The sequence below is a fragment of the Roseovarius faecimaris genome (assembly GCF_009762325.1).
GTDB classification, from domain to species: domain Bacteria; phylum Pseudomonadota; class Alphaproteobacteria; order Rhodobacterales; family Rhodobacteraceae; genus Roseovarius; species Roseovarius faecimaris.
Window position 1 is genome coordinate 2,325,733 of sequence record NZ_CP034348.1, and the last position, 227,149, is coordinate 2,552,881.

214 protein-coding genes, 6 tRNA genes and 1 riboswitch (2 of these 221 running past the window's edge) are annotated in these 227,149 nt (G+C 62.3%); of the genes, 102 read left to right on the top strand and 118 right to left on the bottom strand.

Features of this window, described 5'->3' with window-relative positions; translation table 11 throughout:
* A protein-coding gene (locus tag EI983_RS11890; protein WP_157707603.1) for a DUF3572 domain-containing protein crosses the window boundary here: on the bottom strand, positions 1–171 show its 5' portion. Its footprint begins 114 nt before the window's first position; the window shows 171 of its 285 coding nt (coding positions 1–171); it begins with the start codon at positions 169–171; the stop codon falls past the left edge of the window.
* Positions 172–258: 87 nt separating this feature from the next.
* Here EI983_RS11890 and EI983_RS11895 point away from each other — a divergent pair, with 87 nt between their 5' ends.
* Complete coding sequence (locus tag EI983_RS11895) at positions 259–1,671, top strand: diguanylate cyclase (RefSeq protein ID WP_157707604.1); 1,413 nt, start codon at positions 259–261, stop codon at positions 1,669–1,671.
* Positions 1,672–1,746: 75 nt separating this feature from the next.
* Here EI983_RS11895 and EI983_RS11900 read toward each other — a convergent pair whose 3' ends face one another.
* The 4 genes from EI983_RS11900 to EI983_RS11915 form a co-directional block, all read right to left on the bottom strand.
* Entirely contained in the window at positions 1,747–2,226 is a 480-nt protein-coding gene (locus EI983_RS11900; protein WP_198389286.1) for a periplasmic heavy metal sensor, read from the bottom strand.
* On the bottom strand, positions 2,226–2,591 hold the full coding sequence (locus EI983_RS11905) for a hypothetical protein (RefSeq protein WP_157707606.1): 366 nt from the start codon (positions 2,589–2,591) through the stop codon (positions 2,226–2,228). The genes EI983_RS11900 and EI983_RS11905 overlap by 1 nt, the downstream gene beginning before the upstream one ends.
* Before the next feature lies 1 nt (position 2,592).
* Entirely contained in the window at positions 2,593–3,180 is a 588-nt protein-coding gene (locus EI983_RS11910) for an RNA polymerase sigma factor (RefSeq protein WP_157707607.1), read from the bottom strand.
* A gap of 61 nt (positions 3,181–3,241) precedes the next feature.
* A complete protein-coding gene (locus EI983_RS11915) occupies positions 3,242–3,709 on the bottom strand; it encodes an EF-hand domain-containing protein (RefSeq protein ID WP_157707608.1) in 468 nt (155 codons plus the stop codon).
* 238 nt (positions 3,710–3,947) lie between these two features.
* Here EI983_RS11915 and EI983_RS11920 point away from each other — a divergent pair, with 238 nt between their 5' ends.
* Both EI983_RS11920 and EI983_RS11925 read left to right on the top strand, forming a co-directional pair.
* Positions 3,948–4,337, top strand: a complete 390-nt coding sequence (locus EI983_RS11920; protein ID WP_157707609.1) for a DUF983 domain-containing protein — start codon at positions 3,948–3,950, stop codon at positions 4,335–4,337.
* Positions 4,338–4,362: 25 nt separating this feature from the next.
* Positions 4,363–5,064 (top strand): NUDIX hydrolase, encoded by a 702-nt coding sequence (locus tag EI983_RS11925; RefSeq protein ID WP_157707610.1) that lies wholly within the window; start codon positions 4,363–4,365, stop codon positions 5,062–5,064.
* 30 nt (positions 5,065–5,094) lie between these two features.
* Here the strand turns inward: EI983_RS11925 and EI983_RS11930 are convergent, their stop codons facing one another.
* The gene (locus tag EI983_RS11930) at positions 5,095–5,997 is read right to left on the bottom strand and encodes a DMT family transporter (protein WP_157707611.1); all 903 of its coding nucleotides are present in this window, start codon (positions 5,995–5,997) and stop codon (positions 5,095–5,097) included.
* 4 nt (positions 5,998–6,001) lie between these two features.
* Positions 6,002–7,045 carry an aldo/keto reductase gene (locus tag EI983_RS11935; protein ID WP_157707612.1) on the bottom strand — a complete coding sequence of 348 codons (1,044 nt, stop codon included), beginning with the start codon at positions 7,043–7,045 and terminating at the stop codon, positions 6,002–6,004.
* 144 nt (positions 7,046–7,189) lie between these two features.
* On the opposite strand from EI983_RS11935, the gene EI983_RS11940 reads away from it, so the two are divergent.
* The 4 genes from EI983_RS11940 to EI983_RS11955 all read left to right on the top strand — a co-directional run bounded on the left by EI983_RS11940 (position 7,190) and on the right by EI983_RS11955 (position 12,811).
* Positions 7,190–7,744: a YceI family protein gene (locus EI983_RS11940; protein ID WP_157707613.1), complete on the top strand. Its 555-nt coding sequence runs from the start codon at positions 7,190–7,192 to the stop codon at positions 7,742–7,744.
* Positions 7,745–7,817: 73 nt separating this feature from the next.
* Positions 7,818–9,041, top strand: coding sequence for an MFS transporter (locus EI983_RS11945; RefSeq protein ID WP_157707614.1), 1,224 nt, complete (start codon positions 7,818–7,820; stop codon positions 9,039–9,041).
* An 87-nt stretch (positions 9,042–9,128) separates the two neighbouring features.
* Positions 9,129–10,847: a methionine--tRNA ligase gene (gene metG, locus EI983_RS11950; protein WP_157707615.1), complete on the top strand. Its 1,719-nt coding sequence runs from the start codon at positions 9,129–9,131 to the stop codon at positions 10,845–10,847.
* A gap of 122 nt (positions 10,848–10,969) precedes the next feature.
* Positions 10,970–12,811, top strand: a complete 1,842-nt coding sequence (locus tag EI983_RS11955; RefSeq protein ID WP_157707616.1) for a methyl-accepting chemotaxis protein — start codon at positions 10,970–10,972, stop codon at positions 12,809–12,811.
* 282 nt (positions 12,812–13,093) lie between these two features.
* Here EI983_RS11955 and EI983_RS11960 read toward each other — a convergent pair.
* From EI983_RS11960 to EI983_RS11970, 3 genes are all read right to left on the bottom strand, one after another.
* Positions 13,094–13,179, bottom strand: a tRNA-Leu gene (locus EI983_RS11960).
* Between the two features lie 63 nt (positions 13,180–13,242).
* Entirely contained in the window at positions 13,243–13,794 is a 552-nt protein-coding gene (locus EI983_RS11965) for a tetratricopeptide repeat protein (protein ID WP_157707617.1), read from the bottom strand.
* Positions 13,795–13,824: 30 nt separating this feature from the next.
* On the bottom strand, positions 13,825–14,301 hold the full coding sequence (locus tag EI983_RS11970) for an Lrp/AsnC family transcriptional regulator (RefSeq protein ID WP_157707618.1): 477 nt from the start codon (positions 14,299–14,301) through the stop codon (positions 13,825–13,827).
* A 111-nt stretch (positions 14,302–14,412) separates the two neighbouring features.
* Here EI983_RS11970 and putA point away from each other — a divergent pair, with 111 nt between their 5' ends.
* Genes putA through EI983_RS11985 form a run of 3 tightly spaced genes read left to right on the top strand, consistent with a single transcriptional unit; the run spans position 14,413 to position 18,984 of the window.
* Entirely contained in the window at positions 14,413–17,844 is a 3,432-nt protein-coding gene (putA, locus tag EI983_RS11975) for a bifunctional proline dehydrogenase/L-glutamate gamma-semialdehyde dehydrogenase PutA (RefSeq protein WP_157707619.1), read from the top strand.
* Positions 17,845–17,876: 32 nt separating this feature from the next.
* Positions 17,877–18,620, top strand: coding sequence for a rhomboid family intramembrane serine protease (locus EI983_RS11980; RefSeq protein WP_157707620.1), 744 nt, complete (start codon positions 17,877–17,879; stop codon positions 18,618–18,620).
* Positions 18,621–18,627: 7 nt separating this feature from the next.
* The gene (locus EI983_RS11985) at positions 18,628–18,984 is read left to right on the top strand and encodes a GFA family protein (protein WP_157707621.1); all 357 of its coding nucleotides are present in this window, start codon (positions 18,628–18,630) and stop codon (positions 18,982–18,984) included.
* Positions 18,985–19,013: 29 nt separating this feature from the next.
* Here EI983_RS11985 and EI983_RS11990 read toward each other — a convergent pair whose 3' ends face one another.
* Together EI983_RS11990 and EI983_RS11995 are read right to left on the bottom strand one after the other, a co-directional pair.
* A complete protein-coding gene (locus tag EI983_RS11990) occupies positions 19,014–19,802 on the bottom strand; it encodes an inositol monophosphatase family protein (protein WP_157707622.1) in 789 nt (262 codons plus the stop codon).
* Positions 19,803–19,874: 72 nt separating this feature from the next.
* Complete coding sequence (locus tag EI983_RS11995; RefSeq protein ID WP_157707623.1) at positions 19,875–20,783, bottom strand: LysR family transcriptional regulator; 909 nt, start codon at positions 20,781–20,783, stop codon at positions 19,875–19,877.
* A 99-nt stretch (positions 20,784–20,882) separates the two neighbouring features.
* On the opposite strand from EI983_RS11995, the gene metF reads away from it, so the two are divergent.
* Entirely contained in the window at positions 20,883–21,749 is an 867-nt protein-coding gene (gene metF, locus EI983_RS12000) for a methylenetetrahydrofolate reductase [NAD(P)H] (protein WP_246162148.1), read from the top strand.
* Positions 21,750–21,785: 36 nt separating this feature from the next.
* Here the strand turns inward: metF and EI983_RS12005 are convergent, their stop codons facing one another.
* Positions 21,786–22,859, bottom strand: a complete 1,074-nt coding sequence (locus tag EI983_RS12005; protein ID WP_157707625.1) for an Mrp/NBP35 family ATP-binding protein — start codon at positions 22,857–22,859, stop codon at positions 21,786–21,788.
* Positions 22,860–23,185: 326 nt separating this feature from the next.
* On the opposite strand from EI983_RS12005, the gene EI983_RS12010 reads away from it, so the two are divergent.
* Positions 23,186–23,401: a DUF1127 domain-containing protein gene (locus tag EI983_RS12010; protein ID WP_157707626.1), complete on the top strand. Its 216-nt coding sequence runs from the start codon at positions 23,186–23,188 to the stop codon at positions 23,399–23,401.
* A 200-nt stretch (positions 23,402–23,601) separates the two neighbouring features.
* Here EI983_RS12010 and EI983_RS12015 read toward each other — a convergent pair whose 3' ends face one another.
* The 5 genes from EI983_RS12015 to EI983_RS12035 form a co-directional block, all read right to left on the bottom strand.
* Positions 23,602–24,150, bottom strand: coding sequence for a sugar O-acetyltransferase (locus tag EI983_RS12015; protein ID WP_198389287.1), 549 nt, complete (start codon positions 24,148–24,150; stop codon positions 23,602–23,604).
* Between the two features lie 27 nt (positions 24,151–24,177).
* On the bottom strand, positions 24,178–24,438 hold the full coding sequence (locus EI983_RS12020) for a hypothetical protein (protein ID WP_246162150.1): 261 nt from the start codon (positions 24,436–24,438) through the stop codon (positions 24,178–24,180).
* A 104-nt stretch (positions 24,439–24,542) separates the two neighbouring features.
* Positions 24,543–24,743: riboswitch (cobalamin riboswitch) on the bottom strand.
* A 39-nt stretch (positions 24,744–24,782) separates the two neighbouring features.
* Positions 24,783–25,136: a hypothetical protein gene (locus tag EI983_RS12025; RefSeq protein WP_157707629.1), complete on the bottom strand. Its 354-nt coding sequence runs from the start codon at positions 25,134–25,136 to the stop codon at positions 24,783–24,785.
* A gap of 91 nt (positions 25,137–25,227) precedes the next feature.
* Entirely contained in the window at positions 25,228–27,570 is a 2,343-nt protein-coding gene (locus EI983_RS12030) for an ATP-dependent helicase (RefSeq protein ID WP_157707630.1), read from the bottom strand.
* A gap of 64 nt (positions 27,571–27,634) precedes the next feature.
* The gene (locus tag EI983_RS12035; RefSeq protein WP_198389288.1) at positions 27,635–28,090 is read right to left on the bottom strand and encodes a hypothetical protein; all 456 of its coding nucleotides are present in this window, start codon (positions 28,088–28,090) and stop codon (positions 27,635–27,637) included.
* Between the two features lie 154 nt (positions 28,091–28,244).
* Between EI983_RS12035 and EI983_RS12040 the strand changes: the two genes are divergently transcribed.
* From EI983_RS12040 to hisH, 11 genes are all read left to right on the top strand, one after another.
* Positions 28,245–29,390 (top strand): alpha-hydroxy acid oxidase, encoded by a 1,146-nt coding sequence (locus tag EI983_RS12040; RefSeq protein WP_157707631.1) that lies wholly within the window; start codon positions 28,245–28,247, stop codon positions 29,388–29,390.
* Between the two features lie 135 nt (positions 29,391–29,525).
* On the top strand, positions 29,526–32,969 hold the full coding sequence (locus EI983_RS12045; RefSeq protein ID WP_157707632.1) for a pyruvate carboxylase: 3,444 nt from the start codon (positions 29,526–29,528) through the stop codon (positions 32,967–32,969).
* Between the two features lie 4 nt (positions 32,970–32,973).
* On the top strand, positions 32,974–33,471 hold the full coding sequence (locus tag EI983_RS12050; protein ID WP_157707633.1) for a YegJ family protein: 498 nt from the start codon (positions 32,974–32,976) through the stop codon (positions 33,469–33,471).
* 94 nt (positions 33,472–33,565) lie between these two features.
* On the top strand, positions 33,566–33,859 hold the full coding sequence (locus EI983_RS12055) for a ribbon-helix-helix domain-containing protein (RefSeq protein WP_157707634.1): 294 nt from the start codon (positions 33,566–33,568) through the stop codon (positions 33,857–33,859).
* A gap of 89 nt (positions 33,860–33,948) precedes the next feature.
* On the top strand, positions 33,949–34,344 hold the full coding sequence (locus EI983_RS12060) for a VOC family protein (protein ID WP_157707635.1): 396 nt from the start codon (positions 33,949–33,951) through the stop codon (positions 34,342–34,344).
* A 25-nt stretch (positions 34,345–34,369) separates the two neighbouring features.
* A complete protein-coding gene (locus tag EI983_RS12065; RefSeq protein WP_157707636.1) occupies positions 34,370–34,894 on the top strand; it encodes a Twin-arginine translocation pathway signal in 525 nt (174 codons plus the stop codon).
* Between the two features lie 27 nt (positions 34,895–34,921).
* Positions 34,922–36,493: a GMC family oxidoreductase gene (locus EI983_RS12070; RefSeq protein ID WP_157707637.1), complete on the top strand. Its 1,572-nt coding sequence runs from the start codon at positions 34,922–34,924 to the stop codon at positions 36,491–36,493.
* Between the two features lie 228 nt (positions 36,494–36,721).
* Positions 36,722–36,856, top strand: coding sequence for a hypothetical protein (locus EI983_RS19455; protein WP_281356432.1), 135 nt, complete (start codon positions 36,722–36,724; stop codon positions 36,854–36,856).
* Between the two features lie 79 nt (positions 36,857–36,935).
* Positions 36,936–37,010: transfer RNA gene (locus tag EI983_RS12075), tRNA-Gly, on the top strand.
* Positions 37,011–37,145: 135 nt separating this feature from the next.
* Positions 37,146–37,733 carry an imidazoleglycerol-phosphate dehydratase HisB gene (gene hisB, locus EI983_RS12080; protein ID WP_157707638.1) on the top strand — a complete coding sequence of 196 codons (588 nt, stop codon included), beginning with the start codon at positions 37,146–37,148 and terminating at the stop codon, positions 37,731–37,733.
* 5 nt (positions 37,734–37,738) lie between these two features.
* Complete coding sequence (gene hisH, locus EI983_RS12085) at positions 37,739–38,377, top strand: imidazole glycerol phosphate synthase subunit HisH (protein WP_157707639.1); 639 nt, start codon at positions 37,739–37,741, stop codon at positions 38,375–38,377.
* A gap of 6 nt (positions 38,378–38,383) precedes the next feature.
* On the opposite strand, the gene EI983_RS12090 is transcribed toward hisH, so the two are convergent.
* Positions 38,384–38,770 carry a DUF2147 domain-containing protein gene (locus EI983_RS12090; protein ID WP_157707640.1) on the bottom strand — a complete coding sequence of 129 codons (387 nt, stop codon included), beginning with the start codon at positions 38,768–38,770 and terminating at the stop codon, positions 38,384–38,386.
* A 147-nt stretch (positions 38,771–38,917) separates the two neighbouring features.
* Positions 38,918–39,307: a DUF2147 domain-containing protein gene (locus EI983_RS12095; RefSeq protein WP_157707641.1), complete on the bottom strand. Its 390-nt coding sequence runs from the start codon at positions 39,305–39,307 to the stop codon at positions 38,918–38,920.
* Between the two features lie 137 nt (positions 39,308–39,444).
* Between EI983_RS12095 and hisA the strand changes: the two genes are divergently transcribed.
* Both hisA and EI983_RS12105 read left to right on the top strand, forming a co-directional pair.
* Positions 39,445–40,167 carry a 1-(5-phosphoribosyl)-5-[(5-phosphoribosylamino)methylideneamino]imidazole-4-carboxamide isomerase gene (gene hisA, locus EI983_RS12100; protein WP_157707642.1) on the top strand — a complete coding sequence of 241 codons (723 nt, stop codon included), beginning with the start codon at positions 39,445–39,447 and terminating at the stop codon, positions 40,165–40,167.
* 19 nt (positions 40,168–40,186) lie between these two features.
* Positions 40,187–40,513 (top strand): hypothetical protein, encoded by a 327-nt coding sequence (locus EI983_RS12105; RefSeq protein WP_157707643.1) that lies wholly within the window; start codon positions 40,187–40,189, stop codon positions 40,511–40,513.
* Here the strand turns inward: EI983_RS12105 and EI983_RS12110 are convergent.
* Complete coding sequence (locus tag EI983_RS12110; protein ID WP_157707644.1) at positions 40,510–40,965, bottom strand: DUF302 domain-containing protein; 456 nt, start codon at positions 40,963–40,965, stop codon at positions 40,510–40,512. The genes EI983_RS12105 and EI983_RS12110 overlap by 4 nt on opposite strands.
* A 103-nt stretch (positions 40,966–41,068) precedes the next feature.
* Here EI983_RS12110 and hisF point away from each other — a divergent pair, with 103 nt between their 5' ends.
* Genes hisF through EI983_RS12125 form a run of 3 tightly spaced genes read left to right on the top strand, consistent with a single transcriptional unit; the run spans position 41,069 to position 42,431 of the window.
* Complete coding sequence (gene hisF, locus EI983_RS12115) at positions 41,069–41,833, top strand: imidazole glycerol phosphate synthase subunit HisF (RefSeq protein WP_157707645.1); 765 nt, start codon at positions 41,069–41,071, stop codon at positions 41,831–41,833.
* Entirely contained in the window at positions 41,830–42,141 is a 312-nt protein-coding gene (locus EI983_RS12120; protein ID WP_157707646.1) for a phosphoribosyl-ATP diphosphatase, read from the top strand. Before hisF ends, EI983_RS12120 begins: the two co-directional genes overlap by 4 nt.
* Positions 42,138–42,431, top strand: a complete 294-nt coding sequence (locus tag EI983_RS12125; protein WP_157707647.1) for a Dabb family protein — start codon at positions 42,138–42,140, stop codon at positions 42,429–42,431. Before EI983_RS12120 ends, EI983_RS12125 begins: the two co-directional genes overlap by 4 nt.
* A 71-nt stretch (positions 42,432–42,502) precedes the next feature.
* On the opposite strand, the gene EI983_RS12130 is transcribed toward EI983_RS12125, so the two are convergent.
* The 3 genes from EI983_RS12130 to rlmB all read right to left on the bottom strand — a co-directional run bounded on the left by EI983_RS12130 (position 42,503) and on the right by rlmB (position 44,400).
* Positions 42,503–42,976 (bottom strand): CoA-binding protein, encoded by a 474-nt coding sequence (locus EI983_RS12130; RefSeq protein WP_157707648.1) that lies wholly within the window; start codon positions 42,974–42,976, stop codon positions 42,503–42,505.
* Positions 42,977–43,208: 232 nt separating this feature from the next.
* Complete coding sequence (locus tag EI983_RS12135; RefSeq protein ID WP_157707649.1) at positions 43,209–43,562, bottom strand: hypothetical protein; 354 nt, start codon at positions 43,560–43,562, stop codon at positions 43,209–43,211.
* Positions 43,563–43,623: 61 nt separating this feature from the next.
* A complete protein-coding gene (gene rlmB / locus EI983_RS12140) occupies positions 43,624–44,400 on the bottom strand; it encodes a 23S rRNA (guanosine(2251)-2'-O)-methyltransferase RlmB (protein ID WP_157707650.1) in 777 nt (258 codons plus the stop codon).
* Between the two features lie 135 nt (positions 44,401–44,535).
* Here rlmB and EI983_RS12145 point away from each other — a divergent pair.
* Positions 44,536–44,619: transfer RNA gene (locus EI983_RS12145), tRNA-Tyr, on the top strand.
* Between the two features lie 10 nt (positions 44,620–44,629).
* Here the strand turns inward: EI983_RS12145 and EI983_RS19340 are convergent.
* Positions 44,630–45,394 (bottom strand): hypothetical protein, encoded by a 765-nt coding sequence (locus EI983_RS19340; RefSeq protein WP_246162153.1) that lies wholly within the window; start codon positions 45,392–45,394, stop codon positions 44,630–44,632.
* Between the two features lie 100 nt (positions 45,395–45,494).
* Between EI983_RS19340 and EI983_RS12155 the strand changes: the two genes are divergently transcribed.
* The 5 genes from EI983_RS12155 to EI983_RS12175 all read left to right on the top strand — a co-directional run bounded on the left by EI983_RS12155 (position 45,495) and on the right by EI983_RS12175 (position 53,232).
* Positions 45,495–46,499 (top strand): hypothetical protein, encoded by a 1,005-nt coding sequence (locus EI983_RS12155; RefSeq protein WP_157709080.1) that lies wholly within the window; start codon positions 45,495–45,497, stop codon positions 46,497–46,499.
* 73 nt (positions 46,500–46,572) lie between these two features.
* The gene (locus tag EI983_RS12160) at positions 46,573–46,923 is read left to right on the top strand and encodes a hypothetical protein (protein ID WP_157707651.1); all 351 of its coding nucleotides are present in this window, start codon (positions 46,573–46,575) and stop codon (positions 46,921–46,923) included.
* A gap of 124 nt (positions 46,924–47,047) precedes the next feature.
* Positions 47,048–48,343, top strand: a complete 1,296-nt coding sequence (locus EI983_RS12165; protein WP_157707652.1) for an O-acetylhomoserine aminocarboxypropyltransferase/cysteine synthase family protein — start codon at positions 47,048–47,050, stop codon at positions 48,341–48,343.
* Between the two features lie 142 nt (positions 48,344–48,485).
* On the top strand, positions 48,486–51,152 hold the full coding sequence (locus EI983_RS12170) for a hypothetical protein (protein ID WP_157707653.1): 2,667 nt from the start codon (positions 48,486–48,488) through the stop codon (positions 51,150–51,152).
* A gap of 163 nt (positions 51,153–51,315) precedes the next feature.
* On the top strand, positions 51,316–53,232 hold the full coding sequence (locus tag EI983_RS12175) for a cation:proton antiporter domain-containing protein (RefSeq protein ID WP_157707654.1): 1,917 nt from the start codon (positions 51,316–51,318) through the stop codon (positions 53,230–53,232).
* On the opposite strand, the gene cobT is transcribed toward EI983_RS12175, so the two are convergent.
* On the bottom strand, positions 53,229–54,239 hold the full coding sequence (gene cobT / locus EI983_RS12180) for a nicotinate-nucleotide--dimethylbenzimidazole phosphoribosyltransferase (RefSeq protein ID WP_157707655.1): 1,011 nt from the start codon (positions 54,237–54,239) through the stop codon (positions 53,229–53,231). The two genes, EI983_RS12175 and cobT, sit on opposite strands and share 4 nt — an antisense overlap.
* An 80-nt stretch (positions 54,240–54,319) precedes the next feature.
* On the opposite strand from cobT, the gene cobS reads away from it, so the two are divergent.
* Positions 54,320–55,093: an adenosylcobinamide-GDP ribazoletransferase gene (gene cobS / locus EI983_RS12185; protein WP_157707656.1), complete on the top strand. Its 774-nt coding sequence runs from the start codon at positions 54,320–54,322 to the stop codon at positions 55,091–55,093.
* A gap of 60 nt (positions 55,094–55,153) precedes the next feature.
* On the opposite strand, the gene EI983_RS12190 is transcribed toward cobS, so the two are convergent.
* The 5 genes from EI983_RS12190 to EI983_RS12210 all read right to left on the bottom strand — a co-directional run bounded on the left by EI983_RS12190 (position 55,154) and on the right by EI983_RS12210 (position 60,084).
* Complete coding sequence (locus EI983_RS12190) at positions 55,154–55,660, bottom strand: CarD family transcriptional regulator (protein WP_157707657.1); 507 nt, start codon at positions 55,658–55,660, stop codon at positions 55,154–55,156.
* 257 nt (positions 55,661–55,917) lie between these two features.
* Positions 55,918–56,253, bottom strand: coding sequence for a ferredoxin FdxA (gene fdxA, locus EI983_RS12195; protein WP_157707658.1), 336 nt, complete (start codon positions 56,251–56,253; stop codon positions 55,918–55,920).
* Between the two features lie 51 nt (positions 56,254–56,304).
* Entirely contained in the window at positions 56,305–56,691 is a 387-nt protein-coding gene (locus EI983_RS12200; RefSeq protein ID WP_157707659.1) for an RNA-binding S4 domain-containing protein, read from the bottom strand.
* Positions 56,692–56,697: 6 nt separating this feature from the next.
* Entirely contained in the window at positions 56,698–59,490 is a 2,793-nt protein-coding gene (locus tag EI983_RS12205) for a helicase-related protein (protein ID WP_157707660.1), read from the bottom strand.
* Positions 59,491–59,511: 21 nt separating this feature from the next.
* The gene (locus EI983_RS12210; protein ID WP_157707661.1) at positions 59,512–60,084 is read right to left on the bottom strand and encodes a tetratricopeptide repeat protein; all 573 of its coding nucleotides are present in this window, start codon (positions 60,082–60,084) and stop codon (positions 59,512–59,514) included.
* A gap of 68 nt (positions 60,085–60,152) precedes the next feature.
* Between EI983_RS12210 and EI983_RS12215 the strand changes: the two genes are divergently transcribed.
* Both EI983_RS12215 and EI983_RS12220 read left to right on the top strand, forming a co-directional pair.
* Entirely contained in the window at positions 60,153–60,440 is a 288-nt protein-coding gene (locus EI983_RS12215; protein ID WP_157707662.1) for an SCP2 sterol-binding domain-containing protein, read from the top strand.
* Complete coding sequence (locus EI983_RS12220) at positions 60,440–61,432, top strand: alpha/beta fold hydrolase (RefSeq protein WP_157707663.1); 993 nt, start codon at positions 60,440–60,442, stop codon at positions 61,430–61,432. The genes EI983_RS12215 and EI983_RS12220 overlap by 1 nt, the downstream gene beginning before the upstream one ends.
* On the opposite strand, the gene EI983_RS12225 is transcribed toward EI983_RS12220, so the two are convergent.
* The gene (locus tag EI983_RS12225; RefSeq protein ID WP_157707664.1) at positions 61,389–62,216 is read right to left on the bottom strand and encodes a fumarylacetoacetate hydrolase family protein; all 828 of its coding nucleotides are present in this window, start codon (positions 62,214–62,216) and stop codon (positions 61,389–61,391) included. The genes EI983_RS12220 and EI983_RS12225 overlap by 44 nt on opposite strands.
* A gap of 92 nt (positions 62,217–62,308) precedes the next feature.
* On the opposite strand from EI983_RS12225, the gene EI983_RS12230 reads away from it, so the two are divergent.
* From EI983_RS12230 to EI983_RS12250, 5 genes are all read left to right on the top strand, one after another.
* Positions 62,309–63,310 carry a ligase-associated DNA damage response exonuclease gene (locus EI983_RS12230; protein WP_157707665.1) on the top strand — a complete coding sequence of 334 codons (1,002 nt, stop codon included), beginning with the start codon at positions 62,309–62,311 and terminating at the stop codon, positions 63,308–63,310.
* Complete coding sequence (locus EI983_RS12235; protein WP_157707666.1) at positions 63,307–64,902, top strand: ATP-dependent DNA ligase; 1,596 nt, start codon at positions 63,307–63,309, stop codon at positions 64,900–64,902. Before EI983_RS12230 ends, EI983_RS12235 begins: the two co-directional genes overlap by 4 nt.
* 122 nt (positions 64,903–65,024) lie before the next feature.
* On the top strand, positions 65,025–66,845 hold the full coding sequence (locus EI983_RS12240; protein ID WP_157707667.1) for a M3 family oligoendopeptidase: 1,821 nt from the start codon (positions 65,025–65,027) through the stop codon (positions 66,843–66,845).
* Positions 66,842–67,315, top strand: a complete 474-nt coding sequence (locus EI983_RS12245) for a GNAT family N-acetyltransferase (protein WP_157707668.1) — start codon at positions 66,842–66,844, stop codon at positions 67,313–67,315. The genes EI983_RS12240 and EI983_RS12245 overlap by 4 nt, the downstream gene beginning before the upstream one ends.
* Positions 67,316–67,318: 3 nt before the next feature.
* Complete coding sequence (locus tag EI983_RS12250) at positions 67,319–67,570, top strand: hypothetical protein (RefSeq protein ID WP_157707669.1); 252 nt, start codon at positions 67,319–67,321, stop codon at positions 67,568–67,570.
* On the opposite strand, the gene EI983_RS12255 is transcribed toward EI983_RS12250, so the two are convergent.
* From EI983_RS12255 to rpoH, 3 genes are all read right to left on the bottom strand, one after another.
* A complete protein-coding gene (locus EI983_RS12255; protein ID WP_157707670.1) occupies positions 67,558–67,827 on the bottom strand; it encodes a DksA/TraR family C4-type zinc finger protein in 270 nt (89 codons plus the stop codon). The two genes, EI983_RS12250 and EI983_RS12255, sit on opposite strands and share 13 nt — an antisense overlap.
* Positions 67,828–67,925: 98 nt before the next feature.
* Complete coding sequence (locus tag EI983_RS12260) at positions 67,926–68,987, bottom strand: alpha/beta hydrolase (protein ID WP_246162155.1); 1,062 nt, start codon at positions 68,985–68,987, stop codon at positions 67,926–67,928.
* A 93-nt stretch (positions 68,988–69,080) separates the two neighbouring features.
* A complete protein-coding gene (gene rpoH / locus EI983_RS12265; protein WP_157707671.1) occupies positions 69,081–69,977 on the bottom strand; it encodes an RNA polymerase sigma factor RpoH in 897 nt (298 codons plus the stop codon).
* 216 nt (positions 69,978–70,193) lie between these two features.
* On the opposite strand from rpoH, the gene EI983_RS12270 reads away from it, so the two are divergent.
* Positions 70,194–70,883: a DUF4386 domain-containing protein gene (locus EI983_RS12270; RefSeq protein ID WP_157707672.1), complete on the top strand. Its 690-nt coding sequence runs from the start codon at positions 70,194–70,196 to the stop codon at positions 70,881–70,883.
* Here EI983_RS12270 and EI983_RS12275 read toward each other — a convergent pair.
* Positions 70,862–71,902: an RluA family pseudouridine synthase gene (locus tag EI983_RS12275; RefSeq protein WP_157707673.1), complete on the bottom strand. Its 1,041-nt coding sequence runs from the start codon at positions 71,900–71,902 to the stop codon at positions 70,862–70,864. The two genes, EI983_RS12270 and EI983_RS12275, sit on opposite strands and share 22 nt — an antisense overlap.
* Between EI983_RS12275 and EI983_RS12280 the strand changes: the two genes are divergently transcribed.
* Entirely contained in the window at positions 71,901–72,215 is a 315-nt protein-coding gene (locus EI983_RS12280) for a DUF6476 family protein (RefSeq protein WP_343038603.1), read from the top strand. The genes EI983_RS12275 and EI983_RS12280 overlap by 2 nt on opposite strands.
* A gap of 22 nt (positions 72,216–72,237) precedes the next feature.
* Here EI983_RS12280 and EI983_RS12285 read toward each other — a convergent pair.
* The 3 genes from EI983_RS12285 to EI983_RS12295 form a co-directional block, all read right to left on the bottom strand.
* Positions 72,238–72,314 (bottom strand) — tRNA-His (locus EI983_RS12285).
* A gap of 79 nt (positions 72,315–72,393) precedes the next feature.
* Positions 72,394–73,593, bottom strand: coding sequence for a porin (locus EI983_RS12290; protein WP_157707675.1), 1,200 nt, complete (start codon positions 73,591–73,593; stop codon positions 72,394–72,396).
* A 109-nt stretch (positions 73,594–73,702) separates the two neighbouring features.
* Positions 73,703–74,230 carry a GNAT family N-acetyltransferase gene (locus tag EI983_RS12295; RefSeq protein ID WP_343038604.1) on the bottom strand — a complete coding sequence of 176 codons (528 nt, stop codon included), beginning with the start codon at positions 74,228–74,230 and terminating at the stop codon, positions 73,703–73,705.
* 41 nt (positions 74,231–74,271) lie between these two features.
* On the opposite strand from EI983_RS12295, the gene EI983_RS12300 reads away from it, so the two are divergent.
* Complete coding sequence (locus tag EI983_RS12300) at positions 74,272–74,460, top strand: DUF6324 family protein (protein WP_157707677.1); 189 nt, start codon at positions 74,272–74,274, stop codon at positions 74,458–74,460.
* Here the strand turns inward: EI983_RS12300 and EI983_RS12305 are convergent.
* The 3 genes from EI983_RS12305 to ppk2 all read right to left on the bottom strand — a co-directional run bounded on the left by EI983_RS12305 (position 74,455) and on the right by ppk2 (position 76,485).
* Complete coding sequence (locus tag EI983_RS12305) at positions 74,455–74,898, bottom strand: MmcB family DNA repair protein (protein ID WP_157707678.1); 444 nt, start codon at positions 74,896–74,898, stop codon at positions 74,455–74,457. The two genes, EI983_RS12300 and EI983_RS12305, sit on opposite strands and share 6 nt — an antisense overlap.
* Before the next feature lie 322 nt (positions 74,899–75,220).
* Positions 75,221–75,559: a hypothetical protein gene (locus tag EI983_RS12310; protein WP_157707679.1), complete on the bottom strand. Its 339-nt coding sequence runs from the start codon at positions 75,557–75,559 to the stop codon at positions 75,221–75,223.
* 113 nt (positions 75,560–75,672) lie between these two features.
* On the bottom strand, positions 75,673–76,485 hold the full coding sequence (ppk2, locus tag EI983_RS12315; RefSeq protein ID WP_157707680.1) for a polyphosphate kinase 2: 813 nt from the start codon (positions 76,483–76,485) through the stop codon (positions 75,673–75,675).
* A 227-nt stretch (positions 76,486–76,712) separates the two neighbouring features.
* Between ppk2 and EI983_RS12320 the strand changes: the two genes are divergently transcribed.
* Positions 76,713–77,681, top strand: coding sequence for a hypothetical protein (locus EI983_RS12320; RefSeq protein ID WP_157707681.1), 969 nt, complete (start codon positions 76,713–76,715; stop codon positions 77,679–77,681).
* 6 nt (positions 77,682–77,687) lie between these two features.
* On the opposite strand, the gene nusB is transcribed toward EI983_RS12320, so the two are convergent.
* The 4 genes from nusB to EI983_RS12340 all read right to left on the bottom strand — a co-directional run bounded on the left by nusB (position 77,688) and on the right by EI983_RS12340 (position 80,800).
* Positions 77,688–78,158 (bottom strand): transcription antitermination factor NusB, encoded by a 471-nt coding sequence (nusB, locus tag EI983_RS12325; RefSeq protein WP_157707682.1) that lies wholly within the window; start codon positions 78,156–78,158, stop codon positions 77,688–77,690.
* Positions 78,155–78,700: a 6,7-dimethyl-8-ribityllumazine synthase gene (locus tag EI983_RS12330; RefSeq protein ID WP_157707683.1), complete on the bottom strand. Its 546-nt coding sequence runs from the start codon at positions 78,698–78,700 to the stop codon at positions 78,155–78,157. Before EI983_RS12330 ends, nusB begins: the two co-directional genes overlap by 4 nt.
* 4 nt (positions 78,701–78,704) lie before the next feature.
* Positions 78,705–79,856, bottom strand: coding sequence for a 3,4-dihydroxy-2-butanone-4-phosphate synthase (ribB, locus tag EI983_RS12335; protein WP_157707684.1), 1,152 nt, complete (start codon positions 79,854–79,856; stop codon positions 78,705–78,707).
* A 62-nt stretch (positions 79,857–79,918) separates the two neighbouring features.
* Positions 79,919–80,800 (bottom strand): LysR family transcriptional regulator, encoded by an 882-nt coding sequence (locus EI983_RS12340; RefSeq protein ID WP_157707685.1) that lies wholly within the window; start codon positions 80,798–80,800, stop codon positions 79,919–79,921.
* Positions 80,801–80,908: 108 nt separating this feature from the next.
* Between EI983_RS12340 and EI983_RS12345 the strand changes: the two genes are divergently transcribed.
* Positions 80,909–82,225 (top strand): serine hydroxymethyltransferase, encoded by a 1,317-nt coding sequence (locus tag EI983_RS12345; RefSeq protein ID WP_157707686.1) that lies wholly within the window; start codon positions 80,909–80,911, stop codon positions 82,223–82,225.
* Positions 82,226–82,294: 69 nt separating this feature from the next.
* Here the strand turns inward: EI983_RS12345 and EI983_RS12350 are convergent, their stop codons facing one another.
* On the bottom strand, positions 82,295–83,578 hold the full coding sequence (locus EI983_RS12350) for a DUF3422 family protein (protein WP_157707687.1): 1,284 nt from the start codon (positions 83,576–83,578) through the stop codon (positions 82,295–82,297).
* A gap of 111 nt (positions 83,579–83,689) precedes the next feature.
* A complete protein-coding gene (locus EI983_RS12355) occupies positions 83,690–84,178 on the bottom strand; it encodes a flavodoxin family protein (protein ID WP_157707688.1) in 489 nt (162 codons plus the stop codon).
* A gap of 86 nt (positions 84,179–84,264) precedes the next feature.
* On the opposite strand from EI983_RS12355, the gene EI983_RS12360 reads away from it, so the two are divergent.
* Positions 84,265–85,191, top strand: a complete 927-nt coding sequence (locus tag EI983_RS12360) for an arginase family protein (RefSeq protein ID WP_198389289.1) — start codon at positions 84,265–84,267, stop codon at positions 85,189–85,191.
* Positions 85,188–85,571, top strand: coding sequence for a GFA family protein (locus EI983_RS12365; protein ID WP_157707689.1), 384 nt, complete (start codon positions 85,188–85,190; stop codon positions 85,569–85,571). Before EI983_RS12360 ends, EI983_RS12365 begins: the two co-directional genes overlap by 4 nt.
* Before the next feature lie 63 nt (positions 85,572–85,634).
* Here the strand turns inward: EI983_RS12365 and EI983_RS12370 are convergent, their stop codons facing one another.
* The 3 genes from EI983_RS12370 to EI983_RS12380 all read right to left on the bottom strand — a co-directional run bounded on the left by EI983_RS12370 (position 85,635) and on the right by EI983_RS12380 (position 89,325).
* Positions 85,635–87,128: an NAD(P)(+) transhydrogenase (Re/Si-specific) subunit beta gene (locus tag EI983_RS12370; RefSeq protein ID WP_157707690.1), complete on the bottom strand. Its 1,494-nt coding sequence runs from the start codon at positions 87,126–87,128 to the stop codon at positions 85,635–85,637.
* A gap of 12 nt (positions 87,129–87,140) precedes the next feature.
* Positions 87,141–88,715 carry a Re/Si-specific NAD(P)(+) transhydrogenase subunit alpha gene (locus EI983_RS12375; protein WP_157707691.1) on the bottom strand — a complete coding sequence of 525 codons (1,575 nt, stop codon included), beginning with the start codon at positions 88,713–88,715 and terminating at the stop codon, positions 87,141–87,143.
* A gap of 157 nt (positions 88,716–88,872) precedes the next feature.
* Positions 88,873–89,325, bottom strand: coding sequence for a methyltransferase family protein (locus tag EI983_RS12380; RefSeq protein WP_246162157.1), 453 nt, complete (start codon positions 89,323–89,325; stop codon positions 88,873–88,875).
* Positions 89,326–89,392: 67 nt separating this feature from the next.
* Here EI983_RS12380 and EI983_RS12385 point away from each other — a divergent pair, with 67 nt between their 5' ends.
* Entirely contained in the window at positions 89,393–90,145 is a 753-nt protein-coding gene (locus EI983_RS12385) for an SDR family NAD(P)-dependent oxidoreductase (RefSeq protein WP_157707692.1), read from the top strand.
* A 75-nt stretch (positions 90,146–90,220) separates the two neighbouring features.
* Here the strand turns inward: EI983_RS12385 and EI983_RS12390 are convergent, their stop codons facing one another.
* Positions 90,221–90,865, bottom strand: coding sequence for a DUF4259 domain-containing protein (locus tag EI983_RS12390; protein ID WP_157707693.1), 645 nt, complete (start codon positions 90,863–90,865; stop codon positions 90,221–90,223).
* Between the two features lie 155 nt (positions 90,866–91,020).
* Here EI983_RS12390 and EI983_RS12395 point away from each other — a divergent pair, with 155 nt between their 5' ends.
* The 4 genes from EI983_RS12395 (at position 91,021) to EI983_RS12410 (ending at position 104,525) form a co-directional block, all read left to right on the top strand.
* Positions 91,021–91,374: an MmcQ/YjbR family DNA-binding protein gene (locus tag EI983_RS12395; protein WP_157709084.1), complete on the top strand. Its 354-nt coding sequence runs from the start codon at positions 91,021–91,023 to the stop codon at positions 91,372–91,374.
* A complete protein-coding gene (gene kynU / locus EI983_RS12400) occupies positions 91,371–92,564 on the top strand; it encodes a kynureninase (protein WP_157707694.1) in 1,194 nt (397 codons plus the stop codon). Before EI983_RS12395 ends, kynU begins: the two co-directional genes overlap by 4 nt.
* A gap of 197 nt (positions 92,565–92,761) precedes the next feature.
* Entirely contained in the window at positions 92,762–94,930 is a 2,169-nt protein-coding gene (locus EI983_RS12405) for a Hint domain-containing protein (protein WP_157707695.1), read from the top strand.
* 211 nt (positions 94,931–95,141) lie between these two features.
* Positions 95,142–104,525 (top strand): Hint domain-containing protein, encoded by a 9,384-nt coding sequence (locus EI983_RS12410; RefSeq protein ID WP_157707696.1) that lies wholly within the window; start codon positions 95,142–95,144, stop codon positions 104,523–104,525.
* A gap of 40 nt (positions 104,526–104,565) precedes the next feature.
* On the opposite strand, the gene EI983_RS12415 is transcribed toward EI983_RS12410, so the two are convergent.
* The 4 genes from EI983_RS12415 to EI983_RS12430 all read right to left on the bottom strand — a co-directional run bounded on the left by EI983_RS12415 (position 104,566) and on the right by EI983_RS12430 (position 106,868).
* Entirely contained in the window at positions 104,566–105,249 is a 684-nt protein-coding gene (locus EI983_RS12415) for a M50 family metallopeptidase (RefSeq protein WP_246162159.1), read from the bottom strand.
* Positions 105,250–105,253: 4 nt separating this feature from the next.
* Positions 105,254–106,030 (bottom strand): gamma-glutamyl-gamma-aminobutyrate hydrolase family protein, encoded by a 777-nt coding sequence (locus tag EI983_RS12420; protein WP_157707698.1) that lies wholly within the window; start codon positions 106,028–106,030, stop codon positions 105,254–105,256.
* A gap of 86 nt (positions 106,031–106,116) precedes the next feature.
* Positions 106,117–106,278, bottom strand: coding sequence for a DUF2256 domain-containing protein (locus EI983_RS12425; protein ID WP_157707699.1), 162 nt, complete (start codon positions 106,276–106,278; stop codon positions 106,117–106,119).
* Positions 106,279–106,655: 377 nt separating this feature from the next.
* The gene (locus EI983_RS12430; RefSeq protein ID WP_157707700.1) at positions 106,656–106,868 is read right to left on the bottom strand and encodes a hypothetical protein; all 213 of its coding nucleotides are present in this window, start codon (positions 106,866–106,868) and stop codon (positions 106,656–106,658) included.
* Between the two features lie 111 nt (positions 106,869–106,979).
* Here EI983_RS12430 and pepN point away from each other — a divergent pair, with 111 nt between their 5' ends.
* Positions 106,980–109,532, top strand: a complete 2,553-nt coding sequence (gene pepN / locus EI983_RS12435) for an aminopeptidase N (protein ID WP_157707701.1) — start codon at positions 106,980–106,982, stop codon at positions 109,530–109,532.
* Between the two features lie 42 nt (positions 109,533–109,574).
* Here the strand turns inward: pepN and EI983_RS12440 are convergent, their stop codons facing one another.
* Positions 109,575–110,219 carry a transglycosylase SLT domain-containing protein gene (locus EI983_RS12440; RefSeq protein ID WP_246162161.1) on the bottom strand — a complete coding sequence of 215 codons (645 nt, stop codon included), beginning with the start codon at positions 110,217–110,219 and terminating at the stop codon, positions 109,575–109,577.
* A 320-nt stretch (positions 110,220–110,539) separates the two neighbouring features.
* On the opposite strand from EI983_RS12440, the gene EI983_RS12445 reads away from it, so the two are divergent.
* The 5 genes from EI983_RS12445 (at position 110,540) to EI983_RS12465 (ending at position 115,742) form a co-directional block, all read left to right on the top strand.
* Positions 110,540–111,670, top strand: a complete 1,131-nt coding sequence (locus EI983_RS12445) for a hypothetical protein (RefSeq protein WP_198389290.1) — start codon at positions 110,540–110,542, stop codon at positions 111,668–111,670.
* Positions 111,671–111,744: 74 nt separating this feature from the next.
* A complete protein-coding gene (gatB, locus tag EI983_RS12450; RefSeq protein WP_157707704.1) occupies positions 111,745–113,256 on the top strand; it encodes an Asp-tRNA(Asn)/Glu-tRNA(Gln) amidotransferase subunit GatB in 1,512 nt (503 codons plus the stop codon).
* Positions 113,253–113,852 carry a hypothetical protein gene (locus tag EI983_RS12455; protein ID WP_198389291.1) on the top strand — a complete coding sequence of 200 codons (600 nt, stop codon included), beginning with the start codon at positions 113,253–113,255 and terminating at the stop codon, positions 113,850–113,852. The genes gatB and EI983_RS12455 overlap by 4 nt, the downstream gene beginning before the upstream one ends.
* Before the next feature lie 241 nt (positions 113,853–114,093).
* Positions 114,094–114,576, top strand: coding sequence for a thioesterase family protein (locus EI983_RS12460; RefSeq protein WP_157707706.1), 483 nt, complete (start codon positions 114,094–114,096; stop codon positions 114,574–114,576).
* 119 nt (positions 114,577–114,695) lie between these two features.
* Positions 114,696–115,742, top strand: coding sequence for a proline racemase family protein (locus EI983_RS12465; RefSeq protein ID WP_157707707.1), 1,047 nt, complete (start codon positions 114,696–114,698; stop codon positions 115,740–115,742).
* Positions 115,743–115,781: 39 nt separating this feature from the next.
* Here EI983_RS12465 and EI983_RS12470 read toward each other — a convergent pair whose 3' ends face one another.
* Entirely contained in the window at positions 115,782–116,369 is a 588-nt protein-coding gene (locus tag EI983_RS12470; RefSeq protein ID WP_157707708.1) for a riboflavin synthase, read from the bottom strand.
* Positions 116,370–116,520: 151 nt separating this feature from the next.
* On the opposite strand from EI983_RS12470, the gene EI983_RS12475 reads away from it, so the two are divergent.
* From EI983_RS12475 to EI983_RS12485, 3 genes are all read left to right on the top strand, one after another.
* A complete protein-coding gene (locus EI983_RS12475) occupies positions 116,521–117,813 on the top strand; it encodes a capsule biosynthesis protein (RefSeq protein WP_157707709.1) in 1,293 nt (430 codons plus the stop codon).
* 169 nt (positions 117,814–117,982) lie between these two features.
* Complete coding sequence (locus EI983_RS12480) at positions 117,983–119,095, top strand: polysaccharide biosynthesis/export family protein (protein ID WP_157709085.1); 1,113 nt, start codon at positions 117,983–117,985, stop codon at positions 119,093–119,095.
* On the top strand, positions 119,095–121,122 hold the full coding sequence (locus EI983_RS12485; RefSeq protein WP_157707710.1) for a capsular polysaccharide biosynthesis protein: 2,028 nt from the start codon (positions 119,095–119,097) through the stop codon (positions 121,120–121,122). Before EI983_RS12480 ends, EI983_RS12485 begins: the two co-directional genes overlap by 1 nt.
* Before the next feature lie 59 nt (positions 121,123–121,181).
* Here the strand turns inward: EI983_RS12485 and ribD are convergent, their stop codons facing one another.
* The 5 genes from ribD to EI983_RS12510 all read right to left on the bottom strand — a co-directional run bounded on the left by ribD (position 121,182) and on the right by EI983_RS12510 (position 125,670).
* Positions 121,182–122,270 carry a bifunctional diaminohydroxyphosphoribosylaminopyrimidine deaminase/5-amino-6-(5-phosphoribosylamino)uracil reductase RibD gene (ribD, locus tag EI983_RS12490; RefSeq protein WP_157707711.1) on the bottom strand — a complete coding sequence of 363 codons (1,089 nt, stop codon included), beginning with the start codon at positions 122,268–122,270 and terminating at the stop codon, positions 121,182–121,184.
* Complete coding sequence (gene nrdR, locus EI983_RS12495; protein WP_157707712.1) at positions 122,267–122,746, bottom strand: transcriptional regulator NrdR; 480 nt, start codon at positions 122,744–122,746, stop codon at positions 122,267–122,269. Before nrdR ends, ribD begins: the two co-directional genes overlap by 4 nt.
* A 294-nt stretch (positions 122,747–123,040) precedes the next feature.
* Positions 123,041–124,573, bottom strand: a complete 1,533-nt coding sequence (locus EI983_RS12500; RefSeq protein ID WP_157707713.1) for a zinc-binding metallopeptidase family protein — start codon at positions 124,571–124,573, stop codon at positions 123,041–123,043.
* Positions 124,570–124,998: a secondary thiamine-phosphate synthase enzyme YjbQ gene (locus EI983_RS12505; RefSeq protein ID WP_157707714.1), complete on the bottom strand. Its 429-nt coding sequence runs from the start codon at positions 124,996–124,998 to the stop codon at positions 124,570–124,572. The genes EI983_RS12500 and EI983_RS12505 overlap by 4 nt, the downstream gene beginning before the upstream one ends.
* A 171-nt stretch (positions 124,999–125,169) precedes the next feature.
* Positions 125,170–125,670, bottom strand: a complete 501-nt coding sequence (locus EI983_RS12510; RefSeq protein WP_157707715.1) for a hypothetical protein — start codon at positions 125,668–125,670, stop codon at positions 125,170–125,172.
* Positions 125,671–125,796: 126 nt separating this feature from the next.
* Between EI983_RS12510 and EI983_RS12515 the strand changes: the two genes are divergently transcribed.
* Positions 125,797–126,714, top strand: coding sequence for an AEC family transporter (locus EI983_RS12515; protein WP_157707716.1), 918 nt, complete (start codon positions 125,797–125,799; stop codon positions 126,712–126,714).
* Positions 126,715–126,777: 63 nt separating this feature from the next.
* On the opposite strand, the gene EI983_RS12520 is transcribed toward EI983_RS12515, so the two are convergent.
* From EI983_RS12520 to EI983_RS12565, 10 genes are all read right to left on the bottom strand, one after another.
* On the bottom strand, positions 126,778–127,467 hold the full coding sequence (locus EI983_RS12520) for a sulfotransferase family 2 domain-containing protein (protein ID WP_157707717.1): 690 nt from the start codon (positions 127,465–127,467) through the stop codon (positions 126,778–126,780).
* A 36-nt stretch (positions 127,468–127,503) separates the two neighbouring features.
* Positions 127,504–129,486 (bottom strand): RNA polymerase sigma factor RpoD, encoded by a 1,983-nt coding sequence (gene rpoD, locus EI983_RS12525; protein WP_425500858.1) that lies wholly within the window; start codon positions 129,484–129,486, stop codon positions 127,504–127,506.
* 122 nt (positions 129,487–129,608) lie between these two features.
* Positions 129,609–131,555: a DNA primase gene (gene dnaG, locus EI983_RS12530; RefSeq protein ID WP_157707719.1), complete on the bottom strand. Its 1,947-nt coding sequence runs from the start codon at positions 131,553–131,555 to the stop codon at positions 129,609–129,611.
* Positions 131,556–131,605: 50 nt separating this feature from the next.
* Positions 131,606–131,896 carry a DNA primase gene (locus EI983_RS12535; RefSeq protein WP_157707720.1) on the bottom strand — a complete coding sequence of 97 codons (291 nt, stop codon included), beginning with the start codon at positions 131,894–131,896 and terminating at the stop codon, positions 131,606–131,608.
* Positions 131,897–132,001: 105 nt separating this feature from the next.
* The gene (locus EI983_RS12540; RefSeq protein WP_157707721.1) at positions 132,002–132,556 is read right to left on the bottom strand and encodes a sarcosine oxidase subunit gamma; all 555 of its coding nucleotides are present in this window, start codon (positions 132,554–132,556) and stop codon (positions 132,002–132,004) included.
* Positions 132,549–135,479, bottom strand: a complete 2,931-nt coding sequence (locus tag EI983_RS12545) for a sarcosine oxidase subunit alpha family protein (protein ID WP_157707722.1) — start codon at positions 135,477–135,479, stop codon at positions 132,549–132,551. Before EI983_RS12545 ends, EI983_RS12540 begins: the two co-directional genes overlap by 8 nt.
* Entirely contained in the window at positions 135,476–135,748 is a 273-nt protein-coding gene (locus EI983_RS12550) for a sarcosine oxidase subunit delta (protein WP_157707723.1), read from the bottom strand. The genes EI983_RS12545 and EI983_RS12550 overlap by 4 nt, the downstream gene beginning before the upstream one ends.
* Before the next feature lies 1 nt (position 135,749).
* Positions 135,750–136,262: a hypothetical protein gene (locus EI983_RS12555; protein ID WP_157707724.1), complete on the bottom strand. Its 513-nt coding sequence runs from the start codon at positions 136,260–136,262 to the stop codon at positions 135,750–135,752.
* Positions 136,240–137,493, bottom strand: coding sequence for a sarcosine oxidase subunit beta family protein (locus tag EI983_RS12560; RefSeq protein WP_157707725.1), 1,254 nt, complete (start codon positions 137,491–137,493; stop codon positions 136,240–136,242). The genes EI983_RS12555 and EI983_RS12560 overlap by 23 nt, the downstream gene beginning before the upstream one ends.
* A gap of 109 nt (positions 137,494–137,602) precedes the next feature.
* A complete protein-coding gene (locus EI983_RS12565; protein WP_157707726.1) occupies positions 137,603–139,033 on the bottom strand; it encodes a Glu/Leu/Phe/Val family dehydrogenase in 1,431 nt (476 codons plus the stop codon).
* Between the two features lie 325 nt (positions 139,034–139,358).
* Between EI983_RS12565 and EI983_RS12570 the strand changes: the two genes are divergently transcribed.
* From EI983_RS12570 to EI983_RS12580, 3 genes are read left to right on the top strand one after another with little or no spacing between them, the layout of a single operon-like run.
* A complete protein-coding gene (locus EI983_RS12570; protein WP_157707727.1) occupies positions 139,359–141,155 on the top strand; it encodes a VWA domain-containing protein in 1,797 nt (598 codons plus the stop codon).
* Positions 141,152–141,688, top strand: a complete 537-nt coding sequence (locus EI983_RS12575; RefSeq protein ID WP_157707728.1) for a TadE/TadG family type IV pilus assembly protein — start codon at positions 141,152–141,154, stop codon at positions 141,686–141,688. Before EI983_RS12570 ends, EI983_RS12575 begins: the two co-directional genes overlap by 4 nt.
* Positions 141,688–142,272, top strand: coding sequence for a TadE/TadG family type IV pilus assembly protein (locus EI983_RS12580; RefSeq protein WP_157707729.1), 585 nt, complete (start codon positions 141,688–141,690; stop codon positions 142,270–142,272). The genes EI983_RS12575 and EI983_RS12580 overlap by 1 nt, the downstream gene beginning before the upstream one ends.
* A gap of 71 nt (positions 142,273–142,343) precedes the next feature.
* On the opposite strand, the gene EI983_RS12585 is transcribed toward EI983_RS12580, so the two are convergent.
* On the bottom strand, positions 142,344–142,844 hold the full coding sequence (locus EI983_RS12585) for a hypothetical protein (RefSeq protein WP_157707730.1): 501 nt from the start codon (positions 142,842–142,844) through the stop codon (positions 142,344–142,346).
* Positions 142,845–142,924: 80 nt separating this feature from the next.
* A complete protein-coding gene (locus EI983_RS12590) occupies positions 142,925–143,869 on the bottom strand; it encodes an NAD(P)-dependent oxidoreductase (RefSeq protein WP_157707731.1) in 945 nt (314 codons plus the stop codon).
* 184 nt (positions 143,870–144,053) lie between these two features.
* Between EI983_RS12590 and EI983_RS12595 the strand changes: the two genes are divergently transcribed.
* Positions 144,054–144,965 carry a pirin family protein gene (locus EI983_RS12595; RefSeq protein WP_157707732.1) on the top strand — a complete coding sequence of 304 codons (912 nt, stop codon included), beginning with the start codon at positions 144,054–144,056 and terminating at the stop codon, positions 144,963–144,965.
* Positions 144,966–145,139: 174 nt separating this feature from the next.
* Here the strand turns inward: EI983_RS12595 and EI983_RS12600 are convergent, their stop codons facing one another.
* Positions 145,140–145,727 carry a TetR/AcrR family transcriptional regulator gene (locus EI983_RS12600; RefSeq protein WP_157707733.1) on the bottom strand — a complete coding sequence of 196 codons (588 nt, stop codon included), beginning with the start codon at positions 145,725–145,727 and terminating at the stop codon, positions 145,140–145,142.
* Between the two features lie 104 nt (positions 145,728–145,831).
* Between EI983_RS12600 and EI983_RS12605 the strand changes: the two genes are divergently transcribed.
* The 8 genes from EI983_RS12605 to EI983_RS12640 all read left to right on the top strand — a co-directional run bounded on the left by EI983_RS12605 (position 145,832) and on the right by EI983_RS12640 (position 153,660).
* Positions 145,832–146,125, top strand: a complete 294-nt coding sequence (locus EI983_RS12605) for a hypothetical protein (RefSeq protein ID WP_198389292.1) — start codon at positions 145,832–145,834, stop codon at positions 146,123–146,125.
* A 96-nt stretch (positions 146,126–146,221) separates the two neighbouring features.
* On the top strand, positions 146,222–147,508 hold the full coding sequence (locus tag EI983_RS12610) for a homoserine dehydrogenase (RefSeq protein WP_157707734.1): 1,287 nt from the start codon (positions 146,222–146,224) through the stop codon (positions 147,506–147,508).
* Positions 147,509–147,519: 11 nt separating this feature from the next.
* Positions 147,520–148,191, top strand: a complete 672-nt coding sequence (locus EI983_RS12615; protein WP_157707735.1) for a ceramidase domain-containing protein — start codon at positions 147,520–147,522, stop codon at positions 148,189–148,191.
* Positions 148,192–148,257: 66 nt separating this feature from the next.
* Positions 148,258–149,223, top strand: a complete 966-nt coding sequence (gene glpX, locus EI983_RS12620) for a class II fructose-bisphosphatase (protein ID WP_157707736.1) — start codon at positions 148,258–148,260, stop codon at positions 149,221–149,223.
* Positions 149,220–150,971: a single-stranded-DNA-specific exonuclease RecJ gene (gene recJ / locus EI983_RS12625; RefSeq protein ID WP_157707737.1), complete on the top strand. Its 1,752-nt coding sequence runs from the start codon at positions 149,220–149,222 to the stop codon at positions 150,969–150,971. Before glpX ends, recJ begins: the two co-directional genes overlap by 4 nt.
* Before the next feature lie 89 nt (positions 150,972–151,060).
* Positions 151,061–151,135: transfer RNA gene (locus EI983_RS12630), tRNA-Glu, on the top strand.
* A 374-nt stretch (positions 151,136–151,509) separates the two neighbouring features.
* Positions 151,510–153,315, top strand: coding sequence for a Na/Pi cotransporter family protein (locus EI983_RS12635; RefSeq protein ID WP_246162163.1), 1,806 nt, complete (start codon positions 151,510–151,512; stop codon positions 153,313–153,315).
* Between the two features lie 69 nt (positions 153,316–153,384).
* Complete coding sequence (locus EI983_RS12640) at positions 153,385–153,660, top strand: glutathione S-transferase family protein (RefSeq protein WP_157707738.1); 276 nt, start codon at positions 153,385–153,387, stop codon at positions 153,658–153,660.
* A gap of 9 nt (positions 153,661–153,669) precedes the next feature.
* Here the strand turns inward: EI983_RS12640 and EI983_RS12645 are convergent, their stop codons facing one another.
* On the bottom strand, positions 153,670–154,878 hold the full coding sequence (locus tag EI983_RS12645; protein WP_157707739.1) for an aromatic ring-hydroxylating oxygenase subunit alpha: 1,209 nt from the start codon (positions 154,876–154,878) through the stop codon (positions 153,670–153,672).
* The gene (locus tag EI983_RS12650; protein WP_157707740.1) at positions 154,875–156,947 is read right to left on the bottom strand and encodes an FAD-dependent oxidoreductase; all 2,073 of its coding nucleotides are present in this window, start codon (positions 156,945–156,947) and stop codon (positions 154,875–154,877) included. The genes EI983_RS12645 and EI983_RS12650 overlap by 4 nt, the downstream gene beginning before the upstream one ends.
* A gap of 124 nt (positions 156,948–157,071) precedes the next feature.
* Here EI983_RS12650 and EI983_RS12655 point away from each other — a divergent pair, with 124 nt between their 5' ends.
* The gene (locus EI983_RS12655) at positions 157,072–157,704 is read left to right on the top strand and encodes a TetR/AcrR family transcriptional regulator (protein ID WP_198389293.1); all 633 of its coding nucleotides are present in this window, start codon (positions 157,072–157,074) and stop codon (positions 157,702–157,704) included.
* A 54-nt stretch (positions 157,705–157,758) separates the two neighbouring features.
* Here EI983_RS12655 and EI983_RS12660 read toward each other — a convergent pair whose 3' ends face one another.
* The 6 genes from EI983_RS12660 to EI983_RS12680 form a co-directional block, all read right to left on the bottom strand.
* Positions 157,759–159,555, bottom strand: a complete 1,797-nt coding sequence (locus tag EI983_RS12660; protein WP_157707742.1) for an ABC transporter transmembrane domain-containing protein — start codon at positions 159,553–159,555, stop codon at positions 157,759–157,761.
* A gap of 227 nt (positions 159,556–159,782) precedes the next feature.
* Positions 159,783–159,856: transfer RNA gene (locus tag EI983_RS12665), tRNA-Gly, on the bottom strand.
* Positions 159,857–160,561: 705 nt separating this feature from the next.
* Positions 160,562–160,675 (bottom strand): amino acid synthesis family protein, encoded by a 114-nt coding sequence (locus EI983_RS19355; RefSeq protein WP_246162409.1) that lies wholly within the window; start codon positions 160,673–160,675, stop codon positions 160,562–160,564.
* Between the two features lie 28 nt (positions 160,676–160,703).
* Entirely contained in the window at positions 160,704–161,108 is a 405-nt protein-coding gene (locus EI983_RS12670) for an amino acid synthesis family protein (protein WP_246162165.1), read from the bottom strand.
* Positions 161,105–162,283 carry an MFS transporter gene (locus tag EI983_RS12675; protein WP_157707743.1) on the bottom strand — a complete coding sequence of 393 codons (1,179 nt, stop codon included), beginning with the start codon at positions 162,281–162,283 and terminating at the stop codon, positions 161,105–161,107. Before EI983_RS12675 ends, EI983_RS12670 begins: the two co-directional genes overlap by 4 nt.
* The gene (locus tag EI983_RS12680; RefSeq protein WP_157707744.1) at positions 162,283–162,696 is read right to left on the bottom strand and encodes a nuclear transport factor 2 family protein; all 414 of its coding nucleotides are present in this window, start codon (positions 162,694–162,696) and stop codon (positions 162,283–162,285) included. The genes EI983_RS12675 and EI983_RS12680 overlap by 1 nt, the downstream gene beginning before the upstream one ends.
* Between EI983_RS12680 and EI983_RS12685 the strand changes: the two genes are divergently transcribed.
* Positions 162,657–164,840 carry a LuxR C-terminal-related transcriptional regulator gene (locus tag EI983_RS12685; RefSeq protein ID WP_157707745.1) on the top strand — a complete coding sequence of 728 codons (2,184 nt, stop codon included), beginning with the start codon at positions 162,657–162,659 and terminating at the stop codon, positions 164,838–164,840. The genes EI983_RS12680 and EI983_RS12685 overlap by 40 nt on opposite strands.
* A gap of 215 nt (positions 164,841–165,055) precedes the next feature.
* Here the strand turns inward: EI983_RS12685 and EI983_RS12690 are convergent, their stop codons facing one another.
* A complete protein-coding gene (locus EI983_RS12690; RefSeq protein ID WP_157707746.1) occupies positions 165,056–165,976 on the bottom strand; it encodes a LysR substrate-binding domain-containing protein in 921 nt (306 codons plus the stop codon).
* A gap of 141 nt (positions 165,977–166,117) precedes the next feature.
* Between EI983_RS12690 and EI983_RS12695 the strand changes: the two genes are divergently transcribed.
* The 8 genes from EI983_RS12695 (at position 166,118) to EI983_RS12730 (ending at position 174,375) form a co-directional block, all read left to right on the top strand.
* The gene (locus EI983_RS12695; RefSeq protein ID WP_157707747.1) at positions 166,118–166,885 is read left to right on the top strand and encodes an ABC transporter ATP-binding protein; all 768 of its coding nucleotides are present in this window, start codon (positions 166,118–166,120) and stop codon (positions 166,883–166,885) included.
* A complete protein-coding gene (locus EI983_RS12700; protein ID WP_157707748.1) occupies positions 166,885–167,586 on the top strand; it encodes an ABC transporter ATP-binding protein in 702 nt (233 codons plus the stop codon). The genes EI983_RS12695 and EI983_RS12700 overlap by 1 nt, the downstream gene beginning before the upstream one ends.
* Before the next feature lie 32 nt (positions 167,587–167,618).
* Positions 167,619–168,818, top strand: a complete 1,200-nt coding sequence (locus EI983_RS12705; RefSeq protein WP_157707749.1) for an ABC transporter substrate-binding protein — start codon at positions 167,619–167,621, stop codon at positions 168,816–168,818.
* Between the two features lie 55 nt (positions 168,819–168,873).
* Positions 168,874–169,731 carry a branched-chain amino acid ABC transporter permease gene (locus EI983_RS12710; RefSeq protein WP_157707750.1) on the top strand — a complete coding sequence of 286 codons (858 nt, stop codon included), beginning with the start codon at positions 168,874–168,876 and terminating at the stop codon, positions 169,729–169,731.
* Complete coding sequence (locus EI983_RS12715) at positions 169,731–170,687, top strand: branched-chain amino acid ABC transporter permease (protein WP_157707751.1); 957 nt, start codon at positions 169,731–169,733, stop codon at positions 170,685–170,687. The genes EI983_RS12710 and EI983_RS12715 overlap by 1 nt, the downstream gene beginning before the upstream one ends.
* Entirely contained in the window at positions 170,684–171,820 is a 1,137-nt protein-coding gene (locus EI983_RS12720; RefSeq protein ID WP_157707752.1) for an acyl-CoA dehydrogenase family protein, read from the top strand. The genes EI983_RS12715 and EI983_RS12720 overlap by 4 nt, the downstream gene beginning before the upstream one ends.
* Before the next feature lie 3 nt (positions 171,821–171,823).
* Positions 171,824–172,840, top strand: coding sequence for a zinc-dependent alcohol dehydrogenase family protein (locus EI983_RS12725; protein WP_157707753.1), 1,017 nt, complete (start codon positions 171,824–171,826; stop codon positions 172,838–172,840).
* 68 nt (positions 172,841–172,908) lie between these two features.
* Positions 172,909–174,375: an acyl-CoA synthetase gene (locus tag EI983_RS12730; protein ID WP_246162167.1), complete on the top strand. Its 1,467-nt coding sequence runs from the start codon at positions 172,909–172,911 to the stop codon at positions 174,373–174,375.
* Between the two features lie 91 nt (positions 174,376–174,466).
* Here EI983_RS12730 and EI983_RS12735 read toward each other — a convergent pair whose 3' ends face one another.
* The 12 genes from EI983_RS12735 to EI983_RS12795 all read right to left on the bottom strand — a co-directional run bounded on the left by EI983_RS12735 (position 174,467) and on the right by EI983_RS12795 (position 186,592).
* A complete protein-coding gene (locus EI983_RS12735; protein ID WP_157707755.1) occupies positions 174,467–175,192 on the bottom strand; it encodes a proteasome-type protease in 726 nt (241 codons plus the stop codon).
* A 28-nt stretch (positions 175,193–175,220) separates the two neighbouring features.
* Complete coding sequence (locus tag EI983_RS12740; protein ID WP_157707756.1) at positions 175,221–176,018, bottom strand: transglutaminase family protein; 798 nt, start codon at positions 176,016–176,018, stop codon at positions 175,221–175,223.
* 3 nt (positions 176,019–176,021) lie between these two features.
* Positions 176,022–176,963 (bottom strand): alpha-E domain-containing protein, encoded by a 942-nt coding sequence (locus EI983_RS12745; protein ID WP_157707757.1) that lies wholly within the window; start codon positions 176,961–176,963, stop codon positions 176,022–176,024.
* 4 nt (positions 176,964–176,967) lie between these two features.
* Positions 176,968–178,392: a circularly permuted type 2 ATP-grasp protein gene (locus tag EI983_RS12750; protein ID WP_157707758.1), complete on the bottom strand. Its 1,425-nt coding sequence runs from the start codon at positions 178,390–178,392 to the stop codon at positions 176,968–176,970.
* 400 nt (positions 178,393–178,792) lie between these two features.
* On the bottom strand, positions 178,793–179,818 hold the full coding sequence (locus EI983_RS12760; protein ID WP_157707760.1) for a histone deacetylase family protein: 1,026 nt from the start codon (positions 179,816–179,818) through the stop codon (positions 178,793–178,795).
* Positions 179,819–180,301, bottom strand: a complete 483-nt coding sequence (locus EI983_RS12765) for a GNAT family N-acetyltransferase (protein ID WP_157707761.1) — start codon at positions 180,299–180,301, stop codon at positions 179,819–179,821.
* Positions 180,302–180,305: 4 nt separating this feature from the next.
* Positions 180,306–181,235: a 3,5-dioxohexanoate:acetyl-CoA acetone transferase gene (gene kce, locus EI983_RS12770; protein ID WP_157707762.1), complete on the bottom strand. Its 930-nt coding sequence runs from the start codon at positions 181,233–181,235 to the stop codon at positions 180,306–180,308.
* Between the two features lie 7 nt (positions 181,236–181,242).
* Entirely contained in the window at positions 181,243–182,583 is a 1,341-nt protein-coding gene (locus tag EI983_RS12775) for an aminotransferase family protein (protein ID WP_157707763.1), read from the bottom strand.
* On the bottom strand, positions 182,580–183,653 hold the full coding sequence (locus tag EI983_RS12780; protein WP_157707764.1) for an ABC transporter ATP-binding protein: 1,074 nt from the start codon (positions 183,651–183,653) through the stop codon (positions 182,580–182,582). Before EI983_RS12780 ends, EI983_RS12775 begins: the two co-directional genes overlap by 4 nt.
* Before the next feature lie 69 nt (positions 183,654–183,722).
* Positions 183,723–184,892 carry an ABC transporter substrate-binding protein gene (locus tag EI983_RS12785; protein WP_157707765.1) on the bottom strand — a complete coding sequence of 390 codons (1,170 nt, stop codon included), beginning with the start codon at positions 184,890–184,892 and terminating at the stop codon, positions 183,723–183,725.
* A 26-nt stretch (positions 184,893–184,918) separates the two neighbouring features.
* Positions 184,919–185,713, bottom strand: coding sequence for an ABC transporter permease (locus tag EI983_RS12790; RefSeq protein ID WP_246162169.1), 795 nt, complete (start codon positions 185,711–185,713; stop codon positions 184,919–184,921).
* Between the two features lie 6 nt (positions 185,714–185,719).
* Entirely contained in the window at positions 185,720–186,592 is an 873-nt protein-coding gene (locus tag EI983_RS12795; protein WP_246162171.1) for an ABC transporter permease, read from the bottom strand.
* Positions 186,593–186,680: 88 nt separating this feature from the next.
* Between EI983_RS12795 and EI983_RS12800 the strand changes: the two genes are divergently transcribed.
* Positions 186,681–187,646 carry a LysR family transcriptional regulator gene (locus tag EI983_RS12800; RefSeq protein WP_157707766.1) on the top strand — a complete coding sequence of 322 codons (966 nt, stop codon included), beginning with the start codon at positions 186,681–186,683 and terminating at the stop codon, positions 187,644–187,646.
* Positions 187,647–187,793: 147 nt separating this feature from the next.
* Here the strand turns inward: EI983_RS12800 and EI983_RS12805 are convergent, their stop codons facing one another.
* The 9 genes from EI983_RS12805 to EI983_RS12845 all read right to left on the bottom strand — a co-directional run bounded on the left by EI983_RS12805 (position 187,794) and on the right by EI983_RS12845 (position 197,578).
* Entirely contained in the window at positions 187,794–189,494 is a 1,701-nt protein-coding gene (locus tag EI983_RS12805; RefSeq protein WP_157707767.1) for a hypothetical protein, read from the bottom strand.
* A gap of 426 nt (positions 189,495–189,920) precedes the next feature.
* Entirely contained in the window at positions 189,921–190,781 is an 861-nt protein-coding gene (locus EI983_RS12810) for a TauD/TfdA family dioxygenase (RefSeq protein WP_157707768.1), read from the bottom strand.
* Positions 190,782–190,806: 25 nt separating this feature from the next.
* Positions 190,807–191,598 (bottom strand): SDR family NAD(P)-dependent oxidoreductase, encoded by a 792-nt coding sequence (locus EI983_RS12815; RefSeq protein ID WP_157707769.1) that lies wholly within the window; start codon positions 191,596–191,598, stop codon positions 190,807–190,809.
* Positions 191,595–193,031 carry an AMP-binding protein gene (locus EI983_RS12820; RefSeq protein ID WP_157707770.1) on the bottom strand — a complete coding sequence of 479 codons (1,437 nt, stop codon included), beginning with the start codon at positions 193,029–193,031 and terminating at the stop codon, positions 191,595–191,597. Before EI983_RS12820 ends, EI983_RS12815 begins: the two co-directional genes overlap by 4 nt.
* Positions 193,031–193,618, bottom strand: a complete 588-nt coding sequence (locus EI983_RS12825) for a thermostable hemolysin (RefSeq protein ID WP_157707771.1) — start codon at positions 193,616–193,618, stop codon at positions 193,031–193,033. The genes EI983_RS12820 and EI983_RS12825 overlap by 1 nt, the downstream gene beginning before the upstream one ends.
* 94 nt (positions 193,619–193,712) lie before the next feature.
* Positions 193,713–195,077: a sensor histidine kinase gene (locus tag EI983_RS12830; protein ID WP_157707772.1), complete on the bottom strand. Its 1,365-nt coding sequence runs from the start codon at positions 195,075–195,077 to the stop codon at positions 193,713–193,715.
* Complete coding sequence (locus EI983_RS12835; protein WP_157707773.1) at positions 195,074–195,751, bottom strand: response regulator transcription factor; 678 nt, start codon at positions 195,749–195,751, stop codon at positions 195,074–195,076. Before EI983_RS12835 ends, EI983_RS12830 begins: the two co-directional genes overlap by 4 nt.
* 13 nt (positions 195,752–195,764) lie before the next feature.
* Positions 195,765–196,358, bottom strand: coding sequence for a DUF6134 family protein (locus tag EI983_RS12840; protein ID WP_157707774.1), 594 nt, complete (start codon positions 196,356–196,358; stop codon positions 195,765–195,767).
* 221 nt (positions 196,359–196,579) lie between these two features.
* Positions 196,580–197,578, bottom strand: a complete 999-nt coding sequence (locus EI983_RS12845; protein WP_157707775.1) for an AraC family transcriptional regulator — start codon at positions 197,576–197,578, stop codon at positions 196,580–196,582.
* Positions 197,579–197,755: 177 nt separating this feature from the next.
* On the opposite strand from EI983_RS12845, the gene EI983_RS12850 reads away from it, so the two are divergent.
* The 3 genes from EI983_RS12850 to EI983_RS12860 all read left to right on the top strand — a co-directional run bounded on the left by EI983_RS12850 (position 197,756) and on the right by EI983_RS12860 (position 199,606).
* Entirely contained in the window at positions 197,756–198,583 is an 828-nt protein-coding gene (locus tag EI983_RS12850) for a Rossmann-fold NAD(P)-binding domain-containing protein (protein WP_157707776.1), read from the top strand.
* 30 nt (positions 198,584–198,613) lie between these two features.
* On the top strand, positions 198,614–199,042 hold the full coding sequence (locus EI983_RS12855) for a DUF4345 domain-containing protein (protein ID WP_157707777.1): 429 nt from the start codon (positions 198,614–198,616) through the stop codon (positions 199,040–199,042).
* 63 nt (positions 199,043–199,105) lie between these two features.
* Positions 199,106–199,606, top strand: coding sequence for an anthrone oxygenase family protein (locus tag EI983_RS12860; RefSeq protein ID WP_157707778.1), 501 nt, complete (start codon positions 199,106–199,108; stop codon positions 199,604–199,606).
* Between the two features lie 90 nt (positions 199,607–199,696).
* Here the strand turns inward: EI983_RS12860 and EI983_RS12865 are convergent, their stop codons facing one another.
* Positions 199,697–200,329 (bottom strand): TetR/AcrR family transcriptional regulator, encoded by a 633-nt coding sequence (locus EI983_RS12865; RefSeq protein ID WP_198389294.1) that lies wholly within the window; start codon positions 200,327–200,329, stop codon positions 199,697–199,699.
* A 129-nt stretch (positions 200,330–200,458) separates the two neighbouring features.
* On the opposite strand from EI983_RS12865, the gene EI983_RS12870 reads away from it, so the two are divergent.
* On the top strand, positions 200,459–201,271 hold the full coding sequence (locus EI983_RS12870) for a HalD/BesD family halogenase (RefSeq protein WP_157707780.1): 813 nt from the start codon (positions 200,459–200,461) through the stop codon (positions 201,269–201,271).
* A 68-nt stretch (positions 201,272–201,339) separates the two neighbouring features.
* Positions 201,340–202,941: an ABC transporter substrate-binding protein gene (locus EI983_RS12875; RefSeq protein WP_157707781.1), complete on the top strand. Its 1,602-nt coding sequence runs from the start codon at positions 201,340–201,342 to the stop codon at positions 202,939–202,941.
* Positions 202,942–203,070: 129 nt separating this feature from the next.
* On the opposite strand, the gene EI983_RS12880 is transcribed toward EI983_RS12875, so the two are convergent.
* A complete protein-coding gene (locus tag EI983_RS12880) occupies positions 203,071–203,850 on the bottom strand; it encodes a helix-turn-helix transcriptional regulator (RefSeq protein ID WP_157709090.1) in 780 nt (259 codons plus the stop codon).
* Positions 203,851–204,014: 164 nt separating this feature from the next.
* On the opposite strand from EI983_RS12880, the gene EI983_RS12885 reads away from it, so the two are divergent.
* From EI983_RS12885 to EI983_RS12905, 5 genes are read left to right on the top strand one after another with little or no spacing between them, the layout of a single operon-like run.
* Positions 204,015–205,115, top strand: coding sequence for an ABC transporter ATP-binding protein (locus tag EI983_RS12885; protein WP_157707782.1), 1,101 nt, complete (start codon positions 204,015–204,017; stop codon positions 205,113–205,115).
* Between the two features lie 31 nt (positions 205,116–205,146).
* Complete coding sequence (locus EI983_RS12890; RefSeq protein ID WP_157707783.1) at positions 205,147–206,295, top strand: ABC transporter substrate-binding protein; 1,149 nt, start codon at positions 205,147–205,149, stop codon at positions 206,293–206,295.
* A gap of 23 nt (positions 206,296–206,318) precedes the next feature.
* Entirely contained in the window at positions 206,319–207,170 is an 852-nt protein-coding gene (locus tag EI983_RS12895; protein ID WP_157707784.1) for an ABC transporter permease, read from the top strand.
* 7 nt (positions 207,171–207,177) lie between these two features.
* The gene (locus tag EI983_RS12900) at positions 207,178–207,996 is read left to right on the top strand and encodes an ABC transporter permease (RefSeq protein ID WP_157707785.1); all 819 of its coding nucleotides are present in this window, start codon (positions 207,178–207,180) and stop codon (positions 207,994–207,996) included.
* A gap of 20 nt (positions 207,997–208,016) precedes the next feature.
* Positions 208,017–208,775, top strand: coding sequence for an SDR family NAD(P)-dependent oxidoreductase (locus EI983_RS12905; RefSeq protein WP_157707786.1), 759 nt, complete (start codon positions 208,017–208,019; stop codon positions 208,773–208,775).
* Positions 208,776–208,995: 220 nt separating this feature from the next.
* On the opposite strand, the gene EI983_RS12910 is transcribed toward EI983_RS12905, so the two are convergent.
* The gene (locus tag EI983_RS12910; RefSeq protein ID WP_157707787.1) at positions 208,996–209,937 is read right to left on the bottom strand and encodes an ornithine cyclodeaminase family protein; all 942 of its coding nucleotides are present in this window, start codon (positions 209,935–209,937) and stop codon (positions 208,996–208,998) included.
* 133 nt (positions 209,938–210,070) lie between these two features.
* Between EI983_RS12910 and EI983_RS12915 the strand changes: the two genes are divergently transcribed.
* Positions 210,071–212,104, top strand: a complete 2,034-nt coding sequence (locus EI983_RS12915) for an oxidoreductase (protein ID WP_157707788.1) — start codon at positions 210,071–210,073, stop codon at positions 212,102–212,104.
* 162 nt (positions 212,105–212,266) lie between these two features.
* Here EI983_RS12915 and EI983_RS12920 read toward each other — a convergent pair whose 3' ends face one another.
* On the bottom strand, positions 212,267–213,097 hold the full coding sequence (locus EI983_RS12920; protein ID WP_157707789.1) for a class I SAM-dependent methyltransferase: 831 nt from the start codon (positions 213,095–213,097) through the stop codon (positions 212,267–212,269).
* Positions 213,094–213,612 (bottom strand): OsmC family protein, encoded by a 519-nt coding sequence (locus EI983_RS12925; RefSeq protein ID WP_157707790.1) that lies wholly within the window; start codon positions 213,610–213,612, stop codon positions 213,094–213,096. Before EI983_RS12925 ends, EI983_RS12920 begins: the two co-directional genes overlap by 4 nt.
* A 139-nt stretch (positions 213,613–213,751) precedes the next feature.
* Here EI983_RS12925 and EI983_RS12930 point away from each other — a divergent pair, with 139 nt between their 5' ends.
* Entirely contained in the window at positions 213,752–214,447 is a 696-nt protein-coding gene (locus tag EI983_RS12930; protein ID WP_157707791.1) for a winged helix-turn-helix transcriptional regulator, read from the top strand.
* Between the two features lie 135 nt (positions 214,448–214,582).
* On the opposite strand, the gene EI983_RS12935 is transcribed toward EI983_RS12930, so the two are convergent.
* Together EI983_RS12935 and EI983_RS12940 are read right to left on the bottom strand one after the other, a co-directional pair.
* Entirely contained in the window at positions 214,583–216,589 is a 2,007-nt protein-coding gene (locus EI983_RS12935) for a CocE/NonD family hydrolase (RefSeq protein ID WP_157707792.1), read from the bottom strand.
* A gap of 74 nt (positions 216,590–216,663) precedes the next feature.
* A complete protein-coding gene (locus tag EI983_RS12940; RefSeq protein WP_157707793.1) occupies positions 216,664–218,247 on the bottom strand; it encodes an ABC transporter substrate-binding protein in 1,584 nt (527 codons plus the stop codon).
* Positions 218,248–218,449: 202 nt separating this feature from the next.
* Here EI983_RS12940 and EI983_RS12945 point away from each other — a divergent pair, with 202 nt between their 5' ends.
* Positions 218,450–219,124 (top strand): helix-turn-helix domain-containing protein, encoded by a 675-nt coding sequence (locus tag EI983_RS12945; protein WP_157707794.1) that lies wholly within the window; start codon positions 218,450–218,452, stop codon positions 219,122–219,124.
* Entirely contained in the window at positions 219,121–221,166 is a 2,046-nt protein-coding gene (locus EI983_RS12950) for an oxidoreductase (protein ID WP_157707795.1), read from the top strand. The genes EI983_RS12945 and EI983_RS12950 overlap by 4 nt, the downstream gene beginning before the upstream one ends.
* Before the next feature lie 40 nt (positions 221,167–221,206).
* On the opposite strand, the gene EI983_RS12955 is transcribed toward EI983_RS12950, so the two are convergent.
* From EI983_RS12955 to EI983_RS12975, 5 genes are all read right to left on the bottom strand, one after another.
* Positions 221,207–221,989 (bottom strand): DUF2182 domain-containing protein, encoded by a 783-nt coding sequence (locus EI983_RS12955; protein WP_157707796.1) that lies wholly within the window; start codon positions 221,987–221,989, stop codon positions 221,207–221,209.
* Between the two features lie 31 nt (positions 221,990–222,020).
* The gene (locus EI983_RS12960; RefSeq protein ID WP_157707797.1) at positions 222,021–222,656 is read right to left on the bottom strand and encodes a DUF1326 domain-containing protein; all 636 of its coding nucleotides are present in this window, start codon (positions 222,654–222,656) and stop codon (positions 222,021–222,023) included.
* A gap of 131 nt (positions 222,657–222,787) precedes the next feature.
* On the bottom strand, positions 222,788–224,887 hold the full coding sequence (locus EI983_RS12965; RefSeq protein ID WP_157707798.1) for an alpha/beta hydrolase: 2,100 nt from the start codon (positions 224,885–224,887) through the stop codon (positions 222,788–222,790).
* 4 nt (positions 224,888–224,891) lie between these two features.
* Positions 224,892–225,509 carry a TetR/AcrR family transcriptional regulator gene (locus EI983_RS12970; RefSeq protein WP_157707799.1) on the bottom strand — a complete coding sequence of 206 codons (618 nt, stop codon included), beginning with the start codon at positions 225,507–225,509 and terminating at the stop codon, positions 224,892–224,894.
* Positions 225,510–225,748: 239 nt separating this feature from the next.
* A complete protein-coding gene (locus EI983_RS12975; RefSeq protein ID WP_343038605.1) occupies positions 225,749–226,639 on the bottom strand; it encodes a LysR family transcriptional regulator in 891 nt (296 codons plus the stop codon).
* Positions 226,640–226,881: 242 nt separating this feature from the next.
* Here EI983_RS12975 and dctP point away from each other — a divergent pair, with 242 nt between their 5' ends.
* Positions 226,882–227,149: the 5' end (the start) of a TRAP transporter substrate-binding protein DctP gene (dctP, locus tag EI983_RS12980; protein WP_246162173.1), read on the top strand. 704 nt of this gene lie beyond the right edge of the window; only the first 268 of its 972 coding nucleotides appear in the window; its start codon is at positions 226,882–226,884; its stop codon lies beyond the right edge, outside the window.

A 227,149-nucleotide genomic window follows, 5' to 3' on the forward strand; every position in this document is an offset into this window, starting at 1 on the left:
AAGAAATTCCAGCACAGAGCCCAGAAATTCGGGCTCGTTCAGGCGGGTGCGGAAATCCTGCTCCGCCGCACCCGTGGCCCCGCAGAAAACCGGAAGAAGCTCATCATTGCCCGCCAGCCATGTCAGGGCACGTAGCCCCGTGACCTCGGCAAAGTTTCGCGCATCGTTCATGGGATTCATATCCTGGAAAGGATTTCTTAACTTCTGACATGGATAGTCGAGCCATCCAAAAGGGCAAGTCAGAAAGGCAGGCTCCAAATGGCCGGCAAAGTGCTTTTGGTCGATGATGTGTCAACCAACAGGATCATCCTGAAGGTCAAACTCTCAGCGGCTTATTGCAATGTGATCCAGGCCGCCAGCGTGGCGGAAGCGCAGGCGGTGATCGCCATCAACCGGCCTGACCTGATCCTGCTCAGCGGACGGCTGGCAACGGGGTCTGCCGCGCGAGAGCTGATGCGGGCGGCGACGGAGGGGACCGCGCTGAGTATCCCGGTGGTCATTCTGACCGAGAATCAGGACAAAACCTTTCGCATCCAGGCATTGACGGACGGGGTCGCGGAAGTGATCACCTCTCCCTCGCAGGAAAATTTCCTGCTGGCCCGGCTGCGCAGCCTGCTGCGCGCCCAGCAGGAGGCCGACGCCCTGCCGCAGCACAAGATCGCCGTGCAGGCCCTGGGCTTTGCCGATCCGCAGAGCGCGTTCAGCCCGCCGGCCGCGATCACCCTGATCACGGATGACCCCGGTGCGGGGCGGCGCCTGACCACGGCACTGAGCCCGTTGCTTGCTCATCCGCTTCAGGTGACCGATGCCGATCAGCTTCGTGCCTCCCGCCCCGCGCAACGCAAAGACCGGCCGGTTTCGGACCTCATGATCGCAGATCTGCGCGGACAAACGCGCGAAGACGCCGTGCGTCGCATGACCGATTTCAACGCGATGGTCGGCGGACGCAACTGTCCGGTGCTGCCACTGGTTGCACATACGGCGCAGGATGTGGCGGCAACGCTTCTCGATATCGGCGCGCGCGATGTGTTCTTTGACGACATGCGACCCGAAGAACTGGCGCTGCGGATCGGGGTTCAACTGAAGCAGAAACACGCGCATGAGCAGATGCGCCACCAGATCAAGGACAGCCTGCAAGCGGCGGTGACAGATCCGCTGACCGGTCTCTATAACCGGCGTTACGCCCTGTCGTTCCTGAAATGCCTGCTGTCGGAGAAAGAGCATGCCGAGCGCAGCTTTGCCGTCATGGTGGCCGATCTGGATCATTTCAAGCAGATCAACGACACCTATGGGCACGGGGCTGGCGATCAGGTGCTCGCCCATGTGGCCAAGACGCTGACCGCCAATCTGAGGGCGCAGGACCTTGTGGCGCGGATCGGCGGGGAGGAGTTTCTGATCATTACGCCGGATGTCACCCGCCGCGACGCCCATCGCATCGCGCAGGAGCTGTGCGGCGCGATCTCGTCAATGGCGCCTATCCTGCCCGGGCAGCGCCGCCCGATCAAGGTCACGACCAGCATCGGCGTGACCATTGCAAGCCCGGGGCACAAGACCGGCATGACCAGTGACATACAGACACGTAGCCTTCTGGAACTGGCAGACCGCGCACTTTACACCTCCAAGGCGGAAGGGCGAAACACCGTCACGTTCAGCGAAAAAAGCGCCGCGTAAACCAACCGGCCCCTGACCTGAGAGATCGGAAACAGCCCGGGCGGGCGCAACCGCAAAAGGCTGCTGCGCGCGGCTTCAGCGGGATTTGCGGCGGTCGAGCCCGTCCTGCAGACGGTCGGCATAGGCGGCGCGGGCCGCAGGGGCCATGCTGGCCAGCCGGTCGAGAAGCAAGCTCTGCCCCAGAGCAAGCCGGTCCGTCAGGTGGCCGCGCTGCGCGGCCATCAGCGCTTCGGCGGCGTCCCGGTCGAACTCTTCCTTGCGCAGCTCGGTGATCAGTGCGGCGATCGTGGCATGACGCTCGGCGCGGTTTCCGCCCTCGCCTCGGGAGGCCGCGCGCATCTGGCGGCCGATCGCATGGCGGTCGGCATCGTCGAGCGCGCGCGTCATCGGGCCGCCAAGCTGCTCGATCCGGCTCATGTGATGCGGCCCATGCTTGCCCCATTTCATCGCCCAGCCGCCGATCAGACCAAGGATCAGCAGGTTGAACGCCAGGGACACCACCAGAAGCACCCGCAGCCAGCGGGACATGGGGCGGGATGCGGCCGTTTCCGTCATCAGAGCGCCTCCTCGGCAAGGTCAAACGCGCCGTCAGGGCTGAGATCGATAATGTAGGCGTCACTTTCGCTGCCGAAATAGCTCTCGGCGGCGAAGGCCACCGTGCTGGGCGGATAGACCCCGATCCAGACCCCCGCCATCGTCGCCGTGGCCAGCCCGCCAAAGGCGGGCCATCCGCCCAGGCCCTGCCAGAGCTGAGAGAGCCAGCCGGGTTGCGGCGCATCCGGCGGCGGGGCCAAAGCGGGGGCCGGGGCCTGAGCGGCAATCGCATCCTGCGCGATCCGCTCCAGCAGCGCCGCAGAGGGTGCGGGCGCCGTGGTCCGGGCGGCGTTGAAATAGGCTTCAAGCCCGTCGTCTTGCGTCATGTCATCCGTCATCTTCAAACCCCAATGCGTCCTTTTGCCCTTTGAGGGCCGCCGTCAGCGCCCGCTTGCCGCGGGCGTTCAGGCTTTCCACGGCGTCCACGCTGATATGCATGATCTCCGCGATCTCCGGGTTGGCCAGACCCTCTATGTGGCGCAGCACCACAGCCTGCCTTTGCCGCTCGGGCAAACCGTCCAGCGCCTTTTGCAGCGCCGCTGCCCGCGCCGCGTCCTGAAGCCGATCCGCGGCCGAGGCGGCCTCGTCCACAGGCTCGGGCGCAGCCTCCAGCGGGGCCGAGCGGGCGCGGCGCAGCCGGTCGGTGCACAGGTTGGCGACCACGCGATAGAGCCAGGTCGTCACCCGCGCCTCGCCCTGCCGCCACTCCGGCGCGATCTTCCATAGCCGCAGCATGGCTTCCTGTGCCACATCTTCCGCCTCCGCCGCGTTGCCCAGAAGCCGGTAGGCATGGGCATGCACCCTTGGGGTGAGCCTCAGCGTCAGAGCCCGCGCCGCCGCCTCATCGCCATTGGCGTAGAGCACCAGCAAGGCGTCATCCGCCATCTCGCTCATCGTGTCAAAGGGCATGTCCATCCTTCGGGCCTAGCGCTGATGGTGCGGCGTGGCAATGCGCAGCACCGCACCGGCGCGGTGATCAGCCGTCGTTGTTCATGCCGCGATGCTTGCCGCGCATCATCTGCATCGACTCGAATTCCTCCTTCGAGATCGCTCCGTCCCCGTCGGTATCCACCCGGGACATCATCATGCCCATGCGGCCATCTTTCATCTCGTCCATGGCAAGCTGGCCGTCGCCGTTGGCATCATGGCGCTTCATCATGTGCGAGATCCGCTTCTCGATCCGCTTGTTGGCCTTCTCCTGCATGAAGCTGCGCATCTCGTCCTCGCTCAGAAGCCCGTCGCCATTGGCATCCTGACGGGAAAAGCGGGCCTGCATATGCGCCTCCATCTCCGCCTGGGTGATCATGCCGTCGCTGTTCGCGTCGAGCTCTTCAAAGCTATGTTGGGGGCGATGCTTGCCAGGGCCGGTGCCATCGCCCGCGGACAGGGCGCCGCCTGCGGCGATCGAAATGGCAAGGGTGGTCAAAAGAACGGAATGTTGCATGTCTGCCTCATTATTTCAGGTGCTGTCAGAGTGTGACGGCCTTCTTTCCCGGCCGTCTGATAGCTCTTACGCAGAGCGGCCGGATATCCGTCGCAGAAACGTCATCTTTGCAAAAGCAAGCCTCGATTGCGCGACATCGGGACGCGGGGCCGTTTGTCATCTTCTTTTCGAAAGACAGATCACGCACGATGCGATAGCAGGCCCCGCAAGAGGGCCGCGTCCACATATGGGAAAAGAAATGTCCGATCATACTCATAGCTCCGCCGAGCGGCCCCTTTGGCCATCGGTCTGGAGGGGCTTTCGCCGCAAATGCCCGAATTGCGGGTCCGGCCCCATGCTCAAGAGCTATCTGAAGGTGCGTGACACCTGCACCGTCTGCCGCGAAGAGCTCAGCCATCACCGCGCCGACGATGGACCGGCCTATCTGACGATTCTGATCGTGGGGCATATCATGGCGCCGGCGCTGCATATGGCGTTCACCCGGTGGCGGCCCGATCCGCTGGTGCTGTTTACGGTCTTTGCTATTGGAAGTGTCGGATTGTCGCTTTACCTTCTGCCCCGATTGAAAGGGGCGATCGTCGGTTTCCAATGGGCCCGGCACCTGCACGGGTTCAGCCAGGGCACCTGACCCTTTCGCCAGCGAAGGGGCATTGATGACCATCGACAAGACCGCCATACGCGACGCAGCGACCGTGATCGTGCTGCGCGACGGGGCAACCGATCCGCATGTCCTGATGGGCCAGCGCGGGGCACAGGCGGCCTTCATGCCCAACAAGTTCGTCTTTCCCGGCGGGGCGGTGGACGCCGCCGATGCGCAGGTTCGGCTTGCCCGCGGCTTGCCGGCGCTCTGCGCGGAACGGTTGGAAGAAGACAGCCGCCGCGCGCCGGATCAGCTTGCCGTGGCCGCGATCCGGGAGCTTTGGGAAGAAACCGGGCTGATCCTCGGCGAACCCGGCTCCTGGGATGGGCAGGTGCCCGAGGATTGGGTGGAATTTGCCGAGGCAGGGTATCTGCCGGTGGCCCATGCGCTGCAATTCGTCTTCCGCGCCATCACCCCCCCGGGGCGCCCGCGCCGCTTCGACGCGCGGTTTTTCCTGATAGATGCCGGTGAGATCTCCAGCGACCTGGACGATTTCTCCCGTGCGCAGGAAGAGCTGAGCCACCTGCAATGGGTGCCGCTGGCCAAGGCACGACATGACTATGACCTGCCGTTTATCACCGAGGTCGTTCTGGCCGAGGTGGAGGCGCGCGCCCATGATCCCGCGCCCCCGGCTTCGGTCCCGTTCTTCCGCAACGATGACGAGGCCAGCCTGTTCATTCGCCTGCGCGGCTATGCGCCCCGCTCGGACGAGTAGCGAGGCCGCCCAACCAGGGCGGACGAGCGGCTAACCCAGCACCACCAGAACCAGGATGCTGGCGGTCAGCAGGCCGATGCCCCAGTATTCCCGCGCGGTGATCTTCTCCTTGAAGAACAGCACAGAGGCCAGCATGGAAAAAATCACCTCCACCTGCCCCACGGCAAACACATAGGCCGCGTTCTGCAGGGTGAAGGCGGTGAACCAGCTCAGCGATCCAGCCATCGACGTCACCCCCATCCAGATCGCCCGCCCCCGCGCGGCCCAGACGCGGGTCAGCTCCCCCGGCTCGCGCCAGCGCAGCCAGGCGGCCATCGCCAGCGTCTGGGACAGCGTGACCATCGAAAGGGTCGTTGCCGAACGGACAAGCGCCATGTCGCTGTCGATCTCAAGGGTCGCCCCGCGATAGGCCACGGCGGAGATCGCAAAGAACGTTCCAGAGAGCAGCCCGAGACCTGCCGCGCGATTGGCAAGGCGGCGCAGGCCGCGCGCTGCGCTTTCGGGCGCGTCAGAAAGCACCAGCACGCCCACCAGCCCGATCACGATAGCGACAAGACCGGGCAGGCTCACCCGGTCGCCCAGAACCAGAAGGCCGACGATAACTGTCTGAATCACTTCGGTTTTCTTGAAGGTGATGCCCACGGCAAAGTTGCGCTGCGCAAACAACAGCACAACACAGAGCGTGGCCAGGATCTGCGCCAGCCCGCCGGTCAGGGCATAGACCCAGAAAAGCCCGCTCAGGGCCGGCCAGTCCGCCCCGAACCAGGCCAGAACCCCCCACGCGAAGGCAAGCGCGAAGGGCGCGGCGTAAAGAAACCGCGCAAAGGTTGCCCCGCCCGCTGACAGAGTGCCCATGCTGAGCGTTTTCTGCAGCATGAAGCGCAGGGTCTGGAACCCGGCGGCGGCAACCGAGATGACAATCCAGGCGTCCAAGGGGTCAGTACGGCATAGGGTGGTCGCGATGGGTCTCGTCAAGCTCTTTCAGAAGCTCATCGGAGAGGGTCAGCTCCGCCGCGCCGAGCAGGTGTTCGAGCTGTGCAAGCCGCGTCGCACCGAAGATGGCCGAGCACATGAAGGGCCGTGTCAGGCACCAGGCCAGCGCCATCTGCGCCGGGTCCAGCCCATGTTTGGCGGCCACCTCCAGATAGGCCTCGACCGCCGCATGTGCACGGGGCCGGTTGCGCCCGCCCAGCTCCGGCACGAGCGACATGCGCGAGCCGTCCGGCACCTGCCCGCCGCGATACTTGCCGGTCAGCAGCCCGGCGGCCAGCGGAGAAAAGGCCAGCAGGCCCACATCCTCATTGACGCTCAGCTCGGCCAGGTCGGTATCATAGAGGCGGCACATCAGGGAATATTCGTTCTGGATCGAGGCCACGCGCGGCCCGCCCGCCTCATGCGCGATGCGCAGCCATTCGGAGGTGCCCCAGGCACTTTCATTGGACAGACCAAACGCGCGGATCGTGCCACGTGCCACTTCGCGCTGCAGCGCCTCCAGCGCCTCATGCATATGTGCGCGGGTCTCCTCGCGGTTCTGACCGGACGGATCAAAGCGCCAGTTCTGCCGGAACATATAGCTGCCGCGATTAGGCCAGTGGAACTGGTAGAGGTCGATCACATCGGTTTGCAGCCGCCTGAGCGAGCCTTCGATCGCCTCGGGGATGGTCCGGGCCGAGATCGGCGCCCCGTCACGCGCGCCCTTGTAGCCTTCGCCCGAATGTTTGGTCGCAAGCACCACTTCGCCGCGCCGCCCGCTGCGGGCGATCCACTGGCCGATGATCTCTTCGGTGCGTCCGGTGGTCTCGGGACTGAGCGGGTTGACCGGATACATTTCGGCCGTGTCGATGAAGTCGATGCCCCGATCAAGAGCGAGGTCGATCTGTGCATGGGCCTCTTCGGTCGACGTCTGGGTGCCGAAGGTCATCGTCCCGAGGCAAAGCACACTCACATCGATACCGGTGCGCCCCAATTGTTTTCGTTGCATTTTCTGCCCCCTGATGATGGTCTGGGCTCAATCTACAGGCTTTCGCAGCGGCGTCACCCCGAAAGGTGACCGCGCAGGCGTCACGCAGATGTGTCGCACCTTCGGCCCGGCATGGCGTATGAAGGAAAAGGGAGGTTGCCCGCCATGCGCATGCTTTGCCTGCTTCTGATATGTCTTGCCGGGGCCGCGCTGGCCGACGCGGAGCGATATACGCTCGATGCGGCGCGCTCGCAGGTGGGGTTTTCCTACCTCTTCGAAGGCGCGCCCAGGGACGGAACAATGCCGGTGCAATCCGCCCGGATCCTGCTTGATCTCGACAATCTGCCCGCAAGCGAGGTTGAGGTGACGCTGGATGCGCGCCGCGCCAAGGCCGGGTTTGTCTTTGCCACCGAGGCGATGAAAAGCCCGGAGGTTCTGGACGTGGCGCGCCACCCGGTGATCCGGTTCCGGTCAACGCAGTTTCGCGGCGATCTGCGCGGGGCGACGGTGACCGGCGACCTGACGGTGCGGGGCATCACCCGGCCTGTCACCCTGCGCGCCGAACTATACCGCCAGCGCGGCACACAGGCCGGGGACCGCAGCAGGCTGACGGTGCTTCTGACCGGCACGATTGATCGCAACGACTTTGGCGCGAGCGGCTATCCGGGGCTTGTCGGCCCGCAGATCGGCCTGCGCATCCTGGCGCGGATCACGCGCTAACCCCGCGAAAACGACAGAAATTTGTCGGCTATGCGCAGACCGCCAGGGATCGAACTGTCAGATTGGGCGCGTAATGCGGACACTTATTTCCTTCGGCTCGCTGTTTCTGGCGGTGATCTTGCTTCAGCTCTCCACGGGCGGCGTGGGGCCTCTGGACGCCATTTCAGGATTAACGCTGGATTTCTCCACGGCGCAGGTCGGTCTTCTGGGCTCGGCACATTTCATGGGGTTTTTCATCGGCTGCTGGTGGGCGCCGCGCCTGATGGGCAGCGTCGGGCATTCCCGCGCCTTCGCGGCCTTCACCGCCGCCGGGGCGATCGGCCTTCTGGCACATATGCTGGTGATCGACCCTTACGCCTGGGCGCTGATGCGGGTCGCCTCGGGGGTCTGCGTGGCGGGCTGTTACACGGTGATCGAGGCCTGGCTTCAGGCCAAGGTCACCAACGAGACGCGCGGGCGGATGATGGGCAGCTACCGTGTGGCGGATATGAGCGCGTCGCTCGCTGCGCAAATGATGATCAGCGTGCTGGAGCCTGCCTCTTACGTCTCCTACAACATCCTTGCGCTTTTGTGCTGTGCGTCGCTTCTGCCTCTGACCCTGACCAAGGTGAGCCAACCCGAGACGCCCGACGCGCCCCGCCTGCGCCCCGGGCTTGCGGTGGCCTGCTCGCCCCTGGCGGTCTTCGGCGTGATGGTGGCCGCCCTGTCCAGCGCCACATTCCGCATGGTCGGTCCGATCTATGGTCAGCAGGTGGGCCTTGAACTGAACCAGATCGCCTATTTCCTGTCGGCCTTCGTGCTGGGCGGCGCGCTGGCGCAATACCCGGTGGGGTGGCTGTCGGACCGCTATGACAGGCGGCAGGTGCTGATCGGGCTGTCGGTGGCGGCGGTGCTGAGCTGTGCGGTGACGGCGCTCAGCCACGGGCTGCCCACCTCGGGCATCATGATCACGGCCTTCTTGTTCGGGCTCACAACCTTTCCGATCTATTCGGTCTCGGCCGCACATGCCCATGATTTTGCCGATAGCTCTCAACGGGTCGAGCTGTCTGCCGCGCTGATGTTCTGGTACGCGATCGGGGCGATTGCGGCGCCGTTGGTGGCCTCGAAGCTGATGGAGTTGTTCGGCCCCTCCTCGATGTTCGCCATGATCGCCGTGGGGCATCTGGCGCTGGTGCTGTTCGGCCTCAGGCGGATGGGGGCGCGGCCCACGAAATCCGAGCGCACCCGCTATATCTGGGCCCCGCGCACCAGTTTCCTGATCGGGCGGCTGACCCGCCATGACAGGGACGATGACTGACCCCACCGACCTGCGGTGCAACGGCCTCTGGCACAAGCGTGAAACCTGCGCTAAACGGGGCGCTCAAGACCCGCATGAGGCACCTTTATGGCACGGCATCTGATCACCTCCGCGATCCCCTACATCAACGGGATCAAACATCTGGGCAATCTCGTGGGCAGCCAGCTGCCTGCCGATCTTTACGCGCGTTACCTGCGCGGGCGCGGGCATGAGGTACTGTTTCTGTGCGCCACCGACGAACATGGCACCCCGGCCGAGCTGGCCGCGGCCAAGGCGGGCAAGCCCGTGGACGAATATTGCGCCGAGATGTGGGAGGTTCAGAACGCTCTTGGCCAGGGTTTCCGACTGAGTTTTGACCATTTCGGGCGCTCGTCGAGCAAGCAGAACCACGCCCTGACACAGCATTTCGCCGGTCGGCTCGAAGCGGCGGGGCTGATCCGCGAAGTGTCCGAGAAACAGGTCTATTCCAATGCCGATGGCCGGTTCCTGCCCGACCGCTACATCGAAGGCACCTGCCCCAATTGCGGCTATGACAAGGCCCGGGGCGATCAGTGCGAGAACTGCACCAAGCAGCTTGATCCGACCGACCTCATTGATGCGCGCTCTGCCATTTCCGGCTCGACCGATCTGGAGGTGCGCGAGACCAAGCACCTCTATCTGCGCCAAAGCCAGATGCGCGACAAGCTGAATGAATGGATCGACAGCAAGGCGGATTGGCCTGTGCTGACGACCTCGATCGCAAAGAAATGGCTGAACGATGGCGACGGGTTGCAGGACCGGGGCATCACCCGCGATCTGGATTGGGGTATCCCGGTCAGGAAGGGCGAAGAGGACTGGCCCGGTATGGAGGGCAAGGTCTTCTATGTCTGGTTCGACGCGCCGATCGAATATATCGCCTGTGCCGCCGAATGGGCCGAGGCGAACGGGCTGGACGCCGCAGCGTGGGAGCGCTGGTGGCGCACCGACAAGGGCGCCGAAGATGTCCGCTATACCCAGTTCATGGGCAAGGATAACGTGCCGTTCCACACGCTCAGCTTCCCCTCGACCATCCTCGGCAGTGGCGAGCCGTGGAAGCTGGTGGATTACATCAAATCCTTCAACTACCTGAATTACGACGGCGGCCAGTTCAGCACCAGCCAGGGGCGCGGTGTGTTCATGGATCAGGCGCTGGAAATCCTGCCTGCCGATTACTGGCGCTGGTGGCTTCTGAGCCATGTGCCCGAAAGCTCGGACAGCGAATTCACCTGGGAAAACTTCCAGGCCAGCGTGAACAAGGATCTGGCGGATGTGCTGGGCAATTTCGTGAGCCGCGTGACCAAGTTCTGCCGTTCGAAATTCAGCGAGGCCGTGCCGGAAGGCGGCGCATGGGGGCCGGATGAAGAGGCGCTGATTGCCGAGCTCACCACGCGGATCCGCGCCTATGAAGGGCACATGGAAGCCATGGAAGTCCGCAAATCCGCGACCGAGCTGCGTGCGATCTGGGTGGCGGGCAATGAGTATCTGCAAAGCGTCGCGCCCTGGTCCACCTTCAAGGAAGACCCCGCGCAGGCCGCGGCCCAGATCCGCCTCGCCCTCAACCTGATCCGGCTCTATGCGGTGCTTTCGGCGCCGTTCATTCCCGATGCGGCACAGTCCATGCTGGGCGCGATGCGCTGCGACGATGCGCGCTGGCCCGACGACATTGCCGGGGCGCTGACGGTGCTGCCTCCGGGGCATGGCTTCGAAGTGCCGGAGGTGCTTTTTGCCAAGATCACCGATGAGGCGCGTGAGGACTGGCAGGAGCGGTTCTCGGGCACGCGCAGCTAAAATCGCGCGCCTTTGCGCGCATTAAGCCTTTCGTCAGATTGAGCGGGTATGAGGGTTGCCATACCGACATGCCGCGTGGTGTTCGCGCGGTCTGTGCAGCCTGAATTCGTGAGTGTACCCGCATGCATTTCATCCGCCGTTCGATCCTTCTGAAAATCGCCGCGCCGTTTCCGATTATCTCCACCCTGATCGTTATCGGGGCATGGTTCTACATCCCGATGGTTGTCGAAAAAAGCGCCATGCAGGCCGCGGCCAACTCCGCCCTGCAAACCGCTCATCAGATGGAAACCCTGCGCAGTTACTACACCCAAAACGTGGTGGCAGACGTGAAACGCTCGGGCGATGTAAGCGTCGGCATCGCACATCAGAACGACCCCGAGATGATTCCGCTGCCCGCCACCTTCATTCATGATCTGAGTGCGTTGCTGGCCGCGGAAAAGACAAATGTTGAGCTGTATAGCCCCTTTCCCTTTCCCAACCGGGCGACGCGGCAGCTTGACAGCTTCAGTGAGGAGGCCTGGGACTATCTGAGCGCCAATCCGGAGTCCCATCTTATCCGCAGCGAGGTGGTCGGCGATCAGACATTTTTGCGCGTCGCGGTGGCCGATACGCTGTCCAGCGAGGTTTGCGTGGCCTGCCACAACACCGCGGCCGACACGCCCAAGGATGACTGGAAACTGGGCGATGTACGCGGTGTGCTGGAAGTGCGCCAGAATGTGACGGACGTCTTGGCCTCCACCGCGACGCTCAAGATCGAATTGATCGTTGCAATGATGATCGCGGGTTTCGCCCTGCTGGGGGCCGTGCTCTATGTCACCAAGACAATCACGAACCCGCTTGGACAGGTTTTGCACACGGTCGGCCGCATGACCGACCGGAAATATGACAATGATTTCCCGGCGAAGGATCGGATTGACGAGGTGGGCCGGATTGCCGGTGCCCTTGATCAGCTCCAGACCACGCTGCACGAGGCGCAGGAGGCGGATGACCGGCAACGGATGCAGGCACAGGCACAGACAGAGGTAGTCGCGGAGGTGAGCAAAGGCCTCGGTAAACTGGCCGAAGGTGACTTTTCCTGCCCGATCAACACCCCATTCGACGCAAGCTACGAAGTTCTCAGAACCAATTACAACAAAACGATCACAACCCTCGGCACCTCGATGAACAAACTGATCGAGACCAGCGACGGCATTGCGATGCGCACGATGGAGATTACCGAAGCCACGGATCAGCTCTCTCATCGGACAGAATCGCAAGCCACGGCCCTGGAGAAAACCTCGACATCGCTGGGCGGTGTGACGGAGGGTATTTCCAATGCTGCGGAAGGCATCAAGGTCGTCGAAGGCTATGCGGTGGAGGCCCGCAACCACGCGCAGGAAAGCGGCGAGGTGGTGTCGCGCGCGGTGGAGGCGATGTCCGAGATTGAAAGCTCTTCCTCCACCATTTCGCGCATTGTCGGAGTGATCGACGATATTGCCTTTCAGACCAACCTTCTGGCCCTGAATGCCGGGGTGGAAGCCGCCCGCGCCGGTGAGGCGGGCAATGGGTTTGCGGTTGTGGCGTCGGAAGTGCGCGCATTGGCGAAACGCTCGGCCGAGGCCGCCGGAGAGATTGGCGCGCTCGTCGCGCAAAGCTCGCAACATGTGCAGACCGGCGTCGAGCTCGTGGGCAAGACCGGTGAAGCGCTTGAAACAATCATCGAACGGGTCGAGAAGATCTCGGCCGAGATTGCCGACATCTCGAAAGGCGCCGCCGAACAGTCACAGGGGCTGACCGAGATCAACACCTCCGTCACCAGTCTCGATCAGATGACCCAGCACAACGCCGCCATGGCCGAAGAATGTACGGCCGCCACGCATGAGTTGTCGCAAAATGCGCGCCTGCTGGCGTCGCTCATCAGCAAGTTCAAGACGGTCAAGCAACACCCTGAGAAGGAACATGCTCCGCTCAAGAAAGCAGGCTGATCCTCCTGCGCAGCGACCCAGCCATGCCGTCTACGAACCCGAACCTGTCCCGAAAGCGGCCTGGCGCCTTCCCCCTGCCATGAGCGACTGTCAGAGAAAGAAAGACACCCGCCCAAATTCGGCGGCAACCGGCGATACCGGTGGTTGGCGTCTCTTAAACCAGACACTCCATGAGCTGTTCCGCGGCAAATCTGCTGCGAAGAAATGGCCAGCCCCGCCCTTCGGCCCGTCGCTGCACCAGCAATCCTTCGGCTCAGGTGCATGTTCCGTCGCAAAAGCGATTGGTGCGGGCGGTGGGACTCGAACCCACACGGGCACAGGCCCTTCGGATTTTAAGTCCGATATGTCTACCATTCCATCACGCCCGCAGGTGACAAGGGTGTATCGGATTGTTTTGCCGAGTTTAAGCCCCGATGCGCATGTCGCGTGGCCTAAAGCTCTTCTTCCTCCGCCTCAAGCACGGGCAGCAGGTGGCGTTCGCCAAGCCAGGGGTTCAGACCCAGCGCGCGCCGCAGGACAAGCGCGGCTTCGGCCTTGCGATCCAGTTCCACGAGGGTGAGCGCCTGCCCTGTCAGCGCGGCAACGTGGCCCGGCGTGATGCGCAGCGCCTCTTCGAGGTCCGGCAGCGCCGCAGCGAAATCCCGCCGCAGATAATGCACGAAGGCGCGCTGGTTATAGCCTTCGGCATAGTCCGGGCAATACGCCACCAGCGCCTCGAACGCCACGAGCGCCCCCTCGAAATCATATGATTCGCGGCGCGCCATACCTTCGGTCAGCAACTCTTTCGCCCGCGCATCGGGCGCATCGAGCCACAGCTCCCACATCTGATTGGATATCTGCCGCCCCGTCGCCTCATCCGGCGCTGATTGCGCCGCGCGCGTCAGTTCTTGCAGAGCGGAGGAGTGATCGGGCGCGGCGGGGCATGTGTCTGCGGCAGCCGGAGCGCTGAGCAGAAGACAGAGGCATGTGGTCAGATATCGCATCTTGCTATTGTGACCTTTGGCGCGCCCGGGTCAAATCACATCCGCCAGCGTGTTTTCCTTGATCGCCTGCATGGCCACAAAGGTCGACGTGCTCGAAACATGCGGCAATGTCGATATTTTCTCTGCCAGAACAACACGGTAGTCGTTCATATCCTGCGTCCGGATCTTGAGCAGATAATCAAAATTTCCGGCAATGAGATGCACCTGCTCAATCTCGGGAATGCGCATCACCGCCGCGTTGAACGCCGCGAGCGCTGCCTCCCGGGTACTTTCGAGCCGCACCTCAACAAAGCTGACATGATCGAGCCCGAGCCGGATCGGATCGAACAACGCGCGATAACCGGTGATTACCCCGGTCGCTTCAAGCCGCCGCAGCCGCGCCTGGGTGGGCGATTTCGACAGACCGATGCGCTGTGCCAGCTCGGTAACACTGATCCGGCCATCGGCGCTGAGATGTTTCAGGATCGCCTGATCGAACTTGTCCATCTGCGGAAGGTCATTTGGCATATATTCACCCCTTTTATCGGTCTAATAGACCATCAAATCGCAAATATCAGTCATTTGTACCAAGGGAGCCGTGGTATAGAAAGACAAATCCCTCTCACAAGTGAGTCTGCCATGCTTGCCCCCCTCGACGCCCGCCGCCTGATCGACACAGCCACCTATGCCGATGAAGCCACCACGCTGGACCGCCTGATCGCCGAAGCCGCGCTCAGCCCTGATGACCGCGCCCGGATTACCGCACGCGGCGCCGATCTGGTGCGGGCGATCCGCAACCATTCGAGCCCGGGGCTGATGGAGGTCTTTCTGGCCGAATACGGGCTCAGCACGGACGAAGGGATCGCGCTGATGTGTCTTGCCGAGGCGCTGTTGCGGGTGCCCGATGCCGAGACGATCGATGCCCTGATCGAGGACAAGATCGCGCCCTCGGACTGGGGCAAGCATATGGGGCATTCGACCTCGCCGCTGGTCAATGCGTCAACCTGGGCGCTGATGCTGACGGGCAAGGTTCTGCAAGAGGACAGCCCCGGCCCGGTGGGTCATTTGCGAAGCGCCATTAAACGCCTGGGTGAGCCGGTGATCCGCACCGCCGTGGGCCGTGCGATGAAGGAAATGGGCCGCCAGTTTGTCCTGGGCGAGACAATCCAGAGCGCCATGGACCGCGCTGCGGGGATGGAGAAGAAGGGTTATACCTATTCCTATGACATGCTTGGCGAGGCCGCGCGCACCGATGCGGATGCCACGCGCTATCATCTGGCCTATTCCCGCGCGATCACCGCGATTTCAAGCGCTTGCACCCATAAGGATATCCGTAAAAACCCCGGTATTTCGGTAAAGCTTTCGGCACTGCATCCGCGCTACGAGGTGGCACATCGCGCCCAGGTGATGGACATATTGATGCCGCGTCTGCGGTCGCTCGCCCTGCTGGCGAAGTCGGCAGGCATGGGTCTGAACATCGACGCGGAAGAGGCCGATCGGCTCGCACTGTCGATGGATGTGATCGAGGCCACGCTGTCAGAGCCGAGCCTGGCGGGCTGGGACGGTTTCGGCGTGGTGGTGCAGGCCTATGGTCAGCGCGCAGGCCATGTTCTGGACTACCTGCACGACCTGGCGACACGGCTGGACCGCCGGATCATGGTGCGGCTGGTAAAGGGCGCCTATTGGGATACGGAGATCAAACGCGCGCAGGTCGCCGGGGTCGATGGCTTTCCGGTCTTTACCGCAAAAGCCGCGACCGACATCTCTTATATCGCCAATGCCCGCAAACTGCTGAGCATGACCGACCGGATTTATCCGCAATTCGCCACTCACAACGCGCATACGGTGGCCGCGATCCTCGACATGGCGGACGACAAGCAGGCCTTCGAATTCCAGCGCCTGCACGGTATGGGCGAGGCTTTGCATGACCTCGTGATGAAGGCCGAAAACACCCGGTGCCGGATCTACGCCCCGGTGGGCGCGCATCGCGACCTGCTGGCCTATCTGGTGCGCCGCCTTCTGGAAAACGGTGCCAATTCGAGCTTTGTCAACCAGATCGTCGATGAGGATGTACCGCCGGAACAGGTGGCGCGCGACCCGTTCGACGCGATCAGTGATGCGCCGCCTGCACTGCCGACCGGCCCTGAGCTATTTGCACCGGAACGCAGCAATTCCAAAGGGTTCGACCTCAGACATGAACCAACGCTTGAAGAGGTCGAGGCCGCCCGCGCCCCCTTTGCCACCCACGAATGGGCGGCCCGCCCCCTGCTTGCAGGCCAGGCGCGGCCGCAACCGCCCGAGCCTGTCGCAAACCCCGCCAACCCCTCGGATCAGCCGGGCACCGTGGCCACGGCAAGCAAAGATGATATCGAAACCGCGCTGGCCGCCGCAACGGCCTGGGACGCGCCGCGCGCCACCCGTGCCGAGGTGCTCAACCGTGTGGCCGACCTTTACGAGGAAAACTTCGGGGAAATTTTCGCGCTTCTGGCGCGGGAGGCAGGCAAGACCCAGCTCGACGCGGTTGCAGAGCTGCGCGAGGCTGTGGATTTCCTGCGCTACTACGCCGCGAATGCGCCGGAACGCGATCCGGTGGGCGTGTTCACCTGCATCAGCCCCTGGAATTTCCCCCTGGCCATTTTCACGGGGCAGATCAGTGCCGCGCTGGCCGCTGGCAATGCCGTGCTGTCGAAACCCGCCGAACAGACGCCGCTGATTGCGCATTTTGCCGTGTCGCTCATGCACAAGGCAGGCGTTCCGACCAGCGCGCTGCAGCTTTTGCCCGGCGCGGGCGATGTGGGCGCCGCACTCACCTCAGACGCGCGGATCGGCGGCGTGGCCTTTACAGGCTCGACCGAAACCGCCCTGAAAATCCGCTCTGCCATGGCGCGGCACATGGCGCCCGGCGCGCCGCTGATCGCCGAGACCGGCGGGCTGAACGCGATGATCGTGGACAGCACCGCCCTGCCCGAACAAGCGGTTCAGGCGATTGTCGAAAGCGCGTTCCAATCCGCCGGCCAGCGCTGCTCGGCGCTGCGCTGTCTCTATGTGCAGGAGGACATTGCCGAGAGTTTCACCGAAATGCTGACCGGCGCGATGGATGCACTTTGCATAGGTGACCCGTGGCACTTATCCACAGATTGCGGCCCTGTGATTGATGATGAGGCACATCGGGGTATTTTTGCCCACATTCAACAGGCGCGTGCCGACGGGCGGCTGATGCATGAGATCGCCACCCCGAATACCGGCACGTTCATCGCGCCCACGCTCATCCGGGTGAACGGGATCGCCGATATGAAACGCGAGATTTTCGGGCCGGTGCTGCATTTGGCGACGTTCGGCTCGGACGAGTTGGACGAGGTGATCGACGCCATCAACGCCACGGGCTACGGGCTGACCTTCGGCCTGATGACCCGGATCGACGACCGCGTGCAACACGTGACCGAGCGCGTCGAGGCCGGAAACCACTATGTCAACCGCAACCAGATTGGCGCCATCGTGGGCAGCCAGCCCTTCGGAGGAGAAGGGCTGTCGGGCACCGGGCCGAAAGCTGGCGGGCCGAATTACCTGGCCCGCTTCTCGGCCCATGTGGCGCCTGCGGCAGGCTCGGGTTGGGAGGGCCCGATGCCTGCCGATGTCATGCAAGAGGCCGTCACGCGCGCCAATGCTGACAGCGCCCCTGCCCCCGTGGATATGGTTCTGCCGGGTCCGACGGGCGAATCCAACCGGCTGACCGCCCGTGCCCGCCCGGCACTGCTGTGCCTCGGCCCCGGCGCCGAGGCGGCGGCCCTGCAGGCCCGCGCGGTGCGCGAGTTGGGAGGCGTGGCGGTCGAGGCCACCGGCGGGCTGCCCGCAGAGGCGCTGACCCCGATGCACGGCATTTCGGGTGTGCTGCACTGGGGTCCGGAGCAGGACGCGCGGGAGTATGTGGAGGCGCTGGCACAGCGCGAGGGGCCGATCGTACCGCTGATCACCGGCCTGCCCGATCTGGGTCATGTGCGGCTGGAGCGCCATGTCTGCGTCGACACCACCGCGGCGGGCGGCAACGCCGCGCTTTTGGGGGGAACATCTTGACCTCCTAAAGGCTTGTCGCCACTGTCGCCCCGATGCTTCCGATCCGCGATCATAACCCGTCGGGGCGTACGCCCTATGTGACCTACGCCCTGATGGCCATCAATATCGTGGTGTTCATCAGCTACTGGCCGCTATTCGCGGATCCGCGCGGGCTCAACGAGTTCTTCTACGAATGGTCCATGGTGCCCGTGCTGGTGACAATGGAAGGCACGTATCACACCATTTTCACGTCGATGTTCCTGCATGGCGGCTTCATGCATCTGGCCGGCAACATGCTGTTCTTGTGGATCTTCGGCGACAATATGGAAGATGAGATGGGCCATTTCGGCTATCTGCTGTTCTATCTCGCCGCAGGGATGGGCGCAGGGCTGGCGCATGTGGCGGCAGGGCCATATTCACAGGTGCCGACGGTGGGCGCGTCGGGGGCGATTGCCGGGGTGATGGGCGGGTATCTTCTGCTTTTCCCGAAGGCGCGAGTCGATATCCTATTGATTTTGATCGTCTATTTTCGAATTTTCTCGATCCCGGCCTGGATCATGCTGGGCGTGTGGTTCGCAATCCAGCTTTTTGGCGGGGCCGGGTCGGACCTGAACAGCGGCGGCGTGGCATACTGGGCGCATGCGGGTGGCTTCGTTGTCGGGCTTGTGCTGACCTTGCCGGTGTTCCTGCGCCGTGGCGGACCAGGATTCTGGGACAAGACAGACGGGCATCCGCCCCATCCGGAGGCCAAATATCCCTATGTCAAAAGCAATATCCCCGTGATCAAACGCAAATAGGTGCATCATGAAAGCAAGCTGTCACTGCGGGGCTGTTGAACTGGAGATATCCCTGCTCAACGGGCTGGAGGGCGCACATCGCTGCACCTGCAGCTTCTGCAAGCGCCGCGCCGCACCCAATGTGTCGGTGCCGCTGGAGGCGCTGCGCGTGGTGAAAGGGGCTGACAATCTGACGCTTTACACCTGGGGCACGCACACGGCGCAGCATTATTTCTGCAAGACCTGCGGGATCTACACCCACCATCAGCGCCGCTCGAACCCGAATGAATACGGTGTGAACCTGGGCGCGATGGAGGGGGTAAACCCCGCCGATCATGAACCCATGCCCTGGCTTGACGGGCAGAACCATCCGTCGGATCAGTAGCGCAGCCGCCTGTCAGGGCGGATAAGCGGCTACGCCCCCCGGATCACCTTGCTGAACTTGCTGAAAATCGCCTCATTAGCGCAGATCACTTCGCCATCAGACAGGATATCCCCGCCCGGCGTGAGCGGCTCGATCAGACCGCCCGCCTCTTTCACGATGATCACGCCGGCCGCCATATCCCAGGCATTGAGCCGCCGCTCCCAGAAACCGTCATAGCGCCCGGCGGCCACATAGGCCATGTCGAGCGCGGCGGAGCCCCAGCGGCGCACACCGGCACAGGCGGGCAGCAGACGGGCAAGATCCTGCAATGTTTCCGGCAGATCCGCGCGGCCCCCGAACGGCAGGCCGGTGGCAAAGATGCTCTCGATCATCGCCGAGCGGCCCGAGACCCGCAGCCGCGCATCGTTGACAAAGGCCCCCTCGCCCTTTTCGGCGAAGAACAGCTCGTCCTTGGCGGCGTCATAGATCACCCCGGCGACGATCTGGCCCTTATGCTCCAGCGCGATGGACACCGCCCAATGCGGCAGCCCGTGCAGAAAGTTGGTCGTGCCATCCAGCGGATCGACGATCCAGCGGCGGGTCGGGTCCTGACCCTCGATCTCGCCCCCTTCCTCGGCCACCCAGCCATAGGTGGGGCGTGCGCCCAGAAGTTCGTCTTTCAGAATCGCTTCGGCGGCAAGATCAGCGCGGCTGACGAAATCGCCCGCGCCCTTCATCGACACCTGCAGGTTCTCAACCTCGCGGAAGTCCTTGGCCAGCGACCGCCCCGCCTTGCGCGCGGCTTTCATCATGATGTTGAGATTGGCACTGCCGCCCATGGGAGTTGCTCCTGATGTCTTAAGGCCGCGCGTATACGCCGCGCGGGGCCGTGGCACAAGGGGGTGCGCGCGTCAGATGTCACGCTGCAGGCGGACCGGAATATCACGCGCCAGCCTGATGAGCTGCGCCATATAGGGCTTGTCGGCATCTTCTTCGCGGATGGCCGCGTAAAGCCGTTTGGTCAAACCGGCTTGCGTGACTTTCCTTGTGACGTAATCCGAACTTGTTCTCACCTCGCGCACCACCCAGTCAGGCAGCACCGCGACGCCGCGATTGGACGCCACAAGCAGCAGGATCACCGCCGTCAATTCCACTTGCCGGATCGCGCGCGGCTCGACCTTGGCGGGCGTTAAAAGCTCGGTGAAGACATCGAGCCGCGACCGGTCCACCGGGTAGGTGATCAGCGTCTCTTCGCGGAAATCCTCGGCCTCGACCCACGCCTTCTGAGCCAGGGGATGCGCACTGGAGGCCACGAAAACCGGCTCGTAATCAAAAAGCGGCTTGAAGATGATGCCGGGCAGGTCCTCGGGGTCGGAAGAGACGACAAGATCGACCTCCTCCTTTTGCAGGGCGGGAAGCGCGTCAAAGGCAAGGCCGGGGCGGATATCCACATCCACATCGGCCCAGGTCTTGCGAAACCGCTCCAGCACCGGGAAAAGCCATTCGAAACAGGCGTGGCATTCGATGGCGATATGCATCCGCCCCGAGGAGCCTTCGCGCAGCCCGGCAAACTCGCTCTCCAGCGCCTCGATCTCGGGCAGGACCTTTTCGGCAAGCCGCAACAGACGCTGGCCCGCCGCCGACAGCTTGAGCGGCTTGGAGCGGCGTACGAAAAGCTCAACCCCGGCCTGATCTTCCAGGCCCTTGATCTGATGGCTTAGCGCGGATTGCGTGATGTTCAGCAGATCGGCGGCCCGCGCCAGCCCGCCCGCCTGGTGAATTGCCCGGATCGTCTTGAGATGCCGGAACTCGATATGCATTTATGAACGACCCTCATAGAAACCATGAATTTTATGAAGTTGTCTCACATTGCTGCGCCTGCAACAAGAGGCCAACACCTCTTTCAAAGGATCATCACCATGAAAACTCCCCGCGTCTCCTTCGAGTTTTTCCCTCCAAAATCGCTCGAAGCGTCGTTCCGCCTGTGGGACACGGTACACGCCCTCGCCCCGCTTGAGCCGCGTTTCGTTTCGGTGACCTATGGCGCGGGCGGGACCACGCGCGAGCTGACCCGCGACGCGGTGGGCACGCTGCATGCCTCCACCGAGCTGAACGTGGCCGCGCATCTGACCTGTGTCGAGGCCAGCCGCGAAGAGACGCTTGCCGTGGCCGACAGCTTTGCCCGGGCGGGTGTGAGCGAGATTGTGGCGCTCAGGGGCGATCCGCCCAAGGGCAGCGACCGGTTCGAGCCGCATGCCGACGGGTTTGCCAACAGTTGCGAGCTGATCGAAGCGCTGGCGGACACGGGCAAATTCACCATCCGTGTCGGCGCCTACCCGGAGAAACATCCCGAGGCCACAAGCCGCAAGGCCGATATCGACTGGCTCAAGCGCAAGATCGACGCGGGCGCGGCCGAGGCGATCACCCAGTTCTTCTTTGACCCTGAAACCTTTTTCCGGTTCCGCGACGATTGCGCCAAGGCAGGCATCGATGCGCCGATCATTCCCGGTATCCTGCCGATTGAGGACTGGAGCGGTGTACGCCGCTTTGCAACCGCCTGCGGGACGAGCATCCCGGCCTGGCTGGACGAGGCGTTCGACAAGGCGGTGCGCGACGGTCGGCATGACCTTCTGGCCATAGCCGTCGCGACGGAGCTCTGCAGCGACCTGATCGAAGGCGGCGTGGAGGACCTGCATTTCTACACGCTGAACAAGCCCGACCTGACCCGCGAGATTTGCCACGCTCTGGGTGTGACGCCGCGCGTTCAATTGCAGAACGTGGCCTGAGAGGCGCCCCTCGTCAGCCCTTACAGGCTGCCTCGGTCAGGCGATCCCACCTTGCACCAAACGATCGGCCAGTTGCGCATAGGCCTGCGCGATTGGCCCGTCGCCTGCGGCAATCGGCGTACCGCCATCCCCTGCGAGGCGCGTGTCGAGGTCGATAGGCAGTGCGCCGAGGAAAGGCAGGCCAAGTTTCTCCGCCTCTGCCTTCACCCCGCCATGACCGAAGATCTGCGCCTCATGCCCGCAATTGGGGCAATGGAAGGTCGACATATTCTCGATCAGCCCCAGAACCGGCGTTTTGAGTGTGCGGAACATGTCCATCGCCTTGCGCGCATCGAGCAGGGCAACGTCCTGCGGGGTTGAGACAACGATGGCCCCGGTCGGCGCGGATTTCTGGCAGAGCGTGAGCTGCACATCGCCCGTGCCGGGCGGCAGGTCGACGATCAGCACGTCAAGCTCACCCCAGCGCACCTGAGAGATCATCTGTTGCAGCGCCCCCATCAGCATCGGCCCGCGCCAGACCACGGCCTTGTCCGGGTCAAGCATGAGGCCGATGGACATCAGCGTCACGCCATGCGCGTGCAAAGGTTCAATGATCTTGCCGTCAGGGCTGGCCGGGCGCTTGTTGACCCCCATCATGCGTGGCTGCGAAGGCCCATAGATATCCGCATCCAGAAGCCCGACACGGCGGCCCTGCCGGGCCAGCGCCACAGCCAGATTTGAGGACACGGTGGATTTACCCACCCCGCCCTTCCCGGACGCAATCGCCAGGATCGAGCGCACGCCATCGGGCCGCACCGGGCCCTCCGTCGGTTTCGGATGCCCGCCGATCTTGAGGTTGGGCGGCGGTTTGGCGGCGGCAGCCGGGCCATGAGCGGTCAGGACCACCGACGCCGCCCCCACCCCCGGCAGAGCAAGAACCGCCCGCTCGGACGCCGCGCGCAGGGGCTCCATTTGCCGTGCCATGTCGGCATTCGGCGCCTCGATGACAAAGCGCACCTGATCTCCTTCGATGGTCAGGGCACGCACCATGTCGCGCGACACCAGATTGCCGCCATCCGGCAGCTCCAGCCGCTCCAATTGTGCAAGAATTTCGGAGCGGGTGATGCTCATGATAACCTCCTGGATTTCAGTCATGCCTATAGGTGGCAGAATTAAGCGCGACGGCAAGGGGCTGGCGGGCGAATTTCCCCGCCACAAGACCGGAGCAGAACATCTCATGCTGCAATGCAGCATAATATATGTATCTCAAAACCCTCATTTTTAACCAAATTTCCCAATAAAAAGCATTACGTTACGGAAGGCCCACCCATGCAACAGATGCATAACGGCCTTGAACAGCCATCCATTGTGCAGTTGCAGCATTGGTTTATATAGGCGTCAAACAGGTCGGATCGTCCGCAAAGAGGACCCCTCAATTCGATCATAGGAGTATCAAGATGACGTTTGTCGCCCAACACAACACCGGCTTTGCATGCCTGAAGCTGGATATCGCCGCCGCGATCTATGCGGTGATGCAGCGTTATGACGATTATCGCGCCTACCGCGAAACCCTGAACCAGCTGCGCGACCTCGACGACCGCCAGCTCGCGGATCTGGGTATCAGCCGCAGCGAGATTGCCGCCACGGCCCACAAGGCCGCGTTCGGCGTGTAAGACATAAGAATACAGGCGCTTCCTCCTCCCTGAGCGCCTGCATATGACCCAAGGCACCTCTCCTCCTCCCTTGTGCCTGGGTTGCTCAATCGGATCGTTTTATCCGATGACGATCACGTTGGCCCTTCCTCCCTGTGGTGCCAACTGTGTGTAAACGGCGGAACCAGTCCCTCCCGGCTGGGTCCGCCGTTTTTTTTGGCTCAGCCGTGCAGGAGGCGCGCCGGGTTGCCCACCACTGTCGCCTCGGCAGGCACATCTCGGGTGACGACGGCCCCGGCGCCGACAATGGCACCGTCGCCGATGCGCACGCCCGACAGGATGATCGCCCCGCCGCCGATCCACACCTCGCGGCCGATGGTGATGGGCCGCGCCTGTTCCAGCCCGGCACTGCGCTTGACGCGGTCCTTGTGATGCTGCGGGCAATAGAGCTGCACACCGGGGCCAAGCATGCTCTGCGCGCCGATGGTCACGGGCGCTGTGTCCAGAATGGTGCAGCCTGCGTTCATGTAGACATGATCGCCCAGCGAGATATGCACACCATAGGCACAATGAAACGGGGCTTCGATATAGACCTCACGCCCGACCTGCGCCATCAACGCGCGCAGATCAGGGGCAATGCCGCCGCGCCGGTCGGGGGCCATGTGATTATGCGCATGCACCGCCGCGCGGGCACGGGCCTGCATCGCCTCCAGTTCCGGGTCCTGACAGCGATACCACTCCCCGGCCAGCATCTTTTCCTTTTCGGTCATGACCGGCATTCGGCCATGCAATGCCGTTCAATGCAAGCGGCGCGTCCGGCGCTTGGGACGTGTAAGGCCCAGGCGCGCCTCGCGCAGGAACCCCACGAAGGCTTGCGCGGCGGCACTTTCAGGATTGCGCGCCTCGGGCAGCTGCAGCGCGGCGGACACGGTCGCTGCGGTCACGTCTCCAGGCCCGGCAAGGGCCCATTCCAGAAACCCCATGCGCGCGGCGGCATCGGCCTCGGCGCCCGTGAGGGTCAGCGTTTCAAGGCTGGTCAGGATACGTTGGGTGGTCATCTTCAGCTTCTCCCCGACCACACCCCGGGCCGGATGGGGCGGCGGAAGCTGCGGGAGGGATGAGAGGCTGAGCCCCGGACCATCCGCCCACACCGCCCACCGCGGTTTGACGTCGATCCAAGGCTGGTTTCCGGGCTTGGCGGGTCAGGATGCGGCGCCTTCCCAGGCCGTAGCTGGCCCAGTGGCTGATGTGCCGCATCCCCCGGTCCTTACCGTTGCGGGGGCAGCGCCGGTGTTTCACCGGCTTCCCAATTCTCCCCTAACGCCTTGCGGGCGATCGGGGCACCTCGGAGCTTCACTCTGACCGAGCGGCCAGAGTCGCACAAGCACCAAATTCGGCGGGATCAGAAATTGTTTGGATTGCCCCTCAACAGGCTTCCCGTGCCATCCAGCCGGCCGCCCTGCACCCAGCTGACAAAATTGCCCTCCAGCTTGAGGTGCCAGCATTCGACGGCGACATTGTCATAGGTGAAACAGGCCCGATCCCCCAGCACAGCCCAATAGCCGGTATACCCGTCCGCGTGCACCGTGCCATCGGCGGCGTAATACTCGGCATAGGCACTGCCATCATTCATACTGCCCATGACGGTGTTGCCGCTGAGCGCGGCATGCACCTGCTCTTTTGTCGCCAGGTCCGCCGCCGCGGCCTCACCTGCGGTCAGCATCGCCAAAACCCCGGTAAAAATCACCGTTTTCATTGCAATCTCCTTTCAGAAATTCATCCCTGAAACCACGCCTGCTTCTTCTTGGTCAAAATACTCGAAATCCGGATGCGGGCCAAAATGCGCGTCAGAACGGAATATCATCCGCCCCGGTCACAAATCGCGCGACAATCTTCTTGGTGCCCGCTTTCTCGAAGTCGATCTCCAGCTTGTCGCCCTCGATGGCGATGATCAGCCCGTATCCGAATTTCTGATGAAACACCCGCTCCCCCACGATATGCGCCGAGGTGGCGGCCATGTCGATCACCACGTTCTTGGCCTCCGACGGCTGGCTGACCGGGCGTTGCCCGGCGCGGGCCTGCATCCGTTTCCACCCCGGAGAGTTGTATACATCGGCGCGCGCGGCTTTCTCTTCGATGCTGCTTTGCATGCCCGCCGCCCCGTATCCACCGCCATAGAGCCCCGGCGGGGTCAGCACCTCGACATGATCCTCGGGCAACTCGTCAATGAAACGCGACGGCATCTGGCTTTGCCACTGGCCATAGACCATCCGGTTGCCCGCAAAGGAAATGGTGCAGAGCTGTTCGGCCCGGGTGATGCCCACATAGGCCAGCCGCCGCTCCTCCTCCACACCCTTCAGCCCGCTTTCGTCCATCGACCGCTGTGAGGGAAAAAGCCCGTCCTCCCATCCCGGCAGGAACACGGCCGGAAATTCCAGACCCTTGGCGGCATGCAGGGTCATGATCGAAACCTTCTCGGCCACGTCCTCGCTTTCATTGTCCATGATCAGGCTGACATGTTCCAGAAACCCTTGCAGATTCTCGAACTGCTCCAACGCTTTGACAAGCTCCTTGAGGTTTTCCAGACGCCCCGGCGCTTCGGGTGTCTTGTCGTTCTGCCACATCTCGGTGTAGCCGCTTTCGTCAAGGATGATCTCGGCCAGTTCCACATGGCTGAGGCTCTTGTCGCCGACCATCCGCCCCCAGCGAGACAGGCACGTCAAGAGCCTGGCGAGCTCCGCCGCGCCCTTGCCGCCGAGCCCCTTTTCCTCCAGCAGGATCGCGGCACCCTCGACCAAAGGCACGCCATTCGCGCGCGCGGCCCGCTGGATCTTTTGCTGAGCGACATCGCCCAGGCCGCGCTTGGGGGTGTTCACAATCCGCTCAAAGGCGAGGTCATCGGACGGGCTGACCACCAGCCGGAAATAGGCCATCGCATCGCGGATCTCCATCCGCTCGTAAAAGCGCGGGCCGCCGATCACACGGTAAGGCAGGCCGATGGTCAGAAACCGGTCCTCGAAGGCGCGCATCTGGTGCGAGGCGCGCACAAGTATGGCCATATCGTCAAGGCTCAGCGGATCCATCCCCCGCGTGCCGCGCTGCATCGCCTCGATCTCCTCGCCGATCCAGCGCGCCTCTTCCTCACCGTCCCAATGGCCAATCAGACGGACCTTCTCGCCACCTTCCGCATCGGTCCAAAGCTCCTTGCCCAGCCGACCCTTATTGCCCGCGATCACACCCGAGGCGGCGGCCAGGATATGCGCGGTAGAGCGGTAATTCTGCTCCAGCCGGACCACGTGAGCGCCGGGAAAATCCTTTTCAAACCGCAGGATATTGCCCACCTCCGCGCCGCGCCAGCCATAGATCGACTGATCGTCATCTCCCACGCAGCAGATATTCTTGTGCCCGCCCGCCAGCAGCCGCAGCCACAGATATTGCGCCACGTTCGTGTCCTGATACTCGTCCACGAGGATATAGCAGAACCAGCGCTGATATTGCGCCAGCACATCCTCATGCGCCTGAAAGATCGTCACCATATGCAAAAGCAGATCGCCAAAATCGACGGCGTTCAGCTCTTTCAGGCGGGTCTGGTACTGCGCATAAAGCGCGATGCCCTTGTCATTATACGCGCTGGCCTCTGACGCGGGCACCTGTTCGGGCGTCCAGGCGCGGTTCTTCCAGTTGTCGATCACCGCCGCCAGGGCACGGGCGGGCCAGCGTTTGTCGTCGATGCCCGCGGCCTGCACCAGTTGTTTCAGCAGGCGCAGCTGATCATCCGTATCCAGAATGGTAAAGTTCGATTTCAGCCCGGCCAGCTCGGCATGCCGCCGCAAGAGCTTCACGCAGATCGAGTGAAACGTGCCCAGCCACGGCATGCCCTCGATCGCCTGTCCCATCATTGAGCCCACGCGGTGCTTCATCTCGCGCGCGGCCTTGTTGGTGAAGGTCACGGCGAGGATCTCGTTCGGGGCCGCACGCCCGGTGTTCAGCAGGTGCACAATGCGGGTGGTCAGCGCCTTGGTCTTGCCCGTCCCTGCCCCGGCCAGCATCAGCACCGGACCATCGAGCCGCTCCACCGCCTCGCGCTGCGCGGGGTTCAGGCTGTCGAGATACGGGGCCGGGCGCGCCGCCATCGCGCGCGCGGCCAGGGAGGCGCCTTCAAAGGCGTCGGAATCGTCAAAACTGCTCATGGCGCGCAGGATAGCGCGGCGCGGATCAAAGGAAAAGATGTTCGATTAATGTTCTGCCGCGCGATCAGAACGCCTCCACCCCGGCGGACGAGGTCAGAGCCGACAGATCGCAAACCGTGCGGGCATTCCCCGTGGCGGGCAGATCGTCCTGCGCCCTGCCCCGCCCCGGCGCGGTCGCGGCCCAGCGCACGATCACGGCCTCAGTGCAGCGCAGATAAAGCACGCCCGCCATCGGCGCGGTATGGCGCAGCTCATATTCAAACCGGCCTTCATAGCCGTCGCGGTCAATCATCAGCACCACGGGCATCTTGCCGGTCAGATGCGCTGCGAAAAGCGCCTGATGCACAGAATCGCGCGCGCTCGGCGTGCCGTCGAGCCCCAGTTCGATCACGTGGCTCGGCGTTTCGCAATCAACTCGCACGTGCCGCGCCATGCCATAGACGTCGAAATACTGACGCGTTTCGGCTTCGCCTCCGCCAAGAAAGGCGCAGAGCAGCGCGGCCAGCTGTGTCTCTGTCATTGAAATCCGCTCTTTCCGGTCAGCGATGTTTTCGCGTTAACCATCTATAAGCGAAGGTTAACATGGCGCGGCCTCCGAGGCAAACAAATAGAGAACAAATAGTTAATGCGCGACGTTGCTAGACAAGCACGCACCCACGCAGCTAAATCGCGGGATGGACCTGCACACCCGATATCCTGCGCTCAGCGACCTGCGCGCCCGCGCCAAGCGCCGACTGCCGCATTTCGTGTGGGAGTTTCTCGATAGCGGCACCGGGCGGGACAAGACCAAGGCGCATAACCGCGAGGCGCTGGATGCGATCCGCTTCCTGCCGTCGATCCTGCACGGGGAGATCACGCCGAACCTGGGTGCCTCGCTTCTGGGACAGGATTTCGCCCTGCCCGTGGGGGTGGCGCCGGTGGGCATGTCAGGGCTGGTCTGGCCTGGGGCCGAACGGCATCTGGCGCGCATGGCCGCGCTTGAGAACATCCCTTATGTGCTGTCCAATGTGGCCAGCCAAACGCCGGAAGACATGCACGGCCATGCCGCCGATGGCAGCTGGTTTCAGCTCTATCCGCCGCGCGATGAGGACATTCGCACCGACATGCTGCGCCGGGTGCGGGCGGCCGGGTTCACCACGCTGGTGATGACCGTGGACCTGCCCGCCGGCAGCCGCCGCGAGCGGCAGGCGCGCTCGGGTCTCACCCACCCGCCGCGGCTGACCCCTCGGCTTCTGGCCCAGGTCGCGCTGCGGCCGTCCTGGGCGCTCGGGATGGCGCAACAGGGTATGCCGCGGATGCGCTTCATCGACGATTATTCGCCCAAGACAAAAGGCTTACCAGTCAATGCGCATGTGGGTTATCTGCTGCGCACCTCGCCGAACTGGGACTATCTGCGCTGGGTGCGCGACGCGTGGGAAGGTCCGATGATCGTCAAGGGGGTCCTTCGGGCCGAGGATGCCACAAGGCTGGAAAGCGAGGGGGTCGATGCGATCTGGGTGTCCAACCATGCCGGGCGACAGTTCGATGCCGCACCGGCCAGCATCACGCAGCTGCCGCAGATACGCGCCGCCACGACGCTGCCGCTGATCCTCGACAGCGGAATTGAGACCGGGCTTGATATCCTGCGCGCCTTTGCGTTCGGGGCCGACCTGGTCATGCTCGGGCGCGGTTGGCATTATGCCCTCGCGGCGCTGGGGGCGGCGGGCCCTGCGCATCTGGCCGATATCCTGCGCGAAGACCTCAAATCCAACATGGGTCAGCTTGGGCTGACCCGGCTCAAAGAGGCAAGCGAGCGGCTGATCCCGTCCACGAGCGGGTAGGATTTTGCGCGACCGGGTAGCCCGGCCGATCGGAAACCTTGCACAAATGTTTCACAATACCTACAACCGCGCCAAAAGCGCGCTGCACTGCGGCATGACCACAACCACCTCAAGACCTCAGGGGGACACCGCCTCATGGCTGACTTCAAGAAAATCCTGATAGCGAACCGCGGCGAGATTGCCATCCGGATCATGCGGGCCGCCAATGAGATGGGCAAGAAGACCGTCGCCGTCTTTGCCGAAGAGGACAAGCTGGGCCTGCACCGGTTCAAGGCCGATGAAGCCTACCGGATCGGTGAGGGGCTGGGGCCGGTGGCGGCCTATCTGAGTATTGAAGAGATCATCCGCGTGGCCAAGCTGAGCGGGGCGGACGCGATCCACCCCGGCTATGGCCTTCTGTCTGAGAACCCGGATTTCGTGGATGCCTGCGACGCCAATGGCATCACCTTCATCGGCCCCAAGGCCGAGACCATGCGCGCGCTTGGCGACAAGGCCAGCGCCCGGCGCGTGGCCATTGAGGCAGGCGTGCCGGTGATCCCCGCCTCCGAGGTGCTGGGCGACGATATGGACCTGATCCGCAAGCAGGCCGACGAAGTGGGCTATCCGATCATGCTCAAGGCCTCCTGGGGCGGCGGCGGGCGCGGGATGCGGCCCATCAACGGCCCGGAAGAGCTTGAGGAAAAGGTGCTTGAGGGCCGCCGCGAGGCCGAAGCCGCCTTTGGCAATGGCGAAGGTTATCTGGAAAAGATGATCACCCGCGCGCGCCATGTCGAGGTGCAGATCCTGGGCGACAAGCACGGCAATATGTACCACCTTTATGAGCGCGACTGCTCGGTGCAGCGGCGCAACCAGAAAGTGGTGGAACGCGCCCCTGCCCCCTATCTGACCGACGCCCAGCGCGAAGAGATCTGCGAGCTTGGGTACAAGATCTGCAAACATGTGAATTATGAATGCGCGGGCACGGTCGAGTTCCTGATGGATATGGACAGCGGCGCGTTCTATTTCATCGAGGTGAACCCGCGCGTGCAGGTGGAGCACACGGTCACCGAGGAAGTCACCGGCATCGACATCGTGCAGGCCCAGATCAAGATCGCCGAAGGCAAGACCCTTCTGGAAGCCACCCGCAAGGCCAGCCAGGAGGAGGTGCAGCTCAACGGGCACGCGATCCAGACCCGGATCACCACCGAGGACCCGCAAAACAACTTCATCCCCGATTATGGCCGCATCACCGCCTTCCGCGAGGCCACGGGCATGGGCATCCGCCTTGATGGCGGCACGGCCTATTCGGGCGGGGTGATCACGCGCTATTACGATTCGCTGCTGGTCAAGATCACCGCCCACGCGCAAACGCCCCAAGGGGCGATTGCCCGGATGGACCGCGCCCTGCGCGAGTTCCGCATCCGCGGCGTGAGCACCAACATCGCCTTTGTCGAGAACCTGCTCAAGCACCCGACCTTCCTGAGCAATGAATACACCACGAAATTCATCGACACGACGCCCGAGCTGTTCCAGTTCTCCAAGCGGCGTGACCGGGGCACAAAGGTTCTGACCTATATCGCGGATATCACGGTGAACGGGCATCCGGAGACGGCCAACAAACCGAAGCCGCCCGCAGATCTGAAACTGCCGCGCCCGCCGCGCACCCCGCTTGATGCGCCGCCCCTGGGCACGCGCAATATGCTGGAGCAGAAAGGCGCCAAGGCGGTGGCCGACTGGATGCTGGCGCAAAAGCAGCTTCTGATCACCGACACGACCATGCGCGACGGGCATCAGTCGCTGCTGGCCACACGGATGCGCTCGTTTGACATGATCCGGGTGGCGCCCGCCTATGCGCACAAGCTGCCACAGCTTCTTTCGATGGAATGCTGGGGCGGGGCGACCTTCGATGTGGCCTATCGGTTCCTGCAGGAATGCCCCTGGCAGCGCCTGCGCGATCTGCGGTCGGCCATGCCCAACCTGCTGACGCAGATGCTGCTGCGCGCCTCCAATGGCGTGGGTTACACCAACTATCCCGATAACGTGGTGCGGGAATTCGTGCGCCAGGCGGCCGAGACGGGCGTCGATGTGTTCCGCGTCTTCGACTCACTCAACTGGGTAGAAAACATGCGCGTGGCCATGGATGCCGTCATCGAAAGCGGCAAGATCTGCGAGGGCACCGTGTGCTATACCGGCGATATCCTCGACCCGGACCGCGCCAAGTATGACCTGAAATACTATGTCGGCATGGCCAAAGAGCTGGAAGCGGCAGGCGCGCATGTGCTGGGGTTGAAGGACATGGCGGGGCTACTCAAGCCCGCCTCGGCCAAGGTGCTGATCCGAGCGCTCAAGCAGGAGCTGTCGATCCCGGTACATTTCCATACGCATGACACGGCGGGGGCGGCCTCGGCCTCGATCCTGGCGGCGTCGGATGTGGGCGTCGATGCGGTCGACTGCGCGATGGACGCGTTTTCGGGGAACACCTCGCAGGCGACGCTGGGAACGGTTGTCTCGGCGCTCAAGAACACCGAGCGCGACACCGGCATCGACATGGACGCGGTGCGCGAAATCTCGGATTACTGGGAAGAAGTGCGGACGCAATACCGTGCCTTCGAGACCGGGATGCAGGCCCCCTCCTCCGAGGTTTACCTGCATGAGATGCCCGGCGGGCAGTTCACCAACCTCAAGGCACAGGCCGCCTCCCTCGGGCTCGAAGACCGCTGGCCCGAAGTGGCGCGCACCTATGCGGATGTGAACCAGATGTTCGGCGATATCGTGAAGGTGACGCCGTCCTCGAAGGTGGTGGGTGACATGGCGCTGATGATGGTGGCGCAGGGGCTCACGCGCGAAGACGTGGAAGACCCTGACACCGACGTGGCCTTCCCCGACTCGGTCGTCGACATGATGCGCGGCAATCTGGGCCAGCCGCCCGGCGGCTTCCCCGAGACGATCCTGGCCAAGGTTCTGAAGGGCGAAAGCCCCAACACAGAACGCCCCGGCGCACATCTGGAGCCCGTGGACCTTGAAGCCACGCGCAAGGACTTGTCGGAGCAATTGGAAGGCAAGCCGGTGGATAACGAGGACCTCAACGGATACCTGATGTATCCCAAGGTCTTCCTCGACTACATGGGCCGCCACCGCACCTATGGACCGGTGCGCACCCTGCCCACGCGCACCTTCTTCTATGGCATGGAGCCGGGTGAAGAGATCAGCGTCGAAATCGACCCCGGCAAGACACTGGAAATCCTGTTGCAGGCCGTGGGCGAGACGCAGGATGACGGCGAGGTGCGGGTGTTCTTCGAACTGAACGGCCAGCCCCGGGTCATCCGCGTGCCGAACCGTCTGGTCAAATCGCAGACCGCGCAGCGGCCCAAGGCAGAGCCGGGCAACGAGAACCATATCGGTGCCCCGATGCCGGGGGTGGTTGCCAGCGTCGCGGTCAGCGTGGGCCAGGAGGTCAAAGCCGACGACCTTCTGCTGACCATCGAGGCGATGAAGATGGAAACCGGCATCTACGCCGAGCGCGACGCGAAGGTCAAAGCGGTGCATGTGCAGGCCGGTGGCCAGATCGACGCCAAGGATCTGCTGATCGAGTTGGAATAGGCGCATGATGCGCCTTTTCCTTCTTGCGGCGACGGTGGCGGGCCTCACCGCGACTGCGCCCGCCCGCGCGGCTGATCCGGTGGTCGATTTCGCCACCAGCGACGCCGAAATGCAGGCCGCTGTCGCCCGGGCAACTGACAGTCTTGATCTCTTTCTGCGGCATGCGCTTGACGCGCAATCGCGCTCGGTCCCCGACGCCGGTGTGAAGGTGATCGTACCCATTGACGACACTCTGGCCGAGGTGATCTGGGTCGCGCCCTTTGCGCGGACAGGCCAGTCTTTCTTTGGCTATCTTCAGAATGAGCCAGAGCACATGGAAGGCTATCAGGTGGGGGATTCCATTCGCTTCGGCCAGGACCAGATCGCCGACTGGTATCTGAGCCGGGATGGCAAGGTTTTCGGCAATTTCACCACCCGTGTCATGCTACCTCATCTGAGCGAGGAAGACCGCGCATGGCTGTCGGAGATGCTCTCGGATCAGCCTATTCCAAGCGACTGGTGATCGCCCCGCCATGTGGAGCCTTGGCTGAGCCGGGATTTTGCGGCATCATGGCCCCATGAACGCAAGAGACATTGCGTATGGGAGGAGAAAAATCATGTGCCGCATATTCGCCGGGCAGGACCCGGAACGCTATGAACTTGAAACCCGCCGGATGCGCCTGAACGGGCAAAGCACCAGCATCCGGCTTGAAAAATCCTTCTGGGGCATTCTTGACGAAATCGCCTCGGCAGAGGGGATCACGATCCCGGCCTTCGTGTCGAAATTACATGACGAAGTGCTTGAACTGCATGGCGAGCCGAAGAATTTCACAGCCCTGCTGCGCTGTACCTGCCTGGTCTATCTCGACCGCGCGGAAGCCCCGGAAAAGGCGCAGATCGCCGCTGAATAGCGCAAAATCGCGATGTAGTAACCGCTTACTACCCGCACCGTGAAAGGTTTTGGCACACTCTTCGAACACTGGACAATTCGGAGAGAAACATGGCCAAAGCCATACACAGCATGATCCGCGTTCTTGATGAGCAGCGATCGCTGGAGTTCTACAAGACCGCGTTTGATCTCGATGTCGCCGACAGGCTCGACTTCGAGAATTTCACGCTCGTCTATCTCAGCAATGACGCCTGCCCGTTCGAGCTGGAACTGACAATCAACAAAGGCCGCACAGAGCCCTATGATCTGGGCGATGGCTATGGCCATTTCGCCGTGCTGGTCGAAGACCTCGAATCCGAGCACGCACGCTTTGAGGCCGCCGGCCTCGCCCCCCGCAAGATCGTTGAATTTGCCCCCGACGGACAGCTTGTCGGCAAGTTCTTCTTCGTGGCGGACCCCGATGGCTACGAGATCGAGGTCCTGCAGCGCGGCGGGCGTTTCAAATAACAAAGTTCCAAGGGAGGAAGAGAACATGAGTACAACCAGCCAGCAAAAGGGCATGACCCGGCGCGAGTTACTCTCGCGCAGCATGGCGGCGGGCGCGAGCCTTGTCGTCGGCGCGGGATTTGTCGCCGGGGCCAACGGGGCCTGGGCGATGGAAACAACCGCGCTCAAACCTGAAACCATGGCCACGCTGATCCAGATGGCACGCGATATCTATCCACATGACCATGTGGCCGATGAGTATTACGCCGTCGCCGTGAAAGGCTATGACAGCGCCGAGGCCGCCGAAGGCATCGAGGCAGGCATCGCCAAGCTCAATGCCGCAGCACAGGCCGCAGGCCATGACAGCTATCTTGCCATGGGCTGGGAGCGCGACCGCGTCGATGTGTTGCGCGGGATGGAGGATGACCCGTTCTTCCAGCAGATCCGCGGCGGGCTTGTCACCGGGCTTTATAACCAGAAGGCGGTCTGGCCGCTCTTTGGCTATGAAGGCGAAAGCTTCAGCCAGGGCGGGTATATCGACCGCGGTTTCAACGACATCAACTGGCTTTGAGCCATAGCCAACAGAGGAGTACAGACTATGGCTGCACCATTTGAGAAGAGCGACGACAGTGTCATCGTCATCATCGGCACCGGTGCCGGTGGCGGCGTTCTGGCCAATGAACTGGCGCAACGCGGCGTATCGGTCGTGGCGCTGGAAGCAGGCGGGCGGTATCTGCCCGAGGATTACATCAACGACGAGTGGGAAAGCTTCGGGCAACTGGCCTGGCTTGACCCGCGCACCACGTCCGGCGACTGGCGCGTGGCCAAGGATTTCTCCGGCCTGCCTGCCTGGATCGTGAAGGCCGTGGGCGGCACCACCACCCACTGGGCAGGCGCATCGCTGCGCTTCCAGGATCACGAGTGGAAGGCCAAAACCACCTATGGCGAGGTGGAGGGCGCTAACCTGCTCGACTGGCCGATCGACCCGCGCGAGATGGATGACTACTACACCCGCGCCGAAAACAAGCTGGGCGTGACCCGCACCGGCGGGCGCGAGGGCCTGCCCGGCAACAACAACTACCTTGTGTTCGAGAAAGGCGCCAAGGCGCTTGGGTATGAGGAAGTGCACACCGGACGCATGGCCATCAATTCGCAGGATTATGACGGGCGGCTCGCCTGTCAGCAGACCGGCTTCTGCTTCCAGGGCTGCAAATGGGGCGCCAAGTGGTCCGCGGCCTACACGGATATTCCGGCAGGCGAAGCAACCGGCAACCTCGAAGTGCGCGAGCGCGCCCATGTGCTCAGGATCGAGCATGGCGAGGATGGCAAGGTCAACGGCGTGGTCTATGCCGATGCGGACGGCAATGAGCACAAGCAGATGGCCCGCGCCGTCTGTGTGGCGGGCAATTCGTTCGAAAGCCCCCGCCTGCTTCTCAACTCGGCCACGTCGATGTATCCCGACGGGCTGGCCAACAGTTCGGGCCAGGTGGGGCGCAACTACATGCGCCACATGACCGGCTCGGTCTATGCGGTCTTTGACAAGCCGGTGAAGATGTGGCGCGGCACGACCATGGCCGGCATCATCCAGGATGAGGCGCGGCATGACCCGAGCCGCGGATTTGTCGGCGGGTATGAGCTGGAAACCCTGGCGCTTGGCCTGCCGTTCATGGCGGCCTTCCTTGACCCAGGTGCCTGGGGCCGCGAGTTCACCACCGCCCTCGACATGTACGAGAACATGGCCGGCATGTGGATCGTGGGCGAGGATATGCCGCAGGAAAGCAACCGGGTGACGCTCAACACCGATGTGACCGACCAGTTCGGCATGCCGGTGGCGAATGTGCATTTCTCCGACCACCCCAATGACATCGCCATGCGCAACCACGCCTACAAGCAGGGCATCGCGGTCTATGAGGCGGTGGGAGCCACGCGCACCTTCCCGACCCCGCCCTACCCGAGCACGCATAACCTCGGCACCAACCGGATGTCGGAGAAGGCGCAGGATGGCGTGGTCGACAAATGGGGCCGCACCCATGACATCGACAACCTCTTTGTCTCGGACGGATCGGTCTTTACCACGGGCGCGGCAGAGAACCCCACGCTGACCATCGTGGCGCTCGCCATCCGTCAGGCCGAGTACATCGCCTCGGAGCTGTCGGCGGGCAATCTCTGACCCCGCGAGGGCCGTCCTCTTCCCGGCCCCCGATGGGCCCCGGCAGCTTCCCTGATCTGCCGGGGCCTTTTTCGTGATGCCGGATGTGGCGGGGTTTCGCCGCCCTGACCCTGCGATCCGGCAATTCCTTGCCACCCGCGCCCTGCAATCTTGATCGGAACACGGGCTTGGCTCTACCCTAGGGTGTAATATCCCGCTCACGGACCATTCCAGATCAGGGAGAGCTGCGTGACCAAGCAAAGCCTGCGCCGATCCGGCCCCTCAGACACCAGACCAAAACGCCATGTCCTGCTGTTTTTGATCGTCCTGATGCTGTCATCGGGGCTGATGTATCTCGATATGGCCCTGCGCTTCCGCCCCTGAGCGCAGTTTTTTTACCTCGGCTGCATTTTTTGGGTTGCAGGACGGGCCGAGGTTCAATATCTCCACGCTACCCAAGGAAGCGGGTGTAGCTCAGGGGTAGAGCGTTACCTTGCCAAGGTAAATGTCGTGAGTTCGAATCTCATCACCCGCTCCAAAATTCTCTTTTCTCTTCCTGTCCCCAATCAGACGCAGTCCGGTCAGATCCTGTGATCCGGCGCAAGGATTGCCTTGGAACACCGCCAGCATGGGCCTATAAGCGCCTTCGAATGACGGCATAAGGACACCCTCCATGCGCAATGCGAAGGTCACGCGGACGACCGCCGAAACCAAGATTTCGGTCGAGATCAACCTCGACGGCACCGGCCAGTATGACATGGCCACCGGCATCGGGTTTTTCGATCATATGCTGGATCAACTGGCCCGGCATTCGCTGATCGACATGACCATCCGCTGCGAGGGTGACACGCATATCGACGATCACCACTCGGTCGAGGATGTGGGCATCGCCCTCGGGCAGGCTCTGACGCAGGCCGTGGGCGTCAAGAAGGGCATCAATCGCTATGGCAGCTGCCTTCTGCCGATGGATGACGCGCTGGTGCGCGCTGCACTCGACCTCTCGGGTCGGCCCTATCTGGTGTGGCATGTCGACATGCCCACGGCACAGATCAAAACCTTCGACACCGAACTGGTGCGCGAGTTCTTCCAGGCGCTGAGCACCCATGGCGGGATCACCCTGCATGTGGATGCGCTGCACGGGATCAACAGCCACCACATCGCCGAAGCGGCCTTCAAGGCCGTGGCGCGCGCGCTCCGGCAGGCGGTCGAGGTCGATCCGCGCAAGGCCGATGCGATCCCGTCGACCAAAGGCACGCTGTAACGCCCATGAGCACGGTTATCGTCGATTACGAAAGCGGCAACCTGCATTCGGCCGAAAAGGCGTTTCAGCGGATGGCCGCGGAAACGGGCGCAGGTGTCGTGACGGTCACATCGGACCCGGAGGTCATCCGCCGGGCGGACCGGATCGTGCTTCCCGGTGACGGGGCCTTTCCGGCCTGTCGGCAGGCCCTTTTCGATCATCGGGGCGTGTTCGAGGCGATCGAGGATGTGGTCACACAGGGCGGCAAACCTTTCATGGGGATCTGCATCGGCATGCAGATGATGGCCACCCGCGGGCTGGAATATGAAGAAACGCCCGGCTTTGACTGGATCGGTGGCTCGGTCGAACCCATCGCCCCCGCAGATCACAGCTTGAAAGTGCCCCATATGGGCTGGAACGACCTGGTGCTGGACGCCGATCATCCGCTCTTTGACGGGATTGCCACCGGAAAACACGCCTATTTCGTGCATTCCTATCACTTCCGGGTGGCCGATCCGGCGCATCTGCTGGCGCATGTGGAATATGGCGGGCAGGTCACGGCTGTGGTCGGGCGCGACAACCTTGTCGGCACGCAGTTTCACCCCGAAAAAAGCCAGGAGACCGGCCTGCGCATGATTGCCAATTTCCTGCGCTGGCGCCCGTGATCCGCGTTACTTGACGCGCTTCCAGGTCTGGCTCTGGCAGATCGGTCCCTTGCACCCGCCCACGGTCAACTGATTGCCGCTGAGCTTCATCTCGGCATCATATTCAGTGTTATAGGCCGGCACCAAAGCGCGCCCCTGATACGCCCCGCCTCCTGTCGGCGTGACACCCCAGAAAATCATCCGCCCCACATTCTTATGGCTGATCTCCTGCCCGGCAGGGCTGAAGACCTTGACGATCTTGCCGCACAGCGCGCTCGCGCATTTCTGAATGCTGACATGGGCCACCTGGCCCTTCCTGTCGGCCTCGGTGAGCCAGAGCCCGAGCGCCGGCTCGGAAAACGCTGGCGCTGCAAAAAGGGAAAGTCCCAGAACACCTGCCATCATGACACGCATCATGGTGATCCTTCGAAAAATGCCCCTGATTGGCCGGGGCCGAACCGCCGCCGGGCGACACACGCCAAGCGAGCAATATGTAATGCAAAACCCGCGCTCCGTCCAGTGACGACGCGCGGGTCTCGGCAAAAGATAGCTTATGATTTGTTACTTCACGCGGGTCCAGGTCTGACTGCGGCAGAAGCCCAGGACGCAACCCGACACCTCAAGCGAGTTGCCGTTCAGCGACATCTTTGAGTTGTAGGTCTTGTCGCGATCCGGTGCCCAGATCTTGCCACCTGAATAGGCGCCGCCACCGTCGACGTTCATGTTCCAGATCATCTTCTTGCCGATATTCGGGCTGTCGATGGTCTTGCCTGCGCTGTCAAAACCCTTGCCCAGCGTGCCGCAGATCTGGCTGCCGCATGTGGAGATTTCCACATGCGCATAGTTCCCGTCATCGCCGGGCTGGGTTTTCCAGGTGCCCGTGACCGGATCGGCCAGGGCGGCGCCGGCACTGAGCGCGAAGGCGGCGATAGCAACTGTCATACTCTTCATCATGATCTCCTCCCTGAGAATTGAGCGCAGTTTTGGCGATGGCGGACAACGGGATCAAGTCTGACGTTGGGTCGCGTTGCAATTCGCGCGATCCCGTGCCAAACGGCGCCAAGCCTCATCCAAAAGGACCAAAGCCGATGATCCTCTACCCTGCGATTGACCTCAAGGATGGCCAGGCCGTGCGCCTCGTGAAGGGCGAGATGGACCAGGCCACCGTGTTCAATGATGACCCGGCCGCACAGGCCATGGCCTTTGTCGAGGCAGGGTGCGAATGGCTGCATCTCGTTGATCTCAATGGCGCCTTTGCAGGCGAGCCGGTAAACGCCGCCCCTGTCGAAGCGATCCTGGAACGCACGAAAGTGCCTGCGCAACTTGGCGGCGGCATTCGTGATATGGCCACGATCGAGCGTTGGCTCTCAAAGGGGCTGGCGCGGGTGATCCTGGGCACTGTGGCTGTGGAAAACCCCGCTCTCGTGCGCGAGGCGGCCCGTGCCTTTCCCGGCCAGGTGGCCGTGGGCATCGACGCGCGTAACGGGTTCGTGGCCACCAAGGGCTGGGCCGAGGAAACCGACGTCAACGCCACCGACCTCGCGCGGTCCTTCGAGGACGCGGGCGTAGCGGCAATCATCTATACCGACATCAACCGCGACGGCGCGATGCAAGGCCCCAACGTGGAGGCCACGGCCGCCCTTGCACAAGCGGTGTCGATCCCGGTGATTGCCAGCGGCGGGGTCAGCTCGCTCGACGATCTGCGGGCGCTGCGCGATTGCGGCGCGCCGCTGAACGGGGCCATTTCCGGCCGCGCGCTCTATGACGGGGCGATTGACTTGAAAGCGGCGCTGTCGATACTGAAAGCCTGAACCCAAAGGAGGGACTGGCATGATCGGCAAACTGCTTCTGGCCTTTTTCATCGGCATGCCCGCGGTTGTGATGTTCGTCAAACGCCGCGAGATGCACAGCCACTCCGCCCGCGCGATCCTGACCTTTGGCGGCGCGGCGGCGCTGGTCTGCGCCGCGGCCCTCGTTATTCCGCTGATCACTTGCAAGGGCTCGCTTCTCTCCGGCTACAGCGATTGTGCGGTCGGCAGCGCGCTTATTGCCTCGGCCCAGCCTCTGATCGTTGCGGCGGGCAAGGCCTATATCCTGATCGGCATTCCTCTGGCGGCTCTGGCCTTCGTGCTGGACCAGATGCACCGCCGCGCTTAGCCCCCCGCTGCTTTGGCCGTCAGCTTGCCCAAAGCGCCGGTCATCATCTTGATATACTGCGCATCCTCTGAAATCCCGCCCAGATCATCGAGCATGTCCTTGGGATTCTCGTAAGCCAGCCAGACCTGCCCTGCCCCGTCGCGATAGACCAGCACCTTGAGCGGCAGGTACAGCCCGGCCAGCGGGTCATCCTGCATGGCCGGTGTGCCAAGCTTGGGGTTCCCGAAAATCAAAAGCTGGGATGGTGCAAGCTCCAGCCCCGCCTTCATCGCGCCCCCCGCATGATCCACCCGGGCAAAGACGGTGGCCCCCGCCCCTTCGACGGCAGCCTGCAGCGCGTCCATCGTGCTGGCCACATCGCCCGAGGCCTGCACTTTGACGATGTCGTCGCTCATCGCCAGGGCCGGTGCGGCCAGAAGCGAGAGCGCTGCCGCCCATGCAAATCGTTTCATGCTGAAAATCTCCTGTTGGTTCAGTTTGTTTGCCTCACATCCTCTGGTATGTCGCGGCATTTGCACATAAACAATCGCGTGACTGAATGCAGAGGGCAGTTTCATGCTCAAAACCCGGATCATTCCCTGCCTGGACGTGGCCGATGGGCGCGTGGTGAAGGGTGTGAACTTCGTTGATCTTGTCGATGCGGGCGATCCGGTGGAATCCGCCCGCGCCTATGATGCGGCGGGGGCGGATGAGCTTTGTTTCCTCGACATTCACGCAACCCATGAAAACCGGGGCACGATGTTTGACGTGGTGCAGCGCACTGCCGAGCAATGCTATATCCCGCTGACCGTGGGCGGCGGGGTACGCAGCGCGGCGGATGTGCGCGCGCTTTTGCTGGCCGGGGCCGACAAGGTCAGTTTCAACTCGGCCGCCGTGGCCAACCCGGATGTGGTGCGCGAGGCGGCGGACCAGTTCGGCAGCCAGTGCATTGTCGTGGCCATCGACGCCAAGACCGTAAGCCCCGGCAAGTGGGAGATATTTACCCATGGCGGGCGCAAACCCACGGGCATCGACGCAGTGGAGTTCGCCAAGCTGGTCGAGGAAAAGGGCGCGGGCGAGATTTTGCTGACCAGCATGGACCGGGACGGGACCAAGCAGGGCTTCAACCTGCCGCTGACCCGCGCGATCAGCGACGCGGTCAGCATCCCGGTGATTGCCTCTGGCGGCGTTGGCACGCTGGATCATCTGGTCGAAGGCGTCACCAAAGGCGGGGCAAGCGCGGTTCTTGCGGCGTCGATCTTTCATTTTGGCACCTTCACGATACATGAGGCCAAAGAGCATATGGCAAAGGCCGGTATCCCGGTGAGGATGGACGCATGACTTTGGACGAGCTGTCGCAGATCGTGGAGGCGCGCGCCAAGGCGGATCCCGGCGAAAGCTGGACCGCCAAACTGCTTGCGCAAGGGCCTGAAAAGGCAGCGGAGAAATTTGGCGAAGAGGCGGTGGAAGCGATCATCGAAGCGGTAAAAGGTGACCGCGCGCGGCTGACGGCAGAAGCGGCAGATGTGCTGTTTCACCTGCTGGTGATGCTCCGGTCGCGAGATGTGCCGCTGTCGGACGTGATGGACGAACTTGCGCGCCGTCAGGGCCAATCAGGAATTGAGGAAAAGGCGGCGAGGACGAAATGATCCGGCATATCGTGTTTTTCAGCGCCAAGCGCGATGAGGAGATCGAGGCGATTCGAGAGGGGCTCACCATGCTGCGCGACATCCCTCATTCGCAGCATTTCGAAGTCGGGCGCAACCTGCGCAGCGACCAGATTACAGGCACCCCGGTGGATGTGATCGTCTATGCGGAGTTTGCGGACGAAGCCGCGCTGGAGGCTTACAAGGCGCATCCGATCTACGAGGCCTGCATCGCCAAGGTGCGACCGCTGCGAGACGTGCGGATCGCCGCGGATTTCGAAGCAGACAGCTAAAGCGCCCCGCCTTTGATGATGCCGGGCTGATGCGGTGACACGCCTTCGCAAAGACGTGTGACACCGCGCCGCTAAAGCCTGGACGAAATCACGCCCGTGTTGAACCCGCCCATGCGCAGCTCTCCGAACAGGCGCTGGTATTCGATCTTGGGGCACCGGTTCATCACCACCTCGACACCCCGCGCCCGTGCCGTCTCGGCCGCACCTTCATGCCAGACCCCGATCTGCATCCAGATCGTCTTCAAATCGGGGAACCGCTCCAACGCCGCGTCCACAATGGGCGGCACATGCTCGGGACGACGAAAAATATCGACCATGTCGACATCACCTTCGATGTCGTCGAGAGACCCCAAGACAGTGGCGCCGAAGGCCTCCTGGCCCGCATGGCCCGGATTGATGGGAATCACGTCAAACCCCTTGAGCGCGAGGTAGCGCGCGACGTAGTAACTCGGCCGCACATCGTTGAGCGACACGCCCACCACGGCAATCCGCTTGGTGCGTTTGAGGATATCGCGCAGATGCGCGTCTGAGTATGGTTCGTTCATGACTGCTCTCTTAACGTGGTCTTTCCACAAAAAAAAGCGCCCAGAAAACCTGGGCGCCAGTCGCGGAACGAGGGACAGTGAATTGAGACGAGATGTTCCAGATCATCGCCTCGTGGACCTCAGATAGGGTCGAAAATCGATTTGAAAAGAGGGTGTCACCTTCCCGTGACTAAAAAGTTAATGGAAAAAGGGGTTTTGGAAGCGGATTCTTGCCCAAAATCCGGGAAAAGCGTCAATCGAACACGTCTTCCACCACATCCCACAACTCTTCCATAAGCTTCCGGCCCCAGCCGCGCTTGACGATCCGCCTGCTTCTGGATTTTTTCCGTGCCGGGCGCGGCTCGTATTTTTCGGATTTTTTCGGTTTTTGCCGTTTGGTTGTGGCGGCAATCGCCGGTTTGCTTCGCCCGACCTGCGTCGGGACCCCGATCTTGCGGTCGTCTTCCTGATGCTTCGGCATCATCTTCATCTCGTGCAGCGGCGCACCGCAGGCCCGGCAGGCAAGCTCGTGGCGCGCGCGGTCCAGCACCAGGGCAGCCCGGGTGCCGCAATAGCAGCAGGTGGCGATCTTTACGTTATGGGGCATGTCACCTCTGGGCTGGTCGTGTCAGTCGAATAAAGGTAGTCCGCCCACAGGATGCAAGCGCCTACCCCCGCGAAGCATATAGGGCAACCGCCGCCGCGTTCGACACATTGAGCGACCCGAACGCGCCCGCAAACTCGATCCTGACCAACGCATCGCAGGTCTCGCGGGTTTTCTGACGCAGGCCCGGACCTTCGGCACCAAGCACCAGGGCAACAGGCCGGTCGCGGCGCGCATCCAGCACATCCTCGATTGTCTCCGTTGCCTCGCCCGCAAGACCCAGCACCAGATAGCCCATGGATTTCAGCGCCTCCATTGCCTCGGCCAGATTGCGCACCCGCAGATAGGGCTGACGTTCCAGCGCGCCGCTGGCGGTCTTGGCCAGGGCGCCTGTCTCGGGGGCGGAATGATGGCGCGGGGCAATGACGGCGCAGGCCCCGAACACCTCGGCCGAGCGCAGGATCGCCCCCACGTTATGCGGGTCTGTCACACGATCGAGCAGCACCACACGGGGCGGACGCTGACCATCGCCAAGGCAGAGCTGCTCGAGCGGCCCCCAGTCAAGCGGTTTAACCTCCAGCGCAGCCCCCTGATGCACCGATTGCGGATCAATCGGCGCCGGGAATTTGCGCGGATCGGCCATTTCCGGCGTCATGTCCGCCCCGGCAATCGCATCGCCAAGCTTGTCGGCGGCATTCTTGGTGACGATCAGGCGCAGCTTCTCGCGCCTGGGATTCTGCAACGCATCGCGCACCGCATGCAGGCCGAAGAGCCAGACGGTCTCGGCCGCGGCCGCGCGTTTGGCCTGTTCCTTGTCGATCACCCAGCGGGGTTTTTTCATGGCTGCCTCGCCCAAAACATAGAGCGCCGGACAATGCGGCGCGCCTCGCCCGGTTGCAAGGTATTTTCGCCTTGACGGGTGGCATGGGCGCTTGTAATCAGCGCCTCACTGTCCGGCCAGCGCGCCGGGCTCAGTGGGCGACAGGCCGCAAGGTGTGGCAGGGGACTGTAACTCCCTCGCGGAGACGCACGCTAGGTTCGATTCCTAGGTCGCCCACCACTTCTCCACCTCAGGGCATCAGGACATCCGCACGGATATATTGCGCCGTTGCCGCGCTCAGATCATCCAGCAGCAACTCCACCTCGATCGATTGAACCGAGCCCGAGGCGAAAGTCGTCGCGGGCAGGCCATCACTTTCGATGATCGCGTTCGGTGCGGCGGTGCCTTCGTGGCAGGGCGGCAACGGCCAGACCTGCATCGGCCCGCCATTGATCGAATAGCGCATCTGGTGCAGCCCGCAACGCCAGGACCAGATATGCGTGACATAAAGCCAGTCCTGCCCATTGTAATCGCGCAGGGCGACCCAGTTGCCCTTGGTGGCCTCCAGGATGGGCCGTACCTCGGTCGCCGTGGTGAACTTTCCGGTGGCGATCTGCGGCTCGGCCGCGAAGGTCTGCGCGGCCGATGCCCCCTCGTCATCGCTCATGGCGACGCCCGCAAGCAGCCCATTGCCGCCGCTGTTCTGCGCGCCGAACCCTTCGGGCGCGTTCGTGATCCAGGAGCCATCGTTGACCGGCTCGATATTCCAGCTGCCCCCGTCCGCGACCTCCGGTTCGGGCGTGACCTGCTCCACCACCTCTTCGACCGCCTCCTCGACAATCTCCTCAACCGCCTCTTCGACGACCTCTTCGACAACCTCCTCCGGCGCCGTCGCGTCAGGCGTTGCCTCTTCGACCATCACAACCGCCTCTCCCGAAGAGGTCGTTGCGGCATAATCCGTCTCGCCGTCGCTGCCGAGCGTCATGGCCAGCACAAACAGAATCAAATCCAACACGATCTATTGTCCTTCTCAAATTTCGCTCATTCTGTTCTTTTCGTTGCCTGTCGGCCGCCTCTATAGTGAGCCTGCAGGCAAGAGCAGAATTGGGATGAGTATGGCCGGGAACACGGGCAGAATCCAAGACTTCAATATCGTCATCGTCGGACAAGGCGGCAGATTGCAGTTTGAAGCGGCGATTTTTGCGGCCTCCCTGCGGATGATGAGCCCGGATTTCAAGGGTCGGCTGCTGGTGGCGGAGCCTCAGCCCGGTCCCTGCTGGCCGGGTGATCCGCGCATGGGCAATCCCGATGTTAAGGACTTGCTGGACCGCTTTGATGCCGAGATAATCCCTTTTGAGAACAAGCATTTCGGCAAAAGCTACCCCTATGGCAACAAGATCGAGATGCTGTTTGCCCTGCCCAAGGGCGAGCCGTTCGTGTTTTTCGACACCGATACCCTGATCACCGGCGATATTTGCAAGGTGCCGTTCGACTTCGATCGTCCCACCGCTTCCCTGCGCCGCGAGGATACATGGCCCAAGATCGAGCTTTACGGCCCCGGCTATACCGCCACGTGGAAGTCGCTCTATGACAAGTTCGGCCTTGATTTCGAAAGCTCGCTTGACCTGAGCTGGCCCGATGAGTTCTGGAAGCGATACCTCTATTTCAACGCCGGTTTCTTCTTCTACTCCTGCCCGCATGTCTTCGGGCAGCGCTTTCTGGACTATGCGCTGGCCATTCGCGACGACCCGCCCGCAGAGCTGATCTGTCAGGAGCTTGACCCCTGGCTGGATCAGGTGGCGCTGCCGCTTGTGATCCATTCGCTCGGCGGCGGGCGCGATACGCTACCCGAGGGCCTTCTGGATGGAGAAGTGAGCTGTCACTACCGCTTCCTGCCGCTTCTCTATGCGCGCGAGAGCGATCATGTCGTCGAGGTTCTTGAACGGGTGACATCCCCCAACTGGATCAAGCGGGCGCTGAAAAACTATGACCCGATGAAATTCATGATCTATCATGGGCGTGGCCAAAAGGTGCGCGATCTGTTTGATCGCGACGATCTGCCGAAGAAAGAGCAGGCCATCCGCAACAAGATCAAACGCGAAGGCTACTGGATGCGGTGATTTGCTTTTTCGACATTTTGATGCAGGACGGTTTCGACCTCTTCTGAAGCCGGATGACAAAAAGGACAAAGACATGAAGTATTTTGCTTTTTCACTGTTTGCGGTTTTGTTTCTTGCCTCATGCGATCTGTATTCCCGCACCGTCGAAGAAACGATTGTCCAGGATGGCTATCGGTTCAAGGTCGTGCAAACATCCAATGTCAAAGCGCTCAGCAGCAATGACGACGATTTTGCCTACACGATCACCTTTCCCGACGAATCAACGGCAACCACATCCTTGTACTACGAAAAGTTGGGCGCACAGGAAGAGCGGGACAAGCTGATCGCCGACTGGCTGGAGAAGAATTATGCGCCGCGTCCAGCCAAGACCGGTTCAACGGCCCAGAGCGGCAAATCGGAAGAACCGATGAAGGATTCGAACTGATCTTCTGACAAGGTCGGCCCGATCTCCGCACGCATTCCGAGAACGCCGGAGCGCGTTTTAATCCGTTGTGAGCCCCCGGCGGATGGCATAGACAGATTGTCGTATATCCTATGGAGGACCCCCGATGTCAGACCGGATCCACAAAGTCGGCTTCGACACTTTGCAAATCCACGCAGGTGCCCGCCCCGACCCCGCCACCGGCGCACGCCAGACGCCGATCTATCAGACCACGGCTTATGTGTTTCGCGATGCCGAACATGCCGCGGCGCTCTTCAACCTGCAGGAAGTGGGCTATATCTACTCCCGCTTGACCAACCCGACGGTGGCCGTGCTGCAAGAGCGCGTCGCCACGCTTGAGGGCGGTGTGGGCGCGGTCTGCTGCTCCTCGGGGCATGCCGCACAGATCATGGCGCTTTTCCCGCTGATGGGGCCGGGCAAGAACGTGGTCGTCTCCACCCGGCTCTATGGCGGGTCGGTCACGCAGTTCAGCCAGACGATCAAGCGCTTCGGCTGGTCGGCCAAGTTTGTCGATATCGACGACATGGACGCGATCGCCGCGGCCATCGACGACGACACCCGCGCGGTCTTCTGCGAGAGCATCGCCAACCCCGGCGGTCATATCGCCGATCTCGATGCCATCGCGAAAGTGGCCGACAAGGCCGGGCTGCCGCTGATCGTCGACAACACGACAGCCACGCCTTACCTGTGCCGCCCGATCGAGCATGGGGCCACTCTGGTGGTGCATTCGATGACCAAATACCTTACCGGCAATGGCACCGTCACGGGCGGCGTGGTGGTCGATAGCGGCACGTTCGACTGGTCGGCTTCCGACAAGTTCCCGTCGCTCAGCGAACCCGAGCAAGCCTATCACGGTCTGAAGTTCCATGAGACCTTCGGCCCGCTCGCCTTCACCTTCCACGGCATCGCCGTGGGCCTGCGCGATCTGGGCATGACGCTCAACCCGCAGGCGGCGCATTACACGCTGATGGGGATCGAGACGCTCTCTTTGCGGATGCAACGCCATGTGGAAAATGCGCAGGCCGTCGCCGAATGGCTGGAAAAGGACGACCGGATCGAGGCGGTCACCTATGCCGGGCTGAAATCCTCGCCCTATCACAGCCGGATCAAGAAGATCTGCCCCAAAGGCGCAGGCGGGTTGTTCACCGTGGCGCTGAAATCGGGCTATGACGGCTGTGTCAAACTGGTCGACAGCCTGGAGCTGTTCAGCCATGTGGCCAACCTGGGCGACACGCGGTCGCTGATCATCCACTCGGCCTCGACCACGCACCGGCAGCTCACCCCCGAGCAGCAGACCGCCGCCGGGGCCAGCCCCAATGTGGTGCGGATTTCCATCGGTTGCGAGGATGTGGACGACATCATCGCCGATCTGGATCAGGCCTTGGCCAAAGCGTCCGCCTGACGCGCCACGCCCTTTGCCCCGCCGCTGAGGTGATTTGCCTCGCGGCGGGGCTTTTCCTTTTCCTCAGCAGAAACCTGCTGTAAAATCCGATGCGTAAGCGACGGCGTTCCCGGCGCAAGGGTCTGATGTTAAAGCAGTGGCGATGAAACCGAATTTTGCCCTGACATTGTCATTCGAAGGGATTGGCCTGTTGCACCGGGCCTTCCCGGGCTGGCATCTTGTCGGCGACGTGGGGCTGGATTCGACCGATCTGACCGGAGAGCTGGCCGAGCTGCGGCAGAAGGCGCTGCTGCTTGATCCTTCGGGAATGCGGACCAAGATCGTTCTTCCCGACGACCAGGTGAAATACCTAGAAATCAATCACTTGGATGGCGCCGACCTGCAAGAGGCCGTGCAGGCCGCGCTGGACGGAGCAACGCCCTATCAGGTGAGCGAACTCGCCTATGACTTCGCCGAAGAAGGGGACCGGGTCACCATTGCCGCCGTTGCGCGCGAGACCCTGGCCGAGGCCGAGGCCTTTGCGGTCGAACATCAGTTCAACCCGGTCAGCTTTGTCGCCGAATGCGCATCCGCCACCTTTCATGGAGAGCCGTTCTTTGGCCTGACCGTGGCAGCCGCCGATCAGGAGGTCGAGCGCGACAGCGCACCGGTGCGCATAATTGGGGCATCGAAAATGCCCGATCCGGACGCGTCGGCAGATACGCCCGATCCGGATACACCGGAGACAGAGGCCACGTCCGAAACCGCAGAGGCAGCGCCAGAGGCGGACACGCCCGCGGAACCGGAGGCCGGGCCAAGCGACACACCCGCCCCGGAGGCCGCTCCACAAACCGCATCGGAACCGGAAACAGAGCCTGAGCCCGAACCGGCCTCTGCCGAGCCCGCCGAAGAGGTCGTGGATGCGGCCGACGACAATTCGACGCTCGTGGCTGAAAACAGCTTGCCGGAAGACCCGGCCGAGGACACCCCGAAGCCCGAAATCGCGCCGGAAACCGAACCGGAAACCGAAGCTGACCCTCCTGCCGCACCCGCCGCTGCCTTCTCCAGCATCCGCGCGCGCCGGGACGATGCCGGCTCTGCGCCGCCGCGTCTGGACGGGGTACAGCGGGATATGGCGCCACCGCGGATCACGCTCGGGGCCGCCATCACCCCCGAGCAACCCGAGGAACCGCCCGCAATCACCGGCATCTCCGACGCGGCCCTGCCCGAAGACGAAGCTGCAACAGTGGCCCCGGTGCTGCTGCACAGCGACGACGCCGATGCGGCGGCCGCGGAAGACACGCCACGGGCCCACACCCCGGCACCCGCCGCCTCCGCGCAGGCAAAAGCGGCGGCCTTCTTCACCCGCCGGTCGCGCGACAAGACCCGCAAGCCCGACACCCGCCGCTCGGCCATTCCCGATCCGCAGGACGAAAAACAGCGCATGACCATCTTCGGCGCGCGCGAGCCGGTCGCCGTTGGCGGAAAACCGCGTTTCCTGGGGGTGATCCTGACGGCGGTATTGCTGCTGTTTCTGATCGGTGTCGCGGCCTGGGCCTCGATCTTCATGGATGACGGGCTGGCCCGGTTCTTCCGCTCCGAGCCCGATCCCGTGCCTGCGGTGGCAGATATCCCCGTGACCGACCCCGTTGAGGAGGTGGAGGAGGATGTCGAGCTGGCCTCTTTGCAGCCGAACGAGCCCATTTCTGTGCTGGACGATCCGGCAACCGAAATCCTCAGCCGTGTTCAACCGTCGGATCTGTCCCCCGATGAGGCCCGCGCGCGCTATGCCGCGACCGGCATCTGGCAACTGGCCCCGGAGCCGTCGCGCTCTCCGGTGCCGAGGGACATGGAGGATTTCTATCAGACCTCGCTGGACCCTGCGCCCGATTTTCAGGATGCGGTCGCGCTCCCTGAGACGGCACGGGCCTATACGGATGGCATGATGTTCTCGCCCGCGCCTCCCCCGGCGTCGGACACACGGTTTATCTTTGACAGCCGCGGGTTCGTCCTGGCGACCCCGGAAGGGGCGCTGACGCCCGACGCGGTGCGGGTTTTTGCCGGGCGTCCGCCGGTCCTGCCTCCGTCACAGCGCAGCACGCCCGAGACACAAGGCACAGAGCCCGCCGAACAGGCGACCGATGCTCTGGTCGCCGCGATCAGGCCACGGGCACGCCCGGACGACCTGGCCGAACAGATCGAACGCAGCGAGTTGAGCGGCCGGACCCGCTCGGAACTCGCGGCGCTGCGCCCCAAACTGCGACCCGAGAGCGCCCAGGAAGCTGCCGAGGCGGCTGAGGCTGCGCGCAAACAGGCCGAAGCGGAGGCCGCCGCCGCCTCGACAACAGATCCCGAAGCTCTGGCCGCCGCGCTGACCGAAGCGGTCCAGACCCCCGACCCCTTTGCCGGTGCCACCCCGCAGGCTGTGCGCGCCTCGCTCAAGCCGAAAACCAAGCCGAGCAATTTCGACCGGATCGTGCAGCGCGCGCAGCGCAATCAGGACCGGCAGCAAGACAACGCAGGTGCCACCCAGGAAGAGGCCGTCGCGGTGCTCGCCTCTCAACGGGTCAGCCCGAGCATTCCAACCACCGCTTCGGTGGCCAAACGCGCGACCGAGCGTAACGCCCTCAAGTTCAAGCGCGTCAACCTGATCGGCGTATATGGCACGCCCAACAAACGCCGCGCCCTGGTGCGCATGTCCAACGGCCGCTACAAGAAGGTACAGGTTGGTGACCGGCTGGACGGGGGCAAGGTGCAGGCGATCGGCGATGATGACCTGCGCTATGTCAAAGGTGGCCGGACGGTCGTTCTCAAGATGCCGCGCGGTTAGCGCGCATCGGGCAGGACCGGCGCAGGCGCGCGAAAACACCCGGAAATCTGCACATCCTTTCAGCCGGGCGTTTTCTTTAACTTCGAAACACCCGGCTAATCCTTGCGCGTCCTGCCGAGATTGGGGATGATCGGGACAACCCGCCTCCGGGAAAGGACCCCCAATGGAAGGTGCCCTGTTTCAGGCAACCATATTCCTGACTGCTGCCGTGATCGCCGTGCCCATTGCTGCCCGCATGGGGCTCGGCTCGGTGCTGGGGTATCTCGCGGCCGGTATCCTGATCGGCCCCGTGCTGGGCCTTGTGGGGGGCTACCAGACGGTCGAGCTGCAACATATCGCCGAGTTCGGCGTGGTGATGATGCTTTTCATCATCGGGCTGGAGCTGGAGCCGCGCGCGCTTTGGGATATGCGCCACAAGCTCATCGGGCTTGGCGGGCTTCAGATCGGGATCACCACACTGGCCGTCATGGTGGGGGCGATGGTGCTGGGACAGTATTGGTCGGTCGCTCTGGCCATCGGCCTCATATTTGCGCTCTCCTCAACCGCGATGGTGCTGCAAACCCTCTCGGAAAAAGGGCTGATGCAGACCGGCGGCGGGCGCTCGGCCTTCTCGGTGCTGCTGACACAGGACATCGCCGTGATCCCGATGCTGGCGCTGCTGCCGCTTCTGGCCCTGCCAAAGCCGCCTGAAATGGTGCTTGCCGAAACGCTGGAGCGGCTCTCCGAAGGCTCCGGCAAGGGCGAGAACGCAGCCCATGAGGCCGCCATATCGCTGATCCAAAGTCTGCCCGGCTGGGGGGCGACCCTGCTCACCATCGGCGTGGTGGCCGGGATTATCCTGACGGGTGTTTATCTCACACGGCCTGTGTTCCGCTTCATCCACCATGCCCGCCTGCGTGAGATGTATACAGCGCTGGCGTTGCTGATCGTTGTGGGCATCGCTTTTCTGATGAACCTCGTCGGGCTCTCGCCCGCCCTTGGCGCGTTTCTGGCCGGGGTCGTTCTGGCCTCCAGCGAGTTCCGGCACGAGCTGGAAAGCGATATCGCCCCGTTCAAGGGCATGCTGCTGGGGCTTTTCTTCATCACCGTCGGCGCCGGGATCAATTTCAACATTCTGGCCAGCCAGACCTTTCAGGTGCTGGGCCTTGCCCTGGCGATCATCCTGATCAAGGGGGCAATCCTCTATGTCCTCGGCCGCGCCTTCGATCTGCGCGGGCGCAATCTATGGCTCTTCACCCTGTCACTCGCTCAGGCGGGCGAGTTCGGCTTCGTGCTCATCTCCTTTTCCAGCCAGCAAAACGTGATCCCGCAGGAGATGAAAGAACTGCTTTTGCTGGTCGTCGGCCTGACCATGCTGATCACCCCGCTTCTGTTCATTCTCTACGATGTCCTGTCGAGCCGCATGGAAGAGGCCGGCGAAACCCCGGATGCCGATGAGATCGACGATCAGGGTCCGGTCATCATCGCCGGGATCGGCCGCTTCGGGCAGGTCGTGAACCGGCTGGTGCGCTCCAGCGGCTACAAGACGGTGGTGCTCGATCATGATCTGACCGCGATCCAGCGCATGCGCCGCTTTGGCGTGCGCGGCTTTCTGGGCGATCCGACACGGCCCGACCTCTTGCATGCCGCCGGGCTGAAGGACGCGCGCGTGCTTGTGGTGGCGCTTGACGATCCGGCCTCCGCCACGCGGCTTGTGGCCTTTGCCCGGCGCGAACGTCCCGATCTTCACATCATCGCGCGCGCGCGCGACCGGACCCATGTGTTCCGGCTCTATCAGGCCGGGGCCGACGATATCGTCCGCGAGATGTTCGACAGTTCCCTGCGCGCCGGGCGCTATGTGCTTGAGAATGTGGGCCTGAGCGAGTTCGAGGCCGCCGAGCTGGAAAAGACGTTCTACAAACATGACCGTCATTCAGTGCAGGAGCTTGCCAAACTGTGGGATCCGAACCTGCCCACGGTCGAGAACAAGGCCTATATCGCCCGCGCGCTGGAGCTGGAAAAAGACCTTGAGACGATGCTGCTCACACAGCTCGAAGAAGGCGTGGCAATCGCGGCCGAGGATGACGAGGAGGCAGGTTAGCCGTCCGACACCCCCGCCTCGGCGAAGGTGGCCATACCCGAATGGCACGCCAGTGCCGCCTTGACCACAGAAATCGCAAGCGCCGCCCCCGACCCCTCGCCCAACCGCATCCCCAGATCGAGCAGCGGCGCCTTGCCGATCCGCTCAAGCAGGGCCTGATGCGCCCCTTCGGCGCTTTTGTGCCCGGCCATCGCATGGCCCAGCGCCCGCGGGTTGGCCGCATGCAGACAGGCCGCCGCCGCCGTGCAGATAAATCCGTCCAGGATCACCGGAATACGCAGGTGGCGCGCCCTCAGAATGGCCCCCGCCATCGCCGCAAGCTCTCGCCCGCCGAGGCAGCGCAACGCTTCAAGGCCGTCTCCTTCGGCCTGTGGATTGGCCGCAAGCCCCTCCGCCACCACCGCCGCCTTGAGGGCAAGCCCGCTCTCATCCACGCCGGTGCCACGGCCCACCCAATCCGTGGACTGACCGCCATAGAGCGCATGTGCAATCGCCGCGGCCGACGTGGTGTTGCCGATGCCCATCTCGCCCGTGACCAAAAGATCGGCCTGCGTGTCCACCGCGTCCCACCCGGTTTGCACCGCCTGCAGGAACTCCGCGTCATTCATCGCCGGGCCTTCGGTGAAATCCGCCGTCGGCACGTCCAGCGCCAGTGCATGCACATCCATGCGTGCCCCGACCGTGCGCGCAAGCTGGTTGACCGCCGCGCCCCCGGCCTGAAAGTTCAGCACCATCTGCTCGGTCACATCCGCCGGAAAGGCCGAGACGCCGCGCGCGGTGACCCCGTGATTGCCCGCAAAAACGATGATCTGCGGGGCCGTCACCTCGGGCCGTGCATCACCGCGCCAGCCACAATACCAGATCGCGATCTCCTCCAGTCGGCCCAGTGCGCCCGGCGGCTTGGTCAGCACCGCATCGCGCGCGCGGGCCGCAGCCATGGCCTTCTGGTCTACATCGGTCAAATCGCGCAGAGCGGCGCAGATATCGTCAAGGCTGGCAAATTGCATGACGCCTTCGTCCTTCGTTGTACTTCCTGTTGGTTTCGATGTATCGCAGGCCACGCCCCTAGCCGCATCAGAAATGTGCCATGCCGGACGATAAAATCACCCCTGCCCTGATCCGGGCCTCCGATCCGGTCACAGCGCTCAGCCTGCTGACGCGCCTGCCCCTGCCCGCCCGACAGACGACGCGCGCGGCCGAGGCCGCCTGGGCCTATCCCCTGGCCGGTCTGGTGGTCGCGGGGCTTGCGGCCCTTGTCGGTCTGGCGGCCCTGGGCCTTGGCCTGCCGGCGCCTCTTGTGGCCATGCTGGTGCTCGGCGCACAGGTGATGCTGACCGGCGCGATGCACGAAGACGGGCTTGCCGATATGGCCGACGGGTTGTGGGGCGGATGGGACAAGGCCGCGCGGCTGGAGATCATGCGCGACAGCCGGATCGGCACCTATGGCGTGATCGCGCTCTGCCTTGGCCTCGCATCTCGTTGGGCAGCACTCTGGCTGCTGTTCGATGCCGGGGCCGGACCCGCCACCGCCGCCCTTCTGGCCGGGTCTGCCCTCTCGCGCGCGGGCATGCCGGTTCTGATGGCCGCCCTGCCCCATGCGCGCAGCGACGGGCTGTCACATCTTGTCGGGGGTGTTCCGCCGCGCAGCGCCGCCCTGGGTACGGGCATTGCTGTCGCCTGTGCGCTGGCGCTTCTGGGTGCCGCCGCCTTGACCGCCACATTGTGCGCCGCCATCGTGCTGGCCGGGCTTGCTGCACTTGCCAGGCAGAAAATCGGCGGACAAACCGGCGACATCCTGGGGGCCAGTCAGCAACTGACGGAAATCGCCGTGCTCTTCACCTGCACAGCCCTTCTCACATAAGCGAAGGGCCAGCCCCTTTCGGAACCGGCCCCTGCTTTCATTGTTCCAGAAATACTCAGATCACGCGGCGCGTGACACCAGCACGTCGTCAACTTTCTTTGCCGCCGACACCTCGTCGCCGCCATTCACGGCCGCCACTTCGCGGGTCAGGCGCTCAAGCGCGGCCTCATAAAGCTGGCGCTCCGAATAGCTCTGCTCGCGCTGATCGTCAGTGCGGTGCAGGTCGCGCACGACCTCGGCAATGGCGATCAGATCGCCGGAATTGATCTTTTGCTCGTATTCCTGCGCCCGACGCGACCACATGGCGCGCTTCACCTTGGCCTTGCCCTTCAGCGTGGTCATCGCCTTGGACACGACATCGGGGCTCGAGAGGCTGCGCATGCCGATTTCGGTCGCCTTGTTGGTGGGCACCCGCAACGTCATCTTGTCCTTTTCGAACGAGATCACGAACAGCTCCAGCGTGATGCCGGCGATCTCCTGTTCCTCGATCGAAACGATCTGGCCCACACCATGGGCCGGGTAGACGACATAGTCATCGGGGCGGAATTCGGATTTGGTCTTGCTCATTCAGGTTTTCCTTACGAGGGCGCCCTTTTGAACGCATCCGCCGGGTCACAGGCCATTTGGCCGCAGGACACAAGGCAGTAAGCGCAAAGAAATCCATCCCCATGCGGCAGCACGGGCAGACGGATATCAGGCTGGAATCTTCACATGTGGCAGAATCATAACACAAAAACGGGTTTTCCGCCAGAGCAACACTGCAAAGCGATGTTTCTCCGTGGGAAAAAGAGCTTCCCGCGCTTGCAGGCGGCGCGTGTCTGCGCTCAGCCGCCCTCGCCGGGGTTCTCCGAGAAATACTTCATCTTGCCTTCTTCGCCGTCGCGCTCTTCGGCATTTGGCATCGGGTCTTTCTTGGAAATGATCACCGGCCACATTTCGGAATATTTCCGGTTGAACTCGACCCATTTCTCCATATCCGGCTCGGTATCCGGGCGGATCGCATCGGCGGGGCATTCGGGCTCGCACACACCGCAGTCGATACACTCATCAGGGTGGATCACCAGCATGTTCTCGCCCTCGTAGAAACAATCGACGGGGCAGACTTCCACGCAGTCGGTGTATTTGCACTCGATGCAGGCATCGTTCACGATGTAGGTCATGGCGGTCTCGTTCTGTCTTCTGCTGGGTTTCACCTAATCCAGAGACCGCGATCATTCAAGCTCTTGGCGCGTCTTGTCATCGAGTTTGCGACGATCCCGCTTCGTGGGGCGGCCCTTGCCCTCATATTTCGGCGCCGGAGCCTCGGGCAGGTCGCGCGGCGGGGCGGGCGGGCTGAGGTCTTCATAGAGCGTCGCCGCTTCCGTGGCCGGGCCGCGTCTTTCACCCAGGGCGAGAATACGCACCACACGCACCCGGCGCGCCTGGGAAAAAGTCAGCACATCGCCGGGGCCAACCGCATGGGCAGGTTTCGTGACACGCGTCGCATTCACGCGCACATGGCCCCCGCTTACCTGCTTGGCCGAGAGGCCCCGCGTCTTGAAAAACCGGGCCTGCCAGAGCCACTTGTCGAGCCTGAGCTTGTCAGCGGTCTCGGTCACGAAGCCTCAGCTTTTGTCCTTGAGCCCCATCAGGGCGGCGGCGAAAGGATTGTCCGGGTCGATCCGGTCCTTCTTCTGCGGCTTCGCCGTATAGGTCTTGGCCCCGCGCTCGCCGTCGGGCTTGCCCTTGCGGGGCGGTCGTTTGCCCTTGCCCGGCTTGCCGCGCGCCTCCTTGCCAGGGCCCTTGCGGCCCTGAGGCCGGTCGCCGCGCCCTGCCCGGCCCGCCCAGGTGAAGACATAGAACACCTCGGTTTCAGGGGCTTCGGTTGCGGCCTCGGCTGCTGCGGGCTGAGGCTGCGCCTCGGCGGCGGCTTCCGGCGCCTCCTGCGGAGCCTCCGGTGATGTGTCGGCAGCCTCGGCTTGCGGTTCGGCCGGGGTCGGCTCCTGCGTGGCCGGTTCCGGCTGGACCTCGGGCGCGGCGCGCTGTTTTTCGCGCTCCCCACGCTCGGCCTTGTAGCCAAGCCCCTGCATCAGGTCGGCAAACTGCTCCAGCGTCATGCCGGTGATCGAGAGCATGTCAGCCTTGGCCTCGAACCCGCCCCGGCTGTCCTCGGAGCGCAGCATATCCGCCAGCCGCTCCAGCATGTCGATACGAATGGCGCGCTCCCCTGCCGCGCGATAGCCCGCCATCGTGTGATGGGCCTGCGGGACATCCTTGCCCGAGGGCACGGTGACCAGCCCCGGCGGGGGCGATTCGGGAAACTCGCTGAGCCCCTGTGCCAACGACCACAGCACCAGACGCAGACGCGTCGGCGCGGGTTTCAGCAGCAGCGGCATGAAAATCGTGAACTGACCGAAGCGGATCCCGTGCTTGCGCAGCGCACCGCGCGCGTCCTGATCCAGATCCTTGACCTCCTGCGCGACCTCGGCGCGGGGCAGCACGCCGAAAGCCTCGATCATACGGAAGCCAAAGCCGCGCGCCATGCCGGTCAGCGCGTCGTCCTTTTGCAGGTTCAGAAGCGGCTCGAAAAGGGTGGCCACCTTGCGGTCGATAAAATGCTGCAACCGGCGCTGGACCTTCTGCGCCACCTCGTCGCCTGCGGCCTCATCCACAAAGGCCTGCGCACGCGGCTTGAGCGGATCATCGCCCGCCACCAGCTTGCCCACGGCCTGTTCGCCCCACATCAACCCGCCTTGCTCGGTAAAGTCGATCTCGGTGTCGGGCGCGTTATAGAACCGGTCCGCCTTGAGGTGGAAATGGGGGCTGAGCGCCTGCAGGCTCGCCTGGCCTATCGCCTTGGCCTCGGCGCCCGAGCTGCCCTTGTCCTGAATGAAGCGGAAGCCTTCCAGCCGTCCGACAAATTCGCCTTCGACGGTCACGTCGCCAGTATCGTTCACTTCGGCCACCATGGCCTCCTTCTGCTTGAGCCGGCGCAACAGCACAGAGGTGCGCCGATCCACAAATCTTTGGGTCAATGCGCCATGCAGCGCGTCTGACAAGCGGTCTTCTACAGCGCGCGTCGCCCCGCGCCAATGAGATTCGTCATCCACCCAGCCTTTGCGCTGCGCCACATAGGTCCAGGTGCGGATATAGGCCAGCCGTTTGGACAGCGTATCGATATCCCCATCCGTCCGGTCGAGTCGGCGGATCTGCCGCGCCAGCCAGTCATCCGCCAGCCGCCCGTGGCTGTGCAGGTCGAGGAATATGCTCTCCAGCAGGCCCGCATGTTCCGCCGGGCTGATGCCGCGAAAATCGGGAACGCGGCACACATCCCAGAGAAGCTGCACTGCCCGCGCATCATCAAGCCGTGCGCGGATGTCCGCCTGCGCGCTCAGCGTCTTGAGTGCAATCAGGTCATCGGCCTCGCGCGCGGGTGCCAGCCACTCGTCCTGCGGACGGGTTTCAAGCGAGGAGATCAGCGCCTCGGCCGAGCCGAATTGCAGCCGGTCGTTGCGCCACTCCAGCTTGCGGATGGGGGTAAAGCGATGATCCATGATGGCCTGCGCCACCTCATCGGGCAGGTCAGGCGCCTCGCCGGTCACACCAAAGGTGCCGTGGCTCATCCCCCGCCCGGCGCGTCCGGCAATCTGCGCCAATTCGTTGGGGGCCAGCCCGCGCATCCGCCGCCCGTCAAATTTGGTCAGCGACGAAAACGCCACATGGTTGATATCGAGGTTGAGCCCCATGCCGATGGCATCCGTGGCGACAAGGTAATCCACATCGCCGTTCTGATAGAGATCGACCTGGGCGTTGCGCGTACGCGGAGACAGCGCCCCCATGACCACCGCCGCGCCGCCCTTCTGACGGCGCAGAAGCTCGGCAATGGCATAGACGTTATCGACCGAGAAGCCGACAATCGCGCTGCGCGGCGGCATCTTCGAGATTTTCTTGGGCCCCATATAGCTGAGCTGCGACATGCGCTCGCGGCCAATGAATTCGGCTTCAGGCACCATCGCCGAGATGGCCCCGCGCATGGTGTGACTGCCCAGAAACTGCGTCTCATGCAGCCCGCGCGCGTTCAGAAGCCGGTTGGTAAAGACATGGCCGCGCTCGGGATCGGCGCAAAGCTGGATCTCATCCACCGCGACGAAATCCGCACCCGTGCCCTCGGGCATCGCCTCGACGGTGCACACCCAGTATTGCGCGCGAGGCGGCACGATCCGTTCTTCTCCGGTGACCAGTGCCACAACCGAAGGCCCGCGCAGCGCGACGATCTTGTCATAGACCTCGCGCGCCAGCAGCCGCAGCGGCAGGCCAATGATCCCCGTCCGGTGCGCCAGCATCCGCTCGATGGCATAATGCGTCTTGCCGGTATTGGTGGGGCCCAGAACCGCGAGGGTTCTTGACGACGTGACCATGTCAGAAAATCTCCGCTGCGCTCAGAGGGGCTCGCCGCCCATCGTCGGGCCCAACCGGTCAAGCCCCATCTGGATGTCCTCGTGATGCGGGTGCAGCTCCAGCGCGCGCAGATAGGCATCATGCGCGAGCTCGGGCTGATTCATCTCCTCCATCAGATAGCCAAGCAGGCCGATGGCCTCGTAGTGACGCGGGTTGAGGATCAGCGCCCTCTCCAGATCAGCAAAGGACGGGCCAAAAAGCTCTGCGCGGTAATACGCAACGGCACGCAGATAATAACCCTGCGCGAAATCGGGGGCATGATCGGTCAGCGCCGTCAGATGCTCGATGGCCACGTCGATATTGCCCGCTTCCAGCGCATCACGCCCGCGCTTGTAAAGCAGGTCCATCGACGCAGAGCCCGATTTGGACATTTCCAGCTCGATCTCGGCCGCAATCCGCCGTGCGGCGCCCGCATCCGCCTCTTTCAGCCGTGTGAACAGCTCGTCCAGGCGCGCGTTTTCCGCCGCCGCGGCCATGCCGGAAGGTAAGGAAAACGTGACTGTCAGCAAAAGTGCCGCCACGATATTATTGAGCTTGGGGAACAATCCTCTCATAACGTGGGTAGTTTAGCGCCAATTGCCGGAATGCAAAGCCCCGGCTGATCAAATCTGGAGGATCACCCATGAGTGACGTTATCACAGCCGCCGTAGAGGCTCTCAACGAAAAGGCCAGCGGTGGCTTTGACGGTGTTGCAAAATTCGTCATCGAGGACGAAGGCAGCATCGTGATCGACAGCAACGGCGCGCGCGCCGCGGATGATGAGGCGGATGTGACCCTGTCGGCCGATGCCGACACGTTCCAGGCCATTCTCGAAGGTGACATGGACCCGGCCGCCGCCTTCATGTCGGGCAAGCTTGCCGTGGATGGCGATATGGGCCTGGCCATGAAACTGGGGAGTGTCCTCTCCTGATGGAACCTGCACCCTTTCGCTCGGATATCGCCGACGGACCGGCGGATGGTCAGGCCTGGTGGCGGACCACCAGCGACGGGGTGCGCATCCGCATAGGCCTTTACAATCGTGAGGCCCCCAAAGGCACGGTGTTCCTCTTTCCGGGGCGCACGGAGTATATTGAAAAGTATGGCCGTGCCGCCAACCACCTCGCGGCGCAGGGCTATGCCACGCTTGCCATCGACTGGCGCGGTCAGGGTCTCGCCGACCGGCTCCTGCCCGACACCATGACAGGCCATGTGCATCACTTCAGCGACTATCAGCTTGACGTGACCGAAATGGTCGCCCTGGCCGCCGAGATGGACCTGCCCAAACCCTGGCACCTTCTGGCGCATTCGATGGGCGGATGCATCGGCCTTCGGGCGCTCTATCTCGGCCTGCCGGTCAATTCCGCGGTCTTCTCAGGGCCGATGTGGGGTGTGCGCATTTCCGAGATCCTGCGCCCGGTGGCCTGGTCGCTGTCATGGGGCAGCCGTTACGTGGGCATGGGGCACCTCTATGCGCCCAGCACTTACGGCGCGCCCTATGTGCTGAATGAACCCTTCGAGACCAACAAGCTCACCCATGACCGCGACATGTATCAATACATGATCGACCAGACGCTCGCCTGCCCCGAGCTGGGCCTTGGCGGGCCGAGCCTGCGCTGGCTGCACGAGGCGCTGAAGGAAACCCGCGATCTTGCGCGCCTGCCCTCGCCCGATCTGCCCTGCCTGAACATGACCGGCACGGAAGAAGACATCGTCTGCGTTCCGCGCATCCGTGGCCGCATGGCCCGCTGGCCCGGCAGCCGGATGGTCTGGGTCGACGGGGCCAAGCACGAAGTGCTGATGGAAGACGAGGCCACGCAAACCGACCTGTTCGGCCAGATCGGCGCCTTCTACGACGAACACGCCCGGCCGATGCGCACCGCTAATCTTGAAGCACGCGCTGCGTCTGCCGCCCCAGCCCGCTGATTTCCAGAGACATTTCATCGCCTTCGGTCAGGAACCGCCTGGGATCGCGCGCCATGCCCACGCCGGGAGGGGTGCCCGTGGCGATCACATCGCCAGGCTGCAGGCTCATGATCTCGCTCAGATGCGAAATGATCTGCGCCACGGTGAAAATCATCTTGGAGGTGCTGCCGGTCTGCATCCGCTCACCATTGAGATCGAGCGTCAGGCTCAGCTCCTGCGGATCGCCCACCTCGTCCGGCGTCACCAGCCAGGGCCCGATCGGCCCGAACGTGTCGCAGCTTTTGCCCTTGGTCCATTGCCCCGACAGCTTTGACTGAAACCGCCGCTCCGACACATCATTGACCACGCAATAGCCCGCCACATGGGAAAGCGCGTCGGCCTCGTCGACATATTTCGCGGGCTTGCCGATCACCACGCCAAGCTCCACCTCCCAATCCGCATGGCGCGAACTGCGCGGCAGATGCACCGTGTCATTAGGACCGGTGATAGACGACGTGGCTTTCATAAAGACAATCGGATGCTCGGGCGGCTCCATCCCGGTCTCGGCCGCATGGTCGGAATAGTTGAGACCGATCCCGATGAACTTGCCGATGCCCGCAACCGGCACGCCAAGGCGCGGCCGGCCGTCGACCTTGGGCAGGGCTTCGGGGGTGATTTGCGGCAGGTTGGCCAGCACGTCGCCCGCCAGATCCGGCAACACTCCACTCAAATCGCGCAGGCCGCCATCCGCATCCAGGACACCCGGCTTCTCCGCGCCCTTTTCGCCATATCGCACAAATCGCATCTCGCCGCTCCTCATCGGTTTGCGGCAGGATAGCGGTGGACGGAGGGCGCGCAAGGGCTGGAATCCGACCGGTTATGGGCTATTTCGGCGGCATGACCCTGACATTCCGCCCCGAGGGTATCTATTGCCCGGCAGGAGACTTCTACATCGACCCCTGGCGCCCGGTAGACCGCGCGCTGATCACCCATGGCCATGCCGATCATGCGCGCCAAGGTCACGGGTCTTATCTGGCTACTGACCTGGCCGCCCCGGTCATGCGTCACCGGCTGTCAGGGATCACGCTCGACACTCTGCGCTATGGCGAGACACGCCGGATCGGCGGGGCGAGCGTTTCATTCCACCCTGCGGGTCATGTGCCGGGGTCGGCGCAGATCCGCGTCGACGTCGGGGGCGAGGTCTGGGTGGTCTCCGGCGACTACAAAACCACACCCGACATGCTTTCAACCCCGTTCGAGCCGGTGAAATGCCACAGCTTCATCACCGAATGCACCTTCGGCCTGCCCGTTTTCACATGGCCCAACGACGCGGCTGTCGCCGCCGAGATCAACAGCTGGTGGGCTGAAAACGCCTCCAACGGCATGTTCAGCCTGCTGGGCGCCTATTCGCTGGGCAAGGCGCAGCGGGTGATGACGCTGCTCGACCCCTCCATCGGCCCGATCCTGACCCACGGCGCGGTCGAGGGCACAAATGCGGTGCTGCGCGGTCAGGGGCTCGATCTGCCTCAGACGGTTCCTGTCACGCCCGAACTCTCGGCCGCCGATCACACGGGCGCTCTGGTGCTCGCCCCGCCTTCGGCGCTCGGCTCTGCCTGGGCGCGGCGGTTCAGACCTTCAGCCACGGGTTTTGCCAGTGGCTGGATGCGCCTGCGCGGCATACGGCGGCGGCGCGCGGTGGATCGCGGCTTTGTTGTATCGGACCATGCCGATTGGAGCGGACTAAACAGTGCGATTGCCGCGACCGGTGCGGAAAACATCTATGTCACACATGGTTACACTGACATCTTCGCGCGATGGCTGAACGAGCAGGGCAAGAATGCGCAAGTCGTCCCGACCGAATTCACCGGTGAGGTTCTGGATGACGGAGAGGCCTCATGAAGGAATTCGCAGCCCTTTATACCGCGATCGACCAGACCACCAAAACCACCGGCAAAGTCGATGCGCTGGCGCGCTATCTGACCTCGGCCCCGGATGACGACAAGCTCTGGACGATCGCGCTCTTCTCCGGCCGCCGCCCGCGCCGGGCCATCACAACGACGAAACTCCGCGAATGGGCGGCAGAACGCGCCGGCATCCCCCTCTGGCTCTTCGAGGAAAGCTATCCGATTGTGGGCGATCTGGCTGAAACCATTGCCCTGGTCCTGCCCGAGGCGACAGCCCGCCATGAGGACAGCCTGACCACCTGGATCCTGCGCCTGCGTGCGCTGGACCAGGCGGATGAGGAAGATCGCAAATCCGCCGTGCTCGACGCCTGGGCGCGCATGCCCGCGCTGGAACGGCTCGTGTTCAACAAGCTGCTCACCGGGGGCTTTCGCGTGGGCGTCAGCCGCAAGCTCATGACCCGGGCGCTGTCCCGTGCCACCGGACAGGACGAGGCGGCGCTGGCCCACCGGCTGATGGGGGACTGGACGCCAGAGACCACCAGCTATGCCGCCCTGATCGAAGCGCCCGACGCCGGTGCCGCGCTCTCCCGGCCCTATCCGTTCTGTCTGGCCCATGGCGTGGACGGGGACGGGCCCGAGCAGCTTGGCGATCCTCAGCACTGGCGCGCAGAATGGAAATGGGACGGCATTCGCGGCCAGCTCATCCTGCGCGGCGGCGCGTATTTCGTCTGGTCACGCGGCGAGGAGTTGATGACCGACCGCTTTCCGGAACTCGCCCGCGCGCAGGATGAACTGCCCGACGGCACAGTCCTCGATGGCGAATTGCTGGCCTGGCATGACGACATGCCCCTACCCTTCAACGCCCTGCAAAAACGGATCGGGCGCAAGACTGTCCCGAAGAAGCTGCTGAAAGAGGCTCCGGTGATCCTGCTGGCCTACGACCTGCTGGAGGAGAAGGGCGTCGATTTGCGCGCCCGCCCCTTCACGGAGCGGCGCGCAAGGCTTGAGAAACTGATGCAGGCCCTGCCAACGGACGCGCCTCTTCGCTGCGCCGACCTGCTCCGGTTTGATGACTGGAAGACCTTGCACGACCTGCGCGCCCAAGCCCGCGAGCATCGCGCGGAGGGGCTGATGCTCAAGCGTGCGGATAGCCCTTATCATGTGGGGCGCAAGAAGGGCGATTGGTGGAAATGGAAGCTCGACCCGCTGACCATCGACGCGGTGATGATCTATGCGCAACAAGGCAGTGGACGGCGGGCCAATCTCTTTACCGATTTCACCTTTGCCGTGCGCGACGGCAACGCTCTGGTGCCCTTCACCAAGGCCTATTCGGGCCTGACAGATGCGGAATTCCGCCAGATCACCGCCTGGGTGCGCAAGAACACCACCGACCGTTTCGGCCCTGTTCGGCAGGTAAAGCCCGAACATGTGTTCGAGATTGCCTTCGAAGGGATCCAGGAGAGCCCGCGGCACAAATCCGGCGTCGCGCTTCGCTTTCCACGGATGAAACGCTGGCGGCATGACAAACCTGTGACCGAGGCGAACACGCTCGACGACCTCAAGAAAATGCTGGCGCAACATGGATGAGAAAATTCGTACGAATTTTCTTTGACCAAGATTTTTCGTACGAAAAATCTCAACCCCGCGATCACCTTGAGACTACCGGCCTGTCGGCATATGTGTAACCCCAGCACAACAGGAGACCGCATATGTTTCAGCTTCCCACGCCCGTTTATGACGCCACCGCCGGGTCCGGCCCGGATAATCTCGGCGATCTGCCGGAATGGGACCTGAGCGATCTCTATACGGGCGAAGACGCAGCCGAGCTCAAACGCGATCTGGACTGGCTGGAAACGGCCTGTGCCGAATTTGCCGCCGACTACGAGGGTAAACTCGCCGATCTGGACGCCGCGGGCCTGCTGGAATGCATCCGGCGCGACGAAAAGATCAGCGGGATCGCCGGGCGGATCATGTCGTTTGCCGGTCTGCGCTATTATCAGAACACCACCGATGGCGCGCGCACCAAGTTCCTCTCCGACTGCCAGGAAAAGATCACCACCTACACCACGCCGCTTGTCTTCTTCACGCTGGAGCTGAACCGTCTGGACGATACGGCACTTGACGCGATGCTGGCCGAGAACGTGGATCTGGCCCGCTATGCCCCTGTTCTGCGCCGCATCCGGGCCATGAAACCCTATCAGCTTTCCGACGAGTTGGAGAAATTCCTGCATGATCTGGGCGTTGTGGGCGACGCCTGGGAGCGGCTCTTTGACGAAACCATCGCGGGGCTGAGCTTTACCGTCGATGGCGAGGAGATGGGCATCGAGGCCACGCTCAACCTTCTGACCGAGCAGGACCGCGCCAAGCGCGAGGCCGCCACGCGCGAACTGGCCCGGGTCTTTGGCGAAAATATCCGGATCTTCTCGCGCGTGCACAATACCGGGGCCAAGGAAAAAGAGGTCATCGACCGCTGGCGCGGCATGCCCACTGCCCAGACCGGCCGCCACCTGAGCAACGACGTGGAACCCGAGGTTGTCGAGGCCCTGCGCGATGCCGTTGTTGCGGCCTACCCCAAGCTCAGCCACCGCTATTACGAGCTCAAGCGCAAATGGCTCGGCCTCGACCGGATGCAGGTCTGGGACCGCAACGCGCCCCTGCCCATCGAAGACACCAGGACCGTCGACTGGCCCAGCGCCGAGAAGATCGTGATGGAGGCATATACCTCCTTCGATCCGCGCATGGGCGATCTGGCAAAACCGTTCTTCTCGGACGGCTGGATCGATGCGGCGGTGAAGCCGGGCAAGGCCCCCGGTGCCTTTGCGCATCCCACGGTGACCGAGGTTCACCCCTATGTGATGCTCAACTACCTGGGTAAGCCGCGCGATGTCATGACGTTGGCGCATGAGCTGGGGCACGGCGTGCATCAGGTGCTGGCCGCCGGACAGGGCGAGTTGCTGGCGTCGACCCCCCTGACGCTGGCCGAGACGGCATCGGTCTTTGGTGAAATGCTGACCTTCCGCAAGATGCTCGACGGGGCCAGGACCGAACAGGAGCGCAAGGTGCTGCTGGCAGGCAAGGTGGAGGACATGATCAACACCGTTGTCCGGCAGATCGCCTTCTATGACTTCGAATGCAAACTGCATGCCGCGCGCCGCGACGGCGAACTGACACCAGAGGATATCAACGCGCTCTGGATGTCGGTGCAGGCAGAATCCCTGGGCCCGGCTTTTGACTTCGTCGAGGGGTACGAGACCTTCTGGGCCTATATCCCGCATTTCGTGCACTCACCCTTCTATGTCTACGCCTACGCCTTTGGCGACGGGCTGGTGAATGCGCTTTATGCCGTCTACGAAGAAAACCCCGACGGCTTCCAGGACAAGTATTTCGACATGCTCAAAGCCGGCGGATCCAAGCATCACAAAGAGCTTCTCGCCCCGTTCGGCCTTGACGCCTCGGATCCCAAATTCTGGGACAAGGGTCTGAGCATGATCTCGGGCTTCATCGACGAGCTGGAGGCGATGGAGGGGTGACACTCGGGCTTGTGCTCTCCCCCCTGCCCCGCAGCCAGGTGCAGGAGGTGGCGCATCTGAAGCTGCCCGGGCATCAGCGCGATTTCGTGGGGGACATCGCCGAGATGACCGACGAGCCGGATCTGATACAGGACTTCCATATCGCCCGTGCGGGCACGGAGGCGGTGGGGTTTTTCAAGATCGACCGGGATTTTTCGCGCCGGATTGCACGGCTGCCCGCCGGGGCGCATGCCCTGCGCGGGTTGCTGATCGGCGGGCAGTATCAGGGGCGCGGGTATGGGCACGCACTGCTCTCGCAGCTTGGGGCATATGTGGCGGGGCACTACGACATCGACGCGCTCTGGTTGTCGGTGGATGAAAGCAACGCTGCGGCGGCCACGCTTTATGGCAGGTGCGGCTGGCACATCGAGGGCGCACCGCATCAGGGCCGTGTCGGGCCAGAGATCGTCATGCGCCTGCCCGCGAGATAGATCATGCCAGAGACCCCACCTGACAAGACCGCAACGCGCCGCTCGCTCAGATCCCGGTTCAAGCGTGCCCTTGTCCGCATCCGCCGGACCGTGCCGCCCGGTTTGCGGCTTGTTGCCGGGCTTGTGCTGATCGGACTTGGATTTCTGGGATTCCTGCCGGTGCTGGGCTTCTGGATGATTCCGCTGGGACTGGCCGTCGCGATGCTCGACATTCTGCCGATCTGGCGCTGGCTCAAAACCCGCTACTTCAGCTGACTGTCCTTCGAGCCGCGCCGGTTGATCCCCCCGCGCGCCTGATAGGCCGCATCGCGCTCCTGCATGCAGTCAATGCAGAGCTTCACGCCCGGGATGGCCTCGCGCCGTGCCTGCGGGATTTCCTCGTCACATTCCGCGCAATGGGTCAGGCTTTCGCCTTCGGGACGCGGGCGTGCCTTCAGCCGCTTCAGCTCATCCTCGATCGAGGCTTCGATCTGTTCGCTCACCGCGCCATCGCGGGCCCATCCGGTTGCCATGGTCGTTCTCCTTCACACCCGCAACATATGTGCACTGCCCCTCCATGTGCAATCCCCGCCCCGGGCGAGGCTGGCCGCAAGGTCAGACGAGCGCCGGATCAGGGCTGCGCCGTCAGCACCATATAGTTCTGAAACGCACGTTCCCCCGATTGCGCCTGCGCGATCATCCCCTTGAGCACCGAAATCGCCGTGGGCGAGGATGTCGGCACCGCATGGTTCAGCCCCTCGCCATCGCCAAGTGCCGTGAAGTCGATCACTTTCACATCGAGGCCCGCCACCGCCTCCGGGCTGTCGATCACCCCCAGTCGCGGCTTGCGCCCGGTGATAAACCCGGCGAGCCCCAGCGCGCGATCCTCGCGGGAGATGAACATCAGGAAGGGCTGCGGCAACCGGCCAATCGCCTCGGCCTGACGGCGGAAAACATCCGGGTCGATATCCGGCGACATCAGGATCACCGAGGAAATCCGCGACAAGAGCCGCCTGTCACCCTTGAGCGCGGCCTGGCGCATGGTCTCCATCACAAGGTGCGAGCCCATCGAATGCGCCACCAGAGTGACCTTGTCCTGCGGCCCGCGCGTGAGCGATTTCAGCAACAGTTCCAGATCGTCCCGCGCATAAAGAACACTGTCGCGATCGTAGACATAGCCGCGCGGATCGCCCGCGGACGGCCAGGAAAACAGCACCGACGGCAGGCCCGAGTTGAAGTCATGCTGAATCTGCGCCAGCCGGTACATCGCCTCGGACAGGGTGTTGTTATAGCCATGCACAAAGACAAGCACCTCGCGCGCGGTCTGGCCTTTCTTGACCGCATTCACAAAGCCCGGGTTGCCTTCGTAGACCTCAGTCTCGGTCACAACGAAATCGGTCGCCGGGTCAGGCGGGCCTTCATGCCATTCGATATTGCCCACCCGGTGTGTCGGCGGGATCGAGATTGCCGCCCGAAAATAACGGATACCGGCGTTGCGCGGCTCGCCAAAGGACGGGCCGGTGCGGTCGAGCGCCCGCTCGGTCGCGATGTAAATCTGCTCGATGGTCGCCTCGGGGATCGCGGCCGCACGTTGCGCGGACTGGCGCGGCGCGCAGGCCACAAGCGCGACAGCCAACAGCGTCAGAAGCGCGAAACACGTCATGCTCGACTTGGGATAATGGATACCAGGCACTGAAAAAGCCTCTTCCTGACAATGGAAGAGGCTTATCTGGTTTCGCGGCTCAGGAAAAGCCCGGCGCGTATCCCGTGGATACAGGAAAACGATCTAGGCGCTGGTCAGCATACCCTTCTCCTGGGCCAAGCTACGCATACGCTTTTGCAGTTTTTCAAAGGCGCGGACCTCGATCTGGCGAATACGCTCGCGGCTGACATCATACTGCCCGCTGAGATCCTCCAGCGTCACCGCCTGATCGCTCAGCCGACGCTGGGTCAGGATATCGCGCTCGCGGTCATTGAGCACGTCCATCGCCTCGGCCAGCAGCTCCCGCCGCGCCTCCAGCTCATCGCGCGCCTCGTAGTCGCCCGCCTGGTCGGCATCCTCATCTTCCAGCCAGTCCTGCCATTGCATCGTGCCTTCGCCTTCGCTGCCCACGGTGGCATTCAGCGACGCATCCCCGCCCGACATCCGGCGGTTCATGCTGACGACTTCATCCTCGGTCACGCCAAGGTCATGCGCGATCTGCTTGACATTATCGGGGTGCAAATCCCCCTCTTCCAGCGCACCGATACGGGCCTTGGCCTTGCGCAGGTTGAAAAACAGCTTCTTCTGCGCCGAGGTTGTCCCGAGCTTCACGAGGCTCCAGCTGCGCAGGATATATTCCTGAATGCTGGCGCGGATCCACCACATGGCATAGGTGGCCAGGCGAAAGCCTTTTTCGGGATCAAACCGCTTGACGGCCTGCATCAGGCCCACATTGGCCTCGGAAATGACCTCGGCCTGCGGCAACCCATAGCCGCGATAGCCCATGGCGATCTTGGCTGCGAGGCGCAGATGCGACGTGACCATCTTGTGCGCGGCTTCGGTGTCCTGCTCCTCAACCCAGCGCTTGGCCAGCATATATTCCTCTTCCGGCTCCAGAAGCGGGAATTTGCGAATTTCCTGCATATAGCGGTTCAACCCGCCTTCCGGCGTCGGGGCCGGCAGATTTTTGTAGTTACTCATCCTCATGTCCCTCCCAATGTTTAGGGGCTTAACATCCATATAGGTTGGCGCTAACACCGCTTCAAGAGCCATAGCATCGAATGTTAAACGGGATATGACGGGTTTCCGGTCGGTTTTTAAGGGATGTGACAATCGCTTCACGCAAGCGTGCAAAGCTGTAAAGATGTAACTGACGCATAATCTCAAACCGGAGAAGAACAAATCACCCATTCCCAGGTGGCTGCACCCGATCCCCATATTCACGCGCCAGCCGACCATCGCCGCATCGCGCGTGTTGCGGGAGTATTATACCTCGTCATCATCATCTGCGGCGTGTGGAGCGAAGGTTTCGCCCGCGCCAGCCTGATCACACCAGGTGATGCCGCCGCGACACTGGCAGGTTTGAAGACCGGGCTCGCGCTCTTCAGGCTGAGCCTCGTTGCAGACACTCTCATGGCGCTGGCCGATGTCACCCTGGCGGTCGTGTTTCTCTATCTGCTGGCACCGGTCGGGTCGTTGCTCGCGCTTCTCGCCACGGCATTGCGGCTTGTGCAAGCTGCCACGATCACGGTCGGCCTTGTGCTGCTGACCGGCATTTTCGCCCTTGTCGAGCGCGGCGATGCGAACGCGGTCCTGGGGCTGACCGGGATGCACGCCAATGCCTATGACATCGGGCTGATCTTCTTCGGGGCAAACAGCCTGGTCATGGCCATTCTTCTGCGCAGGGCGGGGGGTGTCCCAACGGCGCTTTGCTGGGCAATTGCCGCATCGGGGCTGGTTTACCTCACTGGCAGTTACCTGCGCCTGCTTGTCCCGCCGCTTCATGCAGGGTTTCAGATCGCCTATCTGTTGCCCCTTCTGGCCGAAACGGCGCTTTGCCTGTGGCTGCTGATCGTGGGGCGCGTCTATCCTGCCGCGTCGCGCTGATCGCGCAGCGCCGCAATCAGATCCGCCATATCGGCAGGCATCGGGGCCTCGAACCGCAGGGTTTCGCCTGTCACCGGGTGTTCAAAGCCCAGAACGGCGGCATGCAGCGCCTGCCGCGAGAACCCTGCCACCGCATCGAGAGCGCGCTGTGTCAGCGCCCTGAGCGGCAATTTACGCCGCCCGCCATAGACCGGATCGCCGATCAGCCCATGCCCCACATGCGCCATATGCACCCTGATCTGATGGGTGCGGCCGGTCTCCAGCCAGCATTCCACGAGGGCGGCGCAGGCAGGCGCACCAAAGCTCTCCACCACCCGCGCACGGGTCACCGCGTGGCGGCCACCGTCAAAGAGTACCGCTTGTTTCTGCCGGTCGGTCTTGTGCCGGGCGAGTTGCGTCGTGATCTTCAGGATATTGCCCGCCTCGAACGTCGCGCCGCGAATGCCCCTGAGCCGGGGATCGTTCCCATCGGGCACCCCATAGACCACCGCCGCGTATTGCCGCTCAACACTATGGGCCTCGAACTGCGCCGCTAATCCATGATGTGCCGCGTCTGACTTGGCAACCACAAGTAACCCACTGGTATCCTTGTCGATCCGGTGCACGACACCGGGCCGTTTGGCCCCGCCCACACCTGACAGGCTCTCGCCGCAATGATGCAACAGCGCATTGACAAGAGTGCCCGACGGCGTGCCGGGGGCCGGATGCACCACCATGCCTGCCGGTTTGTTGATCACGATGAGATCGGCATCCTCATACACCACATCAAGCGGGATCGGCTCCGGCCCGATATGGCTCTCTTCGGCCTCTGGCACGGTGATCTCGACCACGTCCCCTTCCGCCACCCGCGCCTTGGGGTTGACCTCGACCGAGCCGTTCACACGCACCTGCCCGTCACCAATCAGCCGCGCCAGCCGCGTCCGCGACAGATGCGCCCCCTCTGGCACATCGCGCGAAAGCGCCTTATCAAGGCGCGGCGGCGGGTCGGCCGCGATGGTAATGCTCAGAGCGGTGCGCATGATGTCTGACAATCTGGACCCTCAACCGGTTGATCCCGGGCTGGTGAAATACCTGCGCCTTCTGGTGACGGTGCTCACTGTCACGATGATCGCGGGTTTTCTAGTCATCGTGGTGCTGTTTGTCACGAAATTCTCGGATGCTTTCGGCGGGCCAGACCTGCCCGGCGAGGTGGTTTTGCCCGAAGGGACCGAGGCCCAGGCCTTTACCCGCGCCGCCGACTGGTTTGCCATCGTGACCACTGACAACCGCATCCTGATCTATGATCTTGACGGGCAATTGATGCAGGAAATCGCTGTGACATCAGCGCAGTAGCAGCCGTTTCTGAGGGGGTGGGTGGTACCGCCTCCCCGGCTTGAACGGGGGACCTCTGGATCCACAATCCAGCGCTCTAACCAACTGAGCTAAGGCGGCACTGACGGGTGAATTAGCTTTAGCGGCGCGATAATGCAAGCCTCAAGCGGCAGGAAATGTGCAAGTTTCGGCGTGGGCGTCAGAACGTCAGACGGAAGCCCGTACCGATCACCCAGCCGTCATTGTCATCGCCCGGTGTACCCAGCCCGCCATCGCCCAGATCCTCGCTGAATTCGGTCATCGACACGAAGCCGAAGATCGACGCATCCATACCGGGCTGTCGCCCATAGCGCTCGGCCGCAGGCGCAGCGGGCCCCGGCGGGGTGATGTCACGCGAGGCAGGGCCAGTGAGCGAATAGCTCGCCGCAAGGGTCAGGGCCTGCAACTGCTCCTTGCCGCCAAGCGCCGCGTTCTCGTCGTCGATATTCTCGCCCGAGAGGTAATGCACGCTCAGCCCATAGCGTCCGGTTTCGTATTTCACCCCGATATCATAGGCTTGACCGTCGGTCAGCCCGCCCGCGCTCCCGCTGGTCTCGGAATAGGATCCGCCCACGGAGAGCGCGCCAAAGCCAAGCGACAGGCCCAGACCCCAATATTCGGGCGAACCTGCGGTGCTGTCCGCCAGGCCCCATTTCGCCGAAACTGCGGCATCCACCGCGCCGAAACTGCGGGTATAGTTGGCCCCGACATCGATGAAATCCTCACGGCCCAGCGCGGTGCTCGGCCCGTCGGGCGCATAGCTCAGGCCCAGTTGCAGGCCCGAGATGCGCGGGCTGTAATAGCTCAGCCGCAGGCCGGTCTCATCGCGCATATTGGACGCATATGTGCTGCCCAGCGTGCCCCGGATCAGGTCGTCGCCCACCTGTGAGGTGCTGTGAACATTGGAAAATTGCAGCAGCGAAGGCAGAACGGCGGCGCTGATATTCGCGTTGTTCACCTCGGGGCCAAAGCTGACCGGCGCGCCCATGTGCATGTGGTTGCCGGGCGTGTCCGTCTTGCCGAATTGCAGCGTGCCAAAGCCGCCCTTGAGATAGAGCGCCGCTTCGTCGGCCACCACCCCGGCATTGCGTTCGCCGAGATGGGCATCAAGCTCGAAATTCCCGCCGAAGCTCAGCCCGTTATCCAGTGTCAGCGCGGGGGCGACGAACACCCGGCCCGACGCGACGGCGTCGGCGCCTTCGAAATCGCTCGCCGTGGCGCTGTCATATGAGACATAGCCAAAGAATTGCTCATACTCGGCGCCCAGCCCCAGCTCCCATTCGCCCGCCGTGGCTGGCGCGGCCAGAAGGCAGAGCGCGCTCAGCGCCGCTGTGGTTTTGCCATTTGTTGTCAATGCCATAGCGCTTGGTCGTTGGTCATCTCAAGCCGCTCGGGGTGAGTGGGAGAATGGCGGCCTTTCTACAAATATAGGGCGAATGCGGGTGTGAGGAAACACCTGTCTGGGAAACTCAGAGTTCAAAACTGTATGTCCAGCTTTGCTCGACCAGGTCGCAGCCGAAGGAATGGACCGGCTTGGACGCCCGCAACTGCCAGCCATTCCTGCGATAGAGCGCACAGGCGGCGCGGTGGCTTTCATGGGTCCACAGCTGCATGCCTTCATAGCCGTGAGATTGGGCGAAGCTCATGCATTCATTCAACAATTTCTGACCCAGCCCGCTCCCGCGCAAGTCGGGCAAAACCAGGAACAGGCGCAGTTTGGCGGTCTTGTCATCCAGCCTGGTGCAAAAGATGCAGCCCACGCGCGCCCCGCCCCGCTCGGCGATCCAGCCGCGTTCCCGATCCGGGTCGGAGCGGGTGATGAAATCCTCAAGAATGGAGGCCACAAGCGGTTGAAATGTCTCGTCAAATCCCTCACCGCGCCGGTAAAGCGCGCCGTGGGTTTCAGCAATCCAAGGGGCGTCATCCGCGGTGAAATCGCGGATCGTGATCTTGTCCATGGCCACAGCAAAGCGCGGGATCGCTTGCCTTTCAAGCATGAAAACGATAGCCCGAAAAGATCATCCGAAAGAGGCACGTCATGGGTATCAACACCGAACGCGACATCGAAGCCAACCTGCAGATCGGCCCCACGGATCAGGGCATGGTCCGCCTGTTCGTGACGGCGGAAGATTTTGAAATCCCTATGGATTTTGACCCGGACGAGGCGCGCGAGATTGCCGAGGAAATCCTTGCCGCCGCCAAGGCGGCAGAGGCGCGGGGATCATAGGCGGGGGTCTCTGAGGGCCTGAAGGCGGCGGGCGGCGGCCTGGGCGAAGCGGCGCGTGAGGGCGGTGCGCCGCGCTGAGGCGAGTTTGACCTCGGGGGCCATGCGGATGATCTCGGCATCATAGCCATCGGCGATGATCAGACCGGTGCCTTCGGGCAGAAGCTCGGTCGGGAAGGCCTCATCCACGGCCCAGAAATAGCGGTCGCACCAGTCCAGATACCCCTCCCATTTCCCGTCGCCCATATAGTCGGCGCGCGAGGATTTGCATTCGACCACCCAGATCTCACCCTTGGGGCCCAGCGCCATCACATCCACGCGCCTGCCCCGCTCGGGCGTAAATTCCTCAACGGAAACAAAGCCATGCTCGGCCAGGTGGCGGCACACACCGCGCGCCAGAAGCTGCCCGGGCAGAAGCGTGGAGGAGCTGACGAGATCCATCCCGCAATTATGAACAAAAGATGAACATATGCAACCCCTTGCCGTGGGCACGCGCAGGGACTACTTAGGCTCTTGGCGGGTTCTGCCCAATTCGTGCATGGTTGCATTCCGGTGGCCTTAAACAAATCCGAGGGAGCTGGCTCTGTCCTGGCCCTGGCCTGGTTACCCGGCGCCCACCTGTACATACAGGTCCTCGGGAATGAGAGAACCCCACGGTTGTGTGCGGTCCCGCCACCTCACAAAAATTTTGTACGTTTTGTACAAAACACCCCCCTGTTTTGTACAAAATCCACCTTTTGTTAAGGAATGTGGTCAGCCGGGCTCATTTCCTGCCGAGGAATGCCCGTTTCCCCTGATCGACCCGGATCGGAATAGTGGCGTATTCGCGCGCATGACCGACATGCTGGCGCAGCCCGCCGCCGGGGCCATCGTCATCGTCGTCATCCTTCATCCGCATCACCGCGATGCCGAACTGTACCCCGGCGAAGATCACCCCGTTCGAGATCCAGAGTACCAGAAGCGCGATCCAGCCCTTGTCGGAGGTCGAGATCAGATGCCACAGGTTGGCGATGTTGAACCACAGAAGCATCCCCACAAAGACCGCCGCAAGGGCGAAGCCGATGGCGCAATTGATGATGTACATGCGGATGAGCTTGGGCATGGGGAGACTCATGAAGCTGCGGTGCATCTGTAAGTGTATCACAGACACCAGCCCCGGCAAGGGCATCGGCAAGGAATGGCACAGACCGGTCCGGACCGATCGCCGCAGCAGGTTCAGAGGAACCTGCTATGCGCGGGGGGCACAAACTCCTGATCGTCCATCGGAGGGCGCACATAGGACCGCTGGGGCGGGCGCTCTTCGAGCACCACGGGCGGGCGTTCGACCTCTTCATAGGGGATCAGCGACAGAAGGTGGCTGATACAGTCGAGCCGGGCGTGTTTCTTGACATCCGAGTTCACCACATACCACGGGGCCTGTTTGATATCGGTGTGGTTGAACATATCGTCCTTGGCGCGCGAATAATCGACCCAGCGTTTACGGCTTTCCAGGTCCATCGGGCTGAGCTTCCATTGCTTTGTCGGATCGGTGAGGCGCTTCTGAAAGCGGCGTTCCTGTTCGTCGTCGCTGACCGAGAACCAGTATTTGATCAGCTGAATGCCCGAGCGCACCAGCATCCGTTCGAACTCGGGACAGGAGCGCATGAATTCGCGGTATTCCTGATCGCTGCAGAAGCCCATGACGCGCTCGACCCCGGCGCGGTTGTACCAGGACCGGTCGAAGATCACGATCTCGCCCGCGGCAGGAAGATGCGCGACATAGCGCTGAAAATACCATTGGGTCTTTTCGCGTTCGGTGGGGGCGGGCAGCGCCACGACCTGACAGACACGCGGGTTCATCGCTTCGGTGATGCGCTTGATGGTGCCGCCCTTGCCCGCCGCGTCGCGGCCTTCGAAGATGATCGCCACCTTGTGGCCGGAGTGTTTCACCCATTCCTGAAGTTTCACAAGCTCGATCTGGAGCCGCGCAAGCTCGGCCTCGTAATCTGCGTTGCTGATCTTGGTGCGTGTGCCCTCTTGCTCGGCCATTGATGTCCCTCCGGGTGCTGAAATCCTGATCTGACGAATGCCTTAGTCTGCATTCTAGCGGCTAGGCGGTCAAATCGGGCCGACGGTCCGGCATGGGCAAAGACCGGTCCTGACGCGCCGGACAAGAAACGGCCGGGCCGCAACCCCAGCGGGACATTTCCCGGTTGCATTGTGAAGGCCAGACAATAAGCTTGCCCTACAAGACATTCCTTTAGTTGAGATTTTCTATGTTTGGCCTGTTTGGAAAACGCGACGACACCACCGTTATCCTGAAAGATGACAAGGGCGCCTATTACCAGAAGGATATCGGCATAGAGGCTGGATATAAGCTTGGCCTCGACCAGCTTGAGTCGCGTTTGGTGGGCGGTTCGGAAGGCGGGGTTTTCTACCTGTTGCCACTTGCGATCCGCGACCTCAATGGCGGTCAGAGCAAGCGCCTGGAAGACTTGACGCCGGAAGAACGCAACGCGATCGAACATCTTTATCGTGTGATTGTGCCGGGAAATGTCATCTTGCACCATGCCCCGCCCCCCGGGCCGAATAGCCTGATGTATGCCACATCGGTCTACAAGTTCCTGACGGTGAAGGGCGGTTGGAAATTCAAGGCTCGGCCGCTTCTCGGACCGGCCGGAGACGATTTCGTGAACAAGCGCGTCCCGCGCAAGGCCGTTCTGGAAATGATGAAGGAAATTCTGTCGGCCTCTCCGGAGGCAGAGCGCCTGTCATTCGATCTGACATCCGAAAGCGGGCTGGCTTCGGCCAAGACGACCCGTGATCCGCGCATCTTTCATCAAATGGCGGTCTATGCCGCCGCCTATGACAGTGATCCGGCAGAGCTGCTTATGTGGCTGATCGACCAGCCGGAATTCGATCGCGGCACCGCTGCATGGCTGCTTGACTATCTGGGCGCCGCGCTCTGGATTGAAGGCCGTGCTCCGGCGCATAGCGCGATGGGGGCCGAAGAGGTGGAACTGGTTCTCAGGAAGATCTGTATCAGAGCCGAAGACCACGGCTTCGAAGAGGATGTGGTGGGCCTCGACTCCGGTATTTCCTTCAAAGAAATGGAAACGGCCCATGCCAGGAATGGCATGCCCGATGGCCTTCCCTGGCCAGAGGCGATTGTGAGCCTGACCTATCCGGCGTTTTCGCCCGGACCATATGAGGTGGATGAAGGCGGATTGCTTGTGCGCCACTAGGCGCGGTCAAAACGCCTCTGGCCGCGCTTCACGTGCCATGTGGTCGAGCACGGCGTTGACGAAGCTGCCTTCGCGGCCTTCGGGATAGAAGCTTTTGGCGATATCCACGAATTCGCTGATCACGACCTTGGGCGGTGTGTCGGTCTGGGTCAGTTCGGCCCCGGCGGCGCGGAAGAGGGCGCGCAGGGTGGGATCAATGCGGGCGATGGGCCATTTGGCCACGAGCGCGCGGTCGGTCATCTGGTCGATCAGCGCCTGATGGTTCACCGCGTCCTGCATGAGCTGCTCGAACAGGGCCGGATCGCCCTCCTGCATCTCGCCTTCCTCATAGGCCGCGCCGAAGCGGTGGTCTTCAAACTCAGCGATCACTGCATCGACCGTCTGGGCCGAATGCTCCATCTGAAACAGGGCCTGCACCGCGTAAAGCCGCGCGGCGGAGCGCATCTTGCGCTTCTGATTGCCGGAAAGCTGCGTCATGCTTTGGGGTTGTCCTTCAGATCGCCTGCAAGTTGGTATTCCTCGGCGTCGGGGATAAAGCCAACGCCCTTGCGCGCGCCGCCCCATTTTCGTGTCAGGGCAATGAGATGCAAGGCGGCGGCGGCGGCCCCTGCCCCTTTGTTCATCTTGTCGGGGTTGGCGCGGGCCTCGGCCTGTTCCATGTTCTCGACGGTCAGGATGCCGTTGCCGATGCAGAGCCCCTGCAGGCCCAGCAGGGTGATCCCGCGAGAGCTGTCATTGCAGACGGTGTCGTAATGCGTGGTCTCTCCGCGGATGACGCAGCCCAGAGCCACGTAGCCGTCGAAATTCGACAAGCGCTCGGCAATGCCGATGGCGGTCGGCACTTCCAGCGCGCCGGGCACTTCGGTGATCTCGTAAGAGCCGCCCGTGGCTTCGATTTCGGCCACGGCCCCGGCGATGAGCTGATCGGCGATGTCGCGGTAGAAGGGCGCCACCACGATCAGAAGCTTCACCGGTTTGTCGAAGCTGGCGCGGGGGAGCGAGTATTCGGTGCTGGCCATGCGGTTATCCTTCGGAAAGCGGGCGGGTGCCGACAATGGAAATGCCATAGGCATCCAGCCCCAGATAGCGTGTGCGGGGGCTGTCGGTCAAAAGAATGAGCTCATGCACGCCCATGGTCGACATGATCTGTGCGCCAAGGCCCGTTTGTTTGATGGTGCGCGGGGCGTCGTCATCTTCCATCTCCGAGCTGAGCTTGGGCCGGGGCTGACGGAAGAGGAACACGGCACCGCGCCCCTCGGCGGCGATCTTCTCCATCGCGCGGGGCAGTTTGCCGGTGGGCGCACCGTCGCGCGCCTCAAGCCCGATGCCCAGCACATCCTCAAGCGCATTGAGCGCGTGGGTCCGGGCCAGCACGGGCGCGCCGTCGGTCACATCGCCCTTGGTCAGGACCACATGTTCGGTGCCGGTGATCTGGTCGGCCCAGAGGCTCATCAGCCATTCGCCCCCATGCGACGAATGGATCACCTCGCGGCGCACTTCGCGCACGAGGTTGTCGTGCTTGTGACGGTAGGCGATGAGGTCAGAGATCGTGCCGATCTTCATGCCGTGCTTTTGCGCCACTTCGACGAGATCCGGCAGGCGCGCCATGGTGCCGTCTTCCTTCATGATCTCGCAGATCACCCCGGCGGGTTTGCACCCCGCAAGGCGCGCGATGTCCACCGCCGCCTCGGTATGGCCCGCGCGGATCAGCACGCCGCCATTGCGCGCGCGCAGCGGAAAGATATGGCCCGGCGTGGCAATGGCCGCAGCCGTGTTCTGTTCATTGATGGCGGTGGCAACGGTCAGCGCGCGGTCGGCGGCGGAAATGCCGGTGCTGACGCCCTCACGCGCCTCGATGGAGACGGTGAACGCCGTTTCATGCCGCGAGGAATTGTTGACCGACATCATCGGCAGACCAAGCTGGCTGATCCGTTCGGAGGTCATCGGCAGGCAGATCAGGCCGCGCCCGTGGGTGGCCATGAAATTGATCGCGGCGGCATCGGCATACTCGGCCGGAATGACGAAATCGCCTTCGTTCTCGCGGTCCTCGTGATCGACGAGGATGAACATCCGGCCCGCGCGCGCCTCGGCGATGATCTCGTCCGTGGGAGAGATCGCATCGCGCAGGCTGTCCTCGACGGGACCGGGGGTTTCGTAAGGAAGGCTGTCGGACATCGGTGGGCCTTTGGTTGGTGCAGGTGGCGGGATAGCGCAGGCAGGCGGCGAAGGCCAGAGGCTTATCCGGCGCGAAGATGGGAAATCACGTCAGGAAGGACGCCCTGCCCGGCTGTGCTGCGGGCGCGTTCCAGCACCAGCGCCAGACCGGTGCGTACAGGGGCACTGAAGGGGGCCACCAGCGTGCCGCGGCGTAGATCGGGCTGCACCAGCGCGTCATGGCCGATCAGCACCCCTGCCCCGTTGCGGGCCTCTTCGAGGGCGATGGCGTAGAGCGAGTGTTTCGCGCCACGCTCAAACCCGTCCGAGCGGCCCAGTATGGCCCGCGCCCAAAGCGCCCAGTCCCCGGCCCAGAGCGCGTCATGCAAAAGCGGCAGGTCGTGCAGGGCGCGCATCGCTGCAATCTGGTCGGCCAGTGCGGGCGCGCAGACCGGATAGATCAGGTCGTCGGCAAGGACGATCTCACGCGCGTGGCCGGTGGGGCGGCGCAGAAAGAGGCTCAGATCAAAGAGGTCACGCGCCAGGTTCGGCGGGGTCTCCAGCGCCGAGACCGAGAAGGTCACCCCGGGCAGAGCGGCGCGGATGGCCGGCAGGCGCGGCGAGAGCCAGAGCTGCGCCACGCTGGGCAGGGCGGCGATCTGGATCACCTGCTGGCCGGAGAGTGCGCGCATCTGGTGCACCGCCTCGCCCATCGCGTCAAAGGCCGTGGTCAGCGCCGGGACCACCGCCCGGCCAAACTCGGTCAGGCGCACCCCCTGAGAGCGGCGGTGAAAAAGCGGCGCGCCAAGCCAGTCTTCGAGCGTCTTGATATGCTGCGAGATGGCCCCGGGCGAGACGCTCAGCTCTTCGGCGGCGGTGACAAAGCCCCCGGTCCGCGCCGCCGCCTCGAACGCGCGCAGGGCGTTGAGCGGCGGGCCCTTGGGACGTGGCGGATTGACTGACATTATCTAGCCTTAGTTTTTCTATGTCTAAATTTAGAGAAACTGGTTTGCGCTGGCAAGAGAGGCGGCGCTAACTGGGGGCGACAACGCGGCGCATGAAGGAGACGGGGCATGACGCTTGAAACGAGGAACTGGGTGCCGGAAGGCTGCGAGAGCCGGGTGCAGGAGATTGCGCGCGCGACGGCGGGGGCGCAGAGCGCAGAGATCGCCGACCGGCTGGAGGCGCTGGCCGAGCAGAACCGCGACATTCACGAAAGGCAATGCTTCAACCTGAACCCGGCGACCAATGTGATGAACCCGCGGGCAGAGGCGTTGCTGGCTTCTGGCATCGGGTCGCGTCCGTCCCTGGGTTATCCGGGCGACAAATACGAGATGGGGCTGGAGGCGATCGAAGAGATCGAGGTGATCGCCGCCGAGCTGGCCGCAGAGGTGTTCGATGCGCGCTTTGCCGAGATCCGGGTGCCGTCGGGGGCGATTGCCAATCTCTACGGATTCATGGCGACCTGCCGCGCGGGCGATACGATCATCGCCCCCCCGGCCAGCATCGGCGGGCATGTGACGCATCACATGGCGGGCTGTGCGGGGCTGTTTGGGCTGCGCATTGTCGAGGCGCCGGTGAATGCGGATGGCTATACGCTTGATCTGGGCGGCTTGCGGGCGCTGGCCAAGGCGGAGCGGCCCCGGCTGATCACGGTGGGCGGGAGCCTCAACCTCTTCGAGCATCCCGTTGCGGAGGTGCGCGCCCTTGCGGACGAGGTCGGGGCGAAGGTGCTGTTCGATGCCGCGCATCAATGCGGGATCATCGCAGGGCGCGCGTGGAAGAACCCGCTGAAGGAAGGCGCGCATCTGATGACGATGAGCACCTACAAATCCCTTGGCGGGCCAGCGGGCGGGCTGATCGTGACGAATGACGCCGAGATGGCCGAGCGGCTCGATGCGATTGCCTTTCCGGGGCTGACGGCGAATTTCGACGCCGCGAAATCGGCGGCGCTGGCCATGTCCCTGCTGGATTGGCGCGAGCATGGCGCGGCCTATGCGGCCGGGATGATCGCCACGGCGCGGGCGCTGGCCGAGGGGCTAGATGCCGAAGGGTTGCCGGTTTTTGCGCGCGCGCAGGGGGTCACCAGATCGCATCAGTTCGCGCTGGAAGCGGCGGCGTTTGGCGGCGGGCAGGCCGCGTCAAAGCATCTGCGCCGCGCCGGTGTCCTGGCCTGCGGAATCGGGCTGCCCATCGCGGAGGTGCAGGGCGATATGAACGGGCTGCGCCTTGGCACGCCGGAGCTGGTGCGCTGGGGCATGACGCCGGAGCATATGCCGCGCCTGGCAGGGCTGATCGCGCGGGCGCTGAGATCGGACGCGCCGGAGAGCCTGGCGGCGGAGGTGGCCGCATGGCGGGCGGAGTTCGACCGGCTGCATTTCGTGATGTGAGCGGCGCGGTGCGTGCAAGCACGCACCCTACATCTGGCCCGTAGGGTGCGTGATTTCACGCACCGGCCGTCAATGCAGACGTTTGCGGATATTGTTGACCATCCACCACACCAGCAGCACCACGGGCAGCGTCACGCCCGCAAGCAGCATCCCCTTGCTGATCCCCAGCGCCCCGGCAAGAGGGTAGAGCAGGTAACCCGCGAGCGACACCGCGTAATAGCTGATCGCCACCACGCTGAGCCCCTCGACGGTCTTTTGCAGGCGAAGCTGCAGATCGGCGCGCTGGTTCATGCTTTCCAGCAAGGCCTGGTTCTGGGCCGAGCGTTCCACATCCACCCGGGTGCGCAACAGATCGCCCGCGCGGCTGGCGCGTTCGGCCATCGCCTCCATCCGCGCCTTGGTGGCGCGCACGGTGCGCATGGCGGGCTGAAACCGGCGGGTCATGAATTCGGCAAAGGTCTGGCGGCCTTCGAAACGCTCTTCACGCAGAAGCCGGATACGTTCGTCAACGATGGTCTCATAGGCCATGGTCGCCGTCATCCGGAAGGAGGAGCGCGCCACCATCGCCTCGAGCTCGGAAGAGACGGCGAGCAGGCTGTGCAGCGCCTCTTCGGCGGGACGGCCGCCATCGCCCGACAGCCCCCCGATCAGCGCGCCGAGACGCTCGTCAATCCCACGCATCTCGGGGCTGAGCCCGCGCGCCTTGGCAAAGCCCAGCATCGACATGGTCTTGTAGCTTTCGATCTCGCACATGCGCTGCACGATACGACCAATGCGGCGCGGCCCGGTCTGGGGCTTCACAAAGAGCGCGAAGCGGATATGCCCGGCGGTGTCGATGCGGAAATCGCCCGCCATGATCGCCGCGTCGTCCAGCACGCGGGCCACGGCGACGCTTTCGGGCACGAAACAGGTGTGCAGCATGTCACGCACCACATCGTCGCTTTCCCAGGGCGCGATGCGGATCAGCGCGGAGGTCATGCGCGCGCCGGGCGCCGCCTCAAGCCAGTCTTCGGGCAGGACATCGAAATCGGCCGGGTCAAACGCCCGGTCGCTCAGCCCCTCGGTGAAGACGGTGTAGGTCACCATCTCGGTATGCTGTTCCCATTTCAGGTGATGCCGCCCGATCTGGCCGAAATAATGCGTCGCACCGGGCTGGGGGTGCGGCGCGCCGTGCCGGTCGAGCAAGGCGGTCAGATGCGCGATATCGGCGGCAGGGTCGCGCCCGGCGGCATCGCTTTCGCGCTTGACGGCCAGAAACACCGCCGTCGAGGGCGCGCTGAGCACCGGGAAGGGGCGCGCATGAAGCTCGTTAACCAGGTCATAGCGCAATGGGTGATCGGCAATCGGGGGCATGGGCCTGTCCTTGGAAGCTGGGCCAGACCATAGCGTGACACAGCAGAAGATCAAGAAATTTCAATATGTGTTTCAATGATTTAGCGGAATACCTCTGCATACCGAACCGGCTCAGAACACCCCCATCGCCAGCCCTGCGGCCAGTGCGGCGCCCAGGTCACGGCAAGGGGTAAGCTGATCATCGTCAAGCGTCTTCTCGGCCAGGATCGCCTCGGGTGTCTGGGCATGGGTGCAGACGATGAAGGGCGCCTGCACCTCGCGCAGCCGCCAGCCCTTGGCGATGCGCGCGGTCTGGCGTAGCGCGCCTTCGCCATCCGAGCCCGCACAGATCATCAGGCCATAGGGACGGCCCTCGATCCGGCCCAGCACCGGGTAATAGCAGCGGTCGAACATGTCTTTCATCGGCCCGGACAGGGTGGCGAGGTTTTCGGGCGCGCAGAAGATATAGCCATCGGCGCGGAGGATATCGTCAGGCGTGGTGTCTTCGGCGCGCATGAGGGCGGTGTCGGGCAGTTCCTCGCACGCAGCCGCATGCGCGGCTTCGGCCATCTGGCGCGCACCGCCGGTGCGGGAATGGTAAAGGATAAGCAGGCGGGGCATGGCGGGTGGCTCTTGCGGTGAAGGTTTGCCCAAGCCTAGCCGGGGCTGCTAGGACTGGAAAGGTGGAACCTGAGGAGGACCCCGCCATGACCGTTGCATTTGATCCCCCTGCCCTGCCCTTTTCCGGGGCGCGGACCGATATCAGCGTGGAGGAGGCCGACCTCGTGGTTTTTGGCGCACCGCACGGAACGCCCTATCCCGGCATCGTGAACGAGAATTACGCGCAGGCGCCCAACACGCTGCGCCGCGCGCTGGAGCAGGAGGCGGGCTGGCCCGACCATTGGGATTTCGATCTTGGCGGGCCGCTGGTGCACGGGACGGGGTTCAAGGTGGCCGACGCGGGAGACTTGCAGACTGCGAGCCAGGACGGGCCGGGCAACCGCGCCCTGATCCGCGAGGCGACGGCCGAGATCGTGGCGCGCGGGGCGATCCCGGTGATGATCGGCGGCGATGACAGCGTGCCGATCCCCTTTATCGAGGCGCTGGCCCCGCATGGGCCGCTGACCATCGTGCAGGTCGATGCGCATATCGACTGGCGGCAGGAACGGCGGGGCGAACCGATGGGGTTTTCCTCGACCATGCGGCGGGCCTCGGAAATGGCCCATGTGGAGAAGATCGTGCATGTGGGCATCCGGGGGCTTGGCTCGGCCCGGCGTGGCGAGGTGGAACTGGCCCGCGAATGGGGCGCGGAGATCGTCACCGCGCGGCAGCTGCATGCGGAGGGCGTGGCGGCGGTGATGCGGCATGTGGAGAAGGGCAGCAACACGCTGATCACGATGGATTGCGACGCGCTGGATGCAGGGATCATGCCCGCGGTGATGGCGCCGACGCCGGGCGGGCTGAGCTATTACCAGGCGCTTGATCTGATCGAGGCGGTGGCGACACAGACCAGCCTTGTGGGCTTTGACATGATCGAGTTCGTGCCCGAGAGGGACGTGGACGGCGCGGCGAGTGTGACGGCGGCGCGCATTCTGGCCCATGTGCTGGGCCGCTGCGCGCGGGCGGCGGCATGACGCGGCACGAGGGCGGCTGCCTCTGTGGCGATGTTCGGATCGTGGCGGCGGGTGCGCCCAGGCGCGTTGGGGTATGTCATTGCCTGGACTGCCGCAAGCATCACGGCGCGCCGTTCTTTGCCGCCGCGATTTTCGACCGCGACGCGGTGACGGTCACCGGGGAGGTGCGGGAGTATCAGGAGCGCGCGTTTTGTGCGCGCTGCGGATCGTCTGTCTTTGCGCGGAGCGGTGACGAGGTGGAGCTGCATCTCGGTGCGATGGATACGCCGGATCAGTTCAGGCCGGATTATGAGCTGTGGACCCTGCGGCGCGAAAGCTGGCTGCCCCCGATCCCCGGAGCCCGGCAATATGAGCGCAACCGGGACGATGACGACGGCTGAGCAAAAAGATACCCCGCCCCGGCGATACGCCGGGACGGGGCTTTGTCATTACAACGGGCGGCGTCAGTCGATCTTGGGCAGAAGGCTCGACACGCTGTCCTTTGCATCGCCATAGAACATCCGCGTGTTGTCCTTGTAGAAAAGCGGGTTCTCGATGCCCGAGTAACCGGTGCCCTGCCCGCGCTTGGACACGAAGACCTGCTTGGCTTTCCAGCATTCCAGCACCGGCATGCCCGCAATCGGACTGTTGGGGTCGTCCTGGGCGGCCGGGTTCACGATGTCGTTGGAGCCGATCACGATGACCACGTCCGTATCGGGGAAGTCATCGTTGATCTCGTCCATTTCCAGCACGATGTCGTAAGGCACCTTCGCCTCGGCCAGAAGCACGTTCATATGCCCCGGCAAGCGGCCCGCGACGGGGTGGATGGCAAAGCGCACCTCCTTGCCCTTGGCGCGCAGCTTGTTGGTCAGCTCCGAGACGGCCTGCTGGGCCTGTGCCACGGCCATGCCGTAGCCGGGGATAATGATGATGCTCTGCGCCTCGTTCAGCGCATTGGCCACGCCGTCGGCGTCGATGGCGATCTGCTCGCCCTCGACGGCCATCTGCTCGCCCGAGGCGCCGCCGAAGCCGCCAAGGATGACCGACACGAAGGACCGGTTCATCGCCTTGCACATGATGTAGCTCAGGATCGCACCGGACGAGCCCACCAGCGCGCCGACCACGATCAAGAGGTCATTGCCGAGGCTGAAGCCGATGGCGGCGGCCGCCCAGCCTGAGTAGCTGTTGAGCATGGAGACGACCACGGGCATGTCCGCGCCGCCGATCCCCATGATCAGGTGATAGCCGATAAAGAGCGCCAGAAGCGTCAGCAGGACCAGCGTCCAGCTGCCCGACCCGCCAAGGTACATGATCGCAAAGAGCAGCGACGCACCGGCAGCGGCGGCATTCAGAAGGTGCCCGCCGGGCAGTTGCTTGGCGGCACTATCGACCTTGCCCGCCAGCTTGCCATAGGCAATCACCGAGCCGGTGAAGGTCACGGCCCCGATCCAGATACCAAGCACCAGCTCGACCTGAAGGATGGTGATCTCAACCGGCGATTTCTTGGCGATAAGCTGACCGAAGGCGCTGAGCTCGTGATAGACGGCCTTGGGCAGCAGCGCATAGCTGCCATCGGCGGCAAGCGCGCCCATGGTCATGCCGTTCTCGGCAAAGAGGCCGCTCACGTTGTTGATCATCAGATCGGCGTTGAAGCCGACGAAGACGGCGGCGAGACCGACGAGGGAGTGCATGATCGCCACCAGTTCGGGCATCTGCGTCATCTGCACCTTGGTGGCAAGCTGATAGCCCACCACGGCCCCCGCCGCGATCAGAACGATCGACATCAGCCACAGCCCGTGGCCCGGGCCGATCAGGGTGGCCAGCACGGCAATCGCCATGCCGACGATCCCGTACCACACGGCACGTTTGGCGCTTTCCTGACCCGAAAGTCCGCCCAGCGAGAAGATGAAGAGGATGGCCGCAACCACGTAGGCTGCAATTGTAAATCCGTATTCCATAGCCCTGACCCCTTACGATTTCTGGAACATGGCGAGCATGCGCCGGGTGACGAGGAAGCCGCCGAAGATGTTGATGGCGGCCATGAAGATCGCCGCTGCGGCCAGGATGGTGATGAGCACCGAACTGGAGCCGATCTGGATCAGCGCGCCCAGGATGATGATCGAGGAGATCGCGTTGGTCACCGCCATGAGTGGGGTGTGCAGGGAGTGCGAGACGTTCCAGATCACCTGGAAGCCCACGAAGACCGAGAGCACGAAGACAATGAAATGCTGCATGAAGCTGGCCGGAGCCACGAGCCCCACCGCCAGAAGCAGCGCGCCACCGATCCCCAGAAGCGAGACCTGCTGAACGGTCTGCTTGCGGAAAGCGGCCTTTTCAGCGGCACGTTTCTCTTCCGGTGTCGGTTCGGGGGCCACCTCTTTCTTGGGGGCGGCCGCGATGGCCTGCACCTTGGGCGGCGGTGGCGGGAAAGTCACGTCTCCGGCATGGGCGATGGTGGCCCCGCGGATCACGTCATCATCCATGTCATGCACGATCACGCCGTCCTTCTCGGGCGTGAGGTCCGTCATCATGTGCCGGATGTTGGTGGCATAGAGCGTCGAGGCCTGCGTGGCCATGCGGCTGGGGAAGTCGGTATAGCCGATGATGGTCACGCCATTGTCGGTCACGATCTTCTCGTCCGCCACAGTCAGCTTGCAGTTGCCGCCCTTCTCGGCGGCAAGGTCCACGATGACCGAGCCGGGCTTCATCGCCTCGACCATATCCTTGGTCCACAGCTCGGGCGCTTCGCGGTTGGGAATGAGCGCGGTGGTGATGACGATGTCCATCTCGGGGGCAAGCTCGCGGAACTTGGCCAGCTGTGCTTCGCGGAATTCATCCGATTGCACCGAGGCATAGCCGCCGGTTGCGGATCCATCCTGGCTGTCATCCTCGAAATCGAGATAGACGAACTCGGCGCCCATGCTCTCGACCTGTTCGGCCACTTCGGGGCGCACGTCGAAGGCATAGGTGATGGCACCAAGGCTGGTCGAGGTGCCGATGGCGGCAAGCCCGGCCACGCCCGCGCCCACGACGAGCACTTTGGCGGGCGGCACCTTGCCGGCGGCGGTCACCTGCCCGGTGAAGAAGCGGCCAAAGTTGTTGCCCGCCTCGATCACCGCGCGGTAGCCTGCGATATTGGCCATGGAGCTGAGCGCGTCCATTTTCTGCGCCCGAGAGATGCGCGGAACCATTTCCATCGCGACGATGGTGGCGCCTTTCTTGGCGGCCGCTTTCATCTCGGCCTCCTGGGCGACCGGCGAGAAGAAGCTGATCAGCGTCTGATCCTTGCGCAGGCGCTTCATCTCGGCCTCTTGCGGCGGGCGCACCTTCGCGACCACATCGGCGGCTTTCCACAGGGCGGCGGCGGTCTTGACCACCTCGACGCCCGCGGCCTTGTAATCGGCGTCCGAGAAACCGGCCTTGTCGCCTGCCCCGCTTTCGATCACGCAGTCATGGCCGAGCTTTTGCAGCTGCAGCGCCGAATCCGGCGTCATCGCAACACGCGCTTCGCCCTCGATTACTTCCTTCGGAGTCCCGATCTTCATCTGATGTCCCCTCTTTCCAATGGCAGCAGGGCCGGCCAGCGGCCCGCCACGTCGGGTTGATCCCTAGACCGGGTATTTAGGGCAGTGCAAGCGGATGTCGCGCTCACGCGTTAAAAAGTCGCTCTGACGCCGCGTTTTGCCCGGATTTGGGCCGGTTTCACAGCCAGCGACGCACTTTGCGTTCGTATTTGGCGTATTCCATGCGGAAGATCTGGCGCATCCTGGCCTCTTCGCCGAGGATGAACCGCTTTTCGATGAGCCAGACGAAAACCGGCACCAGCGGCAGCGACAGCACCGCGTCCCAGCGCAGGATCAGCCCGGCGAGGATCATGGCGTCGGCAAGGTAGATCGGGTTGCGCGAGCGTTTGAACACGCTGGACTGGATCAGCCGGGCGGGCGTTTCCTTGGGCACGATGGTTGTCCGGTAGCGGCGGAATTCGATCGCGGCCAGAATGACGATGATGATCCCGCCGCCGACGAGCAGACCGCCGACAAAATCCGCCCAGCCGCCGCCGAAATGCAGGCCAAGGCCGAAATACGAGGATTGCACCCAGGCCAGCGCGATGAAAAGCGCGAGCCAGGCGGGAGGCATGTCGAGCCATTTTGTCATGCGGGGTCCTTTCGGGACGGTTGCCAGCCAGTGACAAACGCGTAGCATGGCGGCCAGGAGGATGACCATGGTTTTGACGGGAAAACACGCATTGGTGACAGGCGGCGGCACGGGCATTGGCCTGGCCATCGCGCGGGCCCTGGCCGAGGCCGGGGCAGAGGTGACCATCACCGGGCGGCGGATGGACGTGCTCGAGGCGGTGGCCGGGCGCGGTTTGCACGCGGTGCAGATGGATGTGGCCGATGAGGCGAGCGTTGTGGACGGCGTGGCCGCGGCTGTGGCCGCGCGCGGGCCGGTGCAGATCTGCGTGCCCAATGCCGGCATGGCCGAGGGCCGGGCGCTGCACAAGACCGACCTGGCCTTCTGGCGGCGGATGATGGCGATCAACCTTGACGGCGCGTTCCTGACGGTGCGCGAATGCCTGCCCGGCATGCGCGAGGCGGACTGGGGCCGGGTCATTGCGGTCTCCTCCATTGCCGGGCTGAAGGGGCTGAAGGGCGCCGCGGCCTATACCGCCAGCAAACACGGGATGATCGGGCTGATCCGGGCGCTGAGCGAGGATTACCTGGGCACGGGGCTGACCTTCAACGCGCTCTGCCCGGGCTATGTGGATACCGAGATCGTCACCCGCAACGTCACCGCGATTGCCGAGCGCGCGCAGGTCAGCGAGGACGCGGCGCGGGCGATGATGGTGGAGGCCAACAAGCACAAGCGGCTGATCGCCCCGGAAGAGGTGGCGGCGGCGGCGCTGTGGCTCTGTGCGCCGGGATCGGAGAGCGTGAACGGGCAGGCCATCGAGATCGCAGGCGGGCAATTCTGAGGCGCGACGCTCTTCGGGCCCTTGCGTGCCCGCCTCGCGAGGCCGCCTGTCAGGGCGGATGAGCGGCCCGACCCGTTAGCCGTCCTCGACGCCGATGGCGCGGGCAAACTGGGCCAGCGTGCTCTCGGTCGGAGTGCCGTCGGCGTTCCAGTGCGGCGGATCGAACCGGTCTTCGACACAAGCGCGGTGGGCATAGAGCGCCATGGTCGCATAGATGATCCCGTCATCGATGACATGCTCAAGCGTCACCGCCTCGTCCTCGGGGATGCCCTGTTCACAGGCAAAGCAATGGGCGAGGATGACGCCGGCGGGAGCGGCGGATGTCCCCTTCGGCTCATAGGGCGCGTCCGGGTCGAGGCGGGCGAGCAGATCGTCGAGGGCCGCCTGCCAGCCCGCGTCATCCCCGTCGGCCCAGAGCTCGGCCAGTTCGGAGCGTGCCCGCAGATGGGCAATGGCGCGCCGGGCCTCGGCCAGAAGCGCGGCTTCGGGGTGCGGCGCATCGCCCAGGCGGGGCAGGATATCCTCGGGCATGGCCGGATCGGGTCGGCCCAGAAGTGCGGCCACCAGATCGCAGGCGGCGATCACCCTTGCGGCCGTGTCGGCATCAGCGGACTGCCCGCCGTCGCGGATCATCGCGGCGATCTCTGCAGGCGTCTCCAACTCGCCCAAGAAGTCGAGAGCGGCATCGTTGTCGAAGCTTCCCGTATCCCATGTGCCCATTTCGGCCTCCTCTGCAGGGTCATATGTGCCGGCAGGATGAGGCTAGACGGTTTCCGGGGCACGGCCAACAGGGCCGAACCCGTACGAGATTTCGGCTGTGAAAGCGGCCGGGCGGGCGATACTGTCGGGGCAGCGAAGCCGGGAGAGGCGCGATGATGGTCCGGGACGAGTTCAACAGCTTTTGCGGGGGGCTGACCGCCACCACCCATGTGGTGCAATGGGGCAATGCGGATGTCTGGAAAGTGGGCGGCAAGGTGTTCGCGATCTGCGGCTGGAATGAGGGCAAGGATGCCTATACGTTCAAGGCCAGCGACATCGCCTATGAGGTGTTGCAGGATCAACCGGGCATCCGGCCCGCGCCCTATCTGGCCTCGCGCGGGATGAAATGGCTGCAGGTCTATGAGGCGCCGGGGCTGAGCGACGACGAACTGAAAGAGCATATCGTGATGAGCTATGACATGGTGGTGGCCAAGCTGACCCGGAAGCGGCGCGCGGAGCTGGGATTGTGAGCGGGTTTGCGGACACGCGGGCGCGGTTTCACCTGCCCGAGGGGGTGATCTATCTCGATGGCAATTCGCTGGGCCCCCTGCCCCGCGCCGCAACCGAGCGCATGGCGCGGGTGATGCAGGACGAATGGGGCGAGATGCTGATCACCGGCTGGAACAAGGCCGGGTGGATGGCGCAGCCGGGGCGCATCGGCGACCGGATCGGACGGCTCATCGGGGCGGAGCCGGGGCATGTGATGGTGGGCGACACGTTGAGCGTGAAGGTCTATCAGGCGCTGGCCGCGGCGCTGGAGCTGCGCCCCGATCGGCGGGTGATCCTGTCGGACAGCGGCAATTTTCCATCCGATCTCTACATGGCCGAGGGGCTGATCCGCACCCTGGGGCAAGGATATGAGCTGCGCGTGGTGGCGCCCGAAAAGGTGGCGGAGGCGCTGAGCGAAGAGGTGGCGGTGCTGATGCTGACGGAGGTGGATTACCGCACCGCGCGCCAGCATGACATGGCCGCCCTGACAGCGCAGGCGCAGGAGCTGGGCGCGCTGACGGTCTGGGACCTGGCGCATTCGGCGGGCGCGGTGGAGGTGGACCTGGCCGGGGCGGGCGCGGATTTCGCCGTGGGCTGCACCTACAAGTACCTCAATGGCGGGCCCGGCGCGCCGGCCTTCATCTATGTGGCGCCCGAGCACGCGGCCAAGGCCTCTCCAGCCCTGTCAGGCTGGCTCGGGCATGAAGCGCCATTTGATTTCGATCCCACCTACCGCCCGGCGCCGGACATTGCGCGGATGCGCGTCGGCACGCCGCCGGTGCTGGGCATGGCCGCGCTTGAAGCGGCGTTGGATGTCTGGGACATGGTCGACATGCGCGAGGTGGCGGCGGCCTCGCGGAAACTGAGCACCGCCTTTATCGAGGGCGTCGAGGCCGCCTGCCCTGCCCTGCGCCTGGCCAGCCCGCGCAGGGCCACAGAGCGAGGCAGCCATGTGAGTTTTCACTTCGCTCATGGCTATGCCGCGATGCAGGCCTGTATCGCCGAAGGGGTGATCGGAGATTTCCGCGCACCCGACATCATGCGCTTTGGCATCACGCCGCTTTATCTGGACGAAGACGATATCGAACGAGCGGTGGAGATCATCGCGCGTGTGGTCAACGACCGCCTCTGGGACCGGCCCGACTACGCGACCCGCGCCGCGGTGACCTGACCCCGGACACCGCGCATACCGAAGCGCAAGCACGGCGTCGTGCCCCAAAAATACCTCAATTTGCCGAAAATTCGCCTAAAACCCGCTCTTTTGCGGCCTCAGAGCGACTGTATCCAGGATGGAAACAAAGTTGAGTAAGCAGCTCCATTGGCCGCAGCGGCGCAAAGATCGCAGGCCCCGAGGCAGGATACAGGACAATGCCCACGTATACGGTAGGGATATATGACGTCGACCCGGTCAACGTGCTTTCGACCACCATCGGAGGCACCGCGATCTGGACAGGGGCCAATACGCCCTCGGGCACCGCGACGATCACCGATAACGAGCCCGGCATCGAAGGCTTTACCATCGACAGCCGCAATGCTGGCGGCGAGACGGCGACGGCCACGGTTACGGTGGGCGGCAGCACCTCCACGGGCCGCCGGGTCTATGCCGAGGAAAGCTGGACCCTGCTGGATACGGTCACCGGCCAGACATTCGAGGTTATCACCCTGCGTGTCGTGGGCGGCGGCGCGGGCGGCTACTACACCCTTTCGGAAATTCCGCTGGTTCCGGGGCGCAGCTATGAGACGCTTGATTACAACACCGACCCCGATGTGAACGCAGGCGATCCGGTTTTCAACATCAACGACTATGTGGAGCCGGGCGACGAGGTGGACGGCACCGCCGCGAGCGAGACGATTGACGCAACTTACGTGGATGCCGACGGGGACAGTGTCGGCGGCGGCGATGACACGGTTTATGCCGGAGCGGGCAATGACATCGTGTCGTCCGGCGACGGCAATGACACGGTTTATGGCGATCTGGGCTCGGATACGCTGATCGGCGGGGCGGGCAACGATGTCCTCTTTGGCGGCGAGCAGAACACCAGCAGCACAGGCATTGGCGGGACCAACACCGTTGGCACGAGTTTCACGGTCATCAACCTTGGGAATTTCGCCGATATCGACCCGGATGAACTCAACGGCATTTCGGAGAATGCCGCGGATCTTCTTGGGGTTTACGGCGGGATCGGCTCGGAATTGTACAACAATTTCGAATCCGCCACCGTGTTCGACACGAATGCCGACACGACGCTGGAAGACAATGACACGGGCACCACGCCCGAGAATATCGTCATCAATGGCGTGACCACGCAGATCGACAGCACGCAGGTCTATAACGCGACGGTCACCTTCACCGATGGCAGCACCGGCACATTCACGGCGGTTGTGGTGCAGACGGTGGATGGCGATGTCTACCTGATGCCGGAGTTTACCAACAACGCCGACAACCTGTTGCTGACCTCGGCGCCGATTCAGTCAATCACGCTGCTTTCGGTGGATACAGATGATTCCGGGCTCGTGGCGGAGCGGATCGACGCCAATTACCAGGTGCCGTTGACCGGTACGGATACGTCGGGGGATTCCCTGGATGGCGGCGCCGGGGATGACACGCTGATCGGAAATCTGGGCAATGACACCCTGATCGGCGGGATCGGGGCGGATCTGCTTCAGGGTGGCGCGGATGACGACACATTTTTCGTTGCGCAAGGCGATGTGGCCGAGGGCGGAGACGGCGACGATTACTTCTTTCTGACCGATCTGGGCGAAGCGGGCAGCGGGACGATCACCATTGACGGCGGCAATGGCGGTGCCGGCGACAACGACACGCTGCAACTGACTTCGGATGTCTCATTTGCAGATATAACCCTGACCCCGAGCAGCGACCCCGGCGCTTTGTCGGGCAGCTTCACCATGGCCGACGGGACGGTGGTGAATTTCAGCGATATCGAGAATATCATCTGTTTCACCCCGGGCACGATGATCCTGACAGAGACCGGTGAACGGCCGATCGAGAGCCTGCGTATCGGTGACCGGGTGATCACCCGCGATCACGGCGCGCAGCCGCTGCGCTGGGTGGGCACTTCTACCGTGCCGGGCCGGGGCACCTTCGCGCCGGTGCGGGTGGGTCGCGAGGTCATTGGCGCGCGGCGCGATCTTCTGGTCTCGCCGCAGCACCGGCTGCTGTTCGAAGGCTATGACTGCGAGCTTCTGTTCGGCACGGATGAGGTTCTGGCGGCGGCGGCGCATCTGGAGGATGGGCTGAGCGTGATGCGAAGCCCGCGCCCGCTGGTGACGTATATTCACCTGATGTTCGACCGCCATGAGGTGATCTATGCCGAAGGGGCGCCGACCGAGAGTTTCTTTGCCGGCGAGGTCGGGCTGGCGGCGATATCCGGTCATGCCCGGGAGGAACTGTTTACCGCGTTTCCGGCCCTGCGCAGCGACCCGGCCAGCTATGGGGCGACGGCCCGGACCTGCCTGAAAGCCCATGAGGCGCGGCTGCTTATGCCGGAGCACTCCGCACTCCCATTGGCTGCGTAACGGCGCGCACCGCGCAACCTTAGGTTTTTTATGCAAAATTTCGGCACCCTGCCTTGGATTTGTCGCGCCCCATCAAAATAAAGCCTCAGCCGCAAATTAACCTTTTTCTTGGAAAATTGCGCCTTGAGCGAGCTGAAGCGGGAATCAGCGCGACGGGCGTCAACGTACACGAGTTGGGGACGTTCCCCGAACGATGACCGGAGTGTGAGTAATGGCAGTTTTGGACAATGCGGTCTGGATCGGGGGCAGTGGCTTCGCCGAGTCTGGAACCACGACGGTGTCGGAGGGGGGCAACTCGACCACCGTGACCGGCACGTTTACAGCCGACGCATGGGACGCAACCGCGAATGGCACCGGGGTGTCGGAGTTTGGCGCGGCCTTCGTCACCGAGCCGATCACCGCCAGCTACAGCTTTTCCAATCCGGTTGAAAACCTCGCCTTCTCGCTCAACCACGTCAATGGCCAGGAGCCGACCTGGGACGATTACTGGACGATCTATGCCTATGACGAGAACGGCAATCTTCTCTCGGCGGCGGAGGTCATTGCCGGACTTGGCAATGTGCAGGATGAGTTCATCATCACCAACCCGGACGGGTCGGTGTCGATCAACTCGGCGGGCACCACCGCCAATGACATCAGCGTCTCGCTGAGCGGGCCGATCTCTGAGTTGACCCTGATCTACGATGCCGGCCCGGAAGGGGCGCAATCGGGCGGCTCGGGGATCACCGATTTCAGCTTCACCGTGCCTGCCGCGCCGGATTACACGGTATCGGGCACCGGCGGCGACGACATGATCGACGTGCTTTACACCGGCGATCCCGAGGGCGACCGGATCGACAATGGCGATCATTCGGACGGCTCGGACAGCGATATCGTTCTGGCCGGGGCGGGCAACGATGTCGTTCTCTCCGGCGCGGGCGACGATACGGTCGATGGCGGCACCGGTGCGGACACGATCTATTCCGGGGCCGGGGCCGACACCGTCTTTGGCGATGCCGGGGACGATTTCATCGATGGCGGCGCCGGAGCGGATTATCTTGTCGGCGGCGACGGCGCGGATCAGATCGAAGGCGGCTGGGAAGACGCAGGCAACGACACGATCGAAGCGGGCGCCGGTGCCGACCTGGTCATGGCGGGCTCGGGCGACGATTCGATCCTGGGCCAGTCCGGCGAAGACTGGCTGGATGGCGGCTGGGGCAATGACAGCATCAGCGGCGGGACAGAAAGGGACCGGATCGTCGGTCACGCAGGCAATGACACGATCTCGGGCGATGCTGGCAACGACATCCTGACCGGCGGCGACGGGGCCGACCTGATCAACGGCGGCGACGGGGCAGACAGCATTTGGGGCTCGGGCGGGGACACCATTGTCGGCGGCGAAGGCGGTGTCGACAGCGATGTGCTGAATGTCTCGGACGTGGCCTCTATCAGCTATTCCGGCGCCGAAAGCGGGACCGTGTTTTTCAATGACGGCACGTCGCTGAGCTTCTCGCAGATCGAAAACGTCAACGTCCTGAGCAACAACTATATCGTCGAAGGCACGTCCGGCGACGACATCATGGGCCAGTTCTATGTCGATGCCGACGGCGACTGGATCGAGAATGACGACGCCCTGGGCGGCGGCGAGCAGGACAGCGTGCGCGCCGGGGCCGGGAATGACTCCGTCTGGTCAGGCGAGGGCAATGACTCGGTCGATGCAGGCAGCGGCGACGATATGGTTCATGCCGGCAGCGGAGACGATATCGTCTTTGGCGGGCTCGGTTCGGACTCGGTCTATGGCAGCGGCGGCGACGACACGATCTCGGGCGCCGAGAACCCCGCCACAGGCAGCGGCATAGGCGGCACGAGCACGGTAGGCAGCACCTATACGGTGATCAACCTCGGCACCTTCGCCGATGTTGACCCGGACGAAACCGACAGTGTGTCGGAAAACGCGGGCGATCTGCTGGGCAACTATGGCGGACCCGGCGCGGAACTTTTCAACAATTTCCAGACCGCCACGGCCAACGACACCAATTTAGACAACACTCTGGCCGATAACGACGTCGGCGCGACCCCTGAAACTCTGACGGTCGGCGGGGTCGATTACCTGGTCGACAGCACCCAGGTGTATGACGCCACGGTGACCTTCACCGACGGGACCAGCGGAACGTTCACAGCGGTGGTGATCCAGACCACCACCGGCGAAGTGTTCCTGATGCCGGAATTTTCGAACAATGCGGACAACGCATTGCTGACGTCGAAGCCGATCCAGTCGATTTCGCTCGATACCGTGAACCTCGACAACTCGGGGCTGGTCGCCAATCGGGTCGATGCCGACTACCTTTTGCCGGATGCACCGACCGACACGTCCGGCGACTTGCTCGATGGGGGCTGGGGCAATGACAGCATCGATGGTTTCGCGGGCAACGACACCCTGATCGGCGGTGTCGGAAATGACACGATCTCAGGCGGCACGGGGCGCGATACCATCGTGCTGGCCGACGGGTCGGGCAGCGACACGGTCACCGATTTCGACATGGCCGACAGCGGCGATGGCACCACGGTCGATCAGCTCGATGTGAGCGCGCTGACCTCGGATGGCGGCACCACGCCGGTCCATACCGGCGACGTGACGGTCACCGATGACGGTAGCGGCAATGCCGTTCTGACCTTCCCCGGGGGCGAGACCATCACCCTGATCGGTGTGGCCCCGAGCGAGGTCGACACGGCGTTCGAGCTTGAATCGATCGGCATTCCGCGCATCCCCGACTATATCGTCGAGGGCACGACCGGCGCCGACACGATCAACGCAGGGTATCTTGGCGACCCCGAGGGCGACAGGATCGACGCCGCAGACAACCTGGCGGGCACCAATGACGACCTGGTTCAGGCCTTTGGCGGGAACGATGTGGTCGATGCCGGGGCCGGCAATGACACGGTCGAGGCAGGCACCGGCAACGATACCGTCTATGGCGGGGCGGGCAATGACAGCCTGCTTGGCGGCGATGGTGACGATTCCTTCTTCGGTGCGGACGGGGCCGACACGCTGTTCGGCGGTGATGGCCACGACACGCTCGATGGTGACGACGTCTTTGCCACGGGCGGTGCCGACCTGATCCTCGGCGAAGGCGGCAACGACCAGATCATCGGCGACGTGGGCAATGACACGCTCGATGGCGGCACCGGCAACGACACGATCTTTGCGGGCGCTCAGGATGACTGGGTCAAGGGCGAAGAGGGCGATGACGAGCTCTATGGCGAGGCCGGCAACGACTCGATCAACGGCGGGATCGGCAATGACCGGGCCTTCGGTGGCACCGGCAACGACTCGATTCTTGGCGGCGACGGCAACGATACGCTTGACGGTCAGGACGGCAGTGACATCGTTGAAGGCAATGCCGGGGCCGACAGCCTCTCGGGTGGCGGCGGCGACGACACGGTTTCGGGCGGTGTCGGCGATGACTGGGTCACGGGCAGCACCGGCAATGACCTGGTGCAGGGTGGCGACGGCAATGACAGCGTCTATGGCGGGGTCGGCAATGACATCCTGCAGGGCGATGCGGGCAATGACAGCATGGAAGGCTGGCTTGGTGACGACAGCCTCTATGGCGGCACCGGCAACGACTACATGGACGGGGCCGACGGGGCCGACCTGCTTGAAGGCGGCGATGGCCACGACACCCTGCTGGGCGGCAATGACACAGGTGCGGACACGCTGATTGGCGGTGCCGGCAATGACGACCTGAGAGCGGGCGATGGCGGCGATCTTCTGGATGGCGGCACCGGCGACGACAGCATGTTCGGCGGCGGCGGGGATGACACATTCACCCTGAACGACAATTTCGGCAATGACACGATCAACGGCTGGAGCTCGAACGAAACGGTCGGCGACAGCCTGGAGATAAACACCACAACCCCCACCACGATTGATCTGACCAGCGCCGATCCCGAAGCGGGAACCGTGTCGAACGGGACCGCCACGGCCAGCTTCTCGGATATCGAGAATATCCAGCTTGGCGGCGCGCGTGAGACCATCATCCTTGCCGATGGGTCCGGCGCGGACCGGGTGATCGACTTCGACATGACCGACTCGGGCGATGGTACGACCATGGACCAGCTCGATGTCAGCGGGCTGACCTCGGATGGCGGCACAACGCCCGTCAATACCGGCGATGTTACGGTCACCGATGACGGCAGCGGCAACGCGGTGCTGACCTTCCCGGGCGGCGAAAGCATCACCCTGATCGGCGTGCCCCCGAGCCAGGTGGACAGCGCGCTCGAGCTGGAATCGATCGGTATTCCGGGCACCGAAATTGTGGATGGCACGTCAGGCAGCGACAATATGCCAGTCGGCTACACCGATGCCGAAGGCGATATCATTGATGGCGCCGATGGCCTGAATGACACGATCTATGGCTACGACGGCAATGACACGATTGCCGGCGGTGCAGGTGATGACCTGATCGACGGGGGCGCAGGCGCAGACCGCATCACCGACGGCCTTGGCAACGATACGATCCTGGGTGGTGACGGCTATGACCGCGCAACGATAACCAGTGGCGGCGGCGATGACCTTATCATCGATGTCGAGGCGGTCTATCTGCAGGGCGACATCGGCAACGATACCGTATCGACGACAACCGGCAACGGCTATGTCGCGATTGACGAGAACTGGAACCTGACATTCATCGACGGTCAGAATGCCTATTCGGGTGATGGCACCTATGACCTCCACCTGACCAATCTCTACGAGTTTGATGCCTATGGCGCATCGAACGTGCTGGATGCGTCGGGCGCGGGCCAGTCGATCCAGTACAATACCTGGTCCGGCGATCATACCGTCACCGGTTCGAGCTTCGATGACACTATCTATAACTGGACCACGAACACGTCGGACAGCGCCTATATCGACGGCGGGGCAGGCAACGACTATATCGACTCAGGTCGCGGATCCGACACCCTGATCGGCGGCGATGGCGATGACGAGATCGTCGCCGACATTGGCGCGTCTACCGACGGATCGGCGGACTATGTCGATCTCGGGGCGGGGAACGACACGGTCCGTGCTTCCGGAGGCGAGGACACGATCCTCGGCGGCACGGGCGATGACCTGATCTATGCACACGCCGATGGCGACGTGATCATTCTCGAAGACAATTTCGGCAACGACACTATTGTCGGCGGCGAAAATGTTTCGACCGGTCTCGATAACGATACGCTTGATCTGAGCGCGGTCACGACCGACACCACGATTGACCTGACCTCGGCTAACCCTGAGGCGGGTACTGTCAGCGACGGCACCTCGACCGCCACCTTCAGCCAGATCGAGAACATCGTGCTGGGCGGCGGCCGCGACACCGTGGTGCTGGCCGATGGCTCGGGCGCCGACACGGTCCAGGCCTTCGATATGGCCGACAGTGGCGACGGCACGACCAACGACCAGTTGGACGTGTCGGGCCTGACGGATGCGGGCGGCAACCCGGTCAATGTGGCGGATGTGACCGTCACCGACACCAACGGGGACGGCACGGGCGATGCGATCCTGACCTTTCCGAACGGCGAAAGCATCACGCTGGTCGGTGTTCTTCCCGGCGAAGTCAGCAGCTTTACCCAACTCGAAGCGATGGGCATTCCCGCAGTGGGCCCTGTCGACGGAAACGCGTTCAACAACAACATGGGTCCGGGCTATACCGATGCCCAAGGCGACCAGATTGACGGGGCCGATGGCCTGAACGACACGATTTATGGTTACGGCGGCTCCGACACTATTGACGGTGGTGCTGGTGACGACCTGATCTATTCCGGTAGCGGCAGCGACACTGTGATGCTGTCGGCAGGAAACGACACGATCGTCGGCGACGCCAGCAGCCGCGACGATCTGGATGCCAGCAATGCAACATCCAGCCTGACCTATACCTTCACCGACAGCGGCGACGGTATCGTCACCGATGGCGTGAACACCACAACCTTCACCGACATGGACAATGTGGTGACCTTCCAGACGGGTCCGACGGATCCCGGCGGCACAAACGATGTCTATGACGCCTCGGGTTCGGCAGGCGGTGTCTCGATCTTCGACAACCTCGGTGGGGCGGATACCGTCACGGGCTCGGCATTCGGCGACACACTCTATTTCGGTGGTTGGGGCACGCTGACAGCCGCGGGCACGTCGATAGACGGCGGTGCTGGCGATGACTACATAGAACTCTGGGTCGGCGACGCGACAATCGACGGTGGCTCCGGCAATGATTACATTGAGACTGGAACAGGCGATCAGCTGATTTCAGGTGGGTCCGGAAACGATTCCGTCTGGGCCGGCAGCGGCAATGATACGATCGCGGGTGGAACTGGTGCTGACAGCCTTGAGGGCCAGGCAGGTGACGACTGGTTTGTGCTGGAAGATGGGTTTGGCGCCGATACAATCTTTGGCGGCGAAACCGGTGAAACCAACGGCGACACGCTGGATCTGAGCGCGACCTCCACGGGTGTGACCGTTGATCTGACCAGCGCCGACCCCGAGGCCGGAACGGTCAGCGACGGCACGTCGACGGCCAGCTTCAGCCAGATCGAGAACATCGTGCTGGGCGGCGGCCGCGACACCGTGGTGCTGGCCGATGGCTCGGGCGCCGACACCGTGCAGGCCTTCGATATGGCCGACAGTGGCGATGGCACGACCAACGACCAGCTGGACGTGTCGGGCCTGACCAGCGATGGCGGCACAACACCTGTCACCACGGCGGATGTCACCGTCACCGACGATGGCAGCGGCAACGCGGTGCTGACCTTCCCGGGCGGCGAGAGCATCACCCTGATCGGCGTGGCGCCGAGCCTGCTGGACAGCGCGCTCGAGCTGGAAGCGATCGGTATTCCACGCGTGCCCGATTACATCGTCGAGGGCACCAACGCGGGCGAAGTCATCAATGCCGGTTACAATGGCGACCCCGATGGCGACAAGGTCGACGCTGCGGACAACCTTGCGGGCACCAATGATGATGTGGTGCAGGCCCTGGGCGGCAATGACACCATCGATAGCGGTCTGGGCAATGACTCCGTTCTCGCGGGTGATGGCGATGACCAGGTTTATGCGCAATCGGGCAATGACACCGTGCTCGGCGGGGCGGGTAACGACTCCATCCTTGGTGAGGCCGGGAATGACAGCCTGCTTGGCGAGGCCGGAAACGACTCTCTCTTTGGCGGCGACGGCGCGGATACGCTCGAAGGCGGGATCGGCGATGACAGCCTGCGCGGCGAAGCGGGTGATGACACGCTTCTGGGCGGCGACGGGGCCGACCACGCTCATGGCGGCGACGGCAATGACAGCATCGAAGGCGGGGTCGGCAATGACGACCTGCATGGCTGGTATGGCAATGACACGATCCGCGGCGATGCCGGCAATGACTGGCTCGATGGCGATCTGGGCCGCGACAGCCTGTTCGGCGGCGATGGCGATGACACGCTCGTGGGCGGCTTCTCGGTCGAGAGCGACACGCTTTATGGCGAGGCGGGCAATGACAGCCTGGATGGTCAGGATGGCGATGACGAGCTGCATGGCGGCATTGGCGGCGACACGCTGATCGGCAATTTCGGCAACGACACGGTCTTTGGGGACGCGGGCAACGACAGCCTCTTGGGCGGCGGTGGAGCCGATATTCTGGACGGGGGTGACGGCAACGACACGATCTCGGGCGGTGCCGGGGCCGACAATATTTCGGGCGGCGCAGGGGCCGACCAGATCCAGGGCGATCAGGGCAACGACACGATCAGTGGCGGAACCGGGGACGATGCGCTTCAGGGCGGCGACGGCGATGACCGCTTCACCCTGGCCGATGGGTTCGGCAACGACACGATCACCGGTGGCGAAGGGGCCGAGACCAGCGGAGACACGCTGGATCTGAGTGATACGACGACCGGCGTGACTGTCGATCTGAGCAATGCCAACCCGGAGACCGGGACCGTCTCGGACGGCACGGCAACGGCAGGTTTCACCGAGATCGAGAATATCGTTCTGGGTGCCGGGCGCGACACGGTCGTGCTGGCTGATGGCGGCGGGTCCGACACGGTCAGCGGCTTCGACATGACCGACAGCGGCGATGGCAGCACGAATGACCAGCTTGATGTCAGCGGGCTGACCAATGCGGGCGGCTTCCCGGTCAACGTGTCGGATGTGACGGTGACCGACACCAACGGCGACGGCACGGGCGATGCGACCCTGACCTTCCCGGGTGGGGAGAGCATCACGCTGGTGGGGGTCCTTCCCAGCCAGGTCGACAGCGATACCGAGCTGCAGGCGATCGGCATCCCGTCAGTCGGCCCGGTGGATGGCACCGCGGGCGCCGACAGCATGGGCATCGGTTTCACCGATGCGCAGGGCGATCAGATCGATGGCACCGATGGCCTGAACGACACGATCTATGGCTATGGTGGCAATGACAGCATCCATGCGGGCGTCGGCGATGACAGCGTCGAGGGCGGCACAGGCGACGACACGATCCTGGGCGGCACCGGCAATGACACGATCCTTGGCGGCGACGGCAATGACGTCATCATGTCGGAGAATGGCGATGACACGGTCTATGCCGGCAATGGCGATGATACGGTCACGGCATCGATCGGCGCGGATCTCGTCTTTGGCGAGGCCGGCAATGACGTGCTCACCGGAGGAGGCTTCACCTCCACCGGGCATGACACGCTGGATGGCGGCGCGGGCAATGACACGCTCGAAGGGATCCTGGGCAATGACAGCCTGATCGGTGGCACCGGCGATGACGTGATCACGCTGGGCCAGAACGATACCGGGATCGGCGGTGATGGCGACGATACGTTCTATCTGGCCGATTACAGCGAGGCGGGCGCAGGCACGATCAGCATCGTCGGCGGTGAGGGCGACGAGACCACTGGCGATACGCTCTATCTCGGGCCGGATGTGTCCTATTCGGATATCACCTTCACCAATACCGACGATGCCGCGGGCGGGTTGGCCGGCAGCTTCACCATGGCCGACGGCACGTTGGTCACTTTCGACGAGATCGAGAACATCATCTGCTTCACCCCCGGCGCGCAGATCCTGACCAGCCATGGCGAGCGCGCGGTGGAAACACTGCAGGTCGGCGACATGGTGGTCACACGCGACAACGGGCTGCGCCCGATCCGCTGGATCGGCAAGCGGACGGTGAAGGCAGAGGGTGATTTCGCCCCGATCCGGATCTCGCCGTCGGTGGCCGATAGCGGACGCGAGGCGCTGCTGGTCTCGCCGCAGCACCGGATCCTGTTCACCGGCTACCGCGCAGAGCTATTGTTCGGCGAAAGCGAGGTGCTGGTGGCCGCGAAACATCTGGTGGATGGCAAGGACGTGACCGTCGTCGAGCAGGAGGAGGTCACCTATATCCACATCATGTTCGACCGCCATGAGGTGATCTATGCCTCGGGGATCGCGACCGAGAGCTTCCATGCCGGCGATATGGGGCTGGGCGCGGTGAGCGAGGCGGCGCGCGACGAGCTGTTCGCCCTTTTCCCGGAGCTGCGCACGGCGGGCGGCCGGCATCGCGAGACGGCACGCACCTGCCTGAAGAAGCACGAGGCGCTCTTGCTGATGGACGCGGAAAGGAACGGGTGACGTTCCCGTAGGGTGCGTGTTTACACGCACCGCGCCATCACTAGCCCCGCCCGAAGCTCAGATTGCTCGGGCGGCGCAGTCCCGCGCGCAGGCAAGCGGCGATGACGGCAAGGCTCAGGATCAGCCAGAGCCCGCCCCACATCACCGTCGGCCCGCCAAATTCCTGCGCCAGCATCGCCGCGTCTGACATGGCGGTGCCGGCACGCGCGATGGTGTCGTCGAAAATGTCATATGGCACATAGATCATCGAGCTGAGGCCGATGATACGCAGCACCATGTCATTCACGTCATGGCTCAGATAACGCGCCATGGCGAGCAACCCCGCCCCTGCCCCGGCGCAGAAGAAAATGGCGAAAGGCGTGCGGATATAAAGCGCCGTAACACTCAGCAGGAGCAGGCCGAAGCAAGTGGCCACCACCTTGTCGGCGCGGGTGCGCAAGGCGGCCAGAAAAAGCGCCACACCCAGCAGGAGAGAACCGAGATAGCCCGCCGTGAGGATCGCAAACCGGCTGCCGCCGCGGGTGATGGCGTGACCGCCCTGCGCCTGGGTGATGTCGATCTCGACAAGCTCACCGCCGGTCAGAACCGCCGCTGCGCCATGAGCCAGCTCATGCAGCACCACCACGAGGATCTTGAGCGGCAGCACCACCGGCGTTGTCCAGAGCGCGAAGACAAGTGCGGTCAGCGCCAGAAGCTGCCAGTGGCCCCTGAAGAAGGCAGTCACGCGCTCAGGCCGAGCGCAGCACCGGAGGGGCCTCGCCCGTGGCCCAGGCGCGCGCGGCATCGCCGAACGCCTCGAACAAGGGCCGGCTGACCGGGTCGCGCGTCGCGTTCCATTCGGGGTGCCACTGCACCGAGAGGGTGAAACCCGGCGCGCCGCGCACATAAATCGCCTCGGGCGTGCCGTCGGGGGCGTGCCCGTCGATCACGATGTCGCGGCCCGGGCGGACGACCCCCTGCCCGTGCAGCGTGTTGGTCAGCACCTCCTGCGCACCGATCAGACGGTGAAACACCCCGCCTTCTGTAAACGTCACATGATGGCGCAGGGCAAAGCATTCCTCCAGCGTGCCATCCGGGGGCATGCGGTGATTGTCACGGCCCGGCAGATCGCGGATTTCCGGGTGCAGCGTACCGCCCAAGGCCACGTTCACCTCCTGAAAGCCGCGGCAAATGCCGAAGAATGGCTGCCCGCGCTCGACGCAGGCGCGCACCAGCGGCAGGGTGATCGCATCCCGCGCGCGGTCGAAGGCACCATGCGCCTCGGTCGGTGTCTCGCCATATTCCTCGGGATGCACATTGGGCCGCCCGCCGGTCAGCAGGAAACCGTCACAGGTGTCCAGCAACTCCTTGACCGAAACGAACCGCGGATCGGAGGGGACAATGAAGGGGATACAGCCCGCCACCGCCGCCACCGCCTCGGAATTCATCGTGCCGCCGGCATGGACCGGATAGCGATCCTCCAGCTCGTAGGAATTGCCGATAATGCCAATCACGGGGCGGGTCATACTGGGCCTCATCTTACGGGTCTGTCTCTGAATATAATCATAATGCCGACAAGGAAATACTCATCTCCGCACAGGCGCTGGTGCGGCTATGCAGAACCGGGGCGGCGCGGGCGGCTGCGGCGGCAGGCATCGGAGCAATAGCGCACCTCTTCCCACACACGCGCCCATTTGCGCCGCCAGGTGAAAGGACGGCCACAGGCGGCGCAGGTCTTTTGCGGCAGATCGGATTTGCGGCGCTGTTTTGGCATGGTGCATAGTCATGTAGCCTTGAGAGGGACAAATGACAGTCCGGCCGATAAGGGATCGGGCTGCGCAGAGTCCAGCCGCTGGGAACGATCAGTTCCTTTATCGGCGCATAGCCTGAACCCGGTGGCTCGACCGCGAAGAAATCGACAGGTGAAACGGCCGCGGATGTCGTCGGATCGCCAGTGCGACCCGGATCGCGATCCGCCAGTTCACAGCTATGGCATATGGTCCTGATCACAGCTCAGAGCATGTGATCCTCTGATACTTCTCGGCAAGCATGAAGGCCGCCAGAACCGAGATCACAAAGCATCGTGACGGCAAACCCCCGCGCAGTGGCGCGGGGGTTTGCGGCCTCAAGTGAGGAAAATTAAACTGGTGCTTATTCAGTCGCCGTGGCACCGGATGTGCCGCCTTGCGCCTCAGTTGAGGTCGTCACGCCAGTATCGACCTCATCTTCGATGCCGGTGAAGTTAATCCACGCGATCGCGCCCACGATTGCAACAACGGCAAGCACAATCGCGGCGGGCATTCCCGTAAGCGGCCCCTTATGGCGTTTTGTCTGTTTTTCGACATTCGTGTCAGGTGCTGACATCAGTTAGTCTCCTTTCCGCTCGTATTTCGAATCCGCAGACCATTGCCGCTGCGGACGTTCGGACCTAAGTAGCGAACTAGTGCAAAAATTCCATTTGAACAGGGTGATGCGATGAAGGACACGGCTCCGGAGACGATCTATCTGGCAGATTACACGGCATTCGGGTTTGTCATCGACCGGGTGCAGCTGACCTTCCGCCTGGACCCGAAGGCCACGCGTGTGCTGAGCCGGATCGCCTTTCGGCCCAACCCTGATGCGGCTGAGCATGACTTCTTTTTGCATGGCGAAGAGCTGAAGCTGATCCGCGCACGGATCAATGGCGCGGAGGTAACCCCGCAGATGGTGCCGGGCGGCCTGCGCTGCGACGTGCCGGAGGGGCCGTTCCTGTGGGAGGCGGAGGTGGAGATCGCACCGGAGGACAACACCGCGCTGGAGGGTCTTTACATGTCGAACGGCATGTATTGCACCCAATGCGAGGCGGAAGGATTTCGCAAGATCACCTATTACCCGGACCGGCCCGATGTGATGGCCGTGTTCGATGTGCGCATCGAGGGCGAGATGCCGGTGATGCTGTCCAACGGCAATCCGGGGGATACCGGCAACGGCTTTGCCGAGTGGCATGACCCCTGGCCCAAGCCCGCCTATCTCTTTGCGCTGGTGGCGGGCGATCTGGTGAACCACCCGGACCGCTTCACCACTGCCTCGGGTAGCGATGTGGAGCTGAACATCTGGGTACGCCCCGGCGACGAAGGCAAATGCGCCTTCGGGATGCAGGCATTGAAAGACAGCATGCGCTGGGATGAAGAGGTTTATGGGCGTGAATATGACCTCGATATCTTCAACATCGTCGCGGTGGATGATTTCAACATGGGTGCGATGGAGAACAAGGGGCTGAACATCTTCAACTCCTCCTGCGTTCTGGCCAGCCCCGAAACCAGCACCGATGGAAATTACGAGCGGATCGAGGCGATCATCGCGCATGAGTACTTTCACAACTGGACCGGCAACCGGATCACCTGCCGCGACTGGTTTCAGCTCTGCCTGAAGGAAGGGCTGACCGTCTATCGCGACAGTCAGTTCACCTCAGACATGCGCAGCGCGCCGGTGAAGCGGATCAGCGATGTGATCATGCTGCGTGCGCGGCAGTTCCGCGAAGATAACGGCCCGCTGGCGCATCCGGTGCGGCCCGAGAGCTTTGTCGAGATCAACAACTTCTACACCGCCACGGTCTATGAGAAGGGCGCCGAACTGATCGGGATGCTCAAGACGCTGGTGGGGGATGAAGCCTATGACAAGGCGCTGGAGTTGTACTTTGAGCGCCATGATGGGGATGCCGCCACGATCGAGGACTGGCTCAAGGTGTTCGAGGACACAACGGGCCGCGACCTGAGCCAGTTCAAACGCTGGTACAGCCAGGCGGGCACGCCCCGTCTGAGCGTGACCGAAGAATTCGCAGACGGCACCTATACGCTGCATTTCGAACAGAAAACACCGCCCACGCCGGGGCAGGAGGCGAAAGACCCGCGGGTGATCCCCATCGCCGTGGGGCTGCTGAACCCAAATGGCGACGAGGTGATGCCGACCACCGTGCTGGAGATGACCGAGGCCAGGCAGAGCTTTTCCTTCGACGGGTTAAGCGCCCGGCCCGTGCCGTCGATCCTGCGGGGCTTTTCCGCGCCGGTGATCCTGGAGCGGGAAAGCGACAATGCCGAGCGCGCCTTCCTGCTGGCGCATGACACCGACCCGTTCAACAAATGGGAGGCGGGGCGCGCTCTGGCGCGGGACGGTCTGCTTGCGATGATCCGCGAAGGGGCCGCCCCTGATCAGGGCTATCTCGACGCGGTTGCAACGATGGCGCGCGACAGCGCGCTGGACCCGGCGTTTCGGGCGCTGGCGCTCGGGCTGCCCGGCCAGGAGGAACTGGCGCAAAGCCTGCACGACGCAGGCGACACACCTGACCCCCAAGCCATCTGGGAGGCGCTGGAGACCCTGCGCCAGACCCGCGCGGAGCATATGCAGGACATCACCGCCAAGCTTTATGCAGAGTTCCAGGTGACCGAGCCGTTTGAGCCCAGCGCCGCGCAGGCCGGGGCGCGGGCGCTGGCCAATGCCGCCCTTGGGATGATCACGCGGCTGGATGGCGGTGCTCAGGCGCAGCGGCAATATGACAGCGCCGACAACATGACCCAGCAGCTTGCCGCGTTCTCCTGCCTGCTGGAGGCGGGCAAGGGCGAGGAAGCTGTGCGCGCCTTCTACGAGCAATGGCAGAACGATCGTCTGGTGATCGACAAGTGGTTCTCGATGCAGGTGATCCACGCGGACCCCGCCGAGGCGGCGGATGTGGCGGCGTCCCTCACCCAGCATCAGGATTTCAGCATGAAAAACCCCAACCGCTTCCGCGCCACGCTGGGCGCGCTGGCGATGTCGCCCGCGGCCTTCCACCACGCCAGCGGCAAGGGCTATGCTCTGTTGGCCGATTGGCTGATCAGGCTTGATGCGCTGAACCCGCAGACCACAGCGCGGATGTGCAGCCAGTTCGAGACCTGGCGGCGCTATGACGAGGGGCGGCAGGCCAAGGTCAAAGCGGCGCTGGAGCGTATTCTGGCCACCCCCGATCTGAGCCGCGACACCACGGAAATGGTCACGAGAATCCTGGAGGGGTGAGGCCTCTCGCGAGGCCGGCACGCAAGGGCCGGATGAGCGGCCCTAGTCGACAGAGGCTGTCTTGAAACTCTGCGGCCGCGCGCGCGGACGGACCGCACTCATCGGTTTGCAATAGCTCTGCTGCTTGGTCCAGGCCATCATGTCCTGGCGTTTCTTGCGGCTGTGCAGCGGCCCCCAATCGGCGGCCACCCCGCGCATGCCACGCGACACGACCCCGTCCCGCGGCACGGTATAGGCCATGATCCGCAAGGCGCAGGACAGGTTCGACGGCGCATGTTTCAGATCCTCGCCGCTGCGCGCCCGGCATTTATAGCCGCGCGCGGTAGAGGGCAGGATCTGCGTCAGCCCGTACCATCTGCCGCCACCGCCCACGGCGTGCGCGCGATAGGTGCTTTCATGTTTGACCAGGGTCGACAGGAACCCGGCCCAGAACGCGCGGCGCTTGTCCATCGTGGCACTCGGATAGGCCGGGCACCAGTCGGCGATATCGGCGGGCACCATTTCAGGCAGAACGCGGGCATGATCCTTTAGCGACGCCAGAACCGCGCGGGTCCAGAGCGCGCTGCCCGGAACACTCTCCCAGCGTGTGCGGGGAAGATTGGCCTCCCTCGAAGGGGGGTAAAGCGGCAATTCCGTGGTCGCGGATGCCGCGCCCGAAACGGCAAGCTGATCCTGGGACCAGGCCATTATGGGCAGAAGACTCATTAAAAAACAGGCAGCTAAGCGTTTCATCCGCGCATATTCGCGAGTCCGGCCGGCGAAATCAACATTTCTGACAAAACAGTCTATTTCCCAAGCTTCTCCCAAACGCCGTCATGTTTTGGCCGGAATGGACGGCGAATGTGAAAGGGAAGACGAGTGTTGGAGGAAAGATGCCCTCTTTGTTTGCTGATATGCCGCGCGGAATGCAGCGCCCCTACCCCCCCAGAGCGATCCGCTCGGATAGTGGCATCTCTTTGTTTATCAAACGGTTTCTGAAAGGTCGCCGGGGGCCGTGCCTGGATCAGATGGCGCGGCGTGTGATCCTGCCCTCCCTGCCCGTGGCCGATGAGGACGTGGCGCGGATGCGCCTGTGGGAGGCCGGGCGGCATATGGCCAGACAGGAGATGTGGCACGAACTGGATGCACTTATCCTGCACGCCGACACGGCGCGTCTGACCACTCCGGGCGGGGCCAGCGAGGCGCGACTCATGATTGATGGCGCCCAATCGGATGTCAGCGCAGCCGCGATTCATGCAATCGACGATGGTCAGGTGCCCGATCTGAGCGGCCTGACCGCAATCGAGCGGATCGCCGCCGAGCAAGGCGAGAGCCATGCGATTGCATTGGTGGTGGCTCAGGCCCATCTGCGGATCGGCCAGGCCTGGAGCCGGTCGGCCACGCCTGAACGGGACCGGTCTCATGCGCATTTCGAACGCGCCCAGGCGTTGCTGGCGCCCTATGATGCCAGAGCTTTGGGCGCGCCCTGCCTCGCGGCGCTGGAGGCCGAACTGGCCGAGATGCTGTCCCCGGCTGTGGATGATGTGGTTTCGGCCTATCGCCGTTTGCTGGCGCTCGATCCCGGCAATGCGCTGCACCTGCGGGCCTTCGGGCTGGCCTGTCAGCGCGCGGAAAGCGAGGAATTGCCCCTGCTCACACAGCATGCCGCCCGGCTTCTGCCGCAGTCCGGGCCCGATCTTGGTCAGAGCGGGTATGTCTGGCTCTTTTTCGATGCGCTGAAGCATTGTGACGCCGCCTTGGGCGCGCTTGATGTTGAGCGCTTCATCCAAGGCATGCGGGATATTCTGCGCCGCCAGCCGAGCCAGCACCTGATCAATGAACTCGCCGCGTTCTGCGCGCTGAGCATGGGGCCGGACCGCGCGTGCAAGCAGCGCAGCGCCGAGAAGGCCCGCGCCCGTCTGCATGACTGCCTGAGCTGGATTCTGTCGGAGCATCTGCACGAGTTGCATCCGGCGCTGTGGACCACCCCCGACACCACGCCGCTGACCCTGTCGCGTCACACCCTGCCGCGGGCGCATATCGTGAAGGGACGGGAGATGGCGCTAAGGGTGATCGCGCGGCATTTCGCGGATCAGCTGGCCGATGGCAGCTCCATCGCCTTTTCGCCGGCGGGCATGTACCGGCTTCCGGCGATCTGACACCCCGTTCAGCATCTTGCCCTGCCTTGCGCGCTCGCCTAAAACGCAGCCAACGCGCAGTATGGAGCCTGACAATGCTGGACCTGACTTATGAGCCCCCCAAACCCAAGGTGATTGCCGGGGCCAAGCATGACTGGGAACTGGTCATCGGCATGGAGGTGCATGCGCAGGTGGCCTCGAATGCCAAGCTGTTTTCCGGGGCTTCGACACAGTTTGGGGCTGAGCCCAATTCGAACGTCGCCTTCGTGGATGCCGCCATGCCCGGCATGCTGCCCGTCATCAACGAGTTCTGCGTCGAACAGGCGGTGCGCACGGGGCTGGGGCTGAAGGCGGTGATCAACCTCAAATCGGCCTTCGACCGGAAGAACTATTTTTACCCCGACCTGCCGCAGGGCTATCAGATTTCCCAGCTTTACGAGCCGATCGTGGGCGAAGGCGAGATTCTGGTGGATATGGAGCCGGGCATTGCCCGCAAGGTACGCATCGAGCGCATCCATATGGAGCAGGATGCGGGCAAGTCGATCCATGACATGGACCCGGCGATGTCCTTTGTCGATCTCAACCGCACCGGCGTCTGCCTGATGGAGATCGTCAGCCGCCCCGACATTCGCGGCCCCGAAGAGGCCGCCGCCTATGTCGCCAAGATGCGCCAGATCCTGCGCTATCTCGGCACCTGCGACGGCAACATGCAGAACGGCAACCTGCGCGCCGACGTGAACGTGTCGGTCTGCCTGCCCGGAGCCTATGAGAAATATCAGGAAACGCAGGATTTCAGCCATCTGGGCACACGTTGCGAAATCAAGAACATGAACTCCATGCGCTTCATCCAGGCCGCCATCGAGTATGAGGCGCGCCGCCAGATCGCCATTATCGAAGGCGGCGGCAAGGTGGATCAGGAGACCCGGCTTTATGATCCGGACAAGAACGAGACCCGCTCGATGCGCTCCAAGGAAGAGGCGCATGATTACCGCTATTTCCCCGATCCGGACCTTTTGCCGCTGGAGATCGAGCAAGCCTGGGTGGACGAGATCGCCGCCTCCCTGCCCGAGCTGCCGGATGAAAAGAAGGCGCGCTTTGTCGGTGAGTTCGGCCTCAGCGAATATGACGCGGGCGTGCTGACCGCCGAAGTGGCCAATGCCGCCTATTTCGAAGAGGCGGCGGCGGGCCGCGATGGCAAGCTGGTGGCGAACTGGGTGATCAACGAGCTGTTTGGACGGCTCAAGAAAGAAGATCACGACATCACCACCAGCCCGGTCAGCCCGGCGCAGCTGGGCGGGATCGTGGATCTGATCAGCTCGGACGCCATTTCCGGCAAGATCGCCAAGGATCTGTTCGAGATCGTCTATACCGAAGGCGGCGACCCGGCCGAGATCGTCGAGGCGCGCGGCATGAAGCAGGTGACAGACACCGGCGCCATCGAGGCCGCCGTGGACCAGATCATCGCCGACAACCCCGCGCAGGTGGAAAAGGCCAAGGCCAATCCCAAGCTGGCGGGCTGGTTCGTGGGCCAGGTGATGAAGGCCACCGGCGGCAAGGCCAACCCCAAGGCGGTGAACCAGATCGTGAGCGCGAAACTGGGGCTTTGACGCCGCAACAGCGGCTTTCTCAGCCTGCGCGTCTGCCCCTGCTTGTCGGGGCGGCGCGCATTTGCTTAGCTGGCGCTGGTAAAAACAGCCAAGAAAAAAATATGACAGTTTTCAGAAAGATTGGGATGGTCGCGGCCCTGACGGCCACGAGCGCCTGTGTTGAACTATCCGGCATTGAAACGCCCCCTGTGACATTCACCTACAGCAAGGACTTTGATCAATCGCGTCTGGTGCCCGGTATGACACGAGCGTTCCGGACCTATGCCCCTCCGGAAAGCGCAAGCAAAAGCGCCGGTGACGAAATCAAGGGTGCGCAATGCACGATGAAATCGAAGGAACTGGAAGCGAGCTTCGTCACCCCTGCCCTGATCGACATGCCGACGATCCGGGGCAAGCCTTCGGCGCTTGAAGTGACCTGCCGGGCGAATGGCAAATCCGTCACGCGCGTGCAGGAGCCGTTCAAGCCGCATACGATCATCGTTGGGGATCCGGTCTCGATGCTCGTGAGCAATATCGTCACCGCCGCCGTGACCGCTGGGTCCGATAAATGGTCGTACACGAGCAGCGACTCGCACATCGCCTTCATCATGGACTGACCGAAGGCCTTGCGGGGGAACGCTGCGGGCAAAGTGGCCGTCAATGAACTTGGCGCCCTTCCGCGACGGCTGTCGCTGCGCCGAGCACACCGACCGGCATCGCGCCCCGGCCATCGGGCGATGCGCATGTGTTGCGTGTCGCGTGGTCGACCGGCCCCAATTCCTTTGCGCCGCGGCTTTCCCTTTGCATTCTGCGGCATACCGCACTATCCGGGGCGCGCGAAACACAGAGAGCGCACCGATGACCCAAAAGATCCCCTTCATCGACACCTGGCTGGAGATCGAGCCCGGATGGATCGACTATAACGACCACCTCAACATGGGCTATTACACGGTGCTGTTCGACCGGGCCGCCGATGTGGTGTTCGAGCAGTTGGGGTTCGGGCCGGAATATATCGCGCGGACAAATCACACGACTTTTTCGGGCGAGTTTCACCTGCGCTACCTGCGCGAGGTCAAGCTGGGCGACCGGCTGCGCTCGTCCTTTTATCTCATCGACTATGACGAGAAGCGTTTTCACACCTACCAGGAACTCTATCACGAGGATGGCTGGATTTCGGCCAGTGGCGAGGGGCTGACGCTGCATGTCAATCTCGACGGGCCGAAGGTGGCGCCGATGCCCGAGGATATTCTGGGCCGGATCGCGGCGATGGCCGAGGCGCATAGCGCTCTGGACCGGCCCGAGGGGATCGGGCGGAAGATCGGGATCCGGCGCAAAGGCTAGAGTGTCTTGCCTCCGGCGGGGGTATTGCGGGAAAAGCGAATTCAGAGACGCCTTTTCATTGTTCCCAAAATACTCAAAACTCCAAGGCTTCCCACACGCGCCGCAAAAAGGAGTGTTGCATGCCCGCCGACCACATCCTGACCGCCATCGAAGCCCATGCAGAGGGTGAGCCGGGGCGCGTGATCGTGGCGGGTATGCCCGAGCTCAGAGGCGCCAGCGTCTTCGAGAAGATGCAGGACATGGCGCAGAACCACGATCACCTCCGAACCTTGATGTTGCAGGAGCCGCGCGGCTATCCCGCGCTTTGCTGCAACGCGCTGGTCGCGCCATGCGATCCGCGCGCCGATGCGGGCTTCATCATCATGGAGCAGTCGGAATACCCGCCGATGTCGGGCTCCAACACGATCTGCGTGGTCACGGTGCTGCTGGAAGAGGGTCTTCTGCCGATGGTGGAGCCGGTCACGCGGCTGACGCTGGAGACCCCGGCCGGGCTGATCGGGGTCACGGCGACCTGTGAGGCGGGCAAGGTCACCTCGGTTGAATTTCTCAATGTGCCCGCCTTCGCGGTGCATCTGGATGCCGAGCTTGAGGTGCCCGGGCTGGGCCGGGTGACGGTGGATATCGCCTGGGGCGGTATGTTCTATGTGCTGGCCGACGCGGACCGGCTGGGTGTGGCGCTCGACGCGGAAAACGGCGCGCAGATCGTCGCGGTGAGCGAGGCCATACGCCATGCCGCGCGCGAGGCCCTGCCGGTGGTGCATCCCGAGAACCCGGCCATCACCGGACCGACGATCACCAATCTTTACGGCGCGCCCACAGCCCCGGGCACAGACGGGCGCGGGGCGATCACGCTGAGCACCGGCGCGTTTAATCCCGCGCGCCCCTACGGCGTGCTCGACCGGTCGCCCTGCGGCACCGGCACCTGCGCCAAGATGGCGGTGCTGCATGCGCGCGGGCAGCTTGGCCTGGACGAGGCGTATGTGAATGCCGGGCCCATGGGCACGACCTTTACCGGACGGATCACCGGGACGACGCAGGTCGGCCCTTATGAGGCGATCATTCCGACCCTGCGCGGGCAAGGCTGGATCTATGGGCGGAGCGAGTATCGCCTGGACAAGAGCGATCCGTTTCAGACCGGGTTCACGATCGGCGATCTCTGGGCCTGATCGCGGGCGGCACAGGGTGGGGGGTCAGCCCACCGCGCCTCAGGACATTTCGGCCAGGCGCGCGACATAGCGCGCCAGGGTGTCGATCTCCAGATTGATCCGGTCGCCCACAGCTACATCGCCCCAAGTGGTGACCTGTTTGGTGTGGGGGATGAAGTTGATCCCGAATGTGCAGCCCTCGACCTCGTTCACCGTCAGGGACGTGCCGTTGAGCGCGACCGACCCCTTGGGCGCGATGAACCGTGCCAGAGCTTCGGGCGCGCGCAGGCGCACGCGGGTGCTGTCGCCTTCGTCCTGCAGGGCCACAACCTCGGCCAGCCCGTCCACATGGCCAGACACGATATGCCCGCCCAGCTCGTCGCCCACTTTCAGCGCGCGTTCCAGGTTGACCCGGCGACCGGGGGTCCAGTCGCCAAGATTGGTCTTGGAGACGGTCTCCGCCGAAACATCGACATCGAACCAGTCCTCTCCCAGACCGACCACCGTCAGGCACACACCGTCACAGGCGATGGACGCCCCCATGTCGATGCGCGATGTATCATAGCCGCAGGCGATGCGCGCGCGCAGATCGCCGCGTTGCTCGACCTCGCGCAGGGTGCCGATATCGGTGATGATCCCGGTGAACATGAGGGTGCTCCTTTCCGCCGTTCCCTCCCCCTAAACACTGCGTAACCTTATGGCAAGATTTCAAAGGTTTGATGCGGATATGGAAACAATGTCATAATATCGCCCAAATCCGGGACTAGGCCTTGCATCCGAGGCAACAGGTGGAAAAACCATGACAGCTCTGACCGGTGAAAACCGCGTATTTCTGTTTTTGCAGGGTCCGCACGGGCCGTTTTTTCATAAGCTGGGCAAGATGTTGCGCCGCGCGGGCGCGGAGGTGTGGCGCGTTGGGTTCAATGCGGGCGATCAGGCGTTCTGGCGCGACCGGGCCCGGTATATTCCCTATCTGGGCAGCGTCGAGGACTGGCCTGAATACTTCTCTGACCTGGTGGTACAGAAAGGCGTCACAGATATCGTTCTATACGGCGATGTGCGCCCCATTCACGCCGAGGCGGTGGTGCAGGCCAAGGCGGCGGGCCTCACCGTACATGTCTTTGAGGAGGGCTATCTGCGCCCCTATTGGGTCACTTACGAGCGCGGCGGCTCGAACGGCAATTCGCGGCTGATGGAAATGAGCGTGCGGGATATGCGCACGGCACTGGAAAACTCCGATGTGGACCAGCCCCTGCCACCTGCGAGCTGGGGCGACATGCGCCAGCATATCTTTTACGGCGCGGCCTATCATGGCTTTGTCTTGCTGATGAACCGGCGCTATCGCAATTTCCGCCCGCATCGCACCCTGGGGGTGCGCCAGGAATTCAAGCTTTACCTGCAGCGCCTGCTGCTGATGCCCGCGCAGGCGATTGATCGGCGCCTTGCCACATGGCGCATCCGGCACGGCGGGTTTCCCTATCATCTGGCGCTGTTGCAGCTGGAACATGACAGCGCCTTTCAGGCGCATTCCTCCTTTTCGACGATGTCGGAGTTTCTCGACACGGTGCTGGACGGCTTTGCCAAGGGCGCGCCGCCGCATCACCACCTCGTGGTCAAGGCGCACCCGCTGGAAGATGGCCGCGTGCCGATCCGGCGCGACCTGAAACGTCTGGCCAGACAATATGGCGTGCAGGACCGGGTGCATTACGTGCGCGGCGGCAAGCTGGCGCAGCTTCTGGACGAGGCGCGCAGTGCGATCACCGTCAACTCGACCGCCGCCCAGCAGGTCCTGTGGCGCGGAATTCCGCTCAAGACTTTTGGCGAAGCGGTGTATGCCAAGCCCGAGTTTGTCTCGACCAAGCCGTTGCGGGATTTTTTCGCCCTGCCAGAGCGGCCGGATCACAAAGCCTACAAGGATTATCGCCGGTATCTGCTGGAAACGAGCCAGGTGCCCGGCGGGTTCTATTCATCGAGAGGCCGGCGGCAACTGTTGCGCCAGGCGGTTGACATGATGCTGTCGCCGGATGACCCCTATGAAGCGCTGAAATCAGGCACCGCGGCCCCACGGCAACAGTTGCGCGCGGTGACATGACAAGAACGGCTCGTAACGCTGGATTTTTAAACCAGATTCAGCTATTGAGAGAAAAAATCACCGGCCCCGAGAAGGCCGCAGAACGATAAAAAGACTGAGGCAGTAATCAGGTCGAGGAGACCGAGCAGTGAAAATCCAATCCAGCACATGGGCGAAGTCCGTCGCCCTGATGGCCCTTGTGGGCATGGTCGCGGCCTGCGGCACCCTGCCCCGCGTGGGCCCGAACAAGAAAGAGATTTACGCAGGCTCGGTTCAGAAATCGGGCGATGCCTTTGTCGTGTCCGTCAATGACCGCGTGACCCGGGCGACCGCTGTTCAGCCCGCCCTTGGTTTCACCGACAAGTTCAAGAACGCAGGTCAGCTTGGTTCGGACACGATCCGTCCGGGCGACACACTGGGCATCACCATCTGGGAAAACGTGGATGACGGTCTTCTGGTGACAGAAGGCGCCAATGCCGCCGCGCTCGAAGAGGTGCAGGTCGATGGCTCTGGCTTCATCTTCATTCCCTACGCGGGCCGGATCAAGGCGTCGGGCAATTCGCCCGAAGCGGTGCGCCGGATCATCACCGCCAAACTCGAAGACCAGACACCCGATCCGCAGGTCGAGGTGCGCCGCCTGGCGGGCGATGGCTCGACCGTTTCCCTGATCGGAGCGGTGGGCGCGCAGGGCGTCTATCCGATCGAACGGCCGACGCGTACGCTCTCGGCCATGCTGAGCCGCGCCGGTGGCGTGGTGATCGAGCCGGAAGTGGCGCAGGTGACGGTCATTCGCGGCAATGAACGCAGCCAGGTCTGGTTCCAGGATATCTTCAAGAACCCCGAGTTCGACATTGCTTTGCGCGGGGGCGACCGCATCCTCGTTGAGCAGGACAGCCGCGCCTTCACCGCGCTCGGGGCGACCGGGGCGCAGGCCCGCGTGCCGTTTGAAAGCCCGACGCTGAGCGCTGTGGAAGCCATTGCACAGGTGGGCGGGCTGAGCCCGAGCCTGGCCGATCCGACAGGTGTGTTCATCATGCGCAACGAGCCTGCGGAGATTGCCAATATCGTGCTCGGGCGCAACGATCTGCAAGGCGCGCAGCGCATGGTTTATGTGCTTGACCTGACGCAACCCAACGGCATGTTCATGGCGCGCGATTTCTCGGTGCGCGACGATGACACGATCTATGTGACCGAGGCCCCCTTCGCCCAGTGGAGCCGCGTGATTTCGGCGATGACGGGCACGTTGGGCGCCATTGGCAGCGTGACCTCAGCAGGAGATACCTTCTCTGATCTGGGCCTCTGATGCCTGACCCTCTCAGGCACGACGATCCCGCCGGCCAGCCATCCCGGCGGGTCTTCTATTTCAACGCCGGTTTTCTGCGGCAAAAGCGGATCCGGCGGATGCTGGAACTGGCCGGATACCCGTTGCGCCTGGGCAAGCCCGGTGCCGATGACCTGATCGCGGTCTGGGGGCATTCGCCCTATGCCAGGCGCGGCGAGGCGATGGCCGAGGCCACGGGGGCCAAGCTCATCCGTGTGGAGGACGCGCTGTTGCGGTCGGTGCATCCGGGGCGCGATGGCAGCGCGCCGCTGGGGCTGGTGGTGGACCAAACCGGTGTGCATTTCGACAGCTCCCGGCCGTCGGACCTTGAAACCCTGCTGAAAACCCACCCGCTTGATGACACGGCACTTCTGGATCGCGCGCGCGGGTGCATCGCCCGGATGCAGGAGGCTCACCTCAGCAAATATACCGGGTTCGACCCGGACCTGCCCTGCCCCGATCCGGGCTATGTTCTGGTGATCGACCAGACCCGCGGCGATGCCTCCGTCACCCATGGCGGGGCGGATGCGAATACCTTTCGCGAGATGCTCTATTACGCGCAGGAGGACAATCCGGGCGCGCGCATCCTGATCAAGACCCACCCCGAGACGGTGGCAGGCCACCGGCAGGGATATTTCAGCGACAAGGATGAAAGCGACCCTGTGACGCTGATCCGCGATCCGGTCAGCCTCTGGCACCTGATGGAGGGGGCGGTGGCGGTCTATACGGTCAGCTCGGGGCTTGGCTTCGAGGCCATCTTCGCCGGGCACAAGCCGCAGGTGTTTGGACAGCCCTTCTATGCCGGGTGGGGCCTGACGGAGGATCGCCATCCGCATGGCCTGCCCCGCCGGGGGCGCGACCTGACCCGGGCGCAGCTTTTTGCGGCCACGATGCTTCTCTATCCGATCTGGTATGACCCTTACCGGGACAAGCTGTGCGAACTGGAAGACGCGATTGCCACGCTCGAGGCGCAGACCCGCGCCTGGCGCGAGGATCATCGCGGCTGGACGGCGCATGGGATGCGGTTGTGGAAACGGGGTCCATTGCAGGGGTTTTTCGGAGCGCAGGGCGCGAAACTTCGGTTTTCCGGTGATCCGGTGCCTGCGGAGGCGGCAGAACCGCGGATGATCTGGGCCGGAAAAGCAGCCCCCGACACAAAGGCCGTGCGCGTCGAGGACGGGTTCCTCAGGTCGCGCGGGTTGGGTGCGGAGCTGGTCCCGCCCCTGTCGCTCGTCTGTGACGATCTGGGGATATATTACGATCCCACGCGGGAAAGCCGCCTGGAGCGATGGATTGGGATGCGCGCCGATCTCAGGCCCGATCAGGACCGACGGGCCGAACGGGTGATCGCGCGGTTGCGCGAGCTGGGCCTGAGCAAGTACAACCTCGGCGGCGCGCGGCCTGAGCTGCCTGAGGGGCACCGGATTCTGGTGCCTGGACAGGTGGAGGATGACGCGTCGATCCGGCTGGGCGCGGGCGAGATCTGCACCAATCTTGGCTTGCTGGAGCGGGTGCGCGCGGAAAACCCGGGTGCGGTGATCCTCTTCAAGCCGCACCCGGATGTGGAGGCCGGGCTGCGCGACGGGGCCGTGCCGGAGACGGCGCTGGAGGGCCTTGCCGATGCCGTTCTGCGCAACGCGGACCCGATAGCACTTTTGCAGGAGGTCGAGGAGGTCTGGACGATGACCTCGCTGCTGGGCTTCGAGGCGCTGCTTCGCGATGTGAAGGTCACCACCACCGGCGCGCCCTTCTATGCGGGCTGGGGTCTGACACGCGATCTGGGTCGGGTGCCCGCGCGGCGCGTGGCGCGGCCGGGCCTGCATGGGCTCGTGCATGCGGCGCTGATCGACTATCCGCGCTATCGCGACCCGGTGACCGGGCTGCCCTGCCCGGTTGAGGTGGTGATCGACCGGCTGGCTACAGGCGCGGTGGCGCATCCCGGTCTGGCCAACCGGCTTTTGTCCAAGCTACAGGGCGTGTTTGCCTCTTACGCGGGTCTGTGGCGGTAAGCGGAACGCACAAGAAAATGCACATTTTCTTGCAAAATTTCTGCCAAGAAATTTGGTGCCTAACGGGTCCAGCGATGCATCACGTCGCCGCCGATGGCCCGGGTCTCCACAAGAGTGAAGCGTCGCGCCTCATCGAGCTGCGCAAGACCGAGCGCCCCGATCGAGGGCAGGCCTTCAGCCCCGATCGCAAGGCCGGCGGTAAAGCCGACAAGCTCGTCCACCAGATCGGCGGCCAGAAGCGAGGCCGCAAGCGCCCCGCCGCCTTCGCAGAAAACACGGGTGAGCCCCTCCCGGCCCAGGGCGGCAAGCACCGCGCGCAGGTCGAGCTGACGGCCGATCAGCGCGCATTCGACAAGCTTTGCGCCAAGGCCGGTCCATGCCTCCTTCAGCGCCGCATCGGCATCGGGGCCGTGGCAAACCCAGAGCGGCACCTCGCCCGCGGTTCGGGCAAGCTGGGACATGAGCGGCAGATCAAGCTGGCGCGAGGTGACGATGCGCACCGGCTGGCGGCGCGGGCCAAGCCCCCGCACGGTCAGCATCGGGTCATCGGCGCGCGCAGTGCCGGCCCCCACCATCACGGCATCGGCCCTTGCGCGCAGCCCATGCACGACCGCCCGCGCCTCGGGCCCGGTGATCCACTGGCTGTGGCCGCTGGCCGTGGCGATGCGTCCGTCAAAGGAATTGGCGAGCTTCAGGGTGAGCGCCGGGCGCCCCTCGTTGACCCGTTTGAAAAACCCTGCGTGATCGCGAGCGGCCTCTTCGGCCAGAAGCCCGGTGGAGACCTCTATCCCGGCGGTGCGAAGCTGCTCGAACCCCTGCCCTGACACACGCGGATCGCTGTCAGGCAGAGGCGCCACCACACGGGCGATACCAGCGCCGATCAGCGCCTGTGTGCAGGGCGGGGTCTCTCCATGATGCGCGCAGGGCTCAAGCGAGACATAAGCGGTGGCCCCCCTCGCCGCTGCGCCGGCTTGCGCCAGGGCTTGCGTCTCGGCATGGGGGCGGCCCCCCGGCGCGGTCCAGCCGCGTCCGACAATGCGGCCCGCGCGCACGATCACGCAGCCCACCGCCGGGTTGGGCCAGGTCAGCCCCTGCCCGCGCCGCCCCAGAGACAGGGCCAGCGCCAGGAAGCGGGCGTCTTGGCTCACGCGCCTTCGGGCTCGTCAGGCTCGGGGTTGGGACGCAGTTCGCTCACGAATTTGTCGAAATCGTCGGCCGCCTGGAAGTTCTTGTAAACGCTGGCAAAGCGCACATAGGCGACGGTGTCGATCCGCGCGAGGCTTTCCATCACGATCTCGCCCACGACCTTGGACTGGATATCGGTCTCGCCCAGGCTCTCCAGCCGCCGCACGATGCCGGAAATCATCTGTTCGACGCGTTCAGGCTCCACGGGGCGTTTTTGCAGGGCGATGCGGATCGAGCGCTCCAGCTTGTCGCGGTCGAAATCCTCGCGTCGCCCGTTCGATTTGACGACCACGAGGTCCCGAAGTTGCACGCGTTCATAGGTGGTAAACCGGCCGCCGCAGGCCGGGCAGAACCGGCGCCGCCGGATCGACACATGATCCTCCGCCGGTCTGGAATCTTTCACCTGTGTGTCAATATTTCCGCAAAACGGGCAGCGCATCGGCCGGTCCCCTTTTCTGTCTCTGCCTCATGGTCATGGGTCTGGTGCCCATCTTATCCACAGGCACTATAGGACAGCCGCAAGGTTTTGGGTAGAGGGGAAATGCGCCCCCTAAATAAGGTCCAGGGGAATTGCGGCATTTTCGTCCCCTTGTGGCAGAGGTTCACCATGCGTTTACCTTGGTTATCGTAGGATATGAGCAAGCCGACCTAGCAGGATTGGCCCTTCATGTGGATATGCGCCGCCGCCTTTCCAGAGGTGCGCGGCGCATGTTTTTCTTGCCCGCAGCGCTGGCTATCCCGGCACATGCCAGTGCCGCCCGCGCACGGTCTCGACATATTCGGGCCAGGCGAAATCCAGCGGAGGCGGATAATCGCAGAGTGGCGGCGGACCACCGGCGCGGCGGCGTTCGAACTCGCTCCAGGCGGCCTGCCGTGCCCCTTCATCCGTCAGCACACGCAGCGCAGAGCAGGCAAGCACCCGTGCCGCCACCTGCACCATCGGGTCGATCGTCGCCGGAATGCCGCCCAGAGCATTCATCGCCCAGGCCGGGTACGGCCCGCCGCGCAAAGCGGGCCGCGCGATGTAGAACCGGGCGAGCGGTGCGTGCCAGGACATATCGGTATAGTCATCCGATGTGGAATTGATCTGTGCCGGTGGCAGCGTCCGTCGCAGCGCCGCTTCGGCCTCCTGCGGGTCCATGAGCCTGGTGCATTCGGGGATCAGCGGATCGGCATCGGGGGGCTTGCCGCAGGCCGTTTGAACCTGCCGGGCCATGGCAAGCGCGGCCTCGTCCCAGACCGGCGGGCCGACCTGTTGAAGGGCCTGCCAGACGATGTCGGCCATGACGTGATTGGTCAGCCCCGGGCGCGATTTGCAGACCCAGTGCCGGTCCACGCGGCAGCCATGCAGCTCGGCCACCAGTTGCGCCGTTCGGTCCAGATGGGTCGTGACCTGCTCGGCCATGGCCAGATCCGGCACCCGGATCATGTATTGCAGATCGGCCTGGCGCGCGGGCAGATTGTCCGCCGTGGCCTGACCCGCGCCCAGGATCGCCTCAGAAATGGACCAGCCGCCGGAATGGGGCAACATACTGTCGCGCAACGACTTTCCGGCCTGATACATAGCGACAAGCGCCTCATTGGCGCCGGGTGCGCGGATGTCGGAATGGCTTTGCGGGATGGGGGCACCGTCACGGGCGCCCCAGGTTTCGGGCGCATCGCAGCGGAACCGATAGATCATCGAATAGGCCGCCCCGCATTGCGTGTCCCAGCGCACCGTGTTGCAGAGCGGAAGCATATAGAACGGATGAAAAGAGAGCATTGCCGCCAGCCCGTCGTAATAGCCCGCCGCGGCATGGATGGGCTTGGAGCCGCGGACCTTCTCGGCGGGCTCCCCGGTGAAGCGCAATCCGCCCTTGATCCCGTGCCGCTCCATCGCCGCCTTGGTGGCAAGAAGCCCGCCCAACGCGCCAATCCCAAGCCCCGAATGCGGGTCGGTATGGCCCGCCGCGAGGTATCCCAGCCCCTCGCGCGGGGCCTGTTCGGGGCGGGCCGCCTGACAATTGGCGGGCACGGCGTCATATTCGGCATACATGCCCACCACCGGGCCTTCGCCATTCTGCCACTGAGCGCAGAAAGCGGTAGGCATGCCGCCGGAGCCCTCTTCAACCGTGAACCCCTCGGCCCGGAGCCGGGCCACATACCACTCTGCCGAGCGGTATTCGCGCCAGGCCGGTTCAGCATAGTCAAAGATGGTGGCGGTCCAGTCCGAAAGGTCGGCCGCGTGGGCGGTGACCCAATCCCCGGCGGTCTGGTCATGGCTCATGGACGGTCTCCGGTCAGATGGGCGGCCACGCGGCGGCGATGGGGCGCGTCGCGATGCTCGAACAGGTAAATGCCTTGCCAGGTGCCCAGCACGGGACGGCCGTCGGCAACCGGGACGCTCAGGCTGACCGGCATCATCGCCGCCTTGATATGGGCGGGCATGTCGTCGGGGCCTTCGTAAGTATGGGTGAGATAGGCCATGGACGGGTCCGTGGTGGGCGGCACGAGGCGGTGAAAGAACGCCCTGAGATCGCTTTGCACCTCGGGGTCGGCATTCTCCTGAACAAGCAGGCTGGCGGAGGTGTGGCGCACGAAAAGCGTGAGCAGGCCAGAGCGCAGCCCGCTGCCTGCCACCCAGCCGGACACCTGACTGGTGAACTCGTAAGGCCCTTGCCCCCGCGTTTCGATCAGGAATTCGGTGTTCATGGGCGCCGCCCGCGTTTCAGCACATGTCTCTCCATCTAAAACGGGTGAAATCCCGGCATTGGCCCGGGTCCTCCTTTGCTTCGTATAGCGGCAGGCAATGGCCCGCACTGTCAACAGTGCCTGCGTAATATTCGAGCACCGCTGTCACAGGGGCAAAGGGGACTGGGCGGTCTAACATGACGACCACATGAACGTATTCGCATCATAACATTGCCCGGCTTGCTCCTTTGCCTGGAAAAGCGGATCGAAATCACGCTCCACCACACTGCCTGGATCGCAGGTCAGATCGGCCAGCATCTGATCGGCGCGAAAGACGCGGACACCGCCGGAGATGTCTGGATTATCCGCCGCGATGCGCTCCAGCAGATAATGCACCTGAAAGGTCGTGTCGCCTGCCCAGAACTCGAGCTCTTCATAGATATTGCTTCCGATGCCGTTCCAGGGGGTCAGGTGAATGTCCTTCACGCCATGGGCCAGGATCAGCTCGGCCGGGCCATCGCCGGGACCGAAGCGATAATATCCCGCCGCGCCCTGAAGACAGACATCCAGCGTCTTGGTTCCGCCTTTCAGCGTGCAATGAAAGAGCGGCACACCGGCGCCAAAGCACCCCTCCTGCGCAGATGCCGCGACGGGGAAAACCATCATCAGGGCGGCGAAAAAACGAGCCCGCATATCAATCTCCTTTTTCGGAAAACTGTCCTCATGCTAGCACGCGGGCGCCTCGGTTGGAAATGTGGACGGATTGACGCTTTACCCCGGTTGGCGGCTGCGCCATGACTACGTCTGTGGAGGGCGCGGATGGTCTGGATCATTCTCACGGGGCTGCTGCCGATATTCCTGCTGGTGCTGCTTGGCGGGGCGGTGCGCGGGCGGCTGAGCGAGAACGCCTGGGCGGGCCTCGATCGGCTCAATTTCGAAATCCTGTTTCCCGCGCTGATCTTCACAGCGGCAGCGGCGCGGCCGATCGATCCTGGCAATTTGCTGATTGTGGGGCCGCTTGTCTGGGCGATATCGGCATTCGGTCTGGGGCTGGGCTGGCTCGCCCGCCCTTACGGGCCGTCTCGCTTTCTCGATTTCGCCGGGGCCTGGCAGACCGCGTGGCGGTTCAACACCGCGCTTGGCTTCGTGTTGGTGAGCGCGCTGCCCTCGGCGGATGTTGGGCTTTATGCGATTGCCATCGGGCTTGGCATTCCGATGGTCAATATCTTTGCCGTCACGGCGCTCTCGCGGGGTGAGGGGCTGGGCCTGGGGCTGGCGCTGCGCAAAGTGGCGCTGAACCCGTTCCTGCTGGCTTCGCTGGCGGGCGTGGCGGTGGGGCTGAGCGGTTTGACCATCCCAGCCCCGGTGATGGCCCCGGTCGAGATGCTGGCGCAGGCGGCGATCCCTGTGGCGCTGATTTCCATAGGCGCCACGCTGCGCTGGGGGGCGCTGGCGCGGCTGGACAGGTTTTCGGGGATATTGGTGGGCACGAAGCTGGTGGCGCTGCCTGCGGTGGTGGCCGGGGTGGCGGTGGGTTTGGGGATATCGCACCCCATTGTGCCGGTTCTGGTGATCTTTGCAGGCCTTCCCACGGCGAGCGCCGCGCATGTGCTGGCGGCGGGGTTCGGCGCGGACCGGGCGCTTTGTGCCACGCTGATCGCGCAGGGCACGCTCTTGAGCGCGGTAACGCTGCCGGTGTGGATGGCAGTTGCGGAGGGGTTGGGCGGACTGCCCTGAGCCCTCCGGCGGCCGATTTGACCGCAACAGCACCTCAACACCCGGCACCCACCCCGATGACGGTTAAAGATGCACCCACTTCTCATAAAAGCGAATATCCTCCTGAAGCGATGCCCGAACTGCTGAGAGCGCAGCGGCGTCGGCGTAAAAGGCATCCTTCAGGCTATGATAATCCGGAAGCTGAAGATCCGTTCGGTTTACCCGGCTGAATTCTCCGTCCAGCCCGGTTGCGCGACCAATTTCTTCGGGATTGTCGCGCAGGGTGGAGTAATCTTTGATGGCATCGAACTGCCCCATATCGACGCCGTCAAAATAGCACCCGTGATAGAAATTTCGGATATTTGGCAAACTGGCAAATTCGGGAATGGTCAGGTTTTCAACAACCAGTTTCCGCCGCAACGCATTCGCCTTCAACATCTGCGGCGTGTTGGTATCCGACTTCCAGTAAAAATAGTTCGAAACGAGGCGTTCGACGGGGTCGCGCAGGATGGTCGCCCGGCACATTGCCCTGACATTGTGATATTTGCCGATCCAGAAATGACCATAAACGGCTTTCTTGCCTTGCAACGAAGAGAGATGATCTTGCTGCAAATACGCTGACCGATCCGTATTGAAGAGAGCTTCTGGATTGGTAATTCGATCTGCATAGTCCAAGTGGAGCGACGGGCCATACTTGCGCATGGCGGCCTGCCGAACGGAAATACCACCCGTCTTTGGGACATGCACGAAGATAAGGTCGAGTGTCACCGGCATGATCCGACCCGCCAGGATTGCTCTTTCAGCCGTGGCCTACTGATCCAGGAAACTCCGCAGCTTGCGCGACCGGCTGGGGTGCTTGAGTTTGCGCAGAGCCTTCGCTTCGATCTGGCGGATACGCTCGCGGGTGACGCTGAACTGCTGACCCACCTCTTCCAACGTATGGTCGGTGTTCATGCCGATACCGAAGCGCATGCGCAGCACGCGTTCCTCACGCGGGGTCAGAGAGCTGAGAACGCGCGTCGTGGTTTCCTTCAGGTTGTCCTGAATGGCCGAATCCAGCGGCAGGATCACGTTCTTGTCCTCGATGAAATCACCCAGCTGGCTGTCTTCCTCATCGCCGATGGGCGTCTCGAGCGAGATCGGCTCTTTGGCGATCTTCATCACCTTGCGGACCTTTTCGAGCGGCATTTGCAGCTTCTCGGCCAGTTCCTCCGGTGTCGGCTCGCGGCCGATTTCGTGCAGCATCTGGCGGCCGGTGCGCACCAGCTTGTTGATCGTCTCGATCATGTGCACCGGAATGCGGATGGTGCGGGCCTGATCGGCGATGGACCGGGTGATGGCCTGACGGATCCACCAGGTCGCGTAGGTCGAGAATTTGTAGCCCCGGCGATATTCGAACTTGTCGACCGCTTTCATCAGGCCAATGTTGCCTTCCTGAATAAGATCAAGGAATTGCAGGCCACGGTTGGTGTATTTCTTGGCAATGGAAATCACCAGGCGCAGGTTGGCCTCGACCATTTCCTTCTTGGCCTGACGGGCCTCTTTCTCACCCTTCTGAACCTGTTGCACGATGCGGCGGAATTCCGAGATATCGAGGCCCACATATTGCCCGACCTGGGCCATGTCGGCGCGCAGTTCCTCGACCTTCTCGGGGCTGCGTTCCATGAACATCTGCCAGCCACGGCCGGACTTCTTGCCCATATCCTCAAGCCAGTTCGGATCAAGCTCGCGCCCGCGATATTCCTCAATGAATTCCCGGCGGTTGATACGCGCCTGATCGGCCAGCTTCACCATCGCTGAGTCAATCTGCATGATCCGGCGGTTGATGCCGTAAAGCTGGTCGATCAACGCCTCGATCCGGTTGTTGTGCAGATGCAGCTCATTGACCAGTTCGACAATCTCGGCGCGCAGCTTCTGGTATTTCTCTTCCTGCTTCTTGCTGAAAGAGCCATCCTCGTTCAGCGTGGCCGAAATCCGGCTGTCCTGCATTTCCGAGAGCTTTTCATAATCGTCGGCAATACGGTCGAGGATTTCCAGAACGCGTGGCTTGAGCGCGGCTTCCATCGCCGCGAGGCTCATATTGGCCTGATCGTCATCGTCGTCATCGTCGTCATCGGCGGCGATCGGGTTGCCATCGGCGTCGAGTTCTTCCTGGCCATCGGATTTCGCGGCACTGGGCACGCTGGTGACGTTGGCCGCATCCACCACGGGCGCGCCATTTTCGTCCTCGTCCATCTGATTGCCGAAGGTCGCCTCAAGATCGATCACGTCGCGCAGAAGGATGTCTTCGCCCAGAAGTTCGTCGCGCCAGATGGTGATTGCCTGGAAGGTCAGCGGGCTTTCGCAAAGGCCCGCGATCATCGTGTTGCGGCCGGCCTCGATGCGTTTGGCAATGGCGATCTCGCCCTCGCGGCTGAGCAGCTCGACACTGCCCATCTCGCGCAGATACATGCGCACCGGGTCGTCGGTCCGGTCGAGTTTCTCTTCCTTACCGGATCCCAGCGTAATCTCGCCCTTGCGGCCGATCTCGGCCACGGCGGTGGATTTCTGTTCTTCTTCCTCGACCTCTTCGGCCTCGATGATGTTGATGCCCATTTCCGAGAGCATCGACATCACATCCTCGATCTGTTCCGAACTGACCTGATCCGGCGGCAGCACCTCGTTGAGCTGATCGTAGGTGATGTAGCCCTTCTCGCGGGCCTCGGCGATCATCTTCTTGACCGCGGCCTGGCTCATGTCCAGGGAGTCTTCGGCCTCTTGTTCGTTAGACTTCGCGTCGTCGTCTTTGGCCATGCAAGTCTCCTTACGTGATTCGGGCGGTCGGGTGATTCGGTTAGACCGAATCATTAGCGCGATCTGGTGATTCGCACACCCGTTTACCCTGTTTTTCTTACCCAAACCTCAGGAAAGTTGCTTTACCGTCCCGGTTCGGAATTCTTGATTTCATTCAGAAGCGCGTCGAGCCGCGCCTTTTCCTCTCGTTTCAGGCGCGCGCCATTGTCGGCAAGGTCGTACTCGGCGCGGTCCTCCTGTTCGCTTCGCAACGCACGATTGCGGGCCTCGGCGGCCTGATGCAACCGGTAGGTCACGCTTTCGTCGGCCACGTGGCTGATATCCTCGCTCGCCTCGCTGATCTCGGCGGCAAGCCCGCGATGGGCGTCCAGTTTGGCAAGCTCCTCGGCCATGGTCATCCGGGCGATCTCCTGCTCTGCGGGGCGGCGGACCGAGGGGGCCAGCGCGACATGGGGCAGGCGCAGCAGCTTTTCAAGGGCGTCCGCGCCGATCTTCTGCTCGATATAGAGCGCGAGGCTTTCGGCACCAGTATCGGCATGATGCAGGATGACGTCGCGCAGGCGGGCATGATCGGGGTTGGTGCAATCCATGGCTTCGAGGGCGTGCTCGAACTCCTCAACCACGTCCGGGCAAAGGGCAGCCGTGGCCAGAATGACCGCTTCGCGCATCTGGATCGTGGCCGCCTCGCCCGCCGCCACGAGAAGCGAGGCCTTGGCCGCCGGAGTTGCCGGGTCGGGCGCATTCCACTTGCGGCGTGGGCCGGACCGGGGCTGCGCGGGGGCTCGCCGGGAGAACAGCTCCCAGCGCATGTCCTTGATGGCCTGGCCGTAATGCGAGCGGATGGATGGATCGCGGATCAGCAGAATCTTCTCGCGCAGCGCCTTGTCGAGCGCCGCCTTGCGCTCGGGGCTGTCAAAGACGCGGCCTTCGGTTTCGCGGTTCCACAGAAGCTGCACCATAGGCAGCGCCCGGTCGAGCACCGCCTGCACGGCCCCTGGGCCTTCGGCGCGAATGAGGTCGTCAGGGTCCTGCCCCTCGGGCATGAGGGCAAAGCGCAGGGATTTTCCGGCCTCCAGCAGCGGCAGCGCGAGGTCGATGACCCGGTGCGCGGCGCGCAGGCCCGCCGTGTCGCCATCCAGCGCGATGATCGGTTCGTCCGCCATGCGCCAGAGCATTTGCAGCTGCGTCTCGGTCACGGCCGTTCCAAGCGGGGCGACCGAGGCCGTAAAGCCGCCTTCGCTGAGCGCGATCACGTCCATGTAACCTTCGGCGACGATCAGCGGCTGCCCCTTGCCGCAGGCCTCACGCGCGGGCCCGTGATTATAGAGAGTGCGCGATTTGTCGAAGAGTGCCGTCTCGGGCGAGTTCAGGTATTTGGCGTTGTCATTCGGGTCCATCGCCCGCCCGCCAAAGGCGATGCACCGCCCCCGCGCGTCGCGGATCGGGAACATGATGCGCCCGCGGAAGGTGTCATAGGGCTTGCCCCCCTTCTGGGAGGGTTTGGCAAGGCCCGCGTCGAGGATCATCTGATCGTCCACGCCCTTGGCCTTCAGATGATCCCACAGCCCCTGCCAGGCATCGGGGGCAAAGCCGATCTCGAACCGCTCCTGCGTTGCCTCGGCAAGCCGCCTGCCAGCGAGGTAATCGCGCGCCGCCGCCCCTGCCCCGGTCTTGAGCTGGAGCTTGAAATGCTTGACGGCCAGTTCCATCACCTCGGCGAGTTGGCTGGCGCGGTCGGCCTTGGCCTGCGCCTGCGGATCGCGGTCCGGCATCTGCATCCCGGCCTCTGCGGCGAGGATGCGCACCGCCTCCATGAAGTCCACATTTTCGGTGTCCTTCACAAAGGAAATCGCGTCGCCCTTCGCGTGACAGCCAAAGCAATAATAGAAACCCTTGCGGTCATCGACGTGAAAGCTGGCCGTCTTTTCCTGGTGAAAGGGGCACGGCGCCCACATGTCGCCCTTGCCCTGGTTCGACTTGCGCGCATCCCACATGACCTTTCGGCCCACCACCTGGCTGAGCGAGGTGCGGGTGCGCAATTCATCCAGGAAACCGGGTGGCAGCGACATGGAATATATATCGGCCCGATAGCCGCCCGTGTCCAGAGCGCCGCACCGGATTATTGTGCGAGGCAGGCCGCCTCATAGGCCATCGCCACATCGGCGGTAAGCTGCTCTTCGGGGAGGGAATAAACCCAGGCAACGATCGGTTCGACAGCCGCCGTATAGCTGGCCCTGGGGCCGTCGAGCGCGATGGTGATCGTCTCTGCGGTCCTGTCCTGCGCGGCCCCCGCGGCGCGTTCGGTCACCGCCAGCCCCGCGATCTCGGCGGACACAGTGCAGAGTTCAGCCTGATCCTGTGCCAGCAGAGGCGTGGCCAGGAGAATAAGAGGATAGCAAAAACGGAACATACACACCCTCGCGCGATGAAAACAGACTGCCCTTTTCAAATCACAGAGTCACCGCAAACACCAGCGCCGCCATTTTCTGTGTCAGAAAATGGGGCAGAAAATGTTTCATTTTCTGGCTTGGCGCGCCGCGACACTCTCCATCGCCTCGGTCAGGTCCTGCACGAGGGTTTCGGCAAAGGCGCGGAATACCATGATCAGGTAGCTGTCTTCGCCGATGCGGGTGATCGAGCTCATCATGTGCCGCAGATCGCTGCGCGCGGTATGCCCGGTCTTGAACCTGTCTGCCCGCAGATCAAGCGGCGTGAGCCGGGCCAGCACCTCGCGCGCGCCCGTCCCTTCCAGCCGGACAACGGCCCAGCCATCGGACTGGTCTGTCAGCGCCGCATGCCGGGCCAGCGCGGGATCGGGCGGCGGCCCCATCAGCAGCGCCATATCCCGACCGAACCAAAGCGCCCGCGCGCCCGTCTTGCCGGTGGCGCGGTTGGGCTGTGGCAGCGCCATGCCATGCGCGGATTTGAGCACGTCCGACAGCGCGCTTTGCTGTCCCGCAAAGGGGGCAAGAGAGGTCAGCACCCCGGTGTCGGCCTCAGACATCGTCACGCGGCCAATCGTCAGAGGCAGAAGGCCCTCGCAAGGGGATCTGGGCGTCAGTTCAACCACGGGTGCGCCCTCCTTCCAGATCAAAGGCGATGGGGTCCGTCACCTCGCAGAGCGTTTCCACCCCGCTCAGATGATCCACCATGCGGATCACCTCGCCATGGCGCGCGCGGCCGTTGCGCAGAAACCCCATGGCCAGATTGGTGCCCAGCGTGGGCGAAAAGGCAACAGAGGTGATATAGCCCTGATCATTGACCCGCGTGGCCTCGTCATCGGCGTTGAAGAGATGCGCCCCGCCCACCAGCATCTTGACCGCGCCCGCGGGGCGCAGGCCGACAAGCTGTTCGCGCTCAGGCTCGTTGAGACCGGGGCGCGCGGCGAGCGCCTTGCCGATACAGTCTTTCCCCTCGCTGATCATGCGCTGCATGCCGATATCGAAGGCGGTCACGCGGCCGTGAATCTCGGCATGGGTGATAAAGCCTTTCTCGATCCGCAGCACGTTGAGCGCCTCCATCCCATAGGCACCGCCGCCCATCGCCTTGGCGCGCGCGACCAACTCGCGAAAGAGGCTCTCGCCATAGCGCGCGGGTACGGCCAGTTCATAGGCATGTTCACCCGAGAAGGAGATGCGGAACAGCCGCGCCTCGACGCCGCCCACCCGCACCGGCCCGCAGGCCATGAAGGGAAAACCGGCATCGTCGACCGGCGCCTCCAACAGGTCATTCAGCAGCGCGCGCGACTTCGGCCCGGCCACGGCGAACTGCGCCCATTGCTCGGTGACCGAGATCATGCGCAAATCCCATTCGGGGTGCAGACATTGATGCACAAACTCAAGATGCCGCATGACCTGCCCGGCTGCGGCGGTCGTGGTGGTCATCACATAGTGATGATCGCCCAGCCGCGCGCAGGTGCCATCATCCATCACATGCCCGTCTTCGCGCAGCATCAGCCCGTATCGGACACGGCCCAGTTTGAGCGTGGAAAAGCGATTGGTGTAGACGAGATCAAGCAGCTTTGCCGCATCCGGCCCCTGGATGTCGATCTTGCCCAAGGTCGAGACATCAGCCACCCCCACAGCCTCGCGCACATGAGTCACTTCGCGGTCACAGGACTGGCGCCAATGGGTCTCGTCCGCGCGTCTGAACACCGAAGGGCGGTACCACAGACCCACTTCGAGCATCTCGGCCCCCATCTCAAGTGAGGCGTGATGCGAGGTGGTCAGGCGGCGCGGGGCAAAGCCCATGCCCTGCGCCCCGGCCCCCATCGCGGCGATGCTGACCGGCGTATAGGGCGGACGGAACGTGGTGGTGCCGGTTTCGGGAATGCCGGAGCCCGTCGCGTCGGCCAGCACCGCCAGGGCGGCGACGTTGGAATTCTTGCCCTGATCGGGGGCCATGCCCTGGGTGGTGTAACGCTTCATATGCTCGACAGAGCGGAAGTTTTCCTGCGCGGCCTGTTTGACATCCTTGACGGTCACGTCGTTCTGGAAATCAAGCCAGGCGCGGCCCGTCCCCTCCACACTCCAGAGCGGGAAGATGGCATAAGGGTTGTCCTCGGCCCGTGGCAGGGGCGTGTCTTTGGCGGCGAAGCCCAGCGCCTGGACAGCGCGCGCGCCCGCGTCAGCCCCGCTTTGCAGACAGGCATGGGTCGAGAAATGCCCGGCGGCGGCGCCTGCGGCCTCCAGCCCGGGCACGGCGTCCGGCACCGGAAGGAAGGCGAGACGATCGGTATCCCACACGGGCCGCGCGCCCATGTGACAGGTCAGATGCACCGTGGGGTTCCAACCGCCCGACATGGCCAGGCAATCGGCCTTGAGCTTCTCCTGCCCGCCGGTCGTCTGGATGGTGATCGCCTCAAGTCCCTTGCGGCCTTCGGTGTTACAGACATCTGCCCCGGCGAAGAACGGAATATCGAGGCTGCATTTGGCGTCATGCCGCGTGTCGATCAGCGCGCTCACATGCACCCCCGCCTCGATCAGGTCGGCGGCGGTGCGATGCGCGTTGTCGTTGTTGGCAAACACCGCCACGTTGCGCCCGGGTGCAACGCCCCAGCGGTTTACATAGGCGCGCACGGCAGAGGCCATCATCACGCCGGGACGGTCGTTATTGGCAAAGGCCACCGGGCGTTCAATGGCCCCGGCCGCCAGAACCGCGCGTTTGGCTGCGATGCGCCAGAAGGTTTCTCGCGCGGCGCCGGGGCGTGCGGCCACATCGGGCGAGGACCGCTCCAACGCGCCATAGCTGCCCTGATCATAGGCCCCGGTGACGGTGGTGCGGGTCATGAGCCGGATGTTGGGCATTCCGGCCAGCTCCTCGGCCAGTTCGCTGGCCCAGATATGCCCGGGCAGGCCGTCCACCTCCAGCGTCTCGCCATTCAGCCGGCCGCCGGGGGTGACGTCCTCGTCGGCCAGGATCACATCGGCCCCGGCGCGCGCTGCGGCAAGTGCGGCCATCAGCCCCGCAGGCCCGGCCCCGATCACCAGAAGATCGCAATGCGCAAAGGCCTTGTCATATTTGTCGGAATTGTCGACGCCGGACAACGCACCCAAGCCTGCGGCGCGGCGGATGAAGGGCTCATAGACCCGCTCCCAGAAGCTCTTGGGCCACATGAAGGTCTTGTAATAGAAACCCGCACCCAGGAATGGCGCGAACAGGTCGTTGATGGCCAGCAGATCAAAATCGAGCGAAGGCCAGCAATTCTGACTGCGGGCCATAAGACCCTCGTGCAGCTCCAGCGTGGTGGCGCGCACATTCGGCTCCTGCGCGCCCGAGAAGCCGGTGGTGACCAGCGCGTTGGGCTCTTCGCTGCCGGCGGTCAGGATGCCGCGCGGACGGTGGTATTTGAACGACCGGCCCACGAGGCGCACATCGTTGGCCAGCAACGCCGAGGCCAGCGTATCGCCGGGATAGCCGAAATAGTCGCGGCCATCGAAGCTGAACCTGATGGGCCGCGTGCGATCGACGCGCCCCTTGCCGTCGATCCTCATGCGCCTGCCCCTTTCACGTCAGAGGCCAGTTCGCAGGACAGGACCTCATGCGTGGCGGTATCGCGGGTCACAACCAGCCAGGCCGCGCAGCCGCCTTCGTGATACCAGAGATCCCGCGTGACGCCACAGGGGTTGTCGCGGTTATGCACGTAGTCGTCCCAGGTGTCGGCGGGCGCGTCCGCATCCGGGCGCTCCAGCGCCGTGGCAGCACCGACATAGTAGAATTCGCGGCGGTCGCGGTCTCCGCAATGGGGGCAGGTCAGGCGCATGTCAGTTCTCTACCAAGGCGAGGCAAGCCGACTGATCGACCCGGTTGAGCCGGTACTTGACCGTTTGTCCCGGCTGTTCCGCAAGGTCGATCGCACCGCCGCAGCCCTCGGTATCGCCAACCATGAGATATTCGGTCGCGATGGTCATGGCGCTGTCGGTTTCACCGGAAACGGTAAACCAGCCGCCATCGCAATCCACAGAGCAGCCCCTGATGCCATTGCTATCCTTCCAGCAGACCAGCGACTGATCCAGCCGTTGCGCGCCAAGCCCGGCACGCTTCACATGGCCCTGTTCGGCAAAGTCCACGACCAGATAGGCATAGCGATCCGTCGTGTCGTAATGGGTCTGATCCTGGATCAGCAGATAGACCGCGCGGGCCACCTGATCGGGATGGGCGTCAAGATGGGCCTGGCTGTATTCGCGGGTATAGCAGCCGGGCGTCGGCCCCTCCTGGGCGGTGGCCATGGCGCACAGGCTCATCGCCAGGGTGCTAGTGAAGATTATGCTGCGCACCGGTCGCCTCCTCATCCATCAGGCCACGCCCGGTGCGGAACCGGTCGAGCCGAAACTTCGCTGCCGCCTCATGCGGGCGGTCCGTGGCCATCAGGTGCGCCATGCAATGCCCCGAGGCGGGCGCGGCTTTGAACCCGCCATAGCACCAGCCCGCATTCAGATAGAGCCCGTCGATATGTGTCCGGTCGATGATGGGCGAGCCATCCGCGGACATGTCCATGATCCCGCCCCAGGAGCGCAGCACCTTCGCCTTGCCGATCATCGGCATGAGCGTCATGGCAGAGTCCATCACATGCTCGGCCGTGGGCAGGTTGCCGCGTGCGGCGTAAGAGGCATACATGTCAATCTCGCCCCCGAAGACGAGCCCACCCTTGTCCGACTGACTGATATAGAACAGGCCCATCCCGAAGCTGACCACATGGTCGATGCAGGGTTTCAGCCCCTCGGTGACAAAAGCCTGCAACACATGGCTTTCGATCGGCAGGCGCATGCCTGCCATCGCCGCGACCTGAGACGAACGGCCCGCGACGATCATCGCGACCTTCTTGGCGCGGATGGCGCCGCGCGTGGTCTGCACCCCCTTCACCACGCCGCCTTCGATATCGATGCCGGTGACTTCGCAGTTCTGGATGAGGTCCACGCCCCTCTCGGACGCGCCGCGCGCATAGCCCCAGGCCACCGCATCATGCCGGGCGGTCCCGGCGCGGCGTTGCAGAAGGCCGCCATGGATCGGGAAACGGGTCTGCTCGTAATCCAGATAAGGCAGGATACGCTTGAGCTTCGGCAGGCTCAGAAGTTCTGCGTCATCGCCCTGGTTCCGCATCGCGTTGCCCTTGCGGATCAGCGCATCGCGCTGCCCGTCATTGTGAAAGAGCAGGATCTGACCGCGCTGGGAATGCATGACGTTGTAGTTCAGCTCTTCCTCCAGCCCTTCCCAGAGCTTCAGCGAATGGCTGTAAAATTCCGAATTGCCGGGGAGGGTATAGTTGGCCCGCACAATCGTTGTGTTGCGCCCGATATTGCCGCCGCCCAGATAACCCTTCTCCAGCACAGCGACATTGGTGATGCCGTGCTCGCGGGCGAGGTAATAAGCAGTGGCAAGCCCGTGCCCACCGCCGCCGATGATCACGACATCATAGGCCTCCTTCGGGGTGGCATCGCGCCAATGCGCCTCCCAGCCGCGATTGCCGGTCAGCCCTTCCTTGAGAACCCTGAGGCCCGAAAACCGCATGTAACATCTCCTTCGCGACGGGCGGAGTGAAGCAAGTTATGCGGCGAAGCGCAATGGGGGACGCGAACGCCCCCCACCACGAAGATTGAAAATATCGGACTTGCCCTGCTCAGAGGCCCAGCGCGCGATAGCTGGCCGCGACCTTGCCGATCGAGACAAGATAGGCCGCGGTGCGCAGATCGGTCACATTGTCCTGACCGTGCCATGTTTCGCGCATGCTCTGATAGGCCGCACGCATCGTGTCGTCGAGGCCCGAGCGCACCAGCTCCAGTTCCCCGGCGCCGCGCAGATATTTGGACTTGAAGTCCGGCGTCATGACCCAGGCATCGCCCAGGTGCCGGTCAAGCCGTTCCAACTCATCCACAATAAGCTGGTGGCGCGCCTCTTCCTGGCGGCGGCCCATACGGCCAAAGCGGATATGGCTGAGGTTCTTGACCCATTCGAAATAGGACACGGTCACACCGCCCGCGTTGGCATACATGTCCGGGATGATCACCGTGCCCTTCTGGCGCAGGATATCATCGGCCCCGGCGGTCACCGGGCCGTTGGCGGCCTCGATGATCAGAGGCGCCTTGATATCGGCGGCATTACCCATGTGGATCACGCCTTCGAGGGCGGCCGGCACAAGGATGTCGCATTCATTCTCGAGGTATTTCGAGCCGTCGCGGATATATTTGCCTTCCGGGTAGCCATCCACGCCGCCATGTTTGGCGATCCAGTTGCGCACGGCTTCGACGTCGAGACCCTTCTCGTCCATCAGGCCGCCATCGCGTTCGATGATCGCGGTGATGATGCAGCCATCTTCCTCCTGCAGGAACTTCGCGGCGTGATACCCCACATTGCCGAGGCCCTGAACGATCACGCGCTTGCCATCAAGCTTGCCGGACAGCCCTGCCGCCTTCACATCCTCGGGGTGGCGGAAGAACTCCTGCAGGGCATATTGCACGCCGCGGCCCGTGGCCTCGGTCCGGCCCTGGATGCCGCCTGCGTTGATCGGCTTGCCGGTGACACAGGCGCGCGAGTTTATATCGGTGGTGTTCATCCGGCGGTACTGGTCGGCGATCCACGCCATTTCCCGTTCACCGGTGCCCATATCGGGCGCCGGCACGTTCTGGGAGGGGTGGATCAGGTCGCGCTTGGCCAGCTCATAGGCAAAGCGCCGGGTAATCCTTTCAAGCTCGTGCTCGTCCCATTCGCGCGGGTCGATGCGCAAGCCACCTTTCGAACCACCGAAGGGGGCCTCGACCAGAGCGCATTTATACGTCATCAGCGCGGCAAGCGCCTCGACCTCGTCCTGGTTCACCCCCATCGCATAGCGGATGCCGCCCTTCACAGGCTCCATATGCTCGGAATGCACAGAGCGGTAGCCGGTGAACGTATGGATTTGCCCACGCAGCCGCACACCGAAGCGCACCGTATAGGTGGCATTGCACACGCGGATCTTCTCTTCCAGGCCGGGTGGAAGGTCCATCAGCGCCACGGCGCGGTTGAACATCAAATCGACACTTTCACGGAAGCTCGGCTCTTTGGGGCGCGTCATCATATCTCTCCTTAATCGGTCCGGCTTTTACTGTCCCTGAATCGCCTTATGGCGTGCCGAACATGAGCCCATCGTTAATGGCTAGGACACTTTTGTCCACCAAAAGCGCTCGAACTGGCGGGAGCGCCCCAGTGCTTCGCAATCTTGGGTTGTCAATTTCCATTCTGCGGAAACAATCGGCAATCCTGGCGAAAACTGCCTGCCAAAGCCATCCAATCAAGCCTAAAAAAAGACTAATTTGCCTCAATTTGGCCACATAAATACACCAATAAAATAAGGGAAATACACGGTTTACGGCAACAATGTGGCCATTTGGGTGACTATCATGACGCGATCAGAAAAGTGCAAACAGAAGCTTCTTCGCCGGTTCGCTCCGGGCGGTTTTTACGACCTCGCGGTTCGGGCAAAACGGTTTGAAAAGGACGATGAAGGCGGGATGACCATCATCGCGCTTTTCGTCTTCATTCTGATGCTCACGATGGGCGGCATCAGCATCGACCTGATGCGCCACGAGATGGAACGCTCCCAGCTTCAGGCCACTTTGGACAGTGCCGTTCTGGCCGGTGCGGGCGCCCCCGCAGGCGCAAGCAAAGCCGAGATCAAGGCCATTGTGCAGGACTTCTTCGCCAAGAGCGGCAAGGCTGACTATCTTGATGACCTGAGCGAGGACGATATCATCGCCACGCTCAACTCCCGTCGTGTACCGGCCACGGCCAGCATGACGATGAACACCTACATCATGAAACTGATGGGCGTGCCGACCCTGGGGGCCGCAGGCGGTGCCACCGCCGAAGTCCGCACCCCCAAGCTTGAAGTGGCGCTGGTGCTCGACGTGTCGGGTTCGATGAGCGGCACGAAACTGGCCAACCTCAAGGTGGCGGCCAAGGAATTCGTGACCACGATGCTGAACTCGGCCAATTCGGGCGACACTGTCATTTCGGTGGTGCCGTTCAGCTGGACCGTGGCACCGGGCGAGGCGATCTATTCGGCGATGCAGGGCAATATCAATGACAGCCATGATTGGTCGAGCTGCCTGCGCTTTACCGGCGATCAGTATTACGACAGCTACATTGATCCCACCCTCAATCCGCTGACCGGTCCCGCCTATGATCAGCAGATCTATACGTCGGTCTATGGCGACTTTGACAATCTGAGCTCGGGCTGGCGGTCCTGCTTCAATGACGATTACGCCGAGGTTTTGCCCTTCTCGATCTCCGAAAGCGAGCTGCATGCGAAGATCGACGCCATGGTTGCAAGCGGCAACACCTCGGGTCACATCGGCATGAAATGGGGCGCAGCCCTTCTTGACCCGGCGTTCCAGAGCGTGGCCACAGCGCTGCAGGCACCGACCGTGGCCGTGGTGGACAGCACATTGTCCAACGTCCCCGCGCTCTATGATGAGCCCGATACGATGAAGATCATCGTGATGATGGGCGATGGCGCCAACACATCCTCCTACTACTTCGACACGAACAGCGCCTATCGCGGCCCGAATTCCGAGCTCTTCGAGCTCAAGTTCCAGGACATGGAATTCGCCTATGCACGTCACAAGTACAGAGACCGGACCTCGGATGATGAAAGCAAATGCACCAATACGCGCTGGGTTTGCTACTATGAACCGACGGGGCCTGCGGAATATCGCTTCTATCTGCGCGACGAGAACCGGATCTATGACGCGGCCACCGGCACGCAGGTAGACGGCTACTACTCGGTCGCAGAAGGGATCTGGCTGGACGAGGCACAGTTCCAGGCCATCGAAAGCGATCCGGAACATGTCGACACCCGCCAGCTGGACTGGGAAGAAGCCTGGGGGCACATGTCGCCCAACTGGTATGGCAACACCACCGGCGACTGGGGTCCGTGGAACGATTACATTGGCTCGGAAACTGAATCGGGCTCGACCAAGAACACGTACATGTCGCGCATCTGCAGCTCGACCAAGAGCCAGGGTGTCACGGTCTATACGATCGGCTTCGAAGTGCCCGAAAACGGCACTGCTGAAACCGAGCTGCGGGCCTGCGCGTCGTCCCCTCCCAACTACTACCGCGCATCGGGCGTGAACATTTCGGATGCCTTTGGCTCCATCGCGTCGAATGTGCAGAACCTGAGGCTGACCCAATGATCCGCGCGTTTTTCTCCAGACTGCGCCGTGGTTTCCGCGACGAGGAAGGCTCGGCTGCCGTCGAATTCGTGATCATCTTCCCGGTGATTGCCACGATGATCGTGCTCACGCTGGAGATGGGGTTCATTACCCTGCGTCAGACGATGCTGGAGCGCGGGCTCGACATGGCCGTGCGCGAGGTACGCCTCGGTACGGGCTCGGCGCCGGAACATGACGATATCAAGGACCTGATCTGCCAGAATTCGCTTATCCTGAGCGACTGCTCGAACAACCTCTTCCTTGAGATGGTGCCGAGCGACCCGCGCGCCTTTGCCGGGCTGCACGAACTGACCTCCTGCACGGATGCGGCCGTGCCGAGCCGCCCGGTGCGGTCGTTCACCCCGGGCCAGCAGAACCAGCTTGTGATGCTACGCGCCTGTGTGCTTTACGATCCGCTCTTTCCCGAGGCGCTGCTGCCGCGCGTCCTGACAGCGGACGATTTCGGCAAATCCGCGATTATTGCTGTCACTGCCTTTGTACAGGAGCCTGTGTGATGTCGATGCTTTGGGCCAGACTGACGACCGCGCTTGAGCGCTTCCGCAAGGATACCAGCGGGATCATGACCGTGGAAATGGTCATCACCCTGCCGTTCCTGTTCTGGATGATCACCACCTCTTTCGAGCTTTATGAGGTGCACCGCTACAAGGCGGCGCGCATCAAGGCGACCTACACCGTTGCCGATATGCTGAGCCGTGAAATGCTGCCGGTGGACGATGCCTATATCGACGCGGCCAAAACCGTGTTCGACGCTGTGACCACCGACAACGGCACAAACCAGGTGCGGTTCAGCGTGGTCCGCTATGAATCATCGAGCAACACTTTCGTTGTCCAATGGTCCGAGGTGCGCGGCATCGGAGAGATGAGCCCCCTGAGCGACTCCCAGGTGGCGAACGCGCATAATGAGCTTCCCATCCTTCAGGGCGGTGAAGAGCTGGTCATCGTAGAGAGCACATCGACCTACCAGCCGACATTCGAATATCCGGGCCTGAACAATAGCTATCGGGTGAACACCAAAATCTTCACGGGTGTCCGCTTTGTCTCACAGCTGTGCTGGGAGTCTGGCTCGGCCTGCGGCTGAAATCTGAACGATCCGGGGTGAGGGAAGGGCCGGTCCGCTGGGAGCAGCGGGCCGGTTCTGCATTGAAACGGTCAGAGGCGGCCCTGAAGCGGGGTCTTGCCCTGTCGTTCCATGATCATCGCCGCGATCATGTCGGCCATGATCTTGGTCTGAGCGCCCGGCGTCACACCGCCGACCCCGATCCTCTTGCCGAAGCGCCAGTACATCCCCGGGGCCCAGGCGGCCTTGGACGGGGTCTTAAGCTTCAGCATGAAGCCATGCGACGGCTTGAAGGCAAATGCACCGCGGTCGATCGACACGAACTCCTCGACCCGGGCCAGCACCCGCCCATCCGACAGGCGCAACTCCTCGTTCGTCAGCTCCAGGACAAGCCGCGTCGCCTGGCGCATCCGCTCGGCGGCAAAGAGCGCGCCCGCCCCCATGACAATCAGCATGACCAGCAGCGCAACCCCGCCCGGCGGCGTGGCAAACGCGATATAGAGCAGCATCGCCCCGAGGATGACCAGCATCCCCACCCCGAGCCCGCGGCGGGGGGCCGAAGCCTCGACCTGGGCCAGAACCTCTTGTGACATGCGCGCTCTCCTCTCTCACTCCCCCGCGCCATAGCGTGAAATGACGGCGGGGGCGAGAGGGCAATGCGCGTGACCGCGGATCAGCCCTTCAGCTTCACCTCATATCCCGGCTCTTCCGGCTCATCATCCACCAGCACAGTCGGGAACCCGTCGGCCGTGACATCCAGCCCCGTGGCCTCCTCCAGCCGCTCGATCATCCGGTCGGATTGCGCCCGGGTGCCATAGCGGGCCTGCCCGTCGCGCATGAGATCAATCAGCATGGGCGACAACTCCAGCGGCACCCCGTTGCGCTCGGCAATCTCCTGGAAGAGGCCGATATCCTTGAGCACCAGATCCATGGTGAAGTCCACGCAGCGCGAGCCGGACAGGATCAGCTGGCTTTCGGTCTCATGGACAAAGGAATTGCCCGAGCTGATGCGGATGGCCTCATAGGTCGTGGCCATGTCCATGCCCGCCGCCTTCATCGTGGTGAGCGCCTCGCACAGCATCAGCAGATGCCCGGTGGCAAGATAGTTGGTCATCACCTTCAGAACCGAGGCCGTGCCCAGGTCGCCAGTGTGCAGCACCCGGCGGCCCATGATGGTCAGCAAGGGCAGGATCCGCTCGAACGTGGCCCGGTCACATCCGGCATAAATGCTGATATTTCCGGTATCCGCCCGGTGACAGCCGCCCGAGACCGGGCAATCCACCGCCGCCCCGCCACGCTCGATCACCAGAGCGCCCAGCCGTTTGACCTCGGCCTCGTCGGTGGTCGACATCTCCATCCAGATCTTGCCCGGGCCGATCTCCGGCAGCATCTCCTGCATCACCGCATCGCTCGCCGCCGGGCTCGGCAGGCAGGTGATCACCGCATCGCAGTTGCGCATCATCTCCGCCGGGCTGCCGCCCGCCGCCGCGCCGCGTCCGACAAACCCCGCCACAAGTGCAGGATCAAGATCGTGCACCACAAGATCCGCCCCGTTGCGCAAAAGGCTGCCCGACAGTTTGCCACCGACATTGCCCAGCCCGATAAATCCGATTTTCATGTTGAGTCTCCCTCGTTTCGCGCACCGTCGCGGCGAATACGCGACACGTCTCGCGCTTTCGCGACCTCTCGGCAAACAAAATCGCAACTCTGCACAATTGCACAGCATCCCTGCCCCAGCGCCCAATCCGCCCCCTTGGCGCACAGGCTCCGGCCCTCTACATCTGGCTGGAAAGGAGAACCCCATGTCCCTCAGACCCACTTTGGAAACCCGCCGCGCCCAGCCGACGATGGAAGGGGCCGGCGTGCATCTGCACCGCGCCTTCGGGTTCGGCGATCCCAGCGAACTCGATCCGTTCCTGCTGTTCGATGATTTCCGCAATGACGATCCGGCACTTTACGCCAAGGGCTTCCCCTGGCATCCGCATCGCGGCATCGAGACGATCACCTATGTGCTGTCGGGCGAAGTGGACCACGGCGATTCACTGGGCAATACCGGCACGCTCGGCGCGGGCGATGTCCAGTGGATGACCGCAGGCTCCGGCATCATGCATCAGGAAATGCCGCGCGGAAACGCAGCAGGGCAGATGCATGGGTTTCAGCTCTGGGCCAACCTGCCCTCGTCGCTGAAGATGACCGCACCGCGCTACCAGGATGTCAGCGCATCCGAGATCCCCGAGATCGTGGATGATGATGGCACGCGTGTGCGCGTGATCGTTGGGGAATTCTGGGGCAAACGCGGGCCCGTGGATGGCATTGCCGCCGATCCGCAATATCTCGACATCTCCCTGCCGCCGGGCACGAAGAAAACCCTGCCCATCGACACCTATCGCCGGGCCTTTGCCTATCTTTTCGAAGGCGAGGCCGCTTTTGCCGATGCCTCCGCCCCCTCCGGCGTGTTGCTTGAAAAGGAAGTGGCGGGCGAAGAGGTGAACATTCGCGACATGTCGGGCAACCGCACGCTGATCCGCTTCGGCACGGGCGATGAGATTACCGTGCAGGCCGGCGAACGGGGCGCGCGTTTCCTGCTGATCTCCGGCGCGCCCATTCAGGAGCCGGTGGCCTGGCATGGCCCGATCGTGATGAACACGCGCGAAGAGCTGCTGACCGCCATGACCGAGCTGCGCAACGGCACGTTCATCAAACCCGCACATTGACCCGCCGCCCCCGGCTTCACCTCCGGGGGCACCCACTTTCATCTTTCCCGAAATACTCCCGCCGGAGGCTCCCACGCCCCCGTCGGGCACCGTCTCCTGATCAATGCGTCGCCTCTGCACTTGCACCGAGGCGCAGCCGAGACACAAAGCATGCCCGCAGGGCATTCCTTTGGATCAGGCCGCGACCGCCTTGCGCACCATGTCCCAGTAAAGCGTCTCGACATCCTCAAGGCTGAGCCGTCCCGCCTCCCGGAACCAGGTGTTCACCCCTGTCAGCATGGCAATCACCGCCAGCGTGGTGATCTTGGGATCCGCAACATCGAACACCCCTTCGGCGACCCCCTGACGCAGAATATCCTCAAGCTGCGTCTCATAGGTGTGGCGGAGACCTTCGATGACAGCAAAGTTGTCATCGTTCAGATTGCGCAGTTCCATATAGGCGATGAACACGGCCTCGGGTCTGGCCGCGTGAAAGCGGATATGAAAGCGGGTGAAGGCCTCAAGTGCCGCAAGCGCGCCACCGGGCGCAGGCGCCGCCGCCCGCGCCGACAGAAGCTGGTCCATATGCTCTTTCATCAGATCAAAGAGCAATGTCTGCTTGTCCGGCGTGTAATTATAGAGCGCGCCCGCCTGCACCCCGACCTCACCCGCGATCTGGCGCATTGAGACCGCCGCATAGCCATGGCGCGCAAACAGCCGCAGCGCCGCGTCGCGCACGCGCGGTCCGGTGATGTCGGAATGGGATCCTTGGGTGCGGGCCATGCGCGATATTTAACTGAACATATGTTCAAATCAAAGCCCTGACTTGCCCTGGCCCCTGAAAGAGTGGCAAGACAGGAGCATCGCTTTCCGGGGATACATGCCCAATGCCTCTGCGCACCTCTTTCCTCTTCGCTTTTGGCCTCATGCTTGCGGCCTGCGCGGAATTTCCCGAGCTTGACGCCACGCTGAGCGACGCGGCCCGCGCGGCCCCCTACCCCCAGCTTCTGCCGGTCGAAGAGCTGAATGCACGGGTCGGCGAGCCCAGGATCGACGCCGAAGCCGCAGACGGGATCGAGGCGCGCGTGGCCGCACTCAAGGCGCGTGCGGCGCGGCTGCGTGGCACCGTGCTCGACAGCTCGACCCGTGCCCGGATGCAGACCGGTATAAACGAGATCTGAGCCCCCATCCCCGGTCGCCCCAAAAGCCGCGTTGCACCGCCCGCCCGGCTCGGCTACATCGCTTGCATCAGGCCAACAAACCGAACGGAGACGCCCATGACCACCCCCTTGCGCCTTGGCATTGCCGGATTGGGCACCGTCGGCACCGGTGTTGTGAAAATCGTCCGCCAGAAAGCGAACCTTCTGGCCGAACGCGCGGGCCGTCCGGTGGTGATCACCGCGGTGAGCGCCCGCAGCCGCGACAAGGACCGCGGCGTAAATATCAAGGATTACGCCTGGGAAGATGATCCCGTCGCGCTTGCGCAGCGCGACGATGTGGATGTCTTTGTCGAACTGATGGGCGGCAGTGACGGGCCTGCGAAAGCGGCGACCAAAGCCGCGATTGCGGCGGGCAAGGATGTGGTGACCGCCAACAAGGCGCTGCTGGCACATCATGGGCAGGCGCTGGCCGAAGCCGCCGAAGCGGCGGGCAAGGTCATCCGGTTCGAGGCAGCGGTGGCGGGGGGCATCCCTGTGATCAAGGCCCTGACGGAGGGGCTCGCGGGAAATGAGATCACCCGCGTCATGGGCGTCATGAACGGCACCTGCAATTATATCCTGACACGGATGCAATCGGCGGGCCTGCCCTATGCGGAAGTGTTCGAGGAGGCCAATCAGCTTGGCTATCTCGAAGCCGACCCGACGCTGGATGTGGGCGGGATCGACGCCGGGCACAAATTGTCGCTGCTGGCGGCCATCGCCTTTGGCACGCAGGTCGATTTCGACGCGGTCGAGTTGGAAGGCATCGAGCGCATCACCATCGACGACATTCACCAGGCCGCTGATATGGGCTATCGGATCAAGCTTCTGGGCGTCGCACAGCAGACCGGCCGCGGGCTGGAACAGCGCATGTCGCCCTGCCTTGTGCCCGACACAAGCCCCCTGGGTCAGCTGGAAGGCGGGACAAACATGTGCGTGCTCGAAGGCGATGCGGTCGAGCAGATCGTGCTGCGCGGGCCCGGCGCGGGCGAAGGCCCCACCGCCAGCGCGGTGATGGGCGACGTGATGGATATCGCGCGCGGGTTTCGCCTGCCCACCTTCGGCCAGCCTGCGACGAGCCTCGCCAAAGCCAAGTCGGCCCATTCGGTCACGCCTGCGCCTTACTACCTGCGCATGGCGCTGGAGGACAAACCCGGGGCCCTGGCCAAGATCGCCACCGTGCTGGGCGAAAGCGGCGTGTCGATCGACCGGATGCGGCAATATCAGCATGACGGGGATACAGCCCCGGTGCTGATCGTCACGCATAAGGTGACGCGCGCGGATCTCAATCAGGCGCTCGAGGCGATGGCGACACTGGATGTGATGCGTGACCCGCCCGTCGCTCTCAGGATCGAAACCGTCTGAGCCCAGGCGCGATGACCGGTTGGCACAGCCCAGTTGACCTTTACTGCGAACGGGTCGCGCCCGGGTTCTGGGACGAGCCGCTGAATGCGGTGACCAACCTCGCCTTTGTGCTGGCCGCCCTCTGGGCGTTGCGGACCGCCAAGCAAATGGGGCGCTCGGGGCTGGACCTGAGCCTGCTGATGATCCTCGCCGCCTGCATCGGCATCGGCTCCTTCCTGTTTCATACCTTCGCAAACCGCTGGAGCGGGGTGGCCGATGTGCTGCCGATCTGGACCTTCGTGCTGCTCTGCATTGGCAGCGGGTTCTATCGCGTGGCGGGTCTGCGCCCGGTCATGAGCGTCTTGTCAGTTCTTGGCATCGTCGCCTTGCTGACCGTGGTCCTCATGGCCCTGCCTGGCGGTGCAAGCCCCAGCCGCTTCAACGGCTCCGAACACTACGCGCCTGCCCTGCTCGTCATGGCCGTTTTCGCTCTGCTGAGCTGGTGGCGGCGGCACCCGGTGGCGCATTGGATCGTGGCCGCCACGCTCACCTTCACACTCTCACTCACTTTCCGCACGATTGACATAGCCCTCTGCCCCACCCTCCCCTTCGGCACGCATTTCCTTTGGCATCTGCTCAATGGCCTGATGGTGGGCCTCCTGCTACAAGCCCTGATCCGCGCGCCTGAGCCAAAGCGCGTTTGATGCTTGTCTCGCAAGGCGTGCACGTCTAAACCCCCGTGAACACCACTTGCTGCCAAGGACAGATGAATGACCTCGCACACCTCCTTTGACGACCATATGCTTTCCCTGGCGCTGGCCCGCGTGGCCGAAGAAGCCGCGATTGCCTGCTTTGGCATGATCGGGCGCGGCGATGAAAAGGCCGCCGATCAGGCTGCCGTCAATGCCATGCGCGAGCAGTTGAACCTGCTGAACATCAAGGGCGTGGTGGTCATCGGCGAAGGCGAGCGTGACGAGGCCCCGATGCTTTACATCGGTGAAGAAGTGGGCAGCGGCGACGGGCCGGGCGTCGATATCGCGCTTGATCCGCTGGAGGGCACGACACTCACCGCGAAGGCCATGCCCAACGCGCTGACTGTCATTTCAATGGCGCCACGCGGCACCATGCTGCATGCACCGGATGTCTACATGGACAAGCTGGCCATCGGGCCGGGCTATCCGACCGATGTCGTCTCGCTCGAGATGTCGCCTGCTGAGCGGGTCAAGGCACTGGCCAAGGCCAAGAAGGTCAAACCGGAGGAGATCACCGTCTGCATCCTGGAACGTCCGCGCCACGAAGAGATGATTGCCGAGGTGCGCGCCACCGGTGCGGCCATTCACCTGATCAGCGATGGCGATGTGGCCGGTGTGATGCATTGCGCCGAGGCGGATGTGACCGGCATCGACATGTATATGGGCTCGGGCGGTGCGCCCGAGGGGGTTCTGGCCGCAGGTGCGCTGAAATGCCTGGGCGGGCAGATCTGGGGCCGCCTGCTGTTCCGTAATGATGACGAACGCGGCCGGGCCGCCAAGGCGGGCATCACCGATCTGGACCGGGTTTATGCCCGTGACGACATGGTGCAGGACGACGTGATCTTTGCCGCCACCGGTGTGACCAAGGGCTCGATCCTGAACGGGCTGCGGCGCGAAGGCGATGCGGTGCTGACCGAAACGCTTCTTCTGCGCTCCAAGACCGGCGAGCGCCGCCGCGTGGCCTGTCGTCATCCAAAGCGGTGAGCGGCAACGCGTTTCTCGATGTTGAACGCTCGCTGACCGGGCGGCGCTGGGTCGGCCCCGCGCCCGAACAGGACCGGCTGGCCGAGGCGATGGCGCAGCAGACCGCCCTGCCCCGCCCGCTCTGTCAGACCTTGGCGCGGCTCGGTGTGGCGGCTGAAGAGGCGGAAGCATATCTTGCGCCTGCGCTGCGGGATCTCTTGCCCGACCCGCGCAATCTCAAGGACATGCATCAGGCCGCCGAGCGGTTTCTGAGCGCCGTGACGCAAAAAGAGCGGATTGCGATCTTTGCCGATTACGATGTGGATGGCGGTAGTTCTGCGGCCCTTCTGATCCACTGGCTGCGGCAGATGGGGCTTACCGCCACGCTCTATGTTCCTGACCGGATTGACGAGGGCTATGGCCCGAATGACGAAGCCATGGCGGATCTGGCGCGTGCGCATGACCTGATCATCTGCGTCGATTGCGGCACGTTGAGCCACGGGCCGGTGGCCGCGGCGGTGGGTGCCGATGTGATCATCCTCGACCACCACCTGGGCGGCGAGACCCTGCCCGACGCGCTGGCGGTGGTGAACCCCAACCGGCAGGATGAAAGCGGCGATCTGGCGCATCTCTGTGCAGCGGCGGTGGTGTTCCTGATGCTGGTCGAGGCGGGGCGGCAATTGCGGGAGGCGGGCAAGACCGGCCCCGATCTGATGGGCCTGCTTGATCTCGTGGCGCTGGCCACGGTGGCGGACGTGGCCCCCCTGCGCGGGGTCAACCGGGCCTTTGTCCGGCAAGGCCTCAGGATCATGGCGCGCCGCGAGAGGCCCGGTCTGGTGGCACTGAGCGATGTGGGGCGGCTCGACACGCCCCCCAACGCCTACACGCTGGGCTTTGTCTTCGGCCCTCGGGTGAATGCAGGCGGGCGGATTGGCCAGGCGGATCTGGGTGCGCGCCTTTTGGCGTCAGACAGCCCGCATGAGGCCGCCGCGATGGCCGAGCGGCTGGATCAGCTCAATTCCGAGCGGCGTGAAATCGAGGCCACCGTGCGCGCCGCTGCTATGGCGCAGGCCGAGACGCGCGGGTTGGATGCGCCACTGGTCTGGGCCGCCGGTGAGGGCTGGCATCCCGGCGTCGTGGGGATCGTGGCGAGCCGCCTGAAGGAAGCCACCAACCGGCCCGCCGTGGTGATCGGACTGGACGGCGACGAAGGCAAAGGCTCGGGCCGGTCCATCAGCGGCGTCGATCTGGGGGCGTCGGTGCAGCGTCTGGCGGCCGAGGGGCTGTTGCTGAAAGGCGGCGGGCACCGGATGGCCGCCGGGCTGACCGTGGCGCGCGACCGGCTGGAGGAAGCGATGGCGCGGCTGGCAGAGCTTCTTGCGCGGCAAGGCGCAGGCGACGCCGGACCTCAGGACATGCGGCTTGACGGGCTGCTGATGCCCGGGGCCGCAAGCGTCGAACTGGTAGAGCAGATCGAGGCGGCGGGCCCCTTCGGCGCGGGCGCTCCGGGGCCGCGCTATGCCTTTGCCGATATGGCAATCAGCTTTGCCAAGCGGGTGGGTGAGAGCCACCTCAAGCTGCGCTTCGGAGACGGGCTCGGCCCTCAGCTCAATGCGATCTGCTTCGGGGCGTATGACACGCCGCTCGGGGCGGTGTTAGAGGGCCATGGCGGCGCACGGTTCCACCTTGCGGGGCGGATCGAGATCAACAGCTGGCAGGGCCGACGCAGCATTCAGCTACGCCTTGAGGATGCCGCTGCCGCAGCGTGAAATCATCCTGCGCGGCACACGCATTTTTTTGCAGAATCCCCCTTGCGCAAACCTGCGCTTTTGCCTAGTTACCGCGTCACGTTCCGAGTGGCCCGTTCGTCTATCGGTTAGGACGCCAGGTTTTCAACCTGGAAAGAGGGGTTCGATTCCCCTACGGGCTGCCACTTCTTCCGAAAAGCACTACGACATTGGAGCTTACGGGCTCTTTTGCACCAGGTTTTTCCACCCGTGATGCACCTTGGCTGTTTCGCCTCCCGTCCAGACGGTCCGTCGCATGTGCCACAGGCCGGGCGTGCTCCACTCATTTGGTGCAGACCACAGGTGTCTTAGGGGCGCTGTGCGACAGATATGCCAGACTGAGACGGGCTATGAACCTCTGGCTGCGTACCCGATGGAAGAGGCGCTGCTGGACTGATGCGCCGCGCAGCACATCCCAAGCCCCTTCCCGAGTGAAACGCATTGCGCGACATGGGCCTGTCCAAGGGTCGGGATTTCTGCGACACTTCGCGCTGTCATGATCAAGAAGCTTGCCCTTCCCGTGAGCCTGCTGCTGCTCGGTTATGGGTTCTATAGCAGCGCCAACTTCCAGGAGATCGCGGCGGGCGTGGCAATCTTCCTTTTTGGCATGCTGATGCTCGAAGATGGCTTCCGGCTGTTTTCCGGCGGCTTTCTTGAGGCGGTGCTGACACGGGCAACCAGTTCCGTGCCACGGTCTCTGGCTTTCGGTCTCGTGACCACGTCGATCATGCAGTCGAGCTCTCTCGTCTCGGTGATCACCATCTCCTTTCTCTCCGCTGGTCTGATTTCGTTGCTGGCGGGGGTGGGGATCATCTTTGGGGCCAATATCGGCACGACAACCGGCGCGTGGCTGGTGGCAGGGTTCGGGCTGAAGGTGAACATTTCGGCCTATGCGCTGCCGATGCTGGCGGTGGCGATTGTGCTGGCCTTCCAGAAAAACAAATACCTGCGCGGTGCGGGGCTGGTGCTGGGGGGGCTCGGGTTTCTCTTTCTTGGCATTCACCACATGAAGGAGGGGTTTGAGGCCTTCAAGGATCAGTTCGACCTGTCGCGTTTCGCCCTCACCGGGCTGATCGGGCTGGTGGTCTATACGCTGATCGGCACGGCGGCGACGGTGGTCATGCAATCGAGCCACGCCACGATGACCCTGATCATCACCGCGCTGGCGGCAGGGCAGATCAATTACGAAAACGCCCTGGCGCTGGCGATCGGCGCCAATATCGGCACAACGATCACCGCCATCATCGGCGCGCTGACCGCCAATTTCCAGGGCAAGCGGCTGGCGCTGGCACATCTCATTTTCAACCTGGTCACGGCTGGCGTCGCCATGATTTTCATCAGCCAGATCCGGCTCTCGGTCGATGTGGTGTCGGGGTGGGTCGGTATTGCCGAGGATGATTTCACTCTCAAGCTGGCGGTGTTTCACACGATCTTCAACACGCTTGGCGTGCTGATCATGCTGCCGCTTCTGAACCCTTTGATCGCCGTTCTGGCGCGCGCCATCGAGCAACCCGCCGAAGACCTGAGCAAACCGAAATATCTCAGTCAGGCGGTCGATGAGTTTCCCGAGACCTCCAAAGTGGCCATGCGCGCAGAGGTGAAACACCTCTATGACAACGCGGTTGAGGTGATCCTGCACGGTCTCAACCTGCACCGGCATGCGATTTTCGAAACCAGGGATATCGCCGCCACGGTGAAGGCAAGCCGCAAGCCCGTCGAAATCGACGTGGCCGCGCGGTATGAGGCGCGGATCAAGACGCTGCATGCCGCGATCGTGGAGTTTGCCACCCGCGCCGGAGCCAAGGACATCCCCGAAGACATCATGCAGGATATCTATTCGCTGCGCGATGTGGCCGGGCGGATCGTGCGCGCAGTGAAATCAGTGAAACATCTGCGCCGTAACGCGACACGCTATACCGAGCGCCCCCAGGGCACCATCACCGAGCTTTATGATCAGCTTCGGACCGAAATCGCGCGTATACTGGTCGAGATCAACACGCTCGATCAGGCCGCGCCCGAGGACCGTTCTGCGCTCTGGCTCGATCAGGAACGTATTCAGGTGGAAAGCGATGCGCGCGATACCAATAACCGGATCGAGGCGCTGATCCGCGCCCAGAAGCTCAGCGCGACCGCCGCCACCTCATTCCTAAACGACTCGCATTACGCCTATGCGGCAATGCGCGACCTGTTGGGTGCGGCGCGCGCCTATTACATCGAAACAGAAGAGGCGCTGGCCGAGGTCGAACGCATCCTGAGTTTCGAAGACGAAGAACTGCCTGAACTCGTGTCGGGCAAGGACGGAATGGAAAACGAGGCCCCGCAATGACGGCCGGACAGCGTCACATGGTGTTTACAAAGCGGCGGCAGACTGGTCAGGGCACATAAGAGGGATGACATGGGACTTCACAAGACGGTCGAGAAGCTCGACGAGTACCTCAAACGGCTCGACCAGGGACAGGTGCAGAAAATCAAGCCCTCTCATGTGGAGAAGGTGATCCGCAAGCTGGAGGCCAAAAAGGCGCTGCTTCTGGACGAGCTGGCCGAAACCGGCAAGCCCGACAAACGCGAGCGGCTGCAAGCCAAGCTGGGCATTGTGCACGATCAGCTTGAGCGCGCGCATTGGCTTCAGGGCGAGATTGGCAAGCCTGAAGGCTCTGGCGGCGACGAGTGATCCGCGGGCTCAGCCCCGATCCGCACCGATCATCCGCAGATAGCCATTATAGAAATGGCGAATGCCCCATTCCATCTCGGCCAACGGTCCGGGTCGGAAGAAATGTGAGTTCACCCCGTCCTGATTGTGCCGGATGATCCGCTCGTCATCGAGCGTGGTGACATGCCACAGCCAGGTGAGATCATCGATATCATAATCACGCCCTTCCTCGGCATCGCCGCGCACCATCCAGACCACCTGAATATCGGTTTCCTGCAGCCCGCGCGGCACAAAGCGATAGCCCACCAGATGATCCGCATAGACGAGGAAGAAATTGATTAGACCCACCTGGATATCCGTGGCCCCGCCGTCATGGCCTGTCAGCCGCCCCAGCGGGGGGGCAAGCGGCGCGCCGGATTTGCTTCCGGTCTGGTAGCCTTCAAAAAGCGGGTAGCGGCGATAATAGACATCCGCCCCAACCGGGCCGCCCTCGTAAGAGGAAATCGACATCGTTTCGCGCGGCAGGCCCACCGCTTCGGCCCGGTCCAGCAGAGCAGGCATCAGCGCCTCGACATCCGCCGGGTTTTTCAGCGAGTGCGAGCGGGCATAATCCAGATGCGCAGGCGCGCAGTGATAGCATTCCAGATAATTCTCCTGCGCCAGCTTCCAATTGGCTGGCACCGGGTAATTCGCCTGATGCGCGATCTTCATATTGGCCAGCTCAAACGGCGCTGTGAGCTTGGCAAGCTGCGCAAGCCCTGCATCGATCTCGGGCGCGTCAGTGCTGGCGCAAACGAAGATCAGCCCTTCGAAAATGCGAACCTGCGCCGGGAACAGACCATAATCTCCCGGGTCGAAATCCGGCCCCATGGCGCGCCCCGCGCGCAATTCGCCCGACAGCTCGAACGTCCAGGCGTGATAGGGGCAGACGAAGGCGCGGGCGCGGCCCGATTGCTCGACGCAGACGCGGCTGCCCCGGTGGCGGCAGACGTTCAGATGCGCGCGGATCTCGCCCTCGCGGTCGCGCACGATGATGATCGATTCCGGGCCGTAGTCGAACAGGAAATAATCCCCCGGTTCGGGCAACTGACAGATATGACCCACCCAAATCCAACTGCGATTCCAGAAGCTTGCGATGTCATGATCGTAGACCTCGCGGGATGTATACATCTCGCGCGGCATGGCCATGCCGTCCTTGTGGTCTCTCAGGATCTGCTTGATCGTTGCCGGGCAGCTCATGAGCGGCCTCCTTCTACTGTCAGGCTCGGGATTTCGCGGCGGAACCAGTCGGCGTCCACCTCGGCAGGGTCGCGTTCGAAATTGCGGGCCGCCATGTGCCCCGAATAGACCGCGTCAGCGATCAGCGCGGGCATGGCGGCGTCGCCGATCAGTTCCAGCGTCGCAAGGCCGCTGTCCTTGAGCGCGTCATAAAGTGCGGTCTCGCGGCGGCGCTCAGTGACAAGCACGGCGGCGGCGCACTCCACCGGGGACACCCGGTCGGAATAACTGCAGGCCAGATGCGCCTGTCCGCTCTGCACCCCGCGCAACACGTGATTGCAGCGGATATCGACCCCCAATTCGATCAGCCGCGCCTGCACCCGGTGCTGCTCGAGCGTGAGTGTGGTGAAATGCGACACGATGCTCTCGGGGGTTGCGAATATGACCTCAAGCCCGGCCTGCGCCAGTTGCTCGGCGAGGACACCCGCCATGTAGCCGTGATCATCGTCATAGATCAGAACCGGCCCCGCCTCCGGCAGACGCCCGGCCATCAGGTCATCGGGGGTGAAGACCGGCACGGAGCCGTCAAGCACGGGCGGGCGGCGTAGGGTAGAGCGGCCGATGCCATCGGCCCGCCAATGCGCCCCGGTGGCCAGGAATACGTGCGGGATGCCCAATTCACCCACCTGTTCGGCGTCAAGCGCGCTCTCCATGAAAAGCCGCGCATTGGCGCGCTGGCTGAGGTCATGCATTCGGTAATCCACGACGCGCGCCCAGGCCCCAAGGCCCGGCAGGCGGCTTTCGCGGGCCACGCGCCCGCCTGGCTCGACCCCGGCCTCGGCCAGCGTCACCTCATAGCCGCGCCGCGCCAGTTGCATGGCGCATTCCAGGCCCGCGGGCCCGGCACCAACCACAAGCGCCTCAGCATCGCTCGCTTTTGGTGCAATCACCTCCGGATGCCAGCCGCGCCGCCATTCCTCGCCCTGTGTCGGGTTCTGGGTGCAGCGGATCGAGACCGCCAGGCTGTCCGCCGAAACGCAGATATTGCAGCCGATGCATTCGCGAATATCCTCGATCCTCCCTTCCCTGATCTTGTTCGGCAGAAACGGATCGGCAATCGACGGCCGCGCCGCGCCGATCATGTCGACGATGCCCTTGCCTATCATCGACACCATCAGGTCGGGATTACCCAATCGCCCGACGCCCACCACGGGCTTGGTGGTGAGCGATTTCACGAAGGAGATATATTCATTCTGATAGCCATCCTCAGGCTGGAACCGCGTTGTGACGGAGTCATTGGCCCATTCGCACACGTTGACATCCCACAGGTCGGGAAGCTCGGCGAGCATTTCGACCACCGCCCTGCCCTCTTCCTGCGCCTGCATGCCATCCGCGCCCAGCATCTCATCCACGGCAAAGCGGAACGCCACGCCACAGGTGTCACCCACGGCCTCATGGGTTTCTTCCAGCAACTCGCGTGTCAGCCGCACGCGGTTCTCAAGCGAGCCGCCATATTCATCTGTCCGCTGGTTCATATGCGGCAACATGAAGTGCTGCGCGATGGTCATGTTGTGCCCGGCATAGACATAGATGATGTCAAACCCCGCATCGCGCGCGCGCAGCGCAGCCTCGCGATGCCAGCGGCGCAGATTGCGGATATCGGTCTTGTCCATCGCGCGGGCCTGTTTCGGGATCGGATAGTCCACCGACATGTCCGACGGAGCCAGGATCGGCGCACGGCTCAGCAGGTTTTGCGCGTGGTTGCCGTTATGGACAAGTTCGATCGCGGCAAGGCTGCCATGCTCGTGTACCGCGTCAGTCATCAGCCGCAGGGCGGGTATATCCGCCGCGTCCCACAGCCGGTTCTCGGCAAAGGGCGAGACATCGGAGGTAGGGTGAATCTCGGTCTCCTGCGTGGCCACAACACCCCAGCCACCGGCGGCTTTCATCCCCCGGTTCGCCGCCTCCCCCCGGGGGCGGACATGGCCCATGCCGTTACAGTGAGGCACCTGATAGAAGCGGTTGGGTGCCGTCACAGCTCCGATCTTCACAGGCTCAAACAGCACCGAATAGCGGCTGGAATCTGACATTGCATAGCGTCCTTTTCACTGGCGGAATGGGGGAGCAAGCCACTAATGGACGAGCGTCCATTAAATATTGCATATGCCGCCTGCCCGTGTCAATCTGCCTGTATCGCCCCGTTTCGAGAGCCCGATGACCGCACCTGATCCAGAACAGAAACATGCGCGCCGCGATCCGGAGAGGCACCGCGAGGCGCTGATCACTGCCACGCTCGATCTGATAGCCGAGATCGGCGTGCCCGAAACAACCGTCAGCCGTATCATTGAGCGCGCAGGCCTCTCGCGCGGGATGATCCACCTGCATTTCGGCGGCAAGGACCAGCTTTTGATCGCCGCCGCGCAATCCTTCAGCGCGTCCTTCAGCGCCGAGATGGAAACGCAGCTTGCCTGCGCGGGTGACGACCCGGCGGACGTGATCCTGACCGCGATTGAGGCCGAGATGAGCGCCCCGCTGATGAACGAGCGGTCAGCCCGGATCTGGCATGCCTTTCGCGGCATCGCCAACCCCAGCCCCGAGATCGCCCATGAATGCGGCACCCGTGGCGGGCTGGCGCGCGATGCGCTTTTGCGGGCATTCCGTCAACTCGCCAAGGAGACGCGCGCACCCGACCCGGAAACGCTGGCGCAGGATGCAAGCTATGGCACGATGGCGCTGCTCGAAGGGGTTTACGTGGATTACCTCGCCAATACCGGCCGCTTCTCACGCACCGATGCTCTGCGCGCGATCCGCAGATACCTTGCCGGGCTGTTCCCTGAGCGTTTCTGACACCCCTGCCCTACCCGGTCCTGCCCTACCCTGCCCTGTCCGAAGCAAGACCGGTCAGGCGGCTTCGGCCCCGGTGAATTGCAGGCGGGCCAGCCGGGCATAGAGCCCGTCCTCGGCAACAAGGCTGTCATGTGTGCCGGTCGCCACGATCCGGCCCTGATCCATCACGATGATCCGATCCGCCTTTTTCACCGTTGCCAGCCTGTGCGCCACGATCACCGTGGTGCGGCTGCGCGCCATGGCATCGACCGCCTGTTGCACCGCGCGCTCGCTTTCCGCATCGAGCGCCGATGTCGCTTCATCCAGCAGCAGCACCGGGGCATCCCGCAGAATAGCACGGGCAATGGCGATCCGCTGCTTCTGCCCCCCCGAGAGCATCACGCCACGTTCACCGACAAAGCTGTCATAGCCCTCGGGCAGCGCCGCGATAAAGTCATGCGCGGCGGCGGCGCGGGCGGCGGCTTCGATCTCGGCATCGCTGGCATCGAGACGGCCAAAACGGATATTGTCGCGCGCCGAAGCGGCGAAGATCACCGGATCCTGCGGCACCAGTGCCATCGCCTGACGAAACTCCACCCGTTTCATCTGTGAAAGCGGGACTCCGTCCAGCAGGATCCGCCCCTGGTCGGGATCGTAAAAGCGCTGGATCAGTTGAATGATCGTGGTCTTCCCGGCGCCAGAGGGGCCGACAATCGCCACCGTTTCCCCCGGTGCGATGTCAATCGAGAGATGGTCAAGCGCCGGACTGCCGGGCCGCGACGGATAGCTGAAACTGACATCCTCAAATCGGATCGCCCCGCGGGCGGGCTGCGGCACGGGCAGCGGCTCAGCAGGGTCGGTGACATGATCCTCGGCGCGCAAAAGCTCGACCAGCCGTTCGGTCGCGCCGGCGGCACGCTGCAACTCTCCCCAGATCTCGGACAAAGCGGCAACAGAGCCCGCCACCATCACGGAGTAAATGACAAACTGCACCAGCGCACCGGCAGTCATGTCTGCGGCGCGCACATCCCGCGCGCCCATCCACAGCACACCGACAATGCCGGTAAAGACCAGAAAGATCACGATCACCGTCATCACCGCCCTTGTGGTGATCCGCCTGCGCGCCGCATCAAAGCTTTTCTCGGTCACATCCGAGAACCGCGCCCGGCTTTCACCCTCATGGGTAAAGGCCTGCACGGTCTGCACGCTCAAAAGCGCCTCGGACGCTTTGCCCGAGCTTTCGGCAATCCAGTCCTGGTTCTCGCGGCTCAGGACGCGCAGGCGCCGCCCCAGCACGAGGATCGGCACGATCACCAGAGGCACCAGCAAAAGCACCATCCCGGTGAGCTTGACCGATGTGAACAGCATCAGAACAAGACCGCCGACAAAGATCAGAAGGTTGCGCAGGGCGATCGAAACGGAGGATCCGATCACGCTGAGGATAAGCGTGGTGTCGGTGGTGATACGGCTGAGGACCTCGCCGGTCATGGTCTTCTCGAAAAACGCCGGGCTCAGCCCGATCACCCGGTCGAACACCGCCTTCCGGATATCGGCCACGACACGCTCACCCAGCCGGGTGACAAGCATGTAGCGCAAGCCCGTCCCGATCGCGAGCAAGGCCGCGATACCCACCGCCGCCGCAAAATAGAGATCGAGGATGGCGTCATCATGGGTGCCGAAATTGTCCACCACACGGCGCACGGCCATCGGCAGGATGAGCGAGACAGTCGCCGTCAGCACCAGCGCCATCAGCGCGGCCGCGGCGAGCATCCGGTACGGCAGGATAAACGGCCAAAGGTGAGCCAGTGCACTGACTTTCTTGGATTTTTCGCGGTCCTGCGCATCCGCGCTTTCTGGGGTCTGGCGCACCATACAGTCTTTGGGTCCTTTGTGTCTTTCCCCCTGTCTTGGCGGCGCGGGCGGGTGGCGTCAATAGGGCAATCTGTCCGGTCACGGGACGCGCCGGGACAGACGCCGGGAAATGCCTTTTCCTCAGTGACTTACGAGGCATCCGTGCGCCTTTGCCCAAGGTTCGCAACAGCGGTTTGAACGCGCAGTCAAGGGCGCGTCCCATTCAGGCTTGATCCGGAGGAATTCACTGGAGCGGGCGGCGGGAATCGAACCCGCGTCATTAGCTTGGAAGGCTAAGGTCTTACCACTACACAACGCCCGCTCAGAGATTTCTTGTACTATTTCAGGCGTTTTCCGAGGTCAAGTGGAACCTCCAACTGACTCGAGAATGACGCTTTTGAAAGCGCATGTATAGGAGATGGGCTACCTTAAAAGAGCGGGAAGCGGAAGTTCGCCGCTTCTGCGGGCGCATCCCGTGCCGACCGTAAAAGCCGCCGTTCAACCGAGCGCCATGCTCGATCAAAGGCGCCATACACCGAAGTATGAAGGGCGCGAACCACAGGCGGACCGTATCGTGTAACGCTACACGGTACAGCTCCTGCAAGACGGCTCGCTTCGGGAGTGAAGGATGTCGAGCAAGTTCACCAACGCGGACTATCCCAGCCCATTCATCAAGAGCAATGTCATCCCGAAGGGGATGAGTGGAATAGCCCCCTGATCCGGGCCGTTAAGGTGTAGAATCCGTTCCTGTTTCTTTCCGTTGATATGGTTGCGGAAAAGGCCTGCTGAGCGGAGCCCTTGCAGAGCATAAGAGGCAGGCCAATTGGCGCGATTGAGATTGGCGTAGACAGCTGGTGCCAGTCATCCCAAAGCAAATAACTTTCAAATCTGTGAGCCACGCTATCCTCAGGTTGTCAGCTTGGACCCGCTAGGTTCGCGGATCGCCTGTGAAGAGCGGTCGATGCTGCTCAGGACTTCTCTGCCCGCAACATCGCGGCGATCCTGATCTCTGGTTTGAGCGCCAGGGTCATGTTTTGGAAGGTCTGGACCCCACTCTGGGGTGAATGCGCGTGCCATCAGACAGCGCCATACACAGGATCAACTCATCGGCGCGCGGGGCATCGGCGATGCTGAGCGTCATCGTGTCAATGAAATCAAAGGCCCACGGGTCATCCTTTGTGACCAAGCGGCAGGTCGATCCGGTCCCCTACCGAACCGATCTTGTGGTTGGCTGGTATCAGAGCTTTGCCGCCCCCGATCGACGCCCGCATCGGCGCACCCAGCTTGGGATGCAAAACGGCGGCGCCGTGTTCCATTGTGCCTGCCACTCCGACAAGCGCAGCCTTTCCATAGCTCACCGCGGCGCGCGGCAGCATCAGAACAAGTTCTCTGGACAAGCTTGTGCCAAGCTTCGCCGCGACATCGAACAGATCGGACAAATCGGTTTGGTCCTGTCCTGCGAAGGGGTTCCGAACGACCGCCATCGCCGCGACACGCGTCGCCGGATCGCTTTTGCGGCCCATTTCGTCAGCGGTGAGCGTTTCTCTGATAAAGATGGTCTTGCGCACGATCATGCCACCTGTCCCGTTCGGCCTGCCCGACTTGGGCGAGATTTGATAAAGGTGAATGCCAGCGCGCAGGGTACGACACTTGCAAAGAGGACCATGGCCAGCAGGATCGAGCCCTGCGGGCGACCGGTGGCGTCAAGAATGGCACCGGCAACAGGGGGTGTGGCCAGCATGAAGGCGTAATAGACGGTGAAGAAGATGCCCATTCCAAACGCGTGCACCTGCGGCCGAAGCGCCATTCCGGCCAGGGCCATGATCACCCCCGCAGGGGCCATGCCGACAAGACCGAAGATCAGGCTCGCCGCAACCCCCGCACCAGGCAGGCTCAGCATCCAGAGAGCGACCACAGCGCCGACCATGCAAACCGACAGGATCATATCCCGGCGTCCGAAGCGATCGACGATCAGACCGCAGATCACACCCGAAGCGATCATCAACCAACTGCCTATGCTGATGACGCCTGCGGCTGTCAAACCCGGAACACCGCTTGCTTCCAGCACCTTGGGCCCGAACGTCAAATAGGTTACGTAAGCTGCGTTAAACACGCCCCAGGCTGCCGCTGCGCAGAACACCAGATACCATTCCTGCCTGTTCAACCGCATAGTGTTGGCAGGGGCTGACTGGCCGCGCGGTTCAGGTGTACGGTAAAGGAAAAACACCGCGATGGCTGCAATCAGACAATAGGCCGAGGCCACCAGGAAGGGCGCGCGCCAGTCGAAGGTCATCGCGAGCCAGGCATGCCCCACCTGCCCCATTGCGATCCCAAAAGGCCAGGACATCACGAGGATACTCATCGCAGTTGCAATCGCCCGCCCTTCGAACCAATCCGTCACCATCTTGGTGAAGTAAAGCGTCGTAAAGAGGAACCCGACCCCCGCGATCACACGGCCCAGGCCAACACCAACACTGCTTGACGCCATCGAAGACACAAGGCCGCCTAGGGCCAGCGCGACCAATCCCATCACGACCATCTCGCGGTCTGCGACCATGCGCCCGAGATAACCTGCGGGAAGTGCCAGCACGAGACCCGGAGCCATGAACAGTCCGACCAAAAGACCCACGCTGGCGTAATCCACCCCCAAAACCGCGACGAGTTCATCGCTGACGGACGCCAGAGCCTGAAATTGAAAGCCCAGCGCGATCCGAGCCAAGAACAGAAGGACAAGGATCCGCCAGCACATCACGCCCAGCCCAAACCGCGCAGCGCTTGGACATCGTTCCAGATTTTTGTCATATGGGTGATTTTTTCGCCGTCGAACCGCATAACGTAAGCGTAATCCGAAACCACGGCCTTTCCGGTGGGTGGCACCGGACCTCCTTGGCCCGTCTGGGTGCCGTGAAACTCGGCTGTCGCGATCGCAGTGCTGCGCGCCTCATCTACTGCAAAGCCCGTCAACACATAGCGCCCATCCGGAACAGGCGTCAGCAAGTTCTTCATCCACTCGCAATAGTCCGCAAGCGTCTTGATATCGGCAAGCGCATCGGCCTGGCAGGCAAAGGTCGCACCATCGCGGCACCAGGCTTGGCAGGCGGACCACCCCTTGCCGGTTTCGCATGCCTCGAAGAAAACAGTGGCTGTTTCGCTGGTCGTCATTAAAATCGCTCCTGATCTTTGCGTTGGTCGGTCCAGTGATATTTGCAGAGACCTCTGGCCCCGGATATCGGTCAGATGCAGCATCCGATGTGGTAGAATGTGGTATAACGACGGCTCGGATCGCATTGCGGGAGGGGGGCGCGGAAAGACAAATGAGTGAACAACTCAGCGATCGCGAGTTGGAGGTTGCGGCGGCCTATGTGGATGGACAGACCTACAAAGAGATCGCGCGTCATCTGAAAATTGCGCCTTCGACGGTCCGCACGCATTTGAGGACCGTCTACCGCAAGCTCGGCGTGACATCGCGGATGGAGCTTTTGAGTGCTCTGAGCCCGACCGGGGATAGCGCTTCGACATCCCGCGACGACGCGGATCTGATTGCAGAACTCTCGCTGGAACTGGACGAAGCGATGCGGCGCGAACGTGTTTTGGCGCGTGTACTGCGGATTATCAGCCAACAGGGCCATGACCTGCCGTCGGTGATTGCTGCCGTGCTCGATCACACGCTTGAACTATGCGAGGCAGAGTTCGGCATTCTGTTCGAATATTGCGGCGGGCTTCGCTTTCGGGCGCAGCAGTCGCGCAACATTCCCGAGCGCTTCGCGGCCTGGCTGACCGATCAGGGGGCCTTTTCCGTGGATGCGGATACAGGACTTGGACGGGTCGCTACGCGTTTGTCGACCGTGAACATCGCGGATGTCCGCGCCGAAGACATCTACCAATCCGGCGCACCGCTACGCATCGCAACCGCGGATTTGGGCAAGGCGCGGTCGTTTGTGGCAATCCCGATGATGTCAGGCACCCGGCTTTTGGGCGTCTTCACGATCTACCGGACCCGGGTTCACCCGTTTCAGGACCGTAGCCTTGAGCTTGCGCAACTTTTCGCAGACCAGGCGGCGATTGCCATCGAGAACGCCCGCCTGAAGGCAACACTGGACCATTCCGATATCCCGCCCGAGCCTGCCGCTGCTTCAGTCCCTCCGCTGCTTGCTGTCCTGCCCTTTCGCGCCGCCGATGAAACGGACGAAGACGCGCACCGTTTGGGTCGGCAGGTCGCTGCCGGATTGTCGATGGAGCTTGCGAGCCACCCTCTGTTTCGAGTGATCAACCAGACATCCAGTTTTTCGCCGAGATTGAAGGATCAGTCCGTCTTGCAATGCGCTGAGTATCTGGGCGCCCGCTTTGTCGCATCCGGTTCGGTCAGAAGCCTCGGCGCGGGTCGATATCGCATGTCGCTTGATCTCCACGAAGCCGGACGGCCCGCCGCAATCTATCAAGACATCCTAACCTACGACAACACAGGCACATCCGGGTTACTTGAAAGCCTCATCCTGAGGTTGTGTGCGGCCATCGGCACCCGCACGGAACGATCGTTTCTTGCCGCAGCGAAAGCGCGCGGGGATCGAAGCCCGCATGCGCTCGATCAGTTTCTCCTTGGGTTGGAGCATCACCACGCGCATCACGAGGCGGGCTATTTCAAGGCCAGACAACATTTTCAGAATGCGGTGACGTTGGACCCCGGCTTCGCGCGGGCCGAAGCAGCCCTTGCGATCACCTATGTGCGCGAATGGTTCTGGAACAGCGACACGACAGAATTGCTGGATATCGCCGAGACCCACGCGCGCAAGGCCCTGTCGCTGGACGCGGAGGACGCTTGGTCACTCACCGCGTCCGGCGTCGTGGCGCTTTACAAGCGCTGTCATAGCGAAGCGAATACGAGCTTTGACCTCGCGTTGGGGCGCGCGCCTTACGATGCCTATGTCGTATCCCGGGCTGGCCTGGGCCGGTTTTACAATGGAGATTTCGAGGACGCGGTCAGCTTGTTTCAGCGCGCCGTGACACTTGACCCGCTTCATGCCGATCGCCAACTGGGGATGCTGGGCCATGCCTACCTGCATCTGGGGCGCTACGACGAGGCACTGACCGCGCTGAAGGCGGTGCAAGAGCCCCTGCAATGGGAACTCGCCTGGACGGCGGCCTGTCAGGCACTCGCCGGTGACAACGGCCATGAGCAGACAACAAGGAGCTACCGCAAACAATTTGGCCAAAGCGCGCAATCCTACCGGGTACAAACGCGCCCGTTCAAAAATGAAGCAGACATGCGAAGGTTGGATGCGGCGATGAGAAAGGCCGGCTTGCATTAGAGCTGTTCGCGTTGACGTTGTTCTCTGAAATCAGACCACTGAAATACTGGCAATGCGTCGAAGTTAAAGTGCAGCCTGTTGCTGGTCCGGACGTCATGCGACTTTTCGGGTTTCGTTCGGTCGGGCCGCAAAGTCGCCCGAAACACTTATGTCACTACCGGCAAACACCTCGGCTTATACGGCGATAAAAGTGGTTCCGGTTCCTCTCGCAGCCCTCAGGAGTGGCGGGTCGCCGGTTGGCCGACTGGCCGTGCACTTCTACTGGTTTTCAGCAGCCAGTCGTGGAATGCCTTTGCCGAGGGCGACAGATCCGCATTCTGCGGTATGATCAGGTGATAGGCAAAGGATGTGCCAAAGGTCCGGTCGAACGGATTTACAAGATCACCGCGTTCGAGTTCCGATTGCACTGCCCAGGACGCGAAAAGCGAAATACCCAGGCCGTTGATTGTCGAACTGAGCTGGAAATGCCTGTCCTCCAACATCATTTGAGACCGGGTTTCCGGCAGCTGAACGTCATTGTCTGCAAACCATTCCTCCCACATTCGCGTGTCATCCACATGCAGCAAGGTACAGCTTGCCAGATCAGACGGCTCCCGGATCGGATGGGCGGCCAGATAGGCCGGGCTGCAAACAACGACAAGCCGTTCAGGCCAGAGCTTGGTCACTTCGAAATTGCTCCAGCTCCCGCGTCCCCATTGGATGCCGAGATCGGCAAAACGTTCCGGGTTGGCCATATGGGCGTAGTTGTTGTTGTGATTCTTGATCGACAACTGCACGCCGGGATTGGCTTCGAGCAGCCCGCCCAGCCGCGAGGATAGCCAGCGGCTCGCGAACATCGGCAACAGCGCCAATTCGATGGAACCCGCGCGGCTCGCCGCCTGGTCGATACCGGTGCGGATCGCTTCGAGCCCGCGCGCGACATGGCCGGCCAGGATCGAACCGGCCTCGGTCAGTTCAAGCCCCGAGGCGCTTCTGCGGAACAACGCCGTGTCGAGTTCTGCTTCCAATTTTTTGATGTGATAGCTGACGGCGCTTTGGCTGGAATTCAGAAGCTGCGCGGCACGGGTTACGTTCTGCACATCAGCAACCGCATTAAACACTTGAATAGAATTAATATTTCGGATTACCACAGGCATTTAAAAACATCCGAGCGTCTGCTTTCCCTGACTTTGGCAATCTAATTATTAGATGGCAAGACCCAAACATTCGATTTTCGCCACACGGGTTTCGCGGTCTATGCTGCCCGCAACTGCTGATCAGGCAGGGGGGAGGACACTGTGACCACGGCCGTTTTGCAGGTGCAAAATCTCTGTAAGTCGTTCGGCGGCGTCCATGCCGTTCGCGATCTGTCATTCCGCGTTGAGCCGGGCGAAATCCTCGGGCTGATCGGGCCGAACGGGTCGGGCAAGTCGACCACGGTCAATGCGCTTGCGGGGGTCTACCCGGTGACATCGGGCGAAATCCTGCTGGCGGGCGGACATATCCAGACCCTGCCGGAATACGAGCGTGTCTCGATGGGGCTGGCACGCACCTTTCAGACCGCCAGCATTTTCCCGGAATTCACCGTGCGCGAACAGATCCGACTAGGCTGCAATGTCACCCTGCATTCACATCCGCTGTCGTCTGTCTTTGGTATCGGGCGTCATCCCGGCGAGGACGAGGCGGTGACGCAGCGCATCGAGGATATTCTGGAACTGACCGGGCTGAACGATGTGGCCGATAACCGGGTCGCCACGATCACCGCCGCGGAACAGCGTTTCCTTATGATCGCCACGGCGCTGGCCGCGCAGCCCAAGGTGATCCTGCTGGACGAACCGGCGGCCGGGCTGGTCAGCCACGAGAGGCAGGCCCTGTCCAGCCTGATCCGCAGCATTCGCGATACCGGTGTGTCGGTTCTGGTCATCGAACATCACATGGCCCTGATCATGGAGGTCTGCGACCGGATCGTGGTGCTGAATTTCGGCTCCAAAATCGCTGAAGGCACGCCTGAGGAGATCCGCAACAACCAGGCCGTGATCGACGCCTATCTCGGGGAGGCGGTGTGATGCTGAAGGTTTCGGACCTCAGGGTCAGCTACGGCCCGATCGAAGTGATCCACGGCATCAGCCTTGAAGTCAACGAAGGGGAATGCGTGGCACTTATCGGGGCGAACGGCGCGGGCAAGTCTTCGACGCTCAAGGCGATCTGCGGGCTGGTTCCGGCCAAAGCGGGCACGATCACATTCGAAGGGCAGGACATCACCAACCAGAGCGGCCACAAGATTGTGCGGGCCGGTATCACCATGTGCCCCGAGGGCCGTCAGGTCTTTCCGCAGATGAGCACGGTTCAGAACCTCGCAATGGGCGCCTATGCCCGCACAGATGGCGAGCAGGCCAGCGACCTGGAAGAGATGATGGACATGTTCCCGATCCTGCGGGAACGCGCCAGTCAGGCGGCGGGCACTTTGTCGGGCGGAGAGCAGGAAATGCTGGCCATCGCCCGCGCGCTCATGGCGCGGCCCCGCCTGTGCATTTTCGACGAACCGTCGCTGGGGCTTGCCCCCAAGATCGTGGCGGAAGTGGGCGAAACCATCGACCGGATCAAGAAGATGGGCAAAACCATCCTGCTGGTTGAACAAAACTCGCTCATGGCGCTGCGGCTGGCCGACCGGGCCTATCTGTTCGAGGCCGGCGAGATTGTGCTGAGCGGCACGGGCAAGGAACTGCAATCACATCCGGAGGTGGTCAAGGCCTATCTCGGCCACTGATCGGGCAAAACCAGGAACTGGGAGGAGACACTATGAAACTGGGAACACTGGCAGCCGCCTTTGCGTTGGCTGGAACTGCGGCATTTGCCGCGGAAAAGACGCTGGATATCGGGGTCAGCGATGCCTTGACCGGCGGTGCAGCGGTCTATGGCCTGCCACAGGCCAACGCGGTGAAAATGGCCGCGGAAGAAATCAATGCCGCGGGCGGCATCACGGTGGGCGACGATACCTATATGCTGAATGTCATCGCCTATGACGACAAGGCCAACCCCACCGAGGCGTCGAACTCGGTCCGCAAGCTTTTGGACCGCGATGGCGTGAAGTTCATTCTGGGCTTCTGCTGTTCCGGCGCTACAGGGGCGGTGGCCTCGTTCATCGAAAATGAGGATGCGGTGATGCTGGTCGGCAATGCCGCCGAGCGCTCGATCACCACGCGCGAGATTCCCAACCTCACCCGGACCCGCCCGCCGGCGGATTACACAGGCGCAGCGGCCGGGACGTTCGTGGCGCAGAAAGGCCACAAGAAAGTGGCCGTGCTGGGGGCGCTCGATATCGGGTTCTATGCCAGCTATGTCGATGCCTTCGAGAAAGAGCTGGAAAAGGCCGGGGGCGAGATCATCACCCGCGAAAGCTTTGGCCTGAAAGACCGGGACATGACCCCGCAGCTCACCAAGATTCGCGAACTTGGCCCCGATGCGATCCTTGTTGTCGGTTATGTGGAACCGGCCGCCTTCATCTATCGTCAGGCGGTTGAACTGGGCATCGATGTGCCGCGCTATGGCTTCACCTCGGGGTCCGAAGAGCAATTCCTGCGTGTGGCCACTTCAGAGCAGATGGAAGGTGTCTGGGACCTGCGACCAACGGAGCTTACGCTGCTGTCGGCCAGCGATAACGGCATCGCCTATCACAAGAACTATTCCGAGAAATACGGCATCGCCCCGTCGCCAAGCTCGCCCTATGCCTATGATCAGACCTATGCGCTGAAGGATGCGATCGAGGCGGCCGGCACGGTCGAGGACACCGAAGCGGTGGCCGCCGCCCTGCGCGAGCTGCCCGTTCCGGACGAGGTGGTGATGCAGTACCTGCCGGTGGACGGCAAGATGTTTGACGTAAATGGCCAGGCCTACACCTCGAACGGGGCGTTTCAGTGGCAGAACGGGAACTGGGTCTTCGTGCAGGACCTGCCCTCGGATGCCGCGGCCTATTCGGCCTTCCTGAGCACCATCGACTGATGCAACCCCGGCGGCGCGGGACGCAATCCCGCGCCGCCCTTTCAGGACGGCGGATATGATCGAGATCTTCCAGCAAATCATCAACGGCATGGCCATCGGCGGTGTCTATGTGCTGATCGCACTTGGGCTGACCACGGTGTTCGGCATCCTGGGCATCGCCCATTTCGCGCATGGCTCGGTGTCGATGTTCGGTGGCTATCTGACCTTTTTCCTTGTGGTGATGTGGGGGCTCCCGCTGCTCGCGGCCATTGCCATCGCGTTGGTGGTCGGGCTGGTGCTGGGTCTGCTGATCGAACTTCTGGCCTATCGCCCGGTGCGCAACGCAAGCCATATCAACGCCTTCATCGTGGCGCTTGGTCTGACAATGATGGTCGAGGGGCTGAACCTGGAATTCTTCGGCCATGAACAGGTGGTCATCCCGACCAATCTGAACCGGGTGTTCAACATAGGCGGCGTGACCATCCCCGAGCTTCGGCTGTATGTCATTCTTGCCGCCGCACTGCTGATCGCGGCCATGACGGTCTTTGTCGAGAAAACCAAGACCGGCCAGGCAATCCGCGCCGTGGCTGAAAATCGCGATGCGGCGATCCTGATGGGGGTGAATGTCAACACGATCCCGCTGGTGGTGTTTTCGATCTCCACAGCGTTGGGCGTTTGCGCCGGGGTGATGGTGGGCGCCCTCTTTGCCATTGCCCCGGGCATCGGCGAGGGGCTGGTGGTCAAGGGCTTTGCGGTTCTCGTGCTGGGCGGGCTGGGCTCGATCCCTGGCGCGGTCATCGGCGGGCTTGTCCTTGGCATTACCGAGGCGCTCGCAGCGGGCTTCATCTCCTCGGCCTACAAGGACGTGATTGCCTTTATCATCATGATCCTTGTGCTGCTTGTCCGCCCGCAGGGCCTGATGGGGAAAGCGTGATGCGACTGAGTGGCAAACATATCCTTTGGCTGGCGGCGCTTTTGGGCTTTGTCCTGTTGCCGCAGCTGATTTCGGTCAAGTATTACCTGCACCTGTCGATCCTCGCGCTTATCTGGGTGATCGCGGCTCAGGGCCAGAACATGATCCAGGGCTACACCGGCTATGTCACCATCGTGCAGGCCGGGTTCATGGGCATCGGCGCATATTCGACCGCCCTGATGGGATTGCACTACGACTTGCCTGTCTGGCTGACAATCTTGCTGGCCCCGCTGGTCACGGCGGTGTTTGCACTGGCGACCGGTTATCCCAGCCTGCGGGTCAAGGGACATTACTTCGCCATTGTCACACTGGCCTTCAACCTGGTGATCTTCATCGTGTTGATGAACTGGCATGACCTGACCCAGGGCGAGGCAGGCATCACCGGCATCCCCAAGCCCGGTGGGAAGGACGGCCTTCTGAACTGGCGCGACCGCGAAACCTATTACTATTTCGTGCTGATCATCGCGATGCTGATGACAGGTCTGGCCGCGCTGATCGTACGCAGCCGGATCGGGCAGATCCTGATCGCAATTCGCCAGAACGAGGATCTGGTGGGCGCGGTCGGCATTCCAGCATGGAAATACAAGCTTTTCGCCTTTGTCGCCTCGGCCATGTATGCCGGGCTGGCCGGTGCGGTCTATGCCCACTACCAAAGCTTCATCAATCCCGAGATCTTCGGCGTCGCGCAATCTCTGGATGCAATCCTCGCGGTGATCATTGGCGGATCAGGCACCATTGCAGGGCCTGTGATTGGCGCGTTCTTCGTGGTTTTTCTGCCGGAATACCTGCGCTTTGCCGACAGTTTCCGCCTGATCCTTTATGGGCTGGTTCTGGTGCTGGCGACCATTTTCATGCCGCGCGGCATTGTTGGTGTCGTCGGTGACCTCTGGGCGCGGTTCCGGGGCGGGCGGTCATGAGCGGTGCCGAGACGTTTCTGGGCCGGGTCACGGCCTTTGCCGAGGGCCCCGTGGCGCAGGCGGCACAGAGTTGGGCGCTGGGAGAGGACCCCGACCCGCAGCTGACCCGCGATGCGGCGGCGATCGGGCTGACCGGGATCACCACTCCGGCCGAACATGGCGGGTTGGGCTGCGGCTTCACTACCCTCGTTGAGGCCTGCGCGGCGCTGGCCGCTGTCGATTTCGGTTTTGCCATGTCGCTGGTCAACACCCAGAATGTCGGCCTGCGCCTGTGCCTGTCGGCACCGGACGCGCTGCGCGATGCCTGGCTCCCGCGCCTTCTGTCGGGTGAGGTCAGCGCCTGCACCGCCCTGACCGAACCCGGCGCCGGATCGGATTTTGCCGCCATCACAACCCGCGCCACCGAAACCAACGAGGGCTGGCGCATCAACGGCGAAAAGAAATGGATCGTCAACGGACGGCAGGCGGGGCTGGCCGTTGTCTTCGCGCAATGCGGACAAATCGGAGATGCAGGCGGCATTGGCGGTTTTCTGGTCGATCTGGGTCAGCCTGCCGTGCGCCGCTTTCCCATATCATCCGGATTTCCCCAAGCGTCGATGGGCACCGGGGGCTTCGTTCTGGACAACGTGGTGGCCGAAGGGCTTCTTTTGCCACCCGGCGGGGCGTTCAAATCGATCCTGCACGAAATCAACGCCGCGCGCAGCTATGTAGCGGCGATGTGCAATGCCATGCTGGGGACCGCCATCCGCGAAGCGGCGGAATACGGCGCGCACCGCACGAGCTTTGGCAAGCCCCTGGACCAGCATGCCGCATGGCGGCAGCCGCTGGGCGCGGCCGAGACCGATCTGGCCGCAGCGCACGCGCTCACAGCCAGAGCCGTGGCGCAAATCGAGGCGGGACAAGATGCGCAACTGGCCGCCGCCCAGGCCAAGATCGCCGCGGTCGAAGCTGCGCAGCGCCACATCCCGCAGATGCTGCATGCCATGGGCGCCGCAGGTCTGCTGCCTGAATACTGCTTCACCCGCCATCTGGCGGCCGCTCAGGTGGCCGGCTTCACCGATGGCGCAACCCACATCCTGCGTGACCGGGTGGCGCGGCTCACCCGGTCCGGCACCGACATTTCCAAGAGGTAATCCATGCGCGTTTTCCAGATCGAAGGCGATTGGGGCTTTGACAATCTCAACCTGTCCAAGCGCCCTGCCCCCTCGCCCGGCCCGGGCGAGGTCGTGATCCGGATGCGGATGGCGTCGCTCAATTCCCGCGATCTGATCGTGCCTGAACGCGGCTATGGCCGCGCTACCGGCGACCTGCCCCTGATCCCGGTATCCGATGGTGTGGGCGAGGTTGTCGAGATCGGTGCGGATGTCACCCGTGTCGCGGTGGGGGACAGGGTTTGCCCCACCTATTTCCAGAACTGGACCAGTGGTGAACCCACGCCCGCGCGGTTCGCCTCGGCGCTTGGCGGGCCGCTCGACGGCGTCATGGCAGATCTGGTCTGCCTGTCCCAGGAGGGAGTGGTGAAAGTACCCGGCTATCTGAGCGATGCCGAGGCCGCCTGCCTGCCATGCGCGGCACTGACCGCCTGGAGCGCGATTGCGACCCTTGGCAGGACCAAGGCCGGGGACCGTATTCTGGTGCAGGGTACCGGCGGTGTGGCGCTGTTTGCGCTGGCCTTTGCCAAGATGCATGGCGCGCATGTCACCGTGATCTCCTCCGCCGATGACAAGCTGGAGAAGGTCCGTACCATGGGGGCGGACGAGACGATCAATTACAGTGAGACCGAGGATTGGGCCCGCGCCAGCCGCCAGATCACGGCGGATCGTGGCGGGTTCGACAATATCATCGAACTGGGCGGGGCCAAGACGCTGCCCCTGTCGCTGCGCGCCGTGCGCCCGGGGGGCACGCTGTCAATGATCGGGGTACTGTCAGGGCTGAATATCGAGGCCTCGCTTGGCCCGATTGTGGCCCGGCAGGTGCGCCTGCAAGGCGTCACCGTGGGCCATCGCGACGGGTTCGAGGCGATGCTGGCCGCCATGGCACAGCATGAAACACGCCCGGTGCTGGGCGAAACCTTCGCTTTCGAGAACCTGAAGCCCGCGCTGGAGCACCTGCGCAAGGGCGGTCATTTCGGCAAGACGCTGATCGCATTCTGAGTGCCGTGACCATGTCCTCGCATATCTATCAGCCGAGATTTCACCCACCAGACAAACCGGCTTTCGTGATGTGCGATACCGGCGAGACCGTCAGTTTCGCCGACTTGGAGGCGCGCGCCAACCAGGGGGCACATCTGTTGCGGTCACGGGGTATCGGCGTGGGGGATCACATCGCGATCCTGATGGATAACCGGCGCGAATTCCTTGAAATCTGTTTCGCGGCAGACCGGGCCGGTGTCTATTACACCACCATCAGCACGCATCTGTCAGAAAGCGAGATCGCCTTTATCCTGGGGGATTGCGAGGCCCGGCTGCTGATCGCGTCCGAGCCGTTTACCGGTCTGGCCACATCGCTGGCGCCGCAAAGCCGCTGCGAGATTTTCATCGTTGGCACGCAGGACGGGGGCTTCTCCAACTGGTCCAGAACCCTTGCCACAATGCCCGCCACGCCGATCCCGGACGAGCGTCAGGGCTTGGACATGCTCTATTCCTCGGGCACAACCGGGCGCCCGAAAGGTATCAAATGGGCCCTGCCTGATGAAAAGCCGGGCGCGCGCGGGATGCTGATCGATCTGCTGTCGGGCCTGTTCGGTTATGATCGTGACACCCGCTATCTCAGCCCGGCACCGCTCTATCATGCGGCGCCGCTCAGGCATTCCATGGTCACGATCAAGATGGGCGGCACGTCCTATATCATGCGCCGGTTCGACGCCGCCGAGGCCCTGCGCCTGATCGAGCGGCACCGCATCACCCATAGCCAATGGGTGCCGACGATGTTCGTGCGCCTGTTGAAACTGCCGGAAAACGAGCGGTTGGGCTTTGATCTGTCCTCGATGAAAATGGCGGTCCATGCCGCGGCACCCTGCCCGCAAGATATCAAAAGGCGGATGATCGAGTGGTGGGGCGAGATCATACACGAATACTATGCCGGCACCGAAAACAACGGCTTCACCGCGATCACCAGCGCCGAGTGGCTGACCCATCCCGGATCTGTCGGTAAGGCCAAACTGGGAACGCTGCATATCTGCGACGAAACCGGTATGGAACTGCCCGTGGGTCAAACCGGCGAGGTCTATTTCGAGAACGGCCATCAATTTGCCTATCACAAGGACACAGCCAAGACTGCCGCCTGCACCAATGCGCAGGGCTGGACCACATTGGGCGATATCGGGCATGTGGATGACGAGGGCTACCTCTACCTCACCGACCGCAAATCCTTTGTCATCATCTCGGGCGGGGTGAATATCTATCCGCAGGAAACCGAGGACATACTGCTTGCGCATCCGGCTGTGCTGGATACGGCGGTGATCGGGGTGCCAAATGAGGAGTTTGGGGAAGAGGTCAAGGCGATCGTGCAACTCGTTCCGTCGCACCCCCAATCCGAGGCGCTGAAACAGACCCTGATTGCCTATTGCCGGGATCGTCTGTCGCCGCTCAAATGCCCGCGCAGTATTGATTTTTTTGATGACCTGCCAAGGTCGGCCACCGGAAAACTCTACAAACGCAAACTGCGCGATCTGTATTGGAAGAGCTGATCGGATGGTCGGGCATAGTCCCGCATCTGGCCGATCTCCCGTCGCGAAAAGAGCGCACCATTCCGAAGCCGCCTGACGCGGGAGCAATCCGTCAGAGATCGGGCTCGATTGTGAAGTCCGGAAGCATCTCCAATGCTTCGCGCAACGCCTCGCCCCATCGTCTGGAAACGGATTGATAATAGGGGTCGTCAATGTCGATACGTCCCGTTCGGCCGGTTTTCAGGCTGTCGGTTTCGTAGAAATGAAAATCAAACGGTGCCCCCACCGTCAGATTGGCTTTGAGTGTTGAGTCGAAACTGACGAGCAGGAGCTTCATCGCGGCTTCAAAACTCAAGCCCGGATCATAGGCGCGCACCAGTATGGGGCGGCCATATTTCGTCTCGCCAATCTGGAAGAATGGCGTGTCCGCCGAGGCTTCGATGAAATTCCCCTCGGGATAAATGAGGAAAAGCCGAGGCGGCCCCCCTTTTATCTGACCTCCGAGCAACAGGGTTGCATTGAAGGTGCTGTCCGCCCTTTGGCCTGTATCGGCATGTTCCGCGATCACCTCCCTAAGGGTGTCGGCGGTCATGCGCGCCGCCTGGAACATGGATGGGGCGGCAAGCAATGATGGCGCGCGTTCTTCAGAGGAAATGCTGCGCTCGTCCAGAAGGCTCACAACCGCCTGGGTGGTTGCAAGGTTGCCTGCCGACATCAGCGTCAGCGACCGGTCGCCGGGAGCTTCCCAGATCGCCATTTTCCGAAAGGTCGAAATATTGTCGAGCCCGGCATTCGTCCGCGTGTCGGACATGAAAACGAGCCCAGCTTCGAGCATCATTCCCACACAGTATGTCATTCGAGCATTCCTATTGCTGCGCCACATCAATCGAGACGGACAAAGTTTCTTTGTCGCCGCCGATGCGCGTGCCCGATACCGGTGCAGCTTCGCCATAGTCCAAGCCCGTCGCGACGCGCACGTACCGTGTATCAGGAGAAATCCCGTTGGACACGTCAAAACCGACCCAACCGAGCCCTTCAACATGCGCTTCTGCCCAGGCATGCATTGCGTCCTGAACAGTGCGGTCGTTCAACATCAGATACCCGGACACGTAGCGTGCCGGATATCCCAACTCACGCGCGCAACTCAGGAACACATGCGTATGGTCCTGGCATACCCCTTTGCCTGCGGCAAGAGCCTCTTCCGCGGTCCAGTCCGGATCAGAGGCGCCCAGCTTATAGCTGACAGTTTCACGAATTCTGTCAGACAAGGCATGCAGCTGCGCCAGCGGCTCCAGATCCGGCAGGCCCCGCAGGAATGCCTTGATGCCTTGGCGCGCTTCGGTCCGCCTGGTCGCGTTCAGGAACAACCAGAGCGGCGCCTTGCCTTGATGCGCACCAACAATGCCGTCGTCGCCGTTCAGTTCCACCTCTCCCTCGCTCACCACGAGCAGTTCCTGCACGTCGCGCTCGAACCCGATCAACTCAACGGAGTTGTTGTGGTGATCCTCATAGGTCAGTTCACGCCTGCCACCGTCCACCAGGGTGCGCCAGGACAGGACCTTTTGTTTGTGCGAGGATTTCGGCGTTTTGCGAAGTTGCTGCAGACCGTATTTCACCGGCGCGGCAAAGTGATAACGGGTCTCGTGGCGGATGGTCAGGCGCATGGTCTACTCATAGAACCGAAAATCCGTTTCGATTTGAACCGAAAGATCAGCCAGAAGGGTCAAAACCTTCTGGATGTGCTCATGAAGTCCATACTCAAAGACCGCGTCGATGTCGTGGCTCAGATACATCCGTTCAATCTGCTGGGCCTTGACCTGTGCGGTACTGGGATGGGGCTGGTCTCGGTCAAGATAGCCAAGGTTGTCGATTAGCTTGCGCACACAGAACGCAAGCGAGCGCGGCATCCGCCTGTCAAGGATGAGAAATTGGGCGATCTCGCGCGTACCTGCACCCGCGCCATATTCCATACGAAAGCCGCCGCGTGCTGAAACAGAACGCAGAATGGATTCCCACTGCACATTATCCAGGGATGATCCGACCGCACTGGCCGACGGCAAGAGCACATAGTATTTCACGTCGAGGATACGCGCAGTGTTGTCCGCGCGCTCGATAAACGTCCCGAGGCGCGCGAAGTCATAAATGTCATTCCGAAGCATCGTGCCGTGGGTCATTCCCCGAACAAGCGCCGCGCTCTGACGCATCGCCCCCAGTACACCGGGCAGATCCCGTTCACCGACCTTGCGCGCCAGCATCTCGCGCGCGCTCATATAGGCGGCATTCGTCGCCTCCCAAACCTCGTGTGTCAGGGCTGTTCTCACAAGTCGGGCGTTTTGCCGTGCCGTTTCGATAGAGGACAAGACCGACGATGGGTTCTCACGATCGCGCAATAACCAGTCGATCACAGCCTCCTTGCTCAGCTCATCGCGGGTGGCGGTGAACTGATCAAGACTGCCGGCCGTTTGCAGCACGGAACGCCACTCATTTTCGCCCAGATCCATGCGCGTCAGCGCAATCCTTTGCCCCGTTTCAATCAGCCGCGCCGTGTTTTCCGCGCGCTCCAGTGAGCGGAACATCCAGAACAGTCCGTTTGCCGTTTTGCCCAGCATCGTGTCAGTCCTCCACCACCCAAGTGTCCTTGGTGCCGCCGCCTTGGCTGGAGTTCACCACCAGAGAGCCCTTCTTGAGTGCAACCCGTGTCAGTCCACCCGCGCTGATCTTGATCTCCTGCGGACTGACCAGAACGAAGGGACGCAAATCGACATGTCTCGGGGTCAGGCCCTGACGGGCAAAGATGGGTACGGTCGAAAGGCTGAGCGTGGGCTGAGCAATGTAGTTACCTGGGCGGGCCTTCAGTTTTCGCCTGAAGGCCGCGATCTCTTTCTTTGAGGCGGTGGGACCGATCAGCATTCCATATCCCCCTGACCCGTGAACTTCTTTGACAACCAGATCCTCAAGGTTATCAAGCACATAGGCCAGTTGATCAGGTTCTGAACAACGCCAGGTGGGCACATTCCGAAGAAGCGGGGGTTCACCGGTGTAGAATTCGACGATCTCGGGCATATAGCTGTAAATCGCCTTGTCATCGGCAATCCCGGTGCCGGGGGCATTCGCCAGGGTAATGCCGCCCGCGCGATAGACATCCATAAGCCCCGGCACGCCGAGCTGGCTCTCCGGGTTGAAATTCAATGGATCGATAAAATCGTCGTCGACACGTCTGTAGAGCACATCGATCGATTTGTATCCGCGCGTTGTACGCATCGCCACCCTACCATCCACCACCCTGAGGTCATGCCCCTCAACCAGTTCGACACCCATCTGATCAGCCAGAAAGGCATGTTCAAAGTAAGCCGAGTTGTAAATCCCAGGGGTGAGCACCGCCACGACCGGTTGGGCGTTGGTGGTGTCCGGAGCACAGGCCGCCAGGGACCGCCGAAGATCCGTTGGATAGCTTTGCACACTCTTGACGCGGTTCTGGGAAAACAACTCCGGAAACATCCGCAACATCGTCTCGCGGTTTTCAAGCATGTAGCTGACGCCGCTTGGCGTCCGGGCGTTGTCCTCAAGAACGAAAAATTCATCAGGCCCAGTGCGGACAAGGTCGATCCCGACGATATGGGTATACACGCCGCCGGGAGGTTTCACGCCAATCATCTTGGGCTCGAACGCCGCGTTTCGGCTGATCATTTCTCGGGGGATGCGCCCTGCTTTGATAATCTCCTGCTTGTGGTAAATGTCATAGAGGAAGGCATTGATCGCGCGAACACGCTGCTCGATACCTCTGGTCACACGCGCCCACTCGCGTTCGGAGATAATGCGCGGGATAATGTCGAAGGGGATCAGGCGCTCTTCGGCCTCGGCACGTCCATAAACGTTGAACGTGATCCCGGTCAGTCGGAAAAGCTCTTCCGCTTCGCGCTGTTTTGACCTCAAGCGTTTAGGGTCTTCACCGTCGAACCACCGGTGAAACTCTTCATATGGCTGCCTCAACTGTTCATCGCAGCCCCACATCTCGTCGAAGATAGCCGAATTCCCCATTTTCACTCCCTGCATGCGCGTTGAGGATGAGGCGCAAAGTTGCGGCCTGCTGACCAGAGTCCACTTCGTGAATTGGTTAAGGACATTTGGTTTTGACTATTTTATGGGCGCTTCGCACGAAATCAAAGCACCTCATGTTCGCGTACAATTTCCCTTGGAGGAACTGAGAGCATATGACTGCTGCCCGACCAATAACCGCAAAGGCGGGCCGGATCGCAACATGGAAAAGGCTCAGTGAATAGTTGCTTTGGGCGGTTTGCCATCCAAGCCCGAAACGACGTTCCAAAAGATGCTACAGTGTTTCAATCTTCGAAGATCAGGGCGGAAAATCACAAGACAAGCCGCACAGCACCCGGCAAAGCAGCGGCGGCCGGTCATGACAGAGCTGACAATCCCGGTGTCATGTCTCTCCCAGCGCCCCGGTCAGGAAGCTGGTGAGGTTGGTGGCCAGAGCATCCGAAAGATACCCGCCCTCCTGCACATAGAGCGTGGGCAGGCCCATGGCGGCAATGGCTTTGGCGATCCGGGCAAACCCCGCTGTCGTGATAGCGAGACCCTGAAACGGGTCCTCTTCATGCGCGTCGAGCCCAAGTGCCACGACCAAGGCGGTCGCTCCGAAGGCGCTAATCCGGTTCAATGCGGTATCAAGCGTCGCCAGATAGGCGTCATCTCCGGTGCCGCGCACCAAAGGCAGGTTGAGATTGCAGCCCAGCCCGGCATCTTTGCCACGCTCCTGCGCATGACCCCAGAAAAAGGGATAGAAACGCGCCGGGTCGGCATGAATGGATACGGTCAGCACATCGTCGCGGGTGTAGAACATGCCTTGTGTCCCGTTGCCGTGATGCACATCCACGTCCAGAATTGCGGGGCGATGCCCGGCCGCGCGCAGCCGTTCGGCGGCGATGCCGGAATTGTTCAGAAAGCAAAAGCCACCGGCCATGTCGGTGAACGCGTGGTGCCCCGGCGGGCGGGACAAGGCATAGGCCGCGCTCTCGCCTGCCAGTAAGGCATCAACCCCGGCAATCGCCGATTGCGCCGACCAGTAGGCCGCCTCCCAGGTGTGTTCAGCGATCGGACAAGCGGTGTCGGCCTGATGATAACCCGCCTGACCGATCGCGGATTTCGGATAGCTGTCGGTGCGGTTGGCCGGATGGATATTGGGGATCACCTCTTCGCCTGCTCCGTCTATTCGGCACCAGCGGGTGTAGATGTTTTGCAGAAAGCTGAGATACTCGGCGCTATGCACCGCCGCGATCGGGCAAAGGCCCGCATCCTCCGGCCTCCCGAAATTGCATCCAGCCGCCTGCGCTCCGGCCTTCAGCCGCGCGATGCGTTCCGGTGTTTCCGGGTTCGGCAGCAGGGCACCGTTGGCCATGAAATGCCTGGGATCGTGCTTGCCTTGTCGGTCGTCAAAAAACGCTTTCATTCAGGTTCCTTCTAGGTGTTCGAATGCCTCGCCAGAGAGCTGAAGTACAAGGTCATCGCCTTTCTCGACAAAGCCGAGCCGGGCGTAGAAACCGCGTGCCCCCATATTATGCGCATAGCTGACCAGACGGATGAAACGCGCCTGCCAGAATGTCTGAGCCCGTTGCGCGACATGGCAAAGCAGCGCATAGCCCAGGCCGCTGCCGCGCATGTGTTCTGCCACCCACAGGTCGGAAACATATGCTCCGGCGCCCCCCGTCGACGTGGAGACCACAGGAGAAAACAGCGCCACCGCTTCAAGTGCGTCGTCCGCATCAAGCGCCAGCACACCGTGGCAGGCTGGTTTTGGAGCAAAGAGGGCCGAGTGCAGGACACCCTCCTCAATGCGGTGCGGGTCGCCAAGCTCCGCCGACAGCGCGGCGAGACCGGCCTGCAGCAAAGGCACATGCGCGGGTGTCGCGTCCAGAAGGCGAAACCTCTCCATCGTCTCAGACCGCCGCCACCTTGTCCGCGCCCTTCAGACCCAGCATGGCGCGTGCCTCGCCAGGGGTCGCAACCGAGTGCCCCATCCCTTCGATGATATCGCGAATTTGCATGACCTGCTCGGCGTTGGAGTGGGCCATCACCCCGCGCGAGATCATCAGGTTGTCCTCAAGTCCGACACGGACATGACCGCCCAGCTCTGCCGCGCGCGCGGCCATGGGGATCTGCTGACGCCCGGCAGCCAGCACCGAGAACATGTAATCCTCACCGAACAACTTGTCCGCCAGCGTGATGAGGTGATCCAGCGTGTCCGCGTCGGGGCCCATGCCACCGAGTACGCCGAACACGAACTGGATAAAGAAAGGAGCCTGCACCATGTCACGCTCCACGAAATGCTTCAGCATGTAGAGGTGGCTGATGTCATAGCATTCGAACTCGAACTTCGCGCCGCGCTCTTTTCCCATCCGGGTCATGATACCCGCAATGTCGCGCGGGGTATTCTTGAACACCAGATCGTCGGTGCCGCGCAAGAACGGCTCTTCCCAGTCAAAGAGCCAGTCGCGCGGTTTGTCGGCCATGGGATAAAGCGCGAAATTCATGCTGCCCATGTTGAGCGAACACATCTCCGGACAGAACCTCAGCGCCGCCTTCAGCCGGTCATCAAGGCTCATGACGGCACTGCCACCGGTGGAGAGATTGATCACCGCGTCGCATTCCGCTGCGATATGCGGCAGGAACTGCGCGAAATGGGCCGGGTCCGCCGAAGGGCGGCCATCGTTCGGGTCGCGCGCATGCAGATGCAGGATCGCGGCCCCTGCTCTGGCTGCATCGACCGACTGTTTCGCAATATCGGATGGCTTCCAGGGCAAGTGGGGCGACATCGACGGCGTGTGGATCGAACCGGTGATCGCGCAGGTGATGATCGTCTTGCTCATCGGGTCCTCACGCCGTCCGGAACAGGTCGGACGGAACCTCCGCCATGAATTGCGACAGGGACTGATCGAGCAAACCGATCAACTCGTCCAATTGCGGCTCGTTCACAATCATCGGCGGGCAGACGAGGAAGTGATCCCCCGACAGCCCCCCGCGCGTACGCCGCGAATAGATGATCAAGCCGTTCTGATAGGCGATCTCGACCAGCCGGTCGAAGGCATTGAACTCAACCGGCAACGGGGTCTTGCTGCGCCGGTCCGCCATCAACTCAAACGCCAGCAAAAGCCCCTCGCCACGGACATCGCCGATCATCGGATATTTCTGCATCAGATCGCTCAGCCGCGATTTCAAATGCGCACCCATGCGGCATGTGTTGGCCATCAGGCCGTTCTCCTCGATCTCGTCGATCACAGCGAGCCCGGCCGCGCAGGCCAGCGGATTGCCCGCATAGGTATGGCCATGGATGAATCCGCCCGCGTCCAGAACCGCCTCCACCATGTCATCGCGGGCGATCACTGCACCCAAGGGGACATAGCCGCCGCCGAAGCCTTTGGAGAGGCAGATCAGATCGGGGGCTACGTCCCAATGCTCGGCCGCGAAAAAGCGCCCGGTGCGACCGCCCCCCGTCATCACTTCGTCATGAATGAGCAGGACGCCGTAATGGTCGCAAATCTGGCGGATGCGCTGCATGTAACCTGCGGGCGAGACCAGCGCACCTGTGGATGCACCGCCGATCGGCTCGACGATGAAGGCCAGCACGGTCTGCGGCCCCTCTTCCAGGATCTTGTCCTCGAGCATCTGCGCGTAATGCGCTCCTGTGGCGGGGTCGTCGGGATCCAGCCCGTCGAGATAGGCCCGCGGCGCCGGAATCTTGGGCATTGCCCGCATCATCGGATCAAAAGGGGCGGTCATCGGAGCATAGCCGGTGACGGACAGCGCCCCGAGGGTCGCCCCATGATAGGAGGGCATCCGCGATATGACCTTGTAGCGCTGCGCCTGGCCTCGTGTCAGCGCGTATTGCCGCGCCAGTTTCATGGCACTTTCGGTGGCTTCTGACCCGCCAGAGACAAAAAACACCCGGTTCAGCCCCTCGGGCGCCAGCCCCGCGGCCCGCTCGGCCAACGCCTCGGAGGCTTCGGTCTGGAAATGCAGGCGATAGCCGAAGGTCGACTTTTCCATCTGCGTCTTCATCGCGGCCAGAACACGCGGGTTCGAATGTCCGATATTGCTGACCATCGCGCCGGAAGACCCGTCGATATAGCGCTTGCCGGTCACGTCCCACATGTAGATGCCGTCGGCACGGTCCAGTTGCGGCCGTTCCAGCCGGGTCTGATAAAAGAGGCGGCTCATGTCGCGCGCTCCACCGGCAAAGCCGCGCAGGCATCCGTGTTTAGCGCCAGCGCCACGGTCTCGCCCTCGGCAAAGGGTTTGCCCTGGATCATGTTCATGGCTTGCATCCGCGTCTCGCCAACGCGCAGGAAGTAACGCGCCAGTTGCCCCTGATAGTCGACGGCTTCGACCACCGCCTCGACGCCCTCGCCGCCTTGCGGGGCCAATGTCAGCTTTTCTGCGCGCACCATCAGTTTGGCAGTCGGCTCGTCCCCCAGCGTCGCAGCATGAGAGAGCGGCACCGGGGTCGTGCCGAACTCTGCTGTTTCCAGCACCACATGGGTGGCATCGCGTGCCGTGACGCGCGCCTCCAACAAGTTTGACGCGCCCAGAAAGGCGGCCACAAACTCGGAAGCAGGCGTATTATAGACATCTTCGGGGGTGCCGATCTGTTCGATCCTGCCTGCGCTCATCACGATGATCTTGTCGGACATGGCCAGCGCTTCAGACTGATCGTGGGTCACGAAAATCGATGTGACGCCGATCCGGTCTTGAATGGTTTTCAACTCCACCCGCATCTCTTCGCGCAGATTGGCGTCGAGCGCCGATAGCGGTTCATCCAGGAGCAGAACGTCGGGTTCGATGACAATGGCCCGGGCCAATGCGATGCGTTGCTGCTGACCACCGGAAAGCTGCGTTGGATAACGGTCTTCGACGCCAGGCAGGCGCACAATGTCGAGCGCATCAGACACTTTCCTGGCGATATCGGACTTGGGCACATCGCGGTATTTCAGGCCAAAGGCGATATTCTCGGCAATGGTGCGATGCGGGAACAACGCGTAATTCTGAAACACCAGCCCTAGATTGCGCTTGTGAATAGGCACATCGTTGATGCGTGTGTCTCCGATCAGGATGTCGCCGCTGCTCGGCGCCTCAAGGCCGGAGATCATGCGTAGGATCGTCGTCTTGCCACAGCCAGAGGGGCCAAGCAACGTGGTGAAAGACCCTTCCTCAAATACCACATCCGCGCCTTGCACGGCGACAACCGATCCAAAGCTCTTGCGTACTGTTTTTAATTCAACCCGCGCCATTTGTGTCGTCAGTTTCCTTTGGGGTGTATGCGGGCCGCCCATCGGCGGCCCGCTTCAGAGACTGTGGGTTCAACCGCCCTTCTGGACACGGTTCCACTGTTTGCCCTGCTCTTTCTCATGCGGATTCCACGCGGCAGGGTCGCGGAAGACCAGCCCTTCGAGCTTGCCGGTCGGATCGAAGGCCGGCAGGTTCTTGACCTCTTCTGGCATGTCCACTTTCGTCGGGTCGAGCGACGGCGGATATTTTTGCCCGACGGCCACGGCGATGGCGGTCTCGGGTGCCAGCATGAAGTTCAGAAGCGCTTCGGCCTCTTCCATGGGCGAGCCTTTCATGACGAACATGGTTTCCATCCAGGCCAGACCGTTGGGCGGGTCCATATAGGCGATCGGATGCCCCTGGGCCTGAAGGGCTGCAACCCGGCCCGACCAGGCCTCGGTCACGTAGATCTCTCCCTTGGCCAGCAAGTCCATCAACTCGGCCCCCGAGGACCAGTATTTGAGCACGAGATCGCGATGTTCGCGCGCCTTGTCCCAGACGGCATCCCAGTCCTGAATGTCGTTCGGATCCTGCCCGGACTGCAGCGCGCCATACCAGGCGCGGTTGGCCCAGTCGCCGCCCCAGCCCCCGATCTTGCCCTTCAGCTCGGGATCGAGCAGCAGGTTGGCGCCCAGCTCCATCGCCTTTTCCTTGCTGACATGCTCGGTGTTGTAGGCGATGCCGGTCGTGCCATAGTCATAGGGCACGGCAGACAGGCCATCGGGCGTGATCTTGCGGAAGGGTTCGATCATCGCCTCCATGACGTTGGACATGTTGGGAATGTTGTCGAGGTTCAGCTGCACATCATAGCCGTTGTCGACCCACCGTTTGTACCAAGTGATCCCGGAGCTGTGCAGAATGTTGTGGCCATCGGTGCTGCCTGCGGCCTTCACCTTCGTCAGCACCTCGTTTTCACCACCGAAGGTCGCATCGATCACCTTGTTGCCGGTTGCGGCTTCGTAGGGATCAAAGGCGTTCTTGCGAAGGGCCTCTGACACGACACCCCCCCACCCCTCGAAATGCAGTTCGGTGCCGGCGGCACGGGCCTGCCTGGCCATCGCTGTCATGATCCCGCCGGAAAGGCCCGCGGTGATCCCGGCGGACCCCAGAAGGCCAAAAAACGTCCGGCGGTCCACATCGCCATTGCCCACCGCCTCGCGCAGGCGCTCATAGCGGGTCACACTGTCGTATTTCTTGGTCATATATCGTCTCCCATGTTTCTGTTGGTTCAGATTTTGCGGCGTGAAAAATACCGGGCCAGCCCGCCCGCCAGAAGCGGAAGGCCCACCGTGATGCAGATCATCACGAAACCCAGAGCGTTGATTTCCGGGCTGACGGAATTGCGCAGCATTCCGAAAATTTGTGTTGGCACCGTCTCCATCCCCGATGGCCGCCAGAAGATCGTGGCGGTGATGTTGTCAAAAGAGATGGTGAAGGCAAAAAGCGCGCCGGCGAAAACGGCGGGCATCAAAAGCGGCAGGGTGATCTGGAAGAAGGTTTGCACCGGGTTCGCCCCCAGCGAGCGCGCCGCTTCCTCGTAATCCTTGCGGATGCCGATCAGGCGCGCCTGCACAACCAGCACCACGAAAGGCAGAGCGATGATCGAATGCCCGATCAGCAACAGCATGAAACTGCGCGGCATATGCAGCCAGCGCAGGAAGATCAGCAAGCCCACCGCCAGCACGGTTTCCGGCACCAGAACAGGCGAAATCAGGAAGGTCGTGATCCATTGTTTGCCCGGAAACCGGTACCGCACCAGCGCCATGCTGGCGAGCACGCCGAGCGTGGTGGCGATGAGCGCGGTCAGCGCACCAAGCAACAGCGATGTGCGCAGGGCCCGCACGATGGCCTCGTTTTCAGCCAGTTCATAAAACCAGCGCAAGCTGAAGCCTTCGATCGGGAAACCGCCGAATTGCGAGGAATTGAAGGCCAGGATCAACACCACCACGATCGGCGCAAACATGAAGCCGTAAACCAGCAAGGTGTAAAACTTCAGCAAGGTCCAGACGCGGGGTTTCATCATGACGGCCTACCCAAACGCCTTGGCCAGTTGGTTCATCCCCATCAGGCGGCTGTAGAGGATGACAACGCTGCCCAGAAGGAACAGAAGGGTGAAGGAAAGGGTTGCGCCCATCGGCCAGTTCAGCTCGGTCACGACAGCGTCATAGACCAGGTTGCCAAAGAGGAAATCGCTCGGTCCGCCAAGGATCAGCGGCGTGACATAGCTGCCCCCGGTCAGAACGAAAACCAGCAGCGATCCCGCCGCAAGCCCCGGCAGCGAAAGCGGCAGCGTCACCTCTCGAAAGGCCTGCCAGGGGGTTGCCCCCAGCGTTCGCGCTGCCGGTTCGAGGTTCTCGTCTATACCTTCGAGGCTCACATAGACGTTCAGGATCATGTAAGGCAGGAAGACGTGGATAAAGCCCACAATAACGGTGAATTCGGTATACATGATCTGGATCGGCAGATCCCCCAGCCCCAGCAGGTTCATCAACCCGTTCAGCGCGCCCTGATTGCCGAAGATGTGGATCCAGCTCAGCGTGCGGATGATGAAGCTGATCCAGAAGGGCAGGATCAGCAGCAAAAGCAGCAGCCATTTGTGCCGGTACTTGGTCATCGCGATCACATATGCGGGAATATAGCCCAGCACCGCCGCCAGAACGGTGACGATCACCGAAAGGCGCAGCGTTTTCCAGATCGCGGTATGGTAGTAGCTATCGGTAAAGAGCTCCTGCCAGTTGCCGAACTGAAATGCAGGGACGTCCACCGCCAGATCGATATTCTCATAAAACGAATAGACCAGAATGAAGGCCATGGGGATGACCACAAGCGCGGTGATGAACACAAGCGCTGGTGACAGCAAGAGCCAGGGACGGCGATCGATGGGTAAGTTTGCGTCGGACAAGGAACTTCCTTCAGGTTACGAAGACTATTGCATGCCGACAGCAAATTGAAGAAATTGATAACCTGAATACAGAAGATTGATCTTGTTAATGTCTGTCGATATCGACACCAAATTCGTTTTCCAGCTCGACTGGAACTTGCTGCGCACCTTCCTTGTGATCGCGGAGGAGCAAAGCATCACCCTTGCCGCGCACAGGCTGCTGCGCGGGCAGCCTTCGGTCAGCCTTGCACTGAAGCGGCTGGAGACCGAGCTGGGATGTCGGCTTGTCGACCGGGGCCATGGCACGTTCCGTCTGACGGCGGCCGGGCGCAGGCTTTACACCGAATGCAGCGAAATGTTCGGAGGTGTCGGGCGGCTGCCTGAAGCCCTGCGCGAGGCGGTGAACGAGATTTCAGGCGAGATCCGCATTTTGCTGGCCAGCCATGTCGTCACCCCGCTTCTGGACAACGAATTGAAGGCGCTCAGCCGCGATCACCCGAAAATCCGCTTCAACATCCGGATCGACACGAGTGTCAGAGTGGTGCAGGCGGTACGGGAGCGCACGGCCAGCTTTGGCATCTGTCTCGTCAATCGCAGGTTCCAGGACGTGGAATATGACCTGCTCTACCGTGAGTTCTTCGGATTTTATTGCGGCCCGTCGCATCCGCTGTTCGGGCGCAAGAACCTGAAGATGTCAGATTTGCACAATTTTCCGGCCGTGTCCTTTGACACGGAGGATATCAACGACGCGCTTCGGCCCGTGGCGTTGCTTCGCAGCAAATGGGGGTTGGACTATGAAATTGTCGGCCGGTCCTCTCAACTGGAGGAGGTGCGGCGTATGATCGAGTGCGGGATGGGGATCGGTTCATTGCCAATCCACGTCATGGAACGCGATGTGGCCAGCGGCCGGTTGTGGCGGCTGCCGCCCTACGAGAGCCCCCCGGCCGTGGACATCTTTCTTGTCACGAACCCCGCCAAGCGCCTCAATCGCGCAGAAGAGTTGATGATCCGTCGGCTCAAACAAGCCATTGAAGAGATCCCCCTGCCCGACCGCACCTATGACAAGCCCAGCTGACATTCGAAAACAGCTTGGCTTGCCGATGAACACCTCTGTTCGAAGATGTGCAAAGGGCTTCTGGCAACACTGTTCAAGACCTGGATTGCGGCTTTGGCCTGCAAGGCCTTGTCCGTTACGCTTCGCAAAAGGCGTTTTTGCATCTCTTCATTGAAAATTTGCAATCGGCGATATGCGCGTTGGATGACCTACGAGATAATCCGCAATCGAACCAACATCGATGGCGATGTTACCTGCAAGCTTTATGTCGTTGCACAAGAGCTTTCCGAGGAACCCTGCGGCGATCAGGTTCACTTTGCAATCCTTCTCGAGGATGCTGTCGCGTAGTCGCACATAGGTTGTGGCCGGGTCATCGTGATGTGATGTGTGTCCGAACTTTTCTTTGTATTTATGCTCCGCCGTAAGACGAACATGTTTAACATCGATGCCGTAATTTTCCTTAAACGACGCTGTCAGGTCGTGACAGGATACCAGGCCAATCTCGCTGACATCTGACAGCAAATCGCCCAGAAGGTTCCAGTAGAAGAGGTCGGTGTGGATATGGGACGAGACAAGGCAAGTTTCGCTAAAACCGAGATGCGGCGACGGTACGCCCGACATCTCTGCGGTCGTGTCATCTTGGACCATCCCTCTGTCAACCTGATCAGAGAGCCATTCGAGGATAGCCCTGAGCCCACGGGCGTTTGGAGTGTTCATGAAAAACAAGCGCCCCATCGAATGCACGCAACGATGGAAGGGTGGAACCCCCAGAAAGTCGGCATTGCAGATCGCATTCTTCAGCAGTTTCTCTGCTTCCAAAGCGTCGGCATCTGAATAGAAACGCTCTCCCCACCAGATGGATTCCGTTTCCCTACGATCAGACAGGAGGAACTCCTTGATATCATCGGGGTATGGCAAGAACCGGCCCTCTCCGTCTCCCAGTCGTATCAAGGATGTAGGCGTCTCCTGTCGGATCCGGTTTTTCAGGATATTCACAACACGCTTTGCGTCCCAGTAACAGGACGCCGAGTGCAGCAAGCTGTCTTGCGCCGCGTCTTCGAGCTTTGCCAGCAGCTCCAGTACAGGTTTCAGATGTGAATGCGCCTCTGACTGGCAATGATCCAGGCCCGTTGCCTTTATGGCCTTGTCAAATTCGCACCGCGTTTGCCACAGCTCTTCCTGCTTAACTTCCGGGTGCAGCTTACTACGCAAAACGACATAGTCCTTTACTCTGCTACACGCCATCTGCACCGCTGTTGAACCGGAAATACCCAAATCGGAAGTCCCCAGAATTGTGAGCATCCGGTCAAGGTCTTCGTTGGCCATGAACAGGCACTGCGTGAGATAACCCTCAAGTTGCTGCGATGCGTTTCTCTCCTTCAGGCGGCGCAAGACGGCGATTACTTCTTGGGTTTTCAGGATGTTGGGAGGGATGTGGCAACATGTATCGAGCCACGCTTCGACCCCATGCGTCTGGGTGACCAGATCCCGTTCCCGCTTCACGCCTTCCAAACCTTCAAGCATGAAAGAAGAGCGCACCCCAACTGCGTACAAGTATTTGAAATCGTCGACTCTTCCGCTGCAGAAATGTCTTACCAACCGGCGGGCTTGTGCAAAATCATGTTGTGCGAACAAGTTAAGGGCCTCAGCCGTGACCAGTTCCTTAGGAGTACCCGCAAGTGTTGCCTGAAATTCGAGTTCTGAAAAACTCGTCAGCAGCACCTTATATGCCGGGTGCAGCGTGTCCACTTCAAGAAACGACGCCAACCAGACACTGTTGGCAAGCTCCAACCGACCCTCGCGACATGCCGCAATGATCCTGTCCAGATCATTTCCCAAAACCGCCTTTTTCGATTTGAATATCCACATGAGTGTCCCGCGCTCATCGGGTGATCAGATTCGATGTCTACTGCAAATCGGGGTCGGAGTTCACCCCGTTTTTGCTCAGACCCTCCGGCAACCTATCGGGTTTGGGTCAGTTGGTCCTCAAATGCCCCCGGCGTCAAGTTCCCGACTGATGAATGCGGCCGCAGGTCGTTGCAGCCCACTATCGCTCCATTCATCCTGTCGCGGGTGTCATAGGACGACGGGAACCATGACGTGGTCATGCAAACCTGGCAAAAGCGGCTCTTGAGCGCCGCGACGCAGGCCGTGTGTCTTGTTTTCAATGCCAGAAGAACACCAGCGCGGCCTTGGCCTGATCTGCCTGCCGCGAAAACCGGTTGAACAGCCTGGGGCCAACCTGCAACGGAAGCGCCCCAAACCGTCAAGAAAACCTGTGCCGGGGTGCGCCCCTTACAGCCGTCCCATGCCGATGAACAATTGGCGATCCTGATCCTTGATCGCCCGGCGTCCGTGCATGACGCGGGTATTGTCGATAACGGCAACATCCCCGTCCTGCCAATTGATCTCAACCGTGTATGTCTCGGCGATATCGCGGAGCTCTTCGATTTCGTCAGAAGAAACGGTGCCGCCCTCGTCCAATGTGTAGACCGGTGGCTCATAATTATGCGACGGCCCCAGAAGAGCATTCGCAAAGGCCTGCCCGCCAGATACTGAGGACGCACGCACCGGAGACACCTTGATGCGGTATTCGAGCGATCCGTCATCATTCAGCGTGAAGTCCTGATCCGGGATCGCCGCCTTGAATTGCAAGATATGCTCATGTGTAACCTCTTCGGGTTCACTGATGGCCGGGTGTTCATTTGCAAGATAGCGTTTCCACAAAGCCTCGGGCAAAGTGCGGGTGACCATCATACGTTGGGACCAACGCGCCTTTTGTTCCTCGGAAAAGGCGTCGAACACGCGGCGGCCATCACATATCGTCGTTTGCGACCCCTCAAAAGCTGCCTTGGTGCTGTAAAAGGCAACGATATCGGGGCAGACGGGTGTATTGCCATTCTCGATATGAAGGCCAATCGGCCCAACACCCGCGTCGACTTTCTGGGTGTTTTTCTCGGAATACTCGCGGGCCGGATCGAAGGTGATCGTTTTGCACAGCTTTGACGTGATCTCGCTGAACGCGGGCATGTCCATGTCAAAACCACGCAATAGGGTCCAGCCATCGGACGCGAGGTGATTGTTGATTTGTTCCAGAACTACGGGCGTGACAGTGTCTGTGCCTGCCTCGCTGGCGCGGATAACATTATAGCTCATGGGGGTGTCCTGTAGGGTCTGAGTGTTAGGAAGAGGGCAGCGGCTTGAGAGCCGCGAGCGTCTTGGGGTCGCGTGCCTGCGCGCCGACCGATTTATCGACAAGCGATGGAAACAAACGCTGGATTTTGACAAAGAAACGCTCGGGGCCTTTGGGAAAGCACTCGCGCTTCCCTTTCAGGATGGCGTTCCACGCCTGAGTTGCAACGGTCTCGGCAGAGTCCAGCGTCATATCCATCGGCTCGACCAAAGCGGCGAAACTGCTTTCGGCGGCAGTGCGGGTCGCTCGTGGGGCGACATATGTCACGCCAATGCCCGCGCCCGACAATTCGCGCCGCAGTGCATCCGAGAACCCGCGCAACCCGAATTTGGTGGCGGAGTATCCGGCGAAGAACGGATAACCGATATCGCCAAACACCGAGCCGATATTGACGATGCGGCCGTGCGAGCGACGCAGCGCCGGTAGCAGGTCGCGCGTCAGCGCCATCGGGGCAAGCAGATTGGTCGTCGTCATCCGCTCAAGATCGGTGTCGGACATATCACCGATATGTCCCACGCTGAGCACGCCCGCATTGTTGATCAGAATGTCCAGCGCCGGGCCCACCACCTCCGCGATTGCCGCGCGCCCCTCGGGCGTGGTGACGTCCGCCGCAATACAGCGCATATCGGCGCCGCCACAATCCGAACGGGTCTGCTCAAGCGTGGCCAGTGTGCGGCCGGCAAGGATCAGGGTGAAACCGTTTGATGCAGCCTCCTTCGCCAAGGCCCGGCCGATGCCGCTACCGGCGCCGGTGATAAGAACTGTTTTGGTGTGTGTCATGACGCGATCCTTTGTGCGGCTGTCGCCAGCGCGACGGCGGGGCGGGTATTGATAAGCTCCGAAACAACGGTGCGGTTGGGGGTTCCGGCCGGGTAGAGCAACCCTGGCTCTGACGGGTCGGCAAGGATGACAGCCTCGGGCCGGGCATAGAGCGGCAGATCGGTGAGATGGCTTTCAATCCGCGCCATATCAACAGGAGCAGCAGCCACAACGATCAGCACCAAGGCGCCGTCCGACTGGCGCAGCCCAAGCGCGGATCCTGCGACGCGCGGGTCCGCATTGACGCGTTGTTCAACCCATTCGGGCGAGATATTGCGCCCCGATCCGGTCACGAGCAGAGCGTCCTTGCGCCCGTCGATGACCAAGCGGCCTTCGTCAAAATGCCCCATGTCACCGGTTCGCCAAACATCCGGGGCTGCCGCGCGGTTGAGGTAGCCCGACATGATCGTGGGGCCCGAAACCACGATTTCGCCAGCGTCCAGTGTGACCTGCACGCCTTCCAGTGGCGCCCCGACTGTTCCGGGATAGTTGTCACCTGGCCTGTTCATTGCGACGACGGCACAACATTCCGACAGCCCGTACCCCTCATGAACGGGGATACCTGCTGCAATGGCTTTGCCGATCAATGACGGCGCGCAAGAAGCGCCCCCGACCGCGACAAAGCGCAGACTGTCCGAGGCGCGGCGATCTTCCAATGCGTCAACCCATCTGCTCAATATCGCTGGGGCCAGCAGACTTGTGGTGGGCCGGACCTCCTCGAAAGCGTTCACCAATGGATCGATCGGGGCACCGAAGAGTGCCTTGGTCGCTTCGAACCGGAACACGGTCTTTGCTCCGGATACAACGGGAAGGAAGATACCGCAGATTTGTTCCAGCAGCTGAGCCAGCGGCAAAACAGACAGATGCGTATCCGATTCATCCGCCTGAACCACATTGCTGAGCGCGGTAATCGAGGCGCTCAACTGGCGGTCGCCAAGAACGACCCCTTTGGGTTTGCCGGACGAGCCCGAGGTATAGATGACCCGCTCAGCGCCGCCGATATAGGGGCGCATGGTGAGCGTGACAGATGGGATCGACGCGGCATCGACCATCTTGAGACGTGGCAGTGCCCTGAACAGTTCCGGATTGTTCGTGATGACCGTTCCGACACCTGCATCCATGAGCACATGAGCATTCTGGGCATTGCTGAAAAAGAATGGCAAAGGAACCTGCCGCTTGGCGCACAGCGACAGCGCAAGATCCGCCACGACATAGTCGATACCGCCAGCCAACCCGATCGCCACGATCGCGCCTGCATCGTCCAGTTCACGGGCCAGGTGCTCGACACGGGAAGCAAGGCATTGCCAGGTGACAGAGCCTGCGTCATCCTCGAAGGCAATGTCGTTAGGGCGCGTGGCGGCGTGGTGGCGCAGTGCATCAAAGACCTGTTTCATTACGATGCCTCTGCCGCAAACGGAACGGCGCGCGCGCGGGGGGACAAGACAACAGGCTGATCCAGCACCTCCCTGAATGAGCACACTCTCGGGTCTGTTTCGTAATAGCTTCCCCAGTCCTGGGGGTTCGCCACCTTGGAAACCTGCGCGCAGGCCAGTTCAGTGAATTCAAGCCCCGTTCTTCGAAGCAGCCGCCGGAGCGGCGCGGTGGCCGTGAACACACCGCAGCTCATACCATTCTCGCGGCCCCATTCGATCATCCGGTCCAGCATCGGCAACACCGGAAACGGTGTCGTGGAAGCAAGCGAGACGACTTCCATGATCTGTTCTGCGGGCACATCAACATTGGCGACGCCCTGCAAGGCTGTTGAAAAATCTGAATTCAGATAGGCATCCGAGAAAAACCCGTCTTTCACGGTCTGGATACCAGCCGCACACAGAATTTCTCCGTCAAGGCGCTGAGCAACAACCAGGAGCGGGGCAAACTCACGAAGCTTGGCACCATAGGTGTTCCAGTAAACATCTCTGATATGGGCTTCTGCTTCTGCGCGGCCCGTGCAGGTACCGCTTAAAAATTCGATCTTCATACCAACCTCAACTTGCTGTGTTCTGGCCCGTTGAGGTTTCATCGCGCATCTGACTTACATCAGACTTACAGAACCGGGAAAAATCATCCGATTTCTAAAGGTCGTCATTCGCAACAAAAGAGAAGACGCTGCCCCCGCCTTCGCGGTCTTCAATCGAGACCGAAGCATTGTGGCAATCAGCGACAGATTTCACGATGGCCAGGCCAATTCCGGACCCGGTGCTGCTGGCACAGGCCTGCATCCCCCGGTTAAACCGCTCGAAAAGCGCTGACTTCAAATTGTCAGGCACCCCCGGTCCGCGGTCGAGAACGCGCCAGCCGGCCGGATTGGACAAAACCTCGATTTCCACTTCGCTGTGTCTGGGGGTGTAGTGCAGTGCGTTGCGTATGAGATTGCCGAGGGCAATGCTCAAAAGGCCAGCATTCCCGTTCAACTGGGCGTCACGCGCACCGCGCACGGAAAGACCGCGCCCCCTGCCCACCGCATCGCTTGCAAACATCATTGCCGTTTCGGTGGCCAGGGCGTGTAAATCCACAGGTTCGAATTCCGATGTCGCCGCAGCTTCGGATCGAGCAAGATCGATAAGCTGACTGAATATTCTCTCAAGCTGATCAGCGTCTTGCGACAAAGTCTCTTTGAGGGCCGGATCATCAATCCGGTCGATGGTGGACTTCAGCACAGCAATGGGGGTGCGGATCTCATGCGCGACATTTGACGAGAAATCCCGCTGCGCTTTGTACCCTTGTTCCAGGCGGTCAAACGCGTCGTTAACATCCTCGATCAAAGGTAAAAATTCGGTCGGCACTGTGTCGGCCTCAAGTCGGCGGTTCGCGGCGAGCGGGCCGATTTTGCGAGCCTGCTCGGACAAAGCGCGCAAAGGCGCGAGCGAACGGCGGGTCGCAAACAGTGCCGCGCCGATAACCATTGCGACGCCAAGGACGACCCACCAGATCTCCTCTTCGATCTCGTGCATCAGCTTGGAGAACCGTGTCTCGTCATTCCATTTGGGGTATGTCGATACAAGGACATAGATGTCTTGGCCCATGATCATCACCCGCAGACCAAGGCCAATCCGATCACCCGGCAGGACGATAGAACCCGGCGTTCCCAGCTCTAGCCGGGCAAGCTGTTGCCAGATTCGGTCAGATGTTTCACTGCCTGCCACAGCGGTGCCATCCTGAGCAAAGACGGTGTAGCGAAAGTTCCCCTCGGGGCCCTGAAATCGCAATGCGTTACGGTCCAGACCAAACCCTTCAAGCGCCGGATCAATCTGGCCGATCACCTCTTTGGCTTCATCGACCATCGCATCTTCGAGGTTTTCTTCCAGGTGCTCGTTGAATTCGCTGATCAGCACGACACCAGCAAGCACCGTGCACAGGCTCAATGCCCCGATGATGTTCAGCAGCAGCCCCCTCTTCAGGGAGCGCTCGGCGCCAAACAGGAAGGTCCAAACGCTCAAATCGCACGTTCCCTGAGAATGTAGCCGATACCACGCAGATTGTGGATTTCGATGGACGCCCCCTTTTCGGCCAGCTTCTTGCGAACCCGGTGGGTCAGAACCTCGATAGCATTGGGTGTTGCTGCGTCATCGAAGCCGTAAAGAGCGTTTTCAATGGCATCTTTTGTGATCACCCTGTCGGACCTGCGCAAGAACAGCTCCAGCAGGGCAAGCTCACGTTTGGAGAAAGCACAGGTAGCGCCGTCAATGGCCATTGAGCGCTCCGCTGTCTCAAAGGTCACATTTCCAAACGACAGGGTCATCCCAAGCGCCCCGCCCGGACGCCGCAAGACGGCATTGATGCGCGCGATCAGCTCTGCAACCGCAAAAGGTTTGACAAGATAGTCATCGGAACCGGCGTTCAGCCCCTTGATCCGATCGTCCAGCGCGTCACGTGCAGTGCAGATAATCACAGGGGTGTTCGGATTGACCTCCTTGATATCCGGCAGCAGGTCCAACCCATCCCTATCGGGAAGACCCAAGTCGAGGATGACTGCATCGTATTCAAAACTCTTGGCGGAATGCAAAGCGTCGGCCACCGTATGAACCACGTCCACCACAAAACCCGCATCGCGCAAGCTGGCGCTCGTGTTGAGCGCCAGCTTCTGATTGTCTTCCACATAAAGAAGCCGCATCCGGCAAATTATCCTATTTCCGAATATACATAACGGTCGATCCATCTTCGGCCTTGAACGCAACCTGCGCAAGGTTGCCGTCAGCGTCATACCAAAGATCACGGGCCAGATCGCCGGACATGCGGTAGTGATGCGCCGTGACGGCGCCGCGCCTCGTCTCAACCATTTCAGCGCCCAGGTCGGCAACGCGCACTTTCATCATCCTGCCGTCTATGGTGTTCATCAGCTTTTGACTGCGCACGATGTCGTCGTTCCAAAGACTGGCGGGCAAAGTACCTTTGCCTGCGGTTTTCAACTGGTGCGGTTCACCATCGTCATTCGTGTTCGAACTGATCTGTTGCAGCTTGCCGCTTTTCCACGTCTCCAAGCTTGCATGTTGGAAGCTGTAGGCGGTGGTGCGGATCAAGGGCACCTTTACAGCAATATCTGTTGCGACCTCGACAGTGAAGGAACTGCCCGTACCGGAAAAGCTGTAGGTATGATCTCCGATGTCCTTACCTTTGCGGACAACGTCGAAACTCAGCTTTCCATTTGACGGGATTGAAAGGGCGTGGACCGGTGCGGCCAAGGCCACCGCAAGTCCGACTGCCAAACCAAGAAGGCGCATATTGAACTCCATTTTCAGTGTGATTTGGCCTTGTTTGACGGGCGACGCTTACAAGAAACTTACAAATGGATGGTTTTCTTTGCCCGGCATCATGCAGCGTCTATGCAGATGAAAGCCACGCGCAACAGAGATCCTGCTGCAAAGAGCGTTTTCGCATTGGCTCCATGCTGAATGACGTGAACTGCCTCAGAAATTTCCGCAGGCGGCGAACGCGGTGCCTTTCATATCCGCGCTTTGCGATAGTTTGCCGGCGTGGTTCCAAGCCACCGCTTGAACGCCCGCGTGAAGGAACTTTGCTCGGAAAAGCCTGTGAGGAACGCCACTTCGGCGAGCGAGTATTGCTCGTCTCTCAGCAATCCTTCGGCAAGCTCACGGCGCGTTTCCTCGGTGAGGGTCTGGAAACTCATTCCGTGTTCCGAAAGGCGCCGGTGAAAAGACCGAGCGCTCAGGCCGAGGCCCTTGGCAATGTCCGCCATGCGAGGGGCGCCTTCGTTCAACGCCTGCGCAATCGCGTTCTTGGCGTCACTGACCATGCTTGGCAGCTTTTCAAGCTTGGCAAGGTCACGGTCGAGATCCGACATCAGGTATCTCGAGATACCTTCATCGCCCAGGATATTCGCCCGGTTCATCGCTTCATGCGAGATCAGGACGGCGTCCAGATCGGAGGCGAATGTCACCGGGCATCCGAACCAGGCTTCGTGGAAGGCCTTCGATTTTGGCTCCTTGTGCTGCACGAAAACCCCTATGGGGTTGAACGGGACCGGACAGACCTGCCGCGAGAGCGAAACAGCACTGGCGAGGGTTGCCTCGTTTGACAGGCGCAGCCCCAGCCGCCGCTCGCCCTTCCGATGCAGTATGAAAAGCGTGCCGCGCGGGTGCTCGCGCAGCTCGTAAGTGACCACATCAGTCCAGAGCCGGGCATACCGTTCGATCCGGGAACAGGACGCCATCAGCGTAGGCGCAGCCTTCCAGGCCAGGCCAAGCGCGCCATACTCATCGCAGCGCATCGAAGCGCCAACATGAATCGGAAGTTTGGTGACATCGATCTGCTCGGCCATGCCTTCGAGCATTTCGTAATACGTCTCGGCAGGGATCATGAACTTGGGATCCCACGGCGCGTCGGGATCGATGCCGGCGGCCTCCAGCGTTGCCCGCTGATCGATATCCGACCCGGCGGCGGCAACCATCTTGCGTGCGAAAAGTGACGTTACATAGGCCATATCCGAGGCCGCTGATCAGGCTGATAACTGTGCATGCACGAAAGATAGCCTGCGCCATGCGGTTTGTCACAGGGCGCGATTGGCAGGCTCGGTCAAAACCCTGGCCGCTGCGGTCAATATTCAGACCCGTCACCCCGGCTAGTCCTTGGTCATCATACTCAACCAAGGAGAAAGAACATGCAAACTCAACCCATTCTTGTCGTCGGCGCAACCGGTAAAACCGGGTCGCGCGTTGTGTCCAGGCTCGAAGACATGGGCACCGCCGTCCGTCGCGGCTCGCGCAACTCTGACATCCCCTTCGATTGGGAAACCCCGGCTACCTGGGCGCCCGCCCTCAGCGGCGTGTCGAAAGCCTATGTCACATACTTCCCGGACCTGGCTTTTCCCGGCGCTGTCGAAACGCTCGAAGCCTTCACGAAGGTTGCAGCGGCCAGCGCTCTGAAACACATCGTCCTGTTGTCCGGTCGGGGCGAACATCATGCACGCATGGGCGAAGAGGTGGTACGCGCTTCGGGCATCCCGTTCACCATCGTCCGTGCGGCCTGGTTCGCGCAAAACTTCAGCGAAGGCTATCTGCGCGATCCGATCCTGGCAGGTGTTTTGCCGATGCCGGGCGGTGAGATTGCCGAGCCCATTATCGACATCGACGATATTGCCGACGTCGTCGTTGCCGCCCTCACCGAAGACGGACACCAAGGCGAACTCTATGAGGTGACCGGCCCCCGCCTGATGACATTCGCCGAAATGGCCGGTGTGTTGTCACAGGCCACAGGCCGCCCCATCCAGCATGTGCCCATCAGCTTCGATGACTTCCATGCGAATGTTGCCGCGTCGGGCGGCGACTTTGTGGCCGATGTCTTCACCGCGATCGCACGCGAGACGCTCGACGGACGAAATGCACAGATAGCCGATGGTGTGGAGCGTGCCCTTGGCCGCAAGCCCCGCGACTTTTCCGCCTTTGCCGCCGCGGCAGCGTCCCGCGGCGTCTGGAACACGGCCGCCTGACCGCAACACGCACCTGAAAGGAGCTTCCAAATGTCCGTGATCGGTCTTGAAAAAATGGCTCTGGGCATCTCTGGTCTGACAGCTGTCGGAATAGGCGTCGTCATTCTGGCGGCACCCCACGCCTTTTTTGCCAGCTACGGCATCACTGTTGGAGATGACCCCGGCTTGTTGAGCGAATTACGCGCGTCGGCGGCGGGCCTCGCGGCGTTCGGTGTCCTGATGTTGCTGGGCATTTGGCGCATCACGATCAAACCGGTGTCAAAGATTGCGGCGTTGACTGTGTTCCTCGCCTTCCCTGTGGGCCGATTGATCGGTCTGATCGTCGATGGTGTGCCGCCAACCCCGATCATCGGCGCGCTGATGTTTGAGCTGGCCGTCGCGGCGCTCTGCATCGTCGCCTTCAGTCGCCGCTCAGAGCCGGTGCACGCATCGCTTTCCGGTTCTCGCACCGAACGTTGAAGCATGGCGGTGGCACAGCCTGCAATCTGCGCCACCGCCTTCACCCCAAAAAAGGAAAAACTCATGTCTCCCCTTGTTTTCATGCTGCTACAGCTTTCGATCCTCGCCTACGCCATTGTTGGCGGTGTCTTTCTGGCCTTTTCTGACTTTATCATGCGCTCACTTGCTCATACCGGCGGTGTGGGCGGTGTGGATGCCATGCAGGTTATCAATCGGGAAGTCTTTCGCTGGGTGTTCATGGCCCTGTTTCTCGGGATGGCCGTTGTATCGGTCTTCATCCTTGTCTATGGCGCCATGCACCTGACCGGCGTATCGGGAAAACTCATCATGCTTGGCGCCCTGCTGTATCTTGTTGGGTGTTTCGCAGTCACCGCCGTCTTCAACGTACCCATGAACGAGGCGCTTGCCGATATGGATTTGTCGGCGGATGCGACCCGGGACTACTGGATCGGCACCTATCTGCCACGCTGGACCATGTGGAACACGGTACGCACACTTGCCTGTGCGTTGGCCGCGGCAACGATGCTCTTCGGGGTCGTCGCGCTTGCACAGTCTCAATCTTGAGGGTCGGCCCAGCATCCGAACTGGGCCGCGAAACTCAAAGGCCACCAAACCATCCGGGTGCCAGGTGTCGCAATACGAGCCGCTACGCGATTAAGGGATGCCCAACTCCCGCTTGATATGGCCCTGGCAAATCGCGACCGCCTGGTCGCCGGTCAACACATCATCGTGGATCGAAAGACCAAGCCAAAGCCCGTCAGACAGGGCGATAAAGGTCAACGCAACCTGACGGGCGTCGATCTTTACGCCCTGCTCTTCAGCCGCCGCACGTACGAGCAATTCCATCCTGATGATGTAATCCCGGTAAAGCCGCCGGTTGGCCGCCCGAACCTTGGCGTTGAAACGTGTTTCGTGCCACAGCGCAAGGAAGGCGGTGCGGTTGAGCTCGGTAAACGTTGCCGCAGAAAACAGCGAGGCGGGCACAGCGAGAAGCTTGTTGGTGGCACCTTCCGTGGTTTCGACCACCGCCCGCACCGTCTCTGCGATTCGGCCGAAGAGGTATTCGAGCGCGGCCACCATCACCTCATCCTTGTTTTCGAAATAGTGGCCCAGCAGCCCGCGCGACGCGCCAGCCGACTTGCTGATTGTCGAAACGGTCGTTCCAGAAACGCCATGTTCGGCCAGGGATCGCAAAGCCCCTTCGATCAGCGTTCTACGCCTGTATTCATTGATTTCCGGATGCGTTCTGGGCCGTTTTTCAGGCTTGAGTTTGGAGGCGATTGGCAAAGGGTCACTCCTGTCGATGGATAAGACAAGCATAGCGGGTCAAATATCATGCGCAAAATGTTTGTTGTCCGTCCAACTTTTTTTTGGAAGCGTTTACCGAACCGAAACACCGCCGCAAAGGAGCATCGAATGAAACCGGAAGACGTGGTGAACCTTGACCTCTACCCCATCACCGAACAGGAAAGCCCGGAGTGCAAGGCGCTGATTGCACGCCTCAAGCGCGAGCTTGAAGAAAACCAATATGTCTCGCTGCCCGATTTCATCAGGCCCGAGGCACGCGAAAAGGCCGTGGCCGATGCCTTGGCGGCCCTGCCCAGCGCCCATCACAACAGCTCGAATCGCAACTGTTATCTGCAGCGGTCTGGCGACCCCGCGCTGCCCGACGATCATCCCCGCAACATCATGCTTGAAGCCAGCACAAGGATGCTGGCTTATGACAGGTTCCCCGATGATTGCCCTGTAAAGACGCTTTATCACTGGGCGCCTGTGCGCGATATGGTGGCCGGGATTGTCGGTTCCGAAACCCTCTACGACAACGAGGACCCCTGCCAGCCGGTCAACCTGCTTTGCTATCAGACCGGCGACCGGTCGGCCTGGCATTTTGATTCCGTGAATGCCTTCACGATGACGCTGATGCTGCAGGCATCGGAGGCCGGAGGCGATTTCGAAATAGTTCCGCACACCCGCAGCGACGACGACCAGAATTACGACTATGTCCGGCGCGTTCTGACCGGCCAATGCGCGGAAGATGCGGTCTCGGTCGCTCGGGCGGCAGGGTCGCTGTGCATATTCAGAGGCTGCAATTCGCTTCACCGCGTCTCACCGGTGGAAGGCGACGCCATGCGGATCATGGGGGTCTTTGTCTATGAACGCGAACCCGGCGTCGTCGGAGACCCGGAGGTTAACGCAACCGTCTACGGGCGCGACTGCGCTCCGGCGTGATCCGCCCGGAAACAAAAGGCGGCCCGGCATAACGGGCCGCCGATCCCCGTTAAAAAAGAGGAAAGCCAATGTCCCTAAAGACTTCGCCACTCTACCTGCCATCCCGGCGTCCTGCCACGATCACCCGCCGTTCATTCATGCAAACCAGCCTTGCGGCCTGCTCCGCCACGGCGGTTGGCCTTGTCTCGGCCAGCCGCGCCGCCACTGCGAGCCCGGTCAAGGGGGGCCATTTCCGCTTTGGCTTTGGCCACGGCAGCACCACCGATGTGCTCGATCCCGGCAAAGTTCTGAACGGCCTGCTCTCTGCCACGCATTACGCCGTCACCAATACACTCACCGAAGTGGACACCGACGGCGCGCTCATCCCGAAACTTGCGACCGAATGGGATGCCACGCCTGACGCAAAGACATGGGTATTCAAGCTGCGTCAGGGGGTGGAGTTCCACGACGGTAAGACGCTCACCGTCGAGGATGTCATCGCCTCCATCAATCACCATCGCGGCGAGGGCTCGACCTCCTCCGCCAAGAGCATCGTAAACGCCATCACCACGCTGCGCGCCGATGGCACCGACAGGGTCGTCATAGAGTTGAGCGGGGGGGATGCGGATTTCCCGTTCAAGCTCAGCAGTTTCAACTTCCCGATCTATGCAGCAAGGGAGGATGGCAGCCTCGCCTTTGAAGAGGGCGTGGGCGTGGGCGCTTACAGGCTGGTCAATTTCGAGCCGGGCGTGCGCGCGGATTTCGAGAAAAACCCCAATTACTGGAATGAGGCGCGCGGCCATTTTGACAGTGCCGAGCTGATCTCCATCAAGGATGTGACCGCCCGCACCAACGCCTTGCGCACCGGGGCCGTCGACGCAATCGACCGTGTCGAACTGAAAACGGCCAACCTGCTGAAGGAAACGGATGGCATCGTCGTTCACGAGGTGGAGGGCAAGACACATTACACCTTCCCGATGCACACAAACGCGGCACCGTTCAATGACAGGCATGTCCGCATGGCCGTGAAGCTCGGGCTGGATCGCGAAGCGATGCTGAAGACCATTCTTTTCGGCCACGGTCAAATCGGCAATGACACACCGATCAACGCCGCCTACCCGTTTTTCAACGCCGAACTGGAACAGCGCAGCTACGACCCCGACAAGGCGAAATGGCACTTGAAGCAGGCCGGTCACGACAGCCTCGACCTGACCCTGAGCGCCTCGGATGCCGCGTTTGCAGGCGCCGTCGATGCCGCCGTGCTATACAAGGAACAGGCGCGCGATGCCGGTCTGAACATTACCGTGGTGCGCGAACCTACCGACGGGTACTGGTCAGACGTCTGGATGAAGAAGCCGTGGTGTGCCTGCTACTGGCCGGGCTATGCAACTCCCGACAGCATCTTCACCCAAGCCTATGCCGCTGGGGCGTCATGGAATGACACGTTCTGGGACAACGGACGTTTCAACGAACTGCTCGTTGCCGCCCGCTCGGAACTGGATCAGACCCGCCGTGCGGACCTTTATGGCGAGATGCAGACCCTTGTCCGCGATGATGGCGGCACGGTCGTCCCGTTCTTTGCAAACGATGTCTTTGCCGTCTCCGAAAAGGTCGGCACCGGTGCACTGTCAAATAACTACGAAGTCGACGGTCGGCTTTTCCTCGAACGTTGGTGGCTGAACGACGCGTGACCGCCTCCGTATCAGGAGGAGCCGTGACGGGCTCCTCCACTCCCCCTTGCCCGCGCACAGCGACGGCCCGTCGCCCAGGGACCAAGATCACCGGAATGCCGCGCCGTCCCGCCCTCTTTGCGGCCCTGATCAGTCGATGGTTTGTCCGTCGGTAATCGCTTCGAGGAAGGCGGAAAAAAGCTCGCCCTGCGAATTGATCCGCAGCTTTGAATAGATATTCCGGCGATGAATGCGGACGGTGCCGGACGAGATGCCGAGAAGCTTGCCCACCGCGTCGGCGGAATGGCCACGCAGGGTATGTTCAACAACCTCGCGCTCCCGCGGGGTCAGGATCCCCTGCCCTATGCTGCGAAAGGCAAACTCGATTTTCCGTTCAAGTTCCGGTGCTGCGCCCGCGCTCTCCTTCGCGGCCATCTGCCAGTTGCGCCGACAGCAGGCGTCAACCACGGGCCAGACCGCTTTCAACGCCTTGAATTCGGGTTTGCTGAACCGCCGGGATTTACGCATAAGCGACACGACGATCATCAAGTCCTTTCGCACCCGGACAAGATAGCCGATTTCTTCCGCAAGGCCGGTCTGCCCGTAATAGCTGCGAAAATACTCCCCCTGGTAAAACCGGTCGGGCGCAATTTCGCTCAGGCGCCACAGGCCGGGTGAAACACTGCCCCCGGCCGCCAAAAAAAACGGATCGAGCAGGTACGGCCCCTCAAGATATTCGTCCACATGCAAGATTCGCCGGTCTTCGGGAAAATCGTTGTAGAGGGCCAGCGGAACCGACGCGCTGACATAGCCGAAGATCACGGTGAAATCGAAATCGACAATCGACTGCAACGCATTGGACAGCGCCTGCCCGAAGGCTGGCGTTTCCAGATCCTCAATCATCTGAGCAACTTGCGCGTTCCAGTCCATGAAGGTGATGGCGTCCCTGTTATACGGCTGACCAGAGCCAGACATACCACAAAAGTAATATTTACAAATAGCAAAGTTTTTGAGCCAAATAGGGTTAATAAGATATATGGCTCAGGAAGGCATATACGACAAAAATGACCTTGGCAGAGAGATATGACAGCGTCATGCAACCGGATACATCCAAGCCGGTTGCAGAGCTGGAGTCGGTTTCGAAAATCTACGGCGATGTGATCGCGGTTGACGATATGAACCTCGCAATCGCTCCGGGGGAGTTCTTGTCGTTTCTCGGGCCCTCGGGCTGTGGCAAGACGACGGCGCTCAGAATGCTCGCGGGGTTCGAAACGCCGACCGTAGGCACGGTGCGTATCGACGGGCAGGATATGTCCGGTCAGGAGGCCTATCGCCGCCCGGTGAACATGGTGTTCCAGAGCTACGCCCTGTTCCCGCATCTGACCGTGGGCGGCAATATCGGCTATGGGCTGAAACAGCAGCGGCCGAAACTCGACAAGGCGACGATCAGTGAAAAAGTCGCCCGGGCGCTCGACGTCGTACGTCTCTCCGGTTTCGCGGATCGGCGCATCTGGGAAATGTCCGGCGGCCAGCAGCAGCGCGTCGCTCTTGCGCGGGCCATCGTGAACGAGCCTAAGCTTCTCTTGCTGGACGAACCGCTCGCCGCGCTCGATCGCAAGTTGCGCAAAGAAATGCAGATCGAGCTCCAGGACCTGCAGCGACAGCTTGGCATTACATTCGTGCTGGTGACGCATGATCAGGAAGAAGCGCTTTCGCTAAGCGACCGCATCTGCGTTATGCGCGAGGGCCGGATCGTCCAGATCGGCACGCCGCAACAGCTCTATGACAGCCCGAAATCCCGCTATGTCGCTGATTTCGTGGGCACATCCAACTTCTTTGACGGAAAAATCCAGAGCACAAGCGGAACAACGGCCGCCATCGCGCTCGGGGATGGTCTCACTTATAACGCGCGGCTCAGCGGCCCGGTGCAGCCCGGTGATACGGCCTGCCTGAGCATCAGGCCCGAACAGATCCACATCCGCCGTGTCGAAAGCGATGGTGCGATCCCCGGCAGGATCCTCAACCGCATCTTTCTGGGCGAACATACGGAATACCTCATCCGCAGCGAAACCTTGGGAAACATCGCCGTGCTCGCCCCGCGCCAGTCGGATCAGGGGCTCGGCGATCTGAGCACGAACGACAATGTGTGGCTGCAATGGGCCTCGGAGGCCGCCCTCATCCTAGAAAACGATTAAGACCATCAACTCAGACAGGGAGATCAAGACAATGAAAGATCACATTTCCAAGAAAAAGTTCATGGAAGAATTGCGCCGCTATCAGAAAGGGTCCGTCACGCGGCGGCACTTCCTCGGGGTGACCGGGCTTGGTGCCGCGACCGCCGTTCTGGGATCGGCCGTGCCCGGATTGCGCGCCACCCCCGCCATGGCCCAGGATATCGGTGACCGCGTGGTTCTGGCCACCTGGCCGAACTATCACGACCAGGCGAATTTCGATATGTTCACGGATCAGACCGGCGCGTTCCTGCAGGTCAACGTCTTTGGTTCAAACGAGGAAATGCTGGCCAAGCTGCAGGCGGGCGGTAGCGGCTGGGATGTGTATGTCCCCACCAACTACACGATCACGACATATGTCGAAGAAGATCTGATCGAGCCGTTGGATCTGTCGAAACTGCCAAACTATGACCCCGCGGCCTTCGATCCGCGCTTCTCGGATGCGGGGATCGTCGACGGCGTGGTCTATGCGGTGCCGAAGAACTGGGGCACCACCGGCATGGCGATCAACACCAGCCATAACGGCGGCGCGCCCTTCACGTCGTGGAAGGAATTCTTTGATCGCACGATGGACGACTTCTCGGGCCGGACGATGGTGCACGACTACCAGCTCACCACAATCGGTGCGGCGTTGAACTATCACGGCTACTCCTTCAACTCCGTCGACGAGGCGGAACTGGCCGATGCCGAAAAACTGCTGATCGACGTGAAGCCGCATCTCTTTGCGATTTCTTCGGACTATCAGCCGGCAATGCGGTCGGGCGATGCCTGGCTCACCATCTGCTGGACCGGCGACGGCAAACAGCTCAACACCGACATCCCCGAAATCGCCTTTGCCCTCGGCAAGGAAGGCGGCGAGCTGTGGAGCGACTACTACGCGATCCCGAAAGGCGCGCCGCACATGGAGGCCGCCTATGCGCTGATCAACTTCATGCTTGATCCGGAAGTGAATGCACGCGAGGTGCTCGCTCATGGCTATCCGGTGGCCGACAGCCGCACCAATGCGCTCCTGCCCGAAGAGATTCTGAACGATCCGATCCTCTATCCGGCGGCAGAACTTCTTGATGCGCTGGAGTTCGGCGCGGCTGCCACACTCACCGACCCGAACCGTGCCGAGTTGCTGGCACGCTTCAAATCCGCCTGATCGTCGGACCGGAGCGGCAGCGAATGACGCAACGCGCACGAAACTGGCTTTTGGTGGCCCCGGCGGGCGCCTGGCTGATCGTGATGCTCGTGCTGCCGCTCTCGGTTGTTTTTGTATTCAGCTTTGGAGAGCGGGCGCCTTCCGGTGGTTACGTGCCCGCTTTCACGTTTGAGCAATATGCCAACCTGCCCGCACGCCTGACGGCGTTTCAGAACACTCTGATCCTCGCCCCGCTCGGCACCCTGGCGGCACTTCTGATCGCTTATCCGCTGGCCTATCAGCTTGCGGTACGCACAAGCGAAAAGTGGAAGACGCTCTTGCTCGTCCTGGTCATCGTCCCTTTCTGGACGTCGATCCTGATCCGAAGCTATGCCTGGATCTACATTCTGGGAGGGCGTGGCATCCCTGCGCTTCTCGAAAATTTCGGGCTCGATGACGTGCGCCTGATCTACACACCCTTCGCCGTGCTGATCGGCATAGTCTACGGCTATCTTCCGCTGATGGTCTTTCCGATCTATGTCGCGCTCGACCGGCTGGACAAACGCCTGCTCGAAGCCTCTGCCGACCTCGGTGCGCGCCCGATGACGACCTTTTTCCGGGTCACGCTGCCTATGTCGGTCTCGGGTATTGCCACGGGCTGTATGCTGGTCTTCATCCTGCTCATGGGCGAGTTTCTGATCCCCGCACTCCTGGGCGGCGGCAAGGTCTTCTTCGTTGGCAACGCGCTGGTCGATCTGTTCCTGCAATCGCGCAACTGGGCCTATGGATCCGCAGTCGCCATGATGCTGATCATCATCATGCTCGTCACCGTCACCATTTACATGCGTCTGATCGCGAAGCTGAATGTGCAGCGCGACGACGTGGCGCTGATGTGAGGCAGAAATGCGGATTTATGCGCTTTGCGTCTATATCTTTCTTTACACACCGATCGCGATCATCGCGCTGTTCAGCTTCAGCGCGGGCCGCAGCGCAAGCCAGTTCGAAGGCTTTTCAACCAAATGGTATGGCCGTGCGCTGAACAATCCCTTTGTCATGGACGCGCTCGGCAACAGCCTCCTGGTGGCCTTTGTCTCGGCCACACTGGCGAGCATTCTGGGCACCCTGGCGGCGGTCGGTCTGCAGGGCATCCGGGGGCCTGCACGCGCTTTCTTCGACGCGTTGATCTACATTGCCGTGATGATCCCTGGCATCGTGATTGGCATTGCGACCCTGATCGCACTCGTCACGGTCTTCGATCTTGTCAATCCGTGGCTCGCCGCCATCTGGTCCGAGGCAGACCGCGCCCCCGCCTTGTCGATGGGCATCGGCTCGCTCATCGCGGCGCACACGATGTTCACACTGGCGCTGGTGATCATCATCATCCGCGCGCGCCTGGCCAGCCTCGAAGGCGCGCTGAGCGAGGCGTCGGCGGACCTTTACGCGACACCTCTCGGCACCTTCCGGCAAGTGACCCTGCCGCTCATCGCACCTGCTATTCTGGCTGGCTTCCTGCTCAGCTTCACCTTCAGTTTTGACGATTTCATCATCGCCTTTTTCGTTGCGGGGTCCGAGACAACGCTGCCCATTTATATTTTCTCTTCCATTCGTCGCGGCATAACGCCCGAGGTCAACGCCATCGGAACGATGGTCATGGTGGCTTCGCTGATCCTGCTGGTGATTGCACAAATCATCCTGCGCCGCGGCAACAAGGCGCGACGTTGAGACAACCGGAAAGGACACCCATGCTGCTCGAGAACAAAGTCGCCTTCGTCACCGGTGCCGGTTCCGGTATTGGCGCCGCCGGTGCCGTGGCGATGGCCCGTCAGGGCGCACAAGTTGTGGTCAGCGACCGGGATGGTGCCGCGGCCAGGCAAGTCGTGGACGGCATTCTGTCCGAAGGTCACACAGCCGAGGCTTTGACGCTGGATGTGACCGACGATGACGCCGTTGAGACCGCCCTGCAACGCACCGTCGCAACAAAGGGACGGCTCGATATCCTGCACTCACACGCGGGCCTTCAGGTCGAAGGCAAGCTTGAAGAGGTTGCCGTGGCGGATATGGATGCGTCCTGGGCGCTCAACGTACGGGCGCATTTCGTGGCGGCAAAGGCTGCGATTGCGCCGATGCGCGCACAGGGCGGCGGCAGTATCATCATAACGTCCTCGAACTCGGGTGTTCAGTACGACCGCGAGATGATTGCCTATGCCACGACCAAGCATGCCGTGCTCGCCATGACACGCCAGATAGCGGCCGACTACGCCCGCGAGAACATCCGGGTCAACGCCCTGTGCCCGGGCTTCATCGACACGCCTTTCAACCGTGGCTTCGAAGTTCAGATGGGCGGGCGAGACAGGCTCGAGGCCTATATTCGCGATGCCGTCCCCATGGGGCGGTTTGGCACTGTCGAGGAAATCGCGGAGGGCATCGTCTTTCTCGCGTCGGACCAGTCGTCTTTCATGACCGGGCACGCACTGGTGATTGATGGCGGAGAATGCATTTGACCTCGAAAGCCTGGCGAGGCGCAGCGAAAGACCGGGTTGAGAGATCAGGTTGTTTTACATGCGGACCAAACCGCGGATGCGGTCGCCAGAGTGGATCCCCGCAACGGACGTGATGCGGCGCACACAGACAGCGGCACGTCATCTGACCGACTGCAAGAGGTGCCTCCCGGCCCCCGCCCGGACCCGGCGACCGCATCCGATTTCAAACCGCCTGCGCGCATCACAGGCCCGCTGCGTCTTTGAGGATCACGGTTGTGAACACATCCTGATGCGCGCCTCCGATGTTTTTGAAGATGGTTATCTGGCTGTCGGATGTGCGCCCTGTGTGGCGGCCCTGCACAAGTCCGAAGGCCTCCCCCCGGATGTCCTCCCATCTGAGCGCGCCTGCTTCGACCGGCAACAGCAACTCCCCAACTTCGTCGCGACCGCGGTCACAGCAGGTATATACCCTGCCGCGCCGCATCGTTTCATCGTCGGCCTCGCGCATATCCGGCAGGTAGGCACCGACAAGGTCCACATGTGCGCCGGGTTTCAGAAGCCTGCCCTTCACAAGCGGCGCGCGCGCCATCGTGACACAGCTGATCACATCCGCTTCGGCCACGGCCGTATCGAGATCCGGGGCCGCTTCGGCGGTGATACCCTGCCTGCGCAGCTTGTTTGCCAGGGCCTCGGCCCGTGCGTCGGTGCGGTTCCAGATGCGCACCCGCGCAATCGAAGGGCGGGCTGCGATATGGGCCATCGCGACATGCGGGGACAGCCCCCCTGCCCCCACGACGAGCAGTTCGCGCGGCTCAGGCGGGGCCAGCAGCGCAGTCCCCAGCCCGGAGACAGCAGCGGTTTTGCGATAGGTCATTGCCTCGCCATCGGCAACCAGCACCGGCGCCCCGGTTTCCGCATCGAACGCGGCAACCGCGCCCAGCACCGAACCGATCGGCGGATCACGATCCCGGTTTGCCGGAAACACACCGACCATCTTCACGACAATAAGGCGCCCGCCCAGCCAGCCGGGCAAGGTGACAAACATGTTGCCCGTCCCTGCGGGATCACTGGTATAGACACCATCGCCTTCAGGTATCTCGCCCTCGTGCATCCGTTGCAGCGCGGGGATGAGCGTTTCATAAGGCAACAACCGGTGCACCTCTTCGGCATCGAACACCTGCATCTTGCGGCTCCTTCAGAACAGCGCATTATTGGCACCATTCTACAGACCCTCGCGGAGAAACCAATTTTCCTTTGCCCAATCCGGGCGCCGTTGTCAGAGTTGCCCCTGACATATCAAGACCAGGACCGTTGCCATGAATGCCCCAGACCGCCCCACTACCAGCGACCCGCTTTTGCAGCCCTTTCAACTGGCGCATCTGACGCTTCGCAACAGGATCATGAGCACCTCCCATGCCATCGGCTTTGGCGAGGATGGCATGCCCGCCGGGCGCTATCAGCGGTATCACGAGGCAAAGGCCCAGGGCGGCATAGGGCTGACCATGTTTGGCGGCTCGACCAATGTATCACGCGACAGCGCCAATACCTTTGGCCAGCTCAGTGCCAGCGATGATCGCGTCATTCCCTTCTTTCAGGAATTTGCAGATCGCATACACAAACATGGGGCGGCACTCATGTGCCAACTGACCCATCTTGGCGGGCGCAGCCAATGGCGCGGCGACAACTGGCTGCCCACCGTCTCGCCCAGCCGGTTCCGCGAACCCCTGCACCGTGGGTTCACAAAGGAGATGCAGGCCGAGGATATCGACCGCGTGATCGCCGATTTCGGCCAGGCCGCGCGGCGCTGTTACGAAGGCGGGCTGGATGGGTGCGAGCTTCACATTACCGGGCACCTCATTGGACAATTCTGGTCGCCCGCCACGAACCGGCGCACCGATGCATTCGGCGGCAGTCTGGAAAACCGGGCGCGCTTTGGCCTCATGGCGCTTGAGGAAATCCGCCGCGTGGTGCCCCAGCCTTTTGTCGTGGGCGTGCGCATGGTTGTCGGAGAAGGCGACAATGGTGAGATGCCGGACGAGGACTATATCGCGATGGCCGAGCTTCTCGAACGCTCGGGGTTCATCGACTTCTTCAACTTCGGATATGGCCGTATCGACACCGAGGTCGGGCTGGCGCGCTATATGCCGGGCATGGCCCTTGGATTGGCTCCGCAATTGCGGCCGGTGGCGAATTTTCGCAAGAATGTCGGCTTGCCGGTCTTTCACGCGGCGCGGATCAATGACTTGGCGACGGCGCGCTACGCAGTGGGCGAAGGGCATGTCGATCTCATCGGGATGACCCGCGCGCATATCGCTGATCCGCACATTGCCCGCAAAGTATCGGAAGGCGCAGAAGAGACGATCCGCCCCTGTGTCGGCGCCACATACTGTTCCTGGCACGGAAGCTGCATTCACAACCCCGCCATCGGCCGCGAGGATGTCCTGCCGCATGTGATCGGCAAAGCCGACAAAGCCAAACGTGTCACGGTTGTGGGTGCCGGGCCCGGCGGGCTGGAAGCCGCACGCATCTGCGCGGAGCGGGGCCACGAGGTGACACTGTTCGAGGCGGCCCCGAAAGCGGGCGGTCAGGTGTTGCTTGCGGCAAAGCTCGACCTCAGGCGCGATCTGATCGGCATCGTTGATTGGCGTGTCAGCGAGCTGGAAAGGCTTGGCGTAGGTGTGCACTACAACGTTTACGCAGATGAAACCCATATCGCCGAAACGCAGCCCGATACGGTCATCATCGCCACCGGAGGCGTGCCCGACAGGCTGGAGGACATTCCCGGTGCCGAGCTTGGAACCCCCCTCTGGGAGGCACTCGAAGCCGCTGCGCCGCCCGAGGGCGACGTGATCTTTTACGATGGTACCGGCACCGCCGCGGGCCTGAACGGGGCGCACACGCTGGCGGCGGCGGGTGCAAACCTGACCTATGTGACACCCGACAGCACCGCCGGCGCCGAAGTCAGCTATATCGAGAGGCCGCTCCAGATGCGCGCCTTCTACAACTCGGGCGCTCGTCTGTGTCCCGATCTCACCCTTCGTGCCGTGACGCGTCAGGACAATCGCCTGTGTCTTTCATTCGAGAACAGCTATAGCGGTGAGGCGGTGGAAATGAGCTGTGACACCCTGATTTACGAACACGGCACCCTCCCGGTCGATGGCCTGTATCTTGACCTTGCGGGCCTGTCCCGCAATCGCGGACTACCTGATCTGGCCGCCTTGACCAGCGCACAGCCACAGCCGGAAACGACTGGTGACGGGTATGCGCTTTACCGGATCGGTGATGCCGTGTCCTCTCGTGACATCCATGCCGCGATCCTTGATGCCGCACGGCTGTGCACACGCCTGTGATGCCAGCGGATCGCCGCGATGGTGCGAAGCTCCATGCGACCCATATTGGCCTTGCATCGTCCCCGACCGCGCATAGCAGGCGCAGCTCCGGGATCATCCTCTAGCCGTGCCCTCCCCGCTTTTGGGCAACCCTGTGAGGCGGAATACCAGGCCACAGATGCCCTAGGCTCCTGGCACCCGTGCCGACACTGAAACAAACTCCCCGGGGATATGATAGCGGCCATCGGGGGCGCGAAACGCCGCCACCGAGTTCAGGAAGTCATGACATACCTCGCTCAATGTCGCATTGTCGAACCGTTTGACCGCAAGAGCGACCGGCCCTCCCATCAGGACGGCATCAAGCATCGCTTTTTCATCCGTGAAACTCAGCAGGTCCGATTGGCGGTGCTCGGTGACATCCGTCAATCCGGCCTTTTCAAAAAGAGTGACAAGCGCATTCGGGGCACCGGTGCCAAAGAACATTGGACAGACCTCCGACGCGACCCGTGCATCAACGATGGGAAAAACATCCGCCCAGCCGCAATTGCGTCGCTCCCCCCAGACCGTGGCGGAAACCGTGCTGCCCGGAGCAACCAAACGGGTCATTTCTTCGACAGCCTTTTCCGGGTCCGGCATATACATGAGCCCCAGCGCGCAGATGGCCGCGTCAAAGGTATCATCCGGATGATCCAGTTTTTCGGCGGGCATTCGACATGCCTCGACATTGCCAATCCCGGCCTCTGTCATCCGGCGTTTCAGATCATCAATCATGCCCTGTGACAGATCCGTTGCAATCACATGCCCGTCTTGCCCGACGATCTTTGCAAGACGGGTCGTCACCATGCCGCTCCCGCAGGCTGTTTCAATCACGCGATCGCCGGGCTGGATCTGAGCCATCTCAAGCAGCGTATCGTGCGCCGACTTCAACTGCTCCTGCCAGCCCGCGTGATAATGGCTTGCCGCCGCATCCCATCCATAGCGCTGCACTCTGATCTGAAGCCTTGGATCCATCATGCGACGTCCTCTGTTGTCATGCATGAGACATGAACCGGCTGCGCGTTCTGAAAGCTGAGATACCAAGGATCGATCCGGAGCGCGCGGTGGACAAGCGCCTCGACCTCGATCGGCGGAGCCGAACTGGCAATCTTAATCGTAATCCGGGTGTCGGCGGGCACAGCACTTGCCCCCGGCATTCCCAGAACCCCACGATTGTCGAAATCCTGTTCGATGGACACCGAGACAGTGTCGAGTGCCATCTTCTCGCGGGTGGCGGTCATCTTAATGCCAATCGCGATGCAACTGCAGATCGCGGCGCGCCCGAGGTAACCCGGCGAAGGTGCGGTACCTGTGCCGCCGATGGCCTCCGGCATGTCGATCTCTATCGCATGGCTGCCGTCTGAAAACCGGCATGCCAGCCCGTCCGTGATGGTCGCGGCTCCCTCGTTCATGACATGGGCAAGGTTCGGTCGTTTTTCGAATACGGCAATCGCGCGTTTCTGGCCGTCTGCGGCCTGCTGATCTCTGTTCATAGGACACTCCTTCGTCATTTCGACAAAGATGCGCGCGCCTGCCCTCACGGGATAGTTCACGAATTGAAGCGACACCGCTACAGTTTCTGAAGTGGACAGGCTGAAGCTGCGACGGTCTATTGATCCCGGAGGTACAGATATGTCTGACAAGAGTTACCCGAAATTCTGTCCCGTGGTGATGGCCGCGAGCTTGCTGGAACCGCGATGGACGATGTTGCTGCTCTGCGAGATGTGGTCGGGATCGACCCGCTTCAACGAGATTCAGCGTGGCGTTCCGGGTATGTCACCGGGGCTGTTGTCTAAGCGGCTCAAAGAAATGGAGGCAAGCGGTTTGGTCAAGAAGACCAGCGGATCGACGGGCAGACATGCCGAATATGTCACCACCGCCATGGCCGATGAGCTTGAACCGATCATCCGCAGCCTCGGGGAATGGGCCCATCGCAATATCGATTGCAATGTTTCGCTGCAGGATCTGGATGCGCGGCTTCTGATGTGGAAAATCCGCGGCAAGATCGACCTTCTGCAAATGCCCAAGCGGAAAAGCGTCATCCAGTTCATTTTACACGATGCGCCAAACGACACGGCGAACTACTGGCTGGTTGCCAAGCCCGGCGAGGAAACCGATCTGTGCTTTACCGACCCGAAATTCGACGTCGATCTCTACGTTGTGTCCGAGTTGCGTGCGCTGACCTCTGCATTCATGGGGCATTCCACCTTTGAGCGAGAGATTGACCGTGGACAGATTTCGCTTTCGGGGAGCGATGCGCTGGCGCGAACGCTGACAAAATGGCTCGTGCGGAGCAGCTTTGCCGAGTTTGCGCAAATGCGGCTCTGACCCGACGTGCAGGACTTAAACGCGTGTCGCCGCTCGGGGCCCTGATCACCTCGCTCATCGCAGGTTCAAAGAACATCTATCGCGATCCATTTTCGCCCCATGTGGCGAAACAGAACGCTCCGAGAGTGCCGCAGGTCAGGAGAGTTTTCTTTCAATGGTATGGGACCGGTCGCGGCTGAATATCATTCTTCCCGACCAGGAAACTTCAATCGCGTTCTCGATCAGGTAGCAATCGGTCGTGCAGGTCGTGCGTATGCGGGACGTCACAGAGGCACGCCCGTCCGGCCTGTCCACACTCATGGCATGAACAAAGACACTCTGCGCAGACGTTGGGTCGCTCGTCTGAATCCGGTGATCCGCCCATGTTTCGTAAGAGAATGTGGTGCAGATATCGCTGTAGTGCACGGTTGTAAGCGGTTGATGCCACGCCATCGCGCAATCCGTGTCCCCATCCGCCCGGCGTGACCGGATCAGCCGTGGCGCCGCAAGCGTTTCAAAGGGCTTGTCCGCAGGCAAATCCTGCGGGGCGGGAAACGCCTCGCGCAATTCCTCCGGCATTTGCGGAAGCAGGGGCAAGCTCACACAGCCCGGCCGGACGGTCAGCCCCTCCATGCGCGGCGGCGTCCAGACAATCGGCCAGTAGGACGAGGCGATGGCCAATCTCATGCGGTGCCCGGCCCTGAAACGATAGGCGGTTGAATGAAACCGAAGACGAACCTTGCGCAGCCCGGCGCCTATAGCAGCCTCCGGGGCATCCAGTGCGTCGTCCAGCGCCAGGTTCAGCACGCAGAGGCCCACCCGTGACGACACCCCCTGAGGTGAAATGTCATTGAGCCGAAGACAAACCTGGCTGCGGGGATCTTTGACGTCCAGCTCCAGCTCAACCTCGACACTGCCATAGAGCAGCATGTCCTCGTCAAGCGGGGGTGTTTCAAAGAAAAGGCATCTTGCATCATCTTCGGACTGCTCAAGCGGCAGGCCCCCATACCGGCCGAAATACCCGGTATCGCCAGATGCCTGGCCATGCCGCAAATCCGTCGGCACGGGCCATTCGTCCGGGCAATCGGACGCAGCACAGGCCAGGATGTTATCCTTGGCCAGCCACATCTGCCGTATCTCGGTTTCGCATTTTGCCGGGCCGCTTTCGACCCACGCGCCATTGCGCATCTCAAGCGCATCCTGCGGCGGCTCGAATTCGCGCAACCAGACACGCAGCTTGGGCCAGCCTGGAGCCGGCGCACAGTCGGGCCGTAACCAGTGATCCCACCAGTCCAGGGCCACCTGCTGAAAGCCAATCGCCGGTCCGGGATGTCCATGATCGGGATAATGATGCCCCCAGGGCCCGACAATCCCCCAGACCTTGTCAGGGCAGGCATCGACCAGCGACATGACCGAGTTCGAATAACGGTCCGACCAGCCGCCCACCGAGAGCACCGGACATCCGATCCGCTCAACCTGATGCTTGACCGAGCCGTGTCGCCAATACGTGCCCCGGGCCTCCTCGCGCACCCAGTTTTCGACCGGAGAGGCCAGGTTTTCGAGGCGCGCGAGCCAGCGCTCATACCAGTCGCTGCCGCTCTGAGGCGTCGGCGGCAAGGCCAGGATCGAAGGCAGGGTCGCCCCCCATTCGAACGTATCGGTGATCAGGCATCCGCCCTTGTGATGGATGTCGTCCTCATACCGGTCATGGGTGGCGCAGACCGCGATGACCGCCTTGAGCGCTTCGGGGGCATCGAGGCTGGCCTGGAGTGCCGCCGTACCGCCCCAGGAGGTGCCAAACATCCCGACCCGTCCGTTGCACCATTCCTGATCGGTCAGCCACTCGATGATATGGCGCGCATCGCACAGCTCCTCCGGCGCGTACATATCCGGCATCACCCCATCACTATCGCCCGACCCGCGCATATCGACCCGCAGACTGACATAGCCGTTCTGCGCAAGAAACGGATGGTTCCTTTCATCCCGGGCGCGGACCATGTCAGCTTTGCGATAGGGGATGTACTCGAAAAGCGCGGGCACTCCCCCCGTCGGGATCTGCGCCGGCATCCACATCCGGGCCGCCAGGCGCACGCCATCGGGCATCGGGATCCAGACATGCTCAATACTCCGAATGCCGGAGGCCGGGGTCGGCTGTCTATTCATTCCTTTGTCTCGCGGTGCGGCTTTGGCCGGGGTGGTCAGGCGCGTCTCTGCGACGCGCCCGGCCGGTCCTTGCCTCAAGCCATCCACCAGCGGCGGTGCAAACGGCTGTCATCCATCCGGCGGCTGACCCCGACAGGCCCATGCGCCAGCTTGTCGGAATGTCCGATGAGGATGTTCGCGAAGGCAAAGACCGACGTACCGCTTTCCTCCCAGAAAAGCCGTTGCGCTTCGTGATACATCTCTCGCCGCTTGGCCTCGTCGGGTTCGGCCCGCGCGCTGACCAGCAGCCCGTCGAAGGTTGCGTTTCGGAAGGCGCTGGAGTTCCAGTCGCTCTCGGAGGTGTAGGTCGAGCTGAACATCCAATCAATCGTCGGGCGCCCGTTCCAGTAGACCATGCACCACGGAACCTGCAGCCAGACCTCGGACCAATACCCGTCAGCCGGACGCCTGTCGACCTCGACATTCATACCCGCGTCCGCCATCGAGGATTGCATCAGCACCGCGGCGTCCACCGCTCCGCCGAATGCCCCGTCCGATGTGGACAGCGTCAGATCAATCGCATCGAACCCCGCTTGCTTGAGATGGAACCTCGCCTTGTCAGGGTCGTATTCTCGTTGCTCCAGCTGATCGTTGTAAAACTGCTGACCGCTGCTGATCGGAAGGTCGTTACCCACCGTGCCATAGCCCGACAGCACCTTGTCGACGATTTCCTGACGGTTGATGCCCCATTTCACCGCGTTGCGCAGATGGCCATTGGTGAAAGGGTCCATGTCGGCGCGCATATCGCAGGTGTAGTGCTGCGTGGCCGACACCTGCACCAGCTCAAAGCCGGGCGCATCGGCCAGCCGCCCGGCAGTCTTGGTTTCGGGAGAGCCAATGGCGTGCAATGTGTTGGACAAAAGGCCTGACATACGCGCGCCCGGATCGGTGATGTTGAGCAGTTCGACCTCATCGAAATGGCCGTCATCCTCACGATAGTAGTTGGCAAATTTGCGGCCCAGATACTGAACCCCCGGCTGCCAGTCTTCGGTGACATAAGGCCCGGTGCCGCCAACGGTCCAATCCTCGGTTCCTTCCGCTCCGATCAGCAACGCAAAGGCCGACAGATGGGTCGGCAGATCGAAATTGACCTCTTTTTGCTTGATGATCACCGTGTCGGGGCCATCTGCACGCAGCTCCTCGAAATTCTGAACGATCTGCTGCGCTTCGGCCGCGCGGTTGTTTTCGCTCAGATGCTGGTTCAGCGACCAGACCACATCATCGGCCGTGAGCGTCTTGCCATTATGGAATTCGACGCCCTGACGCAGTTTGATCGCCCAGGTGCCATCGGCATTGCCTTCCCAGCTTTCTGCAAGACTGGGTTGCGGCGTGCCGTTCTCGTCGATTTCGACGAGCGTGTCATAGCTCGACAGGATCGACATGGTCGGATGGTCCGCCCCAGCCATTTCGAGCGGATTGAAGGTGTCGGTCGACGCCCCGCCATCAGCCCCGGCCTTCAGGCTGCCGCCCTTTTGCGGCGTCATCGCCAGTGCTTCAGACCACAGTCCACCCGCCATCGCGACGCTCAATCCTGCGGTCGCCGCGCTGCGCATGAAATCACGACGCGAGATACCGGACTGCGCACGTTCCTTGAGTACCGCAAGCTTGCGATCTTCCATTGTGTCTTCCCCTCTGTTGTTGAGCGCCTTGCGCGCTTGCGTTTGACGGACCCGGAAAAGCGGCCGAGTCGCCGTATGTTTTGGACATATTTCTTCCTATATAAGAATTATGCAAGTAAATTCTTATATTGACGTTTTTTACCTCATCCATTCCACTACACCTATGGAATAGCGGGCAATCCGACCGGCATGAGGGGGCCATATGGACAAAACTGCAGTCATACATAACATGGCCAAGAGCTTGCTGTCGGTGGGGTCCGAAATCCGTCAGCTCCGTAAGGCGCGGCAGATGACCCTGAAATCGCTCAGCGAAGCCAGCGGTGTATCGCTGAGCCATCTCAGCGCCATCGAGCGAGGCACGGCGCAGCCCTCCATGGATGTGCTGAACAGCGTGGCCACCGCCCTGTCAGTGACACCGGACTGGTTCTTTGCGCGCAGGTCCGGCGATGGCCCGATCGAGCAAGCCTGCGTCGTGCGCGCGCAGAACCGGCGCAATCTGAATTCGCTCTACCAGCAGTCGGTGCGGGAGCTGGGCTATACCGATGCGCTGCTTTCCAGCTCAATCGGTGGCGACTTTTACATGGGCATGACGGTCTACGAGCCATACTCCGATCAATACGAGGATACGCTGCTCAAACATATCGGCGAAGTTCATGCCTTTATGATCGAAGGCGAGCTACAGGTTCAGATCGCGGATGAGGTGATCACTTTGCATGAGGGGGATAGCTATAGCTGTGATGCCGAAATCCCCCACCGTGCCATTAACCTGTCGGACAAGCCCGCCCGCCTGATCTGGGCGATATCGCCCGTCGTGATTCCCAAGGACGTGCTGGACAGCGACGATGACACAAGCGCCACAGAGAAAGACGAAAAATGACCCGCGATCCACTTCTGCAACCCTACCAGCTCAGACATCTGACGCTGAAGAACCGGATCATGACCACAAGCCACGAACCGGCCTATCCCGAGGATGGCATGCCCAAGGCACGCTATGCGGCCTATCACGCCGAGCGCGCCAAAGCGGGTGTGGCTTTGGCCATGACCGCCGGGTCGGCGGCGGTGTCACGCGACAGCCCGCCGGTCTTTAACAATATCCTGGCCTACAAGGACGAGGTCGTACCCTGGATCAAGCAACTGACTGATGCCTGCCACGATCATGGCTGCGCCGTGATGATTCAACTTACCCATCTCGGGCGCCGGACGGGCTGGAACAAGGGCGACTGGCTGCCGTCTGTTTCGTCCTCGAAACACCGCGAACCCGCGCACCGCGCTTTTCCCAAGCGCGCCGAAGACTGGGACATCGCGAGGATCATCTCTGACTTCGCGGATGCCACGGAGCGGATGAAAGAGGGGGGCATGGATGGCGTCGAACTACAGGTCTATGGGCACCTGCTTGATCAGTTCTGGTCGCCGCTCACCAATGATCTCGAGGGGGAGTATGGCCGGAGCACGCTGGAAAGCCGCTTGAAATTCCCGATGGATGTCTTGCGCGCGATCCGGGCTCGGGTCGGCGATGAGTTCATCGTCGGATTGCGATACACCGCCGATGAGGCAGAGGCGGGCGGGATCACACCGCAGGAAGGAATTGAGATTTCAAAGCGGCTGGCGGCATGCGGCATGGTCGATTTTCTCAATGTGATCCGGGGCCGCATCCACACGGACCCGGCCATGACCGATGTGATCCCGGTGCAGGGGATGAAAAGCGCCCCGCATCTCGATTTCGCAGGCGAGGTAAAGAAGGCGACAGGTATGCCCACGTTCCACGCCGCCCGCATTCCGGACGTGGCCACCGCCCGTCATGCTGTGGCCGAGGGACTTCTGGATATGGTGGGCATGACCCGCGCGCATATGGCCGACCCGCATATCGTGCAAAAGATAATGGACGGGCGCGAAGACGACATCCGTCCCTGTGTCGGAGCCACCTATTGCCTTGACCGCATCTATCAGGCCGGCGAGGCGCTTTGCATCCACAACCCGTCGACGGGGCGCGAGCTGTCCATGCCGCATGTGATCACTCCGGCGCAAACCCGCCGCAAGATCGTTGTCGTCGGTGCAGGCCCGGGCGGCCTCGAAGCGGCACGCGTTGCGGCAGAGCGCGGCCACGAGGTGACGGTGTTCGAAGCGCAGCCCGACCCCGGCGGACAAATCCGCCTGACCGCCCGGAACAGGCGGCGGGCCGAAATGATCGGCATTATCTATTGGCGCATGGCGCAATGTGCCGCGCGCGACGTGACCTTTCACTTCAACACCATCGCGGAGGCCGCAGATGTGACAGCGCTTTCGCCTGACGTGGCGATCATTGCGACGGGCGGGCTGCCGAACATGGAACTTTTCGAAACCGGCAAGGAGCAACCCCTCGCCGTCAGCGCCTGGGACATCATTTCGGGCGATGTCAAACCTGCGGACAACATTCTGATCTATGATGAAAGCGGAGATCATCCGGCCCTGATGGCTGCGGAAGTGGCGGCCGAGGCAGGGTCCAGGGTCGAAGTCATGACACCCGATCGCACCTTCGCGCCCGATATCATGGGAATGAACCTCGTGCCTTACATGCGCGCCCTGCAGGACAAGGAAGTCACCTTCACCGTAGCGCGCCGGCTTCTGGATGTGAGCCGCGACGGCAATTTGCTGAAGGCCCGGATCGGGACCGATTACAGCAATCACACCAGCGAAAAAGCTTATGAACAGGTGGTGGTGAATTACGGAACGCTGCCGCTGGACGATCTCTATTTCGACCTGAAACCCCTGTCATCCAACCTTGGCGCGGTGGATTACGATGCGTTGACCTCCGGGCGCCCCCAGGCCGAGCTCCGCAATCCCGATGGGGCCTTTCAGGTGTTCCGCATCGGTGATGCGGTCAGTGCAAGGAATACCCACGCAGCCATCTATGACGCCCTGAGGCTGGTTAAGGACATGTGAAATCTGTGGCAGCCCGTTGGTGTTAACGCCGTCTGCCCGATCATGACGTCAGAAGCATGCCTGCCCCAACACAGATCAGGGCCGCGCCGGCCGTCTTCGCGACGACCTCTCCCCTCGGCGCCAGTTTCTCGATCAGAACATATGCGGTAAGGCCCACGATCCAGTATAGGTTCATGATGCCGCCAACGAAGAGCAGCGCCATCAGCGCCCAGCAGCAGCCCAGGCAATAGGTTCCATGTTCTACCCCCATGCGGATAGCGCCCGTGCCGCCCGGCCGGTGATGGTCCGCGAGGAACTGTCCGGGGGCCCGGCAGTGTTTGAGGCACGCGGTCTTGATCGGTGTAAACTGGTAAAGACCCGCCGCGATCAGAACGAGCGCCGCGAGCCCCCGCCCCTCAAGCGTCATCATCGCCCCCGCGACAAGGCCCAGCGCCTCCATCGACCATTGTCCGAAGGTAGCGACCGCGCTGAACCCCGCCCAGGCCATCAGATACCCGGTGAGCAGCAGACCGCTATGTGCCGCGGACTGATTGGCATCCGGCCCCATGCGCTTCACCGCGGCAAACAAAAGCACAAGCGGGGCTGCACTGGGCGTCATCATGGCGATCATCATGACCCACCACATCAAGAACACGACCAACGCATAAGAGAGCGACCAGTGAGGTTGCATCGGCATGCTCATCGGCTCTCCGATTGGCCGGGCCATGCGTGTCATCTCAATCGCGGACATGTTCATGCCAATGCCGAACACCGTGTAGGCGGCGGCAATCAAGACCAGAACGACCATGGCGAACAAGACAATGAGGCCGTCGCGGCGGAGCATTCTTTCAACTGCTCCGCCGCCTGCTTGGATGTCAGGCACTGACCACACCCTCGCCCGTCAGGTGCAGCTTCGCGATATGCGCGTGCGTCTTGTCAAAGGCCAGACTGATCTCTCCGCCGGTCGTCTTTGATGTTCCGGACGCCATTTCCGCATGGCGGAACTCGAAACCGTGCGGCAACTGGATTGAAATCCGGTGCGGCGCGCCGGTGACAATGTGGGGAATGGGAACAAGATCGATATCGAACACGCCCTCGACCCTGGCCCTGCCCGTGCGTTCCTCTCCATCCCAATCCAGATCGATCCTCGCGCTGAGCGTCGGATGCTTGGTCGGGCTCATCGCGCCATAGACAAACCACATCGTCGCCATTTCGGCGGTGTCCTGACCGGTCATGATCGCTTCGAGCGCGGCCTTCTGCTCGGCCGTTGCCGCCTCGTCCACAATCAGTTGCATCTGCCCGTCACCCCCGTGGATCGGCCCGGGCCAGTAATACACCGCCGCCGCGCGCAACCCGTCGAGATTGACGTCACCATAGTGCCCGGCTTCAATGTCATAGACGATAACGGCTTCGCAGTTGCCGGTCGTCGGCAGAACGCCGAACTGGCAGGGGCAACCGAAGTTGCAATTGCAGTTCACCATTTCCTCGCCTTTTATGCTCCAGTCGATCATGTCCCTTACTCCTTTGTCGGGGTTGATATGACTGCTCGCGGAGCCTCTGATTTTGCCGGGTTTTGTGGTTCCCGGGTTGATGATCGCCCTAGCGGGATGGGCAGCACTGCGCGGGGCCTTCCCTCCCCCTGTCACAGCATGCCGGCCAGTAACTCCGCCGCGCGTTGGGCACCGTCAGCAGCCACCGGATGTGGCCGTCGCGGCGCATGCAATTCCTCTGTCATCGCCGACGCGATACGCTCGGGGCTGCTTTCGTCAAAGGCCATGCGCCGGCCGGCGTTGTATCGCTCCAGCCGACTGGCGACATGGAAGTTCTGCTCAAAATGGTTCTTCAGGGGGAAGTAGAGAAAGGGCGTTCCGGCTGCAGCCAGTTCCATACAGGTCGTGAGCCCCCCTTGCACAAGCGCAAGGTCGCAGGCCGCGAGGTGGCGATCGAGGTCAGGCACGAAAGCACGCATTTCCACCCCGTCAGGCACGTCGAACGCCGCCGGGTCGAGCCGCGGCCCCGTCACCACGATCATCCGCAGTTCCGGCAGGAGCGCCTTGGCCAAAGGATAGGCTGCAAGGATTCGACGGATCAGCGTTGCCCCGACCCCGGACCCTCCGACCGCGACGATGCAGGTCTTGCGCCCGTCATCATAACCGAACGCGCCGCGCAGGTCATCGCGGGAGCCGAAAGTATCGGGATGAGCACCGATGATATAATCCGAAAAAGCATAATGCCTGGGGATCCAGTCACGCATGTGCGGCAAGCCCTCGCCAAAACTCAGATCGACGATGTCCTCGGCTGTTCCGACAAAGATCGCCTGATCCCGCACCTCGGGCCGGGTTTCCACATGGCCGATCATCTCTGCATTGTAATCGGTGGTCAGGAAAGCCTCGTGCGGCCCGTTTTCCTCAAATGGCACCCAGCCGACGAAATCGGTGAACCAGGCAATCGGCGCGCGCTTCAACTCGGGGTGTTCATGCCAGTAGTGATCGACATCCCAGGCCTCATCGGCAATGACCAGGTCATATTTCTCCTGCTCCAGCGCCTCTTGGAAAACCATGAAGTTCTTGATCAGGATCTCATCCATGTTGCGGATGGCCTGAAAGGCGTGCAGGTCGTGCTCCCCGGCCTCGGCCTCGATATGGGCGCTTTCATTGGCGAGCATGCGGCTTGCAGGGTGAATGCTCTCGTTGTTGGCGTCGAGAAACCGCGTGACAGGGTCCTGGGCCAGCCAGTCCACCTGAAGATCGGGGTGGTGCTTGCGCAATTCACGCGTGACGGCGAGATCCCGGCGCGCATGACCAAGACCGATGGGCGAGGACAGGTAAAGCGCGCGTTTTCTGCGGTGACTGCGAGGCTTCGACTGCGGTTTCCAGGTGCCGAGGTGCCGCGCCAGGAAATCGCGGACGGTCGTGTTGAACCACGCCGGAAAACGCCCGTTCAGAGAATGCCCGCCACCCGGAAACAGGATCAACTCGCCCTGTGTCAGCTCCGCAAGGCGCTCTGATCCTTCCTTGCGCGTGATCACATCGGCATCCCCGTGCAGCAAAAGACACGGGCAACGCACCTTGCGGAAAAAGTCATCATCAATCACCGTTCCCGGCACCTGGGAGCGGGAATCGAGCGTCATCGCCAGCATCCGCCCATCGCTCTCAAGCGCCCAGGCAATAGAATCCTCGCGTTGCTTGGTCGAGTGTTTCTCGTTGAAAACACCGGCAAAGAAAAACTCGAGAAAATCGGAATAGTTGCGGTCCCAATGGCCCCGATTGTATTTCTGCCAGCCGGTGGGGTTTTCGATATGGTCCTCAAAGGTATCTCCGCGCCCTTCGATGGGCGGCACGATGGGAACGGAGGCCCCGGCGCTGACAACAGCCTCAACCCGCTCCGGCCACAAGGCCGCGACGGCCAGTGCCACGAGGCTGCTGAAGGACATTCCAACCAACGTGGCCCGCTCGGTCCGGGTGGCGTCCATCACGGCGATCACGTCCTCAAGCACGAGATCCAGCGCATAGTCTTCGACCTTGTCCGGGCGATCCGATTTCCCATTCCCGCGAGGGTCGAACGTGACCACTTTGAAATGTTCCGCAAAATAGGGGATCTGCGCTTTCCAGCTTCGCGAATGGATGATGGCCCAGGTGGGCACGAAAACGATCGTATGCGCGCCCGTCCCATAGACCTCGTAATGTATCCGGACCCCGTCCCGATCCACGACGCCTTCCGTATGGGGAAGCATAGCACGCATTGTCTTATCCTCCTGTAGAACTTTCCTCTATCTCGGCCATGACCTCGCCCACGCGCCGGAGCGCTGTTCGGACCGGATGGTCGGTATTTTCGTAACCAAGCAGGATCAGGGCCTCCGCGCCGATAAAGGCCGAACTGACGAGCGAGGCGATCTCCTTCGGGCTGAAGGGTGAAAAACTTCCGTGCTTGTCCTCGAATTCCTCTGCAAGCCCTGTGATCAGATCGTGCCAATGGCTGAGGCCGGCCCGGGTAACATCGGCGATGCGGGCATTGGACCAGCCTGCCGCAATCAGCTCCTGCAGCACCTGCACATAGCCCGAGGCCAGATCCTCTTCGAGATAATCGCAGGCGAGAAACCATTTCTGAGAGACTGTCAGTTCGGGGTTCTCAAACGTCTCCCGCTGGCGAAGCACAAGGCGAAGGTTCATATCCTCGAACAACGCAAGGAGAAGCCCCTCCTTGGAACCGAAATGGTACTGGATCTGGCTCATCTGCGTGTCAGCAGCCTTGGCCACGGCGCGGGTGGAAAGGTTCGCCAATCCATCGCGGGTGAGCACAAGGCGCGCCGCCGCCAGCAGATCCCGCTTCGTTTGTTGCACACGCTCCGCCGAAACTCTCGCCATGCCACTCTCCCTTTACCTTTTATTAAATCGTTCGAACGAATAAATCAATTCAGAAAAAAACACTGAATGCGCACGGGCATTCGATGGTGGGACGGATGAGGCCGGTAAACTGCAGCCTCACCCCGGAGGGCAAACCGCCACCCTGACAACCTTCTCGCCGCGGCTCTGGCGGGTTCCGGTTCTCCGTCTTATCTCCAGCCTTCGGTGGTTACCCGGGCGCGCGCCGCTGATTCACAGCGCTACATTGCATCCCAGAACAATTGCCCGGCCTTATCCAGCCTGTCAGAGGCGCAAAAGAGCGTGAGCGTAAGCGTTGTTTGCCACTCCGGCCCGCCGACCCGCACAAGACGTCCATCCGCCAGTTCTTCGGCCACCACCCGCTCGGACAACCAGGCAACACCCTTGCCCGAGATCACCATCCGCTTCAGGGATTCCGCATGCGCATCCATATAGGCAAGCTCCAGAGGCGGTTCGCGGTTTCCGATGATCTGATCAACAATCGTTCCCAGATAGCTGCTGGGGTCATAACTCAGATAAGGGATCCCCTGCTCTCTTGGCCCGGACAAATCCCACCCGTTCGCCGCCGCCGCGTTCGCCTCGGCCACCGGACAGAAATTTTCATGGCCGATGTCTTTGCGTGCAATCACATCCTCATCAAAGAAAGGCGCCCCGTTATTGTGCCTGTAGCACAGCAGAAAATCACAGGTGCCATCCGTAAACAGCTGACAACAGGATGCCAGAAAATCCGAAAAGACCCGGACGCGCAGATCTGGCAACTCATCATCCAGCTCCTGAAGACGCGTGGTCAGATAATTCAGGGAAATCGTGTGCAAAACCGCGATCCGCTGGAACGCCGTTCCGCCGAAATAAATGCCGCGGATATCCTGCCGGGCGTCGGACAATCGGTTGATGGTCTCCTGTGCCACCGGCAAAAACTGGACACCTGCATCCGACAATCGGACGGGATAAATCGACCTGACAACCAGAGGCACACCCAACCAGTTTTCCAGGGATTTAATGCGGCGGCTAAAGGCCGGCTGGGTGATGTTCCGCTCTTCGGCGGCGCGCGAAAAGTTGAGCGTGCGTCCCAGGCAGACGAAATCCTGCAGCCACCTTGTATCCATATCCATCCCCCTTTTTGACCAAACATGGTTGAAAATTCAGCGCTATGCAAATTCTGCATAACAGTATGCCATGTTTTGATTGGCCAAAGCTCGGTGGGCAATTCTAACCTTTGAGTAAGGTTGGGCCTACGTGGAATGTAGACAATCGCACTTCCTCCCCGCGGCACCGGCCTCTGAACAATAAGGGCAGGCAACACCCATGATTGCCAGAACGCCCGACCAACTGGGAGTAAACAATGTCGAAACTCATGACTACCACCGCTATTGTGCTTGCCACCATGGCGGCGATGCCGGCCGCGGCTGAAACCACCGTCCGGCTCAGCACCTATGTGAACGAAGCCGATATCCGCTACGATGGCTTTGTGCATTTCGCGAACCTGGTCTCGGAAAAGACCAGCGGCAGCGTCAAGGTCGAAGTGTTCCCGTCAGGCACGCTGCATGGCTGGTCTGAAGGTGTGGACTCGCTTCAGGGTGGCGTCTCGGACATCTCGTGGATCAATGCGGACAACCGCCTGC

What these genes read in the sequence shown, in the direction of transcription:
- EI983_RS12470 (WP_157707708.1), bottom strand. Translation starts at nt 116,369, where the DNA reads ATGTTCACCGGGATCATCACCGATATCGGCACCCTGCGCGAGGTCGAG.
- EI983_RS12790 (WP_246162169.1), bottom strand. Translation starts at nt 185,713, where the DNA reads ATGATGAAACCCCGCGTCTGGACCTTGCTGAAGTTTTACACCTTGCTG.
- EI983_RS12800 (WP_157707766.1), top strand. Translation starts at nt 186,681, where the DNA reads ATGTCTGTCGATATCGACACCAAATTCGTTTTCCAGCTCGACTGGAAC.
- EI983_RS12690 (WP_157707746.1), bottom strand. Translation starts at nt 165,976, where the DNA reads ATGCCTGTGGTAATCCGAAATATTAATTCTATTCAAGTGTTTAATGCG.
- EI983_RS12855 (WP_157707777.1), top strand. Translation starts at nt 198,614, where the DNA reads ATGTCCGTGATCGGTCTTGAAAAAATGGCTCTGGGCATCTCTGGTCTG.
- EI983_RS12775 (WP_157707763.1), bottom strand. Translation starts at nt 182,583, where the DNA reads ATGAGCCGCCTCTTTTATCAGACCCGGCTGGAACGGCCGCAACTGGAC.
- EI983_RS12065 (WP_157707636.1), top strand. Translation starts at nt 34,370, where the DNA reads ATGAGTACAACCAGCCAGCAAAAGGGCATGACCCGGCGCGAGTTACTC.
- EI983_RS12920 (WP_157707789.1), bottom strand. Translation starts at nt 213,097, where the DNA reads ATGATGGATCCAAGGCTTCAGATCAGAGTGCAGCGCTATGGATGGGAT.
- EI983_RS12655 (WP_198389293.1), top strand. Translation starts at nt 157,072, where the DNA reads ATGACCGCACCTGATCCAGAACAGAAACATGCGCGCCGCGATCCGGAG.
- EI983_RS12380 (WP_246162157.1), bottom strand. Translation starts at nt 89,325, where the DNA reads ATGACAAAATGGCTCGACATGCCTCCCGCCTGGCTCGCGCTTTTCATC.
- EI983_RS12420 (WP_157707698.1), bottom strand. Translation starts at nt 106,030, where the DNA reads ATGACCCGCCCCGTGATTGGCATTATCGGCAATTCCTACGAGCTGGAG.
- EI983_RS12300 (WP_157707677.1), top strand. Translation starts at nt 74,272, where the DNA reads ATGGGTATCAACACCGAACGCGACATCGAAGCCAACCTGCAGATCGGC.
- EI983_RS12605 (WP_198389292.1), top strand. Translation starts at nt 145,832, where the DNA reads ATGCCTCTGCGCACCTCTTTCCTCTTCGCTTTTGGCCTCATGCTTGCG.
- EI983_RS12725 (WP_157707753.1), top strand. Translation starts at nt 171,824, where the DNA reads ATGCGCGTTTTCCAGATCGAAGGCGATTGGGGCTTTGACAATCTCAAC.
- rpoH (WP_157707671.1), bottom strand. Translation starts at nt 69,977, where the DNA reads ATGAGTAACTACAAAAATCTGCCGGCCCCGACGCCGGAAGGCGGGTTG.
- EI983_RS12060 (WP_157707635.1), top strand. Translation starts at nt 33,949, where the DNA reads ATGGCCAAAGCCATACACAGCATGATCCGCGTTCTTGATGAGCAGCGA.
- EI983_RS12505 (WP_157707714.1), bottom strand. Translation starts at nt 124,998, where the DNA reads ATGAACACCGAATTCCTGATCGAAACGCGGGGGCAAGGGCCTTACGAG.
- EI983_RS12965 (WP_157707798.1), bottom strand. Translation starts at nt 224,887, where the DNA reads ATGCGTGCTATGCTTCCCCATACGGAAGGCGTCGTGGATCGGGACGGG.
- glpX (WP_157707736.1), top strand. Translation starts at nt 148,258, where the DNA reads ATGACCTCGCACACCTCCTTTGACGACCATATGCTTTCCCTGGCGCTG.
- EI983_RS11980 (WP_157707620.1), top strand. Translation starts at nt 17,877, where the DNA reads ATGCTTCCGATCCGCGATCATAACCCGTCGGGGCGTACGCCCTATGTG.
- rpoD (WP_425500858.1), bottom strand. Translation starts at nt 129,486, where the DNA reads ATGGCCAAAGACGACGACGCGAAGTCTAACGAACAAGAGGCCGAAGAC.
- EI983_RS12685 (WP_157707745.1), top strand. Translation starts at nt 162,657, where the DNA reads ATGCCTCGAAGAAAACAGTGGCTGTTTCGCTGGTCGTCATTAAAATCG.
- EI983_RS12135 (WP_157707649.1), bottom strand. Translation starts at nt 43,562, where the DNA reads ATGCCCCATAACGTAAAGATCGCCACCTGCTGCTATTGCGGCACCCGG.
- EI983_RS12430 (WP_157707700.1), bottom strand. Translation starts at nt 106,868, where the DNA reads ATGTCAGCACCTGACACGAATGTCGAAAAACAGACAAAACGCCATAAG.
- hisH (WP_157707639.1), top strand. Translation starts at nt 37,739, where the DNA reads ATGAGCACGGTTATCGTCGATTACGAAAGCGGCAACCTGCATTCGGCC.
- EI983_RS12660 (WP_157707742.1), bottom strand. Translation starts at nt 159,555, where the DNA reads ATGGTGCGCCAGACCCCAGAAAGCGCGGATGCGCAGGACCGCGAAAAA.
- EI983_RS12905 (WP_157707786.1), top strand. Translation starts at nt 208,017, where the DNA reads ATGCTGCTCGAGAACAAAGTCGCCTTCGTCACCGGTGCCGGTTCCGGT.
- kce (WP_157707762.1), bottom strand. Translation starts at nt 181,235, where the DNA reads ATGAGCAAGACGATCATCACCTGCGCGATCACCGGTTCGATCCACACG.
- EI983_RS12015 (WP_198389287.1), bottom strand. Translation starts at nt 24,150, where the DNA reads ATGACCGAAAAGGAAAAGATGCTGGCCGGGGAGTGGTATCGCTGTCAG.
- EI983_RS11900 (WP_198389286.1), bottom strand. Translation starts at nt 2,226, where the DNA reads ATGACGGAAACGGCCGCATCCCGCCCCATGTCCCGCTGGCTGCGGGTG.
- EI983_RS11955 (WP_157707616.1), top strand. Translation starts at nt 10,970, where the DNA reads ATGCATTTCATCCGCCGTTCGATCCTTCTGAAAATCGCCGCGCCGTTT.
- EI983_RS12510 (WP_157707715.1), bottom strand. Translation starts at nt 125,670, where the DNA reads ATGCGGGCTCGTTTTTTCGCCGCCCTGATGATGGTTTTCCCCGTCGCG.
- EI983_RS12045 (WP_157707632.1), top strand. Translation starts at nt 29,526, where the DNA reads ATGGCTGACTTCAAGAAAATCCTGATAGCGAACCGCGGCGAGATTGCC.
- EI983_RS12785 (WP_157707765.1), bottom strand. Translation starts at nt 184,892, where the DNA reads ATGACCAAGAAATACGACAGTGTGACCCGCTATGAGCGCCTGCGCGAG.
- EI983_RS12915 (WP_157707788.1), top strand. Translation starts at nt 210,071, where the DNA reads ATGAATGCCCCAGACCGCCCCACTACCAGCGACCCGCTTTTGCAGCCC.
- EI983_RS12485 (WP_157707710.1), top strand. Translation starts at nt 119,095, where the DNA reads ATGCCTGACCCTCTCAGGCACGACGATCCCGCCGGCCAGCCATCCCGG.
- EI983_RS12975 (WP_343038605.1), bottom strand. Translation starts at nt 226,639, where the DNA reads ATGGATATGGATACAAGGTGGCTGCAGGATTTCGTCTGCCTGGGACGC.
- EI983_RS12575 (WP_157707728.1), top strand. Translation starts at nt 141,152, where the DNA reads ATGATCCGCGCGTTTTTCTCCAGACTGCGCCGTGGTTTCCGCGACGAG.
- EI983_RS12935 (WP_157707792.1), bottom strand. Translation starts at nt 216,589, where the DNA reads ATGAATAGACAGCCGACCCCGGCCTCCGGCATTCGGAGTATTGAGCAT.
- EI983_RS12125 (WP_157707647.1), top strand. Translation starts at nt 42,138, where the DNA reads ATGATCCGGCATATCGTGTTTTTCAGCGCCAAGCGCGATGAGGAGATC.
- EI983_RS12840 (WP_157707774.1), bottom strand. Translation starts at nt 196,358, where the DNA reads ATGCGCCTTCTTGGTTTGGCAGTCGGACTTGCGGTGGCCTTGGCCGCA.
- EI983_RS12760 (WP_157707760.1), bottom strand. Translation starts at nt 179,818, where the DNA reads ATGAAAGCGTTTTTTGACGACCGACAAGGCAAGCACGATCCCAGGCAT.
- EI983_RS12570 (WP_157707727.1), top strand. Translation starts at nt 139,359, where the DNA reads ATGACGCGATCAGAAAAGTGCAAACAGAAGCTTCTTCGCCGGTTCGCT.
- EI983_RS12220 (WP_157707663.1), top strand. Translation starts at nt 60,440, where the DNA reads ATGGAACCTGCACCCTTTCGCTCGGATATCGCCGACGGACCGGCGGAT.
- EI983_RS12010 (WP_157707626.1), top strand. Translation starts at nt 23,186, where the DNA reads ATGACGTTTGTCGCCCAACACAACACCGGCTTTGCATGCCTGAAGCTG.
- EI983_RS12475 (WP_157707709.1), top strand. Translation starts at nt 116,521, where the DNA reads ATGACAGCTCTGACCGGTGAAAACCGCGTATTTCTGTTTTTGCAGGGT.
- EI983_RS12565 (WP_157707726.1), bottom strand. Translation starts at nt 139,033, where the DNA reads ATGACGCGCCCCAAAGAGCCGAGCTTCCGTGAAAGTGTCGATTTGATG.
- EI983_RS12465 (WP_157707707.1), top strand. Translation starts at nt 114,696, where the DNA reads ATGCCCGCCGACCACATCCTGACCGCCATCGAAGCCCATGCAGAGGGT.
- EI983_RS12900 (WP_157707785.1), top strand. Translation starts at nt 207,178, where the DNA reads ATGCGGATTTATGCGCTTTGCGTCTATATCTTTCTTTACACACCGATC.
- nusB (WP_157707682.1), bottom strand. Translation starts at nt 78,158, where the DNA reads ATGACGCAGCTTTCCGGCAATCAGAAGCGCAAGATGCGCTCCGCCGCG.
- EI983_RS12615 (WP_157707735.1), top strand. Translation starts at nt 147,520, where the DNA reads ATGACCGGTTGGCACAGCCCAGTTGACCTTTACTGCGAACGGGTCGCG.
- EI983_RS12365 (WP_157707689.1), top strand. Translation starts at nt 85,188, where the DNA reads ATGACGCGGCACGAGGGCGGCTGCCTCTGTGGCGATGTTCGGATCGTG.
- EI983_RS12600 (WP_157707733.1), bottom strand. Translation starts at nt 145,727, where the DNA reads ATGGCCCGCACCCAAGGATCCCATTCCGACATCACCGGACCGCGCGTG.
- hisF (WP_157707645.1), top strand. Translation starts at nt 41,069, where the DNA reads ATGCTCAAAACCCGGATCATTCCCTGCCTGGACGTGGCCGATGGGCGC.
- EI983_RS12700 (WP_157707748.1), top strand. Translation starts at nt 166,885, where the DNA reads ATGCTGAAGGTTTCGGACCTCAGGGTCAGCTACGGCCCGATCGAAGTG.
- EI983_RS12815 (WP_157707769.1), bottom strand. Translation starts at nt 191,598, where the DNA reads ATGACACACACCAAAACAGTTCTTATCACCGGCGCCGGTAGCGGCATC.
- EI983_RS12950 (WP_157707795.1), top strand. Translation starts at nt 219,121, where the DNA reads ATGACCCGCGATCCACTTCTGCAACCCTACCAGCTCAGACATCTGACG.
- EI983_RS12055 (WP_157707634.1), top strand. Translation starts at nt 33,566, where the DNA reads ATGTGCCGCATATTCGCCGGGCAGGACCCGGAACGCTATGAACTTGAA.
- EI983_RS12820 (WP_157707770.1), bottom strand. Translation starts at nt 193,031, where the DNA reads ATGAAACAGGTCTTTGATGCACTGCGCCACCACGCCGCCACGCGCCCT.
- EI983_RS12250 (WP_157707669.1), top strand. Translation starts at nt 67,319, where the DNA reads ATGCCAGAGACCCCACCTGACAAGACCGCAACGCGCCGCTCGCTCAGA.
- EI983_RS12205 (WP_157707660.1), bottom strand. Translation starts at nt 59,490, where the DNA reads ATGGTCACGTCGTCAAGAACCCTCGCGGTTCTGGGCCCCACCAATACC.
- EI983_RS12425 (WP_157707699.1), bottom strand. Translation starts at nt 106,278, where the DNA reads ATGCCAAAACAGCGCCGCAAATCCGATCTGCCGCAAAAGACCTGCGCC.
- EI983_RS12160 (WP_157707651.1), top strand. Translation starts at nt 46,573, where the DNA reads ATGAAGTATTTTGCTTTTTCACTGTTTGCGGTTTTGTTTCTTGCCTCA.
- dnaG (WP_157707719.1), bottom strand. Translation starts at nt 131,555, where the DNA reads ATGTCGCTGCCACCCGGTTTCCTGGATGAATTGCGCACCCGCACCTCG.
- EI983_RS12825 (WP_157707771.1), bottom strand. Translation starts at nt 193,618, where the DNA reads ATGAAGATCGAATTTTTAAGCGGTACCTGCACGGGCCGCGCAGAAGCA.
- EI983_RS12745 (WP_157707757.1), bottom strand. Translation starts at nt 176,963, where the DNA reads ATGCTGGGCAAAACGGCAAACGGACTGTTCTGGATGTTCCGCTCACTG.
- EI983_RS12210 (WP_157707661.1), bottom strand. Translation starts at nt 60,084, where the DNA reads ATGAGAGGATTGTTCCCCAAGCTCAATAATATCGTGGCGGCACTTTTG.
- EI983_RS11910 (WP_157707607.1), bottom strand. Translation starts at nt 3,180, where the DNA reads ATGGACATGCCCTTTGACACGATGAGCGAGATGGCGGATGACGCCTTG.
- EI983_RS12330 (WP_157707683.1), bottom strand. Translation starts at nt 78,700, where the DNA reads ATGGCCAGCACCGAATACTCGCTCCCCCGCGCCAGCTTCGACAAACCG.
- EI983_RS12550 (WP_157707723.1), bottom strand. Translation starts at nt 135,748, where the DNA reads ATGCGCCTGACCTGCCCCCATTGCGGAGACCGCGACCGCCGCGAATTC.
- EI983_RS12035 (WP_198389288.1), bottom strand. Translation starts at nt 28,090, where the DNA reads ATGACAGAGACACAGCTGGCCGCGCTGCTCTGCGCCTTTCTTGGCGGA.
- EI983_RS12640 (WP_157707738.1), top strand. Translation starts at nt 153,385, where the DNA reads ATGGGACTTCACAAGACGGTCGAGAAGCTCGACGAGTACCTCAAACGG.
- putA (WP_157707619.1), top strand. Translation starts at nt 14,413, where the DNA reads ATGCTTGCCCCCCTCGACGCCCGCCGCCTGATCGACACAGCCACCTAT.
- EI983_RS12405 (WP_157707695.1), top strand. Translation starts at nt 92,762, where the DNA reads ATGCCCACGTATACGGTAGGGATATATGACGTCGACCCGGTCAACGTG.
- EI983_RS12945 (WP_157707794.1), top strand. Translation starts at nt 218,450, where the DNA reads ATGGACAAAACTGCAGTCATACATAACATGGCCAAGAGCTTGCTGTCG.
- EI983_RS12585 (WP_157707730.1), bottom strand. Translation starts at nt 142,844, where the DNA reads ATGTCACAAGAGGTTCTGGCCCAGGTCGAGGCTTCGGCCCCCCGCCGC.
- EI983_RS12410 (WP_157707696.1), top strand. Translation starts at nt 95,142, where the DNA reads ATGGCAGTTTTGGACAATGCGGTCTGGATCGGGGGCAGTGGCTTCGCC.
- EI983_RS12870 (WP_157707780.1), top strand. Translation starts at nt 200,459, where the DNA reads ATGAAACCGGAAGACGTGGTGAACCTTGACCTCTACCCCATCACCGAA.
- rlmB (WP_157707650.1), bottom strand. Translation starts at nt 44,400, where the DNA reads ATGAAAAAACCCCGCTGGGTGATCGACAAGGAACAGGCCAAACGCGCG.
- EI983_RS12925 (WP_157707790.1), bottom strand. Translation starts at nt 213,612, where the DNA reads ATGAACAGAGATCAGCAGGCCGCAGACGGCCAGAAACGCGCGATTGCC.
- EI983_RS11915 (WP_157707608.1), bottom strand. Translation starts at nt 3,709, where the DNA reads ATGCAACATTCCGTTCTTTTGACCACCCTTGCCATTTCGATCGCCGCA.
- EI983_RS12005 (WP_157707625.1), bottom strand. Translation starts at nt 22,859, where the DNA reads ATGAGCATCACCCGCTCCGAAATTCTTGCACAATTGGAGCGGCTGGAG.
- EI983_RS12020 (WP_246162150.1), bottom strand. Translation starts at nt 24,438, where the DNA reads ATGACCACCCAACGTATCCTGACCAGCCTTGAAACGCTGACCCTCACG.
- EI983_RS12560 (WP_157707725.1), bottom strand. Translation starts at nt 137,493, where the DNA reads ATGCGGTTTTCGGGCCTCAGGGTTCTCAAGGAAGGGCTGACCGGCAAT.
- EI983_RS12860 (WP_157707778.1), top strand. Translation starts at nt 199,106, where the DNA reads ATGTCTCCCCTTGTTTTCATGCTGCTACAGCTTTCGATCCTCGCCTAC.
- EI983_RS12645 (WP_157707739.1), bottom strand. Translation starts at nt 154,878, where the DNA reads ATGAGCTGCCCGGCAACGATCAAGCAGATCCTGAGAGACCACAAGGAC.
- EI983_RS11985 (WP_157707621.1), top strand. Translation starts at nt 18,628, where the DNA reads ATGAAAGCAAGCTGTCACTGCGGGGCTGTTGAACTGGAGATATCCCTG.
- EI983_RS12095 (WP_157707641.1), bottom strand. Translation starts at nt 39,307, where the DNA reads ATGAAGAGTATGACAGTTGCTATCGCCGCCTTCGCGCTCAGTGCCGGC.
- EI983_RS12595 (WP_157707732.1), top strand. Translation starts at nt 144,054, where the DNA reads ATGTCCCTCAGACCCACTTTGGAAACCCGCCGCGCCCAGCCGACGATG.
- EI983_RS12305 (WP_157707678.1), bottom strand. Translation starts at nt 74,898, where the DNA reads ATGGATCTCGTCAGCTCCTCCACGCTTCTGCCCGGGCAGCTTCTGGCG.
- EI983_RS12500 (WP_157707713.1), bottom strand. Translation starts at nt 124,573, where the DNA reads ATGAGCCATGACCAGACCGCCGGGGATTGGGTCACCGCCCACGCGGCC.
- EI983_RS12320 (WP_157707681.1), top strand. Translation starts at nt 76,713, where the DNA reads ATGTTTGGCCTGTTTGGAAAACGCGACGACACCACCGTTATCCTGAAA.
- EI983_RS12710 (WP_157707750.1), top strand. Translation starts at nt 168,874, where the DNA reads ATGATCGAGATCTTCCAGCAAATCATCAACGGCATGGCCATCGGCGGT.
- EI983_RS12355 (WP_157707688.1), bottom strand. Translation starts at nt 84,178, where the DNA reads ATGCCCCGCCTGCTTATCCTTTACCATTCCCGCACCGGCGGTGCGCGC.
- EI983_RS12295 (WP_343038604.1), bottom strand. Translation starts at nt 74,230, where the DNA reads ATGCTTGAAAGGCAAGCGATCCCGCGCTTTGCTGTGGCCATGGACAAG.
- EI983_RS12650 (WP_157707740.1), bottom strand. Translation starts at nt 156,947, where the DNA reads ATGTCAGATTCCAGCCGCTATTCGGTGCTGTTTGAGCCTGTGAAGATC.
- EI983_RS12395 (WP_157709084.1), top strand. Translation starts at nt 91,021, where the DNA reads ATGGTCCGGGACGAGTTCAACAGCTTTTGCGGGGGGCTGACCGCCACC.
- EI983_RS12105 (WP_157707643.1), top strand. Translation starts at nt 40,187, where the DNA reads ATGATCGGCAAACTGCTTCTGGCCTTTTTCATCGGCATGCCCGCGGTT.
- EI983_RS12280 (WP_343038603.1), top strand. Translation starts at nt 71,901, where the DNA reads ATGATGTCTGACAATCTGGACCCTCAACCGGTTGATCCCGGGCTGGTG.
- EI983_RS12735 (WP_157707755.1), bottom strand. Translation starts at nt 175,192, where the DNA reads ATGATGCTCGAAGCTGGGCTCGTTTTCATGTCCGACACGCGGACGAAT.
- EI983_RS12445 (WP_198389290.1), top strand. Translation starts at nt 110,540, where the DNA reads ATGGCGCGGCGTGTGATCCTGCCCTCCCTGCCCGTGGCCGATGAGGAC.
- EI983_RS12385 (WP_157707692.1), top strand. Translation starts at nt 89,393, where the DNA reads ATGGTTTTGACGGGAAAACACGCATTGGTGACAGGCGGCGGCACGGGC.
- EI983_RS12190 (WP_157707657.1), bottom strand. Translation starts at nt 55,660, where the DNA reads ATGAGCAAGACCAAATCCGAATTCCGCCCCGATGACTATGTCGTCTAC.
- EI983_RS12070 (WP_157707637.1), top strand. Translation starts at nt 34,922, where the DNA reads ATGGCTGCACCATTTGAGAAGAGCGACGACAGTGTCATCGTCATCATC.
- cobT (WP_157707655.1), bottom strand. Translation starts at nt 54,239, where the DNA reads ATGCAATTTGCCAGCCTTGACGATATCTGCGCCGCTCTGCGCGATTTG.
- EI983_RS12520 (WP_157707717.1), bottom strand. Translation starts at nt 127,467, where the DNA reads ATGCCGGTGACACTCGACCTTATCTTCGTGCATGTCCCAAAGACGGGT.
- EI983_RS11945 (WP_157707614.1), top strand. Translation starts at nt 7,818, where the DNA reads ATGCGGACACTTATTTCCTTCGGCTCGCTGTTTCTGGCGGTGATCTTG.
- EI983_RS12590 (WP_157707731.1), bottom strand. Translation starts at nt 143,869, where the DNA reads ATGAAAATCGGATTTATCGGGCTGGGCAATGTCGGTGGCAAACTGTCG.
- EI983_RS11965 (WP_157707617.1), bottom strand. Translation starts at nt 13,794, where the DNA reads ATGCGATATCTGACCACATGCCTCTGTCTTCTGCTCAGCGCTCCGGCT.
- EI983_RS12030 (WP_157707630.1), bottom strand. Translation starts at nt 27,570, where the DNA reads ATGAGCAGTTTTGACGATTCCGACGCCTTTGAAGGCGCCTCCCTGGCC.
- pepN (WP_157707701.1), top strand. Translation starts at nt 106,980, where the DNA reads ATGAAGGACACGGCTCCGGAGACGATCTATCTGGCAGATTACACGGCA.
- metF (WP_246162148.1), top strand. Translation starts at nt 20,883, where the DNA reads ATGAAAACTCCCCGCGTCTCCTTCGAGTTTTTCCCTCCAAAATCGCTC.
- EI983_RS12040 (WP_157707631.1), top strand. Translation starts at nt 28,245, where the DNA reads ATGGACCTGCACACCCGATATCCTGCGCTCAGCGACCTGCGCGCCCGC.
- EI983_RS12290 (WP_157707675.1), bottom strand. Translation starts at nt 73,593, where the DNA reads ATGGCATTGACAACAAATGGCAAAACCACAGCGGCGCTGAGCGCGCTC.
- EI983_RS11925 (WP_157707610.1), top strand. Translation starts at nt 4,363, where the DNA reads ATGACCATCGACAAGACCGCCATACGCGACGCAGCGACCGTGATCGTG.
- EI983_RS12090 (WP_157707640.1), bottom strand. Translation starts at nt 38,770, where the DNA reads ATGCGTGTCATGATGGCAGGTGTTCTGGGACTTTCCCTTTTTGCAGCG.
- EI983_RS12730 (WP_246162167.1), top strand. Translation starts at nt 172,909, where the DNA reads ATGTGCGATACCGGCGAGACCGTCAGTTTCGCCGACTTGGAGGCGCGC.
- EI983_RS19355 (WP_246162409.1), bottom strand. Translation starts at nt 160,675, where the DNA reads ATGACGCTCAGCATCGCCGATGCCCCGCGCGCCGATGAGTTGATCCTG.
- fdxA (WP_157707658.1), bottom strand. Translation starts at nt 56,253, where the DNA reads ATGACCTACATCGTGAACGATGCCTGCATCGAGTGCAAATACACCGAC.
- EI983_RS12340 (WP_157707685.1), bottom strand. Translation starts at nt 80,800, where the DNA reads ATGTCAGTCAATCCGCCACGTCCCAAGGGCCCGCCGCTCAACGCCCTG.
- EI983_RS12850 (WP_157707776.1), top strand. Translation starts at nt 197,756, where the DNA reads ATGCAAACTCAACCCATTCTTGTCGTCGGCGCAACCGGTAAAACCGGG.
- EI983_RS12360 (WP_198389289.1), top strand. Translation starts at nt 84,265, where the DNA reads ATGACCGTTGCATTTGATCCCCCTGCCCTGCCCTTTTCCGGGGCGCGG.
- EI983_RS12940 (WP_157707793.1), bottom strand. Translation starts at nt 218,247, where the DNA reads ATGGAAGATCGCAAGCTTGCGGTACTCAAGGAACGTGCGCAGTCCGGT.
- EI983_RS12885 (WP_157707782.1), top strand. Translation starts at nt 204,015, where the DNA reads ATGCAACCGGATACATCCAAGCCGGTTGCAGAGCTGGAGTCGGTTTCG.
- EI983_RS12215 (WP_157707662.1), top strand. Translation starts at nt 60,153, where the DNA reads ATGAGTGACGTTATCACAGCCGCCGTAGAGGCTCTCAACGAAAAGGCC.
- EI983_RS11990 (WP_157707622.1), bottom strand. Translation starts at nt 19,802, where the DNA reads ATGGGCGGCAGTGCCAATCTCAACATCATGATGAAAGCCGCGCGCAAG.
- EI983_RS12375 (WP_157707691.1), bottom strand. Translation starts at nt 88,715, where the DNA reads ATGAAGATCGGGACTCCGAAGGAAGTAATCGAGGGCGAAGCGCGTGTT.
- EI983_RS12230 (WP_157707665.1), top strand. Translation starts at nt 62,309, where the DNA reads ATGACCCTGACATTCCGCCCCGAGGGTATCTATTGCCCGGCAGGAGAC.
- EI983_RS11920 (WP_157707609.1), top strand. Translation starts at nt 3,948, where the DNA reads ATGTCCGATCATACTCATAGCTCCGCCGAGCGGCCCCTTTGGCCATCG.
- EI983_RS12705 (WP_157707749.1), top strand. Translation starts at nt 167,619, where the DNA reads ATGAAACTGGGAACACTGGCAGCCGCCTTTGCGTTGGCTGGAACTGCG.
- EI983_RS12810 (WP_157707768.1), bottom strand. Translation starts at nt 190,781, where the DNA reads ATGAGCTATAATGTTATCCGCGCCAGCGAGGCAGGCACAGACACTGTC.
- EI983_RS12480 (WP_157709085.1), top strand. Translation starts at nt 117,983, where the DNA reads ATGGCCCTTGTGGGCATGGTCGCGGCCTGCGGCACCCTGCCCCGCGTG.
- EI983_RS12350 (WP_157707687.1), bottom strand. Translation starts at nt 83,578, where the DNA reads ATGCCCCCGATTGCCGATCACCCATTGCGCTATGACCTGGTTAACGAG.
- EI983_RS12175 (WP_157707654.1), top strand. Translation starts at nt 51,316, where the DNA reads ATGGAAGGTGCCCTGTTTCAGGCAACCATATTCCTGACTGCTGCCGTG.
- EI983_RS12120 (WP_157707646.1), top strand. Translation starts at nt 41,830, where the DNA reads ATGACTTTGGACGAGCTGTCGCAGATCGTGGAGGCGCGCGCCAAGGCG.
- EI983_RS12930 (WP_157707791.1), top strand. Translation starts at nt 213,752, where the DNA reads ATGTCTGACAAGAGTTACCCGAAATTCTGTCCCGTGGTGATGGCCGCG.
- EI983_RS12895 (WP_157707784.1), top strand. Translation starts at nt 206,319, where the DNA reads ATGACGCAACGCGCACGAAACTGGCTTTTGGTGGCCCCGGCGGGCGCC.
- EI983_RS12110 (WP_157707644.1), bottom strand. Translation starts at nt 40,965, where the DNA reads ATGAAACGATTTGCATGGGCGGCAGCGCTCTCGCTTCTGGCCGCACCG.
- EI983_RS11970 (WP_157707618.1), bottom strand. Translation starts at nt 14,301, where the DNA reads ATGCCAAATGACCTTCCGCAGATGGACAAGTTCGATCAGGCGATCCTG.
- EI983_RS12955 (WP_157707796.1), bottom strand. Translation starts at nt 221,989, where the DNA reads ATGCTCCGCCGCGACGGCCTCATTGTCTTGTTCGCCATGGTCGTTCTG.
- EI983_RS12390 (WP_157707693.1), bottom strand. Translation starts at nt 90,865, where the DNA reads ATGGGCACATGGGATACGGGAAGCTTCGACAACGATGCCGCTCTCGAC.
- EI983_RS12970 (WP_157707799.1), bottom strand. Translation starts at nt 225,509, where the DNA reads ATGGCGAGAGTTTCGGCGGAGCGTGTGCAACAAACGAAGCGGGATCTG.
- EI983_RS11935 (WP_157707612.1), bottom strand. Translation starts at nt 7,045, where the DNA reads ATGCAACGAAAACAATTGGGGCGCACCGGTATCGATGTGAGTGTGCTT.
- EI983_RS12545 (WP_157707722.1), bottom strand. Translation starts at nt 135,479, where the DNA reads ATGAGGATCGACGGCAAGGGGCGCGTCGATCGCACGCGGCCCATCAGG.
- EI983_RS12310 (WP_157707679.1), bottom strand. Translation starts at nt 75,559, where the DNA reads ATGCCCAAGCTCATCCGCATGTACATCATCAATTGCGCCATCGGCTTC.
- EI983_RS12680 (WP_157707744.1), bottom strand. Translation starts at nt 162,696, where the DNA reads ATGACGACCAGCGAAACAGCCACTGTTTTCTTCGAGGCATGCGAAACC.
- EI983_RS12670 (WP_246162165.1), bottom strand. Translation starts at nt 161,108, where the DNA reads ATGATCGTGCGCAAGACCATCTTTATCAGAGAAACGCTCACCGCTGAC.
- EI983_RS12170 (WP_157707653.1), top strand. Translation starts at nt 48,486, where the DNA reads ATGAAACCGAATTTTGCCCTGACATTGTCATTCGAAGGGATTGGCCTG.
- EI983_RS12345 (WP_157707686.1), top strand. Translation starts at nt 80,909, where the DNA reads ATGACGCTTGAAACGAGGAACTGGGTGCCGGAAGGCTGCGAGAGCCGG.
- EI983_RS12960 (WP_157707797.1), bottom strand. Translation starts at nt 222,656, where the DNA reads ATGATCGACTGGAGCATAAAAGGCGAGGAAATGGTGAACTGCAATTGC.
- EI983_RS12050 (WP_157707633.1), top strand. Translation starts at nt 32,974, where the DNA reads ATGATGCGCCTTTTCCTTCTTGCGGCGACGGTGGCGGGCCTCACCGCG.
- EI983_RS12610 (WP_157707734.1), top strand. Translation starts at nt 146,222, where the DNA reads ATGACCACCCCCTTGCGCCTTGGCATTGCCGGATTGGGCACCGTCGGC.
- metG (WP_157707615.1), top strand. Translation starts at nt 9,129, where the DNA reads ATGGCACGGCATCTGATCACCTCCGCGATCCCCTACATCAACGGGATC.
- EI983_RS12715 (WP_157707751.1), top strand. Translation starts at nt 169,731, where the DNA reads ATGCGACTGAGTGGCAAACATATCCTTTGGCTGGCGGCGCTTTTGGGC.
- hisB (WP_157707638.1), top strand. Translation starts at nt 37,146, where the DNA reads ATGCGCAATGCGAAGGTCACGCGGACGACCGCCGAAACCAAGATTTCG.
- EI983_RS11905 (WP_157707606.1), bottom strand. Translation starts at nt 2,591, where the DNA reads ATGACGCAAGACGACGGGCTTGAAGCCTATTTCAACGCCGCCCGGACC.
- EI983_RS12875 (WP_157707781.1), top strand. Translation starts at nt 201,340, where the DNA reads ATGTCCCTAAAGACTTCGCCACTCTACCTGCCATCCCGGCGTCCTGCC.
- EI983_RS12440 (WP_246162161.1), bottom strand. Translation starts at nt 110,219, where the DNA reads ATGGCCTGGTCCCAGGATCAGCTTGCCGTTTCGGGCGCGGCATCCGCG.
- EI983_RS12720 (WP_157707752.1), top strand. Translation starts at nt 170,684, where the DNA reads ATGAGCGGTGCCGAGACGTTTCTGGGCCGGGTCACGGCCTTTGCCGAG.
- EI983_RS12225 (WP_157707664.1), bottom strand. Translation starts at nt 62,216, where the DNA reads ATGCGATTTGTGCGATATGGCGAAAAGGGCGCGGAGAAGCCGGGTGTC.
- EI983_RS12025 (WP_157707629.1), bottom strand. Translation starts at nt 25,136, where the DNA reads ATGAAAACGGTGATTTTTACCGGGGTTTTGGCGATGCTGACCGCAGGT.
- EI983_RS11995 (WP_157707623.1), bottom strand. Translation starts at nt 20,783, where the DNA reads ATGCATATCGAGTTCCGGCATCTCAAGACGATCCGGGCAATTCACCAG.
- EI983_RS12275 (WP_157707673.1), bottom strand. Translation starts at nt 71,902, where the DNA reads ATGCGCACCGCTCTGAGCATTACCATCGCGGCCGACCCGCCGCCGCGC.
- EI983_RS12750 (WP_157707758.1), bottom strand. Translation starts at nt 178,392, where the DNA reads ATGGGGAATTCGGCTATCTTCGACGAGATGTGGGGCTGCGATGAACAG.
- EI983_RS11895 (WP_157707604.1), top strand. Translation starts at nt 259, where the DNA reads ATGGCCGGCAAAGTGCTTTTGGTCGATGATGTGTCAACCAACAGGATC.
- EI983_RS12835 (WP_157707773.1), bottom strand. Translation starts at nt 195,751, where the DNA reads ATGCGGCTTCTTTATGTGGAAGACAATCAGAAGCTGGCGCTCAACACG.
- EI983_RS12370 (WP_157707690.1), bottom strand. Translation starts at nt 87,128, where the DNA reads ATGGAATACGGATTTACAATTGCAGCCTACGTGGTTGCGGCCATCCTC.
- EI983_RS12580 (WP_157707729.1), top strand. Translation starts at nt 141,688, where the DNA reads ATGTCGATGCTTTGGGCCAGACTGACGACCGCGCTTGAGCGCTTCCGC.
- EI983_RS12765 (WP_157707761.1), bottom strand. Translation starts at nt 180,301, where the DNA reads ATGGAGAGGTTTCGCCTTCTGGACGCGACACCCGCGCATGTGCCTTTG.
- ribB (WP_157707684.1), bottom strand. Translation starts at nt 79,856, where the DNA reads ATGTCCGACAGCCTTCCTTACGAAACCCCCGGTCCCGTCGAGGACAGC.
- EI983_RS12675 (WP_157707743.1), bottom strand. Translation starts at nt 162,283, where the DNA reads ATGTGCTGGCGGATCCTTGTCCTTCTGTTCTTGGCTCGGATCGCGCTG.
- EI983_RS12780 (WP_157707764.1), bottom strand. Translation starts at nt 183,653, where the DNA reads ATGGCGCGGGTTGAATTAAAAACAGTACGCAAGAGCTTTGGATCGGTT.
- EI983_RS12255 (WP_157707670.1), bottom strand. Translation starts at nt 67,827, where the DNA reads ATGGCAACCGGATGGGCCCGCGATGGCGCGGTGAGCGAACAGATCGAA.
- EI983_RS12165 (WP_157707652.1), top strand. Translation starts at nt 47,048, where the DNA reads ATGTCAGACCGGATCCACAAAGTCGGCTTCGACACTTTGCAAATCCAC.
- EI983_RS12805 (WP_157707767.1), bottom strand. Translation starts at nt 189,494, where the DNA reads ATGTGGATATTCAAATCGAAAAAGGCGGTTTTGGGAAATGATCTGGAC.
- EI983_RS12460 (WP_157707706.1), top strand. Translation starts at nt 114,094, where the DNA reads ATGACCCAAAAGATCCCCTTCATCGACACCTGGCTGGAGATCGAGCCC.
- EI983_RS12130 (WP_157707648.1), bottom strand. Translation starts at nt 42,976, where the DNA reads ATGAACGAACCATACTCAGACGCGCATCTGCGCGATATCCTCAAACGC.
- ppk2 (WP_157707680.1), bottom strand. Translation starts at nt 76,485, where the DNA reads ATGGCCGAGCAAGAGGGCACACGCACCAAGATCAGCAACGCAGATTAC.
- EI983_RS12235 (WP_157707666.1), top strand. Translation starts at nt 63,307, where the DNA reads ATGAAGGAATTCGCAGCCCTTTATACCGCGATCGACCAGACCACCAAA.
- EI983_RS12910 (WP_157707787.1), bottom strand. Translation starts at nt 209,937, where the DNA reads ATGCAGGTGTTCGATGCCGAAGAGGTGCACCGGTTGTTGCCTTATGAA.
- EI983_RS12515 (WP_157707716.1), top strand. Translation starts at nt 125,797, where the DNA reads ATGGTCTGGATCATTCTCACGGGGCTGCTGCCGATATTCCTGCTGGTG.
- EI983_RS12740 (WP_157707756.1), bottom strand. Translation starts at nt 176,018, where the DNA reads ATGCGCCTGACCATCCGCCACGAGACCCGTTATCACTTTGCCGCGCCG.
- EI983_RS12535 (WP_157707720.1), bottom strand. Translation starts at nt 131,896, where the DNA reads ATGTTCCGTTTTTGCTATCCTCTTATTCTCCTGGCCACGCCTCTGCTG.
- gatB (WP_157707704.1), top strand. Translation starts at nt 111,745, where the DNA reads ATGCTGGACCTGACTTATGAGCCCCCCAAACCCAAGGTGATTGCCGGG.
- hisA (WP_157707642.1), top strand. Translation starts at nt 39,445, where the DNA reads ATGATCCTCTACCCTGCGATTGACCTCAAGGATGGCCAGGCCGTGCGC.
- EI983_RS12880 (WP_157709090.1), bottom strand. Translation starts at nt 203,850, where the DNA reads ATGGACTGGAACGCGCAAGTTGCTCAGATGATTGAGGATCTGGAAACG.
- EI983_RS12845 (WP_157707775.1), bottom strand. Translation starts at nt 197,578, where the DNA reads ATGGCCTATGTAACGTCACTTTTCGCACGCAAGATGGTTGCCGCCGCC.
- cobS (WP_157707656.1), top strand. Translation starts at nt 54,320, where the DNA reads ATGCCGGACGATAAAATCACCCCTGCCCTGATCCGGGCCTCCGATCCG.
- EI983_RS12155 (WP_157709080.1), top strand. Translation starts at nt 45,495, where the DNA reads ATGGCCGGGAACACGGGCAGAATCCAAGACTTCAATATCGTCATCGTC.
- EI983_RS12890 (WP_157707783.1), top strand. Translation starts at nt 205,147, where the DNA reads ATGAAAGATCACATTTCCAAGAAAAAGTTCATGGAAGAATTGCGCCGC.
- EI983_RS12240 (WP_157707667.1), top strand. Translation starts at nt 65,025, where the DNA reads ATGTTTCAGCTTCCCACGCCCGTTTATGACGCCACCGCCGGGTCCGGC.
- nrdR (WP_157707712.1), bottom strand. Translation starts at nt 122,746, where the DNA reads ATGCGCTGCCCGTTTTGCGGAAATATTGACACACAGGTGAAAGATTCC.
- EI983_RS11940 (WP_157707613.1), top strand. Translation starts at nt 7,190, where the DNA reads ATGCGCATGCTTTGCCTGCTTCTGATATGTCTTGCCGGGGCCGCGCTG.